Source organism: Natronorubrum marinum (assembly GCF_052040125.1).
Classification (GTDB): domain Archaea; phylum Halobacteriota; class Halobacteria; order Halobacteriales; family Natrialbaceae; genus Natronorubrum.
The window spans coordinates 1-228,770 of sequence record NZ_JBPPFV010000003.1; the positions used below are offsets into that span (position 1 = coordinate 1).

General features: G+C 64.7%; 203 protein-coding genes, 1 tRNA gene, 1 rRNA gene and 4 pseudogenes (1 of these 209 running past the window's edge). 103 read left to right on the top strand and 106 right to left on the bottom strand.

Annotated features, from left to right (window positions below; translation table 11 throughout):
* Nucleotides 1-105 (bottom strand): 16S ribosomal RNA (locus ACSFC5_RS16355); the annotation flags it as partial.
* A 964-nt stretch (nt 106-1,069) separates the two neighbouring features.
* Here ACSFC5_RS16355 and ACSFC5_RS16360 point away from each other — a divergent pair.
* Both ACSFC5_RS16360 and ACSFC5_RS16365 read left to right on the top strand, forming a co-directional pair.
* Entirely contained in the window at nt 1,070-1,447 is a 378-nt protein-coding gene (locus tag ACSFC5_RS16360) for a helix-turn-helix domain-containing protein (protein ID WP_440766319.1), read from the top strand.
* On the top strand, nt 1,444-1,740 hold the full coding sequence (locus tag ACSFC5_RS16365; RefSeq protein ID WP_440766320.1) for a DUF7521 family protein: 297 nt from the start codon (nt 1,444-1,446) through the stop codon (nt 1,738-1,740). The genes ACSFC5_RS16360 and ACSFC5_RS16365 overlap by 4 nt, the downstream gene beginning before the upstream one ends.
* A 206-nt stretch (nt 1,741-1,946) precedes the next feature.
* Here ACSFC5_RS16365 and ACSFC5_RS16370 read toward each other — a convergent pair whose 3' ends face one another.
* From ACSFC5_RS16370 to lipA, 6 genes are all read right to left on the bottom strand, one after another.
* Nucleotides 1,947-3,089, bottom strand: coding sequence for a multicopper oxidase domain-containing protein (locus ACSFC5_RS16370; RefSeq protein WP_440766321.1), 1,143 nt, complete (start codon nt 3,087-3,089; stop codon nt 1,947-1,949).
* A gap of 146 nt (nt 3,090-3,235) precedes the next feature.
* Nucleotides 3,236-4,735, bottom strand: a complete 1,500-nt coding sequence (locus ACSFC5_RS16375) for a dihydrolipoyl dehydrogenase family protein (RefSeq protein ID WP_440766322.1) — start codon at nt 4,733-4,735, stop codon at nt 3,236-3,238.
* Nucleotides 4,736-4,810: 75 nt separating this feature from the next.
* Nucleotides 4,811-6,466, bottom strand: coding sequence for a dihydrolipoamide acetyltransferase family protein (locus ACSFC5_RS16380; protein WP_440766323.1), 1,656 nt, complete (start codon nt 6,464-6,466; stop codon nt 4,811-4,813).
* Nucleotide 6,467: 1 nt separating this feature from the next.
* Nucleotides 6,468-7,487, bottom strand: a complete 1,020-nt coding sequence (locus tag ACSFC5_RS16385; RefSeq protein ID WP_440766324.1) for an alpha-ketoacid dehydrogenase subunit beta — start codon at nt 7,485-7,487, stop codon at nt 6,468-6,470.
* Nucleotides 7,488-7,491: 4 nt separating this feature from the next.
* A complete protein-coding gene (gene pdhA / locus ACSFC5_RS16390; protein WP_440766325.1) occupies nt 7,492-8,598 on the bottom strand; it encodes a pyruvate dehydrogenase (acetyl-transferring) E1 component subunit alpha in 1,107 nt (368 codons plus the stop codon).
* Nucleotides 8,599-8,873: 275 nt separating this feature from the next.
* On the bottom strand, nt 8,874-9,845 hold the full coding sequence (gene lipA / locus ACSFC5_RS16395; protein WP_440766326.1) for a lipoyl synthase: 972 nt from the start codon (nt 9,843-9,845) through the stop codon (nt 8,874-8,876).
* Nucleotides 9,846-10,085: 240 nt separating this feature from the next.
* Between lipA and ACSFC5_RS16400 the strand changes: the two genes are divergently transcribed.
* From ACSFC5_RS16400 to ACSFC5_RS16410, 3 genes are all read left to right on the top strand, one after another.
* On the top strand, nt 10,086-10,601 hold the full coding sequence (locus ACSFC5_RS16400) for a PH domain-containing protein (RefSeq protein ID WP_440766327.1): 516 nt from the start codon (nt 10,086-10,088) through the stop codon (nt 10,599-10,601).
* A 118-nt stretch (nt 10,602-10,719) separates the two neighbouring features.
* Nucleotides 10,720-11,319, top strand: coding sequence for a DUF7978 family protein (locus ACSFC5_RS16405; RefSeq protein WP_440766328.1), 600 nt, complete (start codon nt 10,720-10,722; stop codon nt 11,317-11,319).
* 91 nt (nt 11,320-11,410) lie between these two features.
* The gene (locus ACSFC5_RS16410) at nt 11,411-13,774 is read left to right on the top strand and encodes a DEAD/DEAH box helicase (RefSeq protein WP_440766329.1); all 2,364 of its coding nucleotides are present in this window, start codon (nt 11,411-11,413) and stop codon (nt 13,772-13,774) included.
* A gap of 42 nt (nt 13,775-13,816) precedes the next feature.
* Here ACSFC5_RS16410 and ACSFC5_RS16415 read toward each other — a convergent pair whose 3' ends face one another.
* The 4 genes and pseudogenes from ACSFC5_RS16415 to ACSFC5_RS16430 form a co-directional block, all read right to left on the bottom strand.
* Nucleotides 13,817-14,485, bottom strand: coding sequence for an HAD family hydrolase (locus tag ACSFC5_RS16415; RefSeq protein ID WP_440766330.1), 669 nt, complete (start codon nt 14,483-14,485; stop codon nt 13,817-13,819).
* Nucleotides 14,486-14,675: 190 nt separating this feature from the next.
* Complete coding sequence (locus tag ACSFC5_RS16420) at nt 14,676-15,269, bottom strand: DJ-1/PfpI family protein (RefSeq protein ID WP_440766331.1); 594 nt, start codon at nt 15,267-15,269, stop codon at nt 14,676-14,678.
* Between the two features lie 77 nt (nt 15,270-15,346).
* Nucleotides 15,347-15,520 carry a hypothetical protein gene (locus ACSFC5_RS16425; protein WP_440766332.1) on the bottom strand — a complete coding sequence of 58 codons (174 nt, stop codon included), beginning with the start codon at nt 15,518-15,520 and terminating at the stop codon, nt 15,347-15,349.
* A gap of 92 nt (nt 15,521-15,612) precedes the next feature.
* Nucleotides 15,613-16,194, bottom strand: a pseudogene (locus ACSFC5_RS16430) (inositol monophosphatase family protein); the annotation flags it as partial.
* A gap of 111 nt (nt 16,195-16,305) precedes the next feature.
* On the opposite strand from ACSFC5_RS16430, the gene ACSFC5_RS16435 reads away from it, so the two are divergent.
* Entirely contained in the window at nt 16,306-16,614 is a 309-nt protein-coding gene (locus ACSFC5_RS16435) for a MazG nucleotide pyrophosphohydrolase domain-containing protein (RefSeq protein ID WP_440766979.1), read from the top strand.
* Between the two features lie 412 nt (nt 16,615-17,026).
* On the opposite strand, the gene ACSFC5_RS16440 is transcribed toward ACSFC5_RS16435, so the two are convergent.
* From ACSFC5_RS16440 to ACSFC5_RS16450, 3 genes are all read right to left on the bottom strand, one after another.
* Nucleotides 17,027-18,202, bottom strand: coding sequence for an HD domain-containing protein (locus ACSFC5_RS16440; RefSeq protein WP_440766333.1), 1,176 nt, complete (start codon nt 18,200-18,202; stop codon nt 17,027-17,029).
* Nucleotides 18,203-18,348: 146 nt separating this feature from the next.
* Entirely contained in the window at nt 18,349-18,876 is a 528-nt protein-coding gene (locus ACSFC5_RS16445; RefSeq protein WP_440766334.1) for a P-loop nucleotide/nucleoside kinase family protein, read from the bottom strand.
* 171 nt (nt 18,877-19,047) lie between these two features.
* On the bottom strand, nt 19,048-19,770 hold the full coding sequence (locus ACSFC5_RS16450) for a hypothetical protein (RefSeq protein ID WP_440766335.1): 723 nt from the start codon (nt 19,768-19,770) through the stop codon (nt 19,048-19,050).
* Between the two features lie 126 nt (nt 19,771-19,896).
* On the opposite strand from ACSFC5_RS16450, the gene ACSFC5_RS16455 reads away from it, so the two are divergent.
* From ACSFC5_RS16455 to ACSFC5_RS16470, 4 genes are all read left to right on the top strand, one after another.
* A complete protein-coding gene (locus ACSFC5_RS16455) occupies nt 19,897-20,505 on the top strand; it encodes a TlpA family protein disulfide reductase (protein WP_440766336.1) in 609 nt (202 codons plus the stop codon).
* Between the two features lie 43 nt (nt 20,506-20,548).
* Nucleotides 20,549-21,325: a DUF91 domain-containing protein gene (locus tag ACSFC5_RS16460; RefSeq protein ID WP_440766337.1), complete on the top strand. Its 777-nt coding sequence runs from the start codon at nt 20,549-20,551 to the stop codon at nt 21,323-21,325.
* Between the two features lie 352 nt (nt 21,326-21,677).
* Nucleotides 21,678-22,742 (top strand): tRNA-intron lyase, encoded by a 1,065-nt coding sequence (gene endA / locus ACSFC5_RS16465; RefSeq protein WP_440766338.1) that lies wholly within the window; start codon nt 21,678-21,680, stop codon nt 22,740-22,742.
* A 55-nt stretch (nt 22,743-22,797) separates the two neighbouring features.
* Nucleotides 22,798-23,946 carry an FtsZ/tubulin family protein gene (locus ACSFC5_RS16470; protein ID WP_440766339.1) on the top strand — a complete coding sequence of 383 codons (1,149 nt, stop codon included), beginning with the start codon at nt 22,798-22,800 and terminating at the stop codon, nt 23,944-23,946.
* A gap of 339 nt (nt 23,947-24,285) precedes the next feature.
* Here ACSFC5_RS16470 and ACSFC5_RS16475 read toward each other — a convergent pair whose 3' ends face one another.
* Nucleotides 24,286-25,215 (bottom strand): ornithine cyclodeaminase family protein, encoded by a 930-nt coding sequence (locus tag ACSFC5_RS16475; protein ID WP_440766340.1) that lies wholly within the window; start codon nt 25,213-25,215, stop codon nt 24,286-24,288.
* A 150-nt stretch (nt 25,216-25,365) separates the two neighbouring features.
* On the opposite strand from ACSFC5_RS16475, the gene ACSFC5_RS16480 reads away from it, so the two are divergent.
* On the top strand, nt 25,366-25,686 hold the full coding sequence (locus ACSFC5_RS16480; RefSeq protein WP_440766341.1) for a hypothetical protein: 321 nt from the start codon (nt 25,366-25,368) through the stop codon (nt 25,684-25,686).
* A gap of 44 nt (nt 25,687-25,730) precedes the next feature.
* On the opposite strand, the gene ACSFC5_RS16485 is transcribed toward ACSFC5_RS16480, so the two are convergent.
* Complete coding sequence (locus ACSFC5_RS16485; protein WP_440766342.1) at nt 25,731-26,129, bottom strand: methylated-DNA--[protein]-cysteine S-methyltransferase; 399 nt, start codon at nt 26,127-26,129, stop codon at nt 25,731-25,733.
* 119 nt (nt 26,130-26,248) lie between these two features.
* Between ACSFC5_RS16485 and ACSFC5_RS16490 the strand changes: the two genes are divergently transcribed.
* Entirely contained in the window at nt 26,249-27,883 is a 1,635-nt protein-coding gene (locus tag ACSFC5_RS16490) for a tryptophan--tRNA ligase (RefSeq protein WP_440766343.1), read from the top strand.
* A 143-nt stretch (nt 27,884-28,026) separates the two neighbouring features.
* Complete coding sequence (locus ACSFC5_RS16495) at nt 28,027-29,487, top strand: hypothetical protein (RefSeq protein ID WP_440766344.1); 1,461 nt, start codon at nt 28,027-28,029, stop codon at nt 29,485-29,487.
* Nucleotides 29,488-29,500: 13 nt separating this feature from the next.
* Here the strand turns inward: ACSFC5_RS16495 and ACSFC5_RS16500 are convergent, their stop codons facing one another.
* Both ACSFC5_RS16500 and ACSFC5_RS16505 read right to left on the bottom strand, forming a co-directional pair.
* Entirely contained in the window at nt 29,501-31,165 is a 1,665-nt protein-coding gene (locus tag ACSFC5_RS16500; protein ID WP_440766345.1) for a sensor histidine kinase, read from the bottom strand.
* 126 nt (nt 31,166-31,291) lie between these two features.
* Nucleotides 31,292-32,233 carry a UbiA family prenyltransferase gene (locus ACSFC5_RS16505; RefSeq protein ID WP_440766346.1) on the bottom strand — a complete coding sequence of 314 codons (942 nt, stop codon included), beginning with the start codon at nt 32,231-32,233 and terminating at the stop codon, nt 31,292-31,294.
* 532 nt (nt 32,234-32,765) lie between these two features.
* Between ACSFC5_RS16505 and pheS the strand changes: the two genes are divergently transcribed.
* Nucleotides 32,766-34,292: a phenylalanine--tRNA ligase subunit alpha gene (gene pheS, locus ACSFC5_RS16510; protein WP_440766347.1), complete on the top strand. Its 1,527-nt coding sequence runs from the start codon at nt 32,766-32,768 to the stop codon at nt 34,290-34,292.
* Nucleotides 34,292-36,004, top strand: coding sequence for a phenylalanine--tRNA ligase subunit beta (pheT, locus tag ACSFC5_RS16515; protein WP_440766348.1), 1,713 nt, complete (start codon nt 34,292-34,294; stop codon nt 36,002-36,004). Before pheS ends, pheT begins: the two co-directional genes overlap by 1 nt.
* A gap of 263 nt (nt 36,005-36,267) precedes the next feature.
* On the opposite strand, the gene ACSFC5_RS16520 is transcribed toward pheT, so the two are convergent.
* Nucleotides 36,268-36,465 carry a SymE family type I addiction module toxin gene (locus ACSFC5_RS16520; RefSeq protein WP_090312084.1) on the bottom strand — a complete coding sequence of 66 codons (198 nt, stop codon included), beginning with the start codon at nt 36,463-36,465 and terminating at the stop codon, nt 36,268-36,270.
* Nucleotides 36,466-36,707: 242 nt separating this feature from the next.
* Between ACSFC5_RS16520 and ACSFC5_RS16525 the strand changes: the two genes are divergently transcribed.
* From ACSFC5_RS16525 to ACSFC5_RS16540, 4 genes are all read left to right on the top strand, one after another.
* Nucleotides 36,708-37,016: a non-histone chromosomal MC1 family protein gene (locus ACSFC5_RS16525; RefSeq protein ID WP_090312173.1), complete on the top strand. Its 309-nt coding sequence runs from the start codon at nt 36,708-36,710 to the stop codon at nt 37,014-37,016.
* Nucleotides 37,017-37,239: 223 nt separating this feature from the next.
* A complete protein-coding gene (locus tag ACSFC5_RS16530; RefSeq protein ID WP_440766349.1) occupies nt 37,240-37,434 on the top strand; it encodes a hypothetical protein in 195 nt (64 codons plus the stop codon).
* Entirely contained in the window at nt 37,431-38,759 is a 1,329-nt protein-coding gene (locus ACSFC5_RS16535; RefSeq protein ID WP_440766350.1) for an MFS transporter, read from the top strand. Before ACSFC5_RS16530 ends, ACSFC5_RS16535 begins: the two co-directional genes overlap by 4 nt.
* A 115-nt stretch (nt 38,760-38,874) precedes the next feature.
* Nucleotides 38,875-40,398, top strand: a complete 1,524-nt coding sequence (locus tag ACSFC5_RS16540; RefSeq protein WP_440766351.1) for an amidase family protein — start codon at nt 38,875-38,877, stop codon at nt 40,396-40,398.
* 31 nt (nt 40,399-40,429) lie between these two features.
* On the opposite strand, the gene ACSFC5_RS16545 is transcribed toward ACSFC5_RS16540, so the two are convergent.
* From ACSFC5_RS16545 to ACSFC5_RS16560, 4 genes are all read right to left on the bottom strand, one after another.
* Nucleotides 40,430-41,104, bottom strand: a complete 675-nt coding sequence (locus ACSFC5_RS16545; protein ID WP_440766352.1) for a type 1 glutamine amidotransferase — start codon at nt 41,102-41,104, stop codon at nt 40,430-40,432.
* A gap of 193 nt (nt 41,105-41,297) precedes the next feature.
* Nucleotides 41,298-41,630 carry a DUF7344 domain-containing protein gene (locus tag ACSFC5_RS16550; RefSeq protein ID WP_440766353.1) on the bottom strand — a complete coding sequence of 111 codons (333 nt, stop codon included), beginning with the start codon at nt 41,628-41,630 and terminating at the stop codon, nt 41,298-41,300.
* Between the two features lie 239 nt (nt 41,631-41,869).
* On the bottom strand, nt 41,870-42,094 hold the full coding sequence (locus ACSFC5_RS16555; protein WP_440766354.1) for a hypothetical protein: 225 nt from the start codon (nt 42,092-42,094) through the stop codon (nt 41,870-41,872).
* A gap of 80 nt (nt 42,095-42,174) precedes the next feature.
* Nucleotides 42,175-43,134 carry a DUF368 domain-containing protein gene (locus tag ACSFC5_RS16560; protein WP_440766355.1) on the bottom strand — a complete coding sequence of 320 codons (960 nt, stop codon included), beginning with the start codon at nt 43,132-43,134 and terminating at the stop codon, nt 42,175-42,177.
* Between the two features lie 363 nt (nt 43,135-43,497).
* Here ACSFC5_RS16560 and ACSFC5_RS16565 point away from each other — a divergent pair, with 363 nt between their 5' ends.
* From ACSFC5_RS16565 to ACSFC5_RS16585, 5 genes and pseudogenes are all read left to right on the top strand, one after another.
* Nucleotides 43,498-45,552, top strand: coding sequence for a MutS-related protein (locus ACSFC5_RS16565; RefSeq protein ID WP_440766356.1), 2,055 nt, complete (start codon nt 43,498-43,500; stop codon nt 45,550-45,552).
* A 164-nt stretch (nt 45,553-45,716) separates the two neighbouring features.
* A complete protein-coding gene (locus ACSFC5_RS16570; protein WP_440766357.1) occupies nt 45,717-46,031 on the top strand; it encodes a nucleoside triphosphate pyrophosphohydrolase in 315 nt (104 codons plus the stop codon).
* 81 nt (nt 46,032-46,112) lie between these two features.
* A pseudogene (locus ACSFC5_RS16575) lies at nt 46,113-46,232 on the top strand (amidohydrolase family protein); the annotation flags it as partial.
* A 169-nt stretch (nt 46,233-46,401) separates the two neighbouring features.
* Nucleotides 46,402-46,569: a DUF1059 domain-containing protein gene (locus ACSFC5_RS16580; protein WP_006088711.1), complete on the top strand. Its 168-nt coding sequence runs from the start codon at nt 46,402-46,404 to the stop codon at nt 46,567-46,569.
* Nucleotides 46,570-46,964: 395 nt separating this feature from the next.
* Nucleotides 46,965-48,095, top strand: a complete 1,131-nt coding sequence (locus tag ACSFC5_RS16585) for an ORC1-type DNA replication protein (RefSeq protein WP_440766358.1) — start codon at nt 46,965-46,967, stop codon at nt 48,093-48,095.
* A 13-nt stretch (nt 48,096-48,108) separates the two neighbouring features.
* Here ACSFC5_RS16585 and ACSFC5_RS16590 read toward each other — a convergent pair whose 3' ends face one another.
* Complete coding sequence (locus tag ACSFC5_RS16590; RefSeq protein WP_440766980.1) at nt 48,109-50,136, bottom strand: SLC13 family permease; 2,028 nt, start codon at nt 50,134-50,136, stop codon at nt 48,109-48,111.
* Nucleotides 50,137-50,403: 267 nt separating this feature from the next.
* Entirely contained in the window at nt 50,404-50,901 is a 498-nt protein-coding gene (locus ACSFC5_RS16595) for a hypothetical protein (protein ID WP_440766359.1), read from the bottom strand.
* Nucleotides 50,902-51,200: 299 nt separating this feature from the next.
* On the opposite strand from ACSFC5_RS16595, the pseudogene ACSFC5_RS16600 reads away from it, so the two are divergent.
* Nucleotides 51,201-51,596: pseudogene (locus ACSFC5_RS16600) on the top strand (DUF2267 domain-containing protein); the annotation flags it as partial.
* A 76-nt stretch (nt 51,597-51,672) separates the two neighbouring features.
* Here ACSFC5_RS16600 and ACSFC5_RS16605 read toward each other — a convergent pair.
* From ACSFC5_RS16605 to ACSFC5_RS16615, 3 genes are all read right to left on the bottom strand, one after another.
* Nucleotides 51,673-52,683 (bottom strand): DUF7972 family membrane protein, encoded by a 1,011-nt coding sequence (locus tag ACSFC5_RS16605; protein ID WP_440766360.1) that lies wholly within the window; start codon nt 52,681-52,683, stop codon nt 51,673-51,675.
* The gene (gene sp36 / locus ACSFC5_RS16610) at nt 52,676-52,879 is read right to left on the bottom strand and encodes a Sp36 family protein (protein WP_440766361.1); all 204 of its coding nucleotides are present in this window, start codon (nt 52,877-52,879) and stop codon (nt 52,676-52,678) included. Before sp36 ends, ACSFC5_RS16605 begins: the two co-directional genes overlap by 8 nt.
* Before the next feature lie 129 nt (nt 52,880-53,008).
* Nucleotides 53,009-53,278 (bottom strand): DUF7553 family protein, encoded by a 270-nt coding sequence (locus tag ACSFC5_RS16615; protein ID WP_440766362.1) that lies wholly within the window; start codon nt 53,276-53,278, stop codon nt 53,009-53,011.
* Between the two features lie 247 nt (nt 53,279-53,525).
* On the opposite strand from ACSFC5_RS16615, the gene ACSFC5_RS16620 reads away from it, so the two are divergent.
* From ACSFC5_RS16620 to ACSFC5_RS16650, 7 genes are all read left to right on the top strand, one after another.
* On the top strand, nt 53,526-54,317 hold the full coding sequence (locus ACSFC5_RS16620) for a DUF4397 domain-containing protein (protein ID WP_440766363.1): 792 nt from the start codon (nt 53,526-53,528) through the stop codon (nt 54,315-54,317).
* Between the two features lie 172 nt (nt 54,318-54,489).
* Nucleotides 54,490-56,544 carry an excinuclease ABC subunit UvrB gene (gene uvrB / locus ACSFC5_RS16625; protein WP_440766364.1) on the top strand — a complete coding sequence of 685 codons (2,055 nt, stop codon included), beginning with the start codon at nt 54,490-54,492 and terminating at the stop codon, nt 56,542-56,544.
* 602 nt (nt 56,545-57,146) lie between these two features.
* A complete protein-coding gene (locus ACSFC5_RS16630) occupies nt 57,147-60,515 on the top strand; it encodes a hypothetical protein (RefSeq protein ID WP_440766365.1) in 3,369 nt (1,122 codons plus the stop codon).
* Entirely contained in the window at nt 60,515-64,129 is a 3,615-nt protein-coding gene (locus ACSFC5_RS16635) for a DUF6603 domain-containing protein (RefSeq protein ID WP_440766366.1), read from the top strand. The genes ACSFC5_RS16630 and ACSFC5_RS16635 overlap by 1 nt, the downstream gene beginning before the upstream one ends.
* Nucleotides 64,130-64,270: 141 nt before the next feature.
* The gene (locus ACSFC5_RS16640; RefSeq protein WP_440766367.1) at nt 64,271-68,383 is read left to right on the top strand and encodes a hypothetical protein; all 4,113 of its coding nucleotides are present in this window, start codon (nt 64,271-64,273) and stop codon (nt 68,381-68,383) included.
* Nucleotides 68,380-76,083, top strand: a complete 7,704-nt coding sequence (locus tag ACSFC5_RS16645) for a hypothetical protein (protein ID WP_440766368.1) — start codon at nt 68,380-68,382, stop codon at nt 76,081-76,083. Before ACSFC5_RS16640 ends, ACSFC5_RS16645 begins: the two co-directional genes overlap by 4 nt.
* Nucleotides 76,080-78,569 carry a lamin tail domain-containing protein gene (locus ACSFC5_RS16650; RefSeq protein WP_440766369.1) on the top strand — a complete coding sequence of 830 codons (2,490 nt, stop codon included), beginning with the start codon at nt 76,080-76,082 and terminating at the stop codon, nt 78,567-78,569. Before ACSFC5_RS16645 ends, ACSFC5_RS16650 begins: the two co-directional genes overlap by 4 nt.
* Nucleotides 78,570-78,597: 28 nt before the next feature.
* On the opposite strand, the gene ACSFC5_RS16655 is transcribed toward ACSFC5_RS16650, so the two are convergent.
* From ACSFC5_RS16655 to ACSFC5_RS16670, 4 genes are all read right to left on the bottom strand, one after another.
* Nucleotides 78,598-79,143, bottom strand: a complete 546-nt coding sequence (locus tag ACSFC5_RS16655; protein ID WP_440766370.1) for a GNAT family N-acetyltransferase — start codon at nt 79,141-79,143, stop codon at nt 78,598-78,600.
* 115 nt (nt 79,144-79,258) lie between these two features.
* Nucleotides 79,259-79,555 carry an SUI1 family translation initiation factor gene (locus tag ACSFC5_RS16660; protein ID WP_440766371.1) on the bottom strand — a complete coding sequence of 99 codons (297 nt, stop codon included), beginning with the start codon at nt 79,553-79,555 and terminating at the stop codon, nt 79,259-79,261.
* A 297-nt stretch (nt 79,556-79,852) separates the two neighbouring features.
* Nucleotides 79,853-81,610: an excinuclease ABC subunit C gene (locus tag ACSFC5_RS16665; RefSeq protein WP_440766372.1), complete on the bottom strand. Its 1,758-nt coding sequence runs from the start codon at nt 81,608-81,610 to the stop codon at nt 79,853-79,855.
* Nucleotides 81,611-81,636: 26 nt separating this feature from the next.
* Nucleotides 81,637-82,377, bottom strand: coding sequence for a hypothetical protein (locus ACSFC5_RS16670; protein WP_440766373.1), 741 nt, complete (start codon nt 82,375-82,377; stop codon nt 81,637-81,639).
* A 121-nt stretch (nt 82,378-82,498) separates the two neighbouring features.
* Here ACSFC5_RS16670 and ACSFC5_RS16675 point away from each other — a divergent pair, with 121 nt between their 5' ends.
* The 4 genes from ACSFC5_RS16675 (at nt 82,499) to ACSFC5_RS16690 (ending at nt 85,905) form a co-directional block, all read left to right on the top strand.
* On the top strand, nt 82,499-82,768 hold the full coding sequence (locus tag ACSFC5_RS16675; protein ID WP_440766374.1) for a DUF7967 family protein: 270 nt from the start codon (nt 82,499-82,501) through the stop codon (nt 82,766-82,768).
* Nucleotides 82,769-82,876: 108 nt separating this feature from the next.
* The gene (locus ACSFC5_RS16680) at nt 82,877-83,803 is read left to right on the top strand and encodes an ABC transporter ATP-binding protein (protein ID WP_440766375.1); all 927 of its coding nucleotides are present in this window, start codon (nt 82,877-82,879) and stop codon (nt 83,801-83,803) included.
* Nucleotides 83,800-84,771, top strand: a complete 972-nt coding sequence (locus tag ACSFC5_RS16685; RefSeq protein WP_440766376.1) for an ABC transporter permease — start codon at nt 83,800-83,802, stop codon at nt 84,769-84,771. Before ACSFC5_RS16680 ends, ACSFC5_RS16685 begins: the two co-directional genes overlap by 4 nt.
* A 126-nt stretch (nt 84,772-84,897) precedes the next feature.
* Nucleotides 84,898-85,905, top strand: a complete 1,008-nt coding sequence (locus ACSFC5_RS16690) for an ArsA family ATPase (RefSeq protein ID WP_440766377.1) — start codon at nt 84,898-84,900, stop codon at nt 85,903-85,905.
* A gap of 77 nt (nt 85,906-85,982) precedes the next feature.
* Here ACSFC5_RS16690 and ACSFC5_RS16695 read toward each other — a convergent pair whose 3' ends face one another.
* Complete coding sequence (locus tag ACSFC5_RS16695; protein WP_440766378.1) at nt 85,983-87,227, bottom strand: MFS transporter; 1,245 nt, start codon at nt 87,225-87,227, stop codon at nt 85,983-85,985.
* 121 nt (nt 87,228-87,348) lie between these two features.
* Nucleotides 87,349-87,507: pseudogene (locus ACSFC5_RS16700) on the bottom strand (BRCT domain-containing protein); the annotation flags it as partial.
* A 77-nt stretch (nt 87,508-87,584) separates the two neighbouring features.
* Between ACSFC5_RS16700 and ACSFC5_RS16705 the strand changes: the two are divergent.
* Nucleotides 87,585-87,854 (top strand): type II toxin-antitoxin system HicB family antitoxin, encoded by a 270-nt coding sequence (locus ACSFC5_RS16705; protein ID WP_440766379.1) that lies wholly within the window; start codon nt 87,585-87,587, stop codon nt 87,852-87,854.
* Between the two features lie 2 nt (nt 87,855-87,856).
* Nucleotides 87,857-88,108, top strand: coding sequence for a type II toxin-antitoxin system HicA family toxin (locus tag ACSFC5_RS16710; protein WP_440766380.1), 252 nt, complete (start codon nt 87,857-87,859; stop codon nt 88,106-88,108).
* A 40-nt stretch (nt 88,109-88,148) separates the two neighbouring features.
* On the opposite strand, the gene ligA is transcribed toward ACSFC5_RS16710, so the two are convergent.
* From ligA to ACSFC5_RS16730, 4 genes are all read right to left on the bottom strand, one after another.
* Nucleotides 88,149-90,227, bottom strand: a complete 2,079-nt coding sequence (ligA, locus tag ACSFC5_RS16715) for an NAD-dependent DNA ligase LigA (protein ID WP_440766381.1) — start codon at nt 90,225-90,227, stop codon at nt 88,149-88,151.
* 91 nt (nt 90,228-90,318) lie between these two features.
* Nucleotides 90,319-90,690, bottom strand: a complete 372-nt coding sequence (locus tag ACSFC5_RS16720) for a 2Fe-2S iron-sulfur cluster-binding protein (RefSeq protein ID WP_440766382.1) — start codon at nt 90,688-90,690, stop codon at nt 90,319-90,321.
* Nucleotides 90,691-90,724: 34 nt separating this feature from the next.
* Nucleotides 90,725-92,128, bottom strand: a complete 1,404-nt coding sequence (locus ACSFC5_RS16725) for a selenium-binding protein SBP56-related protein (RefSeq protein ID WP_440766383.1) — start codon at nt 92,126-92,128, stop codon at nt 90,725-90,727.
* A gap of 62 nt (nt 92,129-92,190) precedes the next feature.
* A complete protein-coding gene (locus ACSFC5_RS16730) occupies nt 92,191-92,571 on the bottom strand; it encodes a 2Fe-2S iron-sulfur cluster-binding protein (RefSeq protein WP_440766384.1) in 381 nt (126 codons plus the stop codon).
* 196 nt (nt 92,572-92,767) lie between these two features.
* Here ACSFC5_RS16730 and rio1 point away from each other — a divergent pair, with 196 nt between their 5' ends.
* The 3 genes from rio1 to ACSFC5_RS16745 all read left to right on the top strand — a co-directional run bounded on the left by rio1 (nt 92,768) and on the right by ACSFC5_RS16745 (nt 94,488).
* Nucleotides 92,768-93,643 carry a serine/threonine-protein kinase Rio1 gene (gene rio1 / locus ACSFC5_RS16735; protein ID WP_440766385.1) on the top strand — a complete coding sequence of 292 codons (876 nt, stop codon included), beginning with the start codon at nt 92,768-92,770 and terminating at the stop codon, nt 93,641-93,643.
* A gap of 105 nt (nt 93,644-93,748) precedes the next feature.
* On the top strand, nt 93,749-93,931 hold the full coding sequence (locus ACSFC5_RS16740; protein ID WP_440766386.1) for a hypothetical protein: 183 nt from the start codon (nt 93,749-93,751) through the stop codon (nt 93,929-93,931).
* 56 nt (nt 93,932-93,987) lie between these two features.
* Nucleotides 93,988-94,488, top strand: a complete 501-nt coding sequence (locus ACSFC5_RS16745; RefSeq protein ID WP_440766387.1) for a metallophosphoesterase — start codon at nt 93,988-93,990, stop codon at nt 94,486-94,488.
* Nucleotides 94,489-94,538: 50 nt separating this feature from the next.
* Here ACSFC5_RS16745 and ACSFC5_RS16750 read toward each other — a convergent pair whose 3' ends face one another.
* A complete protein-coding gene (locus ACSFC5_RS16750; protein ID WP_440766388.1) occupies nt 94,539-95,318 on the bottom strand; it encodes a proteasome assembly chaperone family protein in 780 nt (259 codons plus the stop codon).
* A gap of 120 nt (nt 95,319-95,438) precedes the next feature.
* Between ACSFC5_RS16750 and ACSFC5_RS16755 the strand changes: the two genes are divergently transcribed.
* The 5 genes from ACSFC5_RS16755 (at nt 95,439) to ACSFC5_RS16775 (ending at nt 102,009) form a co-directional block, all read left to right on the top strand.
* Nucleotides 95,439-95,996: a KH domain-containing protein gene (locus ACSFC5_RS16755; protein WP_440766389.1), complete on the top strand. Its 558-nt coding sequence runs from the start codon at nt 95,439-95,441 to the stop codon at nt 95,994-95,996.
* A gap of 257 nt (nt 95,997-96,253) precedes the next feature.
* The gene (locus tag ACSFC5_RS16760) at nt 96,254-97,681 is read left to right on the top strand and encodes a short-chain fatty acid transporter (RefSeq protein WP_440766390.1); all 1,428 of its coding nucleotides are present in this window, start codon (nt 96,254-96,256) and stop codon (nt 97,679-97,681) included.
* Nucleotides 97,682-97,796: 115 nt separating this feature from the next.
* A complete protein-coding gene (locus ACSFC5_RS16765; protein ID WP_440766391.1) occupies nt 97,797-99,080 on the top strand; it encodes an MFS transporter in 1,284 nt (427 codons plus the stop codon).
* Nucleotides 99,081-99,298: 218 nt separating this feature from the next.
* Nucleotides 99,299-100,960, top strand: coding sequence for a thermosome subunit alpha (thsA, locus tag ACSFC5_RS16770; RefSeq protein WP_440766981.1), 1,662 nt, complete (start codon nt 99,299-99,301; stop codon nt 100,958-100,960).
* Nucleotides 100,961-101,763: 803 nt separating this feature from the next.
* Nucleotides 101,764-102,009, top strand: a complete 246-nt coding sequence (locus ACSFC5_RS16775; protein WP_440766392.1) for a hypothetical protein — start codon at nt 101,764-101,766, stop codon at nt 102,007-102,009.
* A 785-nt stretch (nt 102,010-102,794) separates the two neighbouring features.
* On the opposite strand, the gene ACSFC5_RS16780 is transcribed toward ACSFC5_RS16775, so the two are convergent.
* Nucleotides 102,795-104,030, bottom strand: a complete 1,236-nt coding sequence (locus tag ACSFC5_RS16780) for an MFS transporter (protein ID WP_440766982.1) — start codon at nt 104,028-104,030, stop codon at nt 102,795-102,797.
* Between the two features lie 225 nt (nt 104,031-104,255).
* Between ACSFC5_RS16780 and ACSFC5_RS16785 the strand changes: the two genes are divergently transcribed.
* Entirely contained in the window at nt 104,256-105,254 is a 999-nt protein-coding gene (locus tag ACSFC5_RS16785) for an ornithine cyclodeaminase family protein (protein ID WP_440766393.1), read from the top strand.
* A 24-nt stretch (nt 105,255-105,278) separates the two neighbouring features.
* Here ACSFC5_RS16785 and ACSFC5_RS16790 read toward each other — a convergent pair whose 3' ends face one another.
* From ACSFC5_RS16790 to ACSFC5_RS16815, 6 genes are all read right to left on the bottom strand, one after another.
* Nucleotides 105,279-106,100 (bottom strand): YqjF family protein, encoded by an 822-nt coding sequence (locus ACSFC5_RS16790; RefSeq protein WP_440766394.1) that lies wholly within the window; start codon nt 106,098-106,100, stop codon nt 105,279-105,281.
* 103 nt (nt 106,101-106,203) lie between these two features.
* On the bottom strand, nt 106,204-108,861 hold the full coding sequence (gene leuS, locus ACSFC5_RS16795; protein ID WP_440766395.1) for a leucine--tRNA ligase: 2,658 nt from the start codon (nt 108,859-108,861) through the stop codon (nt 106,204-106,206).
* A gap of 236 nt (nt 108,862-109,097) precedes the next feature.
* Nucleotides 109,098-109,898, bottom strand: a complete 801-nt coding sequence (locus tag ACSFC5_RS16800; protein WP_440766396.1) for a hypothetical protein — start codon at nt 109,896-109,898, stop codon at nt 109,098-109,100.
* Between the two features lie 191 nt (nt 109,899-110,089).
* Nucleotides 110,090-110,509: an Hsp20/alpha crystallin family protein gene (locus ACSFC5_RS16805; RefSeq protein WP_440766397.1), complete on the bottom strand. Its 420-nt coding sequence runs from the start codon at nt 110,507-110,509 to the stop codon at nt 110,090-110,092.
* A 59-nt stretch (nt 110,510-110,568) separates the two neighbouring features.
* Nucleotides 110,569-111,027, bottom strand: coding sequence for a peroxiredoxin (locus tag ACSFC5_RS16810; RefSeq protein WP_440766398.1), 459 nt, complete (start codon nt 111,025-111,027; stop codon nt 110,569-110,571).
* Between the two features lie 192 nt (nt 111,028-111,219).
* Complete coding sequence (locus tag ACSFC5_RS16815; RefSeq protein ID WP_440766399.1) at nt 111,220-111,816, bottom strand: hypothetical protein; 597 nt, start codon at nt 111,814-111,816, stop codon at nt 111,220-111,222.
* A gap of 211 nt (nt 111,817-112,027) precedes the next feature.
* Between ACSFC5_RS16815 and ACSFC5_RS16820 the strand changes: the two genes are divergently transcribed.
* Nucleotides 112,028-112,846, top strand: coding sequence for a hypothetical protein (locus ACSFC5_RS16820; RefSeq protein WP_440766400.1), 819 nt, complete (start codon nt 112,028-112,030; stop codon nt 112,844-112,846).
* A gap of 318 nt (nt 112,847-113,164) precedes the next feature.
* Here the strand turns inward: ACSFC5_RS16820 and pheA are convergent, their stop codons facing one another.
* Together pheA and ACSFC5_RS16830 are read right to left on the bottom strand one after the other, a co-directional pair.
* On the bottom strand, nt 113,165-113,977 hold the full coding sequence (pheA, locus tag ACSFC5_RS16825) for a prephenate dehydratase (protein WP_440766401.1): 813 nt from the start codon (nt 113,975-113,977) through the stop codon (nt 113,165-113,167).
* A gap of 68 nt (nt 113,978-114,045) precedes the next feature.
* Nucleotides 114,046-114,411, bottom strand: coding sequence for a group I truncated hemoglobin (locus ACSFC5_RS16830; protein WP_440766402.1), 366 nt, complete (start codon nt 114,409-114,411; stop codon nt 114,046-114,048).
* Nucleotides 114,412-114,616: 205 nt separating this feature from the next.
* On the opposite strand from ACSFC5_RS16830, the gene hemC reads away from it, so the two are divergent.
* The 5 genes from hemC (at nt 114,617) to recJ (ending at nt 119,401) form a co-directional block, all read left to right on the top strand.
* Complete coding sequence (gene hemC / locus ACSFC5_RS16835; protein ID WP_440766403.1) at nt 114,617-115,762, top strand: hydroxymethylbilane synthase; 1,146 nt, start codon at nt 114,617-114,619, stop codon at nt 115,760-115,762.
* Entirely contained in the window at nt 115,763-116,590 is an 828-nt protein-coding gene (cobA, locus tag ACSFC5_RS16840) for a uroporphyrinogen-III C-methyltransferase (protein ID WP_440766404.1), read from the top strand. It abuts the gene before it with no gap.
* Between the two features lie 12 nt (nt 116,591-116,602).
* On the top strand, nt 116,603-117,355 hold the full coding sequence (locus tag ACSFC5_RS16845) for a uroporphyrinogen-III synthase (protein ID WP_440766405.1): 753 nt from the start codon (nt 116,603-116,605) through the stop codon (nt 117,353-117,355).
* A 117-nt stretch (nt 117,356-117,472) separates the two neighbouring features.
* A complete protein-coding gene (locus tag ACSFC5_RS16850; protein ID WP_440766406.1) occupies nt 117,473-117,832 on the top strand; it encodes a hypothetical protein in 360 nt (119 codons plus the stop codon).
* Nucleotides 117,833-117,877: 45 nt separating this feature from the next.
* Nucleotides 117,878-119,401, top strand: coding sequence for a RecJ family nuclease (gene recJ / locus ACSFC5_RS16855; RefSeq protein WP_440766407.1), 1,524 nt, complete (start codon nt 117,878-117,880; stop codon nt 119,399-119,401).
* A gap of 12 nt (nt 119,402-119,413) precedes the next feature.
* On the opposite strand, the gene ACSFC5_RS16860 is transcribed toward recJ, so the two are convergent.
* Nucleotides 119,414-120,169, bottom strand: coding sequence for a PHP-associated domain-containing protein (locus ACSFC5_RS16860; RefSeq protein ID WP_440766408.1), 756 nt, complete (start codon nt 120,167-120,169; stop codon nt 119,414-119,416).
* Between the two features lie 806 nt (nt 120,170-120,975).
* Nucleotides 120,976-121,365, bottom strand: a complete 390-nt coding sequence (locus ACSFC5_RS16865) for a hypothetical protein (RefSeq protein ID WP_440766409.1) — start codon at nt 121,363-121,365, stop codon at nt 120,976-120,978.
* 196 nt (nt 121,366-121,561) lie between these two features.
* Here ACSFC5_RS16865 and ACSFC5_RS16870 point away from each other — a divergent pair, with 196 nt between their 5' ends.
* Nucleotides 121,562-121,879 (top strand): DUF5783 family protein, encoded by a 318-nt coding sequence (locus tag ACSFC5_RS16870; protein WP_440766410.1) that lies wholly within the window; start codon nt 121,562-121,564, stop codon nt 121,877-121,879.
* A gap of 83 nt (nt 121,880-121,962) precedes the next feature.
* Nucleotides 121,963-122,331, top strand: a complete 369-nt coding sequence (locus ACSFC5_RS16875) for a NifU family protein (protein ID WP_440766411.1) — start codon at nt 121,963-121,965, stop codon at nt 122,329-122,331.
* Nucleotides 122,332-122,509: 178 nt separating this feature from the next.
* On the opposite strand, the gene ACSFC5_RS16880 is transcribed toward ACSFC5_RS16875, so the two are convergent.
* A complete protein-coding gene (locus ACSFC5_RS16880; RefSeq protein WP_440766412.1) occupies nt 122,510-123,415 on the bottom strand; it encodes a ketopantoate reductase family protein in 906 nt (301 codons plus the stop codon).
* A 40-nt stretch (nt 123,416-123,455) separates the two neighbouring features.
* A complete protein-coding gene (locus tag ACSFC5_RS16885; RefSeq protein ID WP_440766413.1) occupies nt 123,456-123,755 on the bottom strand; it encodes a TFIIB-type zinc ribbon-containing protein in 300 nt (99 codons plus the stop codon).
* Between the two features lie 463 nt (nt 123,756-124,218).
* On the opposite strand from ACSFC5_RS16885, the gene ACSFC5_RS16890 reads away from it, so the two are divergent.
* Entirely contained in the window at nt 124,219-125,127 is a 909-nt protein-coding gene (locus ACSFC5_RS16890; protein WP_440766414.1) for an alpha/beta fold hydrolase, read from the top strand.
* Nucleotides 125,128-125,423: 296 nt separating this feature from the next.
* Here the strand turns inward: ACSFC5_RS16890 and ACSFC5_RS16895 are convergent, their stop codons facing one another.
* Nucleotides 125,424-130,538, bottom strand: a complete 5,115-nt coding sequence (locus ACSFC5_RS16895; RefSeq protein ID WP_440766415.1) for a DNA polymerase II large subunit — start codon at nt 130,536-130,538, stop codon at nt 125,424-125,426.
* A gap of 1 nt (nt 130,539) precedes the next feature.
* The gene (locus tag ACSFC5_RS16900) at nt 130,540-130,959 is read right to left on the bottom strand and encodes a PPC domain-containing DNA-binding protein (RefSeq protein WP_440766416.1); all 420 of its coding nucleotides are present in this window, start codon (nt 130,957-130,959) and stop codon (nt 130,540-130,542) included.
* Between the two features lie 278 nt (nt 130,960-131,237).
* Here ACSFC5_RS16900 and ACSFC5_RS16905 point away from each other — a divergent pair, with 278 nt between their 5' ends.
* The 6 genes from ACSFC5_RS16905 (at nt 131,238) to ACSFC5_RS16930 (ending at nt 137,914) form a co-directional block, all read left to right on the top strand.
* Nucleotides 131,238-132,836 (top strand): ABC transporter substrate-binding protein, encoded by a 1,599-nt coding sequence (locus ACSFC5_RS16905; RefSeq protein WP_440766417.1) that lies wholly within the window; start codon nt 131,238-131,240, stop codon nt 132,834-132,836.
* Between the two features lie 85 nt (nt 132,837-132,921).
* Nucleotides 132,922-133,920 (top strand): ABC transporter permease, encoded by a 999-nt coding sequence (locus ACSFC5_RS16910; protein WP_440766418.1) that lies wholly within the window; start codon nt 132,922-132,924, stop codon nt 133,918-133,920.
* Between the two features lie 20 nt (nt 133,921-133,940).
* Nucleotides 133,941-134,963: an ABC transporter permease gene (locus tag ACSFC5_RS16915; RefSeq protein ID WP_440766419.1), complete on the top strand. Its 1,023-nt coding sequence runs from the start codon at nt 133,941-133,943 to the stop codon at nt 134,961-134,963.
* 2 nt (nt 134,964-134,965) lie between these two features.
* Nucleotides 134,966-136,180 carry an ABC transporter ATP-binding protein gene (locus ACSFC5_RS16920; RefSeq protein ID WP_440766420.1) on the top strand — a complete coding sequence of 405 codons (1,215 nt, stop codon included), beginning with the start codon at nt 134,966-134,968 and terminating at the stop codon, nt 136,178-136,180.
* Nucleotides 136,177-137,532 (top strand): ABC transporter ATP-binding protein, encoded by a 1,356-nt coding sequence (locus ACSFC5_RS16925; RefSeq protein WP_440766421.1) that lies wholly within the window; start codon nt 136,177-136,179, stop codon nt 137,530-137,532. Before ACSFC5_RS16920 ends, ACSFC5_RS16925 begins: the two co-directional genes overlap by 4 nt.
* Before the next feature lie 226 nt (nt 137,533-137,758).
* On the top strand, nt 137,759-137,914 hold the full coding sequence (locus tag ACSFC5_RS16930) for a hypothetical protein (protein ID WP_440766422.1): 156 nt from the start codon (nt 137,759-137,761) through the stop codon (nt 137,912-137,914).
* A 178-nt stretch (nt 137,915-138,092) separates the two neighbouring features.
* Here ACSFC5_RS16930 and ACSFC5_RS16935 read toward each other — a convergent pair whose 3' ends face one another.
* The 3 genes from ACSFC5_RS16935 to ACSFC5_RS16945 form a co-directional block, all read right to left on the bottom strand.
* Nucleotides 138,093-138,599: a hypothetical protein gene (locus ACSFC5_RS16935; RefSeq protein WP_440766423.1), complete on the bottom strand. Its 507-nt coding sequence runs from the start codon at nt 138,597-138,599 to the stop codon at nt 138,093-138,095.
* A 58-nt stretch (nt 138,600-138,657) separates the two neighbouring features.
* Nucleotides 138,658-139,176: a DUF7974 family protein gene (locus ACSFC5_RS16940; protein ID WP_440766424.1), complete on the bottom strand. Its 519-nt coding sequence runs from the start codon at nt 139,174-139,176 to the stop codon at nt 138,658-138,660.
* A 683-nt stretch (nt 139,177-139,859) separates the two neighbouring features.
* Nucleotides 139,860-140,021: a DUF7556 family protein gene (locus tag ACSFC5_RS16945; RefSeq protein ID WP_440766425.1), complete on the bottom strand. Its 162-nt coding sequence runs from the start codon at nt 140,019-140,021 to the stop codon at nt 139,860-139,862.
* Nucleotides 140,022-140,152: 131 nt separating this feature from the next.
* Between ACSFC5_RS16945 and ACSFC5_RS16950 the strand changes: the two genes are divergently transcribed.
* Together ACSFC5_RS16950 and glyS are read left to right on the top strand one after the other, a co-directional pair.
* On the top strand, nt 140,153-141,004 hold the full coding sequence (locus tag ACSFC5_RS16950; RefSeq protein WP_440766426.1) for a CBS domain-containing protein: 852 nt from the start codon (nt 140,153-140,155) through the stop codon (nt 141,002-141,004).
* Nucleotides 140,997-142,781 carry a glycine--tRNA ligase gene (gene glyS, locus ACSFC5_RS16955; RefSeq protein WP_440766427.1) on the top strand — a complete coding sequence of 595 codons (1,785 nt, stop codon included), beginning with the start codon at nt 140,997-140,999 and terminating at the stop codon, nt 142,779-142,781. The genes ACSFC5_RS16950 and glyS overlap by 8 nt, the downstream gene beginning before the upstream one ends.
* A 67-nt stretch (nt 142,782-142,848) precedes the next feature.
* Here the strand turns inward: glyS and ACSFC5_RS16960 are convergent, their stop codons facing one another.
* Complete coding sequence (locus ACSFC5_RS16960; protein ID WP_440766428.1) at nt 142,849-143,247, bottom strand: hypothetical protein; 399 nt, start codon at nt 143,245-143,247, stop codon at nt 142,849-142,851.
* A 172-nt stretch (nt 143,248-143,419) separates the two neighbouring features.
* Here ACSFC5_RS16960 and ACSFC5_RS16965 point away from each other — a divergent pair, with 172 nt between their 5' ends.
* Nucleotides 143,420-144,010, top strand: coding sequence for a dolichol kinase (locus ACSFC5_RS16965; RefSeq protein ID WP_440766429.1), 591 nt, complete (start codon nt 143,420-143,422; stop codon nt 144,008-144,010).
* 90 nt (nt 144,011-144,100) lie between these two features.
* On the opposite strand, the gene ACSFC5_RS16970 is transcribed toward ACSFC5_RS16965, so the two are convergent.
* The 3 genes from ACSFC5_RS16970 to ACSFC5_RS16980 all read right to left on the bottom strand — a co-directional run bounded on the left by ACSFC5_RS16970 (nt 144,101) and on the right by ACSFC5_RS16980 (nt 146,549).
* Complete coding sequence (locus ACSFC5_RS16970; RefSeq protein WP_440766430.1) at nt 144,101-144,943, bottom strand: ABC transporter permease; 843 nt, start codon at nt 144,941-144,943, stop codon at nt 144,101-144,103.
* Nucleotides 144,940-145,875, bottom strand: a complete 936-nt coding sequence (locus ACSFC5_RS16975) for an ABC transporter ATP-binding protein (RefSeq protein ID WP_440766431.1) — start codon at nt 145,873-145,875, stop codon at nt 144,940-144,942. The genes ACSFC5_RS16970 and ACSFC5_RS16975 overlap by 4 nt, the downstream gene beginning before the upstream one ends.
* 167 nt (nt 145,876-146,042) lie before the next feature.
* Nucleotides 146,043-146,549 carry a TspO/MBR family protein gene (locus tag ACSFC5_RS16980; RefSeq protein WP_440766432.1) on the bottom strand — a complete coding sequence of 169 codons (507 nt, stop codon included), beginning with the start codon at nt 146,547-146,549 and terminating at the stop codon, nt 146,043-146,045.
* A 169-nt stretch (nt 146,550-146,718) separates the two neighbouring features.
* Here ACSFC5_RS16980 and ACSFC5_RS16985 point away from each other — a divergent pair, with 169 nt between their 5' ends.
* The 3 genes from ACSFC5_RS16985 to ACSFC5_RS16995 all read left to right on the top strand — a co-directional run bounded on the left by ACSFC5_RS16985 (nt 146,719) and on the right by ACSFC5_RS16995 (nt 153,532).
* Nucleotides 146,719-148,371 (top strand): HTTM domain-containing protein, encoded by a 1,653-nt coding sequence (locus ACSFC5_RS16985; protein WP_440766433.1) that lies wholly within the window; start codon nt 146,719-146,721, stop codon nt 148,369-148,371.
* 320 nt (nt 148,372-148,691) lie between these two features.
* Nucleotides 148,692-151,211 carry a DEAD/DEAH box helicase gene (locus tag ACSFC5_RS16990; RefSeq protein ID WP_440766434.1) on the top strand — a complete coding sequence of 840 codons (2,520 nt, stop codon included), beginning with the start codon at nt 148,692-148,694 and terminating at the stop codon, nt 151,209-151,211.
* Between the two features lie 227 nt (nt 151,212-151,438).
* A complete protein-coding gene (locus ACSFC5_RS16995; protein WP_440766435.1) occupies nt 151,439-153,532 on the top strand; it encodes a cation:proton antiporter domain-containing protein in 2,094 nt (697 codons plus the stop codon).
* 6 nt (nt 153,533-153,538) lie between these two features.
* On the opposite strand, the gene ACSFC5_RS17000 is transcribed toward ACSFC5_RS16995, so the two are convergent.
* From ACSFC5_RS17000 to ACSFC5_RS17015, 4 genes are all read right to left on the bottom strand, one after another.
* Nucleotides 153,539-155,107 carry an HTTM domain-containing protein gene (locus ACSFC5_RS17000; protein WP_440766436.1) on the bottom strand — a complete coding sequence of 523 codons (1,569 nt, stop codon included), beginning with the start codon at nt 155,105-155,107 and terminating at the stop codon, nt 153,539-153,541.
* Between the two features lie 351 nt (nt 155,108-155,458).
* On the bottom strand, nt 155,459-156,157 hold the full coding sequence (locus ACSFC5_RS17005) for an Sjogren's syndrome/scleroderma autoantigen 1 family protein (protein WP_440766437.1): 699 nt from the start codon (nt 156,155-156,157) through the stop codon (nt 155,459-155,461).
* A gap of 72 nt (nt 156,158-156,229) precedes the next feature.
* Nucleotides 156,230-156,658 carry a GNAT family N-acetyltransferase gene (locus ACSFC5_RS17010; RefSeq protein ID WP_440766438.1) on the bottom strand — a complete coding sequence of 143 codons (429 nt, stop codon included), beginning with the start codon at nt 156,656-156,658 and terminating at the stop codon, nt 156,230-156,232.
* 114 nt (nt 156,659-156,772) lie between these two features.
* Nucleotides 156,773-157,237 carry a TIGR00725 family protein gene (locus ACSFC5_RS17015; RefSeq protein WP_440766439.1) on the bottom strand — a complete coding sequence of 155 codons (465 nt, stop codon included), beginning with the start codon at nt 157,235-157,237 and terminating at the stop codon, nt 156,773-156,775.
* Nucleotides 157,238-157,584: 347 nt separating this feature from the next.
* Here ACSFC5_RS17015 and mdh point away from each other — a divergent pair, with 347 nt between their 5' ends.
* Nucleotides 157,585-158,499: a malate dehydrogenase gene (mdh, locus tag ACSFC5_RS17020; protein ID WP_440766440.1), complete on the top strand. Its 915-nt coding sequence runs from the start codon at nt 157,585-157,587 to the stop codon at nt 158,497-158,499.
* 58 nt (nt 158,500-158,557) lie between these two features.
* Here the strand turns inward: mdh and ACSFC5_RS17025 are convergent, their stop codons facing one another.
* Nucleotides 158,558-160,021, bottom strand: a complete 1,464-nt coding sequence (locus ACSFC5_RS17025; RefSeq protein WP_440766441.1) for a cytochrome P450 — start codon at nt 160,019-160,021, stop codon at nt 158,558-158,560.
* Between the two features lie 80 nt (nt 160,022-160,101).
* Here ACSFC5_RS17025 and ACSFC5_RS17030 point away from each other — a divergent pair, with 80 nt between their 5' ends.
* The gene (locus ACSFC5_RS17030; RefSeq protein ID WP_440766442.1) at nt 160,102-160,758 is read left to right on the top strand and encodes a helix-turn-helix domain-containing protein; all 657 of its coding nucleotides are present in this window, start codon (nt 160,102-160,104) and stop codon (nt 160,756-160,758) included.
* A 34-nt stretch (nt 160,759-160,792) separates the two neighbouring features.
* On the opposite strand, the gene ACSFC5_RS17035 is transcribed toward ACSFC5_RS17030, so the two are convergent.
* Nucleotides 160,793-161,038: a ferredoxin gene (locus ACSFC5_RS17035; RefSeq protein ID WP_440766443.1), complete on the bottom strand. Its 246-nt coding sequence runs from the start codon at nt 161,036-161,038 to the stop codon at nt 160,793-160,795.
* Between the two features lie 126 nt (nt 161,039-161,164).
* Between ACSFC5_RS17035 and ACSFC5_RS17040 the strand changes: the two genes are divergently transcribed.
* Entirely contained in the window at nt 161,165-162,373 is a 1,209-nt protein-coding gene (locus ACSFC5_RS17040) for an inorganic phosphate transporter (RefSeq protein ID WP_440766444.1), read from the top strand.
* Nucleotides 162,374-162,405: 32 nt separating this feature from the next.
* On the opposite strand, the gene ACSFC5_RS17045 is transcribed toward ACSFC5_RS17040, so the two are convergent.
* Nucleotides 162,406-162,633 (bottom strand): zinc ribbon domain-containing protein, encoded by a 228-nt coding sequence (locus ACSFC5_RS17045; RefSeq protein ID WP_440766445.1) that lies wholly within the window; start codon nt 162,631-162,633, stop codon nt 162,406-162,408.
* A gap of 147 nt (nt 162,634-162,780) precedes the next feature.
* On the opposite strand from ACSFC5_RS17045, the gene ACSFC5_RS17050 reads away from it, so the two are divergent.
* The gene (locus ACSFC5_RS17050) at nt 162,781-163,056 is read left to right on the top strand and encodes a hypothetical protein (protein ID WP_440766446.1); all 276 of its coding nucleotides are present in this window, start codon (nt 162,781-162,783) and stop codon (nt 163,054-163,056) included.
* Between the two features lie 92 nt (nt 163,057-163,148).
* On the opposite strand, the gene ACSFC5_RS17055 is transcribed toward ACSFC5_RS17050, so the two are convergent.
* The 3 genes from ACSFC5_RS17055 to ACSFC5_RS17065 all read right to left on the bottom strand — a co-directional run bounded on the left by ACSFC5_RS17055 (nt 163,149) and on the right by ACSFC5_RS17065 (nt 164,435).
* Nucleotides 163,149-163,610, bottom strand: a complete 462-nt coding sequence (locus ACSFC5_RS17055) for a universal stress protein (RefSeq protein WP_440766447.1) — start codon at nt 163,608-163,610, stop codon at nt 163,149-163,151.
* 82 nt (nt 163,611-163,692) lie between these two features.
* Nucleotides 163,693-164,130, bottom strand: coding sequence for a PIN domain-containing protein (locus tag ACSFC5_RS17060; protein WP_440766448.1), 438 nt, complete (start codon nt 164,128-164,130; stop codon nt 163,693-163,695).
* Entirely contained in the window at nt 164,127-164,435 is a 309-nt protein-coding gene (locus ACSFC5_RS17065) for an AbrB/MazE/SpoVT family DNA-binding domain-containing protein (protein WP_440766449.1), read from the bottom strand. Before ACSFC5_RS17065 ends, ACSFC5_RS17060 begins: the two co-directional genes overlap by 4 nt.
* Before the next feature lie 137 nt (nt 164,436-164,572).
* Between ACSFC5_RS17065 and ACSFC5_RS17070 the strand changes: the two genes are divergently transcribed.
* The gene (locus ACSFC5_RS17070; protein WP_440766450.1) at nt 164,573-166,942 is read left to right on the top strand and encodes an ATP-dependent DNA helicase; all 2,370 of its coding nucleotides are present in this window, start codon (nt 164,573-164,575) and stop codon (nt 166,940-166,942) included.
* Nucleotides 166,942-167,499, top strand: a complete 558-nt coding sequence (cgi121, locus tag ACSFC5_RS17075) for a KEOPS complex subunit Cgi121 (protein WP_440766451.1) — start codon at nt 166,942-166,944, stop codon at nt 167,497-167,499. The genes ACSFC5_RS17070 and cgi121 overlap by 1 nt, the downstream gene beginning before the upstream one ends.
* 37 nt (nt 167,500-167,536) lie before the next feature.
* Here the strand turns inward: cgi121 and ACSFC5_RS17080 are convergent, their stop codons facing one another.
* On the bottom strand, nt 167,537-168,346 hold the full coding sequence (locus ACSFC5_RS17080) for an iron-sulfur cluster assembly protein (protein WP_440766452.1): 810 nt from the start codon (nt 168,344-168,346) through the stop codon (nt 167,537-167,539).
* Nucleotides 168,346-169,410, bottom strand: coding sequence for an amidohydrolase family protein (locus ACSFC5_RS17085; protein ID WP_440766453.1), 1,065 nt, complete (start codon nt 169,408-169,410; stop codon nt 168,346-168,348). The genes ACSFC5_RS17080 and ACSFC5_RS17085 overlap by 1 nt, the downstream gene beginning before the upstream one ends.
* Nucleotides 169,411-169,594: 184 nt before the next feature.
* Here ACSFC5_RS17085 and ACSFC5_RS17090 point away from each other — a divergent pair, with 184 nt between their 5' ends.
* Nucleotides 169,595-170,638: an NAD(P)-dependent alcohol dehydrogenase gene (locus tag ACSFC5_RS17090; protein ID WP_440766454.1), complete on the top strand. Its 1,044-nt coding sequence runs from the start codon at nt 169,595-169,597 to the stop codon at nt 170,636-170,638.
* 31 nt (nt 170,639-170,669) lie between these two features.
* On the opposite strand, the gene ACSFC5_RS17095 is transcribed toward ACSFC5_RS17090, so the two are convergent.
* Complete coding sequence (locus ACSFC5_RS17095) at nt 170,670-171,050, bottom strand: hypothetical protein (RefSeq protein WP_440766455.1); 381 nt, start codon at nt 171,048-171,050, stop codon at nt 170,670-170,672.
* Nucleotides 171,051-171,338: 288 nt separating this feature from the next.
* Between ACSFC5_RS17095 and ACSFC5_RS17100 the strand changes: the two genes are divergently transcribed.
* Complete coding sequence (locus ACSFC5_RS17100) at nt 171,339-172,718, top strand: oxidoreductase (protein WP_440766456.1); 1,380 nt, start codon at nt 171,339-171,341, stop codon at nt 172,716-172,718.
* Nucleotides 172,719-172,722: 4 nt separating this feature from the next.
* Here the strand turns inward: ACSFC5_RS17100 and ACSFC5_RS17105 are convergent, their stop codons facing one another.
* The 3 genes from ACSFC5_RS17105 to ACSFC5_RS17115 form a co-directional block, all read right to left on the bottom strand.
* Entirely contained in the window at nt 172,723-173,421 is a 699-nt protein-coding gene (locus tag ACSFC5_RS17105) for a rhodanese-like domain-containing protein (RefSeq protein WP_440766457.1), read from the bottom strand.
* A gap of 128 nt (nt 173,422-173,549) precedes the next feature.
* Nucleotides 173,550-173,622, bottom strand: a tRNA-Gln gene (locus tag ACSFC5_RS17110).
* A 96-nt stretch (nt 173,623-173,718) separates the two neighbouring features.
* A complete protein-coding gene (locus ACSFC5_RS17115) occupies nt 173,719-174,411 on the bottom strand; it encodes a homing endonuclease associated repeat-containing protein (protein WP_440766458.1) in 693 nt (230 codons plus the stop codon).
* 31 nt (nt 174,412-174,442) lie between these two features.
* Between ACSFC5_RS17115 and ACSFC5_RS17120 the strand changes: the two genes are divergently transcribed.
* From ACSFC5_RS17120 to cysE, 4 genes are all read left to right on the top strand, one after another.
* Nucleotides 174,443-175,033 carry an IMP cyclohydrolase gene (locus tag ACSFC5_RS17120; RefSeq protein ID WP_440766459.1) on the top strand — a complete coding sequence of 197 codons (591 nt, stop codon included), beginning with the start codon at nt 174,443-174,445 and terminating at the stop codon, nt 175,031-175,033.
* 66 nt (nt 175,034-175,099) lie between these two features.
* Entirely contained in the window at nt 175,100-175,834 is a 735-nt protein-coding gene (locus ACSFC5_RS17125) for an MBL fold metallo-hydrolase (protein ID WP_440766460.1), read from the top strand.
* 90 nt (nt 175,835-175,924) lie between these two features.
* A complete protein-coding gene (locus ACSFC5_RS17130) occupies nt 175,925-176,593 on the top strand; it encodes a metallophosphoesterase family protein (RefSeq protein ID WP_440766461.1) in 669 nt (222 codons plus the stop codon).
* Between the two features lie 214 nt (nt 176,594-176,807).
* Nucleotides 176,808-177,317 carry a serine O-acetyltransferase gene (gene cysE, locus ACSFC5_RS17135; RefSeq protein WP_440766462.1) on the top strand — a complete coding sequence of 170 codons (510 nt, stop codon included), beginning with the start codon at nt 176,808-176,810 and terminating at the stop codon, nt 177,315-177,317.
* Nucleotides 177,318-177,382: 65 nt separating this feature from the next.
* On the opposite strand, the gene ACSFC5_RS17140 is transcribed toward cysE, so the two are convergent.
* Together ACSFC5_RS17140 and ACSFC5_RS17145 are read right to left on the bottom strand one after the other, a co-directional pair.
* Nucleotides 177,383-177,754, bottom strand: coding sequence for a hypothetical protein (locus ACSFC5_RS17140; RefSeq protein WP_440766463.1), 372 nt, complete (start codon nt 177,752-177,754; stop codon nt 177,383-177,385).
* 102 nt (nt 177,755-177,856) lie between these two features.
* Complete coding sequence (locus tag ACSFC5_RS17145) at nt 177,857-179,257, bottom strand: phosphoglucomutase/phosphomannomutase family protein (protein ID WP_440766464.1); 1,401 nt, start codon at nt 179,255-179,257, stop codon at nt 177,857-177,859.
* Between the two features lie 187 nt (nt 179,258-179,444).
* Between ACSFC5_RS17145 and ACSFC5_RS17150 the strand changes: the two genes are divergently transcribed.
* Nucleotides 179,445-180,038: an NADPH-dependent FMN reductase gene (locus ACSFC5_RS17150; RefSeq protein ID WP_440766465.1), complete on the top strand. Its 594-nt coding sequence runs from the start codon at nt 179,445-179,447 to the stop codon at nt 180,036-180,038.
* A 32-nt stretch (nt 180,039-180,070) separates the two neighbouring features.
* Here the strand turns inward: ACSFC5_RS17150 and ACSFC5_RS17155 are convergent, their stop codons facing one another.
* From ACSFC5_RS17155 to larB, 4 genes are all read right to left on the bottom strand, one after another.
* Nucleotides 180,071-181,096, bottom strand: a complete 1,026-nt coding sequence (locus ACSFC5_RS17155; RefSeq protein WP_440766466.1) for a DUF8054 domain-containing protein — start codon at nt 181,094-181,096, stop codon at nt 180,071-180,073.
* An 82-nt stretch (nt 181,097-181,178) separates the two neighbouring features.
* Complete coding sequence (locus ACSFC5_RS17160) at nt 181,179-181,427, bottom strand: GIY-YIG nuclease family protein (RefSeq protein ID WP_440766467.1); 249 nt, start codon at nt 181,425-181,427, stop codon at nt 181,179-181,181.
* Nucleotides 181,428-181,508: 81 nt separating this feature from the next.
* Nucleotides 181,509-181,658: a DUF7563 family protein gene (locus ACSFC5_RS17165; protein ID WP_006092839.1), complete on the bottom strand. Its 150-nt coding sequence runs from the start codon at nt 181,656-181,658 to the stop codon at nt 181,509-181,511.
* 113 nt (nt 181,659-181,771) lie between these two features.
* Nucleotides 181,772-182,539 (bottom strand): nickel pincer cofactor biosynthesis protein LarB, encoded by a 768-nt coding sequence (gene larB, locus ACSFC5_RS17170; protein ID WP_440766468.1) that lies wholly within the window; start codon nt 182,537-182,539, stop codon nt 181,772-181,774.
* Between the two features lie 675 nt (nt 182,540-183,214).
* Here larB and ACSFC5_RS17175 point away from each other — a divergent pair.
* Nucleotides 183,215-183,382: a DUF1931 family protein gene (locus tag ACSFC5_RS17175; RefSeq protein WP_005578700.1), complete on the top strand. Its 168-nt coding sequence runs from the start codon at nt 183,215-183,217 to the stop codon at nt 183,380-183,382.
* 401 nt (nt 183,383-183,783) lie between these two features.
* Here ACSFC5_RS17175 and fni read toward each other — a convergent pair whose 3' ends face one another.
* Nucleotides 183,784-184,845 carry a type 2 isopentenyl-diphosphate Delta-isomerase gene (fni, locus tag ACSFC5_RS17180; protein ID WP_440766469.1) on the bottom strand — a complete coding sequence of 354 codons (1,062 nt, stop codon included), beginning with the start codon at nt 184,843-184,845 and terminating at the stop codon, nt 183,784-183,786.
* A gap of 148 nt (nt 184,846-184,993) precedes the next feature.
* Between fni and ACSFC5_RS17185 the strand changes: the two genes are divergently transcribed.
* A complete protein-coding gene (locus tag ACSFC5_RS17185) occupies nt 184,994-185,410 on the top strand; it encodes a hypothetical protein (protein WP_440766470.1) in 417 nt (138 codons plus the stop codon).
* Between the two features lie 62 nt (nt 185,411-185,472).
* Nucleotides 185,473-185,892 (top strand): hypothetical protein, encoded by a 420-nt coding sequence (locus ACSFC5_RS17190; protein WP_440766471.1) that lies wholly within the window; start codon nt 185,473-185,475, stop codon nt 185,890-185,892.
* A 3-nt stretch (nt 185,893-185,895) separates the two neighbouring features.
* Here ACSFC5_RS17190 and rpiA read toward each other — a convergent pair whose 3' ends face one another.
* The 3 genes from rpiA to ACSFC5_RS17205 form a co-directional block, all read right to left on the bottom strand.
* Entirely contained in the window at nt 185,896-186,603 is a 708-nt protein-coding gene (rpiA, locus tag ACSFC5_RS17195; protein WP_440766472.1) for a ribose-5-phosphate isomerase RpiA, read from the bottom strand.
* Between the two features lie 124 nt (nt 186,604-186,727).
* Nucleotides 186,728-187,579: an ABC transporter permease gene (locus ACSFC5_RS17200; RefSeq protein ID WP_440766473.1), complete on the bottom strand. Its 852-nt coding sequence runs from the start codon at nt 187,577-187,579 to the stop codon at nt 186,728-186,730.
* A complete protein-coding gene (locus tag ACSFC5_RS17205; RefSeq protein WP_440766474.1) occupies nt 187,576-188,508 on the bottom strand; it encodes an ABC transporter ATP-binding protein in 933 nt (310 codons plus the stop codon). The genes ACSFC5_RS17200 and ACSFC5_RS17205 overlap by 4 nt, the downstream gene beginning before the upstream one ends.
* A gap of 315 nt (nt 188,509-188,823) precedes the next feature.
* On the opposite strand from ACSFC5_RS17205, the gene ACSFC5_RS17210 reads away from it, so the two are divergent.
* The 4 genes from ACSFC5_RS17210 (at nt 188,824) to ACSFC5_RS17225 (ending at nt 191,925) form a co-directional block, all read left to right on the top strand.
* Nucleotides 188,824-189,120, top strand: coding sequence for a hypothetical protein (locus tag ACSFC5_RS17210; RefSeq protein ID WP_440766475.1), 297 nt, complete (start codon nt 188,824-188,826; stop codon nt 189,118-189,120).
* Between the two features lie 37 nt (nt 189,121-189,157).
* Entirely contained in the window at nt 189,158-189,586 is a 429-nt protein-coding gene (locus tag ACSFC5_RS17215) for a DUF5788 family protein (protein ID WP_440766476.1), read from the top strand.
* Between the two features lie 123 nt (nt 189,587-189,709).
* Nucleotides 189,710-190,567: an ABC transporter ATP-binding protein gene (locus ACSFC5_RS17220; RefSeq protein ID WP_440766477.1), complete on the top strand. Its 858-nt coding sequence runs from the start codon at nt 189,710-189,712 to the stop codon at nt 190,565-190,567.
* Nucleotides 190,567-191,925: an ABC transporter permease gene (locus tag ACSFC5_RS17225; protein WP_440766478.1), complete on the top strand. Its 1,359-nt coding sequence runs from the start codon at nt 190,567-190,569 to the stop codon at nt 191,923-191,925. The genes ACSFC5_RS17220 and ACSFC5_RS17225 overlap by 1 nt, the downstream gene beginning before the upstream one ends.
* A gap of 31 nt (nt 191,926-191,956) precedes the next feature.
* Here the strand turns inward: ACSFC5_RS17225 and ACSFC5_RS17230 are convergent, their stop codons facing one another.
* Both ACSFC5_RS17230 and ACSFC5_RS17235 read right to left on the bottom strand, forming a co-directional pair.
* Nucleotides 191,957-192,502, bottom strand: a complete 546-nt coding sequence (locus ACSFC5_RS17230; protein ID WP_440766479.1) for a DUF5518 domain-containing protein — start codon at nt 192,500-192,502, stop codon at nt 191,957-191,959.
* A 78-nt stretch (nt 192,503-192,580) separates the two neighbouring features.
* Nucleotides 192,581-193,717: an AI-2E family transporter gene (locus tag ACSFC5_RS17235; RefSeq protein WP_440766983.1), complete on the bottom strand. Its 1,137-nt coding sequence runs from the start codon at nt 193,715-193,717 to the stop codon at nt 192,581-192,583.
* A 111-nt stretch (nt 193,718-193,828) separates the two neighbouring features.
* On the opposite strand from ACSFC5_RS17235, the gene ACSFC5_RS17240 reads away from it, so the two are divergent.
* Nucleotides 193,829-194,968, top strand: coding sequence for a thiamine ABC transporter substrate-binding protein (locus ACSFC5_RS17240; RefSeq protein WP_440766480.1), 1,140 nt, complete (start codon nt 193,829-193,831; stop codon nt 194,966-194,968).
* Nucleotides 194,969-195,122: 154 nt separating this feature from the next.
* A complete protein-coding gene (locus ACSFC5_RS17245; protein ID WP_440766481.1) occupies nt 195,123-195,434 on the top strand; it encodes a DUF7521 family protein in 312 nt (103 codons plus the stop codon).
* Between the two features lie 113 nt (nt 195,435-195,547).
* Here ACSFC5_RS17245 and ACSFC5_RS17250 read toward each other — a convergent pair whose 3' ends face one another.
* Nucleotides 195,548-197,923, bottom strand: a complete 2,376-nt coding sequence (locus ACSFC5_RS17250) for an ATP-dependent DNA helicase (RefSeq protein WP_440766482.1) — start codon at nt 197,921-197,923, stop codon at nt 195,548-195,550.
* Nucleotides 197,924-198,060: 137 nt separating this feature from the next.
* On the opposite strand from ACSFC5_RS17250, the gene ACSFC5_RS17255 reads away from it, so the two are divergent.
* Nucleotides 198,061-198,300, top strand: coding sequence for a DUF7127 family protein (locus ACSFC5_RS17255; protein ID WP_440766483.1), 240 nt, complete (start codon nt 198,061-198,063; stop codon nt 198,298-198,300).
* Between the two features lie 155 nt (nt 198,301-198,455).
* Nucleotides 198,456-199,031, top strand: coding sequence for a DUF1684 domain-containing protein (locus ACSFC5_RS17260; RefSeq protein ID WP_440766484.1), 576 nt, complete (start codon nt 198,456-198,458; stop codon nt 199,029-199,031).
* A 224-nt stretch (nt 199,032-199,255) separates the two neighbouring features.
* Here ACSFC5_RS17260 and ACSFC5_RS17265 read toward each other — a convergent pair whose 3' ends face one another.
* Entirely contained in the window at nt 199,256-199,936 is a 681-nt protein-coding gene (locus tag ACSFC5_RS17265) for a class I SAM-dependent methyltransferase (RefSeq protein ID WP_440766485.1), read from the bottom strand.
* 254 nt (nt 199,937-200,190) lie between these two features.
* Between ACSFC5_RS17265 and ACSFC5_RS17270 the strand changes: the two genes are divergently transcribed.
* The 3 genes from ACSFC5_RS17270 to ACSFC5_RS17280 all read left to right on the top strand — a co-directional run bounded on the left by ACSFC5_RS17270 (nt 200,191) and on the right by ACSFC5_RS17280 (nt 203,993).
* Complete coding sequence (locus tag ACSFC5_RS17270; RefSeq protein WP_440766486.1) at nt 200,191-201,393, top strand: extracellular solute-binding protein; 1,203 nt, start codon at nt 200,191-200,193, stop codon at nt 201,391-201,393.
* A gap of 314 nt (nt 201,394-201,707) precedes the next feature.
* On the top strand, nt 201,708-203,333 hold the full coding sequence (locus tag ACSFC5_RS17275) for an ABC transporter permease (protein WP_440766487.1): 1,626 nt from the start codon (nt 201,708-201,710) through the stop codon (nt 203,331-203,333).
* 81 nt (nt 203,334-203,414) lie between these two features.
* Nucleotides 203,415-203,993: a DUF7090 family protein gene (locus ACSFC5_RS17280; RefSeq protein WP_440766488.1), complete on the top strand. Its 579-nt coding sequence runs from the start codon at nt 203,415-203,417 to the stop codon at nt 203,991-203,993.
* A gap of 489 nt (nt 203,994-204,482) precedes the next feature.
* On the opposite strand, the gene ACSFC5_RS17285 is transcribed toward ACSFC5_RS17280, so the two are convergent.
* From ACSFC5_RS17285 to ACSFC5_RS17300, 4 genes are all read right to left on the bottom strand, one after another.
* Nucleotides 204,483-205,265, bottom strand: a complete 783-nt coding sequence (locus ACSFC5_RS17285) for a DUF7089 family protein (protein WP_440766489.1) — start codon at nt 205,263-205,265, stop codon at nt 204,483-204,485.
* A 434-nt stretch (nt 205,266-205,699) separates the two neighbouring features.
* Nucleotides 205,700-206,746 carry a Zn-ribbon domain-containing protein gene (locus ACSFC5_RS17290; protein ID WP_440766490.1) on the bottom strand — a complete coding sequence of 349 codons (1,047 nt, stop codon included), beginning with the start codon at nt 206,744-206,746 and terminating at the stop codon, nt 205,700-205,702.
* A gap of 13 nt (nt 206,747-206,759) precedes the next feature.
* Nucleotides 206,760-207,161 carry a DUF2073 domain-containing protein gene (locus ACSFC5_RS17295; protein ID WP_006092809.1) on the bottom strand — a complete coding sequence of 134 codons (402 nt, stop codon included), beginning with the start codon at nt 207,159-207,161 and terminating at the stop codon, nt 206,760-206,762.
* A 6-nt stretch (nt 207,162-207,167) separates the two neighbouring features.
* Nucleotides 207,168-207,806 carry an Era-like GTP-binding protein gene (locus tag ACSFC5_RS17300; RefSeq protein ID WP_006092808.1) on the bottom strand — a complete coding sequence of 213 codons (639 nt, stop codon included), beginning with the start codon at nt 207,804-207,806 and terminating at the stop codon, nt 207,168-207,170.
* Nucleotides 207,807-209,604: 1,798 nt separating this feature from the next.
* Between ACSFC5_RS17300 and ACSFC5_RS17305 the strand changes: the two genes are divergently transcribed.
* The gene (locus ACSFC5_RS17305; protein ID WP_440766491.1) at nt 209,605-211,278 is read left to right on the top strand and encodes a Cdc6/Cdc18 family protein; all 1,674 of its coding nucleotides are present in this window, start codon (nt 209,605-209,607) and stop codon (nt 211,276-211,278) included.
* A 237-nt stretch (nt 211,279-211,515) separates the two neighbouring features.
* Entirely contained in the window at nt 211,516-211,959 is a 444-nt protein-coding gene (locus ACSFC5_RS17310; RefSeq protein WP_440766492.1) for a hypothetical protein, read from the top strand.
* Between the two features lie 239 nt (nt 211,960-212,198).
* Here ACSFC5_RS17310 and ACSFC5_RS17315 read toward each other — a convergent pair whose 3' ends face one another.
* Nucleotides 212,199-213,257 carry a S24/S26 family peptidase gene (locus tag ACSFC5_RS17315; RefSeq protein ID WP_440766493.1) on the bottom strand — a complete coding sequence of 353 codons (1,059 nt, stop codon included), beginning with the start codon at nt 213,255-213,257 and terminating at the stop codon, nt 212,199-212,201.
* A gap of 301 nt (nt 213,258-213,558) precedes the next feature.
* Between ACSFC5_RS17315 and ACSFC5_RS17320 the strand changes: the two genes are divergently transcribed.
* Both ACSFC5_RS17320 and ACSFC5_RS17325 read left to right on the top strand, forming a co-directional pair.
* The gene (locus tag ACSFC5_RS17320) at nt 213,559-215,127 is read left to right on the top strand and encodes a DNA-directed DNA polymerase II small subunit (protein WP_440766494.1); all 1,569 of its coding nucleotides are present in this window, start codon (nt 213,559-213,561) and stop codon (nt 215,125-215,127) included.
* An 87-nt stretch (nt 215,128-215,214) separates the two neighbouring features.
* A complete protein-coding gene (locus ACSFC5_RS17325) occupies nt 215,215-215,976 on the top strand; it encodes a hypothetical protein (RefSeq protein ID WP_440766495.1) in 762 nt (253 codons plus the stop codon).
* Between the two features lie 75 nt (nt 215,977-216,051).
* On the opposite strand, the gene ACSFC5_RS17330 is transcribed toward ACSFC5_RS17325, so the two are convergent.
* Nucleotides 216,052-216,489, bottom strand: coding sequence for a hypothetical protein (locus tag ACSFC5_RS17330; protein ID WP_440766496.1), 438 nt, complete (start codon nt 216,487-216,489; stop codon nt 216,052-216,054).
* Nucleotides 216,490-216,798: 309 nt separating this feature from the next.
* On the opposite strand from ACSFC5_RS17330, the gene ACSFC5_RS17335 reads away from it, so the two are divergent.
* The 3 genes from ACSFC5_RS17335 to ACSFC5_RS17345 all read left to right on the top strand — a co-directional run bounded on the left by ACSFC5_RS17335 (nt 216,799) and on the right by ACSFC5_RS17345 (nt 220,254).
* The gene (locus tag ACSFC5_RS17335; RefSeq protein ID WP_440766497.1) at nt 216,799-217,977 is read left to right on the top strand and encodes an aspartate kinase; all 1,179 of its coding nucleotides are present in this window, start codon (nt 216,799-216,801) and stop codon (nt 217,975-217,977) included.
* A 148-nt stretch (nt 217,978-218,125) separates the two neighbouring features.
* Nucleotides 218,126-218,704: a hypothetical protein gene (locus tag ACSFC5_RS17340; RefSeq protein ID WP_440766498.1), complete on the top strand. Its 579-nt coding sequence runs from the start codon at nt 218,126-218,128 to the stop codon at nt 218,702-218,704.
* Between the two features lie 203 nt (nt 218,705-218,907).
* Nucleotides 218,908-220,254 carry a tryptophanase gene (locus tag ACSFC5_RS17345; RefSeq protein ID WP_440766499.1) on the top strand — a complete coding sequence of 449 codons (1,347 nt, stop codon included), beginning with the start codon at nt 218,908-218,910 and terminating at the stop codon, nt 220,252-220,254.
* Between the two features lie 39 nt (nt 220,255-220,293).
* Here the strand turns inward: ACSFC5_RS17345 and ACSFC5_RS17350 are convergent, their stop codons facing one another.
* From ACSFC5_RS17350 to ACSFC5_RS17375, 6 genes are all read right to left on the bottom strand, one after another.
* A complete protein-coding gene (locus tag ACSFC5_RS17350; RefSeq protein ID WP_440766500.1) occupies nt 220,294-220,653 on the bottom strand; it encodes a hypothetical protein in 360 nt (119 codons plus the stop codon).
* Nucleotides 220,654-220,804: 151 nt separating this feature from the next.
* Entirely contained in the window at nt 220,805-221,137 is a 333-nt protein-coding gene (locus tag ACSFC5_RS17355; protein ID WP_440766501.1) for a DUF5789 family protein, read from the bottom strand.
* Between the two features lie 124 nt (nt 221,138-221,261).
* Entirely contained in the window at nt 221,262-221,684 is a 423-nt protein-coding gene (locus ACSFC5_RS17360) for a GNAT family N-acetyltransferase (protein WP_440766502.1), read from the bottom strand.
* Between the two features lie 3 nt (nt 221,685-221,687).
* Complete coding sequence (locus ACSFC5_RS17365) at nt 221,688-222,224, bottom strand: redoxin domain-containing protein (RefSeq protein WP_440766503.1); 537 nt, start codon at nt 222,222-222,224, stop codon at nt 221,688-221,690.
* 40 nt (nt 222,225-222,264) lie between these two features.
* A complete protein-coding gene (gene samp2, locus ACSFC5_RS17370; RefSeq protein ID WP_440766504.1) occupies nt 222,265-222,537 on the bottom strand; it encodes a ubiquitin-like small modifier protein SAMP2 in 273 nt (90 codons plus the stop codon).
* 141 nt (nt 222,538-222,678) lie between these two features.
* Nucleotides 222,679-223,761, bottom strand: a complete 1,083-nt coding sequence (locus ACSFC5_RS17375) for a bactofilin family protein (protein ID WP_440766505.1) — start codon at nt 223,759-223,761, stop codon at nt 222,679-222,681.
* Nucleotides 223,762-224,098: 337 nt separating this feature from the next.
* Between ACSFC5_RS17375 and ACSFC5_RS17380 the strand changes: the two genes are divergently transcribed.
* A complete protein-coding gene (locus ACSFC5_RS17380) occupies nt 224,099-225,091 on the top strand; it encodes a replication factor C small subunit (protein WP_440766506.1) in 993 nt (330 codons plus the stop codon).
* 58 nt (nt 225,092-225,149) lie between these two features.
* Here the strand turns inward: ACSFC5_RS17380 and ACSFC5_RS17385 are convergent, their stop codons facing one another.
* From ACSFC5_RS17385 to ACSFC5_RS17395, 3 genes are all read right to left on the bottom strand, one after another.
* Entirely contained in the window at nt 225,150-227,474 is a 2,325-nt protein-coding gene (locus tag ACSFC5_RS17385) for a GAF domain-containing sensor histidine kinase (RefSeq protein ID WP_440766507.1), read from the bottom strand.
* A 114-nt stretch (nt 227,475-227,588) separates the two neighbouring features.
* Nucleotides 227,589-228,278, bottom strand: coding sequence for a hypothetical protein (locus ACSFC5_RS17390; RefSeq protein WP_440766508.1), 690 nt, complete (start codon nt 228,276-228,278; stop codon nt 227,589-227,591).
* On the bottom strand, nt 228,275-228,770 hold the 3' portion of the coding sequence (locus tag ACSFC5_RS17395) for a hypothetical protein (protein ID WP_440766509.1). 185 nt of this gene lie beyond the right edge of the window; 496 of the gene's 681 nt are visible here — the last part of the coding sequence; its start codon lies beyond the right edge, outside the window — the gene reads right to left on this strand; it ends in the stop codon at nt 228,275-228,277. Before ACSFC5_RS17395 ends, ACSFC5_RS17390 begins: the two co-directional genes overlap by 4 nt.

Below are 228,770 nucleotides of genomic sequence, written 5' to 3' on the forward strand. Positions count from 1 at the left end.
TTGGCCACGTGTTACTGAGCTATCTGCTACGAGTCTAAACTCGTACAACTAGCATGGCTAAATCGGACTCCAATAGCAATGACCTCCGGCAGGATCAACCGGAATGCTATATTACTCCCACCCTTGTGGGTGGGAGGGTTCATTTGGCGGTGAATGTAACTTCTTGTACACACTCACACATAAATGGGTCCACGTTCGGCGACCCAGACCGACGACCGGTCGAGCGTCACCGAACTACCAAGGCTAACATCAGATCCCTTCTGTACGGCGGACCGCAGGGGAAGGATCCTCATTTCCTTCGGATCTATTCCTAGGTCGTCTGGGGTACATAACCCCTTCGAACCCTGTTGATCCGAGATGACGGAGCGAGTTGAACGCCCCGTCGATCACATTTTCTTTTGCAATCCATCCGAGTGCCCTCGTACACTTAAGGGCGTCGGATCGCAGATCGCCGAAAACCGCATCCGGCGGATCGGTCGCGATCCGAACTGAATACCCAGTCACGTATAAGGGCAACGGATCGTCGCGACCGGCGAAGCCGGCCACGAGCACATCACGTTTCGAGCGCCCGTATACGGATAAGGCCACCGGATCGGACCGATGGCAGTGGTGCGAGAGTGGATGGAGTGTCTACCTCCGTGCCGGGAAACGGCCAGAGGGAACGTGGCGTCGTTCGCCACGTCGTTCGCATTAGTATCGAGTGCCGGGTTGCTATATAAGGCCGTCGAACGATCCGACCATCGGAACCCGCTACCATGGCACGGTTTTCCATCAGTCAGTCACTACGATTACACGACGACACACAGCCGGTGCTCGAGCTCGAGTCGTTCCAGACGATCGACTCCCGAGTAGAATATCACGCGGGCGGAGGTCGGCCGGTCATTCCACCCTTGCAGGCGCGGTCGGGCCGAATGAGACCCGCGTGATTCGTGGTCGGGCGTGCACGCGCAAGAACCTGTCGTGATTCGAGTAGCCATGCCGGAGAACCGAACGAGTTCGGACGTATCGAGGGTACGACGGGCAGATGCATCGATGCCGATAAACCACGTGCGTCGTAAGAAGTAGACGAATGGTCCGGGACCCGATCGCTTCGGAGTCAACGCCGTCAGCGGAGGAGATCTGCTCCGCGCTCGACGACCCCGACTGCCGAGAGATCATTCGGAATCTCGAGGAACCCATGACAGCTTCTGAGCTGACGAAACGGTGTGAGATCCCGCAGTCGACGCTGTATCGAAAGCTCGAGCTGTTGACCGACTCGACGTTGCTCGAGGAGTCGACCGAGATTCGCCAGGACGGGCACCACGCGAGCAAGTACGCGGTTGCGTTCGACGAGATCACCCTCGCGTTGGACGAGGATCGGTCGCTGGCGGTGCAGATCGAGCGACCGGCCCGGACGGCGGACGAACGGCTGGCCGAACTGTGGTCGGAGGTTCGAAAGGAGACATGAGCCCACATCACACCGGCGCGACCGAAATCGCACTCGCACTCGCGGTCGTCAAGACGCTGGTGCTCGTCGTCGGAAGCGTCATCACGTACTTCGCGTTCAAGGCGTATCGGCGGACACGACAGCGCGCGCTCGGGATGCTCGCACTCGGATTCGGGCTCGTGACGCTCGGACTCGTCCTCGCGGGAATGCTCTACGAACTGCTCAACGTCCAACTGGCGTTGGGTATTTTGCTCGAGAGTCTGCTCGTTCTGGCCGGCTTCATCGTGATCGCGTACTCGCTGTACGTGCAGTAGACTACTCACTCGACGTACCGCGCTCGGTGAAGAGCCTCTTTCTGTCTCGAGGGGGAGCGTTTTTCGCAGCCGATCGGAGCCGAGGAGCGATTCCGAGGGCGGCGGTTCGACGTGAACCGCTCCTCAGTCGGCGAATCAGAAAAGCGGAAGGGCGAGCCGAAAAATCGACATCCTGCAGAGCCACGGTCTGAAGGCGGCAGTCGCGTTCAGCCCTCGAAGCCGGCGTCGTCCATGATTTCGGCGAACTCGTCGGTCTCCATCGCTTCCTCGTAGACGATCGCGGTCGCCATGCCGCCGGGGTAGCTGCCCTGGTTCGTGACGTGGTGGACCTTGTGACAGTGAGCCGGGTAGATACCCGGGTCGGCAGTGGCCTCGAACTCGAGCGTGTAGCGTTCCGCGGGGGCGATGTTGATAACGTCCTCCTCGTACTGTGCCGATTCGGGGATCGGCGAGCCGTCCTTCTCGATGACGGTGAACCGGTGGCCGTGCGTGTGGAAGGGGTGTGCCTCGTAGCCGTTGTTCGCGATGTTGAGATGGACGGTGTCGCCCTCGGAGACGATCAGCGGCGTGCCGAGTTCGGGGTGGAACGTCGTCGGGGCGCTCCGACCGTTGATCGTGTAGGTGTCAGGAGACCGATCGACCGGACTGTAGTCGACGTCACCGCCGGCTTCTCGCTCGTGGATCCGGCTGTCCCAGTCGCGGAGCGTGAAGAAGTACTCCCGGTCCGGCGGTTCGTAGTCCGCGGGGTCGACTCGGAAGATCCCGTACATGCCCATGTCGAGGTGGTTGTGCGTCTGGTAGTGGCAGTGATAGACGTGGGTCCCCGGAACGGTACCCTCGAGCGTGTAGGTGTGGCTCTCGCCGGCACGGACGTAGGTACGGTTCGTGATGGGGGCGCCGTCGTCATCCCAGACCTTCCCGACGGCGTGGACGTGGACGGTGTGGTGTCGGTCGTGGTCGCTGTTGTCGTAAGTGAGTTCGACCGTCTCCCCCTCGTCCATGCGGAAGATGGGGCCGGGAACCGACGGCGCGAGATCGTCCGCCTGCCAGGCCCAGACTTCGGGGAGTTCGATGGGACCGCCGCTGGCCGCCTCGGTGACGAGCTGGTGGCGGGCGGGGACGGTTCGCAGCGTCGCCTCGTTGCCCTGTTCGGCGAAGTCGACGACCTGTGGCGGCTCGGTGTACTCGTAGTCGGTCAGCGGACCGTCGTCGCCGTCCGAGTCGTCTTCGTCGCCGCCGTCGTCGCTCGAGAGCAGACCCGTACAGCCGGCGAGCGCACCGAGTGCGCCCGTGCCGGCGGCTGAAAGGACGGTTCGCCGTCGAATGCGGCGGGAAGTGTTAGATGTCATGGTCACACCTGAACCGAAGGGCCGACACATGAAGGGTTATGAAGGTAATTCCCGTCGAGCGGGAAGTCCGTCTCCGATTTCCGGGCGTAACGAACCTGTTCGGGTCGAAAAAGTCGGTTTGACGATTCGATACGTGAGTGCCGTCCCTATCGGTTCAGCGTGTGGATCGCGTGGCCGAGCGCGTTCTCGGCGGCCTCCATCACCGACTCCGAAAGCGTCGGGTGAGCGTGGACCGTCGACGCGACGTCCTCGAGGGTCGCGCCGAGTTCGATCGCCAGCCCGAGCTCCCCGATGAGTTCGGAGGCTTCGGGACCGACGATGCTGGCGCCGAGGACGTACCCCTCGGACTCCTCGGCGACGATCTTGACGAAGCCGTCCGACTCGCCGGTCGTCAGCGCGCGGCCGCTCGCTCGGAACGGGAACTGGCCGACGACCGTCTCGAAGCCGGTCTCCTCGGCCTCGGACTCCGTCATGCCGACGGTCGCGATCTCGGGGTCGGTGAAGACGACCGCCGGCATCGCCTGGTAGTCGATCGCCGACGGCTCGCCGGCGATCACTTCGGCGGCGACCTGTCCTTCCATGCTCCCCTTGTGGGCGAGCATCGGCTCGCCAGCGACGTCACCTACGGCGAAGATGTGATCGACGTTCGTGCGTGCGCGCGAATCAGTTTCGATGAAGCCGCGATCGTCGGTCTCGACGCCGGCCGCCTCGAGATCGAGCGTGTCGGAGACGGGGCTGCGGCCGACGGCCACGAGCACGCGCTCGACGTCGAGTTCGAGGCGTTCGTCTTCCGCGGCTTCGGCGCTCCCGCTCGCGTCGTCCGAGGCACCACGCGCCTCGCTCCCGCCGTCCGCCGCAGCGTCCTCGACGGGGTCAGCGATGACGCGAATGCCGCCGTCCGGTTCGTACCACTCCGTGGCGGTGTAGCCGAACTCGAACTCGATCCCCAGTTCCTTCGCGCGCTGTTTGACCGGGCGTTTGACGTCGTCATCGTAGCCCGGCAGGATCGAGTCGAGCATCTCGACCACGGTCACGTCGGTCCCCAGTTTCGCGAAGACGCTGGCTAGTTCCATGCCGATGTAGCCCGCGCCCACGACGACCATCGAGTCGGGGATGGAGTCCAGCGCGAGCGCCTGTCGCGAGTTCAGGACCGGATCGTCGTCGAACGAGAAGTCCGGAATCGAGATGGGCCGCGAGCCGGTCGCGACGATGGCGTGTTCGAACTCGAGGGTCTCCGATCCCTGTCCCTCGCCGCCGTGAGAGACGCGGACGGTGTTTTCGTCGACGAAGGTGGCAGTCCCCTCGAGCAAGTTGACCTGGTTCGCCTTGCAGAGTTTCTCGACGCCGCTGGTGAGCTGGTCGACGACGCCGTCTTTCCACGCGACCATCCCCGAGAGGTCGATCGCGGGGTTGGCGTGAATCCCCATCTCCTCGGCCGTCGCGGCGTCGTGGGCGACGTCCGTCGCCGTGATCAGCGCCTTCGACGGGATGCAGCCGTGGTTCAGACAGGTGCCGCCGTAGGCTTCCTTCTCGACGAGCGTGACATCCAGATCGAGCTGGCCGGCCCGGATCGCGGCCACGTAGCCGGCCGGCCCGGCGCCGATAATCAGCACGTCCGTCCCGGTTGTGACGTCTCCGACGACCATCAGTTCGTTCCCTCCCTCGCGTGCGGTGTTGCGGTGTACATAGTGGATAGTGGTAGCTGGTAGGATGCCCTACGGTTACTCGAGCAGTAGTAGGTGTGGATTCTCGAGATACTCCATCACCGTGTTCGTGAACTGAGCGCCGACCGCGCCGTCGATCAGTCGGTGATCGAACGACAGCGACAGCGTCAGCACGGATCGCGGTTCGATCGACTCCTCGCCGTGTTCGTCGGCGACGACGCGCGGTTTGCGTTTGATTTCGCCGAGCGCGAGGATGCCCGCCTCGGGGTAGTTGAGGATCGGCGTGGCGTACTCGCCGCCGATGCCGCCGACGTTGGTGATCGTGAACGTCGAACCGCGCAGTTCGTCGGGACTGATCGTCCGCTCACGAGCTTTCTGGACGACCTCGTTCATCTCCGAGGAGAGTTGGAGGAGCCCCTTCCGGTCGGCGTCGTCGACCACCGGCACCATCAGGCCGACGTCGGTCGCCGTGGCGATCCCGATGTTGTAGTAGTCGCGGTAGACGATCTCCTCGTTTGCCTCGTCGATGACCGCGTTCATCTCGGGGTACTCCTGGAGCGCCGCCACGACCGCCTTCATCACGAACGGCATGTAGGTCAGCCGAATGCCGCGATCCTCGGCGCGAGGCTTGAGTTCCTCGCGGGCTTCGACCAGGTCCGTCACGTCGACCTCGTCGTGGTGGGTGACGTGAGGCGCGCTGTACTTCGACTCGACCATGGCGTCAGCGATCGTCTTGCGGACGCCTTTGAACGGTTCGCGGCGCTCGCGCTCGCCCTCGGCGAACTCGGTTCCCTTCGAACCGACGGACTTGCCGGCCTCGATCGCCTCGCGGTCGGCCTCCTGAGCCCGCTGTTGGGCCTCGGCGTACTCCCGAACCGCTTCGGGCGTGACGAACGCCTCGCCGTCGCGCTCCTCGTCCGTCGGAACGGCATCGATGTCGATTCCCTCCTCCTGAGCGAGTTGACGGGTTGCCGGCGCGGCGAGCGTCTTCTCGCGATCGGCGGACTCGACGTTCGCTGGCGGCTCGCTCGACGGTCGCGTCTCGCTCTGGGCCTGACTCGAGGCACCGGCTGCTATCCCCTCGTCAGTTCCCGCCTCGCTTGAGTCGTCGGCGTCCGCCGCGGTCGATTCGCCAGCGGTCGCTCCGCCGGACTCCTGCGTCTGCATCTGTCCGTCGCCGGCGGGTCCGTCACCCGCGGCGGCCTGGACGTCCACAGCCGTGATCCGTCCGCCGGGGCCGCTGCCTCGAACCCGGGTGAGGTCGATCCCCTCCTCGCGGGCCATTTTTCTCACGCGCGGGGGCGCAAAGACGCGGTCCTGCGGCGTTGCGGCCTCCTCCGCCTCGCCGCCGAGCGCGTCGGAGCTGCCGGCAGGGTCGCCGTCTTCGGCCTGCGCCTCCGCGTCGTCAGGTGCATCGACGCCTGCGGGCTCGCTCGCCTGTTCTTGTTCGGACTCCGTCGGTTCCTCTTCTTCACCCTCAACGTTGAACGAGATGATCACCGTCCCGACCGGGACGACCTCGCCCGCCTCGACGTGTAACTCGCGGACCGTCCCGTTGACCGGCGAGGGAACCTCGACGAGGGCCTTGTCGGTCTCGACCTCCGCGACCGGCTGATCCTCGGAGACCTCGTCGCCCTCTGCGACCAGCCACGAGACCAGTTCGCCCTCCGCGACCCCTTCGCCGACGTCCGGCAGTTCGAACTCTCTGACCATCTTAGAACCCCACGGCGTCGCGGATGCCGTCCTCGATTCGTGCCGGTTCGGGCAGATAGTAGTCCTCGAGCGCGTACAGCGGGAACGGCGTGTCGAAGCCCGTAATCCGCTCGACCGGCGCCTCGTGATAGAGGAGCGCTTCCTCCTGGAGGGTCGCCGTGATCTCGGCGCCGAGTCCGCCCGTCTTCGGGGCCTCGTGGACGACCGCCGCGCGGCCGGTTTTTTTGAACGAATCGACGATGGTGTCCTCGTCCAGCGGCGACAGCGTGCGGAGGTCGATCACTTCGGCGTCGATCCCCTCCTCGGCGAGGTTGTCGGCGGCCTCGATGGTTGGCCGAGTCATCGCCCCCCACGTGTAGACCGAGATGTCGCTCCCCTCACGGCGGACGGCCGCCTCGCCGAGGGGCACCTCGTAGGACTCCGACGGAACGTCCCCGCGGAACGCCCGGTAGATGAGTTTCGGCTCGAGGAAGAGCACCGGATCCGGGTCGCGGATCGCGCTGGTGAGCAAGCCCTTCGTGTCGTAAGGCGTCGACGGGATGACGACCTTCAGTCCGGGCTGGTGGACGAACATCGCTTCCGAGGACTCGGAGTGGTGTTCGGGGGCGCGGATGCCGCCGCCGTAGGGCGCTCGGATGACCATCGGGCACGTGTATCGCCCGCGCGAGCGCGTCCGCAAGCGCGCGGCATGGGAGACGATCTGGTCGAACGCGGGGTAGATGAACCCGAGGAACTGCATCTCGGGAACGGGACGCATCCCGTAGGCGGCCATGCCGATGGCCGTCCCGACGATTCCCGACTCCGCAAGCGGGGTGTCGATCACTCGATTCTCGCCGAACTCGTCGTACAGCCCCTCCGTCGCGCGGAAGACGCCGCCGTTCTTCCCGACGTCCTCGCCCATAACGACGACGTCGTCGTCGCGTTCCATCTCGGTGTGCAAGCCGTCTCGAACCGCCTGTACGAGCGTGAGGCTCTCCGATGCTCCGTCCGCGTCTCCGTCCGTCTGTGTCTCTGCTGCCATAGTATTACTCCAGGAGTGCGTCGTCGCCGTGTCGGTCGCGAATCGATTCGAAGTACTCGAGTTGTCGCTGTAAACGCTTGGGCATTCCCTCGTAGACGTGGGCGAAGATCTCCTCGGGATCGGGCCGCGTAACGGCCTCCGCGGCGTCGATGGCGTCGGCCACGTCCGTCTGAATCCGGGACTCGATCTCCGCGACGCGCTCGTCGTCGAGGATCCCCTCGTTCCGGAGGTAGCTCTCGAGGCGCGGGATCGGATCCTTCTGTTTCCAGCGTTCGACCTCGTCGTCGTCTCGGTAGACGGACGGATCGTCGGCCGTGGTGTGGGCGCCGAAGCGGTACTGGACCGCCTCGATGAGCGTCGGCCGGAGCTCGCCCTCGCCCGGGTTCTTCGCTTTCTCGACGGCGTCGCGGGTGACCTTGTACACGGCCAGCGGGTCCATTCCGTCGACCTGCACCCCTTCGAAGCCGTACGCTTCGGCCTTCTGCGCTAACGTGGCGCTGGCCGTCTGGCGCTCTCGAGGGACCGAGATCGCCCACTGGTTGTTGTTACAGAAGAAGACCGACGGCGTGTCGAAGACGCCGGCGAAGTTGAGCCCTTCGTGGAAGTCGCCCTCGCTCGTCGCGCCGTCGCCGAAGTAACAGAGGAACGCCTTCTCCTCGCCCGTGAGCTTCGAGGCCCAGGCGGCCCCCGTCGCGTGGGGGATCTGGGTCGCGATGGGCACGGCGACCGTGAAGATGTTGGCGTCGTCGGGGATCTGGTTGCCCTGCTCGTGGCCCATCCAGTAGAGCAGCGTGCGTTTCAGGCTCATCCCGCGAACCAGCGCGGTGCCGTGCTCGCGGTAGCTGGGGAACACCCAGTCGTCTTCTGCGAGCGCGTAGGCGCTACCGATCTGTGCGCCCTCCTGTCCCGACAGCGGCGGATACGTTCCCATCCGCCCCTGGCGCTGGAGGCTCACCGCCCGCTCGTCGAAGTGGCGAATCAGCCGCATTTGTTCGTACATCTGGACGAGTTCCTCGGCGCTCAGGTCGGGCACCTCGGCGCCCTCGAGGACACGACCGCCCTCATCAAGTATCTGTACTCGGTCCCGGGGGTTTCGCTGTAACGTACTCACGGATAGACCCACCTGTACATAGTCTAGAGAACTATCGCTCGGGATAAAGGAGTTTCCCAAAAAAGTTTACTATGCGAGAGATTCTTGCCAGCCACGCACAGAAATATCGGTTGCTCTCCGCCATATTCGAACGGAGTTGTTCAGATATGGATATTATAATTCATTCGTCTAATTTTGGCTCGAGAGGAGAGCGAAGACTGGACAAAGTGGGAGTTTAACAATAAGTGATACGTTGGCAAGCGTCACAGCGAGCGTAACGACGCGCCGACCGCCACTTAGGATCCGGTTGGCTCGGTTTGTTGCACACTCGAGTCGCGTGCGTCGGCTCTCGCTTCCTCGACGCTTTTACCCTCCCGGAGCACGGCGTCGACGAACAGTTCGCCGGCCTTGTACGACGAGCGCACCATCGGACCACTGGCGCAGTAGAGAAATTCCAGTTCGTCTTCGGCAACCCGCCGCCACGTCTCGTACTTGTCCGGGTGGTCGTAGCGTCGCACCTCGAGGTGATCCCGCGAGGGCCGGAGGTACTGCCCCAGTGTGACGATGTCGACGCCGCGTTCGCGCAGGTCGGCCATCGTCTGGTACACCTCGTGGTCGTACTCGCCGTGGCCCAGCATGATCGAGGTCTTGGTGTAGATGTCGGACTCGCGTTCGACCTGCTCGAGCACCCCGAGACTCTGCTCGTAGCCCGCGCGTCGGTCGCGGACGGGAAACTGCAGGCGTTCGACGGTCTCGACGTTGTGCGCGATCACGTCCGGATCGGCGTCGATGATCTTCCGGACGAGCCGTTCTTCGCCCTGAAAGTCGGGAATCAGGACTTCGACGAGGATACCCGGATGTCGGTCTTTGATCTCCCGGATCGTCTCCGCGAAGTGGCCCGCTCCCTGATCCGGCAGATCGTCCCGGTCGACGCTCGTCAGGACGACGTAGTCCAGTCCGATCTCGGCGACCGCCTCCGCCACGTTCGCGGGTTCGTCAGGGTCGAGCGGCTCCATCCCGCCGGTTTCGACGTCACAGAAGTTACAGGCTCGAGAGCACCGATCCCCCATCAGCATGAAGGTGGCCGTCCCGCCCGCGCTCTCACCGGTTCCCGCTCCCCCGGACCAGCACTCGCCCAGGTTCGGACAGTTAGCCTCCTCGCAGACGGTGTGGAGGTTGCGCTCGCGCAACGTCTCCCGGATGCCGGCGAACTCCCGGCCCGACGGCGGCCGCATCTTCAGCCAGTCGGGCTTGCGTGCGCTGCTCATACCCGTACGAAGGGGCCCGCGGTGAAAAACCGTGGTGGTTTTGCGGACCGTCCCCGACGACGACCGGCCGCGACCCGCCACCGTCCGTCGGTCGTCGAATCGGTCGACACGCTCGATCCTGCGTCCTGTGACCGTACTCGCGTTCGAACAGTTCGTCTGTCGAGTATGTCCGAGTTACGTGAGGGTAGGGCCCTCGTACCCCCGATAGCGTTATCCGAGCGAGCGGAATACCCTCGAGCGATGGCCTTCAGTACGACTCCCGACTGGTTTCACATCAGCGACGACGACGACGTCGTCTGGGAGAGCCGTCCGCACCCGATTACGATGGGCGCGGGTCTTCCGGTCGGGGTCGTCGTCGCGCTGCTCGGCCTCGTCCTCGCCGGCTGGACCGCGGGCGACGGCGTCGGACTCCTGACGATTATCGGTGTTCTCGTCGCCCTCGGCGGCGCGGGGCTGGCGTTCGCGCGCTATCTCGTCTGGACGAACACCCGCTACGTGATCACGACCTCCGAACTGTACAAGAAGTACGGCGTCGTCTCGCGGGACGTCACCCAGTTTCGTCTCGACCGCGTCCAGAACACCAGCCTCAGCCAGGGCGTGATCGGCCGCGCGCTCGGCTACGGCGACCTGACCGTCTACACCGCCGGCTCCGGCGACCCCGAACTCACCTTCGAACGAGTTCCCAGCCCCGAGCGCGCCTCGAGTCTATTGAGCGACCAACTCGAGGAGACGTCGACCGACGAGTCGGCCGTCTAACTCGTTTTCGACGGCGCTCTCCGTGGTCTTCAATCGCGTTTCGAAGTGGTAACTACTGAATAATTCTCGACTCGAACCACAAAACCCATTAGTTCAACCCCCCTTCGGGGTCGACACAATGGCGTCACAACTGTCGACGGCCACCAACGGCGCGGTATCGCGCGGTTCGAGCGTCGCGGCGAGTGCGGGACTCGGCGTCCTGGCCGCCGCGATCGGCTATCTCGTGTCGTACGTGTTGATCGTCGACGAGGTCCGCGACGTCTTCGGCGGTGACGTCGCCGACTGGAAGGGCGTCGCCTGGTACGTCTACAACGCCCACCTGGTCGACATCGAGACGACGGGCTCGTTCGGCTCCTTCGGGGGTTCGAGCACCGTCGATTTCATCGCGGAGTCCGGCTCGACGAGCGCAACGCTGCTGTACGTCGTCCCGCCGCTCGTTCTGCTCGGGATGGGAGCCATGCTGGCCCGACAGTGGGACGTCGCCGACATCGGCGAGGCCGTCACCGTCGGCGCGCCGGTGACCATCGGCTACGCCGTCGTCGTGGGTCTCGGCGCGCTCGTCGCCGAATCCAGTTCCGAGGGATCGTTCTTCGGCATCGAAGCGAGCGGCTCGGTTGCACCGGAACTGCTTCCCGCGGTCGTCCTCGGCGGCGTCCTCTACCCGCTGGTGTTCGCCACGGCGGGAGCCGTGCTCGCGGCCGTTTTCGGCTCGCGATAGACCGATACTGGAGTCGCCCGTTTCTCCGTCATCCCGCCGAAACGCGCCTCGAAGGAAACGCCTTTGACCCGTCACTCCCCGTGTGAGGGTGATGGAGGTCGCCGAGGTTCTTCCCGAATTCGCGGACGCTTTTGCCTTCGAGGAGTTCAACCGGATGCAACGCGAGGCACTGCCAGGGCTGCTCGAGTCCGACGAAAACGTGGTCGCGAGCGCGCCGACGGCGTCGGGCAAGACCGCGCTCGCGGAGTTGGCGATCTGTAAGGCGCTCGCCGACGGCGGGACGGCGCTGTTTATCGCCCCGCTGCGAGCGCTGACGAACGAAAAAGAAGACGACTGGGACCGCTTCGAGGAACTGGATTACTCGGTGTACGTCGTCACCGGCGAGCGGGATCTGAATCCCCGGCGCGCGCGACGCGCGGACATCCTCGTGATGACGCCCGAAAAACTCGACTCGGCGACCCGCAAACACGACTCCCGACGCTACGACTTCGTCACCGACATCGACGTCTGCGTCATCGACGAGGTCCACCTGCTCGACGCGGATCGACGGGGCTCGGTGCTCGAGGTCACGATCTCTCGCCTCCGCCGGCTCTGTGATCCCCGCATCGTCGCGCTCTCGGCGACGATGCCGAACGTCGACGACGTGGCCGCGTGGCTCGACGCGCCCGACGAGACCACCTTCGAGTTCGGCGACGAGTACCGCCCCGTCGATTTGAACGCGGGCGTCAAGACCTACACGCACGGCGACAACGCCTTTGCGGACAAGTACCGCCGCCTCTACCGGGCGATCGACCTCGCAGAGCCACACCTTCGGGAGGACGGCCAATCGCTCGTCTTCGTCTCGTCCCGCCAGGACACCGTCCAGGCGGCCAAGAAGGCGCGAGACGAGATCGCCGAACGCGACATCCCGATGGGCGTTCGCGGCGAGTACGAGTTCCACACCGATCTGAAGGAGCGACTCGACGACGACACGCTCTATCACTCCGTTCTCGACGGCGTCGCGTTCCACCACGCCGGGCTCTCGAAGAACGATCGCGACCTCGTCGAGGAGTGGTTCAAGGAGGGCCACATCGAACTCCTCTTTTCGACCTCGACGCTCGCGTGGGGCGTCAACCTCCCCGCGCGCTGCGTCGTAATTCGGGACACGAAGATCCACGACCCCCTCGAGGGCGAAGTCGACATGAGTCCCCTCGACGTGCTCCAGATGCTCGGCCGCGCGGGCCGCCCGGGCTACGACGATATCGGCTACGGCTGGGTGGTCTGTGACGGCTCGGACGCGGACAAGTACCGACGGCTGCTTCGCGACGGCAAGGAGATCGAATCCCGCCTCGCGGAGACCTTAGAGACCCACCTCAACGCCGAGATCGCGATGGGGACGATCACCGATCTCGAGGACGTGATGGACTGGCTCGAGACGACCTTCTACTACGTCCGCGGCCAGTCGAAGCCCGAGGAGTACGACTTCCCGAACCTCCGCGGGCGCGTCCGGGACTGCCTCGAGCAGCTGGTCGATCGCGGCTTCGTGGAGATGGACCCGGAGACCCTCTCGATCGAGGCGACGCCGCGAGGCGTGCTGGCCTCGAAGTACTACCTGCGCCTCGCGACGGCCGTCACGTTCGCGGAACTGTGCGATCGCGCCGGCAAGGACGGCGAGACGCTCGCGGCCGACGACATCCTCGAGGCGGTCGCGACCGCCGAGGAGTTCGACTCGGTCTCGGCCCGCCAGTCCGAACGCGACGCGGTCAACGCGGTGCTCGTCGGCCGGGAGACGGACGATCTCGAGGCGGGCCAGCGGAAGGTGCTCGCGATCCTCCGGGGTGCCGCGGACGGTTCGACGCCGACGGAGCTCTCGAGCGACGCGTGGGTGATCCGTCGCAACGCGACGCGACTCATCTCCGCGCTCGGGGCGTTTCTCGACCGACTCGCGGGACCGCACGTGGCCAACCTCGCCCGCCGGGTCGAGGCCCGAATCGAGAACGGCGTCGCCGAGGACGCGGTCGGCCTGACCGCCATCGACGGCGTCGGGCCGGGGCGGGCGAGCAAGCTGTCGACGGAGGGGCTGTCGACGCCCGGCGATATCGTCGAAACGGGTATCGAGGGACTCGTCGCTGCCGACCTCTCGGAGGGCGTCGCCGAGCGCGTCTACGAGGGCGCGCAGTCGCTCCCCGCCATCGAAATCGACTGGGGCCAGTTCCCCGAGACCATCGCGACGGGCGAGAACGACGTCTGTGAGGTGACGGTCCGCAACGTCGGCGAACCCGCGCGGGCGGGCATTCGGGTGACCGTCAACGAAGTGGAGATGACCGCCACGAGCACCTACCTGCGCGACGAGGACACGGTTCCCGTCGGCGTCTTCGGCGCCGACGCCGAGAAACTCGAGTACACCGTCAGTATCGTCTTTCCCGAGGAACCGCTCCTGCCGATCCACGAACGACGGACCGTCGACGTCGTCTGAGAACGGCGAGCGGACGGATTCCGTTCCCACAACTCCGCGTCACTAGTTATTCGACGTCGCCCGTTCGAGCACCGCCTCCCGAACCCCGTCGGCCGAATCGACGACCTCGTCCGCCGGCGAGTAATCGATGTCGCCGTGGGCGTCGATCCGGTAGGCGACGACGACGGTATCGGCTCGAGCCGCCGCCTCGATCCCATTCTCCGAATCTTCGACGACGACACAGTCCTCGGCGGAGACGCCGACCTCGTCGGCTGTGTGCTCGAAGACGTCGGGCTCCGGCTTGCTCGCTGCGTCGATATCGTCGGCGCTGATCACGTGGTCGAACCCGTCCTCGAGGTCGAAGCGCTCCGTGACCATCCCGATCCAGTCGTGGGGGGAAGAGGAGACGACGGCGGTCGGGACGCCCTCCTCCTTCAATTGCTCGAGGAGGTCGTGTGTCCCGTCCAAGAGGTCGACGCGCTCGGTGTAGATCTCCTCGGCGGCTCCCTCGAAGCGGTCGATCCACTCCTCGCGAGTAATAGCGGTGCCGTACTCGTCCTCGAGGTAGTCGTAGATCTCGCGGAAGTTCATCCCGCTGGTCTCGGCGAGGTCGACGTCGTCGTCGGGGACGGCGTCGGGAAAGAGCTCCTCGCGTTCGAACTGGACCCAGTAGTCCTCGCTGTTGATCAGGACGCCGTCCATATCGAACAGCACCGCGCTCGTGTCGGTCATGTGGGCGGGCTACCCGGCCGTCACGGATAGCCGTTTGGCAAGGAGCAACCGATCAGACTCGGGTTCGCGATATTGACCGCTGCCGAACTGGTTATGAGCACCACGAAAGCGGCAGGGGCTTTCGTGGAGTTGCTGTCCGCTATGCACAAGTCAGCGTGCAGATTGAGAACGGAAGCTGGGCAGAAAACGACTAGCCGAACACTTCGCCGCGCTCGTACTCCATCAGCTCACTCACCTCGCTCGCGATCTCCTCGCCGAACTCGCGCTCGACGATCCACAGCGCCAGATCCAGCCCCGACGTGACGCCGCCCGCGGTCAGCACGTCGCCGTCGTCGACGATCCGCTCGTCGACTACGTTCGCCGCGGACGCCTCGAGGTCCTCCTCCGCGACCGGATGGGTCGCCGCGGGCCGGCCCTCGAGCAGGCCCGCCTCGGCGAGCACCATCGCGCCGGTACAGACCGAGGCGACCGTCGAGCCTTCGGTGAACCGTTCGTCGACCGCGTCGGCCAGCGCTCCGTCGTCGACGGCCGCGCGGACGCCCTCGTTCGCCGTCGTCCAGCCCCCGCCGGGGACGATCAGGATGTCGGGCTGGCCCAGCGTTCCCTGGGACTCGACGCGCAGGTCGTGACTCGCGGTCACCATGTCCGTCTCCTCGAGGGTCACCAGGCTCGTCTCGAGGTCGGCGCCCGCTTGGGCGGCGTTCTCGAGCACTTCGTAGGGACCGATCGCGTCCAGTTCGTCGAAGCCCTCGAATAGCACGATTTCGGCAGTGGTTTCGGCCATACCCGAACGGAGGGCTGGGGAGGTAAAACGTATTGTGCCAGAATGGGAAAGACGGAAGGGACCACGCTCGACGACGCTCACCGCCGGACGGTCTCGTCGACGACCTCGCGGAGCGCGTCGAACACCGCTCGGTTTCCGGCGGCGGCGAACCACTCGCCGCGGTCTTCGCTGTTCCCGCCGTCGCATCCCCCGCGATCACCACCGCCACTCGCCGTGAGCAGTCCGCTCTCGGCCGCGAACAGCTCACCCAACAGCTGTTCCTCCGCGTCCGGCCGGTAGCAGACGATCCGTCCAGTCGTCCGCGAGCGAGCAGCCCCCAGTGAACCGTCGGGGACCAGCTCTCGAGGCGGCGCTTGCAGCGGTCCTCGAGCGCTCGATTGATCGAGTCGGAGACGGCTGCCTGCTCGGACCGGCGTTTCACGTCGTGGCCGATTACGGAGACGGCGGTGGCCGTCTCGGGGCTGGCGTCGCTATCCGTGCTGACCGGCTTCCCATTGTAGCGGACGCCCCCGTCTCGAGTAGCGACGTAGAGATCGTCGAGCAGCGGGACGTAGACGACGCCGAGAACCGGCCGCGCATCCTCGAGTCCGGGTCCCGATCCGTTTTCGAACACCGTCACCGCCGTCGCGAACGACGGCAGTCCCGACTCGAAGTTGTTCGTCCCGTCCAGCGGATCCACGAGCCAGGTGTACTCGCCCGTCCCCTCGTGGCGGCCCGATTCCTCGGCGACGATGGGGTGGTCGGAAAATTCGGAACGGATCACCTCGAGAAGCCGTCGTTCCGCCTCCGTATCTGCGCTGGATTTCACGTCGTAGACACCCGCGTCGACGTCCGTGTCCTCCGCGCGGTAGGCGTCGCGCAGGTACGCGCCGCCGGCCGTGCAGGCTTCGATCGCGGTTCGCTCGAGTTCGTCGAGGATCGTCATGGCACTCGAGTACGGCCGATCCTTACTTGGTCGTTGTTCTTCCCCGACCGGTTCTCGGTTGGACCAATCGCGTTTCGGTCGGTTCTTGTCGCCGTGAACCCACGTAGCCGTATGGACGACCAGCAAGCCGCGGTCGCCGATTTCGTCGAGACGTACGGCCTCGAGACCCCGCCCGAGTTCCGACTGCTCGACCTCGTCTCGGAGGTCGGCGAACTCGCGAAGGACGCGAACACGTCGACGGAGTACGGTGACGTGCCGAGGGAGCTGGAACTCGCAACCGACGAGATCGGCGACGTGCTCTTTGCGACGCTCGCGCTCGCGGACTCGCTCGAGGTCGACGCCGGGGACGCGCTCGAGGAGGCGCTCGAGAAGTACGAGCGGCGACTGAGCGACGAAGGAACCCCCGGTTCGGGCGAATAGCACGGCTGTTGGGTATCACCCGGGTCTCTCGCGGTTGAGATCGATGGCGGAGTTTCCTTTTCGGACCGACCAGCCCTCGAGTCGTGGCACGGCGAGCGAACGGTGAGCTGCGGTACAGAGGCAGAGAGGGGTGAGCGAGTGAGCCAGGGAGTGAGCGGAATCTCGGAAGTGCGTGTGAGGAGAGACAGTCCGCTTCTTGAAGCGAGTGGCCCACGACGGGTTCCTGTAATTGCTGAACACGGTGATTTCCACGTCCTCCCCAACCGATTCGTTCCCTCGCGTCGCTCGGTCACTCATCCCTCGCACAGTGTCGACGGCATCCCCTCACGTGGCTCGGGCTCGCCGTCAGCGCGCGCCACCGCAGATGATTCGATCGGACTGCAGCGACCCTCGGCCGGCGACGGATCCGAAACTACGGAACTACGTCGGCGTCGACCTCGAGCACGTCCGCCGCCGCCTCCCGGACCGATTCGACCGCGTCCGGCCGCGCGTAGACCCCCAGCCGCCAAATCTCGCGGGCACAGGCGTCCAGTCCGGCGACGAGCGACGACCGCTCCTCGAGCCGTCGCAGGTCGCCCTCGACGACGATGCGGGCCCGCGATTCGGGCGAACTGGGTTCGGCGGGGCTGTCGACGATGACGGCCGCGGGATCGACGCCCGCGGCGTCGGCGATTTCGCGCTCGAGGTCGCGCGTGCGGTCGTACTCGAGGCCGACGAAACGATCGGAAACGTCGCCGCGGGGGAGCCAGATCGCCCGCTTGTAGAGTCGTCGTTCGCGCAAGCGGGTCGCGACGTCGGCCGTCGGCGCGTGGTCCTCGAGCGTCGCGAGCAGTTCGGCGTCGGTGAGCCGAGCGAATCGGTCGGCGTCGACGGCTCCCTTCGAGAGGAGTCGCTCGCTCGCGCGGTCGAGCATCGTGCCCGCGATCCGCGAGACGTGGTGGCGGTAGACGGTCGCGTTCATCAGCGTCCGGGCGATCAGCGCGCTCTCGACGGTCGCGACGTCGCCCGCCTCGAGTGCGAGTTCGTCGTCGACGATCCGCAGCGAGTAGAGCAGGCGCGCGTGATCGATGGTGCCGTAGGGGACGCCCGTGTGGTGGGCGTCCCGGACGAGGTAGTCCAGTCGGTCGACGTCGAGCGGGCCGGAGACGAGTTCGCCGAGCGGGCCGCGACCGTCGACGGTCGCCGCGACGGCTTCGGGGTCGAGCCCTTGGGCCTCGAGGACGTCCCCGAGATCACTGTCGGTCAGCAGCCACTCGATCTCGTCGTGGTGACGGCCGAGGTGGCGCTCGATGGCGGCTTCCGTCTGGTGGCCGAAGGGACCGTGGCCGACGTCGTGGACCAGCGCCGCAGCGCGCAGTCGATCCGCGAGATCGGCCTCGAGGTCGAGTCGCTCGACCGCACGCGAGGCGAGGTGGTAGACGCCGAGACTGTGTTCGAAGCGCGTGTGGTTCGCTGAGGGGTAGACGAGTTGGACGGTACTCAGCTGTCGAACGGACCGCAGTCGCTGCATCGCCGCCGTGTCGAGCAGCGCCTCCGCGGTCGGATCGAGCTCGATGTAGTCGTGGACGCTGTCCTTGATCGTCGTCATCGGATATGTACCCTCTCGAGAGGGTAGCGTCTTAGACGCCGCGGTTCCGATCGTGCGGTAGGGCTACCGAGCGAGCACTCGGAGTTCCGATTGCGTGCTCGTGCCGCCGAGTGAGTGCTCGTACTACCGGTTTCGCGCACGCCTACTCAGCGGGTCGACTGCTCGCGGGGCGCGGACAGCACCAGTCGATCAAGCTGCGTGCGAGTCTCCTCGATCGTCCCCGAGTTGTCGACGACGACGTGCTCGCGGTCGATCGGTTCGAACGAGTCGCGCAGCTGCAGGTGCTGTTCGAACTCGGCGTCGCTGATCGAGTCCGTCCGCTCGGCGAGGCGGTCCTCGACGACCTCGAGCGCGCATGTCACGTGGACGAAGCGGACGTCCGCGTCGGCCTCGCGAGCGGCGACCGCCGCCTGCTCGCGGCGGGCGGTCGTACGGAACGTCGCGTCGAGAACGACGTCCGAACCGGACTCGAGGTCGGTGCGCGCTCGCTCGAGCAGTTCGGCGTAGGTCGCGTCGCTCTCGGCGGACGAGTAGGTCGGGTCGGGAAAGAGCGTCTTCCGAATTTCGTCGCTGCGGTACCGCGTCGCCGGGAGCCGATCGGCGGTGTAGCCGGAGGCCACCGACTTGCCGACGCCGGGCAGCCCGCAGTAGACGAGGAGCGTTGGACGAGCCACGCCGCACACTCTGTCGGGAGGGATACTAAATCCGAACGGTTCGTAGAACGCGCCCCGGAGGCCGCGTTCTGGCCGTTCTCGAGTCGACTTCCGACCGGCCCGACTTTCGACCGAGCTAACTCGAGCGACCCGCCGAACCGACTCTCGACCCGGCTGACTCGAGCGATCGACTCATTCGAACCCGAGTTCGCGAGCGCGTCGGCGGAACAGTTCGCCGTCGCCGCCGTCGACACCCAGTCGCCGCTCCAGATCGGCAGGATCGCACTCGAGAGCCGGCTTCTCGTGGACGCTGTCGGGGAAGTGGACGGCCAGTTCGTACCGGCCGACGTCGCCGTCGGCGGAATCGACCAGGCGCTCGTCGGCGCTCGAGAGGTCGAGATCGAACGCCTTCCGGACCACCGCAGCGAGTTCGGCTTCGGCGTGGGTGTAGCCTGGCAGGCTCCGCTTGACCGGTGCGGGGACGTCGGCGATGTAGGCCTCCGTGGCGTCGTGGAGCAGTCCCCAGCGGACGGCGTCGGGACCGCCGCCGCGGGCTTCCACCTCGTAGCTGACGTGGACCGCGTGTCGAGCCACGCTGTAGAACTCCGCCCCGTGGCCCGTAAAGCGAGTCAGATTCGAGAGCGCGTGGGCGATATCCGCGAGCGAGACGTCGTCGGGATCGGCGGCCAGCGGCGTGATCGTCCTGCCGGTCCGCGTGTTTATCATCCCGTGACCGCCGTTTGACTCCGCGAGCACCGCTTGTAGTTCGCCCGCAACGGCTTCGAACCGGGACCGGAGTTCAGCGTCGACGTCCTCGTCGGTCGCCCGGATCGTCCGTTCGAGCGTCGCGACCTCGCGCTCGAGGCGTTCGATCCCCGATTCGAACGCCGAGTCCGCATCGTCGAGAGAATCCATACGAGACGTTCAGGTGAGGATACCAAAAGTGGTGCGTGATAGAACGCGCGACGACGTACGCAGGGGTAACACACACCCGGCTTCGCGTCGTCGTCTCGACACCCGACAATCGGGCCACGCAATCACATGAAACGACGGTCCCTCATCGCAGCGGCGACGCCACTGGCGGTGCTGAGCGGCTGTCTCGACGGTAACGAGAGCGGCTCGAACCCGGACGGGGATGGGTCGACCGCCGGCGAGGGCGGGACGGAAACCGATCAGGCGGAGCCACCGTTCGACGTCACGACCGTCGACGGACCCGGGAGCGACGCCGGAACGGTCAGCGTTCCCACCGACGGGCAGGTCCAACTGGTCAACTTCACCCGACTCAACTGTCCGACCAGCAAGGCGCTCCTTCCGCGCGTCAAAGAGGCCAGAGACCGACTCGAGGAGACGGTCGACGTCGGCCCCGACGAGACCGTCCACGTGCTCTCCGTCATCGACGGGAGCGCCGGCGCCCAGCCCTCGGCGACGGAACTGGCAGACTGGTGGGCCGAACAGGACGGCGACTGGACGATCGGCAACGACGAAACCGGCGCGCTCGACGACCACTACGATGTCACGCTCCGGCCGACGACAATCGCCATCGACGGCACCGGCGAAGTTCACTGGCGCGACGAGGGCGGGACGACGGCGAACACGATGGTCAGCGGCGTCGAGACGGCGCTCGAGCAGGCCGCGAACGAGAATCGCTAATCGTATCCTCGAGTTTAAATACCAATCCGCGGCCAGACCGTCCATGATCGACGACGCGATCCGCGTGCTCGCGGGCGACTGTACCGTCATCGCCGAAGACGCCGACCGCGAGGAGTACCGCGGCCGGGTGACGACCATCGTCAAGCCCGACAACACCGTCCTCGTCCACGACAGCGACGGCTACCAGCCCGTCGCGTGGCTGACGCGGGCCGACAGCGTCTCGAGCGACCGTGCGAACGACTTCACGCTCGTGGCGAAGAAGGACACCCAGACGCTGCGGATCGCCGCCCACGATCAGGACGGCTTCGCGCACTATCCGGCCTCGGCGGCCGGAACGCCCGTCGGGCGCTGTCCCGACTGCGACGGCGCGCTCGTGCGCTCGAACGGCGTCCACTGCGTCGGCTGCGGAGATCGGTACGGAGTGCCTCGAGACGCGACGATCCGCGAGGAGCAGTGTGACTGTGACTGTGGCCTCCCCAGAATGCGCGTCGAGCGCGGGCTGGCATTTAACGTCTGTCTCGACCGTGCCTGTGAGTCCCTCGACGACGCCGTCCGAGAAGCGTTCGACCGCGAGTGGGCCTGTCCGGAGTCGAACTGCGATGGCGACCTTCGAATCCTCCGACGCGGCGGACTCATCGCCGGCTGCGAGCACTACCCCGACTGTGACACCGGCTTCGCCGTCCCCGCGGGCGTCGTCGACGGCGAGTGCGGCTGTGGACTCCCCACCTTCGAAACCAAAAGCGGAACGCGGTGTCTCGACGCGACGTGTGAGGAGCTGTTAGAACGGCCGCTCGAGGCCGAATCCACGGCAGGGAGCTAATCTAACAATGCGCTTCAGAGGGAACCACATCCACCGCACTACAGCAACCCGACCAGCCGCTGCGGGTGGGTGGGACTGAAAGGGGCTGGCGTTGAGCGGACGCTTTGCGTCCGCGATGCTCGGAAGAGCTTGCTTTTCCGTTGCGCTGGGCGAAGCCCGACAGCCCAAGCACCGCAATCGAACGAAGTGAGATGCGGAGCGCAGGGTTGGCGCGCGAGTTCAGCGTGCCAGGGGCTTTCGAGACGGTCGAATTAGTCGCCGCTGCTCGAGTATCGTCCACCGACACTCGCCATCCGTTACCGATTAGGAATCGATCCGCAGCCCCTTAGTCCCGGCCGGCGAAAGCCCGCGTATGACACTCGAGGGGCGATTCGACGAGGATGCAGGCGTCGTTCGCGTGGGGAGCGACGCGCGACAGCGCTATCACGACTCGCGGGGCTACGGCTACCCGCTCGAGGGCAACGAAATCGCCCTCGCACCGATCGAGGCGGCACATCTGCTCTATCGCGGGGACCTCGAGGCGGTCGTCGACGACGCGAGCGGCGACCGTATGGATTTCCGCGCCTTCGCGGCCCGCGAACCCGGCGAGAAGTTCGGCGTCCGATTTCTCGTCTACGCCGACCTGCGCTCGCGCGGGTTCTACCTCTCGCCGGCCGCGGAGCCGTGGGTTCCCGACCCGCCCGAGGGAGCGGTCGATTTCGCGGTCTTTCCCCGCGGGAAGGGACCCCGTGACGGCGAGATCGAGTACGCGCTGCGGGTGATCGGCGAGCGAACCGACGTCCCCGCGGACGAACTCGAAGACGCCGTCCTCGCGGTGGTCGACGAGGAGAGCGAGATCACGTACTTCGACATCTCGTCCCGCGATCCGTCGGGGTCGTCGACCCCCGACGCCGGGTTGCCCGACGGCTGCGAGGCCGACCTGCTGGCGGATCGGGTCGTCGTCTGGGAGCCCCCACTCACCCTCTATGAAACCACCTTCTACGGCCAACCGCTCGAGGGTCGGGAGTACGACGAGCCGACGCTCCAGTTGTCGCTGCTCGAGGCGGCCTTCCTCGCCGAACGCGGCGCGATCGATCTCGATCCGGAGACCGTTCGCGACCGCGGTCACGAGGTCGAGGGCGAGCGGTTCGCCCGACGACTGGCGGTCTACACTGAACTGCGCGAGCGGGACGTCGTCCCGAAGACGGGGTACAAGTTCGGCGCGGACTTCCGGACCTACGCCGACGTGGAGTCCGTCGAGAACCTGGGTCACTCCGAGCTGCTGCTCCGGGTGCATCCCGACGACCACGTCTTCGAACCGCGGGACCTCGCGCTCGACGTGCGCCTCGCCCACGGCGTCCGCAAGACGATGGTGTTCGCGCTGATCGACGCCGACGGCGGGATCGACTGGTGGTCGGTCGAGCGGCTAACGCCCTGATCCGGGGCCTCCCACGAGCGCAACGATAAAAACCCCGACGCGAGAGGGTAGCCGTATGCAACTCGAGGTGATCGGCGTCGGCGGCGCAGGCTGTCGGATCGCCGATACGATTCGGGCCACGGAGCCGGCTGGACACTCCTTTCTCACGGACGTCTTCGCGTTCGATACCGACGAAGCCGACCTGCAGCGGACGGTGCTTCCCGAGTCACACCGCTATCGCTACGGCGCGGAATCGGCGTTCGACGGGGGGCTCGAGGCCGCGGCGGCGGCCGGCCGGGAACACGCCGCGGAACTGCTCGAGGTACTCGAGCGCGGCTCCCCCACCGAGGCCGACGCCTTCCTTGTCACGGTCGGTCTCGGTGGCGTGACCGGCGGCGGCACGGTCCCCGCGCTCGTCGCGGCGCTCCAGCGGACCTACGACGAGTCGGTGTACGTCCTCGCGACGCTGCCGGCCGACGGGGAGTTCGACGCGGACGCCGGCGAACCGTCCGGGCTCGGCGGTGGCTCGAGAAAAGCGTCGGCGACCGGCGGCGACGGGACGCCGCCCCGGCCCGACGCGGCAACGAACGCGGTTCGAACGCTCGAGCGACTCGAGGGACTCGCGAGCGCGATCGTTCCGTTCGACAACGAGGCGTGGCTCCGGCCCGGCGAGGAACTCGCCGACGCGCGCGATCGATCGAATCGAGCGCTGGCGACGCGAGTCGCGGCCGTCTTCGCCGGCGGCGGCGAGTCCGACGGCCCCGTCGCCCAGACCGTCATCGACGCGAGCGACGTCGAGCGAATCGTCGGCAACGAGTCGGCCATCGTCACGCTCGGCTACGCCGAAGAAGCCGTCGAGACCACGAGTTCGAAGTTCGGGCTGGGGCTGGTGCCGACGGCGCGAGAGATCGAGACGAGCGAGGCCGTCAGCGCCGTCGAGACCGTCGTTCGAAAGGGGATCAGGGGGAAGCTCACCCTCGAGTGCGAACCCGAAACTGCGGCGCGCGGACTCCTGATCGTCGGCGGCCCGCCGGCGTGGCTCAACCGACAGGCGATCGCCGAGGGCCGGCAAACGCTCGAGTCCGCTATCGGCGGCTCGGGGATTCTGGGCGGGGACGCGCCGCGACCCGACGGCGAGACGGTGTTCGCGGGTGTCGTGTTGGCCGGCGTCGGACCGGTGGAACGGCTCGAGGAGTTGCGAGCGACGGAAGATCGAGCCGAATGAATCGAAGGCGGCACCGGTCACTCGACGGAAGCGGAAACGAGCGTAGTACTCATGCTGGCGAAGAGGAGTGCTACGGCCCCCAGCCGACTTCTCCTCGCGGGTCGTAGCACCCTCTGCTCACGGGCGAAACGCGCCCGTTCGCATGGTATGCGGGACCTGCGGTCCCGCACTAGAATGGTTCGCGGAACCGTCGGTTCCGCGCTACCGTTCGTTCACACCGTTCACTCGCTCGTCCCTCGCGGTTCGAATCGCAGTTCGTCGACGGCGAACTGCGATTCGGTGCGCCTACAGTGCGACTAGCCGCGGTGCGTTGGGCGATCCCGCCGCACCGAGGGGTGATCAGGCGAGTGCCTCGAGCAACCGCTTTCCGAGGACGACCTCCGTTCCGGCGAGGCCGACCGAGCAGAACAGCGTGAGGTCGTCGTCGCTCGTCCGGCCGCGGTCTGTATCCACCAGAATCGCCGCGAGTTCGACCAGTCGTCCGCGGTCGTCCTCCGCCACGAGAAACGGCCGGTCGTAGGCGTCGACCTGCGGGAGCGAGTCGGTACTGATGACGTCAGCGCGCTCGACTACCTCGAGCGGCAGTTCGTGGGCGTCCCGGAACCTCGGTCCGATCGTCGTGACGTGAGTCCCGGACTCGAGCCAGCCGGGGTCGAAGACCGGTTCCTCGCTGTCGGTCGCACAGACGAGCGCGTCGGCCTCGCGGACGACCGGCTCCGGATCGTCCACCGCGCGGACGGCCGGTTCGACCTCGTCGTCGACCGTCTCCGCGAACGCGTTTCGGCTCTCAGCCGTCGGGCTGTAGACCGACACCGTCGAAAAGTCGCGGACGGCACAGGCCGCGCCGACCTGCGCTCGAGCCTGAAAGCCGCTGCCGAGCACGCCGAGCGTCTCGCTGTCTTCGCGCGCCAGGCAGTCGATCGCGACGCCGCCGATCCCGCCCGTCCGGAGACCGCCGACGGCGTGACCGACGGCGAGCCCCTCGAACGCGCCCGTCGTCGCGTCGAAGACAGCGACGAGTTCCGTGTGGTCCGCGCCCGATTCGGGGTAGGTCTCGTAGACGCGAAAGCCGGCCGCGTTCGTCGGCCCGGTCGCGGCGCCCGCGGTGAACACCAGGTCGCCCGCGCCGGCGTCGACGGACCAGCGCGGCGGGGCCTCGAGCGTTTCCGCTGCGCGTTCGGCAAACGCGTCGGACAGTGCGTCGACGACGGTCTCGTAGTCGAACTGAGAGTAGACGTCTCCGTCGGTAAGGATGGGAAAGCCGGACATGCTCGATCCGTCGGTCGCGACCGGGATAACAGTTGCACGGACACTCGAGGCGGACCCGTTTCGCCGCCGACTGAAACCGAGTTCGGTAAGCCACCGTACTGAAATGGCGTTCAGATTATAATTATGCCGGACGACACCCTCTACGACAGTATGTGGAGACACCGCCCGACGCACCCCGAACCCGTCACCGGTCGCTCGATCGCCGCCGGCTTCCTCGCGGTCGCCGGTCTCGTCGCCGTGCTGGTCGCCGTCGACTACCTGACAGCCGCCGTCACCACCCTCGCGGTGGTGATAGCCGGGGTATTACTCGTCCGTCGACTCCGGCGCGATCGGACTCTCGAGATCCCCGGCACCTGCGTCGGCCTGCAACTCACCCTGTCGAGATCCCGGGACGCTGCCCCGACCGTCGCCGAGTGCTCGATCGCGCTCGTCGACAGCGAGGCGTCGGCGCCGGACGGCCGAACCGGTTGACCCACCTCGCCGTATCGATGATCTCCCGCTCGGAGTCGCCCGGCCTACGCCGACTCGCCCGGAATCACCGCCCCCTCGTGCTCGAGCAACTCGCGTTTCAGGTCCAGTCCGCCGCCGTAGCCGGTGAGCGAGTCGACGCCGACGATCCGGTGACAGGGGACGACGATCGGAACCGGGTTCCGACCGCAGGCCTGTCCGACCGCGATCGGCGCGCTCTCGAGGTCCCGCGCGATGTCGCCGTACGTTCGCGTCTCGCCGGCCGGGATTGCCGTCATCGCCTGCATGACGCGCCCAGTGAAGCCCTCGGGATACTCGATTTCGAGATCGAACGCGGTCCGCTCGCCGGCCTCGTACTCGCGGACCTGTTCGTGAATGGTCTCGGCGTCCGCGTCGATCCTGGCGGCGTCGACCTCTCGGTCGCGGCCGAATATCTGAATCTGCATCGTCAGTGCATTCGGTGGGAGTGATCTTTACTCTGCCCAGAGCGGCGACGCTACCCGGGGACTCGACGCCGAACCGAAGCCGAAGGCTTTTGCGAACCCGCGCGCGAAAATAATCAGTAATGACCGGAGACGACCCACTCGAGGAGTCCGAGTCAGGGGAACCGTTGACCGACGGGGGTGAGCGATCCACCGGATCGCAATCCTCGTCGGAGCTTCGCTCTGACGGCGGAGCAGCAGGCGCAGACGACGTCGCGCTGGACCCGTGGGGATCCTCGAGCGTCTCCGACTACCGAAAACTGTTCGAGGAGTTCGGCATCGAGGAGTTCGACGAAGTGCTGGACGAAGTCCCCCATCCCCACTACCTGATGCGCCGCGGGGTCATCTTCGGCCACCGGGACTACCGACCCGTCGCGCAGGCGCTGCAGAACGACGAGCCAGCGGCCGTCCTCTCGGGCTTCATGCCCACGGGCGACCCCCATATCGGTCACAAACTCGTCTTCGACGAGATCATCTGGCACCAACAGCAGGGGGCCGACGCCTACGGCCTGATTGCCGACCTCGAGGCCAACTCGGCTCGCGGCATGAGTTGGGAAGAGATCGACGAGCACGCTCGGAGCTACCTGCTCTCCCTGCTCGCGCTCGGCTTCGATCCCGAAAAAGGCGAACTCTACCGTCAGTCGACGAACCGCGAGGTGCAGGACCTCGCCTTCGAGCTCGGCGCCGAAGCCAACTTCTCCGAGTTTCAGGCGATCTACGGCTTCGACGGCGAGACCGACGTCTCGCACATGCAGAGCGTGGTCACCCAGATGGCCGACATCCTCTACCCGCAACTCGAGGAGCCAAAGCCCACGGTCATCCCCGTCGGGCCGGATCAGGACCCACACGTCCGACTGGCACGGGATCTGGCCGAACGGATGCGCTTTTTCAAGGTGAGCGAAGCCTACGCCAGCTTCGAGCTCGAACCCGACGAGCGCGCTCTCGTCGCCGACTTCTACGAGCGACTCGATCCCGCCGACTTCGACGACGACGACCTTCGCTGCGTCCACGTCGCCGAGGCGCTCGAGGGGACGCCGCTGTCGGATATCGACGCGGACGCCGACACGCTGAGTTCGGTGCTGACGAAGCTGAACGAGGCCGGGATGGAGCCGGTCCGTCCGCGCACTCGCTTCTTCGATCGGCGGGCGACCGACGACGCCTTCGATGCGCTCATCGACGCCCTCGAGGGCGAGAAACGGGTCTACGAGAGCCACGTCGACGCCTTCGAGATCGACCGCGCCGAAGCCGAGAAGCTCGCCAGACAGGTCGAAGTCGAGAACGGCGGCTACGGTTTCCAGCCGCCGTCGTCGATCTACCACCGGTTTATGACCGGTCTGACGGGCGGGAAGATGTCTTCCTCCGTGCCGGCGAGCCACATCTCGCTGCTCGACGACCCCGAGGACGGCTACGACAAGGTGAAATCGGCGACCACCGGCGGCCGGGAGACGGCCGAAGAGCAGCGCGAAAAGGGCGGGAAGGCGGACGAGTGCCCGGTCTACGAGCTGTACGCCTACCTGCTCGCCGGCGACGACGACGAGTTCGCCAAGCGCGTCTACGACGAGTGCGTCGGCGGCGAACGCCTCTGTGGCGACTGCAAGGAACAGGCCGCCCAGCTCATGGAGGAGTTCCTCGCAGAGCACCAGGCAAAACGCGCGGAGGTCGAGGAGTTGCTCGAGGACGCCGATATCGAACTCGAGTCGCCGCGTCGACGCCAGTAACGGCGACGAAGCGGAAACCGTTCCGGACGGCAGCAGCGACGGTCCAACGGAGAAACGGCGGCGGCAGGCGATCGCGTTCGTTCGTTTTTTGTCACTGAACCCGAGGAGAACACATATCAGTAGCCACGATGTATCCCGGGTCGATGGAGACCGGCCGAGCCGCCAGCCCAAGCCGAGACGTCGTGCGCTGTGCCGATATTCTCGGCTCCTTCGGCGTCACGCCCGCCGACGTGCGCGCCCAGCGCCGTGAGTACCACACGACGGTTCCCCCGGGCGAGGCGGGCGGCGACGCCTCGCTCGAGGCGATCATCGCGGACGTGCTCGCCGACGAACGCGACCGAACGGCGACGGTTCGACAGCTGATCTGCCACGGCGACCGCGGCGTTACGTGTTCGGCACGCTACGCCCAACGAGCGCTAGGGCGCGAACTCGAGGCCGTCTTCGCGTCGATCGGCTGGTCGCTCGAGTGGACGCGGACGGGGCCGGCCGAAACCGGACGCGACCGGCTGGAACTCACCGCCACGGATCCGAAGAAACGCACCCGCGAGGCGACGGTCACCTACCCGCAGACGCCGCTGGCGGACGACAACCTGCCTGCCGTCTTGCACGCTGTCGACGAACGGCTGCTCGCCGGAACCGGTGCGACGGTCGTCCCGCTGTCGACCGGCGTCGACCGCTGGCGGGCCGCACTCATCGAGGCAGAGGAACTCGAGAGCCTTCGGGAGCGGTACGGCCGGCTGATTTCGGCGTTCGATCGGCCGCTGCTGCCCGAGCACGACCTCGAGGCGTACGTTCCCGCGGACGACCTCGAAGCGGGTGACGGCGACGAAGACGTCGGGGTCGACGATTCGAATGGTGCGTTCGAATCTGGTCCGTGGCCGTCGTGGGCGCTCGAGCGAGCGAAACGGCGACCGTCACTCTTCGACAGCGAGAACGACGCCGCTACCCCGGAGACGGACGACGCCCAGTCCTCGGTCGCGTCGCTCATCGAGAAAGCCGAACCCGATGGGAGCGAGACCGCAGCGAACGAGGGGGACGCGACGGCCTCGACACCGTCGACGCCGTCCCCGTCGCCCGAAACCGACGGCTTCGAGATCCGAGGCGGTTCGCCGACGGTCTCGAGGGTGAGCGACGGCGACTCGAGCGCCGATCCGTCGCCGCGAGACGTCGCCGACGCGATGCTCGAGGACCAGCGAGAGCGAACGGCCGAGCGAGACGACGGACGCGATGGACGCAAGCGAGGCGACGAAGATGGCGATGCGTCGTCGGACGACGGATTCGGCACGCTCTCGGGCTCCTCGAAGACCGCTCGAGTCGGCAACGACTCCTTCGGGACCGACGACGAGTTCGCGACGGAGCACGACCGCTACAGCGCGCTGGGGGTCGCCCTCGGCGCCGGCGGCACCGTCAGCGTCGAGGGGCTGCTCGAGGACGACGAGTTCCTTCCCGAACTACCCGCGATAGAACCCGAGGAGACCCGCATCGAGTTCGCGGAGTCGTTCGATCCCGACGCGGTGAGGACGGCGAAAGCGGCCGGCGAGCAGGAAGGGTTCGAGTGGGTCGATTCGGGCTCGCTCGAGACGACGCGGCTCCCGAACGGGTAGTCTCCCGCCGCACTCAGGGCGCGAGTCCGTTCGAGTCGTCGTTCGATTCGCCGGATGGGTACAACAGCGGGACCTCGATAGTGACGACCGACCCGGTCGGCTCGTTCGTCCCGAAGGTCACCGACCCGCCCGCGATTTCGACGCCCCACTTGGCTAACCAGAGGCCGAGGCCGCTCCCGTGGTCGAGCGGCGTCTCGGTCCCGCGTTCGACCGACGATCGCTCGTAGGCGTCGATTCCGGGGCCGTTATCCGCGATACGGATTCGCACTCGCTCGTCGTCCGCCTCGACCTCGATTCGAACGAACGGGTCCGAGCCGGTGTTGTGTTCGATGCCGTTTTCGACGAGGTTCGCGAACACGGGCTCGAGAACGTTGGCGACGTAGATCCCATCCAGATTCGACTCGCGTTCGATGCGAGCGTTCGGATACTCGGTACGGACGGCCGTGCTCACATCGCGGAGAAGCATCTCGAGTGAGACGGGCTCGATCGACTCGCGTCCCTGTTCGAAGACGTCGATGATTTCGCGGGCTTTGGTCGCCAGCGCTTCGATACGTCGCGCACTCGCCGTGATTTCGTCGGCAATATCCTGATTCGCACCGTCTGCGAGCAGTTCCGCGTAGCTGCTGATGACGTTCGTCTCCGTTCGGATGTTGTGCCTGAAGACGCGGTTCAGGACCTCGTGGCGCTGTTGCTGTCGCACGTGCTCGCTGATATCGTGAAACGTGATGACGTGGCCGATCGTTCGATCGTGGACGTCGGTGATACGCGTCGCCGTCACGTCGTACAGTCGCTCATCGTCTCTGCTTCGGAAAGGGCGTTGCACCGAGACCAACCCGTCCGACGAGACGTAGAAGTCGTCGGGAACGGCCGCTCGAAGCGGGTTCCCCAGCACAGCACGGGGTTCCGTTCCCAGAATCACCGCACCGGTTTCGTTGATGTCGACGACGACCTCGTGTCCGTCGACGACGATGGCACCGTCCGGCATCCGCTCGAAGAGCAGTCGGCGTGCACGCGGATTCGGCGACGGACTCGTCCCGAAGAGCTGAAACCGCGTGAGTGCGCCGAGGCAAGCGACCCCGGAGATCGAAAACGCGACCGGTGTGGGATCGAGACCCGGGATCGGAATCGCCCCCACGAGAAAGAGGAGGTTGCTCGCCCACGGCGCGATGATCCCGACTAGGAGTGCAGCGCTTTGCCCTCTGAACGGCAGCGAATCGTTCCGAATCAGTTTCAAGAGTGGAACGGCCCCGAGCAGTCCGAGCAGGTAGGTGTAGGCGGCGATCACCCAGAACCAGGGGCCGGGAGTCCGGCTGAGTAACAGCATATCACCTTCGTACACCAGTCTCGAGTCGGTGTAGAGCAGGCTACTATCGGTCAGTGCGAAGATCACGGTGAGGACCGGAACGATCGAGATGAGCGCGACGTAGCGTGGCTGGACGTACCGATCCCGGCCGGTGTACTCCAGCGAGAAGAGCAGCCAGCCGACCGGAATGGCGACGACGCCAATCCACCTGAGATTCGCCCAGAAGACTTTCCCGCCGAGCGTCGATGCCTCCAGATCGAAAACGAGGAGAGCCGACCAGATGCACTGTCCGGTGAGCATCACGACGAGCGGAACGGCGCCCGGCTCGGGTCGTTCTCGCCAGGCGAGGAGTGCCGCCGCTGTTCCGATTGCCACGGTTGCAAGTAATATTCCCGACAGAAATGTAAGAGAGAACACCGATACTCGGGGAATGGCTCCGTTAGCTATTAAACGTGCGGAAAAATCGAACCATTGAAAGATATCTTCAGGCCGTCGGTTGAGTCAGGGGATCAGTACGACGAACGCAAGAACGACGAAGACGACGAGATACTCGCACTCGGCAGCTTTCGCCAGCAGTCGCTCGTTCTCGTACCGGCCGACCAACGACGTGACGCCCAGGGAGTAGGCGAGTCCGGCTAACAGCGGAACTGCCAGTACGGGCGGGATGTGCCCCGTGTAGACGGCGAACGCGACGAGCCCGGCCGTACAGCAATCGATCCCGGCGAGGATCCTGCGCGTCCGGTCGACGCCGAAGACGACCGGAATTGTTAGTACGCCGATATCTCGATCGCCTTCGACGTCACGGACGTTCGGAATCTCCGTGTTCGTGAACACCCGGAGAAAGAAGTACGCGAAGACGAACAGCGCCGACATCGTGACGGCGCCGTCGGCGAACGCGAGCGGAAGGAACGTCAGCGTCACGGCCCACGCGAGTGCGACCACGATCGTGTTAACGAGGAAGACGTCTTTCAGCCGACGGACGTGCATGCCGGTTTCAGGAATCCAGTCCGTGGCGTAACACACCCAGAGCACCCCCGGAAGCAGCGTTATTGCGAGCGCGACCGGCCCACCGAGAACGGAGAGCGCGACGGCGAGTCCGTAGGCGATCGACGCTAACACGTAGAGGGCGCCCCGGTGCCGTCTGACGAACCCCGCTTGTCCGGGATTCGACACCGCGTCGGTGTCGACGTCTGCGAGTCGATCATTGGTGTAGACGGCGAAGACGACCAGTCCGACGACGACCGCCGCCGGCGTCAGCGACAGCGAGAGGAGAACCGAGACGATGACCACCTCGGCCATCGCGATCAACGCCAGATACGTCGAACTGTACACCAGTGCGTTCCAGAACCGGCCGATACTCGAGGGCAGTCGAGCGAGCAGCGTACTGCGTCGCGCGACTGTCGTTTGACTCTCGTCTGAGAGCGGATGATTTTTTCGTGCCATAGTTGCGGTAGTATTCGAGCGAAGCCGTTCGGTAGCGGCTCCGCACTGAATGTGTCGGTAATCCCAACAGATATGCGTATGGATTGCAAAACTGTTACATTAACATCCGAGAGTAGGCGATTGAAGTGCAAGCCGCGTTTTCGTGAGACGAAGTATAATATTTTGATACAGTAAATTTTAGTGAGAGATATGAGGTGATCCGGGTCGAAGATGGATCGGCACGGACGGACACCGGTCCGGGTCCCCTCCTGCGAGCATGGCGGTGAACGCAAGGTTTTTCGCCCGCCGTCGAGAGACGAGAGGTATGGCACCCGAATCCCACGTTCGTGCCGGTATCGGTGACCGACCGTTGCGTTGCAGTCAGGGATTCGGTTTTTTCTTCGCCCGGTGACACCGGGCCGGTGGAGCCGCGAGCGCACACATCGTGTCCTCGCCGCGAAACCGACCGTTCGACGCGGTCCGGTCGGCGGTCGGCCGGGCAGGCAGTATCGGAACCGCTAACTGACCGACACGCAGCCATACGAACAAGCGAATGCAACTTCCAGCACAACAGGTCGCGGTGTTAGAGGCCGCGAGCGCAGACGAGGCGGCGTCCGTCGACGCCCTCGCTGCGGCGACCAATCTCCCTCCCGAGACCGTCACCGGCGCGGTGTTCGAACTCGAGGAGGCAGGGCTGGTCGCCGTCGCGGAGCGGGTCGACGAAACGATCGCCCTCACCGACGAGGGCGTCGAATACGCGGACGAGCAACTTCCCGAGGTGCGGCTCTACGAGGCCGCGCTCGGGGCCGACGGCGATAGCGATCCCGTCCAGATGGGACGGGTCATCGGTGCCTCCGGACTCGAGGGACCCCAGGTCGACATCGCGCTCTCGAACTACGCCCGCAAGGGGTACGGCGTCATCGACAGCGGCGAGATCACGGCCGATCCGGACGCCGATCCGAGCGCGGACGCGGAAGCGAACGCGCTCGAGACGCTCTCGGGAACCGACGACGCAGCCGTCGAGAGCGTCGACGTCGACGAGGGCACCCTCGAGGGACTCGAGCGACGGGGCCTGCTCGAGCGCACCGAGTCGACCGTCCGCGAGGTGACGCTGACCGAGCGCGCCGTCACCGAACTGATGGCCGGCCTCGAGACCGCCGAGACGGTCGGGCAGGTCACGCCGGAACTCCTGACGAGCGGGGAGTGGGCCGAGGTCGAGTTCGCCGAGTACAACGTCGAGGCCGACGCCGAGCAGTTCGAGGGCGGGAAGGTCCATATCCTCCGGCAGATGTCCGAGCGCGTCAAAGACGTCCTCGTGGGCATGGGCTTCCAGGAGATGGACGGCCCCCACGCCGACGCGGACTTCTGGATCAACGACTGTCTGTTCATGCCGCAGGATCATCCCGCACGGACCCACTGGGACCGGTTCGCCTTAGAGCGGCCGACCCACATCGACGACCTGCCGGAAGACCTCGTCGAGCGCGTCGAACGCGCCCACCGAGAGGGTATCGGCGATGACAGCGAAGGCTATCACTCGCCGTGGGACGAGGACTTCGCACGGGCGCTCGCGCTTCGGGGCCACACGACCTCGCTGTCGACCCGGTACCTCTCGGGCACCGAAATCGGCGAGATCGAGCCGCCCGCGCGCTTCTTCAGCGTCGAGAAAGCCTACCGAAACGACACCTTGGACGCGACGCACCTGCTCGAGTTCTACCAGATCGAGGGCTGGGTGATGGCCGAAGATCTCTCGGTTCGGGACCTCATGGGCACCTTCGAGGAGTTCTACGCCCAGTTCGGGATCGAGGACATCCAATTCAAACCACACTACAACCCTTACACGGAACCCAGCTTCGAGCTGTTCGGCACTCACCCCACGACGGGCGAACTGATCGAGATTGGCAACTCCGGGATCTTCCGCGAGGAGATGTTAGAGCCCCTCGGCGTCGACTGCGACGTGATGGCGTGGGGACTCGCACTCGAGCGACTCGCCATGCTGACCACCGGCGCGGAGGACATCCGCGACCTCCACGGCACGCTCGCCGACCTCGAGTTCCTGCGGAACGCGGAGGTGACCTACTGATGCCCACCGTCGATATCGACCCCGACGAACTGCGAGAGTTAACCGGTCGCGAGGAGAAAAGCGACGACGAATTGAAAGACGACCTGTTCGGTCTCGGCCTCGAGTTCGAGGGGCTGACGGAGGACGGGGAGTTCGAACTCGAGTTCGCGCCGGATCGGCTCGATCGGCTCTCGGTCGAGGGCGTCGCGCGCTCGATGCGCTACCAGTACGGCGACGCCCGCGGCGTCCACGTCCCCTCGCCGAACGCGGCGGAGTGGACCATCGAGGTCGACGAGTCGGTGCCGGACGAACGGCCCTACGTCACGGGCGCGGTGATCCGCGACGTGAACTTAGACGGGGACGCCCTCGACTCGCTCATCCAGCTGCAGGAGAAGCTCCACGCGACGATGGGGCGCAAGCGCGCGAAGGGCGCGATCGGGATTCACGATCTGACGATGCTGAAAGGCGGGTCAGCGACGGAGGGAGCTTCGACCATCCGGTACGTCGGCGTCGAACCCGACGAGGATCGGTTCGTGCCGCTCGATTCGGACGAAGAAATGACGCCTGCAGAGGTTCTGGAGAACCACCAGACCGGCGAAACGTACGCCGATCTCGTCAGCGGCTACGACCGCTATCCCGCGATCTACGACGATATCGGGCTGTTCTCGTTCCCGCCGGTGATCAACGGTCGCCGGACCGAGGTCTCGACGGACTCTCGAGACCTGTTCGTCGAGATGACGGGCACCGACCAGTGGACGATCGACAAGATGCTGAACATCGTCTGCTACGCGCTCTCGGCGCGCGGCGCGACGCTCGAGGACGTAACAGTGGACTATCCCGATCGCGAACTCGTCCGGCCGGATCTCTCGACGAAGACGAAGACGGTCTCCCACAGTCGGATCGAGACCATCCTCGGCATCGACCTCGATCCCGAAGAAGTGATCGATCTGGCGGAGCGGTCGGGTCTCGAGGCCGTCAAAGAAGAGAACGAAGTCGGCGACCTCGTCTACGACGTGACCATCCCGCCCTACCGCGTCGACGTACTCCATCCGCTGGACGTCATCGACGACCTCGGTCGGGCCTACGGCTTCAACGAACTCGAGCCGACCTACCCCGACGTGGGGACCGTCGGCGGCCGTCACGAGCGCTCGCGCCTCGAGCGCGCCGTGCGCACCCAACTCGTCGGCCTCGGCTTCGAGGACCTGTTGAACTTCCACATGAGCAACGAGGCTGAGAATTACGAACGCCTCGAGATCGAACCCGGGTCGGACGCCTACGGCGCGGGCGAACCGGCGACGATCAAGGAGCCCTATAGCGAGGACTACACCATCCTGCGGACGTGGCTGTTGCCCTCGCTCATGATGGTCCTCGAGCGAAACACCCATCGCTCGTATCCACAGCATCTCTCGGAGATCGGGTTCCGCGCGGCGCTCGACGAAAGCGAGAACACCGGGGTCGGCGAGAGCCGGCACGTCGGGGCCGTCCTCGCGAACCACGACGCGGGCTACGAGGACGCCAAGGCGCGCCTGCAGGCGCTCGCGCGCAACTTCGACGTCGACCTCGAGACCCCACCGGCGGAGCACCCGGCCTTCATTTCGGGTCGAACCGCGTCGGTCGTGATCGACGACGAGGACGTCGGAATCGTCGGCGAGATCCATCCGAAGGCGCTGATCGAGTACGATCTCGAGGTACCCGTGGCGGCGTTCGAGTTCGATCTCGAGGCGCTGCGGTAGTCGGTTGTTCGGTTTTAGTTCTCGAGTTTGAGGGCCGATTTGCGGTTGCGGCTTAATGTCTGTATCGCGAGCGAACGAAGGCGCGGCGCCACGCGCCGCGGGAAGACGAGCGGCGAAGGCGCGAGTCAGTGAGCGAGCGGGCCGACGACTGACCCGTAGGGGAAGGAGGAGTGTTTTTAATCGAATTTTTGCCGAGGGACGTTGCGCTGTGCGGCAGCTACGCTGCCGTCAGCGCGACAGACCGCAGCGCAAAACTTCGTCTTTTAGAATTCGTGTTCGACGTCCTCTTCGTCCGCTTTCTGGATGATGATCTTCCCGTCACGAACTCGAACGAAGACTTCGTCACCGATATCCATGCCCGCGACCTCGAGTTCGTCCTCGTGGAGATTGAGGTGGACGTTGTGATAGTTACCGTCTTCGTCTTTCGCGCCGCTTGGACTCAGCTTCTTTTTCCGTACCATCGCGGGATTCTATGACGAACTTCGCCGTAGGATATACTTAAGTGTTTTCGACGCCTCAACGGGAGACCGTGTCACGCATAGGGTGGGACGAATTCGGGCCGCCGCCGCTGTTGTGACGACGGTTGCAGATATTGCGGGAAAATGGCGTAGGCCATACACTTAAAGATACCGGCGCAGTCGGTCGGTTTTCGGGGATATCTTTATGTCGGATCGTGTGCTGAATTAGCATGGAGTCGAAAACCATGGTACGTGAAGACGGTAAACGAAACTTTGCACTACGCGAGTCGGGCGGCGACGAGTCGAGCGTCTTCTCGGGGAACACTCCCCGTCAGGCGGCCCTCAAGGCGGCCCGACGACTCGAGCCCGGCTCGAGTGAAGACGACGCGGAACGTGTAGAGCTCAGACTACGAGAGAAAGGGACGAGCAAAGTACACATCTACGAAGGCTGGGCGTGGGAGGAGACGGCCCCCGACGACAAGCCCGACTGGATGCCCAACGAGATCACGGAAGCAAACGTCTCGAAGGAAGGGATCGAACACCTCGAGGAGTAACGTGCCGACGATCGTGTTTTCTCGTTCGCCACCTCTCGAGTGCCGAATGTCTAATTTTCTGAGTCTATAGAAAAATTTCGGTTGTTTCTCCCGTCAATAGCTGCATCTGTCACGTCCTTAAGGGACCACAGAGGGGGCTAATGTAATGCCCACCACGTATTATTGTTAGGTCCGACTAAGAAATACGCTTATATGGATTCGAGCAGCCAGAGTCGGTCGTAATATGAGGCCAATCGGTCACAAAATGAACGTCGAGAAGGACGTTTGCGAACCTCCTTTGGAGAGTGCCTGTACGGACGGACAGCCTGCAGACGGCGAGCGGACCGTCGTCCAACCGCGAAAGACGGCGATCACCCGCACGCCCGGTTGGTCGATCGGTCGCTCGGATGACGGAGCAGAACGCGAGGAAGACGCATGATCGACCGCAAGTGGATCAACCTGCTGCTCGCGACCGCGATGTTCAACCTCGGGTTCGTGATCTGGTTCTCGTTCGCCCCGTTCACGGGCGAGATCGCCGACGAGTACGGACTCTCGGTGGCCCAACTCGGACTCGTGTCGAGTGCGGCCGTCATCGCCGTCCCGCTCGGCCGGATTATCATCGGCCCGCTCACCGACAAGTTCGGCGCGCCGGTTACCGCCGGCTTCACGCTGGTGATCGTCGGCATTTTCTCGATCATCAGCGCGTTCGCGCCGAACTACGAGATTTTCACCATCTCGCGCGTGATCGCCTCGCTGGCAGGGATCACCTTCGTCATCGGCATCCAGCACGTCGCCCAGTGGTTCGAAGAGGAGAACCTCGGCCTCGCGGAGGGGATCTTCGCGGGCGTCGGGAACGCCGGCGCGGGCCTCGGCGCGTACTTTACGCTCCCGCGGATCTTCGGCGACGGCTACTCCGACGCGCTGTTCGCGTCGAACTGGCGCGCCGCGTTCTTCTACACCGGCGTCATCGCCATCGTGCTCGGAATCGTCTACTTCGTGGTCGGTGACGCCGCGAAAACCGAGGAGCGACGTCAAGCGGCCAAACAGGGCGTCAGCAAGGAGCAGTGGCTCTACATCGCCACCCGCCACGGCGCGGTCGTGCTCTCGGCGGCGTACATCATGACCTTCGGTCTCGAGGTCGCGATGAACGGCTGGCTGGGAACCTACTACCGCGAAGGATTCGGACAGGGAGATCTCGTCATCGCGGCGACGTTCGCGGCGACGTTCTCGATCGCAGCCGGGTTGCTCCGTCCGCTCGGTGGCTACATCAGCGACCTGATGGCTCGTAACGAGAGGGACATCCTCCCTTGGTTCGAGGGCCGCTACCGCGAGCAGTGGACGTTCGCGACGATGGCGTTCGTCGTCCTCGCGCTGTTCGGGATGACCGCCGCCGGACTAAGCGGCAATATCTACATCGCCGTGACCGCCGGCTTCCTCGTCGGCGTGGGCTGTGCGTTCTCCGAAGGAGCGATCTTCGCGCAGGTACCCGCGATGTTCCCGGACAACTCGGGCTCCGTCGCCGGCATCGTCGGCGGTATCGGGACCGTCGGCGGCTCGGTCTACCCGCTGCTGTTCGCCGCGCCGTTCCTCCCGAACCTCCATATGGGGTACGCCGTCGTCGCGCTCACCATGATCCCGATCCTGGCGCTGACCGCCTGGGTGTTCCAGCCGGAAATCGCCGAGAACGCGACCGAAGACGGCTGGTTCGTCTCCGAGAACCCGGCCGCAACCTCGAGCGCCGCGAACGCGCCGAGCGACGACTGAGACTGGTAGCCGACGCCTCGAATTCGAGCTTCCGCCGCTGACCGATTTTCACGGGTTTCCGACAGTCTTCGATCGGAGGAGTACGCCCTTTAGCGCCCGCGGTGTCGGCCACAGTATGCCCATTCGACCGCCGACGAAAGACGACCTTCGCGCGTTCGGCGACTCGCTGTTTCTCGATCTCACTGACGAGGAACTCGAGTTCTTCGCCGAGATGGCCGAGCACCGAGCCGAGGCCTACGAGACGGTCCGCTCGTACGACCCCGTCTCGCGTCTCGGCGGAAGCGAACGCCGCGAGCGCAGCGCCGGCGTTCGCGTCCCCGACGAAGATAATCCACACAACGCGTGGGTGAGCCGCTGTTACGTGGCCGGCGACGACGGCGGCGACCTGGACGGGATGGAGATCGCGGTCAAGGACAACGTCTGTGTCGCCGGCGTCGAACTGACCTGTGGCTCGCAGGTCGTCGAGGGCTACGTCCCCGACGTCGATGCGACCATCGTCAGTCGGCTGCTTGCGGCCGGCGCGGACATCACCGGCAAGGCGAACATGGACGACTTCGCCATGACCACGACGGGCCACAGCGCCTTCGGCGCGATCACGAACCCCCATGACGACGACCATCTCGCGGGCGGCTCGAGCGGCGGGAGCGCGGTCGTCGTCGCGACGGGCGAGGCTGACGCCGCGATCGGCTCCGATCAGGGCGGAAGCGTCCGGGTTCCGGCCGCATTCTGTGGCGTGGTGGGACACAAACCGACCTACGGACTGGTTCCCTACACGGGCTGTATCGGACTCGCACACGCGATCGATCATCCCGGACCGATGGCGAGAGACGTCGAGACGGCCGCGCGAATCCTCGCGGTGATCGCCGGGAGCAACGAACGCGACCTGCGGGACGCGAGCCCGGTCCCGGTCGAACCCTACCACGAGAACCTCGACGGCGACGCGGCCGACCTCTCGATCGGGCTGCTCCGGGAGGGGTTCGACCAGCCGGAGGCCGACGAGGGCGTCCTCGAGCGCGCCCACGGCGCCCTCGAGACGCTCGAGGACCAGGGAGCGAGCCTCGAGGACGTCTCCGAACCGATGCACCGCGACGCCGAAGACATCCACACCGTCTGTACGGCGGAGGGCCTGCTCGACGCGATGATCGGGGAGGGGCTCGGTCACGGCTGGAAAGCCTGGTACAACACCTCCTGGATCGAGTTCTTCGGCTCGGCGCGGCGGGTACAGGCCGATGACTTCCCGGCTCCGCTCAAACTCTCCCTCCTCGTCGGTGCCTACACGAACGACACCTACCACTCGCGGTACTACGCCGACGGGATGAACCTCGTCGTCGAACTCACCGAGCGCTACGACGCGCTCCTGGAGGACCGCGACCTGCTGGCGATGCCGACGACGGTGCGGACCGCGCCCGAACACGAACCCGAGTTGGATCAGTACGATCGGCTGCGAGCGGAGACGGTCCCCGCCAACACGACCGCGTTCAACCGGACCGGCCATCCCGCGATCAGCGTTCCCGTCGGCGAGGTCGACGGGCTTCCCGTCGGGCTGATGCTGGTCGGCTCGCGGTTCGACGACGCGACGGTACTCGACGCCGCTGAGACGCTCGAGTCAGCGCTCAACGGCGGAGAATCGGGGACGTAGCGGCGTGCTCGAGCCGGCCCACGACGCGTGATCAGTCGTCTGAGTCGCTCGAGTCCGCGACCATCGACGCGAAGTTCTCGATGACGCGAGTCGCGTTCACGTCCTCGAAGCCGTGGTCGTCCGCCGTCCAGTCGAAGTCGGCCGCGAGTCGGTCGCGTAGGTCGGCGGTGAACTCGGGGTGGAACTGGACGGTCCACAGCGGAGCCGTTCGGTGGCGCGTCGCGAACGCGTGGTAGTAGTCGGCCGAGGCGACGATCTCCATGCCGTCGCCGACCGCCGTGACGACGTCGCCGTGCGTGACGGGGACGACGGACGAGACGTCGTCGAAGAGCGGGTCGTCGGCGAGGTCGGCGTCGACGGGCCGCGCGGTCGTCCCGACGTGCTCGACGGTCCCGCCGAGCGCCGCGTTGGCGATCTGGTGGCCGAAACAGACCCCGAGCGTCGGAATCTCGCGGTCGATCAGTTCGCGGACGAGCCGCTTCTGGTCGGCGATCCACGGCCGCTCGTCGACCTCGTAGACCCCCGCCGTACTCCCCGTGAGGACGACGCCGTCCGCGCGCTCGAGGTCCGGACGCTCGCCGGCGGGATAGTCGATCTCTCGGGTTCCGGGAGCGGCGCTCGAGACGAATCCCGCGAGCGCGTCGCAGTGGTACTCGGCGTCGGGATCGACTTCGTTGCGAACGACGACGATCGTCGGCGAATCCATTGGCGAGCGTTCGGTCGAGTGGAAAATAGCAGTGTCGGTCGATCGGCGAGCATCGACGATCGGTCCGGACTCGAAGCGGTACCTGCGTTGCTCGATTCGAGGTCGTTGCGTTCGCGACGGGCGAGCCGATACCTCGTGTGGACGACGATTCGTGATCAGATTGAACGAGGTCGGATCCTCTGACTGGGGAAGCTCACTCCTCGGGCTCCTCGATGAGCCGCGCGATGCTGACGAACGTGTCGAATTTCGGGGGCGCACCCTGGATCTGGATGGTCCCCTGCTCTCGATCGTACTGGACGAATTCGACCTCGGCGGCCCGCGGAAGATGCGTGTGCGTCAGCTCGATGGCGATATCTTCGAACGCGTCCGCCGACCGATCCGCTCGCGTTGGCTCGTCCTCCCACTCGTCGATCTGCTCGACGAGTTCCCTGATGGCCACCGGGCCGTCTCGCTGCTCGAGGTAGTACAGCACGTACCGTCGGCGTTTGTCCTCGAGCAAGTCGAACACGGTACCTAGCTTTACCATGCCCTGTACTAGCATGGTATGGGTTTAGATCGTACGACTGTTCTTCGCACAGCTGTCACGTCAGACACCGATTAAACACGTTCTACGGGGCGGTAATACCGTCACACTTGGACCGATATCGACGAAAACTGACGAACGATCCGGTTAGTCGTGGATTGGTCGTTGACCGGTCACCCTGAACGGTGCCCGGACAACGGTTTCCGACAACCGGTCGCTCGCATCGGACGCCGATTCGGGAACTACGCCGGTCTCGAGTCCGACGAGCGACCGCCGCCGAGCAGTTTGAGGAGCCCCTGTGCGGCCAGGCCGACGACCATCCACTTCCAGGCGAGGACGGCGACGCCGAGCAACAGGAGCGCGCGGGTCCGCCGGCCCTCGCTGAACGACTTCTTTGCCTCCGAAAGCACCGAGACGACCGTCAGCGATCGCGTCACCGTCGAGCCGAGGAGCTTTTTGAGTATCATACCTGTCCTTGGGAAGCCGACTGGATAACGAACGCCCCGGAGCGCGCAAGCGTGTCGATGAGCGGGTTCGGCCGCGTCGATCACTCCGGATCGAAGCCGCCGACGAGGTACTCGAGGGCGAACAGCGCGATCGCGCCGAAAAGTGCCCACGCGGCCGTCAGCGCGATCGTTTCCGTCGTCCAGGCGTGCGTCTCGCCGATGTTGTGCAACGGAGCCGGCACCGAACCGGCGATGAGACTTACCAGAAAGACCAGCGTCAGCTCGCGCCGACGGGCCAGCGCAGCGCGGACGACGCGAGCGATCGTCACGAGGCCGATGAGACCACCGACGACGAACAGTGCGACCGTCGTTCCCGGCCCGACGGCGGCTCCGATCGAGCCCCCCGTGACGAGGTCGCCGAGCGCGCGAACGAACGCGCTCAGTTCCGAGGAGAGGAAGACGTACTGCCCGAGCAGGATCAGGATCAGCGAGCCGGAGATTCCCGGCAGGATCATCGCGCTAACGGCGATCGCGCCGGCGACGAAGATCACGGCGCGGCCACCGCCGGGCAACTGGACGACGTCGGCGGCGATCAGCAAGGCGAGCGTCGCACCCACAATCGCGACGCCGACGTGTTTCGACGACGACCACTCGAGACTCCGACCGAGGGCGATCGCCGAGGCGGCGATCAGCCCGATGAAAAAGCCGAAGAGGGCGACCGGATGGGACGCCGCGAGCGACGAGACGGTTCCGGCGATGAGTACGACCGAAGTGACCATTCCGATACCCAACGGGATCAGAAACTGTAGATCCATCTCGACGAGGGCCTCCCGCGCACGAGGCCGCCGATCGGATCGGTATCCCCTGAGGACGGCGACGGCTCGGCCGGGCGTGAGTGCGGTGACGGCAGCGATCAGTCGCCCGTAGAACCCGAGGAGGAGTGCAACGGTGCCGCCGGAGACGCCGGGAAGGGCGTCCGCCGCACCCATACAGAGCCCGTAGCCGTAGATCCGGAGCAGTTCGAGGCGGTCGAGGGAGAGATCGGTTCGGTCGTATTCCATGGATTCACTCGTGGCGTCCCGGACTCGCGTTCCGCGCCGACCCCGCTGGTCGCCGCTGATCCGAGCCTGTTCGACCGGGCCGCCGGTTCGTCTGCATACGTAGTCGGTCGCCACCCGGCCGTATAAAAGTGCAACGACACTATCAGCCGCTGCCGGGGCTACGGGAGCGCCGAACGTCACTGCACACCCGACCGCACGGTCGTCGTGCGACCGGGCGTGACCCGTTTCAGTTGTTACTACCGGTAGCGAACCCTACACGCGGCGTCGAGTAGCGGGAATCGTGCGCCAAGCTACCGTGCCAAGCTTTGACCCCCCGGGCGGGAACTTTTTCTCGCTCCGGTTTGATACGCTGGTCACGAAGCTATGGACCTCGAGTCGATCCCGGGCGTAGGCGAAAAGACGGCTCGGGCGCTGGACGCGCTCGAGGAACCCGAGCGCGCGCTGCGAAGCGGCGACGTCGCGACAATCGCGACCGCGCCGGGGATCACCCAGGGTCGGGCCGCGCGAATCGCGCGCGGCGCGATCCGACAGGAACACGACGATCCCGGCGGCTTCCTCGCGACCGATCGCGCGCGCGAGGTCTACCGGAACGTCCTCGCGTTGCTCCAGGCGCGAACCGTCACCGACTACGCCGCCCAGCGACTCGAGACGATCTATCCCAGTCCGCGCCGATCCCGTATCGAGGAGGTACAGGCGTTCGCGAGCGACGCCGTCGAGCGCGACGACGACGAGGCGGTGCTCGAGGCACTCGACGGTGTCGAGCCGCTCCGACAATCCGGCGACGTCCGCGTCAGGGAGCGCTGTCTGGCGACGACCGACGCCGAGCGCTACTCCGAGGCGCGGGAGGCGATCCCGGAGCTCTCGGTCGAGGTCGTCGAGGACGCACAGGGGCTGGCCGAACTCGCGCGGGGCTACTCGACGGTGTTCGCGCTCGACGAGTCGTTCGCCGGCGTCACCGTCGAGGGCGACGTGCAGGTTCGGCCGGACGCGCTCGAGAACCCCGCCGAGGTCGTCCCCGAGCGGCCGCTAGCGTTCTTCGCGCGCAACCGGGACCGACTCCAGGCTGCCGTCGAGGTCCACCGAGCCGCCGGCCTCGAGCCGGCCTGTGACCTCGCGGCCCTCGAGGACGGCCTCTCGCGACTCGACGAGGACGGCACCGTCGCGGGCGACGACGAACTCGATCGGCTGACGACGGCGGTCGACGACCTCGACGCGGCGGCGAGCGCGGCCGAGAGCGTCGCCAACGACCACCTCAGACAGGCGATCCGCGAACAGGACGTCACGATCGAGGGGGCCGATCTGCTCTCGCTGGTCGAACGCGGCGCCGGCGTCGACTCCCTGCTCTCGCGGGAGTTGGCGGACGAGTACGCCGCGGCCGTCGAGGCGGCTCGGGACCACCTCGTCGACGCGATCGATCTGGATCAGGGCGAGGCCGAAATCGCCCGCCGGGCGTTCAGCGACGAACCGACGTTTCCGGTCGAGCGCGACGAGGCCGTCGTCTCGCGGCTGCGCGAGGAGCTGACGGCCGCCAAGGAACGGCGCGCGGGTCGACTCAAGCGCGACCTCGCGGCCGATCTCGCCGACCAACGCGATGACGCCCGGCAGCTGGTTCGGGACGCCCTCGAACTCGACGTCGAACTGGCGATCGCCCGGTTTGCACGGGAGTTCGAGTGTACGATGCCCGAATTCGTCGCCGAGGACACTCCCCACAGCGATTCCGGCGACGCGGTCGGCTTCGCCATCGAAGGCGGCCGCTCGCCGCTGCTCGACGAACCGCTCGAGGCCATCGATCCCGTCGACTACGAGGTGTCTGGCGTGGCCTTGCTCTCGGGCGTCAACAGCGGCGGGAAGACGTCGACGCTGGACCTAGTCGCGAGCGTCGTCGTGCTGGCTCATATGGGCCTACCCGTCCCCGCCGAGCGAGTGCGGCTGCGGCGGTTCGACGACCTGCACTACCACGCGAAGACCCAGGGGACGCTGGACGCCGGCGCGTTCGAGTCGACGGTGCGGGAGTTCGCCGATCTCGCACAGGGCGGCGAGGGCTCGCTCGTGCTGGTCGACGAACTCGAGAGCATCACCGAACCCGGCGCGTCCGCAAAGATCATCGCGGGCATTCTCGAGGCGCTCTCCGACAACGGCGCGACCGCCGTCTTCGTCTCCCACCTAGCGGGCGAGATCCGCGAGATGGCCGACTTCGCCGTGACGATCGACGGGATCGAGGCCGTGGGACTCGTGGACGGCGAACTCGAGGTGAACCGATCCCCGGTCAAAGACCACCTCGCGCGATCGACGCCGGAGCTGATCGTCGAGAAACTGGCGAACGAAGCCGGCGAGCCGGTGGCGGCTAACGGCGGGGAGCCGCCGGCCGGCGAGGCCGAACCCGTCTTCTACGATCGGCTGCTCGAGAAGTTCGACTGAGTCGGTCTGGTATACCGATTTACCGGTGCAATTGCGACCGTCCTGCGATTGCACCGGCATTGACGTACAGCGGTCCATACGAACGGACTCCGACGACCGGTACCGTCTATTCTTAACCGTTCGACATCAACATACTTTCACGTCGAAGCGATAAGACTGCGACAATGACGCGAGAGTACGACAAACTGGTCAGAGACGACATCCCGGAGATTATCGAACGGGACGGTAACACGCCGGTCGTTCACGTCGCAAGCGAGGACGAATACGAGCGTCGCCTGCTCGAGAAATTAGACGAGGAAGTCGCGGAGTTCCGCGAGAGCAGAGTGATCGCCGAACTGGCCGACGTTCTGGAAGTGATCCACGCGATTCGGGAACACGAAGAGGTCTCGACGGACCGCCTGTCGGAACTGCGCGCCGAGAAGGCCGAGGAACGGGGTCGGTTCGAAGACCGGATCGTTCTCGAGCGGGTCGAGCCGTAGTCGTCGCTCGCTCAGGAGTAGCGTTCCGAGACGCTCCCGGTACCAGCCATCTTTTCGGCACTACCGGTCGTTACCCGGCACGTGGATCTCGCGATCACGAACACGCTCGCGTTCACGATGGCGGACGAGCGACTCGGCATCCTCGAGGACGCGACGATCGCCGTCAAAAACGGCGAGATCGCCTCCGTTGGGCCGTCTTCGACCGAGCTGCGGAGATGTGGCGACGCGCCGACTCAAGGCTCGTCGAACGCGTCGAGACGGGCTGGCTCTGAGGGGAGCAAGCACTCGCCGTTGCGGACCGCAAATCGCTCCAGGGGATCTGTACTATGCAAGTGTAATACCTACCACCGTCCGCGGCCGATGCTATGTCATGCCGTATCAATTCGTCTGTTCGGAGGGGAGCTGTCAGTTCATGATCCGTTCGAGCAGCGGCGACGAGGTGGAACGGCTGGTCCGGGCGCACGTCCGGATGACCCACGGCGGCCGGATCGATTCGGCGGATCTCGAGCGCGGGATGGAACGGATCGAACTGGCCTGACCTGAATCGAACTGGCCTAGGTCAGATCGAACCGACCGGAAACGGCAGGCTATGAACGCTCGAGTCGGTACAGCCCCAAGAGGGGCTGTTTCGGTCACATAGGCGCGGGATAACGGTTTGGAGAGTGTGGATCGTTCCCCGGAGAGGGACGAAACTTGAACATTACCCCGCCATGAGTGACATTACACCGATGGTTGTTAAGTATTTTCACTAGATCTAGGGAACACCTGTTATTTACCGGTTTGTTTGTAGACAAGCGTCTCTCGGGTTTGTGGAGTAATAGCTCGCCGCGAACGAGTAATCCGGTAGTACGCCACAGGCGTCCAGCGCCCCCTGACGCGCCGCTTTCGGTTCGCTGCGAAGAACTAAGTAGCTACGAGAGCGTGGTGAAAGTGATGGTGGACGACCCCGACGGGGGGATGTTGTCGTGGGACGAGTCCGTGTTCAAGAACGAGCACGTCTTCGAAATCGACTACGTTCCCGAGACGTTCAAGCACCGCGAGGGCCAGACCCAGAGCCTGACGTACGCGTTGCGTCCGGCAGTGCGAGGGTCGCGGCCGCTGAACGTCGTGGTCCGCGGGCCGCCCGGAACTGGCAAGACCACGTCCATTCAGAAACTGTTCGACGAGGTCGGCGCTCAGACCAGCGACGTCCGGACGATTCGCGTCAACTGCCAGGTCAACGCGACGCGGTACTCGGTGTTCTCGAGGCTGTTCGAGGGCACCTTCGACTACGAACCGCCCTCCTCCGGCATCTCCTTTAAGAAACTGTTCGGCCAGATCGCCGAGAAACTCGTCGAGGAGGACAAGGTACTCGTCGTCGCCTTGGACGACATCAACTACCTCTTCTACGAGAACGAAGCCTCGGACACGCTGTACTCGCTGCTTCGCGCTCACGAGGAGTATCCGGGCGCGAAAATAGGCGTCGTCGTCGTCTCCTCCGATCCCGCACTGGACGTCATCGACGAACTCGACTCGCGAGTCCAGAGCGTCTTCCGACCCGAGGACGTCTACTTCCCGGTCTACGACCAGCCCGAAATCGTCGATATCCTCTCCGAACGCGTCACACGCGGCTTCCACGACGGCGTCATCTCGAGAGAGACGTTAGAGCACGTCGCCGACCTCACCGCCGACAGCGGCGATCTCCGGGTCGGCATCGACCTGCTCCGACGCGCCGGGCTGAACGCCGAGATGCGCGCCAGTCGCACCGTCGAGATGGAAGACGTCCAAGACGCTTACGAGAAATCGAAGTACATCAACCTCTCACGGAGCCTCTCGGGGCTCACCGACACCGAACAGGCTCTGCTCGAGGTGATCGCCCACAACGACGGCGATCAGGCCGGCGACGTCTACGAGGCGTTTCGCGACCGGACCGATCTCGGCTACACGCGCTACTCCGAGATCGTCAACAAACTCGATCAGTTGGGGCTGATCGACGCCGACTACGCGGACGTCGACGGCCGCGGGCGTTCGCGGTCGCTCTCGCTCTCCTACGAGAAAGAGGCGGTGCTGGATCGCCTCGAGTGAGCCGACACCGTTTCTAAACGCCCCAGATAAGAACGATACCGATCGTCGTCACGACCGCCAGCAGAAGCTGTAGCGGTCCGCCGACTTTGAGAAAGTCGGTGAATTTGTACCCGCCCGGGCCGTAGACCATCAGATTCGTCTGATAGCCGACCGGCGTCATGAACGAGGTCGCGGAGGCGAACATCACCACCAGGAGAAACGAGAACGGCGCTGCGCCGAGGCTCCCGGCCGCATCGACCGCCACGGGGAGCATCAACACGACCGTCGCGACGGGGGTGATGACGTTCGCGAGGAGTCCCGTCACGACGGAAAACAGTAACAGGACCGCGACGAGCGGGAGGAATTCGGCGGTCGAAACCAGCCCGGTGGCGATGATCTGGGAGCCGCCGGTCGCCTCGAGGGCGGCGCCGAGGGGAATCACGCCCGCGAGCAGGAACACGATGTTCCACGAGACGGCGTCGTACGCGTCGGTGGTCGACAGACAGCCGGTGACGATCATGAGGAAGACGCCGGCGAACGCCGCGATAGCGATGGAAACGAGACCGAGCGCGGCAGTGGCGACCACGCCGGCCATGATCCCGAGGGCGAGCGGCGTCTTCGGCGACAGCGGCGCGACATCGTCGACCCCGTCCTCGAGCAGGCGATCGACGACGTCCTCGTCGACGACAACGAGATCGCCGGTTTCGGCCGTGTGTTCGATCGTTCCGGGAACCGTCTGGACCAAGAGGAGGTCGCCGGCCCGGAGCTGGACCTCGCCGAGATCGGTTCGGAGCAACTCGCCCTCGCGACGGATCGCCAGCACGGTCGTCCGGTAGAACTCGCGGAGACGCGTCTCGGAGAGCGTCTTCCCGACGAACGACGACTCCGGCGGAACGAGCGCTTTGGCGAGCACCCCCTCACCCCCGGATTCGTCGAACGTCTCCTCGGTGACCGGCTTCCGGGGGAGTTGGTGGACCCCCTGATTCCCGGCGAAACGGTTGACCGCCTGCAGCGTGCCGTGGACCGCGAGCACGTCGCCTTCCCGGATTCGTCGGTCCGTTTCGATCGGGACGAACGCCTCCTCGTTCCGGTGGGGTCGCTCGACGAGGGCGTCAGTTTCGGCTCGCAGTTCGACGCTCCCCTCGTGACCGTGCTGCTGGTCGTACGCCGTTTCGCCGAGGCGCGCGGTGTCGTCTTTCGACGCCGCGCCGTCATCGTCGTACTGGAGCACGGGCTCGTTCTTCTCGGGTCGCACGTCGCGGTCCCCGTTCCGACGGACCTGCAGGATGCGAACGTCCGCTTCGGTTCGCTCCTCGAGTTCGTCGACCGTGAGCCCGACCGGTTCCGAATCCGCACCGACGCGGACGTGAGCGAGGTGGTCCTCGAGGTCGAACTCCTCGACGAGGTCCGCGTCGACCGGGATCCGTGCGGGCGTCAGCCATCGGCCGACGGTCATGAGGTAGCCGAGGCCGACGGCCAGAATCACGGCGCCCAGGAGGGTGAATTCGAACATGCCGATGGGAGCCCGGCCGAGCAGGTCGACGGCGAACTCGCTGGCGAGCAGGTTCGTCGACGTGCCGACGAGCGTCAGAGTGCCGCCGAGGATCGCCGCGTACGAGAGTGGCAACAACAGCTTCGACGGAGAGACGCCGGTCTTCTCGGCGAGGTCCGAGATCATCGGGATGAAGATCGCGACCACCGGCGTGTTGTTGATGAACCCCGCGATCGGCCCCGTCGTCGCGATCGTCGCCGCTAGCGCGCGCGTTTCGTCCCCGTTCGTAAACGCCGCGAGCGAGAGTCCGAGCCGCTGAACGAGCCCCGTCCGCTGGATGCCCGCACTGAGCATGTACATCGCGACGATCGTAACCGTTGCCGTGTTAGCAAAGCCCGAGATCGCTTCCCGGTGGCCGACGCCGGTCAACGGTTCGAGGACGGCCAGCGCGACGATGATCCCGATCGCCGTCACGTCGTTCGGAATGAGTTCCGACACGAACAGTACGAGCGCGACGGCGATGAGTCCGAACACCACCAGCGCACCTGCGGGAACGTCCGCACCGATCATCGTACGCGCTCCGATCGACATCCGTCAGTCATCTCCCGTGTATGTCTGCTGGCGGTAAATCTATGTTTGGGTGTACAGACACGATCGTGTGTTCGATTCGCAGGACTCTCGAGGGCATCGAGGGCTGCTTCGACGAGTCGACGCCCGAGAGAACGTCGCCGGTGAATCCGCTGCTGCAGTAAGTACGCGAGATGACGTTCGAGTACGCCGGGTGGAAAAACGGCCGGTCGTCCCGGTTGGTCTACTGATTCCCGCCGGCTGTCCGATTCACTCGCAGTGGTCGAAGTCCGAGCCGTCGGCGGGGAACGCGTACCAGTCGCCGTCGATCTCCATCGCACCGGCGTACAACGAATCGGTGGTTTCCTCGTCGTCTTTCTCGATCGTCGCCTCGTATCGCAGTTCCTTCGCGTCGCCGATCTCCTCGGCAAATTCGCCGTCTTCGTTCGCTTTCTCGAGTTCGTCCTCATCGATCGATTCGGAACACTCACACGAGATGGACGCGAGTTCTCCCGATTCCCCCATCGAGTACATCATTTCGTACATGTCGGCGATTTCGTCTTCGTCGACTTCGTCCGTGTACTCGTGGGGGTAGTAGGACGCGGCTTCCTCGTACTCGCCGTCGAAGAGAGCGACGATCAGTCCTTCGCCGGCGTCACACGCCGAGTCGCCACCGAGAAGGCTTCCGGTACATCCTGCCACGCTGACTGCGACGCTGGAGGCCGCCGTAGCCTCGAGAAGCCGTCGTCGCGAAATGCGCTCTGACATACGACAGTTCGTTGTGACAGTGGTATCAAATATGTTATGGTGTCAAAATTCCTTACTTTCTGTATGAGAGTACTAAGCTGTGGCCCTCGAATCCATATACCAGAACTGAAAGGCCGAGAATAGAACGATGCGTTACGGGCCACGACAACGTCGCAACTCGCGTGTCATCGGAGTGTCGTAGTCGTGGGCGGCGAGTCGATAGCTGTGTCGCGGACGGAGAACCGACCAAGCAATCGCCGGCCTAACCGACACAGACGACTCCGTCCAACGGCCGATATGGAACGTCACGACTTCTACCATCCGTCCAGTACGAGGCGAACGTCGCGAGCGAAGCCGACGCGCAGAACGCGACGGAGGCGGTCCTGACGACGCTCGGCGAACGCCTGAGCGCGGATCAGGCCGAGGATTTGGCGGCCGAACTGCCCGGGGACCTGAGCGACCACCTCGTCGAGGGAGAATCCGGGAAGCGCTTTTCGGAGGAGGAGTTCGTCTCCCGGGTCGACCAGCGGATGGACACCCTCGACCTCACTGGCAAGCGTGCGGCGACCGCCGTCATCGGAACGATTCTCGAGGCGGTCGACGAGGAGGAGCGGGCGGCGGTCGTCGACCAGTTCGAAGACTACGGCTTCGAGACGCTGCTCGGCGAGACGGACGCCGACATCGGTACCAGCGAGCGCTCGCCGCGCGAACGATAAGTACGAGAGACGAACCGCGAAGCGCGTCCGATCGGCCGGAGGATCCGATGGATCAGTAGACGACCGCCGATCCGGATCAGCGCTGGGAGCCTCGGAGGATCAGCGGCCCGATCGCGAGCGTTCGCTTCGCGGCGGTCGCGATCCGCATGACGTACGCGCTGAGCAGGAAAAACGGCACGAGCGTGATCGTAAAGCCGACCGCGACGATCCACAGCACATCCTCCACGCCGGCGGTTGTGCCGGGTGCCGTCGACGCATCGACGAACGTGAACACCGATCCGGCGACCAGCAGGGCCGGAATCGCCGCGTAGAGGATGAGCCGCGAGAGGTCGATCAGCTCCCACTGGAAGTACAGCGTCTTGACGTGCTCGCGGGCCGGGCCGAACATGACGAGCGCCGTCCTGAGTTCGTCGATAGCGTCCCGGTGGTCGTCGTCCAGCGCGTCTTCGTAGTCGTCCTCCAAGCGCTCGAGCTGGAAGATCTTCCAGGAGTAGTTGTAGTCGAGGGCCGCGTTCAGGACCTCGAAGGTGCCGAACTGCGCGCCGTCGAGCTGGTCGCGAACGGTGTCGGCGTTGCCGACCAGACTCTCGGTGAACTCGTCGACCTCGTCGGCCAGCTCCGGATCGTCGACGCCGTCGACCGACTCCTGAAACTGGTCCGCTCGCGACTCGGTTGCATCGATGAGGTTTCGCAACAGCGCCGAGGGATCCGCCGGCGACGGTTTGCCAACGAGATCCGTGACGTGATCCCGAAAGTCCATCGTCTCGCTCATGCGACGGTGTTGCTCCCCCAGCGGGCCGTTTTCCTCCGAAATGATGAGCTGACTGATCGTGACGACCAGCGTGACGCCGGTGATGAGCGCCCCGATCATCGCCGAGAACAGCGTTTCGATCACGCCGCGCTCTTCGAGCAGGACCGAGAGCGGGGGCTCGAGTTGCGAGCCGATTCCGACGAAGCAGGCGAAGAAGACGACTGAGAGCACGACGGTTACGACCGTCCGGTTCGCGCCGAGCAGCAACCAGAGCTTGAGCCGACTCTCGTCGGCTCGTTCGCGCATGGTGTCCTGCGTGCTGACCTCGTCACTCATCGGTAACGCTCCCGGGTCGCTTGAAAACGAGGTATTTCGTTCCGCCACCGGTGTACTCGATGGTCGATACCAGTTCCCAACCGTCGGCTCCCAGTTCGTTCAACTCCTCCGTGGGGTCGACGGCCTCTTCCATCGTCGGCCCGCGCGGCGGTTCGACGACCGTGTACTCCCACGTAGGGACGGCTGTGCGACTCATAGGTCCATGCTCAATGGACCGATGTAAAAGATTCGGGCGGTGATGCGCCGGGCCGAGGGGTCTTCGCGCCTCGAATCGTCCGGCATCGAAAGCGCTCGAGTCGGCTGTCGGCGGGTCGTCGACGACCGATCAGGCCTGATCGATCGTCTCGCGGTAGTCCTCGGTCGTCTCGATGGCCGAGTCGACCTTGTCCTTCGTGTTTCCATCGGCTTGCTGGCTGACCTGTCGGAGCGTGTTGAGTCGCTCGTCGAGGATCGCGTGATCGGGTGCCGTATCGCTCATCGTGTAGTCGGCGAAGGCCTCGGCCGTTTCGCGGATGTCGTCGCGGACGTCGTCGTCGTCGGCCGACTTGGCCGCTTCTTCGAGGTCGTCGCGGGCCTGCTGGAGTTGTTCTGTCATATCCGGAATCAGGACGAGACGACGCATAACGATTGGGCGAGCAATGGCCACGTTCGGCCGACGGCGGCAAGGGGAATCGACACCGTCGGCGGAACCGAGGCGCTCGAGCGCGGTAGACGGCGAGCGGTACGCTCTGCCTTCCACAGGAAAGGGTATCCTACGCCGTGACTGTCGGCGAGAAACCCCGCGAGTACCAGCCTTACTGACTGACGCCTTCTTTACCTCACCGCTCCCCGTCAATGTTGTCATGCGAGTATCACGAAGAACGGCGCTGAAGGCGATAGGCACTGCGGGGGGACTCACGGCAGTCCCGACCACGGTGTACGCACGCGGCGAACACCCCGACGACGAACGGAAGCCAGTAAACGACGAACCCGAAAAAAAGCCGCCGGCTCCCGGAGCCGCGGTCCGCGTCGCCCACTTTTCACCGGACGCCCCAGCCGTCGACGTGCTCGTAGACGGGGACCAGGTGCTCTCGAACTTCGATTACGGCGAGCTGTCGCCGTACCTCGAGATCGAACCCGGAGCCTACCAGGTCACGATCACCGCGGCCGGCGATCCGGACACGGTAGTGTTCGACGACCACGTCGACGTCGGGGAGGCGTTCTACACCGTCGCGGCGATCGGCGAACTCGGCGCCGAGACCTTCCGCCCGGAGATCCTCGTCGACGCTGAGCCGCTGCCAGAGGACGCCGAGGCCGGCTCGGCGTTCGTCCGCGTCGCACACTTCTCTCCCGACGCGCCTGCGGTGGACATCTACGCCGACGACGCTCCCCTCGTCGAGAACGTCTCCTTCGGCGACGTCTCCGACTACCTCGCCGTCCCCGCCGGCGAGTACACCCTCTCGATTCGGCCGGCGGGCGACCCCGAGACCGAAGTGGCGTCGTTCGACGTCGCGCTCGAGGCGGACACGCCCTACACCGGCTACGCTATCGGCTACTTCGAGCCGGCGGCGGACGTGACGGACCGGGACTTTACCGTGGAACTGACGGTCGACGGGCCGATGGCCACCGAGGAAGACGAACAGTCAGCCGACTAAACGCGTTAGCTACGGCTGAGGAGTGGTGAGCTCCCACGGCACCCGCCGTGGACGTTCGCGCTCCTATTGCGACAGGGTCCCGATCGGTCGTCGTTCCGGCTCGGAGACGGTCGCGCCCTGGTCCCGCGACACATGCGAGCGCGTAAAGTGCCTCGAACCCCTGACTCCGACAATGAGCGAGACTCGAGGCCCCCTCCAGCCGGACCGTCCCGACGTGGACCGACCGTTCGAGGTCGACGCGCCCTTCGACCCCGCAGGCGACCAGCCCGAGGCAATCGAACAGTTAGCCGCGGGCTTCGATTCGGGCATGGACAAACAGACCCTGCTCGGGGTGACCGGGTCCGGGAAGACGAACACCGTCTCGTGGGTGATGGAGGAGGTCCAGAAGCCGACGCTCGTCATCGCCCACAACAAGACGCTCGCGGCCCAGCTGTACGAGGAGTTCCGAAATCTCTTCCCCGACAACGCCGTCGAGTACTTCGTCAGCTACTACGACTACTACCAGCCCGAGGCCTACGTCGAGCAGAGCGACACCTACATCGACAAGGACGCCTCGATCAACGACGAGATCGACCGCCTGCGTCACTCCGCGACCCGTTCGCTGCTGACTCGCGAGGACGTGATCGTCGTCGCCTCGGTCTCCGCGATCTACGGCCTGGGTGACCCGCGCAACTACATCGACATGTCGCTGCGACTCGAGGTCGGCGAGGAGGTCGGCCGCGACGAGCTCCTGAAGCGGCTCGTGGACCTGAACTACGAGCGCAACGACGTCGACTTCACGCAGGGCACGTTCCGCGTGCGGGGCGACACCGTCGAGATCTACCCGATGTACGGCCGCTACGCCGTCCGCGTCGAACTCTGGGGCGACGAGATCGATCGGATGGTCAAGGTCGACCCGCTCGAGGGGAAGACCCAGGGCGACCAGCAGGCCGTGCTGATTCACCCGGCGGAACACTACTCCATTCCGGAAACAAAACTCGAGAACGCGATGGACGAGATTCGGGACGACCTCGACAGCCGGATCTCCTACTTCGAGCGCACGGGCGACATGATCTCGGCCCAACGCATCGACGAGCGGACGACGTTCGACCTCGAGATGATGCAGGAGACGGGCTACTGTTCGGGGATCGAGAACTACTCGCTGTACCTCTCGGATCGGGAGTCGGGCGAGGCCCCCTACACTCTGCTCGACTACTTTCCGGACGACTTCCTGACTGTGGTCGACGAATCCCACGTCACGCTGCCGCAGGTCCGCGGCCAGTACGCCGGCGACAAGTCCCGGAAGGACTCGCTGGTCGAGAACGGCTTTCGGCTCCCCACGGCGTACGACAACCGGCCGCTCACCTTCGAGGAGTTCCAGGCAAAGACCGACCAGACGCTGTACGTCTCGGCGACGCCGGGCGACTACGAGCGCGAGGAGAGCGAGCAGATCGTCGAGCAGATCGTTCGCCCCACGCACCTCGTCGATCCGGCGATCGAGATAGCGGACGCCACCGGACAGGTCGACGACCTCATGGACCGCATCGACGGCCGAATCGAGCGCGACGAGCGTACCCTCGTAACGACGCTGACGAAGCGGATGGCCGAGGATTTGACCGAGTATCTCGAGGAGTCCGGCGTCGACGTCGCGTACATGCACGACGAGACGGACACCCTGGAGCGCCACGAGATCATCCGCTCGCTCCGGCTGGGCGAGATCGACGTGCTCGTGGGGATCAACCTCCTCCGGGAGGGCCTGGACATCCCCGAAGTGAGCCTCGTCGCGATCCTCGACGCCGACCAGGAGGGATTCCTCCGGAGCGAAACCACGCTCGTCCAGACGATGGGGCGGGCGGCCCGAAACGTCAACGGCGAGGTCGTCCTCTACGCCGACGAACCCTCGAACGCGATGGAGTCCGCTATCGAAGAGACCCGACGTCGCCGCGAGATTCAGCGCGAGTACAACGAGGAACGCGATCTCGAGCCGACGACCATCGAAAAGGCGGTTAGCGAGGCGAACTTGCCGGGGAGCAAAACGGACACCTCGAGCGTTTCCGGGAGGGAACTCGCGGACGAAACCGAGGCCGCCCGTTACATCGAAGAACTCGAGGATCGGATGGAAGAGGCGGCGGGCAACCTCGAGTTCGAACTGGCGGCCGATATTCGGGATCGAATTCGGGAGGTTCGCGAGGAGTTCGAACTCGAGGGCGGCGACGAGGGAATCGCGCCGCCTACAGAGGAGTTCTGAGGGTGCGATCGAAGGTCTAGTCGCCACCGAACGTCAGTGCACGCCGCTTACGATCAACCGGCCAGGACTGGCGGACTTTCGCCAGTCCCGGCCACCCCGCTGTGGACGGACGACGATTCCCACCGGCTGACGACCTCACCGCCTAAACTCGATCGCTCGGCTCCTTCCTGGAGAAACCGACCGCCACACCTCGGCCCGAGGTTACGTCCAGGTAACCTACCCGGTGACTCTGCGGTAAGTGTCGGTTATTAGTCTCCGGACTCCCCACCCGTAGTATCTACGGAATCACAGCTTACTTGATACACGTCTAGAGGGGATATGAACGCACATCACACCAACACACGCGACGATTCACGGCGCTCCGAACCACCTGCGCGAAATCGTGAGACGACCGACGAGACGAGCGCAAAAACGAGGACCGCGGAATATTCGGCGCGACCGGGTCACGGCGCTCGCTCGAACGAGTGGAAGCACACAGCACGGGCGGATTCGACCACCGACATCGATCGGCGTCTCGTTCTATCGAAGCCGCGGTCTCGAGAGTCGGGAACGATTCCGACGTCCGGGAGCGAACCCGGGGCTCAGTCCGGAGTTGATACGCAGTGAGTGGGAACGCCCAGCTCGAGTTCGGACTGGCTACGCTTCCCGAGTACCACCGGCGCGTCTGGCAGATCCACGACGATTATCTCGACTTGCTCGAGGACTGGAGTCGGTGGCAGCAGACGTACCAGGGAGAAATTCAGGTCTGGTCGACGATTCGGTCCCTCCTGATCGAATCGCGCGAACTGGACGGCGACGGCGACCTCCCCCCGGTCGGAGATCTGTTAGAACAACTGGGGATCGAGGGGTGGTCCTCGGAGCTACCCGCAGACGAGCGAGATGCACTCTGGGAGATGGTGATGGCCGCCGACATCGATCCGGAGAACGACAACTTCGACGCGGTGCGTGACTACTGGACGTCGGAACCTGGGCTGGTAGACGAGTTGATGAACGACGAGTGGACGATCGGGCAGTCACTGACGGCGACGCCGGACGGACGGACGGAATCCATCGAAAACCGCCCGCCGGAAGAGACACCGTTCGTCGAATTCACGCGTGCGGTCGCGACGCGACTGATCCTCCTCGAGTATCACGCCCAACAGTTGCGGCTTCACCTCGAACAGCCGGTACCGATCGACGAGACGTCCCCGTACGTTCGATTGTCGTTCTCGGCTGACCCTCTTGGGGACGCGGACGAAGACGACGTGCTCGACTTCGAGACCCTCTTTCACGAGACGACGTTCGTCGGCTCCAGTCCGTTCTGGGAAGCGTTCGAGACGCTTCCCTACGAGCAGCAGCAGCGACTCATCGACAAACTGGCCAGTGGTCTGAGTGCGACGTCGGTCGGCCGTGACATCCTCCGCGACCTCGCTACGGGTGACTTACACGAGGAGTTTCGTTCCGCCGACCTGTTTTGCGAACCGACAGACCGGGAGACGCTCGTCACCTACCCGCAATCTGTGTTCGACGACGACGGAAAATTCACCCAGTGGTCCGGCGAGACCGAGCGAGCCATGGAACTCGCCTGCTTACTCGTCCCCGGATACGCCGTCGCTGCGACGGACGGCGAATTTAACGGGGCGGTGTCCGGCGAGATCGGGCGACTGTTGTACGCGTTCCACGCCGAGCCAGCCGTCGGAAACTCGATCCCCGCTCGGCTCGCGGATGGGGCGACGGTCGGGGAGGCGTCGGGCGAGATCACGCCGGCGGAGTTGCGGACGTTTCTCGATTCGATAGCGGACAAAGGAGTGGGATCGATCGCGAGCGGCGTCGCATCTTCGTGGACGGCCCGACACGGACTGTCGGATTTCGCCGATAACCTCCCACAGGAGAACCTCTCGCTCCTTCACGATACCCTTCGGATCCGGGCGGCCGATTCGAGCGAGGACGTCGTCGATAGTATCGTCGAGCAACTCGACCTTCAGGATCCCCTCGACGACATCGATCTTCCGGAGAAATCGGCGTGGGTCCGCGCGGCCGAGGGGATGGAACGATTCGTGACGATATACCGCGGATTGACGAGCACCTGTAAGGTATTCGTCCTGATAGCTAATGACGACGATCCGGATTCGTGGGACGAGCACCTGGAGGACCTCCGGACGTGGCTCGGAATCAAGGACGTGCTGGTACTGGCCGACCAGTTCGAAGGTGCGATGGTCGCGAGAGGCGACGGCACCGCCAGATCCAGCGCTCGGCTCGGCCTGAATCGAGCGATACAGGGCGTGGAAACGACCACTGTCACCAACATGACCGGCGAGTTGAATTCGCTTATCGACCAGACGTTGGACAAGGCCCACACCTATTTCGTCGATCTGAACGGACTCGACGGCTCGAGACCGTTCGGACCGTTGTCCATCGGTGACAGACTCGATCGGGCGAACCGGACGGTCGCGCGGTTCAGTAGCGTCTACCAGCAAACCGGCGAACTAACCGCAGAAGCCGTGACCATGCTGAACGAAGCGATCAACGATCTCGATCGAGTGGTCGGTCAGTTACGAGCGAACATTCAATACGGAAGACTCGTCTGGGGCCACTCGGAGGCGCAGTTGGAGGCGCTCCTGACGTCGGTTGAGAACGACGTACGGACCCCGTTACGCGACCTCGACAGGGATTTTAGGCAGTTCGCGAGTCTCGACGTCGCCGACGATCTCCAGGCGGTTCGCCACATCACGAGCAGCTGGGGTGACCCATCTGGAAGGGACGTCGCCGTGGGATACGTAGACGAGGTCGAGCGGCAGCGAACGGCCCTCGAGATAGAGCGAGAGCTGTATCGAATGCGAAACCGGGACGTGCTGTTCGCGCGGTTCGTAACCAGATCGTTGATTCAACTCGCGAGCGTCCTGGCCGACGCGATCGGTATCGTTCTCGCGGTCAAAGACGTCTCCGACGCCATAAGCGAGAAGGACTACGGGGCCGCAGTTGGCGCCGGTCTCGTCGGACTCGGCTCCGTCGGCTTGCTCGGCGCTGCTTTTCTCTCCGGTCCCGTTGGGTGGGCCGTTGCCATCCCGTCTGCCCTCCTGGTCGTCGCCGGGATCGGCACGACGATGATTTTCTCGCACACACCGCTGGAAGAGTGGATCAAGTACACCTACTTCGGAACCCTCCGGAATCGGCATCCAGACTCCCCCGAGCATCCACACTGGGGGTACAGTATCTCGTACCGAAGCGCTCTCGACGGCCGAATCGACGTCGATCAGTATTGGCAGCGCCAGATGTCCGGCTACTACACCCTGTTTCTCGGCTTCGATATCATCGAAGCAACGCTCGAGGAAACGGATGACGGATTGCCGGCGCTCTCTGTGAACGTGGGAAACGTCTCGGGAATCGGCTACGGATCAGTGTTTCTGATCCGCCTCCTGACCGGAGATCCCGCGCCGGCAGGCGAAGACGACACCCGCTTGCTGTGGTTCCCCCATCGCGGGTTAGTCGAGGTTATCGACGAGGACGGCGAGGAGTTCGGCATCATCGAGTCGTGGATCGAGTACTACGAACCGCCCGGCGGCGGGGCGGTGTTTTCCGAACGCGTGGTCAACGCCATTCAGGAATCGTCCTACAGGGAGTTGGCGATCGACGTGAAAAACGTGCGAACGAAGACAACGCTCCGATACGGGGGCGTCTCGGACGACGACTCGAACATGACCGGGGCGGATTTCGAGATCTCGCTCGCCGAGGATAAGTCCGACGACGCGGAGTGGAGTCCGCTGGCGAATTTACTCGGCGTCGACGACGAGACGTTCTTCAGGGAAGACGACCCCCTCGAACGATACGTCGAGGTCGTTCACGCGCCGTTGGCCCTTCACATGGTGCTTGACGCCATGCCGGGACTGTCCGGGGCGGATCCAGCCGAAGTCGCAGAGACGCTCTCCGCGAACTTCGTCGCGCCGCGAACCCGCACGGCGCTCTCTGTCGAATACTCGGGGGTAGACGACTAATGACGGACGACGACGGAGCGATGGATCTCGAGGACGCGGTCAGCAGGGAACTCGCGAGACTCTTCGAGCCGATCGACCAGGCCGTCGAGGACGGCCCGGTCGGCGTCTTCACGTTGCTGAACCGGGCGGGTATCGAGACCGACGCCGCGGTAGCGTCCTTCGAGTCGATCGAGCAACTGCTTGACGACGTCGCGTCGGCCTACCAGACGGTTCGAACCACGATTCGAGACAACTCCGTACCCGACCCGCAGGAACTGCGGGCCGTCTTCGAGACGATTCGGGATCTGAACGGTGTCAACCTCCCAGATTCCGTCGACGTCGACGGAATCGGAACGGTGCTGCTCGATTACCTGTTCGTCGAGTACCTAGAAACGTACCAATCGGGAACGTATCAGATCATGCGAACAACGGGCGTTATCGTCGTGGAAGAGCGCGACGATGGCGGGTCGCGCCAGCGGCTCGTTCCGCGGCGCATCCCGGAGCTCCTACAGGAACCGAGGACGGCCGTCGAAGCGGCCGTCGAGTGGGGATCGAGCGATTTTCGCGCGTCGATGTTCGTCTCACATCTGTACTGGCTCTTTCGGACGTTCGGGCTATTCCCGCGTCTCGAGAACCCTTACTCGGCGGAACAACGGGCACTGACAGACGACGGGATCGAGGAATCCGCATCGGCGTTCGGCGGGCGAATCGGGAGTCAACTGGTCGTCCCGGTCGTGTACGGTCCGAGCGGTGAGTACGGGTTCAGGGTTGTCACGCTTCCGGAGACAGCCGACCACTATCCAGGCATCGCACTTGTTCCGTACACTCCTCTCGACACGTTCGACCTCGACGAAGCGCTCGATCTCGGGGCGGACTGGACATTGCACACCGACGCCTCGTTCGAACGGACGGACTGGGGGATCGTCGTGCAACCGCCGAAAGACGATGACGGAGCACCGGTCGACCTCCGTGGCCTCGATCCCGACGCTGACGGACTGCCGGTGTCGGTTCGGAGCCACGCTTCGCTCACTTACGACGGGCGCACAGAAGACGAGGAGTACCGACCGCTTCTCGGTTCGGCAGACGGATCGGGTATCGCGCTGGGATCGATCGGTGTCGGTGCGCTGTTTGAATACGACGATGAGCTAGCGATATCGGCGGAACTTCCCGCGGAGGGCCGTCTCGGCATCAGCCCGACGGACTTCGACGGGTTCCTCTCGAACGTCCTCCCCGAAGACGGCCTGTTCTACGCCTTCGACGTGCTTCTTGGGGTTTCGACCGCGGCAGGCCTCTACTTCGAGAGCGGTGGGACCCTCGAGGCGGCGATTCCACAGAACGCCCAACTCGGCCCGGTCTCGGTCGAAGAAATTTACGTCGCCGCGCTCCCCGGCGGGGTCGACGACGAGGACGGAGACGATCCAAGCGTCACGTTAACCGCCAACGCTTCCGCCTCGGTCGAACTCGGCCCGGTGGTTGGAACGGTCCAACGAATGGGCATCCGCGCCAGTATCGCCCTCCCGGAGGACGGCGATGGGTCGCTCGGTCCGATCGACCTCGACGTCGGCTTCGACCCGCCGAACGGTATCGGCCTCGCCGTCGACGCCGAGGGTGTCTCCGGCGGCGGCTTCCTCGAGTTCGACTACGAGAACGAACGCTACGCGGGCGCGGTCCAGTTGCACGTCGGGGAGCTAACGTTCAACGCGGTCGGCCTGTTGACGACGCGGATGCCCGACGGAAGCGACGGCTTCTCACTGTTGATCCTTATCACCGCGGAGTTCCCGCCGATCGAACTCGGGCTCGGCTTCACGCTGAACGGGGTCGGCGGCCTCGTGGGGATTCACCGCGGGGTGAAGACGGATCCACTGAAACGAGCGGTCCGTGACGGGACGCTCGACTCGGTGTTGTTCCCCGAGGACGTCGTCGAGAACGCCCCGCGGATCGTCAGTGACCTCCGGGAGACGTTCCCACCGACGGCCGACTACCACGTCTTCGGGCCGATGGCACGCCTGGGCTGGGGGACACCGACGCTGATCACAGCGGATCTCGGCGTTCTCCTCGAGATTCCCTCGATTCGGATCGTCCTTCTCGGACGCATCAGCGCGGTCCTCCCCGACGAAGTAGCGCCGCTCGTCGAACTGAACGCTGGCGTCTTCGGGATCATCGACCCCGCGATACCCGAACTCGAGTTACACGCCTCGCTGTACGACTCGCGCGTGGTGGCGTGGGAGCTCTCGGGAGATTTCGGGCTGCGGATTCGCGGGGGCGATCAGCCCGACTTCCTCCTCTCGGCGGGAGGGTTCCATCCGCAGTACGACCCGCCGGCGTCTTTCGCCGATATGCGACGTCTCCGGGCCTCGTTGGGTCCGCCAGGGGGCAACCCGAGTCTGGATCTGAAAGGCTACTTTGCAGTCACCTCGAACACGGTGCAGGCGGGGGCGAACTGCAGTTTCGCCGGTGAGTTCGGCCCGGCGTCGGTCGACGGTGAACTCGGCTTCGACGCGTTAGTTCAGTTCGACCCGTTCGAGTTCATCGTCGACGTCATCGCCTCGCTGTCGGTTCGCGCGCTCAAGACCACGTTCTCGGTTTCCCTCGAGGGGAGCCTCTCGGGGCCGGCACCGTGGCACATCGACGGAACAGTCAAAGTCAGTATCGCCTTCGTCTCCGCGACGGTGCGGGTCGACGCCACCTTCGGGTCGGCGGACGACCGGGACGCCTTGCCGCCGGTCGACGTACTCTCGAAGCTCGCGGCCGCGCTCGAACAGCCCGGAAACTGGAAGACTGGTCTGCCCGGTGTTGGCGAGTCGCCGGTCACCCTCCGCGATCCGGGCGACGTCGACGTCGAGGGCAACGGAGAAGACGAAACGCCGACGATCCTCGTCCATCCGCTCGCGGCGCCGTCCGTTCGCCAGACGGTCGTCCCGCTCGACTTCGAGATCGAACGGTTCGGAAACGCCAAACCGGCCGACGCGACCCGTTTCGAGATCGCGGGTGCGTCGGTCGACGGGGAAGACGAGAATGAACCGACGCTCTCAGTCGGCGAGTCGGTCACGGAGAAATTCGCACCTGGGGAGTACCTCGACCTCTCGGACGACGAACGCCTCGATAGCCCGGCGTTCGAGTCGATGCAGGCCGGGACGCGGTTCGAATCCGGCGGCGTCTACGCCGGTCAGGAGACGGCGGACGACGGGCCCGACCTGGCGAACAACGCCCGGCGGACGGTGTTGGCCTACGAAACTTCGGTCAGAGACGAGCGGTGTGGCACCTACGGCGTTGCACTCGACTCGTTCGACGCAGTTGAGGTCGTCCCCACCAGTTTCGGGAGCGAGATTACCCGGCAACTCACCCGCGCCACGATCGATCGGCGGACGATCGGTTGTGAGACCGGCCCGGCGCCGAAAGAGACCGTGGACGAGGGGACCACGCCGAGCGAGGCCACCCTCGAGGGATCGTTCACCGGTGGAAACGGGCAGACACGATATCGGATCGTGCGCACGGACACGTTCGAACCGGTCGATTTGGACGGACACGACGACGGCGGCTACACGAAGGCCGAGGCGAAGCGCACGATCGAACGAGACGCACCTGACGGGGCGACCAGTCGGTACCAGGTCGTCGCGGCGGACCAACTCGAGTGAAACGATGGACGCATTTGGACACGAAATCAGCTGGAACGCCCCGGTCGACGACGCGACGACGGACGAACGAGTGAACCGCCACTGGCGACCGCCCAAGCGATCGCTCCATCGGCTACTAAATTCGGCGACTGGAGGGGAGCCATGAGCGGCAACGACGAGAGCGAAACCGGAACGAGCTACGGGTTTTATCCGATCGTCAGGCCGGGATTACGTCCCGGCTCGGACGAGCAGTTCGAGTGGCAGCCAGAAAACGGCGACATCGGATCGATCGACGCCGACGCGGTCGACGCCGGTGAGCTCGGCATCACGCTCACGGTCGCCGGCGGCGACGAGAGAGCGGACGTCGACCTCGACGCGCGGCTGTTCGGCCCCGGCGACGTCACCGGGCTCGACGATCGGACGATCCTCAGGGAAGAGCCGAGTCCCAACGCAGATGCGCACCCGCCGACGCAGTTCCCCCTCGTCGAGTTCGGTTCCGCCGAGTTGCCGTGGCTGTTCAGCCCGCAACGGGCCGACGAATACGGCCGAACGCATCCTTGGCTGTGTCTCGTCGTGATCGACCGGGACCGGCGTGGCGTCTCCTACGAGCCGGTCGGCCCGAAGTCGATGCCAGTCATCGAGACGCCGGTCGACGAACTCCCAGACCCGGCGGAATCGTGGGCGTGGGCACACGCCCAGTTGTTGGGCGATCGAGTCGACGGGGCGGCCGCAGTCGTCCTCGAGGAACTCGGCGAGCCGTCGACGGCGACACGATCGCGACTGATCGCTCCGCGGAACCTCGAGGAGAAGACGCGCTATCGCGCCTGCGTGGTCCCAACCTTCGAGGCGGGGCGGCTGACCGGACTCGGACGGGATCCCGCGAACGCCGAGCGCGCCTTCGCCTGGGGTGACGACGGGTTCGTCCGGTTACCGGTGTATCACTCCTGGACGTTTACCTGCGCGGCGGAGGGCGACTTTCGAACGCTCGCGGACAGGCTCGATCCACAGCCGGCCGACGACGGTATCGGGACGAGTATCGTCGACGTCACGGACCCGGGACCGCCAGCGCTGGTGAAAAGCGCCGTTCCCGAAACCGATCGCGGCGTCGTCACCATCACCGGGGCGCTTCGCTCGCCTCACTCCCCGTCGATCGGCTACCAGGACGACGTCGGAGCGGAACTCAGACGTCTCCTGAATCGGACGAAGGCGGTCGACGAGGAGCTGGAACTCGGCGTCGTCGGGCCACCACTGTACGGCCAGTGGCCCGCGCGCGTCGATCGACTGCCGGAGACGCCGCCCGAAGCGGGCGACGACGAATGGACGGCCGAAGTACCTCGATGGTTCGACGAACTCAACGGAAATCCCACCCACCGCGGCGCCGCCGGCCTCGGGACGGTGATCGTCAACGACCTCCAGGAGGAGTTGATGGACGAGGCCTGGAACCAGTTCGACGGGGTCGCCGAGGCGAACGCCTTCCTGGCCAGGTCCCAGCTGTTTCGCGACGTCAACGCGGTTCGGTTCGATCACCTCGCCGCCCTCCCCGACGACGAACTCATCGGGATTACCGAATCGATCCACGGGCACGTGCGTCTCGAGAGCGGTGGGACGGTACTCGACCGCGTCGAGACCGACCCTCACGTCCGGGGACGGACTCGACCGTCGTTTCGAACTCTGACGCGCTCGAACGGCCCCGTGTCGAGACGGCCGGGGGTCGACGTCGAACGGGCGTCGGTACTCGGGGCGGACGGGGCAGACGACGGTGTCGGTTCCCACCGCTTCGGAGCCGGCTGGCGTCCGGGTAGCGGCACCTACTGGGAGGGAATCCACGCCGACGACCCCGTCATGACCGGCGCGTCCCTCGACGACGACCCGCAGTTCACCGCGGCTGGCGAGCGGGAGTGGCGCTGTCTCGCTCGGGCTGACACCTCGGCGTGGGCGGACGCGACCGAGGTGCCGGAGCCAGTCCGGTCGCCGAAGAAACCGACCAGCTTGAGCAGTGAAATAGGCTGGACCTCGGAAGCGATGATGGTCACCGAGGACGCGAAGCGAGAGACGGTCGTGCCAGCGACCGACGTCGACGATTCGACGACGGCTGCGAGCGAGACGGCGAGTGCGGAGGACGAGTTCGCCGAACCCACTGCGGGCGACGAGCGTGCAGGCGATACCAGTCGGGACGACGAACCGCCAGCGTGGGTCGCCTCGTTCGTCCGACCCATCGTCGAACGGGTTCGAGCGACGATCGAGCGACTATTCGGGAGCTCCGTCGGTAGCGGGCGACGCGACTCCGACGAAAGCCGACGCCGAAAGAACGAGGCGCCCGATGATAGCCCAGACGAAGTGACGGACGCCGAATCGATTCGCACGGACAGTCCCCACTACGTCGGTTCGTCGCCGGAAGTCGGTGGTGGGGTGACGGGCCCCGACATTGGAGACTACCTCCCGGATCCACCTGATCAAGGAAACGACGGGCCGGGTCCCGACCCGGACGATGATGACGAGGATAACTCGGACGACGCCGACGGCGAAACGGACGATGGAACTGTGGATGGTGACGAGGAGGAAGAAACGGGTGACGGCGTGGACGAAGGAGACACCGACGATCAATCGGAGGAAACCGCCCGCGATCGGGTTCTCTCGAAGCTCGACCGGATCGAGCGGGCGGTGCGTATCGCCGACGGGCGGACGAGCGACGTCGCCGACGCGGAGCCGGAGACTGCCGACCAGCACGAAGCCGTGCGACACCGATTCGAAATGGAGCCCTCGCCAATCGAGTGCGCCGACGAAGCGCTCGAACTCGCACAGACGGTCACGACGGGCCTGAGTAAAGTCTTCGTCGAGGCCGAACGAACTGACGAGCTCCACCCCCAGTTCACGGAGAGCGAGGCGATACGGGAGGCGCGACGGCTCGCCATCGAACTCGAGGCACTCCTCGAAGTGCTCGTCCGGGCGCGAAAGGCGCTTTCGTCGGACGAACCGGGGGCCGGAGAGGTGCTGTCAGCGGTCCCCGACCGCGTGGCGACCGCCATCTCGATCGTCGAGTGGTTGCGCGACGGACTGCGACCGAGAGACGACGTGGGTCCCGAGACGGATCACGCAGGGCTCGAGCGAGCGATCTCGGGAACGATAGACGCGGCAGCCGAGTGTGGTATCCTCTCGAGCGTGAGTGTCGATCCGGCGACGATCGCCGACGAGTTGCGCACTCACCTCGATCCCGAGGAGACGTTCCGCTCGCTCGCCGCCCGACGGCTGGGGGTCGACCAGGAGCTTCTGACAGCGCGGGCAACTGACGGCGCCCGAGAGCGAGACGCGCTCGGGCCGGTGCTCGCGGCGCCGACGTTTCCGCGACCGATGTACGAGCCCCTCGCCGAGCGCGAACCCGAGTGGTTCCTGCCGGGACTCGAGGAGGTCGAACGAAACAGCGTGATGCTCGTGAAGACGAATCCGGCGTTCGTCGAAGGGTACATGGCCGGACTCAATCACGAATTCGCCCGCGAGCTTCGCTGGCGGAGGTTCCCAGCCGACCGGCGGGGGACCTACTTTCGTCGGTTCTGGGACCGAACTGGTAACCCGGCGCTCGATCCGGACGATCCGGAGGACATGGCGGACATCGCGCCGATGCACGAGTGGCGCGAGGAGAACGAACTCGGGGCGAACCCACCGCCCGGAAACGACGACGGCGCGAAACTCGTCTTGCTGGTCAGGGGTGAACTGCTCCAGCGCTACCCGAACACGACCGTCTACGCGACCGACGCCATCGACGCGACGGGCGGTGAGAACGGCGACGCGGGCGAGCGCGTTCCCGGACTCCCGGACACGGAGATCAAGGCGGAAGACGACGAGCGCGAGGACATCAAATTCCCCGTCTTCGAGGGGACGATCGGGTCGGACGTCAGGTTCTACGGATTCGATCTCGACCTCGAAGACGCGCTGTACGAGCCGTATCAGGACGAGGGCGAGGCGGCTACAGACCGTGCCGACGCCGGCTGGTTCTTCGTCTTCGAGGAGCCGGCGGCCGAACCGCGATTCGGCCTGCTCGATCCCGAAAACGAGGACGAACGCCTCGCGAATCCGGGCGACCACGTCGCAGTCGCGACGACCGACCCGCCGTTCGATCCCGCGCAGGTCGAAGACGCAGAGGAAGAGCGAGAGGCCGGCGTCGAGGCGACCGACTGGGGGAGAAACGCCGCGCACGTCGCGAAGTACACTTGGCAACAGCCCTACCGCGTCGCGATACACGCGAGTACGATGCTCGAAGCGGAGGGGAGTGACGAATGATCGAACGTATCAACCGACTACACCAGAGGCGAGCACGAATAGACGCGGAGATCATCCACACCCGAACGCTCGCTGAACGGTTGCGTGAGCTGGAACGGGCGATCGAACGCAGTGAGGGCGTCGATGAGGTAGTCGAACGCGTCCGCGCAGAATTCGAGCGGTTCGCGACGGAGACGACCGAGGCCGGGTCGATCGATTCGGATGGGGCAGAACGGAGTATGAGCAAAACGAGCGACGACGAGACGCGACAGCAGGCGCTGTCCTACCTGATCGACGAGGAGGTACTGCAGGCGGTTCTCGCTGCGCCGAACCTCGCCGAGCGCGGAGCAGAACTGCGCGCGCTGGGCGACCTCGGCGCGGACAGACGGACGTTGCTCGAAGCCGCGGTGGTGACTGTCGAGCGATTCGTCAGGGCCGAACGACCGGCGCTCGAGAAACGGTGGCACGGGTCGCTCGCGGTCCTCGGCGCGTATGCGGCGGGAGGGAAGGCCGACCGAGACGACGTACTGGGTGCGTTCGAACCGGTGTTCGCCCCGAAACGACGGAACGAGTCGTCCGTCGCGGCGCTCGAGGCCCACGCCCTGACGTTCGAGTTGGTGACCCGCGCCTGCGTCGTCGCTCGCGATCGCTACGACGAGTTGATCGCCGAGGCACTCGAGGACGTGTACCGCGATCGAGACCCCGTATCGCGGCTCGAGCCGGAGCCGTCGCTCTTGCTCCCGGTTCGTCTCGAGACGCGGTTCGTGGATCCGGACGATCCCCACGAGCTTCGAATTCGCGTCTATCCAGACCAGATCCACGTCGACAGCCACGAGTCGGAGCTGACGGAGGCGGAGGTCGTCGCCGGGAAGCAGTTCTGGGCGACGCTCACCCTCGGATTGGCTGGCGAGGCGGCGACGTCGGCGGAGGGACCCGGATCGTTCGTCGAACCCGAGGTTCAGGCGTTCGCCGACGACGTCGACCTCGAGGCCTACGAGCGAGCCGTCGCGGACGGAGACGACGTCGACATCGCTGCCAGGTACGACGAACTGAAATCGAAGGGATGGAACCGACTGATCGAGCGGTTCGATCCGGAACGAGCCGCCTACATCGTCGAAGCGGTGACGCCCGTCGAGACCGACGAGAGCGGTAATCCGGTCGAGCCGATCGCGGACCGACTCCTCACGCGGCCGGACTCGGACGAGAAACCGTTCGATGCCGCTCGAATCACGTTCGAGAGCGTCGATCGAAAGAGCGAGTCCTGGACGAAACGGGCGACCGCTCGCCTGTTACCCGATCGGTGGATCGCCGTTCTCGAGTGGGACGCCGGGCCAGACACCGCACGGAAGCTCGTCACCGGCAACGTCGTCCCGCCCGGGTTGGCGATCGATCCGGCCGTCGAACCCGGGTCGGCCGGCGACGAGATGGACTGGTTGTTCGACTACGAGCGGGCGGTCGAGGACGGAATGGCCATCACGGTCCCGCTCGCGGAACTCGACGGGTTCGACCCCGCAACGGACGCCATTGACTCCCTGCTCGTCCTCGGTATGCGGACCACTGCGGAGGCGACGCAGACGGCCGAGGACGTCAGGTCGCTCTTCGACGCACACCGTTTTACCGACGGCCTCGCGCTGCTCGAGTCCGGAACGCCGACGAACCTCGAGTCCGCCCCGGATCCCGAGACACCCGATCCTCCGGAGCCGGCGGGGAAGCAGGTCGCTGACGCGGACCGACCGACCGACGCAACGCTGCTCGCCGGCGCGCTCGGCCTCGTCGATCCGGTGGACGGGTTTCATCCGTTCGAACGAGTTCCGAACGCCGATTCGACGCGGTTCGAGGACGCCAAGCACGTCAACAACGTGCTGTGGTCGGCGACGCTCGGATACTACCTTCGCCACCTCGCGGTCCCGAACGAGCTCGCCGCCGGGCTGGATCCGGTCGACGGCGTCGAGCCGCTCCCGACGCTCGACGTCGAGGATACGGCGGCGTGGCTCGAGGGAGTCGACACCGCCCGAAACTTCTTTACCGAGTACGTTCGCGGCGGCGGCCCCTTCCCGACCGTCCAGGTCGCAGAGATTCCCTACGGCGTGTTACCGGTCGCACGACTCGACGAGGAACGGGCGTGGTTCGACGGTCGCGGCAAACTCGCCGATCGGATCGCCGCCTATGTGCGAAGCCTGCGGCCGCTGTGGGACGAGGCGATCGCCGACGGGCCGCTGTCACACCCCGCTGACACCGTCGGCGCGAGTCCGCTCGATCCCGCACACGAAGACTGGGACGTCCTCGACGTACTCGAACGGTCGGGCGCGTCCCACGGCGCGACGAGTGGCGCCCGGTTTCGGAACTGGAACGAACACGTCCGTACCTGGGACAACGAACTGCTCAGTTGGGGGTACGTCGGCCAGGTCCTGGCGGCCAACGAGGCGTTTGATGACGGCCGAGCGGCGGTAGAAGCGTCGATACCGCCCGAGACACGGGAACTCCTGTACGACGCGCGGGCGACCACCTTCGATCGAGAGGATATCGAGGACGAGGTGACGACGCCCGCACACGGATTCGTCGACCCCGACTTCGATCGTTTCGTCGAGATTCTCCGAAACGAGTCGTTCGATCGCCTCCAGACGCTCTCGAGCCAGGTTGATTTCGACGCCGAGCGTCACGGCCTCCTCGTGGAGGACGTCTTCGAGTGGGCCGGCGTCGATCTCGAGGGGCTCGATCCGGAGTTCGAGGATGAAGACGAGGTGGAGGAGGTAAACGAGGAGTGGCGCACAAAGCGACGGGCGCTCCTCGAAACGGTCTGGGAGGAAGAATTATCGCCCGGGATCAGACACGCGCTGTTCCTACGAGCGATCGAAGCCCGCGAGGGCGACGGGTTGTTCTACGATCGCCTTCGGTTCTTCGACCCTACCGTCGCCGCCGACGCCTCGACGCTGCCCGAGGCGATCAATCACCCGCGACTCGTCACCGCCAGCACGTTCGCTCGCCGGTACGACGACGCCGGCACGATGAATTCCCTGGCACGCGTCCTGACCCACTACGCTACTCTGCAGGAGTACGCCGACGGTCGGCTTCGACTGGGGCTGCAGGTCGACGATCCACCCGCGAGCGACCCCGACGGAATCCCCGGGCACGGTTCGACGCGTTCCGACCTCTACGACTACGTCCCGGGCGTCGCCGGAACGATCGCAGATCCCGACAACGTCGAGTACGCACCGCTAATCGATTCGTTGATCGCAGGTGAGGACCCCGATGACGTGCTTCCGAACGGCTTGACGGCACCGCAAACGACAGTCGACTTCGCCGAGAGCCTCGAACACGTTAGCGGACTCGACCGGTCGTCGACTGCCTCGCTGACCGCCGAGGCGCTCGACGCGACCAGCCACCGGCTCGACGCCTGGTGGACGTCGCTGGCGACGGCGGCGGTGTTCGCCCACCGCCGGATCGGCCCCCACGGCGTCCGTCCGCGCGAGGCGGGCCTCCACGTCGGTGCGTACGGCTACGTCGAGGAACTCAGACCGGACGCTCAGGTCGAGGACCGATTGACACCGGCGTTCGTTCACACGCCCTCTGCAGATCTGGCGAACACGGCCGCACTGCTCAGGAGCGGTTACGACGCCGCCGAGGACCGCGAGTTGCGCGAGGCGCTAGCGATCGATCTCTCCGCAGAGCGGGTACGGGACGCAAAGTGGCTGCTCGACGGGGTCCGACGGGGGACCGCCCTCGGCGAATTGCTCGGCGCCCGCTTCGAGCGGCGGATGCACGAGGTAACGATGGACTCGCTGGCGGAGATCGACGAGGGAGACGGGAACGTCTGTAACCTCATGCGATGGAAGCACCCGCTTCGAGAGCGCTACCCCGCCGTGAGCGACCAACTCGAGACGGCCGACGAAGCGAGTGGCCCCGACGAGAGCGGGGCAGATGTGGCACGCAGCGACGTCCTCGACGGCTACGAACTGCTCAGAGAGTTCCAGGCCGACGAACTCGAGTTGGAGGGGCTCTCGATACCGGATCAGGACGACGGGCCCGACGAGGGCGAAATCGACGCGTTCGACGCCCTGCTCGCGGAACTCGACGACGACCTCGACGCGGTGAGCGACCTGCTCGTCGCCGAGACGGCCCACCAAATCGCCCGCGGCGATCCGGAGAAGGGTGGCGCGTCGCTCGAGGGACTCGAACGGGCCGAGGGAGTGCCCGATCCGGACGTCGTCGAGGTACCCCGCTCGGAGACGGGCGTCACACACCGGCACCTGCTCCTGTTCGACCCCGAGATGGCGGACGAGGGGAAGACCCCGAGAGCCCACGCGGAGCCGGTCCTCGAGTCGTGGGTCGACTCGCTACTTCCGGCCCACGACGAGGTCGAGTGCGTCGTCGCGTGGGAGCAGACGGGCCAGAGCGACGAGAAGGATGAAGGCGATGAAGTCGTGCTCGATTCGGGAACGGTAGTTGTCGAGCTCGCGAGCCTCGGCCTGTCGAACCTCGACCTGCTCGCATTCTCTGGCGAGCATCGCCAGGGACGATCGGAACTCGACGCGAGGGTGCGACACCACGTCGTCCGAGCCGAATCCGTGCCCGCCGACGCCGAACTCTCGATCCGGTATCGCGACGACGACGGGAAGCTAGACGTCGCCACCGTCCTCGAGGTGGCGCGCAGCCTCTCGGCGCTGCTCGACGAGACGCGGCCGGCGACGGGAGTGGATCTCTCCCATCCGAGCGAATCCACTTCGGCGGGCTACTCGGTTGCGACGGCCGACACGCTCTGGGATCGGTACGACGGTCTCGGCGGCACGGACGACCTCAAAAAGAGACGAGGCGAGCTAGATTCGGCGATGGCGTTGCTCGTGCCAGAGGACGAGGACGATGAGCAGGACGAGGGCGGTGATCCGATGACGTCCGTTCCCGAACGGATCGACGAGGTCGTGGCCGCCGCTCGAGCGGCGATCGAGACGATCCCGTTCGACGACCTCGAAGAGGTCCTCGCGGCTATCGACGGGGACGACCTCTCGGGTGCCATGTTCGCGCTCTCCCCGCCAGGTGACCGGGAGAACCTACTGCTCGAGGCGCCGGGGACGTTCACCGAAACCGTCTCGCTCGACCCGGAGTCGATGACCGAGAAGACGGTCGTCTACGACGTCGGCGAGCGCGATCCGTCGATCGAAGGGAAACCGATCGAGACCACGGAGCTTCCCCCGGCGGTGAGCGGGTCGGGTCCCTCGAGCGACGCGGTCGAGGCGGCCTTCGACCGACTCACCGAAGCGCGAGAGATCATTCTCGAAGTCGCCACCGCGCTCGAGAGACCCGCGCTGCTCGAGAGCTACGAGGAGCCGGCGACCACGCTTCGATCGTCCAGAGCGCACTACGAACGAGCCCGAGAGACGTACGAACTCGCGTGGAGGGCACACGAAGGAGGCGCCCACGAGCGTGCGAGAAAGGCCGCGAAGCGGGCGATCGATCTAACGGAACGAGCTGTCCACCTGGCGAAGGAGACGAGCGTCCTCGCCACGCCCAACGACGAGCTGATTTACGTCGATGACGTGCCCGGCGCCGGTGGCTTCGAGGGGCCGCCGACGGTCACGGTCTGGGGAACTGACGGCGAGGCGTGGTTCGAAGACGACGGGTTCGAGGAACCGACGATTGCCGACGGTATCCTCGAGGTATCGGTCGATCTCTCGGTCGACCCGGGTACCTGGGTCGCGGTGACCGTTCGAGGCGGCGACCGACTGATCTACCGACGGAGTGGGTACGTCGGCGCTCCCGAACCCGAACTCGACGACGCCATCGCCCGCCTCGCCTGGCTCGCCTGGGCTCGCGAGGAAGTGAGGGTGGCGGTCGAGTCGATCGAGGCCGCCGTTTCCGCCGTCCCGTCCTGGATTGCAGTCGAGACGGCACTGGAAGACGCGAACGACCTCGATTCGCCGTCTCTCACGGACGAACGACTCGAGCTGGCATCGGCCGCACTCCTCGGATCCGACGAGAGGGCGGGACTTGCAGACATCGACACTGCGTCGGTTCTGGCGGCGCTCGACGCCATGCTCGTGCCGTGGGATGGCGCCGCGCTGGCGGACCTCGTCACCGTCAACCGTGCGTCGGCGGGGCCGACGGAGGCTAGCTATTCGAGCGAGCCGACGCGACCAACGTTCGCCGTCGAGTCGAGCCTCCTGCTCGATCGTCTCGACGTCGATCTCGAGGCCGACGCGATCGCGACCGCACTGGAGGCGATCGTCACGCTCCCGGGGGACTCGATCGTCGAGATCCAACGGGCGGCGAACGGGTGGGAACCGGACGGGTACGGCGAGACCGTCCCGATATCGATCGCGCAACGACGGCTCACGGAGTGGCTCTACCACTCAGGTGAGAGCGACGACGGAGGGGCTGTTGCGGTCGCGACCGCACTGAGTCATCTGGCTGCGCGCATCGACGAACCCGACTCGGACGTCGCGGCTGCGTTCGACGAGCGACTTTCGGCCGCGTTACCCACGGAGACCGATCTCGAGACGGTTTCGGCGGTCCTCGGGCCCCTCGCAACCGCACTCTTCGACGAGCCGACCGGCGGGAGCGGGGAAGTCGACGGCGACGTACAGTTCGGGGAGACGACCGAGCCGCTGCTCGCGACCGGGGCGGCGGCCACGGCAGACGAGGTCGACGCACTCTCCGACGTGCTCGCAGCCGTCGAAGACGAGCCGACCCCTGCGGAGACGTTTCGACTGGCGGTTCTAGAACTGGTTCGAGACGCGCTCTGGGAGGTGGGGTGGTTCTCGGTGTACGGTGCGATTCCGGAGACGCCGGCCGGCCACACCCACGAAGACGAACGGCCACTCGCCGCTCAGGCCGGCTCGGTACTGTCGAAGCTCGGAGATCGAATCGACGCGGTCGAGTCGATTCCGAGACCGGACGAGGACGCCCCGCCCGAGGAGCGAGTCGAAGCGGCGACCGACAGGCTCGAGACGCTCTTCGACGGCTCCGTCCCCGTACTGCCGCCGTTCACGCCGACGAACGCAACCGAACTCGAGGCGACGTTCACCGACGATCCGGGGTCGCTCGCCGAGAACCCCCTCGCTGTCGAGACGTGGTTCCAACGGGCGGCACAAGTAACCGAGCGGCTGGCCGACGAGCGGGAAGTGCTCTCGTACGTGGCGGCGCTCTCGGACGGTCCGGTTCGCGAGTTCGGTGTCGGTCAGCTCCCGTACACACCGGACGACGAGTGGGTCGGCCTCGACGGCGTGGAACCGGTCGACGGTTCGGTGTCGATCGTGGCTGCGTTCGGCGTCGGGAGCGGCCCCGACGGATTCGCGTCTGCAGACGGCAACCCCTCCGTCGCCGGTGTCTTCGTCGACGAGTGGGTCGAAGGCGTCGCCGCCGAACAGCAGGACACCGGCCTCGCCCTGCGCTACGACGCTCCAGGGTCGCGTGCGCCGGGATCGATGCTGCTCGCGATACCGCCGGGACGCGAGGGGTGGACGATCGAGTCGCTGATCGAAACCGTCGAGGAGACGATGACCTACACGAAACGCAGGGCCGTCGACGCCCACGACCTCCACGCGCGCACCGACGACGTACCGTGGCCGCTGCTGCCGGCGCCGTACTACGCTGAACGGCTCGAGTCGACGCCGAACGAACCCGTCATGGAGCCCGAGCGGGTATCTTACCACTCGCCGCTGACTCGGGAAGCCTGCCGATTGCACGTGATGAAACGAGCCGCCGACGCGGGGGTGTTCGACCGATGATCGATCAGTTGCGAGACCGTCGATGGCGACGGCTGCGACCGACGAGTCGCGACGCCGACCTGGCCGACGGATTGGCCGCGGCGGTTCACGACCCGCTGTGGATGCTGTGTCGACAGTGGCAGGTCGGTGAGTTTCGCGGTGAGGACGCGGGTTCGCCGGTCGACGTCGACGTGACCGTCGAACACGACGAACTGGATCGGTTCGAACGACGGGGCGAACGCGGCGGCGAGGTCGTCCCGTACGAGGACGGCCCGCTCGAGTCGGCGATCGAGCGCGAACGCGTACTCACCGCCGACCCGCCGGCGCGCCTCGCTGCGGAGGCCGGCACGGTGTTTCTCGAGACGCTCGAAGCGCACGGATTCCTCGACGAGGACGACGAGCCGTACGGCACGAGCGACTTCGACGGTCGCTACCGCCTCTCACGACCCGACGAACCGATGCCCGAGCGCGATCGACGCTACTACCGCGTGATGGGTGACAGGGTGCTGGACGGCGCAGCGGTCTTCGATGCGCTCGATCGCGCACTGTCGGCCAATCCGCCGAAGTTCGAGGACGTTCCGCTTCCGACGGGAATCTATCGCCTCGAAGACGTCGGTGTCGAACTCGCGAACGCGTACGCTGACGCCGCCGAGACCTACTGCGAGTGGTACCTCGAGCTCTACGACGAACCCGGTGAGAACGGAGACGCCTGGCGTCCGACGCGCCTCGAGTACGACGGGGCGGTCGTGACCGGGTTGGGTGACGACGAGAACACGTTCGAACTGCGCGGCTATCCCGGCGGACGACTCCACTGGCACGCGTTCTCGCCGACCGAGGACACACTCGACCGCCTCGACGGCACCACCGTGACCGATGGCGGGGAGCGCGAACCGACCGACGTGACGACGGACGAGCCAGCAGACGAGGCCGTATCGACGGACGATAGGGAGCCCGACGAGTCCGATTTCGAGTATCAATCGATCGAGACTAACATCAAGCCGGTGAACCGTCGCTCGGAGACTAACCGATCGCAGACCGCCGAGGCCGACGAGTCGACCCAAGAGAAGCCACGAACGCGGATCAACCTCGACGACCGAGTCGATATCCCGGGTCGATTCGACCTGCCAGCGTTTGACGCGTCGGATCTCCGTAATCGAACCGACGTGGGGGAACTCGACGCGACGCCTTCGAGCGACGCCGACGAGGAGTGGCTGGTCCCGACCCCGATCACGTTCCCCGGGATGCCCTCACCGCGCTGGTGGGAGGTCGAAGACGCCGGCTTACTCTTCGGCGACGTCTCCCTCGACGGCTCGAACCTGGTCAGGACGCTCGTCCATGAGTTCGCGCTCACCTACGGCAACGATTGGTTCCGCGTGCCGATCGAGGACGTCCCCGTGGGTGCGCTCACACGGATCCCCGAGTGCACCGTCACCGACTCCTTCGGCGTAAGCGAGTCAGTCACCTCCGGGGAGGACGATAAATGGCGTCTGTTTAGCCACGACCTCCCCAACGAGACCCACCATCAGGGACTGTTCCTGCCGCCGACGGTCTCCGACGCCATCGAGAGCGACCCGATCGAAGAAGTGCTGTTCGGGCGAGACCCGATGGCGAACCTGGTGTTCGCCCTCGAACGCCTCGTCGAGGGGACGACCGGCGAGCCGATCGATCGGACGGAGTTCAGGCGCCCCCGTCTGGAAATCGTCCGCACGAACCCGAACGACGACCCCGACGAGGAGTTCGTCGAACTGGCCAACCCGGGAGACGACGCGTTCTCGCTCGCGGACTGCCGACTCGAGGTTCACTCCGACGGCGGTCTCGACGCCGGCATCGGTCTCGCGGACGAGGAGACGCTCGGCGCCGGGGAACGCCTGACCGTTTACACCGGGGACGCCGGTGTGCGCGACGGAATCGGTATCGAAACCGGTGCGAGCGTCCTTGAAGAGGCCGAGACGGTCTCGGTCGTCCGGTTCGAGGAGGGTGACGATGTAGGAGGAGGCGACGGTTCCGGTGGCGACGACCCCAAATCCCGCCGGATAATCGCCAGACGGCCGCTCTCGGCCGTTGACGAGGCCGACGCCGCCTATCGCATGGCATCGACCGTCCCCGATCACTGGTACCCCTTCAGCATCGACCCAACGAAACCCGAAGGTAAAGCGGCGGGCGACGGGGGCGGGTCGGGGGGTAACGGCGGAGCACTACCGGAGGACTACCGCCTGCTTTTGTCGATCCTCCTCGACGCTGATTCGCTCGACGTCCACGTCGACGAACTCCCGCTGCCGGAGGGGCGACTACTCGACCCAGAGGAGGAGTCGCTCCCGAACGGTGAGGAAGTGTTAAAACTTCACGAGGACGCGGTGACCCGAAGCGGACGGACGGCACAGCGCCACTATCAGTACGTCCACTGGGCAGACGGTACCGTCCACTGCTGGTCCGGGCGAACGGTGCGGCCAGGCTACGGGGAACTCGCGAGCGCGCTCCGATTCGATGTGCTCGACGATTTCGAGTGAGGGGGCGTCGGGTTTGGGCACTGCCCGACTACAGTTCCAGCGTGTACACCGCTTCATCGTACTGCTCGCCCTCGATCGTAACCTCGCCGGTGTCGGTCCGCTCGAATCCGAGTCCCTCGTAGAACCGGCGGCTGGCGTCGTTGAACGCGAAGTCGAACGAGCGGACGCGGTCGACGTCGTACATCTCGAGTCGCTCGAGCAGGTACTCGTGCAGGTCGGTCCCGATACCCGCACCCTGTGCGTCGGGCGCGACGTACATACGGAGGATATCAGCCGTGTCACCCTGTGCAACGGCGTGCGTGAAGGCGACAATCTCATCGTCGCCGGACTGGGTTCGGCTCCCGTCTGTGGACCCGTGCCCCGCGCTCTCATCCGCAGACTCACACTCCCCGCGCTCGATCACGAGAACGACCGTCCCGGGCGCCTCGAGGGGCATCGAGCCGGTGGTGTACCAGTTGTCGACGGTTCGGTCGATCAAATCGGCCTCGAGTTGGTCGTAGGTATCGTGCCACGTTTCCCGGGCGACGGCTTTGATATCCTCGAAATCCTCCGAGTTCGCTGGACGAATGTTCATGGTCTTCCTTGACAATACTGGCATAAAGTGACTTCGACTGGTGATACAGCTGAGAGTCGGTGTCCCGACCGCAAAATCGGAAACTAGCCGGGACGGAACGGGTTCCCACACCCGGCTACTCGCGAACGTCGAATCCGCGATCGCGGAGCAGGTCGGGCACCCGATCGCGGTGGTCGCCCTGCAGTTCGATCCGACCGTCGTCGACCGTCCCACCCGTTCCCATCGAACTCTTGAGATCCGACGCGATCGATTTGATCTCGTCCAACTCGAGGTCGAACCCCTCGACGATCGTCACCGGTTTGTCGTAGCGACGACTCTCGGTTCGGATCGACAGCATCTGCTGGGACGTCTCGAGGTCGCCCTGGCTGTCGAGTTCGTCGAGCAAGTCGTCGAGGTCGTCGTTGTTTGACATTGTGTATCGTAGGCGCCTCGGGGAAATAGCGCTGTCCCTGCCCTCGCAACGGACGTCGACTTCTCGAAGCGCATGCGCAGCAACGCATAACCCCCCGTTCTTCCGGAACGCGTCCTGTAAACCGTCTCGGGGTCAAGTGGTTCGAGACGCCAGCGGCGTCTCGTCATCACGGAAGAGCGAAGCTCTTCCGAACGACCCCGAGGCACTCGGCCTGCTTCTTTTGCAGATCCAGAGAAACGGTCTCGGTGCTGCGCGTTCCCCAATGAGTCGGCAGCGGCGGTCGCCGCGCGTCGGTCGCTAGAGGCGCGACTTGAGCGTCTCTGCCGTCTTCGTCCCGATACCCGAAACACTCTCTAAGTCCTCGAGGCTCGCCTCGCGGACGTTCTCGACGCTCCCGAACCGTCCCAACAGCCGCTTTCTGGTTTCGGGGCCGATACCCGGCACGTCGTCCAACACCGTCTTCACCTCGTCGCGGACGGTCTGGTGGTACTGCACCGCAAAGCGATGGGACTCGTCGCGCACCCGCTGGAGGAGATGCAGGTGTGGGGCGTCGCTGGGCCAGACGAATTCCCGCTTCGGGGTGACCACGCGCTCTTCGGCCTTCGCCAGCGCGATGGCGGGCACGTCCCAGCCGACCGCAGCCAGCGCGTCGCGGGCGGCCTCGAGTTGGCCCTCGCCGCCGTCGATCACCAGCAGGTCGGGGTCCGGCCGATCGTCGCGGCCCTCGACGGCGCGGCTGGCGCGCCACTCGAGTAACGCCCGCATGTTGTCGTAATCGTCGTTCTGATCGGTCAGCTTCTTCCGCCGGTAGTCGGCCTTCTCGGCGCTGCCGTCGACGAACGTGACGTTGCTGCCGACCGCGGCCTTTCCCTGCGCGTGGCTCACGTCGAAGCCCTCGATTCGTCGGGCCGAGTCGATCTCGAGGGCGTCCGCGAGCATCCCGCACTCGTCGCGGCCGCCGACGTTCCGGCGGGCGTTCTTCAGCGCGAGTTCGACCAGCTTCGCTTCGCGGCCGGCCCCCGGCACGCGGACGGAGACGCCCTCGGCCTCGAGCCACGCGGCGACCTCGCTGTCCCCGTGGCGTTCGGGCAGGAGCAAGGCGTCGGGCAGGTCGCGCTCGGCGTAGTACTGGACGATGAAGGCGGCGAGAACGGCGGGGACGCCGCCCGCGTCAGTATCGCTCGCTCCGACATCCGCCTCCGGTGCCTCGAGCGTGTGTCGGTCCCGATCGACCAGTTTGCCGGACTCGGCGCGCAGGCGGGCGACGGTCGCGTCCTCCCCCTCGATGGCGACCCCGAGGACGTCCACCGCGCGCTCGTCGCTGCGCGCCTGGACCGCCTCGCCGCCCTCGCCGTGGAAGGCTTCGACGGTCTCGAGGCGATCCCGAACGTTGGCCGCGCGTTCGAAGTTCCGGTCCTCGGCGGCCGCCTCCATCTCCCGACGCAACGGGTCGGCGAGGACGCCCGTCTCGCCCTCGAGGAAACGCTCGACCGCGGTTACGTCCTCGGCGTAGCTCTCGAGGTCGATCTCGCGGGTGCAGGGCGCGGTACAGAGCCCCATCTCGTAGTCCAGGCAGGGCCGGTCGCGACCCACGTACTTGTGATCCGAGCAGCCGCGAACGCCGTGGGTCTCCCGCAGCGCTTTGACGACGGTTTCGACCTGCCCCTTGTTCGTGTAGGGACCGAAGACGGTGGCCGACTCCTCGGGGTCTCGAGTGATCTCGATTCCCGGCGCCTCGTGGCTCGTCAGCTGCACCATCGGATACGATTTATCGTCTTTGAGCCGGACGTTGTACCGCGGCTGGTGGCGCTTGATCAGGTTCGCCTCGAGGAGCAGCGCCTGCGTCTCGGTGTCGGTAACGGCGATCTCGATCTCGTCGGCGCGATCGACCATCCGGCTGATTCGGGCGCTCCGCGGATCCGCGTACGATCGGACGCGACTCCGGAGATCGACCGCCTTCCCGACGTAGAGCGTGGTTCCCTCGAGCCGGAACTGATAGACCCCGGGCTCGCGCGGTAACGATCCGGCTCGATCGCGAACCCCCTCGGCGTTCATCGGCGGCCCTAGAACCTCAGTGGCTTTCAGCCTGACTCCTCGGGGTCGTTCGTCGGCTCGGTCTCGGTCACGTCGGAGGATACGGCTTCGTCAACGTCGACGGTAGTCTCGTCGGCTGGAGTGGACTCCCCTCCCCGACCGCCCGCCGGCTCATCCTCCCCGTCTGTACCGGCTTCGACGACTGCATCGCTACCGACGGGACCCGGACCCGGGGCAATCGCCTCCTGTAAGTCGATCTCCCGCTCGGCCTCGAGATCGTCGTCGCTCACCGGGACCGAGATATCGTCGTCGCCGCTCACCCGAAGGAGGAGTCGGCGCGAGCGCGACCGAATGTACTGGACGAAGAACGCGGCGGCGATCAGCACCAGGAGGACGCCGACCGCGAGAACGGTCAAGTCGAACACCGTAAGGAGGGTTTCGATGGTTTCGAGTGCGCCGCCGGCGATCCCCGTCGCGCCTTCGACGTCGAAGTTGTCGGCGATGCTGGCGAGGTCGTAGGTCATCGCCAGAAGCAACACGCTCAGCGCGAGAAAGAGGACGATCGACCCCCAGACGAGCGGGGCGATCGAATCTTCGGTCTCGACGGAGACCCGAGCGACGTTCGGTCGCTCGACGGTCCAGTAGTTCGGCCCGTCGCCGCCCTCCGTGAACACGAGGACGCGATCGTTCGTGACCACGAACGTCGCCCCCTCGAGGTCGACGCGTCGCTTCACGCGTTCGCCGTCGTACAGCAACTCGTCGACGTGCTCGCTCCAGACTCCGAGCATTCCGTCTCGTGGTTCCACACCGTCCGGCAAGTAGCTCGTGCCCTCTCGCGCGAATCGAGAATCGAGACATGATACCATCCGACACAGTACATTCTCGGGTCTCGGCTCCCAAAACCGGAGCATGAGTGACTCGACGGTCCAGTGCTGGCTGGTCGAACGAACGTTCGACGACCGCAACCTGGTGACCATCGTCTACGCGACGCCCGACGGTTCGCGCTACCAGCAGCGGGAACGCTCCGCGACGTCGCTGCGGACCGGTTCCGAGGTCACCGCGGCGACGGAGATTCCCGAAACCGAACTCGAGTCGGTTCCCGACGACGAGACCCGAAAACGGTACGCCGAAGAGGCCGAACGAACCGCCGAGCAGTATGATCCCGGTGAGCCCATATAGGATCGATCCGACTGGCCGATAGAGAGATAGTTTGTTCCTCCGGACCAACCGGAATATCAATACAACGAAGTAACAACTCTTATCGGCGAACGGTGAGACCACACAGCCATGCCAGCTATCACAGTCGATAGCCTGACCAAATCCTACGGTCAGGAACTCGCACTCCAAGACCTCTCGTTTCAGGTCGAAGAGGGCGAAGTCTTCGGCTTTCTCGGTCCGAACGGAGCCGGTAAATCGACGACGATCAACGTCATTCTGGACTTTATCCGGCCGACCGACGGCCGGGTGGAGGTGCTGGGGATGAACGCCCAAGCACACAGCCGTGAGATCCGCTCGCGGACCGGCGTCCTCCCCGAGGGCGTCGAAACCTACGACCGGCTGACCGCCCGGCAACACCTCGAGTTCGCCATCAACTCGAAGGAGACCGACGACGATCCGCGGGACCTGCTCGAGCGCGTCGGTCTCGTCGACGCCATCGACAAAAAGGCCGGCGGCTACTCAAAAGGGATGTCCCAGCGACTCATGCTCGCGATGGCCCTCGTCGGCGAACCCGACCTGCTGATCCTCGACGAGCCCTCGACGGGACTCGACCCCAACGGGGCCCGCGAGATGCGCGAAATCGTCCGCGAGGAGAACGCCCGCGGGGCGACGGTGTTCTTCTCGAGTCACATCATGGAGCAGGTCGAGGCGGTCTGTGACCGCGTCGGTATCCTCCGCGACGGCGAGATGGTCGCCGTCGACACCGTCGAAGGGCTGCGCGACTCCGTCGAGGGCGGAACGAGCCTGCGAGTCACCGTCGATCGGATCGACGAGGATGCGCTGCAGGCCGTTCGATCACTGCCCGACGTCAGCGATGCCGTCGTCGAGGGCGAGAGCCCGCCGACGCTGGTCGTACAGGTTAGCGGCTCGAAGACCGCCGTCCTCACCGAACTCGAGGATCACGGCATCGAGGTCCAGGACTTCACGACGCGGGAAGCCTCACTCGAAGACGTCTTCCAGTCGTACACCACGGGACCGGAGGTGGAAGCCCGATGAGCACCGAGTCAAAAACGGGATCGGGGTCGGAGTCGACCGCGAGTTCGGTCAACCTCACGAGCGTCCGGGCGATCGCGAGGAAGGACTTCCAGGACGCCGTTCGATCGTGGATGTTCTGGGGCCTGAGCGTCTTCTTCTTCGTGTTACTCGTCGCCGTCACGGGAACGCTCTCGTACTTCGGCGAAGATATCGCCGCGGAAGGAGCGACGACGGAGGCGCTCGTTTTCTTCGTCAGTCAGATCACGCGGCTCGTGATCCCGCTGATCGCGCTGATCTTAGGCTGGAAAGCCATCGCCGGCGAGCGCGAGACGGGGAGCATCAAGATCCTGCTCTCCTTGCCCCACTCCCGAAAGGACGTGCTGCTCGGGAAACTCATCGGCCGGTCGGCAGTCCTCTCACTGTCGCTCGTCGTCGGGTTCGTACTCGCCGCCGTGGTCGTTGCAGCGTTGCTCGGCGGCTTCGACGTCGTCGACTACTTCAGCCTGCTCGTAATGGCGATCATCTACGGGATCGCCTACACGAGCATCGCCGTCTCGCTGTCGTCGCTGACCCGGTCGACGACCATCGCCGGGGCCGCGATGTTCGGCATCTTCATCTTATTCTACGTCGTCTGGAACGCGCTCCAGTCCGTCTTCCAACTCCTGATGAACCGCGGCACGATCGAGGGCGTCGAGTACACGGTCGAGTTCCCCTCCGGCGACGGTACCGTACAAGAAATGACGGCGGAACGGCTGCCCGACTGGGCGCTGTTCATCGACATGATCGATCCGGGGAACGCGTTCCAGAACACGATCACGTTCCTCGGCTCCTTCGGCGGCGAGGACATGGGTACGTCCTACCCCGCGGAGTGGTTCGCGAACGGCGTCCCGTTCTACCTCGAGAACTGGTTCTCGTTCGTCATCCTGCTCCTGTGGATCGTCGTCCCGACCGCGATCGCGCTCTACCGGTTCGATCGCGTCGATCTCTGAGGCCGGTTCCGTTCGTGCGGCGAGTTTTGCGTTTCGACTCCGTCCACCCGCGAGTTCGGCAGTCAGTGAAGACGCGTCTCACTCGCCGGCACTCGGCTTAGGTAGCTGCCGCGCGTACGCGAGTCCGTGACCGACTGCATCTTCTACGGCGGGAAAGGCGGGGTCGGAAAAACGACCTGTGCGGCGGCGACCGGTCTCGAACTGGCCGACGAAGGCCGCCGGACGCTGATCGTCTCGACCGACCCGGCCCACTCCCTGTCCGACTCACTCGAGGCCGATCTCGGGCCCGAACCGAGCGAGGTCGATCTGGGAGCCGGTCCCGTTCTCGAAGCGACCGACGAGGGAGCCCTCGAGCTCGACGCGGGCGGCAGCCTCTGGGCCGTCGAGGTCGACGCCGAAACCCAGCAGGAACGCTACGAGAAGCTAGCGACGGCGCTCGCCGCCGACCTCCGCAGCGCCGGCATCCGCCTCTCGGACGACGAAGTCGAACGGATCTTCGCGTCGGGCGCGCCGGCCGGCGGGGACGAGATCGCGGCGTTAGACCTGCTCGTCGAGTACGTCGATTCCGGCGAGTGGGACGTCGTCGTCTTCGACACCGCGCCGACGGGCCACACCCTCCGGCTGTTCGATACGCCCGAGGTGCTGGGACCCGCCCTCGAGACCCTCCAGTCGCTTCGCGGGCAGGCCAGCCGGATCGGCACCGCCGCGAAGTCGGCGGTGTTCGGCCCGATGTCGATGATGGCCGGGAGCCACACCGAGGGCGAGGAGAGCCTCGAGGCCTTTCGGGACCGTCTCGAGCGCGCTCGCGACCTGCTGGCTGACCCCGAGCGAACGGAGTTTCGCGTCGTGCTCATCCCGGAGGGGATGGCCATCGCCGAGTCCGAGCGCCTCGTCGAAAAACTCCGCGAGGCCGGAGTACGGGTCGACCGACTCGTCGTGAATCGCGTCTTCGAGGATCCCGACGAGGGCTGTTCGCGCTGTCAGTCTCGATTCGAACGACACGCCGAGCGGGTCTCGGAGGTTCGGGAGACGTTTCCGGAGCTCGAGGTCGTGACGCTGCCCGAACGCGAGGGGGAGGTGCAGGGACTCGAGGCAGTATGGTCGATCGCCGATCGACTGCCAGCCCCCGCGTAGCCGAACTCGGTTGAAGCGCCGCGACCGTCGCTCGTATCGGCGCAAAGCGAGGTCCTGCAGCGTGAGTGCCGTCGGGATCAGTCGCCGGTGAACCACAGAACGGCGAACGAGGCGGCCAGCACGACGCTGACCGTGGCGATCGCGGGAAACGCCGCGACGACGCCCCAGCGAGTCGAGAGGACGCCGAACACCGCCGGTCCGCTCGCGCTGCCGATGGCGGAGCCGGTCTGGATGACGCCGAAGAGGCTCCCGCTCGAGCCCGTCTCGGCGTGCTGGGAGACCATCGCGTTCTTGACCGGGTAGCTGGTGTACATGCCGGCGCCGATGACGGCGAACCACACCGCCAGGATCACCGTCAGGACGCCGATCGGTAGCTCGCCGAAGACGGCCGTCAGCGCCAGCGTGGCAGCGACTAGTACGGCGGTGAGAAGCGAGGCGACGATACCCAGCGCGGCCCGATCGAACCGATCCGCGAGGTCACCCGCGTACAGGGAGGCGAGACTGCCGCCGACCAGGAGGGCGAAGAACGCGACGTTTCCGACCGACGCCGACGTTCCGGTCTCCGCGGCGACGTAGGCCGTCGTGTACGTCTGTATCGCCCGGTGTTGCATCGACAGCACGAGCGTGACGAAAAAGAGGACGACGACGCTCTTCGTGATGGTAAGATCGAACGAGAGATCCGCCGAGCGGATCGCTTGCCGAATCGTCTTTCGGGGCTCGCCACCGTCGGTCCGTGGGTCGTCAGTCCGCGAGTCGTCGGTGCCATCCGACGTCGCGTCGTCCGGTGTCTCAGCCGTGAGAAAGAGGTAGACGACCAGACAGCTCACGGCGAGTCCGATCGCGACGCCGGTGGCGAGGGCGAGCCGCCAGCCCGCGACCGCGGCGACGCCGCCGACGATCACCGGCGCGGACATCGTCCCGAGCGCGCCGCCGAAGCCGAAGACGCCCATCGCCTTCCCCTCGGTCGCCTCCGTCTCGTAGTCGCTGACGAGCGCCATCCCTGTCGGGTGGAACGCGCTGCCGCTGATCCCGGCGATGGTCTGGGCGACGAGCAGCGTCTCGTAGCTCTGTGCGGTGCTCGCCAGAAAGATCCCCCCGGCCATCCCGAACAGGCCGCCGACGAGGAGGCGCTCCTTCCCGATCACGTCGGCGAGCATGCCGGCGGGAAGCTGGAAGAGGACGTACATGAGAAAGAAGATGGTGACGAGAAAGCCCGCCTGCCCGTAGGTGATCCCGAGGTCCGCGACGAGCAGCGGAATAATCGGCGGGATCACGATCGCGAAGAACTCGTTGACCCCGTGGCCGACGGTGATCGAACCCACCGCTCTCGGACGGGAGACGTCGCGCAAGCGCCTGAACAGAGTCAGCACGGTGCGGTTCAATTACGGTCGTTCGTACTAAAGTCGTCGGAAGCACGTCCGTTTGGCCGGCAGTTCTCGACGCTCACTCGAGGTCGATCCCGTACTCGCCGAGCAGTTCTCGGAACTCGTCCTCGTCGACGATCGGAACGTCGTTTTCCCCCGCGTCGTCGCGCTTCGTCTGGCCCGGGCTCTCGCCGATAACGAGGTAGTCCGTGTTGCCCGAAACGCTGCCCGTCACGTTGGTGGCGTTGGTCTCGACGGCCGCAGCCGAGCCGGAGCCGAACGCTTATGCGAATCGTTCCCCAATTCAGAGACATAATGGCCAGTTCAGTGAGCGGCGGTGACACCCACGACGATGAGATCCGCCTCTGGCGTGAGGAGGACTGGTGGGTCGCCACGGATGTCGAGACGGGAGTCACTAGCCAGGGCCCGACTCGAGAGACTGCACTGGAAAACCTCGACGATGCAGTTGCACTCCACAAGGGCGACAGCGGGAGCGAGCCGACCGATGCGGAGCTTCGCGAACTGGGAATCGACCCTGCGGAGAATACGACTGGAGACCAGCGTCCACCGGACGTTCTCGAGTAGGAATGGGTCGGCGAACATTCTCCGGGAAAGAGGTCGTGAAAGCGCTGGTCAACGCCGGCGGATTCGAGTGGCGTCGAACGACCGGCGATCACGCGCAACTGTACTACGAACACCCGACGAACGAGGATGACCAACGGCGAGTAACGGTCCCGTTGCACGACGAACTTCGAGCGGGAACACTCAGAACGATCGCCGATAGCGCTGGCGCACGGGACTTCGACGAATTTTGTGCGTGGATCGATCGCAACTCGTAGCGTCCCTTCGTTCGAATCGGTCCGAATACCCAATCACCGATCACTCGAGACTAATTTCGTACTCCTCCAGCAGCTCCCGGAACTCGTCCTCGTCGACGATCGGAACGTCGTTTTCCTCCGCGTCGTCGCGTTTCGTCTGGCCCGGACTCGAACCGGCTACGAGATAGTCCGTGTTCCCCGAGACGCTACCCGTCGCGTTTGCCCCGTGGGCTTCGACGGTCTCCTGGGCCTCGCCGCGAGTGACGCCCTCGAGCGAGCCGGTGAAGACGAAGGTCAACCCCTCGAGTTCGTCGCCGCCCGTCTCGAGGGCCGATTCCTGCGGTGAGACGTGCTCGAGGATGTCGTCGACAGCCTCGGCATTCGCCTCGCTCGTAAAGAAGTCGTGTATCTGCTCGGCGACCGTTTCGCCAACGTCGTCGACGCCCTCGAGCCGTTCGGGATCGTCCTCGGCCGTCTCGCGAAGCGCCTCGAACGTGCCGAACTCGCGGGCGAGTTCGCGGGCCGTCGTTGGCCCGACGTGGGGAATTCCGAGCGCCGAGCAGAAGTCGGCGAGCGGGGGCTTGCGGGCGTCCTCGAGTTCGGACAGCAGGTTCTCGGCGCTCGTCTCGCCCCAGCCCTCGAGTTCCGTGAGGGCCTCGAGCTCGAGTTCGTAGAGGTCCGCGACGGACTCGAGCAGGCCAGCGTCGACGAGTTGGCGGACGCTCTTCTCGCCCAGTCCCTCGAGGTCCAGCCCATCGTCGCTGGCGTAGTACTCGATCGAGCGGCGAAGCTGGGCGTCGCAGGCCAGCCCGCCCGTACAGAACGCCATCGGCCCGTCGCGCTCGACGGCGCTGTCACAGACCGGGCACCGGTCCGGAAGCTCGTAGTGGCCCTCACTGTTCTTCTCGACGACCTCCTCGACGTAGGGGATGACGTCTCCCGCGCGCTGAACGCGGACGGTATCTCCGACGTTGACGTTCTTCTCGGCGATCTCCTCCGGATTGTGGAGACTCGCCCGCGAGACCGTTACGCCGCCGACGTCGACCGGCTCGAGGAGGGCAACCGGGGTCAGACGGCCCGTGCGGCCCACCTGTACCGCCACGTCGACGATCGGGGTTACCTCCGCGCGGGCGGGGAATTTGTAGGCGAACGCGTAGCGGTCGTGACGCGCCGTGCGCCCCAGTTCCTCGCGAGCGTCGCGGTCGTCGACCTTGATCACGGTGCCGTCGATCTCGTAGTTCAGCTCGTCCCGCAGCTCGAGCGTTCGATCGCGGTAGTCGATTGCCGCCTCGATGTCGTCGGCGAACTCGACGTGCTCGGTCACCCGCAGCCCCCACTCCGGGAAGCGCTCGAGTTCCGCGCTGTGGGAGTCCTCGAGGTCGCTGGCCTCGAGCACGTCGAAGTAGAATACCTCGAGCGGACGGTCGGCGACGATACTGGGATCGAGTTGTCGGATGGTTCCTGCAGTCGCGTTCCGCGGGTTCGCGAAGGGCTCCTCACCGCGTTCGATCCGCTCGCGGTTGTGTTCCTGAAACGCGTCTTTGGGCATGTAGACCTCTCCGCGAACCGCAAGAAAATCGGGGTAGTCGCCGTGGAGTTGCTGTGGAACGGATCCGATCGTGCGGGCGTTTCGCGTGACGTCGTCGCCCTCGCGGCCGTCGCCGCGGGTGACGGCGCGTTCGAGCGATCCGTCCTCGTAGACGAATTCCATCGAGACGCCGTCGAACTTGGGTTCGCAGACGTACCGAACCTCACCCACCTCCCTGCGCACGCGATCCGCGAACTCCCGCACATCCTCGGCCTCGCCGCTCTGGTCGATCGAGAGCATCGGCGCGACGTGTTGGACCGTCTCGAACGCCTCGAGCGGTTCGCCGCCGACGCTCCGGGTCGGGCTGTCGGGATGAGAGAGATCGAAGGCATCCTCGAGATCCTGCAGACGAGAAAAGAGCGCGTCGTAGGTTCGGTCGGCGATGACAGGCTCGCCCTCGACGTAGTACCGGCGGTCGTGGTCGCGAATCGCCTCCCGCAACTGCTCGACCTGCTGTTCGGCCTCGTCCTCCGAGCGCTTCTCGACGGGTTCGAAGTCGGTCGGCGGATCCCGGAGGTACGGGTTCTCCTCGTCCTCGTCGGCGACAGACATTGCTCGAGGGTAGCCGCTCGCACCCGTTAACGTTACTGACTGCCCCTCGACCGCGAAGTCGGGGGATCGTCACCAACCGGCTCGAGGCGCGTCACTTCCAGGGGTTCTCCACCAGTTCGGTGTGGACGCTCGAGCCGACGGCGATCCGGCAGTCGGTCCGCGGCGAGGCGATACAGAGCAGCACGTACCCGTCATGTCGGTGTCGGTCCTTCAGCGCACGCGGCGGGCGACGATAGGCGAATGCGTCCTCGACGTCGGCCGCGCCGGTGTCACCGTTCGCCGTTCCGGCCACCTCCGCCTCGAGCAGCCGTCCCGTACAGGTCCCGCAGGCACCAGTGCGACAGCCGAAGGGAAGGGCGATATCGGCGCGTTCGGCGGCCTCAAGGACCGTCTCGCTTTCTCGGACCGTGACAGTCCGGGTGCGTCCGTCCGGCCACTCGAGGGTCACGTCGTGGCTCGCCATGGCTCCGGTAGCTCCGGCCGATCACCCGCGGCGATCACTGCCAGACGTCGCTCGTGCAGTCGCCGTCGGGCCAGCGGATCTCGTGGGCGCGAGCCGGTCCCTCGGGGCACTCCCCCCAGTCGACGAGGAAGTCCTCGTCGAGTTCGAGCGTGCCGTTCCGCGGGTCGACGTCGGCCTTCAGCATCACCGACCCCCGCTCGCCCTCCTCGGGGTAGAACTGCTCGTCCCACGAGGAGAACAGCGAGGTGGTCCAGTAGAGTCGTTCGCCGTCCAGCGAGAGTTGTACCATCTGCGGGCCGGCGGCCAGTTCGCGGCCCTGGACCTCCCGTACCTCCCCGAAGGTCCCACCAACCGAGAGCGAGTCAGCCCGTCGCGGGTTCGACGGGTCCGAGACGTCGTACATCCAGACCTCGCCGTGGAGCCAGTTCGAGCCGAACAGGTACCGATCATCCATCGAGATCAGGATGTCCGTCGGGAGCGCGGGGACGGGCATGTCCCAGTCCTCGTGTTCCCGGCTCTCGAAGTCGATCACCTTCTCCGCGCGGTATTCGTCGCTCTCTTCGTCCCGCCAGAAGTGGAAGACGTTCGACGAGAGCGCGGCCCCGACGAACCCGTGGGTCGATTCGGGGGTGTGGAGGAACCGCACCTCGAGCGGGATCAGGCCCTCCTCGCCGAGGTCGATCGTCTGCTCGACGGTGCCGGCCTCCCAGTCCCAGAAGTGGAGCTTCTGACCGTAGTTGCCCGCCTCGACGTCCTCGAGGTCGAAACCCGGATAGTACGTTTTGGGAGCGGCCCACTCGCTCGAGACCATCACGTTCTGGCGCGGCTGGTACCAGTAGTCGTAGTTCATCTCGATCTCGCCCGGCGGCTCCCACCGCCCCTCGATCTCGAAGTCCTCGTTCAACTCGAGGAAGCCGCCCGGGAGGTCGCCGTCGGCGTCCCCCAGCATGCTGATCAGGATCTGTCCGTCGGGGATGCAGTGGACGGTGTGCGGTGCTGAGAGGTCGTACTCGAAGACCGCCTCGGGTTCGATCACCTCGACCAGTTCGGGGTTCCGCCGGTCTTTCGCGTCGATCACGTGGATCCGCGAGGAGCGCTGTCCAGGGACGATCAGGTGTCGCCGCTCGAGTCCCTCGACGTGACAGGACGACGAACAGGCGTTCCACCCGAAGTGGTGGAGTTCGTCGCCGCGGTTCGGCAGTTCGACGCGGTCGACGATCTCGCAGTACGTGTCCGAATCGGGATCGAGGTCGACGACCGCGACGAAGTCCGGGGCGTCGACATCCGTACCGACGTAGAGGCTCATCACGTAGGCCAGTTTCTCCCGATCGCCCTCCTCGATAGCGGCCTGCGGCGTCGCGTAGCCGGGCCCCTCGTGGTGATGATGCTCGTGGTCGTGATCCGGTTCCGCGTCGCCAGGTGTGCTAGCATCACTCATGGGTTTTTCCGACCACGAGCAAGGAGATAAATCTGGTCGGGGGGCCGCAACGGGAACGGGAGCTACGCCCAGGGGCTGTCGCCGACTTCTGCGCGCACCCGCGGGCCGACCCTGATGCGGCAGTCGATTCGCGGCAGGGCGATACATAGCAAGACGTACCCGTCCGCTCGTTCTCGTTCGCTGAGCGCCCGCGGCGACCGTCGGTAGTCGACGGCGGTCGCGACGTCGAACGACCGGCCAGTCTCGCCCTCGGCGGCGTCAGCAGCGCCGTCTTCGGCCTCGAGCACTCGACCAACGCAGGTGATGCAGGTTCCGGTTCGGCAGTCGTACGGAAGCCGAATTCCAGCTTGTTGGGCCGCCTCGAGCACCGTCTGTCCGTTCTCGACGCCGATCGTTTCGGTTCGACCGTCGAGCCACTCGAGCGTCACGTCGTAACGGGTCATCGCTCGATCCTCTCCGCCGAACCGAGTTCGAAGCAGTCGATCATACGAGCCCTACCACGCGCAGGCAAAAAAGGCAGGACCCGACATACCGACTCGAGAACACCACCGCCGGTCCGAACGCCGTCGGATCGGTGAATCCGAGCCGGCCGTCGGATACCCAGTCTTTACCCGCACCGCTCTCGTAGAGGCCGACTAGATGGGACAGGGAACGGATACGGAGTTCGGGCTGGTCGACCTCGAGGAAGTGGAAACGCCGGGCGACGAGTGGGAGGAGATCGACGTCTCGGAGACCGAGGCCGATCGGATCGCTCGCAAGCGCGACCGCGAGTTCGAGCAGTTCGAAGAGCGGATCAAAGACGCCGACCAGTTCAAAGTCGAGCAGTCGGTGTTCGACGACGCGACGCTGGCGGCGCTCTACAAACTCGTCCAGGACGGCTACGTCGAGGCCTTCGGCGGCCCGCTCTCGACGGGCAAGGAAGCCAACGTCTACCACGCGCTGGGCGACAATCGCGACGTCGCCGTCAAGATCTACCGGATCAACGCCTCGAACTTCCGCCAGATGCGCGACTACTTAGAGGGGGACCCCCGATTCGAGGGCCTGGGCGGCAAGAAGAAAGACGTCGTGCTGGCCTGGACGAAGAAGGAACTCGCGAACCTCAAGCGGGCCAGAGCCGCCGGCGTCCGAGTGCCGGAGCCGATCGCCACCGAGCGCAACGTGTTGGTCATGGAGTACATCGGCGACGACGACGGCCGCGCGAAACGGCTCGGCGAGGTCCACATCGAGAACCCCCAGACCGCCTACGAGGTCATGCGCGAGTACATGCGCCGGCTCTACTCGGCGGGCATCATCCACGGCGATCTGAGCGAGTACAACGTCGTCTTCGACGAGGGCCAACTCGTGATCATCGACGTCGGGCAGGCCGTCACGGTCCACCACCCGAACAGCCGGACGTTCCTCGAGCGCGACTGCCGAAACGTCGCGAGTTTCTTTTCACGGCAGGGGCTGGAGACGAGCGAGGAGGAGTTACTCGAGTTCGTGACGAGTCCGGAGCCGGATCCGTCTCGGGACTGACTGCCACGGCGGCGAGGGCGGCGAAGGCGCCGACGAACGGACCCGATATAGCTGCCACGACATCGAAGGTGTCGCTTTTTTCCGACGGATCACGACGGCTCGAGTATGGCCGGGTGTGAAAGCTGGGAGCCGTGTTATCGGAGCGCGAGCCACCGCCTCTCCGTCAGGCACGCGACGGGAGAGCGGATCGTCCACTGGCACTACTGTTCCGGCCATCTTCGAGCAGAGATGCGGCGACTCGACGCGAGCGCGTACTTCGACGTCGTCGACGTGGCCGCGCTATCGTAGCGGGAGCCAGATCACGCCCCCGAACGCATTTGGGTCTCGCAGTCGCGTCATAGCGTATGAACATCGGGATCATTTCGGACACCCACGACAACGTCGAGGCGATCGAGCGCGCGACCGAGATTTTCGAGGAGGAGGGCGTTGAGATCGTAATCCACTGCGGCGACTTCGTCGCCCCGTTGATGATCGGCTACTTCGACGGCTTCGAACTTCACGGCGTTCTCGGGAACAACGACGGCGACGTCGCGAACCTTCAATCGCAATTCGACGCGCTGGGCGGCGAGAGCGAACTCCACGGCCGCTTCGCGAGCCTCGAGTTCGACGGCCTCTCCGTCGCCGTTCTCCACGGCGAGAGCCTCGAGGAGGTCGAGGCCATCGCGGCCGGCGAGACGTACGACTTCGTCTGTTACGGTCACCACCACGAGCGCGAGCTATCGGACGAGGGACGAACGACCGTGCTCAATCCCGGTGCGCACGTGCTGGCCGCCGAGGACGACCGCACCGTCGCAGTCGTCGACACGCGCACCGAGTCGGTGCGGTTCCGATCGCTCCTCGAGTGATCCGTCGACCGTGCGTTTCGGGTGGCTGTATCGCGTTCTCGTCGGCTGTGCTACATGTACATTCGGTCCTCGGGCCACGACTGGGTGCCGATCGGCACGTCGCCGGCTTCGAGCGTCTCCAGTCGCTCGGCGAGTTCGCTGTAGTAGCGAGTCATCGCCGCGGACCGTTCGCGTAACGGATCGTCGTCGACATCGAGCGCGTAGACCTCGCGCACGAACGCAAGAAACCGAAGCGCCGCGTCGAAGTCCGGTCCCGGCGGATGGATCGGCGTGACGAGCGTTCCGACGGGAGGCGTCTCGCCGTCCAGATTCCGGAGAGTTAGCTCGCTCGGCACGCCGTCGAGAACGCCTCCGTTGAGGGGAACGATGTCGGTGTTCTCGAGTCGTCGCGTTCGGTACTCCGGAGTGCTTACGGCGTAGACCTCGTGTTCGTCGGGGTCGTGGGGGATGGGAATTCCGTGAAAGATCACGATCTCGTCGATATCGGCTTCGGTTCGGCCGATCAGATTCTGAATCGCGTCGACGAACGGTGCGGCGGCCCACACAGGTATCGACAGTTCGCTGAGCACCGCGCAGTAGTCGGCTTCGGTGTCGACCTCCGGCGACGCGTAAACGCGTATCGGGTGTCTCGGCTCGCCGTTTTCGACCGGCGTAATCTGTGGAACGCCGCGGGACCGGACGACGCCGATTTGATCGCAACCTCGAGCGGTCACGAGGTGATCGAGAGCCGTAACGCCTGCGACGCCGAGGTTGGAGAGCGCGACGAAGAGCGTGCCACTCAGTCGGTCGGCAGTCGAAACGGAGCTCTCGTATCGAACGTCTGGGGACATGTGGACTCACACCACCGCGGTGCGTATATTGATGTGGGGGAACGGCACACTCGAGACGTGTAACCGAGGCGCTCACGCGCGGACCAAGCGCTTAACCTCGCTCAGCTAGTACCGTTCCGTATGCAACACGTGAAGATTCCGCAGGACCGCATCGGCGTGCTCATCGGCGAGGGCGGCGAGACGATGCGAGAGATCGAGGCGGAAGCCGAGGTGCGACTCGACATCGATTCGGAGAACGGCTCCGTCGCCGTCGAGACCGTCGGCGATCCCGTGCTCGGTCTCAAGGCACCGGATATCGTCCGTGCGATCGGCCGCGGCTTCGCCCCCGAGGCGGCGTTGCGACTGCTCGAGGACGATATGATTATGTTCGACGTCGTCGATATCGACGCCGCCGCGCGCAACACGAACGACATGAAACGCAAGAAGGGACGACTCATCGGCGAGGGCGGCCGAACCCGCGAACTCATGGAGGAGCTGTCGGGCGCCGACGTCGTCATCTACGGCTCGACGCTCGGGATCATCGGCGCGCCACAGCAGGTCGACGTCGTCCGAACGGCCGCCGAGATGCTCCTCGACGGCGCGCCACACGGCGCCGTCTACTCCTTCCTCGAGGAGAAACACAACGAGATGAAACATCAGGGCATGCAGTACCACCGGTTCCCCGGCGGCCAGTCCTGATCGGGAATCGCTCTATTCGGGCCGGCGATAGACACCGACGAGACCGTCGCTGGCAAACGGGTATCCACATCGGTTCAGTAGTCAGGCATCTTCGCCTCGCTGCCGTGTTCGATCCGTCTCTCGCTGACGGTATTGTCGGCCGCGAGGATTCGATCCAGAAGTGCCGTAGCTCGTTTTCATAAGAGTTCTCCTACATATACATTCTGTTAAGTGCGAAAATAGCCAAAGTTTATAGTTCGATAGTGTGAGCGCAGCACATGTCACAAAGTGCCACAGGAGGGACGATGGTCGAGCGCATGGGCAGCGGAATGGCCACCTGGGTGGAACGGTGGATGCCCAGTCCGTTCCTGTTCGCGATCATCCTCACGTACATCGTGTACATCGCGGCGGTGCTGGGGACGGACGCGGGCGTATTCGAAGCGGTCGAGTTCTGGTACGACGGATTCTGGGCGTTCCTGACGTTCGCGATGCAGATGGTGCTCATCCTAATGACCGGGTTCGTCGTCGCCTACCATCCGCGGGTCAACGCCGGCCTGCAGCGGTTGAGTGAGCTTCCGTCGAACGGGAAGCAAGCGGTCGTCCTCGTCGGCGTGATCGCGATGGTGCTCGCCTGGGTTCACTGGGGACTCGGACTGATCGTCGGCGCGATCTTCGCACGAGAGATGGGCAAAACGGCCTATCGGAACGGAATCGCCGTCCACTACCCGCTGCTGTGCGTGGCGGGCTACATGGGTCTCGGGCTGACCTGGCACTGGGGACTCTCCGGGTCCGCCCCGCTGTTGCTCGCGACCGAGGGCAACGAGTTCATCGAGATGGGCGTGATCGACGAGACCGTCCCCACCTCCGCGACGATCCTGCATCCGTACGCGTTGACGCTCACCGTTCTCTCGATCGCCTTCGCCGCGGTCGTGCTCTACTTGCTGAGTCCGTCGCCCGAGCGCTCGCGGGATATTACGGCGTATATCCCCGAAGACGAACTGTTCGAAACGGCTGCAGACGGCGGCGAAGTGGAGACGGTACCCAAGGATTCGGCCGGAGACTCGTCCGACGAGCGGGTTCCCGCGGAACGACTCAACAACAGCCGGATCATGGGCGGACTCATCGCACTGACTGGACTCGTCATGGTCGGCTATACGTTCGCGACGCTCGGGTTGGACGCACTCGACCTCAACGTCGTCAACTTCGCGTTCCTCATGGCCGGGCTGGCGATCTACACGCGCCCGCAGCTGTACCGCGACCGCTTCGGCGACGCGTCGAACGCCGCTGCGGGAGTCATCCTCCTCTTCCCGTTCTTCGCCGGGATTCAGGGAATAATGGCCTCGTCCGGACTCGCGGAGTCGATGGCGGAAGGACTGCTCGCGATCTCCTCGCCGGAGACGTTCCCGATCTTCGCCTGGCTCGCAGCGGCGATAACTAACATGTTCGTCCCCTCCGGCGGCGGCGAGTGGATCGTCCTCGGACCGTCGGTGCTCGAGGCCGCTCAGGCTCACGGAATTCCGGCCGGCCACGCGACGATGGCCTACGCGGTCGGCGACGCACACACCAATCTATTGAACCCGTTTTGGGCGCTTCCGCTGCTGGCGATCACTCAGATAAAGGCCCGCGAGATGTTCGGATACGCCATCGCCATGTTGCTATTGCTGATTCCGTTCCTCGCGATCGTGCTCTACGTCGTCCCGTACTGAGTGCATCGACCGATTCCACGACTCGATACGGTACGACTCAACACGGCTCGAGACGGTTTCGCCGGTTCCGTCTCGTTCACGGTCTTCGACTCACGATATCGACCGACGCGCACCGATGAATCGTCCCTACTACGGCTGGATCGTCGTCCTGGCGTGCTTCCTCGGGACGTTCGTCGTTTTCGGTCTCTCCTACTCCTTCGGCGTCTTTCTCGAGCGAATGGCCGACGACTTCGCCCGCTCTCGTGGCGTGACGACGATCGCGTTTGGAGTACAGACGCTGATGCTCTACGTCGGAGCCGTGCTCGTCGGCGTCTTCGTCGACCGACTCGGCACCCGGCGAATGCTCGCCATGGGAACGGCGGTGCTCTGTCTCGGCCTGGTCTGGACCAGTCTGGCCTCGTCGTGGGTAACGGTCGTCCTCGCGTACGGCGTCGTCACCGGGATCGGGATGAGCGTCGTCTACGTGGTTGCCTACGCGACCGTCCCGCGCTGGTTCGACCGACGGGCGGGGTTCGCCGGCGGCGTGGCCTCCGCCGGACTCGGCGTCGGGATGCTCGTCGTGGCACCCGCGGCGACCGTGCTCATCGATCGCGTCGGCTGGCGCTCGTCGTTTCTCGTCCTCGCCGGAGTGGTGGCCGTCCTGTTGCTCGTCGCGACGGTACTGATCAGGGACGAACCCACGACGGAGCTGATACCAAGCGCGGAGTTCGCCGACGAGCCCCGATCGCTCGAGGCGAACGGCGACGGCGACCGACGAACGAACGGTGGGGACAGCGAGACTCGAACGCCGGAGGCGGCCGAACGGCCGTCGGTCGGCGAGCAACTCGCCGACGTCTACGCGATCGCGCGCTCGCCGTCGTTCGTCCTGGTCTTCGTCGGCTGGGTAGCGATCTACACGACGATGTACATCGTCTTCGTCCACCTCGTCGTCTACGCCTCCGATATCGGCCTGTCGCGGGCCGCCGGCGCGACCGCGCTCGCCGTCATCGGCGGCGCGAACGCGGTCGGGCGGGTCGGCATCGGCTACGTCTCGGACTACGTCGGTCGCGTGCGCGTGTTCGCGGGCTGTTCGGCGATCATGGGCGTCTCGACGCTGGCGCTGCCGACGATCGAGACGACGCTCGCGCTGTTCGCCTTCGCGCTCGTCTTCGGACTCGCCTACGGCGGGAACGGGGCGCTCCTCGCACCGCTGACCGGCGACCTGTTCGGTCGGGCGAACCTGAACGCCGTCTTCGGACTGATCTCCGGCGCGTTCGCACTGTCCGGTCTCGTCGCGCCGTTTCTCGCCGGTATAGGATACGATACGCTCGGCACGTACGATCCCGCGTTCGCCCTCGCCGGCGTCGCCGCCGTGCTCGGAGCGATGGCGATCGTCGCCGCCGACCGACTGCAGGATTGAGCGACCAGCCATAAATTCGGGCGTTGTGAACACTGGTCTGGCGCCGTCACACCGCGAATTCTCACGCTCTGACGGCGGGTAATCGTTATAAATACCAGTAGCACGGCTGGCAGCGAACTGCCGTACTGCGCCCTCGTAGTGGGATTTGACTCGTACGTTCTCGAAAGATTTATATAGAATCACAAACAATCCTTCGCTTGACTATGGCACAACAGCAGATGGGCAACCAGCCCCTTATCGTTCTCTCGGAGGACAGCCAGCGGACATCCGGCAAAGACGCGCAGTCGATGAACATTCAGGCCGGGAAGGCCGTTGCCGAGTCCGTACGGACCACGCTCGGTCCGAAGGGGATGGACAAGATGCTCGTCGACTCCTCGGGCAACGTCATCGTCACGAACGACGGCGTCACGCTCCTCTCGGAGATGGAGATCGACCACCCCGCTGCCGACATGATCGTCGAAGTCGCCGAAACCCAGGAGGACGAGGTCGGCGACGGCACCACGAGCGCCGTCGTCGTCTCCGGTGAACTCCTCAGTCAGGCCGAGGACCTCTTAGAGCAGGACATCCACGCGACCACCCTCGCGCAGGGATACCGAGAGGCCGCCGAGGAAGCCATCGACGTCCTCGAGGACATCGCCATCGACGTCGAAGCCGACGACACCGAAATTCTCGAGCAGATCGCCGCTACCGCGATGACGGGCAAGGGTGCCGAGAACGCCCGCGACCTGCTCTCCCGACTCGTCGTCGAGGCCGTCCGCTCGGTCGCCGACGGCGACGAGGTCGACACGGACAACATCAAAGTCGAGAAGGTCGTCGGCGGCTCGATCGAGAACTCCGAGCTCGTCGAGGGCGTCATCGTCGACAAGGAGCGCGTCTCCGACAGCATGCCGTACTTCGCCGAGGACGCGAACGTCGCGATCGTCGACGGAGCCCTCGAGATCAAAGAGACCGAGATCGACGCTGAGGTCAACGTCACCGACCCCGATCAGCTCGAGCAGTTCCTCGAACAGGAAGAGGCGCAGCTGCGCGAGATGGCCGAGAAGGTCGCCGACGTCGGCGCCGACGTCGTCTTCGTCGACGGCGGCATCGACGACATGGCCCAGCACTACCTGGCTCAGGAGGGCATCATCGCCGTCCGTCGCGTCAAATCCAGCGATCAGGGCCAGCTCGCCCGCGCGACCGGCGCCACGCCCGTCTCGAGCGTCGACGACCTGACCGAGGACAACCTCGGCTTCGCCGGCAGCGTCGCCCAGAAGGAGATCGCCGGCGACCAGCGCATCTTCGTCGAGGACGTCGACGACGCCAGAGCCGTCACCCTCATCCTCCGCGGCGGCACCGAGCACGTCATCGACGAGGTCGACCGCGCCATCGAAGACTCGCTCGGCGTCGTTCGCACAACGCTCCAGGACGGCAAAGTCCTCGCGGGCGGCGGTGCCCCCGAAGTCGAGCTCTCGCTCGCGCTGCGCGACTACGCCGACTCCGTCGGCGGCCGCGAACAGCTCGCCGTCGAAGCGTTCGCCGACGCCCTCGAGGTCATCCCGCGCACGCTCGCCGAGAACGCCGGGCTTGATCCCATCGACTCGCTCGTCGAACTCCGCGCCGACCACGACGCCGGCGAGACCACGTCCGGCCTCGACGCCTACACCGGCGACACGATTGACATGGCCGAAGAAGGCGTCTACGAGCCGCTTCGCGTGAAGACCCAGGCTATCGAGTCCGCCACCGAGGCGGCCGTCATGCTGCTTCGCATCGACGACGTCATCGCCGCCGGCGACCTCGCGGTTGCCGACGACGACGGCGACGACGAGATGCCGCCGGGCGGCGGTGGCATGGGCGGCGGCATGGGCGGTATGGGCGGCGGCATGGGCGGCATGATGTAAGCGAGGTCTGACCGAAGGGAAGACCTCGGAACTGCGAGCGGCGCAAGCCGCGAGCAAAGCGAGGTTCGGAGCGAACGTAGTGAGCGAGAATCGCTGAAAGCGAGCGGGGAACGACTGCGAGGCGTGAACGTAAACAGAGAGGGAGCGGAGTTCCCTCAGCAGTCTGGCTACGCCCGACGGCGACAGAGCTTCCCACAAGCGGAGGTTAGCTGGGTTGGGAGATCTACGGTTTGGAATCCTTTAACGAATGTTGGCAGTGCCGGTCGACAATCGAAAATTTTTGCGATAGTGAGAGACAGAGTCTCCCGAACCACTATGCTATCGTTACCTATCCACTGTTAAGACCGGGATTTAGGGTATCTTTTGCTTCGACATCCTGTTCGATGGTGGAAGGGTGCGACCTACCACTCAAAGGCCGAGTCCCGATATTGTCCATTGGGATAGGATAGGTAGACCACCTCGGTTAGCATTCAATCTGTCAAAGAGTATTTAAAACTACGTGGAGGCGCTGTTTTCCCGCGCTAAAGCACAAGGATTTAATACACAGTTTTGGTGTATAATCAAAGAAAAATAAAGATAGTAAAGTGTAAAGTAATTTAAAATGAACTATTCTGTATGGATAGAAGGACCATACTCCAGACAATAGGAACTGGTGTTAGTATGGGGGCATTCGCAAGCCCTACGGCTGCAACTCCCAAGGATGCCGACCCACTAACAAAATTAGAAATAGAGGCAGAAGAATTGCAAAGCGGCGACACACGCCAATACTATACTCAGGTTCGGACGTCCCTCCCGGAGAAGCGATGGAAGCGTTTCTCAGAGAACGATACAATCCAGGAAACGGACAAGATAAAAATCCGGTTAGGATAGAGGACCTCGTGGGAATGAAAATAGCTGGAACAGGAATTCCAGAACACATCCGTCTCAAAGCTCCACTTAATTCAAGTAAATGTAAAATTCAAGATTATGTTGAATTTCGATTGCTAGAAAACGGTGTAAGACCAGTGGTGCAGCGTGTCTACTCCTTGGAGGGATTGCAGGCGTTGTAGGCGGTGTTATGGTTATTTTCCCAGAACCGGGTTCAACAGCAGCAGGGACACTAGCAATCTCCAGCATTCTATCCGGTAGTTGTGGAATAATTGAAGGTGTTGACGATATTGTAGACGAATGCAATGTGAGTGAAATAACTATATGCCAATTTCAGCCTTGTTGGTACTGTGTTCCACAATTACAGTTGTGGCCAACGGATTGTATCTGAACTAGATATTATTAGAAACATACTATCGAAAGGTTTAATATACTAAGTGATTCTGATAATATCAGAAATGAATGGTCGTAAAGTATCAGGAATACTCGCTGTTATCGGAGGTGGGTTAGTAATAAGTTCAGGCAAACTAGGTTCACTAACTGGATACGAGAACGGTGGTCCGATTATGATGTTGGTTGGAGGAATACTATTACTGGCAGCTGGCGGAATCGCTTTCTCGTCACTCTAAGAATTGAGTCCGTTCTGGCAGTCACAACTGTTGGTCCCGTAGTACAAGGGCGACTTCCAGCCTATCTCTCGGGTGGGAAGTGGAACACCCCTCGGACTGAAATGGATCAACGTTCACCTATACGGTTTCACGAACCACGACCTGCTGACCGTCCTCGAGACGTGAGTGCCGCGATCTCGAGCCTTCCTTCCCCAGGGCAATCATAGACGGCACGACGCTCACGATGAAATGGACCAGCGCAGTGTCCGCCATCACCACCAATTCTCTCGACACATCAATGCGATCGGGACCGACGCCCGGGGAAACACGAACTACATGACGGCCAACGAGAGTGTCTTTCAGTCCTCGCTCTGCGCTCGAGCCCCCGGCCCCTCCCACGCGCCGAATCTCGAAATCGCGACCAGCAGGCCCCAAGAGAGCCCCACGCCGACGAGCGCGAAGCCGATCAGAAGGCCGAAGAAGGCCTCGAGACCGATCCCCAGTGCGAAGCCGCCGATGGCGATACTCGCCGCGCCGAGGCCGAACTCGCCGAGGTAGGTGTAGCCGTAGGAGAGCCCGCGGGCGTCTTCGGGCGTGTGAACTGCGACGGCCTCCTGGTAGAACGGCTGGATCGCAAAGAGGAAGAAACCGAGGACGGCACAGAGGGCGACGATCGGGCCGAGTCCCATCTCCCGAACCGGGACGAAGGCAACCGCGAGAACGGCGAGCACGGCGAAGATACCGGCGAGACCGCGCTCGACGCGAATTCTATCGGTGAGTTTGCCGCCGGCGTACTGGCCGGCGATGCCGACGACGAGCAGGCCGACGTAGATGTAGTCCGCGGGTTCGATCCCCTCGAACCCGGTCGGCAGGTCGAGGACGGCCATCGCCGGCGCGTCGTGGAGGATCTCGGGCAGGTAGGTGAGGATGCCGCGGTAGAACAGCCCCTCGAACGTGACGATGGCGAAGACGACGGCGAACGCGCTCGCGAACAGGGCGCGCGACCCGGAGACGAATTCGGACAGCGAGAGCGGTTCGGAGGCGTCGGAGACGTCGTCGGCGTCGACCGCACCCGCCGGGTCGAAGTTCGCGCTGAGTCCGTACGCGAGGCCGACGAAGCCGGGGACGGCGAGAACGGCGGCGACGTATTGCCACTCGAGGCCGACCATCAGGAGCGTCGCGGTGACGAACGGGCCGAGCGCGATACCGACGTTACCGGCGATGCCGTGGTAGGCGAAGACCGTCGGCCGCTCTTCGACGCCGGTGCTGATCAGTGCGAGGCCGGCGGGGTGATAGACGCTCGCGGCGATTCCCCAGCAGACGAGCGCGAGGGCGATCGTCGCGATCGAGTTCGCGAACGCGAGGGCCACGAACGCGAGCGCCATCCCGCCGAGACAGACGAGGATCAGCCGTTTGGGTCCGTAGCGGTCCGTGAGGACGCCGGCGGGTAGTGCACCGAGGCCGAACGGCGCGTAGCCCAGGGCGACGATCAGGCCGAAGACCGCAACGCCGGCGTCGGGAAACTCGGTCAGCCAGACGACGAGAAAGATCGGGATCGAGGTCTCGAACCAGTGGACCAGCGAGTGGCCCAGCATCGTGAAGTTCGCGATCGCTCGATCGTTGTCGGGAAGTCCGAACACAGTTCGTTCAGTGCGATAGTACACCCGCTATCGATATTTAATTGGTCGTGTTTTGGCCGTACAGTCGAGTTATCCACATAACAGGTCCGGCGAAAACTCGCCGCGTGTCGGCACTGAAAGCCCGACTGTGCCGGCCTGACAATTCGAACCTACTAAGACGATGCCGCAATATTCGCCACTATGAACACGCTTCTGCTGGACAGCGGCGACGTCGACGACTACGCGCAACTCGGCGACGTCATCGAGGCAGTCGAGCAAGCATTCGCCGCTTTCGAGCGCGGAGACACGCAGATGCCCGCGAAATCCTACATTGACCTCCCGCAGTACAACGGCGACTTCCGATCGATGCCGGCCTATCTGGCGACCGACGACTGGGACGCCGCCGGCCTGAAGTGGGTCAACGTTCACCCGGACAACCCCGGAGACCACGACCTGCCCACCGTTCTGGGGACGATGATCTACTCCGATCCCGAGACCGCCTTCCCGAAGGCGATCATGGACGGCACGACGCTCACGATGAAACGCACCGGCGCCGCAGCGGCCGTCGCGACTGACTACCTCGCCGTCGACGACGCCTCGAGTCTCGGTCTCGTCGGCGCTGGCGTCCAGTCCTATACGCAACTTGAGGCGATCAGCGAGATCCGATCGATCGAGGAGGTCGTCGTCTCGGACCCCGACGATGCGCGCGTCGACGCGTTCGTCGACGCGTACGACGACCGGTTCGACGTACGCAGCGGATCCATCTCCGAGGCCGGCCACTGCGATATCCTCTCGACGGTGACGCCCGTCAGAGACCCCATCGTCGGCCCGGAAGACGTCGGCGACCGTACCCACATCAACGCGATCGGCGCCGACGCGGAAGGAAAACACGAACTGGCCGACGACCTCCTGCGAGCCGCGACGATCGTCATTGACGACCACGAGCAGTGCACTCACTCGGGTGAGATCAACGTCCCCTACCACGAGGGCACCCTGACCGACGACGACATCCACGCCGAGATCGGTGAGGTCGTCGTCGGCTCGAAACCGGGCCGGACGGACGAAACCGGCGTCACCGTCTTCGACTCGACCGGACTCGCCATTCAGGACGTCGCTGCAGCCCACGTCGTCTACGAGAACGCTCGAGCCGCGGGCGACGGCCATCCGTTTGATCTCGTCGGCGTCGGCGACGCAAACTGAAATCGCGTCCCCCTCGAACTATTCTCAATCGCGGAGTCGCCGGGGAACCGATCCCGTCATCCGAAGTTCGTCGCAGTAGTAGGCGACGGGATCGCCCGTCGGCGCCGGCAGGTCGTTCACCTCGAACATCGTATTCTCGTCGATCGTAACGGTTGCAGGCTGTAACGGCCACGGGTCGTGTGCGATTTCGCCCGACAGGACGCCCCGATTCTCCTCGGCGGCGTAGAACCGTCGCCGCTCGACGAGCCAGTAGGCGAGCGTGTCCGGCTCCGGGGTGAAGACGTCGCCGTCGGGCTGATACGTCGCGGAGAACCGTGCCGTGGGTTGGTCGTCGTCGAACCGCGGCCGAGCGCCGACGGTAGTCTGTCCTCGCGTGCTCGAGAACACGACCCCGTCCTCGTCGCCGGAACTGACCCGCATATGGGCGTGGTAGACCGGCAACCGGGTCGTTCGACCGACGGTCGCGGCGATCAACGGGCTTCCGACATCGATGCTGAAGAAGAACAGGCCGGGATCGCCGCGGTGGCGGACGTACGTCCGGACGTTGAGTTCGGCGACCGCCGTTCGGGCGATGGGCGGTGATCCGCGGATACCAGCATTCGTGAGCACGAACGTGAGGACGCTGAGCCAGGCGTCGCCGTCGTAGGTCTCGAGCGTCAACTCGTCAGGTATGTGTGACCGAAGCGCGTCGGGATCGGCGGGCCAGTTGAGAAACGCCCCGTCCCGCCACGTCATCGACGCGACGTGTGGCGCGGTCGGCGACGAGCCGTCGGCGAACGTCCATCGGAACGGATCGGTTCGTTTCCGTCGTTGTGTCCGCGTCCGTTGCTGTCTGTGTTGTGTCATCCTCGAGAATCAGCGCGGGGGCTGTACGTCTCGATACGGCGGGAGGCGATATAAAGCAGACAGTCGTCTGTCAGAAGTGGTGGTGGTTCGATACCGACCGCGGTTAGTCCTCGATCTCGATCGCCGGCCGGCCGGGTTCGGCGTTCGTGACCACGCTGTCGTCGGCTTCCTCGGCGCGGACGACCGACACCGGCGCGTCGAACTCGCGTTCGATCAGCCACGCGGCGGACTCGAGGGCCGCGTGCTCGTCGTCGAGACCGAGCGTCATCGAGAGCGCCTCGCGTCCAGCCTGCAGGTCCTGTCCGTAGCTGGCGGCGGCGTCGCCCTGCTCGCGAATGTGTGATTCCTGCATGAGCTCGCCGATCAGGTTGTCGGCGTCGCTCTCGATCGCGATCTCGAGGGCGTCGTACATCCAGTCCGGAGCCACGACGACGTCGATCGACTCGGGGTCCTCGATGCCGGCCACCTCGACGATGTCCCGGATGTCCTCGCGGGTGTTCCGGACCAGCCGTCGGCGCTTAGCGACGTAGTCGCGGTCGACCTGCGCGGTCGGCCACTCGGCGTCGACGACGAAGCCGTCGTACCCCAGTTCGTCCCACAGCTCCTCGGCCAGGTGGGGGGCGACGGGTGCGAGCAGACGAACGACGGCCGACAGTCCGCGTTCGTAGGTTTCGGCGTGGGGTTCGGCGTAGTCGGCGTACTGCCGGAGCGTCCGCGTCAGATCCTGGGTTTCGCGCAGCGCCCGGTTGAACGTTAGCTCGTCGTACTTGCCGCTGGCGATGGCGATCGTCGCGTCGATCTCCGCGTCGACGTAGCTCGCGATGGCGTCGTCGTCGCCGTTCGGTTGGCCATTGACGTACTCGTCGACCATCTCCTGTAGTCGCGTGAGGAACGCGTAGGTCGACCGAACGCCCTCCTCGCTCCAGTCGAAGTCGCGTTCGGGCTGGGCGGCCTGCATCATGAACAGCCGCGCGGTGTCGGCGCCGTACTCCTCGACGATCCGCTGGGGCGAGACCGTGTTCCCCTTCGACTTGGACATCTTCTCGCCCTCCAACTGGACCATCCCCTGGGCCAGCAGGTTCGTGAAGGGTTCGCGGTGCTCGAGCCCCTCGTGGTCCGCCAGTACCTTCGTGAAGAACCGAGAGTAGAGCAGGTGCATCACGGCGTGTTCGATGCCGCCGACGTACTGGTCGACGGGCATCCAGTCGTTGGCCCGCTCGAGGTCGAAGGGCACGTCTTCCGCGCCGGGCGAGACGTAGCGCAGGAAGTACCACGAGGAGTCGACGAAGGTGTCCATCGTGTCCGTCTCGCGGGTGGCGTCGCCCCCACAGTCAGGACAGGTCGTCGCCTTCCACTCCTCGGCGGCGTCCAACGGATTGCCGGTGGTGTTGATGAATTCGGGTAACTCGACCGGGAGATCCTCGTCGGGAACCATAACCGGACCGCAGTCCTCGCAGTGGATCACCGGAATCGGGGTCCCCCAGTAGCGCTGCCGGGAGATTCCCCAGTCGCGAAGCTGATACTGGGTGGACTCCGCGGCGCTGTCGATATCCTCGGTCAGTCGTTCGCGAGCCGTCTGGCTCTCGAGACCGGAGTACTCCCCCGAGTTCACGAGGACGCCGTCGTCGGTGAACGCCTCCTCGCTGACGTCCGGCGCGTCGGGGACGGTCTCGCCGTCCCAGTCGTCCGGCTTCGGCGCGATGACGGGTACGATCTCCTCGTCCATCTTCGTCGCGAAGGCGTGGTCGCGCTCGTCGTGGCCCGGGACGGCCATCAGCGCGCCCGTCCCGACGTCCGAGAGGACGAAGTCGGCGACGTAGACGGGAATCTCCTCGCCCGTGACGGGGTTCGTCGCGGTCAGATCGGTCGCGACGCCGTTCGGTTCGTCGCCCTCGGGATCGGCCTCGTGCTCGACGAACTGTCGAACGTCGTCGTCCGTCTCGGCCAACTCCTCGCTGATCGGGTGGTCCGGCGCGAGCGCGAAGAACGTCGCGCCGTGGATGGTGTCGACGCGGGTGGTGAAGGCCTCGACGGAGCCATGGCCTGCGACCTGAAATTCCAGTTCCGTCCCGAACTGCCGCCCGATCCAGTTGCGCTGCATCTGGCGCACCGAGTTCGGCCAGCCCTCGAGGTCGTCGATCGACTCGAGCAACTCGTCCGCGTACTCGGTGATTCGCAGGAACCACTGCTCGAGTTCGCGCTGTTCGACCGGCGTGTCACAGCGCCAGCAGAGTTCGGCTTCGCCCTCGACCTGCTCGTCGGCCAGCACGGTCTCGCAGTGGGGACACCAGTTGACCTCGGCGTCGCGACGCTCGACGAGTCCTTCGTCGTGGAACCGCGAGAAGAGCCACTGGTTCCACTGGTAGTACTCCGGCGTGCAGGTGGCGATTTCGCGATCCCAGTCGTAGCCAAAGCCCATCGACTCCATCTGGTCGGTCATCGTGTCGATGCAGTCGAACGTCCAATCCCGGGGGTTGGTGTCGCGCTCCTTGGCCGCGTTCTCGGCGGGGAGACCGAAGGCGTCCCAGCCCATGGGATGGAGGACCTCGTCGCCCTGCATGCGTCGGAATCGGGCGTAGGCGTCCGTGATCGTGTAGTTCCGCACGTGGCCCATGTGGAGTTTACCCGACGGGTAGGGGTACATACCGAGGACGTACGTCGGATCCTCGACGTCGTCGGGCGTCCGATAGGCGTCTTCGTCATCCCACGCCTCCTGCCAGCGCCGTTCGACCGCCGCGTGGTCGTATCCCGCGTCGCTCATTCTTATATACATCTAGGACGGGACGCCACCCTATACCTTTCCATACCGTAGCCCGCCGGGTCGTCGAAGGCTCCAGCACCGGTCCCTCAAGAACGACGCTTATGGCGGACCCACGCCCGGCCCGAGACGCGAACTCATAGGGAGCAACGTAGGCGTTCATCGGTTCGGAATACAGGACCGAGAAACACGACCCAGTCGAAAATCACGAAACACCCGGGTGGCTACGATACTCCCTGTCAGAGGACACCGATGATCGCGACGACCAGGCCGACACCGACGAGTATCCCGCCAGCGGCCTTTCGGAGGCGGACCTCCGAGCGAACCCGTTCTTGCTGCGCTTCGAGGGAGTCGGCCGCGATCACGAGCGGCGTCTCGTCGGTCCCTCGCAGGACGTATCCGTCGGGCGTCTCGATCAGTTCGCCTCGAACGATCAGTTCGTCGCCGTCACGGACGACGGTAGCCTGATACTTGTCCGGCATGGTGGTCTTCCCGCCGACGTTTACGGTAAACTCCAGGTCACTGACGACGCCGCCCTCGCCCGCCAACCCGGTCCGCTCGAGGAAACGATTGACCGGACCGAGGTCGCCGAGATAGGATTCGGTCGCGGGCTCGCCGAGAAACAGCCCCGACGAATCGAAGGGGTCGTCGCCCTCCTGAATCGCCAGCGTCGTCGCGTCCACGCGGACGCGGTCCCAGCTGTGATCGACGGCGAACTCGCCGGCCGTGAGCTCGGCCTCGTCGGTCCGCCACCGGGTGCCGTTCGCCGCGCTCTCCTTCTGGCGCACCCGCCACGCCCAGAGGGCGGCGTCGTCGCCCCCGATCGGATCGGGGCCCGTCCGCGTCGGCGACGCCGGCTCGAGGACGGAGACCGGGCCGCTGATCGTCGTCTCGCCGCCCTGCTCGACCGGCTCGTCGCCCGCCGACGCGAGTTCGCCGATCGTCTCGTGTCGACCGCCGAGTTCGCTGGCTCGAGACAGAACGATACCCCCGAACAGGAGAAAGGCCCCGGCGAAGACGAGTGCGGTCACTTGGACCATAGCAGGAAGTTGTCATCCAGGTATAATACTTTCCCGGAAATATCCAATCGCGGTGACGGTCCAGCCGGTGATCGAGTGGATACTATCGGCGCTTTCGCGACCGCCTCCGCACGGCTACCTCGCCCCGTTCGGCCGATCTACCGGCCGCCGCCGGAACCGAAATCCGGGGCCTCGAAGAGTGGCAGCGCCGGCTACTCGATATCGATCTGACGCGACTCCTCCCCGCCCGACACCTTCGGCAGTCGAACCGTCAGCACGCCGTTCTCGTAGCCCGCCGACACCTCTTCCTCCTCGACCGGTTCCGGCAACCGAATGCGGCGGTTCGCCGACGTTCGCGTCCGTTCGCGCCGGAGGTAACGTCCGTCCGCCGAGGCCTCCTCGTCCTCGCGACTGGCCTCGAGGCGCAGCGTCCCCTCCGAGAGCGTCAGTTCGATGTCGTCGGTCTCGTAGCCGGGCAGATCGGCCGTGACGAGGTACTCCTCACCCGTGTCGACGACGTCGGCCGGGACCGATCCCGGCACCTGGAGACCGCCGCTGGTCATTCCCGATTCGACCTGCCGGCTGACGCGGTCGAGCATCTCCTCGATATCCTCGAAGGGGTTCTTTCGCATGCTCGCTGGTACGGGTTCGAGCAGGATAAATTCTGCCCGCGATAGAAGGTCACAACAGACTACTCCGGCAGCGACACCAGCCCGTCGTCGAGCGCGTCTAACAGGACGTCACGCGCGTGGCCGTCCGGATCGACGCCGTCGTAGACCGCCTTCACCTTGCCGTCGGCGAGAAGGAAGGTCGTCCGCGTCGTGACGCCGCTATCCCGCAGTTCGACGTCGAATGCGTCGGCGATCTCGGCATCCGGATCGGCCAGCAGGTCGAACTCGAGGCCCTCCTGTTGGCAAAAAGAGTCGTGCGAGTCGACGTCGTCCCGCGAGACGCCGTAGACCGTCACGCCGGCATCCTGATAGGTCTCGTGCTCGCGCTGGAACTGGTTGGCTTCGATCGTACAGCCGGGGGTGTCGTCTTTCGGGTAGAAGTAGACGACCGTCGGCTCGTCGAACTCGAGGCGAACCTCTTCGCCGTCCTGATTCGGTGCGGTCACGGTTGGGGCGTCGGATCCTTCGTCGAGTGTCATACGCGTACTCCCGCGGGGACGCGGAAAATCGTTTGCGGTCCGACGAACCTGACCGATAGAATCGCAGCGACATCGCTCGACGAACGAAATATGATTTCGGGAGCAAGTGCCGAAACAACGGATGGATAGCGAACGCAACCCCCGAATTCTGTCTCCTACGAGACCGTAGGTTGGTTTGGACGTAATAATTGATTAGTCGTCCACGGCGGTCGCTTCAGTAATCAAAGAGAGATAGTCAATTTCGCGTACTATTCCTCGTTCTTCGTAGTTAAACGACACCATCGTTTCCTCGCCGGGAGAGAGTTCGTGATCGTCCGGATCGAAGCCGATAAACTCTCCACTTCCGAACACCACCCAGATACTCCCTTCGTTATCGTCGGCTTCGGTCCCCGGCCAGATTCCGAAATTTTCGTCCGAACTCAAACTTTGATCTTGGGCCCCCGAAACGGTCTCTTCGATCTGTTCTCCGTCAAACGCGAACTGGATCTCTACCGTCTGCGTGCCCCGATTCGTAATCGAGAACACGCTCCGAAGAAACGTGAACCCGTTTCGGTTGAGTCCCTGACTCTCTCCGACTGTTCCCGATAAATCGAGTTCGAGAAGACCGTCGTTGTCACTGGTGGCAAATTCACTCTGCGGAGTAAGCGTGAGTAGTGCGCTCGCGTCACCGGCAGTTTCGACCGTGACCTGACGCTCGGCTGTCACCTGGCTGAACGCACCCGTCCCGAGAAATGTACCGGCGGCCGCCAGTCCGCCGAAACCAACGAGGACGGTGCGTCTACTCGTCATGACGTACAGGATGGTGTCTTTACTCATAACAGTGAGTGTTTGACCGCTCTCGGGCAGATACGACCGGTCGAATCAACCGAAACCCGCTGCGACGGGGGTGCTGTCGGCGCTGGCCGTGGTAAAATCGAAGCGTACCGCAGCGTACTCAGCTATCACTGCTCGAGGAGGACGGTCACAGCAGTTATCTCGCTTGAGAGTCCAGTGTTCAGTAATGAAGCGCCGGACACTTCTGGGAGTGGGAACCATCTCTATCGGTGCCGGTGCGCTGTACGGAACCAACGCGTTTAGCTCGATTAGTGCCGAACGCGGGGGCCCGATCAACACGGCAGAAGATTCGAGCGCCCTGCTCGGAATTGACCGTGATGTGACCCCTCCGACGGTCACAAACAATAGCCCGCTATTTATGAACGTAGAGCTCAGAAGCGATACAGTCGAGTTCGACGTGAGCGGCGACGGTAGCTTCGAACAACCTGTGATGGTCAATCTCCCATCGACAACGTCTCGAGAGATTCAATTCAGAGGCGGTGGCGAAGTGACGCTCTCAGCAGACCTGTTCAGAGACGGACCCGACGGATCCTACGCCGGGACCATTTCGATCGAGAGGGATTTTACTGCGCCTCCCGTCCGAGGCGTCGATGGCAGCGCTCAAGCCGGAGGACCAAACGGCCAATTCAGCTTTCAGCTGGAAAACACCGGCAATACTGATATCGAAATTACGGCGATGAGTGTCGATCAAACGAACACCGACGCAACTCGAGTCAGCAATCCGGGGACGCTGAGTGCAGACGGCGTCGAGGTCGCGACTGGCGGTTTCGATATCGGTGGCGACTTCGTTACGTTTACCCAAAACGTATCGATAGACGCGGAGGCAGGTCCCGTGGAGTTCAACTTCAACAAGTTTCGAAACCCCGACGCCCAAGGGAGTCCGAACGTCAACATGGAAGGCGCAACTGTCGAGATCACCGTCAGATACACCAGTTCCAACCAGGAGCCGTCGACGACTGAAATCGTCTTGGAAGATCCCAACTAATCTCAGAGCCGTGATACGGTCGAAAACACGGGGGCACCGGACGCGAGCAGCGGTCGAGTTCCCGAATGTGCGTACGGGTCGTGAGAGTCGCTGATTCTGATCTACTGCCGCGTATGTGACATAGACGGTTAACTTCTATCGGATAATAGATGATCCGTGCGTGATCCAATCGCGCTGCAAATCCGATAGTGACGCTGAGAGGGCTACCCGTCCGCACTCACGCTTCTCAGCACGTTCAGCGGAAAACAGTGGAAGTTCAAACTGAGAAGGCGAGACTGATCGTCCCGAGACCGCCTACACTGGTTGCGAACCCCGACCCTACCCGACCACGTGCTCGGTGTCGTACGATCCCAGCCGCCGAACCCAGCCCTTCTCAGCCAACTTCTCGAGATCCTCGATCGCCTCCTTCGTCCGGGCCTCGTAGAGGCCGGCCTCGATGTCGACGTGGAAGACGTAGTCGCCCAATCGCTGGCCGCTCGGCCGGGATTCGACGCGCGTGAGGTTGATATCGCGGTTCGCGAAGGGCTGGAGCAGTTCGAGCAACAGCCCCGGATAGTTCGCGTTCGGGTAGACCACGAGCGAACTCTTGCCGCCGCCCTTCGAGCGCTCCTCGGCGGGCGCGAGCGCGAAGAAGCGCGTCGCGTTCGAGTCCTGATCTTGGATGTCCTCGGCGAGCACCTCGATGCCGTTACCGCCGTTGTCCGGGTGGGCGATGCCCGCGATCGACGGGTCGTCGCGGGCGAACTCGACGCTCTGGGCCGTACTCGCGACGGCCTCGAGGGTGGCGTCGGGGTACTCGCGCTCGAGGTAGGAGCGACACTGGGCGAGCGCCTGCGAGTGGCTGGCGATCGTGTCGAACTCCGGGCTCTGGGCGAGCAGCGCGTGTTTGATGGGGGTGACGATCTCGCGGACGACGGCGACGTCGTACTCCGCGAGCGCGTCGAGACTCTCCGTAACGGAGCCCTCGATGCTGTTCTCGATCGGAATGACGCCGCGGTCGTACTCGCCGCCGGCGACGGCGTCGACGATCGCCGTTACCGACTGGCGAAAGTCGATCTCGTCGCCGTTCGCGACCGCCGTCGCCGCCCGATGCGAGTAGGTTCCTTCGGGACCCAGCGTAACTGCAGCCATTACGTGGTGATACCCGCGACGGGATCAAAAGGTCTCGGGTCCCGCGAGGTTTGCGACCGGTTGGCGATTCAGGCCGTCGCCGTGACGATATCGTCCTCGTACTGGCCGACGGCTTCGAGGACCGCGTTCCGGTCGTCCGCCGGGACGTCGAACTCCTCGAGCGTCGCCTCGAGGTGGGCGACGATGGCGTCGAAGTCGGGTTTCGTGATCTCGAGGTCGTCGTGTGCGGCCTCCATGTCTTCGCCGGAGTAGTCGACGGGACCGCCCGCGACCGCGCTGATGAACTGCGTCTGATGGGCGCGTTGTTTCTGCATATCGACGTCGTCGAAGTAGTGGGCGACCTGTTCGTCTGCAATTACGCGTTCGTAAAACCGGTCGACGACTGCCGCGATGGCGTCCTCGCCGCCGAGTCGGTCGTACAGAGTTTCGCTCATCCGGCCGGTCCTACGAATGGCGGGTGTATAAGTGTCCGTCCGAACGTGTTCCCGTCGGAATTTCCGGAAGAGAGATATCGTCGATACCGGTCAGGTTCCGCCGCAAATCGATCACAGCGAAGCCCTGTAGACACATATAATCGAGTCGACCGGTTAGCGGCCGACAAGCGTGCGCTTTTCATACCCGAGGCGACGACTCATCCCTATGAGAACGCGCGGGACGCTTCGATTGGCGACACGGGGGTCCACACTCGCTCGGCGGCAGGCCTCGCTGGTACAGGAGGCCTTAGAGGATCGGCGGTACGAGGTCGAACTCGTCACCGTCGACACGACGGGCGACCAGATCAGAGACGAACTGATCCATCGACTGGGGAAGACCGGCGCGTTCGTCCGCGAACTCGACGAGCGCGTCCTCGAGGGCGACCTCGACGGCGCGATCCACTCGATGAAGGACATGCCCACCGAACAGCCCGAGGAGCTGGTGACCGCCGCCGTGCCGGAACGCGGGAAGCCGGGCGACGTCCTCGTCACGCCCGACGGCTCGACCCTCGAGGAACTCCCCGACGGCGCGACCGTCGGCACCTCGAGTCTCCGCCGTCGCGCACAACTGCTCTCCGAGCGACCCGACCTCACGGTCGAGCCGCTGCGTGGGAACGTGGACACGCGCCTCGAGAAACTGCTCGCGCCCGCGCTGCAGGCAGAACACGAGGAGCGGACGGAAGCTGACAAGGAGCGCAAGGGAAACACCGGGAACGACGACTTCGAACCCGAGTTCGACCAGACCGTCGACGACTGGTTCGACGGCCGCTCCGAACTCGAGCGACAGGCCCTCGGCCGCGAGGTCGAGACCGAGTTCGACGCCATCGTGCTGGCCCAGGCGGGCCTCGAGCGCAGCGGCTTCGCCCACTACGTCGACTACCGGAAACTGCCGACGAACGCGTTCGTCCCGGCACCTGGCCAGGGCGCGCTCGCGGTGACCGCAGTCGACGGCGAGACGGCCCGCGAGATCCAGTCGGTGATCGATCACCCGCGCAGCCGCGTCGAGACGACCGTCGAACGGACGCTCCTCGCGGAACTCGGCGGCGGCTGTATCGCGCCGATCGGGATCTACGCGGTCGTCCAGGGCGAGTACGTCCACGCGAACGTCAGCGTCTTCGACCGCGACGGCGAGGAGTCGGTCGTGGCGGGCCGCGACCTACCGATCGAGAGCCACGTCGAGGCCGCCCGCGAGTTCGCGCAAGATCTGGCCGATCGCGGCGCAGCAGAACTGATCGAGCAGGCTCGAAAGGCAGCCGACGAAGACGAGGACGAAGCCGACATCTCCGAGGAAGAAAAGCCGGAGGGGAAGTAGATGGCAGAGACGAACACGTCGACGGAGGCCACCGAATTCGATCCCGTCGACGCCGACCCCGGCACCGTCTACCTCGTCGGCAGCGGCCCCGGCGACCCCGAACTCCTGACCGTCAAGGCCCACCGACTGCTCGAGTCGGCCGACGTCGTCCTCCACGACAAGCTTCCGGGCCCGAAGATCATCGAAATGCTTCCCGAAGACCGCCGCGAGGACGTCGGCAAACGCGCCGGCGGCGAGCGCACGCCGCAGTCCGAGATCAACGAGCGACTGGTCGAACTCGCCCGCGAAGGGAAGTCGGTCGTTCGGCTCAAGGGCGGCGATTCGTTCGTCTTCGGCCGCGGCGGCGAGGAAGCCGAGTACCTCGCGGCCCACGACGTCCCGTTCGAGGTCGTGCCCGGAGTTACGTCGGCCATCGCGGCACCGGCCGTCGCCGGCGTCCCGGTTACCCACCGCGACCACGCCTCCTCCGTCTCGTTCGTCACGGGTCACGAGGATCCGACCAAGGAGGAGTCCGCCGTCGACTGGGGCGCGCTCGCCGCGACCGGCGGCACCATCGTCGTCCTGATGGGCGTCGGCCGGCTTCCCGACTACACGAAAGCCCTACTCGAGTCCGGCATGGCCCCCGAGACGCCCGTTGCCCTCGTCGAACGCGGCACCTGGCCGGGCCAGCAGGTCGCGACGGGAACGCTCGAGACCATCGTCGACGCCCGCGACGAGGCCGATATTTCGCCGCCCGCGGTGACGGTAATCGGCGACGTTGCCGCCAGTCGCGAGTCGGTGGTCGACTTTCTGCAAAACGACTACGGCGACGCCAGCGAGGACGACTGAGGGGAACCCACGATGAGCGAGACACCAGAAACCCCCGCTGTCGCCGTCTTCCGGCCCGACGACGAACGGATCGCGGATGCAATCTGCCTGCTCGAGGACCTCGACGCCGATCCCGTGGCGGACCCGATGCTCGCCGTCGAACCGACCGACGCGACGCCCCGAACCGACGCCGACTACGTCGTCTTCACCAGCAAGACGGGCGTGGAACTCGTCTCCGAGGCGGGCTGGGAGGTAAGCGGCGAAACCGTCTGTGCGATCGGTCCCGCAACAGCCGACGCCCTCCGCAGGGAGGGGTACGCAGTCGATATCGTCCCCGAGGAGTTCACCTCGAGCGGACTCGTCGCTACGCTAGCAACCGAGATCGACGGCGCGCGGGTCGAAGTCGCCCGCAGCGACCACGGCAGTCCGGTGTTGCTCGACGGCTTCGAGGACGCTGGCGCGTACGTCCACGAAACGATCCTCTACCGGCTCGTCCGACCCGACGGAAGCGGCGAGTCCGCTGCGCTCGCCGCCACAGGCGACCTCGACGCCGTCTGCTTCACCTCGTCGCTGACCGTCGAACACTTCCTCGAGGCCGCGGCCGAGCGGGGGATCCGTGCGGAGGCACTCGAGGGACTCACAGAGGCCACCGTCGGCGTCATCGGTGCGCCGACGGCCGAAACCGCCGCCGCACGCGGACTCGACGTCGACGTGGTCCCCGACGAGGCCACGTTCGAGACGCTCGCCCGGGAGACGCTCGAAGCCGTTCGACGCGTCGACGAGTAGCCAAGTCGATCACGCAATCGAGCCAGGCAGGCGCGCGTAGAGCGCGTGATATTGCCTCACAACCAGCGCTGGCAAGGTCAACGTCTACCTCCGCGAAACCACTTCTATCTACTGTCAATGGCAGTAGAAACGTTTCGCAAGAGTAGCCTGGATCCACCGAACTCCGTCGGGCTCCGAGCCGCGTTTCTCGTCCTCTGGGCGATCGACGCTATCGCAGCGACGCTGTTCTTTCTGGTTCCGTACGCGACCGAACTCAACCCCGTCACCGTCTTCTTCTACGGGCTGTTCGGACTGCCCGGCGTACTGCTCGCGGCCCTCTGCTACGCCGCCGCCGTCGTCCTGATCGGCCACGTCCTCTCGGACCCGATGGACGTCCGCTTCGTCGGGTTCATCGTCGCACTGTACACCCTGCTCGCGGTCAACAACGTCCTGCTGCTCCTGTTCCGCGAACCGGTGGTCGAGATGGTCTTTCTCTGAACCAGACCGCAACTTTATGACCGAAGCCGCACCAACGATACCTCCATGGCTGGGCCAGTACCCGAACTCGAGGATCGTGCGACTCGGTGTGCGACGCGGCTGTGCGACGCCGACCGCGTGCTGCTGGCCTCCCACATCGACGCCGACGGGCTGACCAGCGCCGCGATCGCCGCGAGCGCGCTCGAGCGGGCCGAGATCCCGTTCGAGACGGTCTTCGAGAAACAGCTCGACGAGACCGCTATCGCCGATATCGCGGCGACGGACTACGAGACCGTACTCTTTACCGACTTCGGGAGCGGCCAGCTCGATATTATCGGCGAATACGAAGACGCGGGCGACTTCACACCCGTTATCGCGGACCACCACCAGCCCGCCGACCGCGAGACGGAGTACCACCTCAATCCGCTCCTGTTCGGGATCAACGGCGCCTCGGAGCTCTCGGGTGCGGGCGCGAGCTACGTGCTCGCCCGTGCGCTTGCAGACGTTCAGAGCGGGAACGAGGAACTGCGTTCGACCGAAGAGACGTCGGCCGACAGTGAATGGACGGACCCACGCTCCGACGGCGGGATCGTCACTGCAAGCGGGACCAGCGACGCCCGCGCCGACAACCGCGATCTGGCCGCGCTGGCCGTCGTCGGCGCCGTCGGCGACATGCAGGCCTCGAGCGGCGAACTCCACGGCGCGAACGCGAAGATCGTCGAAGAGGGCGTCGAGGCTGGCGTCGTCGAAACCGGCACGGACCTCGCGCTCTACGGGAAGCAGACCCGCCCCCTCCCCAAGCTGTTCGAATACGCCACCGACGTCCACATCCCCGGCATCTCCAACAGCGAGGGCGGCTCGCTCCGATTTCTCGACGGGCTCGATCTCGAGTTAAAACGGGACGGCGAGTGGCGACGGTGGTCCGGCCTCTCGAACGACGAGAAACGGACCGTCGCCAGCGCGCTTGTCCAACGGGCCGTCTCGAAGGGCGTCCCCGCGTCGAAGATCGACCAACTCGTCAGCACCGCGTACGTACTGCCCGCAGAACCCGTCGGCACCGAACTCCGAGACGCCAGCGAGTTCTCGACGCTGCTCAACGCGACCGCCCGGTACGAACGCGCCGACGTCGGCCTCGGCGTCTGCCTCGGGGATCGAGGCGACGCACTCGAGCGCGCCCGAAAACTCCTCCGAGATCACCGGCGGAACCTCTCGAACGGGATCGACCTCGTCACGCGCGAAGGCGTCACGCACGAGGAGCACCTGCAGTGGTTCGACGCGGGCGACGAGATCCGTGAGACCATCGTCGGTATCGTCGCCGGAATGGCCATGGGGAACGAGGGGATCAGCCGATCGAAGCCGATCCTCGCGTTCGCGGCGAAAAACGAGGACGAGGTGAAGGTCTCCTCCCGCGGGACCCACAATCTGGTCCGTCAGGGGCTCGATCTCTCGATCGTCATGGGCGAGGCCTCTCGAGCCGTCGGCGGCGACGGGGGCGGTCACGACGTCGCCGCCGGTGCGACGGTCCCGAAAGGCGAAGAAGCGGCGTTTATCGAACGAGCCGACGAGATCGTCGGCGATCAGCTATCCTGAGTTGCGCGGCGATCAGTGCGATCGGTCCATCGACGCCGGCACCGTCGGCACGAGCGGCGCGCGTTTGGTCAGCAGATACGTCGACTTGCGAACCGCCCCCTTGGCGTACTGGACCGTGCTCTTGTGGATCGGCGTGCGCTTGCCGCGGATCTGCGTCCGGCCCTCGAGGATGGCGTCGACGAGTTCGTCGCCGTCGATGTCCGCCTTGGTCGGATTCCCGGAATCCGGTGTAACGAGGATTTCCGTGTACGCCTTGCCGACGTTGGGGAGGTAGTGGGCGTCGCTCGCGCCGATTTCCGGATAGTCCCGGCGACGCGCGAACGTCCGTGCGCGACGGTTACGGTAGCCCGTAAAGACCATCGAGTTGTAGGTCTCGATCGCGTCGGCATCCTCAATCCGCCGTTTCCGGACGCCGTGACGGCTGCGCTGGAAGGGGTGGGGGACGATCGCGATTCCGCCGAGTTCACGAACGGTTTGGACGGTCTCCATGAACGGTTGACCGGGGTCGGGACGTTCTTCGACACCGATCGCCAGCAGGTGGCCGTGACGAGTCGAGACTTCGACGCCGGGGATACCGATCAGGCCGTACTCCGGTGCGAGTCCCGCGGCCCGAATCGACTCGCTGATCTCGTCGTGATCGGTAATAACGATCCCGTCGAGACCGATGTCGGCCGCCTGCTCGAGGATGAGTTCGATCGGTTCGTGACCGTCGTACGAGTCGTCCGAGTGGACGTGGAAGTCGATAGCAAAGGGGATCTGAGATATCATAGGACCATCGGGTGGCTTCCGTGTCTATCCATTCGCAGACGAGAGTATAAGCGCTCCGCTGGATATCTTCTCGACGGACCGGAACGATTCAATATCGCACTATAGAATTTATAGAGCGATTACTCGGCAGTTCGGTCGACGGATGACGTGAAAGCGTTGCAGACGAATCGGGCCGTCGAACGCGTATACGCCGCCCGAGAGACCAAACTCGGATCGATCACCAAACACCGAACGCCGATTCGAGATGACCGACGTAGTTCGAGTCGTGAAGTTCGATCACAACGACCGCGGGTTCCCAGACCCTACTGTAACTCGACGTGACCGGCCGAGGCGTCTCGAGAGCGAGCACCAAACTGCACGACGAGAGCAATCGGTCGCCGAACGACAGTGGCCTCATTGTATCACCGTGTGCGCAAGGGCCGAAATCGGTGGGTTCCATCGTGGATTCGGTACGGGAGCATCGCAGAGACTGCTAGGCAATAATTACTCGAGCGACGCTATCCGCGTACTGGTGTTCGCAACTCCAGTAGTTCAGCGAACTCCGCTCTCGAGTCGGCAGTAGACGAACCAACCACGAGTCGAACGCTTCTGCGCCGAGATTCATCAGCCACGGTTCGTCGAGAAACGTCTCTGAGCGCGTTCTCTGCGTGATCTGAAACCGCCCGCATAGCGCGTTGAACCACCGTACGACCGACAGAAGCCACCCTACAGAGCCCTCAGATCACGAAAGGGCGTAATCGAGCGCGATTATATTGTATACTGCGATATCGAACCGGCTGTACACCCTATCGACAGGGATGGGACGCTCACTTCGTCGGCGACTGGCCGTCCGGAACGACGTCCGAGAACCGCACTCGGTCGAGGATATCCTGTACCTCGATTGGGCCGCCCAGTTCGTCGACGGATTCGTGGATGTGGTGCATACACTGCAGTACGCCCTCGACGGCCGCTCGGCGAGTCGAGACGCGGCCGATCGACTCGGCGATCGTCCGATCACCGAGCGAGTACTGGTATCGAAGTTCCCAGCATCGACTGAGTCCGAGTCCGGGATGAGACCGATTGGCCGCCGTTCGATCGGCGACGAGCTCGATCGGCGGCTGTCTGTGACGATACGCGAACTGGCCGTCGCAAAACATCACGGCTCCCCATCCCGGTGGCAGTTTTTCGCGTGGAATGGGGGGATTATCCGGGGACATGTGCCTCGTGAGGAGCGTCGCGGGAGTGTTGGTTCCGCTTGCGCACGCACCCTCCGTATGTAGGACACCCCTACAGAGTTAGCTGATTGCCACGTTCTGAAAACGAGTCTCGCGATATCGAAACCAACCACGTAGATCACGACGCGACTGCCGACCGACCGTCCGACTTTTGTCTCCGCTCGCCTTCGATCCGCGTATGGCCGACTTCGATCCCGAGAAGTTCGAGGACAAGTACGCGAACTACTTTCCCGAACTCCAGCAGGCGTACAAGAACGCGTTCAACCGAATGAACGACACGCACGATTCGGAGCTCGTGCACGCGATCGACCAGCAGGTGTTGAACGAGAGCGAACCGTTCTACGAAGGGGATGGAGAGTTCCGCGTCGAACTGCCGGACGATCCGTACGATCGACTGTCGGGTGTCCTCGTCGAAAAAGAGCGATTCGAGCAGGTCCTCGAGACACACGTCGAGGAGATCGAAACCGAACTCCAGCGTGTCTTCGGATTCGCCTGATCGGCCAGCCAGAACCGAGAACGTGTTCCCAGACGAACATAGATGACGGAAGGTTTAGGGGGTCTCGTACCCAAGCGAATCGTATGAGTACCGAGACCCAGAACGACGGGGACGACCTCGAGGACCGCGTCGCGAACTTCCTGCGTCGGAACTTCCCGCAGATTCAGATGCACGGCGGTAGCGCGGCAATCCAGGACCTCGACCGCGAGACCGGCGAGGTCACCATCGCGCTCGGTGGCGCCTGCAGTGGCTGTGGCATCTCGCCGATGACGATTCAAGCGATCAAGAGCCGAATGGTCAAGGAGATTCCCGAAATCGAGCAGGTCAACGCCCACACCGGCATGGAGGGCGAAGCCGACATGGGCGGCGGTGGCGGCATGAGTCCGTCGTTCCCCGGCGAAACCGTCGACGACGACGGCGAGACGGACGAAGGTCCCGAAGCCCCGTTCTAAGTTCTCGAGCAGTCGATCCGTTTGTTTTCGGCGAAATTACGTACGTAGCCGTTGGCACCGCCACAAACTGATGTCGAAACGGCGACGGGCATGACATCGTGGCTGAACAGCGCGACAGTCTGCCGTCTGTCGATCCCCACCGGTTTCGTATCGCCATATCTGGTGTATCAATAGCCGATCAGCGAACCGCTTGTCCTCGCTCCCACGTCCGAATCAGTGCCGTCAGTAGGCGGTTCGTGGGCGTCTCGAGTCCCAGTTCCTCACCTCGGTCGACGACGAAGCCGTTGATTGCCTCGATTTCGGTGCGTCGCTCGGCGAGGATATCCTGGTGCATCGAGGAGGTGTTAGCCGCCGTATCGGCGGCAACCGACTCCATCGCGTCGACGGCCGCGCAGTTCGACAGCTCCACGTCGTCGGCGCGGGCGACGCGAGCCGTCTCGCGAGCGGCCGCGCGCGAGAGGCCGTTCGTCTCGCTTTCGAGTACGGCTCCGTTCTCGGTTCTGGTCAGCGCCGTCACGGCGTTGATCCCGGCGTTGACGGCGAGTTTCTCCCACAGGCGACGGGGCATGTCGTCGGCGACGGTGGTCTCGAGACCCGCCGCCGAAAACAGATCGCCGATCTGGGTGGCTTGCTTCGATGAACCCCCGACTCGAGCACCGAGAACGATGTCGCCGATACCGGTACACTCGACCACGCCCGGTTCTCCCAGGAGCGCACCGTAGGAGATCGTTCCGGCGAGAACCGGTGACTCGAGGGCGGTGGCGAGCGTCTCCTCGTTCCCCATGCCGTTTTGCAGTGAGAGAACAGTGTCGTACGACCCCGTTGCGAGCGTCTCGGCGGCGGCCGCCGTGTCGAACGATTTGACCGTGACGATCGCGAGGTCGGCCGTGAGGTTGCGACCGTCGGTCGTCGCACGGGGGGTGGTCGTCGTCTCGAACTCGCCGACGAGCTCGAGACCCGTCTCGCGAACGGTGCGCACGTGGGGGTCGCGTCCGACGAGCGTGACGTCGTGTCGTGACTCGCGCGCGAGCACCCCACCGACGAGACTGCCGAGGCTACCGGCTCCGTAGACCACGATCTCCATGTCGGAGGCTGGGGCCACCGCGATAAAAACGGTTGCCGTCTTAGTCCTCGGTCCAGTAGTAGAGGTTCTCGCGTTCGGTTCCACAGGAGGGGCAGCTCTCCGGCAGGTCCTGATTGAGTTCGCCCATCTCGCCGCACTCGAGACAACGCCACATCAGGTGTGCTTCGCCGAACTCGTGGCCTGATCGAACGTGGTCTACGCTCAGTCCCTCGAAGCCGTCGCGGAGGGTGACGTAGAAGCCGTCCTCGTCGAAACCCCGAATGTGGCCGACCTGTTCGCCGTCCTCGGTGTAGAGTGCGGTCCCGAAGCCGAGTCGCGGGGGGTCTTGCTCTGTGGCCATGTCGATAGCTCACGCTTCGAAGCGGCATAAAGCCGTCACGGTGTTCAGATCGACTGACTAACGCGATTGTGGGAAGCTCTCCAAATCGAATACGAGTAGGTGATAAATGAATAGTCGCGATACCAAATGCGCAACGTCATCGAAAGCGGATCCGACTTCCGCCGAACCTATGTCAGAGTACCACACGGTAATAGAAAACAATATACAGCCCCCGTGCAGATACTCGGACCATGATAGATCGTCGCACCACTGGGGAACCCACCGGTGCGTTCCCAGTCGACCCACACCGTTTCGTACCGTCCGGGAACGAGCCACGATGGGGCACTGGTGAGAGAAAGACCGACAACGGGCGAGTCAAAGTGGCGACTATGTGCCCTCTACCGGCGCTTGCGGAGCGACGACGCCGTCACAGTTCGGTCGACGGTTCGACGGTCTCCCACCCCGTAGACGGCGTGATCCGATCATGACTGGCACCGGCGTTGCGACCATCGGCGACTGTCGGATCGCCTATCGGCGAGCCGGCACGAGCGGTCCGCCCGTCGTCCTCTGTCACGGAGCCGGCATCGACGATGCGACGGTCTCCTGGCGACACACCATCGACGCGTTGTCGGACGACTACCGCGTTTACGGCCTCGATTGGCCGGAGTACGGGCGAAGTACGGGCAACGTAACGCACACTATCGAGACGTACGTCGACGTCCTCGAGGGATTCATCGAGACGATTCCCGACGACCGAGTCTCGCTCGCCGGCATCTCGATGGGCGGCGGGGTCGCACTCGGCTACGCGCTCGAGCACCCCGAACGCGTCGAGCAACTGGCGCTCGTCGACAGCTACGGGCTCGGCGGCCGACTCCCCAACGCCCTCCCATGGAAGCTCCTCTCGCAGGTTCCGGGGATGACCGAATTCGGCAAGATCGCTGCCGGCGCGACGACCGACAGCGTCCGCATGGTGCTCGACAGTCTCGTCGCCGACTCGAGCGCGCTCCCCGACCCGTTCGTCGAAGACGTCAGGCAGAAACTGATGGAGCCGGGCTCGATTCAGGCGTTCAAGGCGTTCCAGAACAACGAACTCTCGTTCAACGGCCGCGTCGCGACGAACTTCGTCGACGAACTCGGTTCACTGTCCGTGCCGACGCTACTCGTCCACGGGAAAGAGGACCCACTGGTCCCCGTCGAGTGGTCGGCCCGCGCGGCGCGTCGGATTCCGGACGCGAAGCTGGATCTGGTCAGAAACTGCGGTCACTGGACACCTCGAGAGCGACCCGAGCGGTTCAACGAGAGTCTCTTGGAGTGGCTACCGGACTCCCGACGGGTGCCGAAACTGCGGTATCCGAAGGCGCAGATGCCCGGGATTACTCGAGCGAGTTACTGATCGCGTTCGTTTACTCTCCGCGATCTGGCCGAGCGCATGACTCGAGCAACGCGAGAGTCATGTAATCCGCTGTCGGAGCAAGCTCCGACAAGCATCGCGGACGCGATGCGTCCGCTCAACGGGGAAAGGCAGGCCGTCCACGACACCGACCGCGAGAGAGCGCCGAAGGCGCTCTCGAGCGGGCCGGCGACTGATGTGGAGGCCGCCGAGCGGCCGGAACGGAAGGAGGAGTGCTTTTCATCAAAGTTTTGCCGAATGCGGTCGCGAAGCGACCGCATGCAGAGCAAAAGTTTGTTTTACATGAAATCCTCGATCCCACTTTGCTTGTTCTTATCGTTCTCGAAAATGCTCTCGAGGGCCTTCTCGAGCACCTCCAAGCGCTGTTTCGTGTAGTCCCGACAGTCGTACTCGTCGGCGACTTGAATCGCGGTCTGCATGTACTTGTTCACGGAGCCCTTGTGGACCGTGAGGTTGACGCGGCCGCCACACTCCCGACAGTCCCCGGTCAGGGGCATCCGGCGGAACTTCTCGCCGCAGTCGAGACAGCGGGTCTCTTGCCGGGAGAACGCGCGGAGATTCCCGATGAGGTCCGGCAGAAAGTGATACTCGATGACTCGCTCGGCGACGTCGGTCTCGTCGACGGCCTCGAGTTTGCGCGAGAGCTCGAGTTGGGCGTCCATCTTGTCCATCATCGACCCCAGCGTCTTGTACGCCGAGAGGTCGGGGCCCATCGCGATGTCGGTGGTGTCGTGGGTGTGCTCGAAGCCGGTGTACTCGCCGTCCGTTCCGAGGGTGTCCTCGCCCATCTGGATCTCAACGGATTCGGGGTCGGCCTGCTCGAGAGTCGCGAGGTAGAACTCGCGGGGGTACTGCGAGACAATGTCCATGTTGTGGGCCTCGTCGTCGATCTCGGAGGGGTCGATGCGGGAGGACATGACGAGGGGTGCGTCCATCTTACCGCCACGTTGATCTGGCAAAAAGCTTTGACTAAAGTTCAACAGGCCGTCCATGAGGAGCATAACGCAATCTTCATCGCCGTCACACTGGCCGACAAATACATCATTTGCAACTAGTGTGTTCGTTTCCTGGACAGTAAGACAGTACGTATGTTCGATATCACTCTCAATGATTTCAACTGAGGTGACTTCGTCGAACCAGATTTCACCGCCGTCAGCGAGCAGACGCTGCGTGCGTAGCTCTGTCGTCTCGAGAACGGATTCGATCGTTTCCTGCTTCCGGTCGAGATGGAATCCAATACGGTCGGCGAACCGGGCCGCGTTTTCAGACGTGATTTTGAGAACCTGCGACTCGAATTCAGGAGTCTCTTCCTCGTCACTGTAGAATTCAGCAACTACACCAGTAGTCGGACGGCGTGTTTCGCGATAGGTTTTCGTTGCAATCCCGAAGCGTTTCAATGCTGCAACGAGGTCAGTTGCGAGATCGTCGCTTACCGTCGTTGCGCGGATCTCGATTCGCTCGCTGGATGTACTTCCGTCACCGCTGAAATAAGCCGCCAGGAACGCTCGCAGGTGAGGACGTGGGCTATCGAGGACGAAATCGGGAATCTGTTTGTCCTCCGCGCCCGACCCGAGCTCGAGTACATCTGCGAATAGCGTCGAAACGAGACGACTCGAAACCGTCACTTTCCACTCGTTCTCTTCGAAGGCGTCGATCGACAGGCTGTCTCTGAATGCGCGAACAATCTCATCCCGAGGCACCTCATCAGGTGTGCAGATCGTGGTTTGATAGAACGAGCCGTTTTCACGACGGGTGAACCCCTCAGCAGCGTAGTAGCCGAGCACTGTTGCGACAGTTTCGTCGATCTCGAAGTGGCGACGAATAGTCGCCGTATCTCGTTTCATACCGAGTGCAACGTCCTCCGGAATTCGCTCGATAAGATCCGCCTTGCCGAATATCGAAAGGAGTGGGGCAACCGGAATGCTATCTCGATTCACCCAGTTGTACACCGTCGATTGAGAGAGTTTCAGTCGTTCTGCGACCGGCTTAAGATACGCCTGTTCCGGAGTTGCGTCGTTGAGTAGTGTTTTGATCCGGTCGGAGCCGAGGCCACGAATGGTGAGCGATTCGTTCGGGACTGCATCTGCGTCGATAAACGCTTCCAGCAAATCGAACGATTTCGCTGTCCCTTCGAATTCGATCGATTTTGGTGTCGGAAGTTCGTCACCGGCCGAGAGTTCTCGAGCGTCTACAGACGCTAATCCGGAAGGAGACCACCGTCTGAACGTGTGATCTGGAGTTACGTTCAGTGTTCGGCCGCTCCGCGTTTCTATCCGGATGAGATGGTCGGGGGCTGGATGTTTCGAAACTGCTTCGAGGGGTTGTTCGACGGGTGTTCCATCAGCGGTGACTGACGGAACGCTGAGACCCTCGACATCCTGCACGAGCGTTCCGAAGTCGTCTTCCTCGGGATCCGTTAATCGTTGTTCGACGAGTGTTTCAATCGGTTCGTGGTGCCATGCGTCTGATTCGTCCTGATACCAGAGTTTCGTCTTCGGGTGGAAACAGTTCCGGCGTTTCGCGGCGTGAAAGTACGGATGCGCATATCCGACCGCCGCGCTCGTGAAACCAATCACTCTTCCGACGGTTGCCGCGCTCGTGTGCGGCGCCATTCCGAACACCAGTTCGCCGACGAGTTCCTGTCGGTCGTCGATCTCGTAGAACCGCTCGAGGCCGTAGTACTGCTCGAGTAAGTCGTCGATGAAGTCCGCGGTCTGCATCATGTGCTCGGCCGCGCCGTCCGAGAGGACGATGTCTTGGACTTTGAGTTCGACCAGCTGGTCCTCGTGGGTCAGGGGGTCGCCGCGCATGTCCTCCTCGTAGCCCAGCGCCTGCAGCTGGCCGACGTCGATGTCGAGTTCGGTGGCCCGGACCGCCGTGACGGGCAGGTCGGTCATGTCGTAGCGGACGGTGCCGTCCTTAAACGTCGAAACGTCGTGTTTGGCCCGCAGGATCCCTTTCTCGATCGGTTCGGGAACCTTCGTGTTCGAGGAGAGCCCCTTGACGCCTTTCAGGATCTCGAAGGCGTTCTCCCGTTCGCCGACCGACTCGAGGGCGTCGCGGTACTCCTCATGGATGTCGACCTCGATGTTCTCGACGCAGGTGGCCTCGCGCTCGCAGTGACCGCACTCGACGCGGCCGGCCTCGTCCGGTTCGATCCGGGTATCACAGTCGGGACAGCGGTAGTCGGGGGTTGTCCGGGCCTCGCAGTCGGGACAGCGGTTCTTGAACGTCTCCGTCTCGCAGTCCGGACAGCGATTGCGGCCGATCTGGACCTCGACGACGCCGGGCGTGTCGGACATCGTCTCGGCGTGTTTGGCCGCGTTGGCGACGTTGCGCTGTGCGCCGCCGGCCTCGCCGATGGGGAACAGCGTGTGGACGGGCGGACTCAGGTCCCGGCGCTCGGACTTTTCGGGCCGGCCCATTCGGTTGCCGATTCGGGTCGGAGAACGTTCGCGAACCGCGAAGGGGGCGACCTCGTTGACCGCCTCGATGGCGTTGTCGCCCTCGGTCTCGTGGCCCCACGTTCGGGCGCGCTCGGAGAGATCGTCGTCGCTCCAGGTGCGCTCGAGTTCGACGCTGGGCGTCCCATCCCGCCCGTCGGCATCGAGTGCAGCCCCGTCGGTGACGGCCCGTCTGGGTTCACACCCCAGCGTGCGGGCGAACGGCCGCCAGTCGTCGATCTCGATCCGGCCCTCGTCCGACCGCTGGCGGTGTTCGATGATGATCGTCTCGAGCGCGACGGCGGTCGACTCGCCGTACTCGATCACGAGCGTCCCGTCGCCGTCGGCGTCGTTCTCGACGCGGCCGTCGGCGACGGTCGCCGCGAGATCGCAGAACGTCTTGACCGAGATGTCGTGCCAGAGGTAGGTGTACTGCGGATGCAGCGGCGCGTCGTACTCCGTGGCCCATTCGAGGGCCTCGTCGGCGTCGGGGAATTCGAGATCGATTCGGGGGTCGTCCTCGAGGGCTTGCGTGTCTGCACCGGCGTCCGCCATGTCTTGGATCCACCACTCGTAGACGTAGGAGGCCGGGGCGAGCGGGTGGTTGTTCTCGACGAACTCGCCGTAGTTGACCAGGTACTCGCCGGTATCGAGGATCTTCTCGACGCCGTTTCTGATCTCGAGGGCCTCCTCGGGGTCGTCGATCCGGCGGACGTCGCCGTTCGCCAGTTTGACCGTCGGGCCGTCGATGCTATCGACGGGGATGACGCCGTGGGCCTTCCCGGGCCGTTCGGTCTTGATCTGGGTCCCGGTCGCCAGAAAGTCGTCGACCAGATGCATCGTCGCGGGGTGGACGCCACCGGTCGCGAAGCCGTGGTTGCGTGCGCGACCGTACCGAAGCCGAAAGCCCCCCTCCGCGCTGGGGTGGGAGAAGACTGGCCGGCCGGCGATCAGATCCCGGAGGAACTTCCCCGATGGCTCAGCTCGCGGCGGGCCGTCCGTTTCGTCGTCGCCGTCCTCGCTGTCGTCTGCCGCATCGCCGCTCTCGTCCGCGTCCGCACCGTCCTCTCCGTCCTCGCCTTCCTCGTCGGCCGTATCCCCTTCGTCGTCGGCGTAGTTGCCGTCGATCAGGTCCTGCAGCCACGGCCAGTCGACCTCGTCGAGATTCCGGGTGTAGCGCTGGATCTTCGGGGCCTTGAGTGCGATCCCCTCGGCCATGACGAGACACATCCCGCCGCGGGCGCTGTTGGTGTCGACGCGCTCGAGATCGCGAAAGCCCGAGACCTCCTCGTCGCCCGTCGCCTCCCCGTCTAACATGATCGGGAGGTTCTTGGCGATGAACTTGGCCTCCTTCGACTTCGGCGTGTACTGGAGGCCGGTCTCCTTGTCGTAGAGGGCGAGTTCCTCGGCGTAGCGTTCGATCTCGTCCTGGCGCGCGTTGTACTGTTCGATGCCCACGAGCGCTCGCGTGTAATCCGCCACGAGGACGGAGAGGGCCTGTGCTGTCCCACCCGCAGAACGGATCGGGCCGGCGTAGTAGACGTTGACGAACTCGGTGCCGTCGTCGTTTGTGAGAATTTCGACCCTGTCGATTCCCTCGATGGGGGCGGCGACGACACCCTCGGTCAGCAGGGCGACCGCGGTCCGAACCGCCCCTTCAATCTTCCCCGCTTTCGTCTCGTAATCGCCGACGCGACCCTCCGCGAAATCCTTCGCAAGTTCGAGGGCGGCTTCCTCACGGGACATTTCGCCCTCGAGTTCGCGGACGCGTTCGGCGACGCCGTCGATCCCGAGGATGTTCTCGACGCGGTCGGCCATGTCCTTGGCGACCGGAATCTCGACCTCCGGTTCGGGATCCGCGCCGCGTTCTTTGGCGCGCTCGGCGACGTCGAACGCCTCGTCTAACTGGGACTCGAGTCGCTGGAAGTACCGGGTGTCCTCCTCGCGCATGTCAGAGCCAAAGGTCGAGTTCGGTGGTCTCGTCGTACTCGCGCACCAGTTCGTCGGCGAAGACGCGCATGTAGAGTTCGCCCGCCCAGACCGTCGCCTCGTTCAGGTGACCCGCGAGGGCGTCGCCGTCGGGATCCGAGAGGACCGCGTGGGTGTGCGCGAACCGTTCGCCATCCAGCCAAGAGACGTTACCGACGCAGCTGGCGACCTCGAGCGGCTCGTCGAATTCGACGGCCTCGTAGGCGCAGTCGTCCTGGTCGTAAAACCAGATTTCGGCGTCCTGGACCGCTCCGAGGGCCTGAAACCAGGCCGCGTCGGCCTCGACTTCGTTCGCGAGCGACTCGATTTCGGCCCGCCAGTCGGCGCCGGTCTCGAGGCGGGCGACATACTCCGATTCCGTCTCGACCGCCCTGTAGTTCATACCAGCTATCAACGTCGCCACCACAAAAATGGCTCCGGTCTGGCATGGACTGTCCCCCGATGTGAACAGTTGTGTCGGATCCGCAGAAGATGATCAACGCGGGCGGACGCTGTACACCTGCTTGCAGTATTGTCCATCGAATCTAGTTGAGTTTTCCCAGCAGTCATCTTGATTATATTACTGTGTCGCTATTTGTTAGATTATGGATGCGGTAAAATTCGCTTGGGGAAGTTCTAGCTCCCTGCTACCAATATACATGAGTGGTGTTTGTTCGCGGGATGGTACACGATCAGTTCACCGCCACACGACGGCGGTTGCTTGCATCAGGTGCAGCGGTCAGTGCAGCCGTGGTTGCCGGCTGTATCGGTGGGGATGAAGGGCCCGGGGACGACGGTCTCCTTTATACCCAGGAAGTAAGTCCGGACGGCGAGTTCGATCCGGTCATCACGTTCGACGCCTACAGCGCCCAGATCAACAACCTCGTCTACGACGGGTTGTACGAGTACGATTTCAATCTGGATCCCCAACCGAAACTCGCAGCGGGCGAGCCGGAAGAGGAACGCGACGGGGAACGCTACATCGTCGAACTCGTCGACGGTGCGGAGTTCCACAACGGCGATCCCGTCACCGCCGAGGACGTCGTCCACACCCTGACGGCACCGGTTGAGGAAGAGACCCAGAACATGCCGACCTTTCAGATGGTCGACGTCGACAACACCGAAGCCGTCGACGAACAGACCGTCCAGATCGACCTCGAGTTCCCGTACGGGGCGTTTACCGAACTGCAACTGGTTGCCAACATCGTCAACGCGGAGGTTCGGGAGGACGACCGCGACACGTACATTACGGACCCCGTGGGGTCGGGTCCGTTCACGTTCGAGGATTGGACCTCCGACGAGTACGTCGAACTCGAGGCCTGGGACGACTACTGGGACGACCCCGCGCCGGAACTCGAGTCCGTCCGGTTCGAAGCGGCTGAGGACGACGCCGGCCGCGTCTCACAGATTCTCGCGGGCGACACGGACGCCATCGCGACCGTGCCGCCCGAGGACTGGGACCAGATCGAGGGTGAGGAGGGTATCGAGGTCCACCGGACCGAAAGCCCGTCCTACATGTACGTCGCGTTCAACTGCAACGACGGCGGCACGACCGATCCGGACGTTCGACGGGGCGTCGCCCACGCGTTCTCGATCGACGAGTTCGTCAACCAGAATCTGGGCGATAGTGCCGTCCCGCTGGAGTCACCGATTCCGCCGCTCGTCGACGAACTCGGCTGGGACTTCCCGACGGACGACTGGGCGGACATGTCGCCGGGATACGATCCGGACGAAGCACAGGAATTACTCGACGGAGCCGCGCCAGACGATTGGAATCCGACGATCATCGTTCCGCCGGACGACGTCCGTATCGCACTCGGCGAACTGATCGCCTCCCGACTGGACGAACTCGGCTACGACGCCGAAGTCCAGAGTCTTGACTTCGCGACGCTCGGCGAGACCTACGTTACCGGAGATGCGGACGATTACGAGATGTACATTCTCGGCTGGACCGGCGGCCCCGACCCGGACGTCTACCTCTACAACCTGTTCCACGAGGACAACGAGGGGATCTCGCAGGGTCACTTCTACGAGGGGAGCGACGACTTCCACGACAACATCATGGAAGCCCGCGAGACCGTCGATCAAGATGACCGTCGCGAACTCTACATCGACGTAGTCGACGAGATCGTCGAAGAGGTCCCGGTGATGGCCGCCTATTCGCCGCACAACACGATCGCGACCCAGGACTACGTACGGGATCTGCAACCGCATCCGGCCGTCGCGTCCAATCCGCAACTCGTCTCCGACGAGAACAACGTCTCCATCGATGACGGATAGGACCACCTCGGGGAGATAAACCCTGCTCGCGATCGGTTTCAGGGACGGGCGATAACCAAACGAATCTCAGACGCAGGATACACGCATGGGACTGCTCCGATACACGATCTACCGACTGCTACAGGCGATCCCCGTCCTGATCGGGATCTCCGTGATTACGTTCGTTCTGGCGAATCTGGCACCGGGCGATCCGGTCCGGCTCATGCTCCAGGGCCAGGAGGTCAACGAGGAGCTCATCAGGACGATCGAAGAGCGCTACGGACTCGATCAGCCGCTGCACGTCCGGTACTGGAACTACATGACCGGACTCGTCCAGGGTGACCTCGGCTACAGCATCCACCGTCGACGACCGGTCTCTGAGCTCATACTCGAGCGGACCGGACCGACGCTCCTGCTGGTGCTGTCGGCGTACCTGTTCGCGCTCGTCACGGCGATTCCGCTCGGCGTCATCGCGGCCAAGCGCCGAAACGAGCCGACCGACCACATCTCGCGGATCGTCGCGCTGATCGGCGTCAGCACGCCCTCGTTCTGGATCGGCATCATGCTGATCATCGTCTTCGCGGTCAAACTCGGCGTCCTGCCGTCGGCGGGGCTGGTCTACCCGTGGCAACCGCCGGAAGCGGCCGGCCACGGCAGCTATCTCGAGCACTGGACCGAGACGATCAGACACCTGATACTGCCGATGATCGCGCTGGGAACGTTGCAGATGGCGACGCTGATGAGAGTCGAGCGAACCCAGATGATCGAGTCGCTACAGGAAGAGTACGTCAAGTTAGCTCGCGCGTACGGCGTCCCCGAGCGGACGATCCTCCGAAAACACGCCTTCCGGTCGGCCCAGTTGCCGATCATCACGATCGTCGGGCTCAACCTGTCGACGGCACTCGGCGGCGCCGTCCTGGTCGAGACCGTCTTCGCGATCAACGGGATCGGACGGCTGTTCGTCGAGGCGATACAGCAACTCGATTACCAGCTGGTGATGGGGATCACGATGGTGCTCGGCTTCCTGTTCGTCATCGGCGTCGTCATCACGGACATCTCATACGCGTACATCGATCCGCGCGTGACCTACGGGGAGCATGACTGATGATGGGAGGGATATAACACATGGCAACGACCGAATCACAACTCGAGGACCAGGAACCGGGCGCCGCCGAAGGCGGATCGGCCGACGAGGAGGTCGAGGCGCGCGTCGGCTGGCGCTACACGCTGAAGAAAGTCAAGCGGGACGCGACCGCCCGAATCGGGCTGTACATCGTCGCGTTCGTCATCTTCGTCGCGGCGTTCGCGGCGATCGATAGCAATCTCTCGCGGCTGACGTTTGGTGCGCTATCGGACTACACCGCCGCGCAGGCGCTCCCGTTTTTCGACCATCCGACGCGGATCCCGCCGCCGGGCGAAGGGAACCCGAATCAACCGCCGATGTTCCTCGACGGTGGGACGCTCTCCCAGCCGCTCGGGACCGATCCGCAGGGCCGCGACTACTTTACCCGCATCGTCTACGGCTCGCAAGTGTCGGTCAGCGTCGGGCTCGCGGCGACGGCGATCGGACTGATCGGCGGGACGATCATCGGCTCGATCGCGGGCTACTACGGCGGCTGGGTGGACGACGTGCTGATGCGATCGATCGAGACGGTGTACGCGATTCCGCCGCTCGTGCTGATCATCGTCTTCACCGTCTTCGTCAGCGGCGGGAGCCCGGACATCCAGTACGCGGTGATCGGCGTCGGCATCGCCTTCATTCCGGTGTTCGCTCGGATCATCCGCAGTCGGGTGCTGTCCGTCCGGGAGATGGACTACATCGAGGCCGCCCGCGCTGCAGGGGTAAAGGACCGCAACATCATCCGCAGACACGTCATCCCGAACAGCTTCGCACCCGTGATGGTGTACGCAACGCTGCAGATCGGCGTCACGATCCTGATCGTCGCCGGCCTCTCCTTTCTCGGCTACGGCGCCCAGCCGCCGACGCCCGACTGGGGAGAGATGCTCCGGATCGCTCACGGGCGGTACATGCACTCGAACATCTGGCTGTCGATCTGGCCCGGCCTGGCGATCCTCGTGACCATTATGGGATTCAACCTGTTCGGCGACGGGCTGCAGGACGCGCTCGATCCGCGGATCAAGAACTAACTATGAGCTCCGAACCACTCCTTCGCGTCGAGAACCTGAAGACACAGTTTTTCACCGAAACCGGGACCGTCCGGGCCGTCGACGGCATCTCCTTCGAGGTCAACGAGGGCGAAATCGTCGGACTCGTCGGCGAGTCGGGCGCTGGTAAATCGGTCGCCTCGATGAGCCTGCTGCGGCTGATCGAAGAGCCAGGCGAGATCGTCGGCGGCGAGATCACTTACAAAGGCGAGACCATCTTCGGCCTCGAGGAAGGTCCCGACGGCGAACTTCGGGAGCGAGACGACATGCTCTCGAAATCCGAGATGCGCGAGCGGATTCGCGGTCGAGAGATCGCGGTGATCTTCCAGGACCCGATGGAGTCGCTCAACCCCGTCTTTACCGTCGGGGGCCAGCTCCGGGAGTTCATCGAGATCAATCGCGACCTCTCGAAAGACGAGGCGAAGGTCGAAGCGATTCGGATGCTCCGCGAGGTCGGGATTCCGGATCCCGAGGACCGGTACGAGGAGTATCCCCACCAGTTCTCGGGCGGGATGCGCCAGCGCGTGCTGATCGCGATGGCGCTGGCCTGCGAGCCGAACCTCATCATCGCCGACGAGCCGACGACCGCCCTGGACGTCACCGTCGAGGGCCAGATCCTCGATCTCGTCGACGACCTCCAGGATCGCTACGACACGAGCTTCATCTGGGTCACCCACGACATGGGCGTCGTCGCCGAGATCTGCGACCGGGTGAACGTGATGTACCTCGGCGAGATCATCGAACAGGCGCCGGTGGACGAACTGTTCTACGACACCAAACACCCCTACACTGACGCCCTGCTCGACTCGATGCCCCGGCCCGACCGGACCGTCGACGAACTCGACCCCATCGAGGGCGTGATGCCTGAGGCGATCAACCCGCCCTCGGGGTGTCGGTTCCACCCCCGCTGTCCCGACGCGCGCGAGGTCTGTACCCGCGTCCATCCGGAGACGCTCGAAATCGACCGCGCCGACGGTCATCCCCATCGCGCGGCCTGCGTGAAACACGACGTCTTCGACGTGGGCTACGAGGAGAGCGCGCCGCTCGAGGCGGGCGACGAGGCCGAGACTCGAATCGGCGAGACGGGGACGGAGGAGAACGCGAGCGCGGAGTCGGCCGTCGAGGAAGAACAAGCCTCGACGGACGGTGGGCGTACCCAGGGTCGAGACTCGAGTGGCGGAGGTGACTCGCAACGATGAGCACGCCCGACGACCCCATCGGCTTCGGCGAGAGCGATATCGCTCACGGCGAGACGCTCCTCGAGGTCGACGGCCTGACGAAGCACTTCGCGGCCGACTCGGGACTGCTCGCGGGCGTCAACCTCGAGACCGATCAGTTCCCGCCGGTGAGCGTCGGCGTGGATCGGGTCGAGGCCGTCGACGACGTCACCTTCGAGATCAAGAAGGGGGAGACGCTCGGGCTGGTCGGCGAATCAGGCTGCGGGAAGAGCACGCTCGGACGGACGATCCTGCGGCTGCTCGATCCGACCGACGGGACGATCAGCTTCAAGGGCGACGATCTGGCCGACTTGAGCGGCGAGGAACTACGCCAGAAGCGCTCGGAGATTCAGATGATCTTCCAGGACCCACAGTCCTCGCTGGATCCGCGGATGAAGGTCGGCCAGATCATCGAGGAGCCAATGGGTGCCCACGACATGTTCGACGACGAGGGACGCGAGGCGCGCGCGAAGGAGTTGCTCGAGAAGGTCGGGCTCGATCCGCGCCACTACAACCGTTACCCCCACGCCTTCTCGGGCGGCCAGCGCCAGCGGATCAACCTCGCGCGTGCGCTGTCGGTCGATCCGGACTTCGTCGTCTGTGACGAACCCGTCTCCGCGCTCGACGTCTCCATCCAAGCGCAGGTGATGAACACGATGGAGGAACTCCAGGAGGAGTTCGGCCTGACCTACCTCTTCATCGCCCACGACCTCTCCGTGATTCGCCACATTTCGGATCGCGTCGCGGTGATGTATCTCGGTCACATCGTCGAACTCGCGGAGAAGGAAGAGCTGTTCGAGAACCCCCAACATCCCTACACGAACGCGTTGCTCGAGTCGATACCCGTCCCCGATCCGAGACAGTCGGGGGTTCGAGGCGTCCTCGAGGGCGAAGTGCCGAGCCCGCAGGATCCGCCCTCGGGCTGTCGGTTCCGGACGCGCTGTCCGCGGCTGATCGCCCCAGCGGAGTACGAGATCGGCGAGGAGGAGTGGGCGCACACGCGGGCGTTCATGCGCGCGGTCAAGCGACGGACGTTCGAACCGATGCCTGCCGCCGAGATTCGCCGAGAGTTCTTCGACGGCGAGTTGCCACGCGGTGGGGCCGGCGAAATCATCGGGGAGGCAATCGAACTGATCGCGACCGATCGAAAGGGCGGGGCCCGCGACCCTGACAGCGACGACGACGAGGTCGAGGAAAACTGGGAGGAGGCCACCGACCTCCTGCTCGAGCGCTTCGCCGAACGGAGCATCTGTGCGCGCGAACGACCAGCCTACGACCTCGAGTCCGAACACGGGTCGGGAACGCACTTCGCGGCGTGTCACCTGCACCGGTAATCGGGCCAGTTTCGAACGGCGCATTACCCGTTTTGTCTATTTTTGTATGTTTGTGGAATGACCTCGTGACTCGAACGTCTGTCTGGAATATTCGGCACTTATTCGCATCGAGGAGCTCTGAAGCGCCCGTTAGGGATATAGTCGATCCTGTGGTTGTCGACGCACGACTAACACAATCTTTCATCTCGGAAATACTTATATGCGTGCCGCGTCTTTTTACTCTTGTATGAGTAAGATACTCGCCACCGTCACGGCAGGCACCCGACGAGTCGCAAAGGCACGACGAACGATCGAACACTCCCCGCAGTTCGGCGGGGATCAGGAGACCGACGACGACAGCCCATCGGGACAGATTCCACCCGGCGGCTTCCTCACCGGGTGAGGACGAACCGATGGTCCTGACTCGCGGACGCAGTCTCCCTTTTCCACTCACCTCGACGCCGCGTAGCGATCGCTCCGGATCGGGTCATTCGGGACGACTCCTGATCGCACGGTAGCCGACAATCGACCGAGTACGCCGGTTCGATGCCGACGAGACATCGTTCAAGACGAATACTCACTCACTCGAGTACCGACGCCGGATGTTTGAGGTAGACATCCTGTTCGACCACTCGCTGATACACATCGTACAGCGTTTCGACGGCCGCCTCGTCGGGCTCGAACTGGATATGGGGCGCGGCGTGATAGCCCCGAGAGCTGACCAGGAAGAAGTACAGCGTTCGGTGGTGATCCGGCGTCGCGTCGACCACGCCCAGCGCTCGCCCGCCGAGGTCGTCCGAGAAGTCGTTGAGCAGCGCCGCGATGTCGTCCGCCAACTGCTCGTCCGGCCGGTACTGCGGGACGCCGAACGACTGCTGCATGAACGTCGTCGCCGCCTTGAGCATCGGGTTCGAGTCGATCCCGGTCGGATCGACGCGCCGAAACGTCTCGTACAACGCGAGGAGCGTCGAGAGCTCCTCGTTGGTGACTGCGATTGGGAAGACCGGCTCGCCGCGCGGGAGCGAGTAGTCCGGAAAAGCGTGCGAACTAGGGTTCGGCAGCCGGGCAAACACCTGCTCGAGGGACATGTATGCGACTACGACACACATACCCAAACGATTACTGGTGGCGGGAACCGGACGACGACTACTCGAGTCGGATCGTCGTCGCGTCGCTCGGCTGATAGCGGTCGTCGTGAGTCGCGACGAACGCACGGAGTTCGTACTCGCCGGGGTCGGGCACGATTGATTCATCCATGCCGCGATCCGTCGTGCGCTCGAGGCGGCCGTTCCAGGTGAACGTGACCTGTTTGCGCTCGCCGCCGCCGAACCGGAACTCGGAGGGGCGACTGCGGGTGTACCGGCGCTCGTCGCTGGCCTCGAGTTCGCCGTCGAACGTCCACCCCCAGCGGCGCTGTCGGGGCGTCGGGATCGAGACGGGCAGCGGGAAGCGGTTCTTGAAGACGACCGTGATCTCGACTGGTTCGTCGCGCTCGTAGACGTCGCGGTCGGTGTCGATCGAGACGGCGATCGACCGCCGGGCGAGCGCCGTCGGCACGAGCGCGGCGAGGAACGTCGCTACCGTGTACCGGGAGTCGTCGGTCCGGAATCCGAACTCGTCGTCCGCATCGGTCCCTCGCTCGTCTCGCGGTTGCGGACCGACCATCGAGTGGCAGTCCAACGCTCACCCACTAAACTGTGGGGCCGTACGACAGTTCGTGCGATGAGTCCGTCGCGGTCGAACTCGTGCCGATCGCACGACCGCTCGCGAAAGAGCGTTCAGTATGGACGAACTATTTATCGTTCACACAACTATCGGACCGTATGAAGTCTTGGTTCCCGGCGCTTGTCGGTATCGGAATCGGTGCCGTTCTTGGGTATCTATTCGGTGTACAGCGTGGAGACTTGTGGATCGGAGGTAGTATCGCAGTTGCTTCGGCAATTGCGGGGTACGGTTATCTTGCATATCCCGAATATCGAACCAGATGGTCTGGTGTTCACTCGAAGTTTTGGTACACTCTCATCGGTGTACTGGGGCCCATACTGATGCTTCTCACGCCAAATAGCGGACTCCTCTCCGATGACCTATCAGTAGTGGTCCTTTTCGGTAGTATCTGGCTCGGTGGCGTATATGCTGGTGTGGCACTTGCCCATGAGTCTCCGAACAACCCTGCTACTGAGACACCATCGACTCCGCAAACGTCTCCCGGCGACTAAGCTCAATACGCACGTGTATACGCCGAATCGGGGGCGATAACACCGGTTTTTAGTAGTACTGACTGGAGTTCACGATCGAAATCAGAGCAAAATGGGCGTTTTGAGCCGTCCGCTGTTTTTCCCCACCCCCAGTTATCGCCAGGCCGGAAGTGTCGGCGCGTCGTCTACCCGCATCGAAAGCCAGGCACCGTCGGCCGAGATATCGGCGATGACGTAGTCAGTACTCGAGCTACTCGAGTCGATCGAACCGACGACGGTGTCGTCGGACGTCATGGCGTGGGGGTTCGTCGCCATGTATGAGAGTGTCTCCCACTCACATATAAACTCGTCGAATCGGACTATCTCGCCAGCCGACTGATCGATACCCGTTATCGCGGGCGTACGAAACACTGGGTTTATACTCATTTTCGCCGTACCGTGGTGATATGAACGTAGCCGACGCCATGACGCCCCGCGAGGACGTGGTCACCGTCGAACTTCCAGGCACCCGCTCTGACGTCCTGGAGTACCTCCAGGAGAAGTCGTTCTCCTCCGTCCCGGTCGTCAAATCGACCGACGACGGCCTCGAGTACCGCGGGCTCGTCTCGCGGGACGTGCTGATCGAACAGCCCGACGAGGACCAGCTCGTCATGCTGATGGAGGACGTGCCAACGACGACGGCCGACACCGCGCTCGAGGACGTCGCGCGACTGATGGTCGACGAGGGCGCGCGCCGCGTCCCCGTCGTAGACGGGGAGTTCGAAGGAATCGTCACCGTGACGGACGTGATCCACGCGATCGCGACGGGTGACCAGGAGACCGACGGCACGGTCGAGGGCTACGCGAGCACGGACGTGAACACGAGCTACGAGGGCGCACCGCTCCCGGTCGCCGAGCGCGAACTGTACTACGCGAACGTTCCCTACACCGTCGCGCTGGACGAGGAGGGCAAGATGAGCGGCGTCCTCACGGAGGTCGACATCATCGACGTCGCTCGCATCGTCGAGGGCGAAGAGGAGACGGGCGACAACTTCCCGGATCAGGACTCGGAGTGGTCCTGGGAGGGGATCAAAGGCGTCGGGAGTCGCTACCTGCCGACGCGGGACATCGAGATCCCGACCGGTCCGGTCAGCGAGTTTATGAGCGGCGACGTGGTGACGGTTTCGGCCCAGGCGTCGGTTCAGGATGCCGCCCAGCAGATGATCAGCAACGATATCGAACAGATTCCAATGCTCACGGGCGAGCAGTTGGTCGGCATCGTCTGTGACGTCGATCTTCTGGAGGCGCTCTATGAGTGAACACGAACGCGCGGAGACGACGGCGACGACGGACGAATCGACGAGCGAGCAACTGGTCGAACTGGCCAAGCGACGGGGCTACTTCTTCCAGTCTTCCGGCGCGTACGGCGGCGTCGGCGGCTTCTATACGTTCGGTCCGCAGGGTGCCTCCCTGAAGGGCAACGTCGAGGACGCCTGGCGCGACCGCTTCGCCGTCGCGGAGGGGAACATGGAGATCGACGCGCCGACGATCATGCCCGAACCAGTGTTCGAAGCCTCGGGCCACCTCGACGGCTTCGACGACATGCTCGTCGAGTGTCCGGAGTGCGGCGAGAGCCACCGCGCGGACCACGTCGTCGAGGACAACACGGAGTACGAAGACGCCGAGAGCCTCCCCATTCCGGAAGTCGAGGAGGTCATCGCCGAACACCAGCTCGTCTGTCCGTCCTGCGGCGCCGGCCTCGCCGGCCAGGCCGTCGAGGCGTTCAACCTGATGTTCGCGACGAACATCGGCCCCGGCGACTCCCAGCCCGGCTACCTGCGTCCCGAGACCGCACAGGGTATCTTCGTCGAGTTCCCGCGGCTGAAGGAGTACGCCAGAAATCAGCTTCCGTTCGGCGTGACCCAGGTCGGCCGCGCCTACCGCAACGAGATCAGCCCCCGGCGCTCGATCATCCGAACCCGAGAGTTCACGCAGGCCGAACTCGAGTACTTCGTCGACCCCGAGGAGGACGAGCCGGACCTCTCGAGCGTCGAAGACGTCGAAGTCACGCTCTACCCGGCCAGCGAGCAGAACAAAGACGACGGCGACGAGATCGAGACGACCATCGGCGCGGCCGTCTCCGAGGGCGTCATCGCGAGTCCGTGGGTCGCGTACTTCCTCGGCGTCGCCAAGCCGTGGTACGACGCGGTCGGCGTCGACATGGACCGGTTTCGGTTCCGCCAGCACCTCTCGGGCGAGCGCGCCCACTACGCCAGCGACTGCTGGGACGCAGAGGGCGAGATCGACGGCAACTGGATCGAGCTGGCCGGCTTCGCCTACCGCGGCGACTACGACCTCTCGAAACACGCCGAACACTCCGGTGACCGCTTCACCGTCTTCAAGCAGTACGACGAGCCCAAAACGGTCGAACGCGCCACCGTCGACCCCGACATGAGCTATCTCGGGCCGGAGTTCGGCGGCGCGGCTCAGGACGTGGTCGATGAACTCGAGTCCCTCGCCGGCCGTGATCGAAGCGCCTTCGACGGCGACACCGTCGCAATCGACCTCGAGGGTGAAACCCACGAACTCCCCGTCGAGAAGACCGGCTTTTCGGTCGAGGAACAGACCGAGGCCGGCGAGCACATCGTCCCCCACGTCGTCGAGCCCTCCTTCGGTGTGGATCGGCTGGTCTACACCGTCCTCCACCACGCCTATCGCGAGGACGAGGTCGACGGCGAGGAGCGAACGTATCTGGACCTCGAGCCAGAAGTCGCCCCGACGTTCGTGGGCGTCTTCCCGCTCCAGAACGACGAAGAACTCGAGGCCCAGGCCGACGAAATCGTCGCCGACCTGCGCAAGGAAGGGCTCTCGATCACGTACGACGACTCGGGCAACATCGGTCGACGCTACCGCCGGCAGGACGAGGTCGGCACGCCGTTCTGCGTGACGGTCGATTACGAGACGGTAGAAGATGAAGAGACGACTGTCACGGTTCGCGAGCGAGACACGACTAACCAGAAGCGCCTGCCGGTTGAGGGGCTGGCGGAGACGCTGGCCGAGATTCGGGAAGGCGACCTCGAGTTCGAGGAGCTGTAGCGGTTCGGTTCAGTTTCTGCCGCAGACGGGTCGCCATCGCATCGGAAACGACGCACGACACTCCGTCTCAGTCCGGGCTCCAGTCGCCGAGATCACGAGCGACGAGCACGTGACCGAGAACGTAGAGCGGGACCGTGATCATGACGCCGACAATACCGTCGACCGCGATTTCGCCCGGGATCGGCGGCAGAAACAGGAACACTAGCACGGCGACGATTCCGATTGCGATGACGAGAATGCGTCCATCCGGCCCGAGATCGCGGGTCGCCGATTCGATCCGCCGACCGATCGGCGACTGAGCGAGCGGTCCCAGCACGATCGCACCGATGACGACTCCGACGGCGACCCAGCGCCAGTCGTGGACAGTGGACGCGTTGAGCGCCGCGAGGAGAACACCACAAACGGCGCCCACGAGATCGCTCTTTGTCGGCGGTCGATTCGGAAAGAACCCGTAGCAGTGTTGCATCCTTTTCGAGTCCCGATTATCGCGGCTGGACCGAATAGCTATCGGTTTGTCAACATCTCCGCCGGAACCGGCTTCGGCCGATCGCTTGAGGGCGCACCGATGACTACAACCGACGACCCCGCGGCGCACACAACCGACGGACTGAAGGTCCCGTTGTCCGAGGGGAAACGTGATGGCTGACGAACTGAAGCGACGACTCGTCCACTCGAGCGGGGCGGGTCTCGTCGCCCTCTACCTCCTCGCAGATTACTTCGAACTCGGGCTGACGTGGTCCCGGTTTCAGGTCCTGATGGTCGCTCTCGCCGTCGGCACGATCGGCCTCGAGTTCCTCCGGCTCCAAGTCGGACTCGACTGGCAGATCTACGACAAACTGACGCGAGACTACGAGCAAGACCAGTTCGCGGGCTACGGCTACTACATGGTCAGTATGACCGTAGCCGTGTTGCTCTTCGAGCCGGCGATTGCGCTGCCCGCAATGCTGATGCTCGCGCTCGGCGACCCGATCAGCGGCGCCGTCTCCGACGACAGCCTCAAATTCGTCAAGGGGCCGAAAGTGCTCGTCACGATGTTCGTCGTCAGCGCGATCATCGCCGCGCCGTTCCTCTACGAGACCCCGCTCGCCGTCCTCGCGGCCGCAGTCGGGGCGACTATCGCCGACGGGGTCAAGGTCCGGATCGGCGACTACATCGTCGACGACAACCTGACGATCCCGATCTACGCGGGGCTGTTGGCGTGGGTCGTCCTCGAGTTCGGTCCGGTCTGATCGAGGTCAAAGCGTTCCGATGTTGCTCGAGACGCTCTCGAGGCGACCCGAAGCGACGAGATGAGACGAAACCGGCACCGTCGAGAGCGATCAGAGATCGGTCGCCTGGAACCGCCAGTAGCCGACGCCGATCGTGACGACGATCCAGCCGACGAGTACCGCGAGCGCGACCGACGGCCGTTCGTAGACCGCCGGCTCGGACGGCGGCTGGATGAACGCCCCGCTGTTGAGGTCCGGATACGGCCCGGCGAGCAGGTTCGTGTACGCAGCGACCGGGTTCACCGCCGCGACGACGTCGACCCACTCCGGCGTCGCGTCGGGAAGCGAGAAGCCGTGGCGGACGTACAATACGGCCTGGGGGAGCGACGACCAGAGTCCGAAGAAAAAGAGGACGAAAACGCCGAACGCGGCGACCGTCGCTCGAGTTGTCGTCCGAACGACGGCCGAGATACCGACGGCGATGGCGGTGAACGTCACGCCGAGCAGCGCGAGCACCAGCGATACCGTGACGAGTCTACCCGGGTCGACGGTGACGTCGAGGAGCAGCGCCAGCGTGGCGGTAACGAGCAAGGAGGAGAACACCGCCGTACAGGCGACGACGCTCCGGCCGAGGAACGTTCCGACGACGACCGTTCGTCGGGAGAACGGGAGCCCGAGCAGGATTTTGAGCGACCCTGCCGTTCGCCTCTCGACGAGCGCGGAGGCGAAGAAGCCGAGCACTAACAGCGGTACCAGCATCGCGAACAGCGGGAGCACCGCGGGGATCAGTTCCGGCCGGCTTCCGGACAGCGCCGACGCCGACTGATCGGCGGCGTACGTCACGAGGAGCCCGAGGAGGGCGAAGATCGCGACCAGCAACTGCAACTGCCGCTCGCGGACGGTGTCGCGAACGTCCTCGCGGACGAACAGTGCGAGGGCCCTGCCGGCGCTCACTGGGCGACACCCCGCGTGTAGCTCTCGAACAGCTCCTCGAGCGACGTCTCGTCCGTCGTTACGTTTCGGACATCCGCCGTGGAATCGTAGAACGCGGCGATGACGGCTGCCTTCGTGGCGTCGTCGCAAGCGACGACCACGGTCGAGCCGTCCGTTTTGAGGCCGGTGACGCCCTCGAGCGAGCGGACGCGTGCAACCGTGTCGTCCGGAACCGACGACAGCTCGATCGTCACGGTCGACGAGCCGCCGGTCGACGCCCGCAGCGCGTCGATCGTGTCGACGGTGACGAGTTCGCCGCCGTCGAGAATCGCGACGCGATCGCAGACCGCCTCGACCTGTTCCATGATGTGACTCGAGAAGAAGACGGTCGCCCCGCGCTCGTTCTCCTCGCGGACGATCCGGCGCATGGTTCGCGCGCCGTTGGGATCGAGGCCGGTCGAGGGCTCGTCCAGCACGAGCAGGTCCGGCTCGCCCACGAGCGCGACCGCGAGCATCAGTCGCTGTACCATTCCCTTCGAGTACTCCGAGACGGGATACGTGTCCGGGCCGCGCATGCCGACGCGCTCTATGAGGTCGTCGGGGTCGTCGTCGGCGTCTTTCGCGTCGATGGCGAACGTCACGTGCTCGCGGCCCGTTCGCTCGCCGATCGGGCCGTAGCCGTCCGGGAGAACGCCGACGCGTTGGCGAACGGCGGTGCTCTCGGTGGCGACGTCGCGACCGAGGACGCGAACCGAGCCCTCGGTCGGGGCGGCGTAGTCGAGCAGAATGTCGATCGTGGTCGACTTTCCGGCACCGTTCGGGCCCAAAAATCCGAAGACTTCGCCGGATTGAACGGTGAGATCGAGGTCGTGGAGGGCAGTGACCGAGCGACTACCAAAGAGACCGCGTCGATGGTAGCGTTTGGTCACGCCGCGAAGTTCGATCGCGGTCATACAGCGGTCATCTCAGCAGTCAATCATTAACTTTTTGATCAGTCCGGTCGTTCGGCCGACCTCCCTCGAGAACGAACGGGTCGAACGTCCGTCGGCGGTGGCGAATCGACGTCCACAGTTGAAACGGCCGACGAATCGAGGTCGCCGGTCGGCAGCGAAAATTCGAATCAGGCGTTCAGTCGCCAGATCTCGAAGTTGAGCACCGTCGCGAACGTCACCCACGCGAGATACGGCACGAGCAGCGCCGCCGCGCGACGGTCGACCCGACGGAAGGAAGCGATCGTCGCGACGATCAGGCCCCAGAGGACGAGGATGATGCCGAGGGCGACCAGCGGCGCCTCGAGGGCGAAGAATGCCGGTGTCCAGGCGACGTTGAATACCATCTGTACGCCGAACAGGCCGAATGCGAGCCGTCGACCCGAGGAGTCGCTGCGCCAGACGAGCCACAGGGCGACGCCGAGGAGGGTAAAGATTACCGTCCAGACGATCGGAAACGCGATTCCGGGCGGGTAGAACCACGGCTTCGTGAGGCTCCGAAACCAGGACGTATCGGGCGACGAGAGAACCCCGGGGAGACTCCCGATCAGGTTGATCGCGAGCACGAATCCGACGGCCTGAAGCAGCGGATCGCGATCGGGGAGTCGACGCGTGACGCGGGCGAAGTCGGCGACCATAGCGCGCGTACGACTCGAGTCCGGAAAGCGCTGGTGCCGTCGAGTACGGGAACGATACCGACGCGATCAGCACGCGCGAAGTGTCCCGTTGCGACCGGTCCGAACGGTTTCGGACGGTGACTCCCCTAATAGAAATGCCTATAGTGTTCGGTTAGAATCACGTTGACAGATGGGTCCCGCTTTCCGTCCCGCCCTCCTCGAGTCGGGACGCCGGCTCCGAACCGCTCTCCACCGGCGCGTCCAGATCGACACGCGAACGCTGGCCGTCTTCCGGATCTTCGTGGGGCTGCTCGTCGTCGCGGACCTGTTGCTCCGGTCGCGGAATTTCCGGTACTTCTACACCGACGACGGCGTCGCCCCGCGGTCGCTGGTGCTGGAGGCCTCGGCGAGCGATCCGTTCTCGGTCTATCACCTGACGACGGATCCGACGCTGATCGCGGCCCTGTTCGTCCTCCAGGGGCTGATCGCCGTCCAGTTGATCGTCGGCTACAAGACGCGACTCGCGACGGTGTTGACGTTCCTGTTCGTCGTCTCGCTCGACCACCACAACCCGTTCGTGCTGAGCTACGCCGACACGCTCTTTCGACTGCTGCTGTTCTGGGCCGTCTTTCTGCCACTCGGCGAGCGCTGGTCGGTCGACGCCGTCCACGCCGGTCGCGAGCCCAGATCGGTCGTCGCGAACGCCGCGACCGCGCTGATCATGGGCCAGATGGTCTACATGTACTTCACGAACGGGCTCATCAAATCCCAGTCCGACGTCTGGACGAGCGGCGACGCCGCGCCGCTGGTGCTCGGCATCGACGAGATTACCTTCCTGCTAGGCGACACCATCCGTCAGGTTCCGACGTTGCTCGAACTCGGCGGCCTGATCTGGTTTACCATCCTCGTCTGCTCGCCGCTGTTGATCCTCCTCCCCGGCCGCTGGCGATACCCCCTGATCGGGCTGTTCGCGGCCGGTCACCTCTCGTTTGCCATTTCGGTTCGCATCGGCGCGTTCCCCTACGTCGCGCTCGCGGGACTGCTCGTCTTCTTCCAGACGCCGTTCTGGGAGGATCTGCAGCGGCTGGGACGGTACGCGGGGATCGATCTCGAGCGACTCTCCGCTCGCGCCGCATCGCTCGGGCGGGCAGCCACCTATTTCCCGAGCTATCGACTGGACTCCGACCGAGCGGTGCGGATCCGCGGCCGCGCCTACACGCTCGCGCTCGGCGCCGTCGTCGTCACGCTCCTGTTCGTCGCGGCCGTCATGGTGTTCAACGTCGGCGCCGCGCTGGCCGACGACGAAAGCGACCAGCCGATGGAAGATCGGGTCGAGGGGACGGTCCAGGAGACGCTCGCCGAGACGAGGGGCGTCAGTCGGATCGAATCGACCGCCTCGAGGTTCGGCATCGATCAACCCATCGGTTGGGGCGTCTTCGCCGGACCGGATCCGCGGACGACGGACCGCTACTACGTCTTCCCCGCCGAAACCGAACATGGCGAGGTAGTCGACGCCTACACCGAGGGACCGTTGACCTACGAGCGACCCCACGACGGCCAGTTACAGAAGCAGTACGACACCTATCGCTACCGGTTCTACATGAACAGCGTCCGCCGCGGCAGCGTCCAGAACGCGGTTCCCGACCACCTGTTCGAGCACGTCTGCGAGATCTGGGCGGACGACCACGGCGAGGAACTCGCGTACGTCAACATGTACGCGGTCCACGAGGACGTGACGTACGAGACGATTACCGACCCGGAGAATCGGGACCGGGAGTACCTCGGGATCTACCGCCACGGTTGCGGCGACAACGAGCCGAAAGTGATCGAGCCGCCGGAGTGAGGCGGTTCGACACGTGCGGCAGTGAGGATCGCCCGTCGTTCAACCGGTAGCGAACGCACCGTTGCCCCGGGGCGATCATCGATCGCCGATCTGTCGTTTCATCGCGTTCCGTGCCGCTCTGGCTCTCTGTGCCGCGTCGGTCTCGCTCCAGAGTCCGGCCCCACTACGAACATCTTTATCCATGAGTGACAGTATTCGGTACTGCGTCAAAATCGTTGTCCCCTGGTGGCACGAACAGACGACCTTCCTCGAACAGCGCGGCATTTCACTTCCGCTACGGTACGAGAACCCTTATTCACGCCGACGATGAACCACAGCCAATGGCAGCAACGGACGAGGGCACAGAGATCCCCTCCATCGAGCATCCACTCCTCGAGCCCGACTTCCTCGAGCGCCGACTCTACCAGCTGAAACTCGCCGGCACGGCCGCGAACGGACACACGCTCGTCTGTCTCCCGACCGGCCTGGGCAAGACGACGGTGAGCCTGCTCGTCACGGCGCGCCGACTCGAGGAGGTCGGCGGCAAGGCGCTAATGCTCGCGCCGACCAAGCCGCTCGTCCAGCAACACGCCGATTTCTACCGCGAGGCGCTGCAGATCCCCGACGAGGAGATCGTCGTCTTCACCGGCGACGTGAGCCCGGACGACCGCGCCGAGACGTGGGAGCAGGCGACGGTCGTGATGGCGACGCCGCAGGTGATCGAGAACGACCTCGTCGGAAGCCGAATCTCGCTGTCCGACGTCACCCACCTCACCTTCGACGAGTGCCACCGCGCGACTGGCGACTACGCGTACAACTACATCGCCGAGCGCTACCACGCCGACGCGAGCCAGCCGCTCGTGACCGGGATGTCGGCCTCTCCCGGCGGCGACGAGGAGGCCATCCTCGAGGTCTGTGCGAACCTCGGCATCCAGGACGTCGAGGTGATGACCGAGGAGGACGCCGACGTCAGCGAGTTCACCCACGACACCGACGTCGAGTGGGAACGCATCGACCTCCCCGAGGAGGTCATCGAAATTCGCGACGCGCTGAACGAGGTGATCACAGACCGCTTAGAGAAACTCAAGGAACTCGGCGTGGCGAAGTCGACCCAGCCCGATCAGTCTCAGAAGGACCTCAACCGGATGCGAGCGGAACTCCAGCAGCTGATCAACAACGACCAGTCGGAGGGGTTCAAGGGGATGTCCGTCCACGCGGAGGTGATGAAACTCCGGCAGGCCGTCACGCTCGTCGAGACCCAGAGCGTCGAGGCGGTCTGCCGGTACTTCGACCGCCAGCGCAACCAGGCCAGATCCTCGGGCGCGTCGAAAGCGAGCCAGCGGATGGTTTCGGACCCCCGCGTTCGCGAAGCGATGCGCAAGGCCGAGTCCTTCGACCAGCTACACCCGAAGTACCGCAAGACTCGGATGCTGCTGGCCGAGACGCTTGGGCTCGAGGGCGGCGAACGAGTCATCGTCTTCACCGAGTCCCGCGACACGGCGGAGGCGCTGACGGAGTTTCTGAACGACAGCTTCGACGCCAAGCGCTTCGTCGGCCAGGGCGACCGGGAGGGATCGGACGGGATGACCCAGAAGCAGCAACAGGAGGTGTTAGACCAGTTCCGCGCCGCCGAGTTCGAAGTGCTGGTCTCGACGTCGGTCGCCGAGGAGGGGCTGGACGTCCCCGAGGTCGACCTCGTGCTCTTTTATGAACCCGTTCCCACCGCGATTCGGTCCATCCAGCGCAAGGGACGAACGGGCCGCCAGTCCGAAGGTCGCGTCGTCGTTCTCATGGCCGAAGACACCCGCGACGAGGCCTACTTCTGGATCTCCCAGCGCCGCGAGAAGGAGATGGAGTCCGAACTTCGCGAGCTAAAGGGGATGGCCGACACGCTCGCCGAGGAGTTGGACGACTCCCAGCAGGCGCTGTCGGATTTCGACGGCGACGCTGCCGGCGGTAGCGAAGCGGAAGTGAACGGAAGCGGCGGAAATTCGACCGCAGTCGGCGATTCTTCCAGTGGAAGTGAGGGGGTTTCGGCACAGCCCGGGCTGCAGGATTTCTCGAGCGACAACTCGGAGTCGAGTACCGATGAATCGGGTGCTGGAGACGAGCAACCGAGCGACGAGGACGGCGAACTCGAGGACGAACCCGTCGACGGCGACGCCGACTCCGTCGAAACCCACGAACCCCACGCCGAGGGTGACGGGATCGAGATCGTCGCCGACCAGCGCGAGATGGACGCCAACATCGCGCGGGATCTCTCGAGGCGCGAGGAGATCGAGATCCGCCTCGAGACGCTCGACGTCGGCGACTACGTCTGTTCGGACCGCGTCGTCGTCGAGCGCAAGTCCGTCGCGGACTTCGTCGACTCGCTGGTCGGCGGCGACCGCTCGATCTTCGAGCAGGTCGGCGCGATGGCCCGTCACTACTCCCGGCCGATCGTGATCGTCGAGGGCGACGGCATCTACGAACAGCGGGACATTCACCCGAACGCGATCCGCGGCGCGCTCTCGAGTCTGGCCGTGGACTTCGGCGCGAGCGTGTTGCGAACCGACGGCGAAGACGAGACGACCGAACTGCTCGCGGTGATCGCCGGCCGCGAGCAGGAGACGTCCGATCGCGAGGTGTCGGTCCACGGCGAGAAGGGGGCGAAGACGGTCGCCGAACAGCAGGAGTACGTCGTCTCCTCGATCGCCGAGATCGGACCGGTGACCGCGCGGTCGCTACTCTGTGAGTTCGGCACCGTCGAAGCCGTGATGATCGCGAACGAGGACGAACTGCAGGCGGCCGACGGCGTCGGCGCCGTGACAGCGGAACGGATGCGGGAGGTCATCGGAACCGAGTACGCGGGGTCGAACTGATCGACGCCCGAGTTACCGACCCCTTACGCTCGAGCGGACGGCTGTTTCCACGAACTACTGAAACGATAGCGAGACGAGGCGGTCAGCGAGGACATCCAGTGACGGACCCCGCGACGATCGGACGGCGGTGACGGGCCCCCACAACGGTCGGATAACAGTGACAGACTCCACGATGATCGGACGACAGTAACAGGATGAACGGAGCCAACCCGGGACGATCCTCGTCGATGCAGTCGGCGACGACCGCGGAGGCAGCGACGCCGCTGGCGACCGGTCCGTCGCTGACCCCGCCGTTCGACGACCCCGTGCTCATCTTCGGGCTCGCGATGGTGATCTTCCTCGTCGCGCCGCTCGTCCTCAAACGCTACCGGCTCCCCGGAATTATCGGCGTCATCCTGATCGGGGCCGCGATCGGTCCGAACGGCGCCCACCTGCTCGAGCGCGACGCGACGATCCAGTTGCTCGGCGAGGTCGGCCTGATCTACCTGATGTTCATCGCGGGCCTCGAGATCAACCTCAATCAGTTCGTCGAGTACAAAGACCGGAGTATCGTCTTCGGGCTGTTATCGTTCGTTATCCCACAGGCGGTCGGAATGGTAGTCGGCGTCTACGTGCTAGGGCTGACGGTCGCCGCAGCGTCGCTGTTCGCGGCCGTGTTCGCCTCCCACACGTTGCTGGCTTACCCGGTCGTCAACCGTCTCGGCATCGCGACGGACGAGGCGATGACCGCGACGATCGGCGGCACGATCCTGACCGATACGCTCGCCCTCCTCGTGCTCGCGGTCGTGATCGCGTCCGTCGACGGGGCGTTAGACACCGCGTTCTGGCTGCAACTCGGCGTTGGACTGACGCTGTTTTTCGTCGGTATCTGGCTGCTCGTCCCCCGACTCGGACGCTGGTTCTTCCGCATCCACGACGAGGAGAGCTACTTCGAGTTCCTGTTCGTGATGGCCGTCCTCTTCATCTGCGCCTTCCTCGCCGAACTCGTCGGCGTCGAACACATCATCGGGGCCTTCCTCGCCGGTCTCGCACTCAACCGGCTGATCCCCCAGTCTGGGCCGCTGATGAACCGCATCGAGTTCGTCGGCAACGCGCTGTTCATCCCCTTCTTTCTACTCTCCGTTGGGATGCTCGTCAACGTGGGCATCCTACTCGCGGGGACCGGAACGCTCGTGATCGCGGGCTCGTTGATCGTGATGGTGCTGACGACGAAGTACGTCGCCGCGTGGGTGACGGGACGGCTCTACGGCTACGGCCGCGATCAGGTGCTGGGCATGTTCGGTCTCTCGGTTGGCCAGGCCGCCGCTGCGCTCGCGATCGTCCAGATCGGCTTTGAGGCGGGCATTCCCGGCTTCGATCAGAACATGATCAACGCCGTCGTGCTGATGATCCTCGTCGTGAGTTTGGTCAGTCCGGCGCTCGTCGAACGCGCCGGCGGCGCGCTCGTTCGCGTACGCGAGCACGAGGAGTACGATCCGAGCGACACGCGACAGCGAATCCTCGTCCCCGTTTCGACGAGTTCGAAGTACAGGGAGTCGCTGCTGGATCTGGCGTTTACGATCCGCAACGAGCGCGACGACGAGCCGATCCATACCGTCGCGGTCGTCCGGCCCGACGCGAACACGCGAACGGAGGCGAAAGTCGCCAGAGCGGAGGCGCTGCTCGACGAGATGGAGGCCTACGCCTCGAGCGCCGAAGTGCCGATCGAAGAACACACCCGGGTCAATCACAACATCGCCTCCGGCATCGTCCACTCGAGCGTCGAGAACCGGATCACCACGCTCGTCATCGGCTGGGACGGCGCTCGCTCGCGAACCCAACAGGTGTTCGGCCACACCATCGACCGGGTGCTCAGTCGAACCACTCAGTTAGCGCTGGTCAGCCGCGTGCGAGACCGGCTCAACACGACTCGGCGGATCGTTCTCGTCCTCCCGCCGGGGATCGACCACAACGACGGCTTCCCCGAGGCGCTGCACACGGTGAAGCTCATCTCCGAACAGACGGGCGCGCCGATTCGAGGGCTCGTGATCGGCGGGAACCGAGCGCAGTGCCAGCGGCTGTTCGGCCTCGTCGAGCCGGACGCACCCGGCGAGTTCGTCGACCTGAACGACTGGGACGAACTGCTCGCGACGCTTCGCGACGACGTTCGCTCGGACGACCTCGTCGTCTGCATGAGCGCGCGCCGGAACGATATCGGGTGGGATCCCAAACTGCAGACGCTCCCGAAGAGCATCTCGACGCTCACGGAGGGCAACTTCGTCGTGATGTATCCGGCGACCGAGGAGCGAGACGACGACCGGCAGTTCCTCCGGTTCTCCTGAGGAATCTCAGCACCGCTGTTCGACGAGCGTGATCTGACGCGGCTCCTCGTACTCACCGTCGACCGGACTCTGTTGGATGAATCGATGGATCGTTACCGTCTCGAGGTCGTCGCCGAGATAGGGCGATAACTGGTCACAGACCCAGTTGGCGTACTCGCCGGAGATCATTTCGGTCGGTTCGTTGCCCGCCGAGTTACGGACCGACTCCATGTATTTGCGGTGACGGAACGTCTCGTACTCCTGCGATGCGTCCGGTGGACGATCGCTTACCACGGCTTCACCATTGAAAGCATTGAACGTCGCTCCGTCTTTCGTCTCCGCTTCGGCGGCGTACCAACTGTACGACTGCGACGGGTCGGGCGTGTACAACCCCCATCGCTGTTCGTCGGGAAGGTTCGACTCCATCTCGTCTGGGACGGCCATCCCGGTCGCGTGACTCGCGCTAAAGGCCAGGATCCAGACGAGAAAAATGACACCGACGACGGTCTTCAACGATCGACCGTACGTGACGGCGAACGAGGTGATCGATTCGTGACCCCTTCGAAGCAGAGCATCGAGTACGCGCCGTTCCACGGGCGGTCGGCCGATCGGACCCAGATGAGACGCGGTCGGGAGTCGATCGATAAGCGGTCGAGACGGGATCAACGAAGCGGCCGAATCCCAGAACGGAGCCGTGAGGAACGGAAGCACCGCTGCGATCAGGACGAGCGGAAACAGACCGACGGACATCACCGGCAGCATTCCGAGGAACGCGCCGATATACGCGAGGGCAAAGACCGCTCGCAACCGCCCGGTAGTACACAGGAGGAACACGACCGAACCGGTCAGTAACGTCACCCAGATCCAGTTGAGCGCCTCCAGAAGCGCCGGGTACTTCCCGAGGTGATTGCCGAGATAGATCGTCATTACGTCGTTGGCGAGGGCGATTCCGATCGCTTCGCCGGCGAACCACGTATCGCCACCGTGTTTGAGAATCGCGTTTTGGGTCAGGACGGCGATCGGTTGGACGAGAAGCGCAGCAGTCGTGAATCCGACCACGGTAGTCCGCGCTGTGCCGCGACGCAGCGCGTCGATCGACCACCGTTCCCCCAGCGGGACCAGAACCGCGACCAGGAGCAAGACTCGGAGTAATCGGTCTGCGCCGTTGAGGACCAGGGGATTTCGCACCTGCAACGACACGAGCAGCAAAAGCGAGACGAGCGCGACCAGTCTCGTTCGATAGCCCAGTATCAGTGCGATCGCAAACGCCGCGGCGACCGCGAACAGCAACTGCTGAAACCACAGTTCGCCGGAGAGGCCGTGAAGCGAGTAGCCGTCGTACAGACTGGACGTAGCCTCGTAGAGCGCAACCGGATAGACGCCATCGTCGGTGTAGAAGTACCGCATATCCCGTGCCCGGTGGAGCAGGTCGACGAGAATGATCAGACCGAGGGCGATACGAAGTGCCGCAAGGGCACGCGTGTCGATTTCGAACCGAGACCGAACCCGTTCGTGAACCCACTCGAGTCGATTGCCGAGGGAGAGAGTATCGCCCGTTTCGAACCCCTTTCGGTCCGGTTTTAGCTCTCCGCCCATGATTCTCGAATCACCTCCGGACGGACTGTGTACCGTTCCCAGCGGTCCGGCGTTCCAGCTGAGACGCTCCACTTTTCGAGGGGAAACATGATAGCTCATGTGAATAAGTCCGACATAAGTTTTGTGTGTTTACTAACCAGTAATCGCGTTTCGCCCCGGGTATGCTACCTCCCCTACAAAAAGAGGCGACGGCCGACTACGGGAACCGAGAGCCTCGAACGTCACAGCTGTACGGACGCGGCTGTAGCGACAACGAACCGGAGACGACCCAGCCGCCGAAGTTCTGACGAGTCAGTCGTCACACGGCGAGCCGAACCGAGCGCCCGAGTAACGAACCGAGAACGTGCCTCCTTACCGCAGCGTCTCGAGCGTCTCGCTCGCCTCGCGGGCGGCCTCGAGACACTCTTTCGCGTACCGCGGATCGTCGGTTTCGGCGGCCTTACGGGCGAACTTCTCGAGAGTCTGCACGAGGGAGGCGTGAGCCGCCTCGAGATCGCCGTCGGCGGGCGAGGACTGGGTGGTCGACCGACGGCCGTCGAACGACCGAGGTGAAGGGGCCGACGACGGGGTCCCGGGCCGCGGCTCGTCCTCGGTGCTCGAGTCGGTCTCGGGTACGGAATCGGTCGGACCGCTCGAGTCGTCTCGGACGCCGGAGTCGGTCGGGTCGTGCCCTCGAGCGGCCGCCGGATCGACTGCCGAGCCCGTGTCAGTAGCCGTCCCACCAACCTCGGCGTCGGCCGGACTCGACGGCGCGGGATCCGTCTGCTGGGCTTCAGTATCGGCGGTCTCCTTGTCGGCCGTCTCTTCGGCCGGCTGGGCCTCGAGTTCCGTCCCCTGAACGGCGTCCGGGTTGCCGTGACAGCTCGGACAGAACGTGGTGCCGTCCTCCTGAAAGAGCGGGTCGCCGCAGGTGCCACAGTGGGCGTTCGTCATCGTGGCTCCCTTGAGCAGCAGGTCGCTCATGCGCTGGGTCGCCTCCCGTTCGCGTTCGTCGCGCTCGTACTTCTCCCGGAGTTTCTCGCGTTCGGCTTCCTTGTCGAAGTCGCTCATACTCGTCTAGAGGGAGTGGAACGTCGAAAAAGCTGCGAACGGTCGCGCACGAGAAAACCGAACGGCGGGCCGCTACTCAGTTCGGCGGTACATCCCCCGCGAGGCCGGTTGAACCGGCTCGAAGCCGAACTCTTCGTAGAAGCCGTCGATGTCGGCGATCAGGGTTACGTACGCCCGCGGCGGGGCTGTGTCGTCGATGTAGGTCTCGAGAGCGGTCATGATCCGCGTGCCGAGCCCCCGTCGCTGGTGGTTCGGGTGGACCGCCATATCCGAGATCTGGTAGACGGTGCCGCCGTCGCCGACGATCCGTCCCATTCCGACGATCTCGTCGGTGGGCTCGTGGACGGCGACCACGCCGTACAGTGAGTTCGACAGGCCGCGTTCGACCCCCTCGAGCGACCGGGCCGGCATCCCCGCGGCCTCCCGTAACGCGATGAACGTCTTGGGATCGGGGAGTTCCTCACGGAGACGGTACGGGTCGGTGTCGTCGGCGTCGACCATACGGAACTCCACTCGCGGGTCCGAAAAGACGGTTCCGGGTTTTGTCGAGACGGTCGTGGGTCCGAACGCAGTCAACCCAGTCGTCGTTCCGGGTTCAGGTCCTGTGGCCGGCGTTCAGGGCCCTCCCTCGAGCGCGGCCTCGACGGCGTCGACGGCCGCTTCGGGGGTGTCGACGGTCACGAGGTCGATGTCGATGGCCGAGACGTCGTGGGTCTCGAGGCCGACGGCGGGACGGTCGTAGATGCTCGCGAAGCCGATCTCGGTGAGCGTCCCGACGCCGCCGGTGAGCGCGATAACCGCGTCGCCGTTCAGCGGGACGAGCGCGTTGCGAGCGTGGCCCAGTCCGGTCGCGATAGCGACGTCGACGTGCTCGTTCGCATCGTCGGGCCGGTCGCCGGGCAGAATTCCGATCGTCGTTCCGCCCTCGGCTTTCGCGCCGCGACAGACGGCCTCCATCGTCCCGCCGCGACCGCCACAGACGACCGTGTGGCCGCGGGCCGCGAGTTCGCGGCCGACGGCTTCGGCCCGGAATCGCTGCTCGTCGGTGATCACGCCGCCGCCGATAACGCTGACTCGCATACGCGAGCAACTGCGGCCGGTGACAATGACCCGTTCGGTCTCGCAGCGAGTCGGCGGATCGGTCTCGAGACGATCGCCGAGAACGTCGGAACCCGCCTCGAGCGTGCGTCCGTTGGAACCCCCCTCGAGCGTGCGTCCCCGTCGGTGTCCACCTCGAGCGTGTGCCTCCGACGGGATCGAGGGTCGCCGAAGTCGACGAGTGACCACGATTCCGAAACGTAACGGTTCGCCGACGAGCGTCGCGAGCCGAATTGCGTTCGACAGCTGTCGACATAATTCTCGTCAGATCGTTCGAGGGAGCAGTTTTCGACGGATTTAACGCGTGGGACGGTGGATCAGTACGTGGTATGACGAAAGTTAGCGTGGTCGGCGCGGCCGGGACGGTCGGGGCCGCCGCAGGCTACAACATCGCACTTCGGGATATCGCGGACGAACTCGTCTTCGTCGACATCCCGGATCAGGAGGATACGACGATCGGACAGGCTGCGGACACCAACCACGGGGTGGCCTACGATTCGAACACGACGATCCGACAGGGCGATTACGAGGAGACGGCGGGATCGGACGTCGTCGTCATCACGGCCGGCATCCCGCGCCAGCCGGGCCAGACGCGTATCGACCTCGCGGGCGACAACGCGCCGATCATGGAGGACATCGGCTCCTCGCTCGCGGAGTACAACGACGACTTCGTCACCGTCACGACGTCGAACCCCGTCGACCTGCTCAACCGTCACCTCTACGAGGCGGGCGACCGCGCCCGCGAGCAGGTGGTCGGTTTCGGCGGTCGCCTCGACTCCGCTCGCTTCCGGTACGTCATCGCCCAGCGCTTCGACGTGCCCGTCCAGAACGTCGACGCGACCATCCTCGGCGAGCACGGCGACGCCCAAGTCCCCGTCTTCTCGAAGGTCCGCGTCGACGGCCAGGACCTCGAGTTCACCGACGAGGAGAAGGAGGAACTGCTCGAGGAGCTCCAGACCTCGGCGATGAACGTCATCGAAAAGAAAGGCGCGACGGAGTGGGGGCCGGCCACCGGCGTCGGCCACATGGTCGAAGCGATCATCCGCGACACCGGCGAAGTGCTCCCCGCGAGCGTCCCGCTCGAGGGCGAGTACGGCCACGAGGACACCGCATTCGGCGTCCCGTGTAAACTCGGTTCGAACGGCATCGAGGAGGTCGTCGAGTGGGACCTCTCGGAGTTCGAGCGCGACCAGCTCGGCGAGGCCGCCGAGAAGCTCTCCGAGCAGTACGACGAGATCGCGTAATCGCCGCCTATCCGACTCGTGTTTTTTCACAGCAGATCGAGCCCGCGAGCCCCTGCAGTCACCTCACGTTCAGATGCGAATCACTCACGTTCGGACGCACCTCAAGCGGCCCGGGGTCGAGCGTGATCCCGACGGACGGCTCGAGCGAGTCAGTGATGCGGTCGAACTCGACCCGGCTGGCGATCGTCGCGAGCGCGAGTTTGAGTTCGACCATCGCGAATCGCATACCCAGACAGTGACGCGGGCCGCCGCCGAACGGGAAGTAGGCGTACTCAGGTCGGTCGGGGTCGGATTCGAGCGTTCGATCGTCGTCCGCCCGCTCGGTTTCGGATCCGTTCCCGGATCCGTCTGCGAGCCAGCGCTCGGGTCGAAACGCCTCGGGATCGTCCCACCAGCGGTCGTCGCGGTGGATACCGTATGCCGAGAGCTGCAGGGTCGTCCCGGTCGGAACGCGATAGCCCGACAGCACCATCGGCGACTCGGGTTCGCGATAGACGCCGATTACGGGCGGGTAAAGCCGCATCGCTTCCCTGACGACGGCCTCCGTGTAGGCGAGATCAGCGAGATCTGCGAGTCCAGGCTCCCCGTCGCCACAGACGGTCGCGAGTTCGCGCTCGAGATCGGCCCGGACCGCCGGGTGACCCGCGAGCAGCCAGCAGGCGACCGACAGCGCCGTGGCGGTCGTCTCGTGGCCGGCGAAGAGGAAGGTGACGAGTTGATCTCGAACCGCCTCGGCGGTGAGCCGGGAGCCGTCGGGATACTCCGCACCGGCAAGCACCGAGAGGAGGTCGTCGCCGGCCGCGTTCGTTTCGCGGCGCGTCGCGACCAGTTCGTCGACGAGGGCCTCGAGGTCGGCCATCGCCGCCTCGTACTCGCGTTCGGCGGGCGTCGAAATCCACGACGGCAGGACCGACTCGAGCGCGAGCCGCCGCGGCGACGCGTAGTCGTCGATGGCGGTTACGGCCCGCCTGACCGTTTCGGCGCGAGCGTTCTCGAGGGAGACGTCGAACAGTGTTCGAGTGAGTACGCGGAGGGTGTACGTCGATAGCTCGTCCGCGAGCGCGATCGTCTCGCCGTCGTCCCAGCCGTCGAGAAGTGTCGTCGCCTCCGCGACCATTCCGTCGGCGTAGGAGTCGATCCGATCCGGGGTGAACGACGACTGCAGCAGCTGTCGCTGGCGTCGCCACCGTTCGCCTTCGGTGAACGCGACGCCCTCGGGGGCGAGGAGTTCGCCGAACTCGGTCTCGAAGTCGCCCTTCCGAACCGCGTCGGAGCGCGAGACGAGCACCGTCTCGACGGCGCGCGGATCGAAAACGAGCGCGAACTCGGTACCGTACCCCTCGTAGGCGACGACGTCGCCGTACTCGCGGGCCGACTCGACGAACCCGAGCGGGTCGCGGGCGATCGACAGCGTGCTCCCGACTACCGGAAGCCCCCGGATTCCCGGCGGCCGGTCGGCACTCGAGCGGTCACTTTCCGAGGCTGTCCCGTCGTCGGACTGCAGCGCTGGTGTCTCGCTCATGCTCGAACAGAGGACCGTAGCGAACATCGACGTGTTCCCGAAGCACTGAACCTCTTTATAGTGGCCGACGATGTGCCGGTATGCAATCGGCGGATCTGACGCTCCGGCTTCCCGAGCGGATGCAGCTTCCCGTCCCGAAAGTCGCGGACGAACTCGAATTTCACCGCGAGGAACTGCTCTCCTGGCACGTCGATCCCGAGACGAAACGGGTTCGATTTCTCTCGCTGATCGTCGGCGACCGCGATGCGATACGGGAGACGGCGGTCGATCTAGATGTCGTCCACCGGGTCGATCTCACGCCGATCGACGCGGACACGTTCTACGCGTACGCCGTGATGGACATCCGGGCCGCCGACGCGACGCTGATGGGCGCGTTCGACGAACCCGGTCTGGTGATCGTCCCGCCGATCGTCTACACCGGTCGGGAACGCGTCCACGTCACCGTCCTCGGCGAACCCGACGCGCTCGCGAGGCTGGTCGACCGATTCCCCGATGATGTCGGCGTCGAAGTCGAGCGGGTGAGCGATCACCAGCGCCGGGCCGAAACGCTCGCGGGGAGACTCACCGCTCGACAGTTCGAAGCGATGGAAACGGCTCGAGACTGCGGCTACTACGACGTTCCGCGCGGCGGGTCGCTCGAGGACGTCGCGTCGGCGCTAGCCTGTTCGGAGAGCGCGGCGTCGACCCTGCTCCGGACGGTCGAATCGAAGCTGGTGGACGCGGCGTTGCGACGATAGCGGCGCGAAGAACTGCAGACGGTCGACTCGAGAATCAGGGGATCAGTTGCTCGCCGTCGTCGTCGTAGATCCTGATCGCGTCGACGGGACAGGTTCGAGCTGCGAACTTCGCGTCGAGTTCCGCGTCCTCGGGCACCTCGCGGGCGAAGACGCCGTCTTTGACCTCCTCGCTGTCCTCGAGGATCGCTTTCCCGCTCGCTTTGTCCTTCTCGAAGGCGTCCCACTCAGCCACACACTGATACATGCCGATACAGGTGTCTTCGTCGAACTCGACTCTCATACCCGACGGTTCGAGCGTCCGGGACATACCGCTTCCGGACCACACTCGGTGGCCGGCGAACGAGTTGCTCCATGAGCGGACCGAGGGAACGTTTTTCCGGTCCGTCGTGGAACGACAAACGACGGAATGGTCGCACTATCGTTCGCCGCCCTCGTCGGAACCGCTATCCTCACCTGTCTGTTCATGGCGTGGGTACTCGGGGCGAACAGCAATTCGCCGCCCTTCGCCCCTGCGATCGGCGCGAACGCGATCTCGACGATGCGGGCCGCGTTCGTTATCGGCCTGCTCGCGGCCGCCGGCGCGCTCATGCAGGGCGGGAGCATCTCGGAAACGGTCGGTGCGGACCTCATCGACGGCGTGGCGATCACGCCGCTGGCGGCCACCGCGGGCCTGCTGACCGCGGCGACGTTCATGGCGGTCGGTATCTACACGCGGTATCCGATCCCCGCGGCGTTCGCGACGACGGGCGCGATGATCGGCGTCGGCCTCTCGCTGGGCGGCGATCCGGCGACGGCGACCTACCAGCGACTCGGCGCGTTCTGGCTGATGGTCCCGATCATGTCCGGGGGCCTGGCGTACGTGACGGCGATTTTGCTACGACGCGACGACGTCCCCGAAACCGTCGGCGTTCCGCTGCTCGCAGGGGTCGTCGGGGCCATCGTCGCCAACATCCGACTCGGGGTCATCCCGGATCCGGCGGCCGATCAGGGCACGCTCGCCAGGTTCGTTTCCCGGCAGTTCGGCGGCGGGCCGACGCTCGCGGCGGGCGTCGATCTCGGCACCGTCCTCGTGACGATCGGCGTCGGCGCGCTCGCGTTCTATTGGGTCCGACGACAGGTCCTCGTCTCCATCGAGAGCGGCATTCGATCGTTTCTGCTCGTGCTCGGTGGTATCGTCGCCTTCTCCTCGGGCGGCTCGCAGGTCGGCCTCGCGACCGGCCCGCTCGAGAACCTCTTCCGGATCGAACTCGGGCTGCCCGGGATCGTCCTGCTCTCGATCGGCGCGACCGGCATCCTCGCCGGGGCCTGGATGGCCGCACCGCGACTGCTGCAGGCGACCTCGAGGGAGTACGCCCAGCTCGGCGTTCGGCGGTCGATCGCGGCGCTCGTGCCGGGCTTTATTATCGCACAGCTCGCGATCGCGCTCGGGATCCCGATCTCGCTGAACAACATCATCCTCTCGGGGGTCATCGGCGGCGGGCTCGCGGCGGGCTCGGCCGGCGTCTCGAGGCGGAAGATCGGCTTTACGGTCACGTTTTGGCTGCTGACGCTCGGGAGTTCGATCGTCGTGGGGTACGGACTCTATCAGCTGTTGGCGATGATCATCGGCGGGTGAGTCGGCCTCGAGGGGCCGCGCTCGAGCGAGCGTCACTCCGCCGGCGACAGCAAGTAGCTCCCGCCGAGCGCGGTGATCCCGACGAAGACGCCGAGCAGTCCCACGGGTGGAGAGACGAGCGCCAACGCTCCGCCGAAGACGAGCGCACCCGCGCCGAACCGCCACGCGATCGACTGCGGGTTGTAGCCGCAGTGTGGACACTCCTCGGCGGTTCGCGAGATTTCGTCGCCGCAGCGACTGCAGTAGCAAACCGGTTTCATGGGTGCTCGCGGAGTGACTCCGTGTTGTGGGCTACTCGAGGCCCGACGATGATACGAGTGTCGCCGGCCGCGGACAGGTCATGCGTATGAAATTTGTGTGATATATCAGTACACTTTTCAGTGAACGGGAGAGTCAAACTGTAGACTATGAGTTCCATCACGCAGGCAATCGGTGACTTCGTTTCGAACTTCGTCGCGTTCGTGCTGATGATTATTTTGGCGATCGTCTCGTTTTTCTTCGTCGTCTTCGTCGTCGATTTCGGTGCCGGACTCGCCGGCTACAGCGGCGACCAGTACGTCGTGCTTTCCTCGGCGCTGCTCGTCGCTGCGGCGATCATCGCCGGCGGCATCTCGCCGCTCAGTGACCTGTCCGGGTCGACCGAGACCACCCGACAGGATGCGACCGTCACGGCCGACGACTGACGACCGCAGCCGAACCGAGTTCGATGGCGGGACCGAGTCGACGGCTCCGCAACCGTTTTCCGCATTTTCGACCGACGATACCGCCGGAGTGGCTACTCGAGGACCGTCACCGGACTCGAGGTCCGTTCGACGACCGTCGACGCGATGCCGCGGCCGAGGAATCGCTGGACGAACCCCTTCGTGTCGCTTCGGTGGCCGTACAGCACGACGTGATCGACGCGCTCCTCGCTCGCGTACTTCGGGACGACGGTTCCGGGCCGCCCCTCGGCGATCTCGAGTCGGACCCGTTCGGTCGCGGTCGATTCGTCGACTGACTCGAGGAGCGTCGTCGCTCGCTCGCGCGCCTGTGTCGTGCGTTCGTCGTCGCGCTCGAGGATACCGCCCTCGCTCATCCGTTCGCCGAGCGGCGTGACGACGGCGAGCAGCGTGACGTCGGCGTCGGGAAACGACTCGAGGGCGTACGCGAGGGCCTCGTCCTCCCGCGGGCGGCCGAGTGTGGGGACGAGGACATGGTCGGGATCGGCCATGGGTGTGGATTCGGTCGCCATCACCATTGGTCTACTGCCAACGGAGACGGCGTTCCGGTTGCTGTGTCTGAATGCCGTCTCGAGACACCCCAATCACCGGTGCAGGCGGTTACACGCCGTCGTCACGAAACCGCCGGATGGTGACGTCGAGTGGGAGGTCGTCGAAATCATCGTCTCCACCGATAACCAGCGTTGCGTCTCGTTCTGACGCGAGTGCGACGGCAGCCGCGTCTGCCAGCGAGATCTGTCCATCTGCCTTGATATCGCCGATGAGACGCCAGTCGGCCCGTTCGATCGACACGCCCGCTCGCTCGAGCGCTCGGAGATCGCGATCAGCAGTCCGACGCGACGCCACGGTCGGCGTCTCGTCGACACCTTCGAATCGGGCGACGAGATAGAACACCTCAGCGGCGTTCAGGCCGGTGAGATATCCGTTTGCCCGGTCGGAATCAACCGCAGTGAGTAACGATTCGACGGTCGGCCGGCCGGGTTCGTCGTAGAAATACGCGATGATCGCCTCGGTGTCGAAGACGTACGCGTCGGTCATCCCTCTCGCTCGCGTCGCGACGGTTGGAACCGTTCGGCTCGGTCGTTCTCACGTCGCTTCTCGTCCTCGCGCAGTTCGCGAACACGATCGAGTATCTCACCGCTGTCTCGATCCCCGGTCGCATGGATGCCGCCGAGTTCGTCGATCGACGGGATCGGTTCGACGACGATTCGGCCCTCGTCTTCGTAGACGAACACCTCACCAGGCGTCTCGATACCGAACTTCTCCCGAAGCGACTTCGGAATAGTCGCCTGTCCCTTCTGCGAGACTCGTACGACTGTCGGTTCGTTTGTAGTACTTCTCATAGTATGTTGTACAACGAGATCGAGATATTATAGTCTACCGGCGGTAATACGACTGAGCGTAAACGAGGACGGCAGGGACGAGAGACCCGACTCCGCGAGACGACAGTTTAAACCACGGGACGCGCCAAAGACGAGTAATGAATATCGAGGAGCTGTCGGGGCTCCCGGCCGGTGCCGTCGACCACTTCCGAAGCGAGGGCATCGAGGAGCTCTACCCGCCCCAGGCCGAGGCCGTCGAGGCCGGCGCGACCGACGGAGAGAGCCTCGTCGCCGCCGTCCCGACCGCAAGCGGGAAGACCATGATCGCCGCGCTCTCGATGCTGTCGGCGGTCGAACGCGGCGGGAAGGCGCTGTACATCGTCCCCCTGCGAGCGCTCGCCAGCGAGAAGAAGGCCGAGTTCGAGGCCTACGAACGGTTCGGCGTCACGACGGGCGTGACGACGGGGAACTACGAGAGCACAAGCGAGTGGCTCGCGACGAAAGACATCATCGTCGCGACCAGCGAGAAGGTCGACTCGCTCGTGCGCAACGGGGCCGACTGGCTCTCGGATCTGACCTGCGTCGTCAGCGACGAGGTTCACCTGATCGACGACCGGAACCGGGGACCGACGCTCGAGGTCACCCTCGCGAAACTCCGGCGGCTCAACCCCGCCATGCAGACGGTCGCGCTCTCCGCGACGGTCGGCAACGCGGACGAGATCGCCGACTGGCTCGACGCCGCGCTCGTCGACACCGACTGGCGACCGATCGACCTCCGGATGGGGGTCCACTACGGCAACGCCCTGAACTTCGACGACGGCTCGACGCGGGAGGTTCCCGTCGAGGGATCGGAAAAGCAGGAGGCCGCGCTCGTCCGGGACATCTTACAGGAGGGTGGCTCCTCGCTCGTCTTCGTCAACTCCCGGCGAAACGCCGAGGCCGCCGCGAGCCGATTGGGGCAGGTCTCGAGTCGCGAACTCGACGGCGACGAGCGGGAAGCGCTGGCCGAGCTAGCCGAGGAGATCAGAGAGGATAGCGACACCGAGACCAGCAAAGACCTGGCCGACTGCGTCGAGCGGGGCGCGGCGTTTCACCACGCCGGTCTCTCTGCCACCCAGCGGACGCTCGTCGAGGACGCCTTCCGCGACCGCCTGCTGAAGGTCATCTCGGCGACGCCGACGCTCGCCGCCGGGGTGAACACCCCTGCGAGGCGGGTTATCGTCCGCGACTGGCGACGCTTCGATCCCAGCGCGGGCGGGATGTCCCCGCTTGACGTCCTCGAGGTCCACCAGATGATGGGGCGAGCGGGGCGGCCCGGGCTCGACCCCTACGGCGAGGCCGTCCTGCTCGCGAAGAGCCACGACGAGAGCGAGGAGCTGTTCGACCGCTACGTCTGGGCCGACCCCGAAGCCGTCCGGTCGAAACTCGCCGCCGAACCCGCCCTGCGAACGCACGTGCTCGCGACCATCGCCTCCGGCTTCGCCCGGACGCGCGAGGGACTGCTCGAGTTCCTCGAGGCCACCCTCTATGCCAGCCAATCGACCGAGGCAGGGCGACTCGAGCGCGTGACGGACGACGTGCTGGACTATCTCGAGCGAAACGACTTCATCAAACGCGAGCGAGCGGGTGGCGATGCGGACGCCGACGCCGGAATCGACGACGGCGCGTTCACCTCCGCGGCCGACCTCGCGGCACAGCAAGAATCGACGCGCGAGGAGAGCCTCGAGGCGACCAGCCTCGGCCACACCGTCTCCCGGCTCTATCTCGATCCGATGAGCGCCGCCGAGATCGTCCACGGCTTAGAACGGGCCGACGATCGGCCGACCGCGCTCGGGCTCTACCAGCTCGTCTCGCGGACGCCGGACATGTACGAACTCTACCTGCGCTCGGGTGAGGACGAGAAATTCGGCGAACTCTACTACGAGCGCGAGGCCGAACTGCTCGGCGACAGGCCGAGCGAGTACGAAGAGGACCGCTTCGAGGACTGGCTGGCCGCGCTCAAGACCGGCAAGCTGCTCGAGGACTGGGCCAGCGAGGAGGACGAGGAGCGGCTGACCGACCGATACAAGATCGGTCCCGGCGACCTCCGCGGGAAGGTCGACACCGCCGAGTGGCTGCTGGGCGCGGCCGAGTCGCTGGCCGCGGAGGTCGACAGCGAGTGGACCGTTGCCGTCCGCGAGGCCCGCGCTCGCGTCGAACACGGCGTCGGGGAGGAACTGCTCGAACTGGTCTCCGTCGGGGGCGTCGGCCGGAAACGCGCTCGCCAACTCTACGAGGTCGGCATCGAGGAACCGGCCGACCTCCGGAGCGCCGACAAGGGCGTCGTTCTCGGCGCGCTCAAGGGCAAGAAGACGGCCGAAAACATCCTCGAGAACGCCGGCCGCGAGGATCCCTCGATGGAGGGCGTCGAACCGGTCGGCGGAGCGGCGAACACAGGGGCCGCCGGCTCGAGCGCTGGAGGCGGAGCCGACGAGGAAACGGCGACCGAAGCGGCGGACGACGATCAGTCCAGCCTGGGTGATTTCTGATGGAGCTCCTCGAGTGCACCCTCTTCGTCGACGACCTCGATCGATTCGTCGCCGATATCGGCGCAATCGGCGACCGACACGACGTGACGGTGCAGGCCTTCGACGCGAGCTACGTCGCCGACCCATCCCACCTCGAGCGGGCCGTCGAACTGGCCGACCGCGCCATCGTCCGCGGGACGAACGTCGCCCGGGACCGAGCCGTCGAGATCCTGCTCTACGCCGCCGGCCGCCGACAGATCGATCGCGCCCTCGAGATGGGCGTCAGCGAAGGAGAGAGCCGAGCCGTGCTCCTCGTTGACACGGTTTCCACCGGAAACGAAGGGGATCGGGGCACGAACGACGCCGATACCGAAGCTCCTATGGACAACGAAATGGCCGCTCGCGCGGCGCTGACCGAACTCGAAGCCCTCGTCGCGGCCGAACCGACCCTCGACGCTCGAGACGACGCCACGCTGTGTGACTTTTTCGACATCACCGATGCCGAACGCGGGTCGACCGACGCAAGCCTCGGTGACCTAGTCCGCGAGCGAGTGGCGCTGCTCGAGGTCGAGAAGTGAGTTGACCGAACGCGGTGACGGCTCCGCCACGGTCGCGTCAGTCGTCCGCCGACTCCTCGAGTCGCCTCTCCCTCGCTTCCCGAAGCCCGTCACAGATTCCGCCCTGACTCGACATATTGACCGTCGCGAGCCGGCCGCGACGGTGGACGAGGTCGAACGAGTTGGGGTCGATCGGCTCTCCCTCCGGCGTCCGGAACAGGACGTCGTCCGCCTCGGAGACGAGACCGGTCTCGCGGGCCTTCTCGAGGTAGCGCTTGATCGGCGCTCGCGGAACCCGGACGACGAACGAGCGGTCGGCGACGTAGACAGCGAGCGAACCCGTCACCTCGCCGTCGTCGGGCGTGCCGTCCGCCTCGAGGGGCTCGAGGTCCGCCAGTCGCAGCCCGGTGATCGCCTCGCCGTCGAGACCCGCCTCAAGCAGCGCCTCAGTCGCGTTGTACTGTCTGGCGACGCGGGCTTTTTCGTCGAGTTCCGCGCGGACCGCCTCGACGTCTCCGTCGGCGTCCGGAAACGCCTCGGCGAACGAGCGTTGCTCGTTGACGCCGCGATTGATTTCCGCCTCGTGCATGTGTTCGCGGAGCGTGATCCGGACCACCTCGACCGCAGGCAGCGTCGCGACCTCGTCGCGGGCGTCGACGGTCATCATCCAGGCGAACGCCGGCGAGCACCACGCCGTCGGGAGCGTGATCTCGACCTCGACTCGTCGACCGTCGATTTCGATTCCGTCCACGTACTCGAGTTCGACGATCGAACGGTCGAGTTCGGGATCGGTGACCCGATCCAATCGGTCGCGGACGGCGGCTCGCGTCGGTTCGGGGCCGTCGGCGTCGGCTTCCGGTCGACCCATCAGTCGTCGGCCGCCGCGGGCTCCCCGCCGGCGTAGTGGTCTTCGAGGCCGAACCGCTGGCTGATCTCGTCCTCCTGGAACTGCCGGCGCTTTGCCTCGATATCGATGTCGTAGAGTTTGGCGGCGTTCTCGCCCATCACCTTCCGTTTCGTCTCGAGATCCCACTCGACGCCGTACTCCGTGCGGTGCTCTTCCGTGAGTTCGGCCTCCATGACTTCCTCGACGAGCCAGTCGGGATTCCACAGCGCGTAGTCCGAGCCGAACAGGACGCGGTCCTCGCCGAGCCACCAGAGCAGTTCGGACATGATCTCGGAGAATTTTCCCGGCCGGTTCTGGGCGAACGGAGCGGCGACGGCCAGGCCGCCGTAGACGTTCGGCTCTTGACCCGCGATCCAGCAGAAGTCGTCGAGCCGAGGAAGGCCGACGTGTTCGACGATGAAGTTCAGTCCCGAGAACGAGGAGGCCGCGTCGTCGACGTCCTTGACGTCGAACGCGTCGCGGTTCAGCGGTCGGATCGTCGGTCCCTTGTGGGTGTGGATGTTCTCGATCCCCAACTCTTCGCACCGCTCGAGGAATCGGAACGCCTCCTCGTCGTCGAGGCGCCACCCTTTCGAGTCGCCGCGCCACTCGGCCGTGTACAGCTTAACGCCCGGAATGTCGTATTTCTCGTGGAGTTCCTCGAGGTACTCGATCCCCGGATCGGCGTCGCGGGGATCGAACGAGCCGTTGAGGACGAACCGCTCCGGGTACTCCGTCGCCAGTTCGGCGTTCTGCTCGGTCGTGTTGAACCCCTCCTCGTAGAAGTCGGAGAGATAGGTAGGCTGGAAGATGCCCATGTCGACGGCAGCGTTGCCGAACATGTCCTCGAGCATCCGGTCGGGGCCGTAGTGGCGGTACTCGTCCATCCCCCACTGGCGCTCCTCGGGCGTGAACGTCGTGTGGTAGTCGTAGAAGCACCGGATGAACTCCTCGCCGCCGTCGTGCTGGATGTTTTCCTCCGTAGCGTCCCACAGATGAACGTGAGCGTCGATGACGAAGATCTCCTCGCCGTTGTGCTGATACATCGCACAGTGGTTATCGTTAACACAGGCCATTACTCTTTTTCAGAGAGAGCTGAGTTACCCAGACGGACCACAGTACACCGTCAAAATTAGGTCGTCACTCTCAGGGTATCAACGAACAAACGGTCGCGACGTCTGATAGGTGGAGAACGTTATCACTGACCGTGTTGAACGGTGTCATAGCACCATGCAAGCAGCCAGACTTCACGAGTACACCGACGAGATGAGCGAGGCGCTGGAGGTAGAGGACGTCGACCGACCCGAAATCGATCAATCCGACGGCGTTCTGGTCGAGGTCGAAGGCGCGGGGTGGTGCCAAACGGACAACCACATCGTCGAGGGGATGTGGACCGAGTACGCCCCCCAAGAGCTTCCGATGACGCTCGGCCACGAGAACGCCGGCATCGTCGCCGAAACCGGCGAGGAGGTGACGCTGGTCGAAGCGGGTGATCCGGTGATCTGTCACCCCGTCCAGACCTGTGGTATCTGTCGGCCCTGCCGGCTCGGCGAGGACATGTACTGCGAAAACAGCGCGTTCAACGGCCTCACCACCGACGGCGGCTTCGCCGAGTACCTGCAGACGAACGAGCGAGCGGTGATCCCGCTTCCCGACGGCGTCGACCCGACGGAGATCGCCCCGCACGCCGACGCGGGGATCACGGCCTACCACGCCGTCAAGAAAGCCGTCGCCGAACTGAACCCGGGCGACACCTGCGTCGTCATCGGCGTGGGCGGGCTCGGCCACATCGGCCTCCAGTGTCTCGACGCCACGAGCGCCGCGACTATCGTCGCCGCCGATATCAAGGACGAGGCGCTCGAGTTGGCGACGGAGTTGGGAGCCCACCACACCGTCAACTCGGCCGACGAAAACGTCGCGGACGTGATCGCAGACCTGACCGACGACGAGGGCGCACAACAGGTGGTCGACTTCGTCGGGAGAGACGAGACGACCGCCCTGGCACCGGAGATCGTCGCCGCGGGCGGCGACCACCACATCGTCGGCTACGGCGGTCACGTCCACGAGCCCAGTCAGGCGCTGGTCAACGGCGAGTTCGCGTTCCGCGGCACGTTGGTCGGGAAGTACGCCGAACTCCAGGAGCTCGTCACGCTCGTCGACCGCGGTGACGTCGAGTTGCGGACCGAGACCCACGACCTCGCGGAGATCAACACGGTCGCGGAACGCCTCGAGCACAACGAGATCGAGGGCCGTGCGGTCCTCACACCGCCATAATACTCGCGACGATCGATCACGGGGGTCCGCGTCAGTCGGTCGCTCGCACAGGGTCGCTGTCCCGCCGTGCGAGGAAACCGACCACGACACCCGAAACCGTTCCGCTCAGCATCACGAGCGCGCTTCGTTTCGGAATCCGTCCCCGGACGGCCGCCTCGAGGAGCATGAGCGTATCGAGCGCGTCGACTAGAAGGGCGATCCGGTCCCAGTCGCTACGGGTCGCCCCGGTCGCCGTCAGCTGGCCGATTCCCAGCCCGAGCGCTCGAATGCACGCATACCGAAGCGCGACGACGGGTGAATCACCGTTCGTCGAGAGGCCGTACCACCGACCGAGCACGCGCGGAACCAGGAGCCCGATCGCTCCGAACACCACGCGAAACCAGGGAAGGAGTCTCGAGGCGATGGCTGTCATCGTCTGGTTCGTCGGGTGCGTCCGTATACGGGACATACGATCGATATGTTGACGGTCAGTGACGAGACGTTTTTTCATATTATTTGATACGTCGGCCGGATCGGAATCAGCCCGGCAGCAACACGTCGATTTCGGCGACCACGATCCCCGTCAGTCCCATCCGAACGGCGGCGACGTACCACCGCTACTGCATCCGTCACCGTCACGGCGATCGATCGTCGTAGACGCGGGCGGGGTCGTCGTCCGTACGGACGGCACGCTCTTGTACGATCCCGTGATAGCGTCGGTATGACCACCCTCGAGGATCCCATCGAGATCGGCGGCTGTGAGGTTCCGAATCGGCTCTATCGCGCGCCGGTGCTCGAGTGTGCGGGCAACGGTCCCGACGCGGTTGGGACGCTGATCGACGACCTCGAGCCCGCAGCGGAGTCGGGCGTCGGGCTGCTCTGTCAGGGCGCGACGATCGTCCGCGGCGACGGCGGCTGTGCCGCACCGGGGATGACCCGCGTCCACGACCCCGAGTTCGTGGCGCAACTGTCGCGGCTGACCGACCGGATCCACGAGCACGGCAGCCGGATCTTTGTACAACTCGAGCACGGCGGCCTGCGGAGCATGGAAACCTGGCACGCCGAGTATCGGCGGGAGAACCCGGAGCTGGAGCAACTGGCAGTATCGGAGCCGCCCTGGCAGCTGCGGCTGCTGGATCGACTCGGATTTCTTTCCTACGACCCGCACGTCCTCTCGACCGACGAGGTGTACGAACTCGCGGCCGATTTCGGCCGCTCAGCGGCGTACGCGGCGGAAGCCGGCTACGACGGCATCCATCTTTCGGGGGCGAATATGGGTATCGTCCAGCAGTTCCTCTCGCCGTTTTACAACCGGCGGGACGACGAGTTCGGCGGCTCTCCGGAGGCGAGACTCGAGTTCTTCGCGCTCGTCCACGACGAGATCCGCGAGCGAGCGGGCGACGTTCCGCTCATGACCAAGGTGCCGGCCGAGACGCCCGCACCGCCGTCGCCCGTCGTGCGCCGGAAGCTCTCACTCGAGGACGGGATCGAAATCGCCCGGCGACTCGAGCGAATCGGCTACGACGCGGTCGTTCCTGTCCAGACCTCGGTCGTCTGGGACATGAGCATCGTTCGCGGGGAGTATCCCGAGCGAGCCTGGGGGAACGAACAGTTACGCGAGGCGTACGACGCGGCGTTCGGCGGCGCGGCGCGCAGACGGCTGGTCGCCGCCGCGAACCGGGTCCAGTCGCTACAGTACGACTTCGACCCCGCGTGGAACGAGGAGTTCTGCCGTCGGGTTCGCAAGCAGGTGTCGATCCCCGTGCTTGCGGAGGGCGGGATCCGCGAGCGAGACGAAATGGATCGATTACTCGGCTCGAGCGGCGTCTCCAGCGACGGCATCCGCGAGGCGCCGGCCTGCGACATGGTCGGGATGGCCCGCCCCTTCTACGCCGAGCCCCGACTGGGGGCGCGGCTGCTCGAGGACGGTGCCGACGCCGAGACTCCTGTGGACGGCGATCTGCGCGTCCTCTGTGAGAACTGTAACAACTGCACGGTGCCGCAGGCGACCGGCGCGCCGGGTATCTGTCGGACGCCGAGCGTGTTGCGAAAACGAGGCGAACTCGAGCGCGAAGGGGTCTACGAGCGATCGGAGTTGTAACGACTCAGATCGTCACGGGACCGCTCGTCAGTTCCGCAAGCGTTCCCTCGATCCAGTTCCCGTCCACTCCGACTCTGAACTCGGAATCCGGCGATCCCGCGTAGTGGAGCTGCAGGGTGTACGAGCCGTCGTCGTCGATCGGCGCGGCTTCGGCGCGATCCGCGTCGAGTTGCTCGAGCAGCGCCATCTGCCCCCGATACTCCGGATCGGTCGTGCCGCTGATTCGGTAGCTCTGCCGTTCGACGTCGACACTCGAGCCCTCCATCGGATACTGGCGATCGTACCACTCCTGCAGCCCCTCGTCGATCGCGTACGTGTGCTCGTACCCGGCGTCGATCAGCGTCGCACCGCGCATCACCGACAGGTGGTGCGGACAGCCACAGTAGGTGACGATCCGCGTATCGGTCGACCACTCCTCGGTCGGATCGTCGTCGACGCCGTCCGGTGCGGGAGAAAAGACGGCACCGGCGATGCGGACTTCGTCGTACTGATCCCGGCCGCGCGCATCGACGAACTCGGCCTCGTCGTTTTCGTACCACTCGATGACGTCGTCGATCGGCGCGAGCGGCACCGCCGTCCCCTCGTACGACTGCGTCTCGTAATCGAACTCGTTCGCCGGCGACCCGTCGTCACCGCTGAGACAGCCGGCAATCCCGCCGAGCGTCGCCGTTCCGCCGACGGCGAGGAATGTCCGTCGATTCATATCTTTCTCTAGCGCCGTAACCGAGATAGGGTTTCTGGTGACGCGTCAGTTACCGCAGACCCCTTCGTTTCGACTGGAGATCGAAAGACGGGACTGGCGGAGGACTCGAGTAGAAGAACGGAAAGGAGTAGTCCATGCTGGATTCGAACCAGCGTCGAAGCCCCCAGAAGGCTTCAGGATTGGCCGCTACCCTAATGGACTTGACATGTTTCGCCGGGCTCGTTTTCCGACGACGTACCAGTCAGTAGTGGGTGTCCATATTAGAGTGTTACGAACTGGGGCGGAAGTCGAGGCCGGTCACGGGTATGGCAACCCCATCTGAGATTGCGTACGTGTGAATATTACAACGTCGGCGGTTCGTAGTTCTATTCGGTGGCAGTTTGCACAGAGAACGGTGCACCGATCGATCTCTTTTCGGATACTCTCTTTCGAGTAACCGTCGACGACCATCGTCGAGATATCCCGTTCCTTCTCGCCCGGGTGATGAAAGTCTAAACACGGTGGCCGCTCTTCGCCACATCGGTTGCACTCACAACGTTGGTCTTTGTACGTGTAGAGCCACCGTCTGATTTCGTTTCGGCGACGGTCCTTTCGCTCGATTCGTTCCTCCCGGTTTTTGTAGTACCAGCGCTGTTGACCCGTGAGTTCCTCCCACTCGACGTCGTCGGGTATGTCAACCCAGTCCGGTTTCGGTTGGACCGGTTGACCGCCGGTCACAGCCCGATCGAATGTCTTCAATTCCGCGCGCTCTTTTGCGGCGTTCCAGCCACCCAAGATTTTCATAATTGTCGCAGAGGCCGGCGTCAGCCCTATCTCCTCGTACTGCGCTTTCGTCGGCGACTCGCCGAGTTGCTCCGCGGCCCGCCCCAACGCCTCGAGACACTCCTCGTCCGTCGTCACACCCGCGTTCGCCGCGGCATCGTATATAAGACGGCGGCTCCGAAGCCAGCACGGTGTCGCCGAAGACGGTCGCTCGAGTCGAACCGACACCCCTTTTCCCCTCTCCCGCCCAGTGCCGCGTATGTACGTTGGACGGTTCGTCGTCGTCGGTCCCGACGTCGGCGCCTACCGCGTGTCGTCGCGCTCGTTCCCCAACCGGGAGATCACCGCTCGAGAGGACGCTCTCACCGTCGGCCCCACGGCGGACGCCCCCGAGACGGACAACCCCTACGTGTCCTACAACTGCCTGCGGGTGGTCGAGACGCCGACCGGGGAGACGGCCGCCTTCGGCAACGGCTCGCACGTCGATCCGATCGCGGAGAAACTCGAGTTGGGCTACCCCGCTCGAGACGCCCTCGCGGAGAGCCTGCTGGCGTTGGATTACGAGAAAGACGACTACAACACGCCACGGATCGCGGCGACGATCGACGGTGCGGGCGAGGCCCTGATCGGCACCGTGCGGAAGGACGCCCTGCTCGTCGAAACGGTCGAGGAGCCGACGCTCGTGGCGACCTACGAGAAGGACTCGCCCGAAGCGTTCGGTCTCGAGGCAGACGGTGCCGAGGCGGCGGCGAGCGAGGTCTACGACCTCGAGTTCGAACACGCCGTCTGTGCGGCGGGCGTCGCCCGAACCGAAGACGGGTTCGAGACCGCGATCGAGAACGGCGACTGATCGCTGGGGTCGGACGGTATTCGGTAGCGACAACAACTAACCCGGCGCTCGCCGATTATATCGTGTATGTCGACAAATTCCGACACCGGTATTCGTCTCGTCCGGAACGCCACCGTCCTCGCGACCGTCGGTGGGACGACCTTCCTCGTCGATCCGATGTTCGCGTCCCCGGGTGATATTCCGCCGATACCGGACACGCCGAACGACCGCGAGAACCCGCTCGTTCCGCTTCCCGACGCCGACTTGTCCCACGACGCCGTGGTCGTCACCCACCGTCACCGCGATCACTTCAACGACGCGGCGAAAGCGGAACTCGACGCGGACGTCCCGTTGTTCTGTCAGCCCGAAGAGTCGGACGCGTTCGTCGAAGACGGCTTTACCGACGTGCGACCCGTCGACACCCAGGCGTCGTTCGACGGCGTCACCCTTCACCGGACGCCCGGTCGCCACGGGCACGGGCAGTTAGCCGAGGAGATGGGGCCGGTCTCGGGGTTCGTCTTCGACGCCGACGACACGCTGTACGTCGCCGGTGACACGGTCTGGTACGACGCGGTCCACCGGACGCTCGACCGATTCGAACCCGATATGGTCGTCCTCAACGGCGGCGAAGCGCAGTTCAATCAGGGCGAGCCGATCACCATGGGGATCCCGGACGTCACGGCCGTCCGTGACGCAACCGACGCCGCGGTTGTCGTCGTTCACATGGAAGCCATCAACCACTGTCTCCTCACGCGTGACGAACTGCGGTCGGAGACGGAGAACGTCCACGTTCCCGAAGACGGGGAACGGGTTCCGCTGTAGCCGCTCCCGGCCGCGAAACCCCACCGCCGAGAACTCCGAGGAACGACCACTGGCCAACCTACAAACCCCTCGCGGCCCATATCCTCGAGCATGAAGGTCGGACTCATCTCGGACGTTCACGGCAACCGGGTCGCCCTCGAGGCCGTCCTCGAGGACATGCCGCCGGTCGATCGACTCTGCTGTGCCGGCGACGTGGTCGGCTACAACCCCTGGCCCGCAGCGTGCGTCGACGAACTCCGGGAGCGAGACGTGCCGACGGTGATGGGCAACCACGACGCGGCGGTCGTCGGCGATGCCCCGTTCCGATTCAACGGGATGGCGCGAGCGGGCGTCGAGTACGCCAGCGAACAACTCTCGGAGAGACAACGCGGGTGGCTCGAGTCCCTGCCCACGGAGCGACTCGAGTGCGACGGGCGGATCAAACTCGTCCACGGCCATCCGGACGATCCGCAGCGATACACGCGCTACACGTATCCGCGAGAATTCTCTTCGGGGCTGCTCGGCGAGGAGGACGTCCTCGTGCTCGGCCACACCCACGTCCAGGGCCTCGAGCGGTTCGCCGAGGGAATCGTCGTCAACCCGGGCAGCGTAGGCCAGCCTCGAGACGGCGATCCGCGAGCGGCCTACGCGGTCGTCGACCTCGACGCGTTGACCGCCGAAACGCACCGCGTGGAGTACGATATCGACGCCGTCCAGGAGGCGGTTCGAGAGACAAACCTGCCCGAACGGATCGGAACGCGACTCGCACGCGGGGAGTGAGTCGGAGACGGCGGCTCCGCGCGGCGATCGTCGGGAAGCGAACCCTTTTAGGCCAACTCGCCGGTAGGTCCGGGTATGGTATCTACCGGCCATACGACGTGCATCAGCAGGAACTCCCCTCGTCGCGTTACCGGCCGGTGTTGTCGCTCGAGTGGCTGCTCGACCCCCCGCCGAGCGCATCGCGCTCTAACTGTCGCATCCGAACCGGTGATCGATGTTCCGACGACTGCGTGAGGACACGCGAGCGATGTGTGAGCGCGATCCCGCCGCGAAGCGGTGTCTCGAGGTCGCGCTCGCCTATCCCGGGGTCCACGCTGTCTGGGGCCACCGGCTCACACACCGGCTCTGGAACACCGATTTTCAGTTGCTCGCCCGACTGCTTTCGCACGTCGTCCGCATGCTCACGGGCGTCGAAATCCACCCCGGCGCAACGATCGGTCGCCGAGTGACGATCGATCACGGCATGGGGGTGGTCATCGGCGAGACGGCCGAGATCGGCGACGACGTCCACATGTATCACGGTGTCACGCTGGGTGGCAACACGAACGAACCGGTCAAGCGCCATCCGACGATCGAGGACGGGGTCCAGATCGGGGCGAACGCGACGCTGCTCGGCGATATTACGGTCGGCGAGGACGCGGCGGTCGGCGCCGGATCGGTCGTCACGCGGGATGTCGAAGCCGGGGCAACCGTCGTCGGCGTGCCGGCGAAACGAGTGGATTGACGGTCGGCGTCGTCCCCGTCTCGAGTCGAATCGGGGCAGAGCAATACGGAACGTAACCCGGCTGATCACTGCTGTTCGTCGCTCACCGTTCCGTCCGAGCCCGCCGGGGACCCCTCGCCGGGGACGCCCTCGCCCGTCTCGACGCTGTCTTCGGACTGTTCGGCGTCCGAGTCGGTCGCCCCGGGGTCGGGGTCGGACGTGTAGCCGAGTTCGAGGCGGAGCTTCGCCGTGCAGTCGAATTCGGCCTCGTCGAGTTCGGTGTCGCCCTCCTGTTGGTCCATGTATCCGTTACACCGGCCGTGTTTGACGATGGTCATCAGCGACGCCGCAGAGCCACACTCCGGGCAATCGAGGTAGTAGTTTCCTTCGTCGTTCTGGTGCCAGGAGTCCGGCGTGAGTTCCGTGAACGCGATATCCTCGCGGTTCGCTTGGCTCATACTCCTAGGGAGCGGGTCGACGCCGGTAAAGAAGGGGCCGGAGCACGCAACCCGGACCGGAGCGACGGAACGTCACCGACGCAGCACCGAAGGGATGCTGACTCAGACCAGCGGCTCGACCAGTTCCTCGCCCGCCTCGAGCAACTCGCTCACCCGGTCCTCGTCTGCGGCTTCGGCGTAGACTCGCAGCACGGGCTCGGTTCCGCTGGGGCGAACGAGGAGCCAGGAGCCGTCGGCGAGCTGGAGTTTGAAGCCGTCCGCGGTGTTGACGCCCTCCACCGCAGTGCCCGCGACGCGCTCGGGAATTGCATCCTCGAGATCGGCGAGGACTCGCGCCTTCTCCTGGTCCGGACAGGCCACGCTACGCTTGTTCTGGACGACGGTGCCGTGTTCCTCGAGGAGGCGATCGACGCGCTCGTCCAACGGTTCGTCGGCGTGCATCACGGCCGCGAGCAGCGCCATCAGGACGCCGTCTTTCTCGCGGACGTGACCGCGGACGGTGAAGCCGCCGGACTCCTCGCCGCCGACGAGGGCGTCGTGGTCGGCCATCGCTTCGGCGACCCACTTGAACCCGACCGGGACCTCGTGGACGGTCTCGCCGTGAGCGTCGGCGACGCGATCGATCAGGAACGTCGTGGAAACGGTGCGGACGACGGCGCCCGAGTCGTCCTCGAGTAGGTAGTCGTAGAGCGCGGCGAAAAAGAGATTCTCGTCGAGATAGCCTCGCTCGGGTGTGACGATGGCGATCCGGTCTGCGTCCCCGTCGTTCGCGATCCCCAGCGTCGGGTCCGTCGCGTCGTCGGTGACGAGATCGATCAGCGCCCCGAGGTTCTCGAGGGCCGGTTCGGGTGCACCGCCGCCGAACTCCGGGTCTCGGCGACAGCGCAGACACTCGAGGGAGGCTCCGGCGCGCTCGAGCAGGGCGTCTGTCGTCCCGCGTCCGCTGCCGTGCATGGCGTCGTAGGCGACCGTCAGGTCGGCAGGCGAGAGATCGGCACTGCCAGTGATCGCCTCGACCAGTTCGAGGGCGGCGTCGGCGTGAGGCGTGACGAGGTCGACGGCCTCGACGGTGCCGTGTTCGTCCTCCGGGAGGGGGACCGGTTCGGCGAGTCGGTCCGCAATGGCGTCGGTGACGTCGGGGAGGGCCGGCGCGCCGTCCTCGGGGATGAACTTCACGCCGTTGTACTCCGGCGGGTTGTGGGAAGCCGTGATGGCCAGTCCGCCAGCCAGGTCGCGTTCGACGATCGCGTGGGCGACCAGCGGCGTCGGCCGATCTCGATCGGGCACGATGACGTCGAAGCCGTTGGCACAGAGCACGCGAGCCAGTTCCTCTGCGAACCCGCGCGAGGTCTCGCGGGCGTCGTAGCCGACCACGACGGGGGCCTCGAGCCCCTCGTCCCGCAGGTACGTCGCGACAGCCTGTCCGACCATCCGTACGCGCGGCGCGGTGAACTCCGCTAACGTCGCCCGCCAGCCGTCGGTACCGAAGCTGATCGTTTCCATACGCGTGTCTCATCGCCGGGCGCGAAAAAGGCGACGCAGTCGTACGAATCGTGCAGCGATCGGGGGAGGGGATCTCACATCAGAATCAGAGACGGCCTCGCGAACCCGTGACGGACGCGAATCCACGCCACGCCAACGGACGACGGGCGAGCAATGGTGTTTTCTTGACGGACATCCTAGCGCCGCTATGTCCGATACTCCCTCCGTCGTCGCCGTCAACGGCAGCCTCCGCGAGACGAGTTACACGCGCACGGCGCTGCGCTACGTCCTCGAGGCTGCCGCCGCCGCCGGCGCGGAGACGACGCTGCTCGATCTGGGCGAGTACGACCTCCCCGTCTACGATCCCGACGTCGACGACCCGGATGTCGCAGAAGAAGCGATGCGGATCGTCCGCGAGGCCGACGCCATCGCGCTCGGGACCCCCGTCTACCACGGTTCGTACTCCGGCGCGCTGAAGAACTTCCACGACTTCTGTGGCTGGGACGAGTACGAGGATACCACCGTCGGGCTGCTGGCCACCGCCGGCGGCGGGAGCTACGGCTCGACGCTCGATCACCTGCGGATTACGGTTCGCGGCGTCCACGGCTGGGTCCTGCCCCACCAGGTGGGGCTTCGGAACGCCTCGAGCAAGTTCGAAGCCGACCCCGACGCTATCGACGGCCGTCGGTTTCGCGATCCGGACTTACAGGAGCGAGTAGAGAAGTTAGGACGAAACCTCACCGAGTACGCGTTCATCGAGCCGAGCGTAACATCCTCGCGGTCCGCGGCGGCCGACGACTGAGTCGGCGACCGGGTCTCTCAGAAGTCGAAACGTTACCGCTGCATCCGACTCGTAGACGTATTGACGCGCTGTTCGAACAGCCGCTCGCCCGTCTCGTCGCAGGTCACGGCGATCACGTCGTGGGAGCTACAGCAGGATTCGACGACCTCCTCGTCCATGCTGATCTCGCCGCCGGAACCCGGACAGGTCTCGAGGAACATCCGGAGCCCGTTGAGCACTTGGCCTTTCGTTTCGGGCGTCTGTGTGTCCCATTCGGACGTCCAGTCCGCAAGGACGCGACTGGCAGCAACGTCGGCGACCACCGCGGCGCGGGAGGGCCAGCGGCCCGCGATACCGCGTTCGCCGACGAGTAACCGGGCGTCCTCGCGGGACTCGAGGTCGAACGCCTCCGGTTCGGCGTCGAAGTCGAAGGCGTCGATCACGGCCGCCGCGTCGACGCCGGTCTCGTCGACGTCCTCGATCGCCGCGAGCCAGTCGGCTTCGAACGCCTCGGTGAGACAGAGGTCGTCCCGGTCGGAACAGGGCTCGAGAACGCCGTGGTCGAGGAAAAAGGCCTCAAGCTCGAGCGGTTCCGGTTCCGCTTCCAGTTCGGGTTCCGGCTCGGTAGTGTCGGCGTTTTCGGTCGCGATGTCGTCGCCTTCGGCCGTTACATCGGTGGCTTCGGCCGTTGCATCGGTGGCTTCGGCCGTTGCATCGTCGCCGTGGGTCGCGGCGTCGGCCTCGTCGGTCCCGTCGATCGCGATATCGATCGCCTCAGTTCCGGCGTCGACGCCGCCGAAGCCGCTCGCTACCTGGGGTTCAGGGTCCTTGCCGAACCAGCGCAGAATCTCGGGCGGCAGATACCGCTTCGTCAGCGTCGGCGTGCCGGGGACGAGATAGCCCCGCAGGTAGATGAGGCCGATCGAGATGCCGACCGCGGCCAGCCCACCGAGTTTCGTCTTGCGGGCGACGAGCGACCCGACGACCGCGGCGATCGCGAGGTTCAGTATCGTACACGGCTCACACCGATTCTCGCCGGTGTACTCCGGTTGTTTGAGCTCGGCGATGTCGATCTTCATATCGTCTCAACGCAGGGACCGCGACGGTATTTATTTTTTGGAGAGATCAAGATAGAATTCTACGCCGAACGGGTGGAATTGGTTACTCGAGCCCGACGAGTCGTTCCTTCCGTCGGCGGGAGAGCTGTTTGATCTCGTACTCGCGGGACATGGCGGCCGACTTCGAGTCGTAGCACTCGTGATACTGGAGTTCGACGGGCGTGCGCCCGCGGGTGTACTTCGCGCCCTCGCCGGCGTCGTGTTCGGCGACCCGTCGCTCGAGGTCGGTCGTGTAACCAGTATACAGAGAGCCGTCGGCGCACTCGAGGACGTAGACGACGTGGTCGGCCATGGCATGGGCTACGAAGGGTATCGATAAAAAGCGCGACGGAGTGGGGGCGTGTGGTCGTCGGTCGCGATGCTCGAGCGGGGATCAGGTACCGCGAGCGCGGTGTCGTGCGGCTTCCGCGATCCCGGCGTTCGCCGAGCAGCTGATACACGCGTGGATCTCGCCGTTCTCGTCGGCGAAAACGCGTGCGAAGCGCTCGGACACGTGCGCGTCGCAGTGATCACAGGTGGGCATTGGGCAATGGTCACACCGGTCTCAACCGGTACCCGATAGTATTCGGTGTGCAATAAAAAGCCTTCCCCATACACTGTTTGGCGTTTCGGATACGAGAGAATTTTTTGTCGGTATCAGGGACTCGAGTCGCGGGCGTCGTCGATGGCCCGGGCGATGAGCGTCGCCTGGGCACCGGCGACGAAGCCCGCATCGATGTTGACCACCGAGAGGACGGTACAGGACTGGAGTAGCCCTGCGAGCGCAGCCTCACCGTCGCCGCCGAAGCCGTAGCCGCTCGAGACGGGCACCGCGACCACGGGCGTGTCGACCAGGCCGGCGATCACGGTCGGCAGCGCCCCCTCCCGGCCCGCGGCGACGATCAGCACGTCGGCGGCCCGAAACCGGTCGACCTGATCCAGCGTTCGGTCCAGCGCGGCGACGCCGACGTCCTCGACGCGGTCGATCGTCGCCCCCGCGTCGCGCGGGACGAGTTCGGCCTCGTCGGCCACCGGGCCGTCGACGGTGCCCGCGGTAACGATTCCGACCGTGGCGTCCAGCGACGGCTGTTCGAACTGGGGGGTGACGACGCGAACCGACGTGCCCCAGCGCTCGAGGGTAGCGTTTGGGAAGGAATCCTCGAGCGCGGTCTCGAGTGCGTCGAGCTGTTCGTCGTCGGTGCGGGTCAGCAGCGCTCTGTCGGTGGTCTCGAGGGCGGTTTCCGCGAGGGCGACGACCTGGGCGGGCGTCTTCCCCTCGGCGAGAATGGCCTCCGGAATCCCGCGGCGCTGTTTGCGGGCCACGTCGAATCGGCCCGCGTCGTTGGTTGTATAGCCCCTGAGTTCGGCTTCGGCTTCGGACGGGGAGAGGTGGCCGTTGGCGACGGCCTCGAGGAGTTCGCGCATAAGGGGAGTTGGGTGGTGGGTGTACTCGAAGGTGTTGGGTTGGTGCCCGAAAGATGGTGTGTAGAATGTACGGCTATCAACAGCGGCAACTATAGTAGACACTGAAAGTCAATGCACACCCGATCGCAGGACGTCGTTACGATCGGTGTGTGAGTCGTTTCAGTGTCTACTATAACGGCTACGACCGTACCCAGTCCACGCGTCTTTTCGAATCACGTCTCGTTCGGAGTTGGTTCCAGCATTCTGGCGATCCGATACGTACGACACCTGCGGGAATTGTGCAAAGACGACTACTGAAAGGTGAGCGGAATGAGTGGTTACCGAAGGGAGCGATCTACACAACGAGTCCACCCGCTCGAGACCCGCATCGAACGGCCAACGGCTCGGACGGTGCTCCTCCGACCGATCAGACTCGAGTCGCGCTCGATCGACCCGGCAGGTGCCGGGCCGGACCGCCGAACACCTAACCGTCGGTAGGGACGCCACAGCGTCCACAGAGCGCGCGCGAGCGATTTGGACTCCGATTTTGGCGGCCGAATTCCTGTCGTTTACTCATCAGTCATATACTTTCCGGTGGATTTGACCATCGAAACGGGCGGGTTAACCCCTGCAACCCCCGTATCCCGGGCCACAACCAAAACCATTATATGGGGTAACGCGGAATCCGTAAATCGTATGGCAGACCTTATCGTCAAAGCCGCCGTGAAGGAAGCGCTCGATGACAAAAACGTTGCCTCGGACTTCTACGAAGCACTCGACGAGGAAGTCGACGAGCTTCTCGAAGACGCAGCCCGACGTGCCGAAGCAAACGACCGGAAGACGGTCCAGCCCCGCGACCTGTAAGGGACGCCAACCGAGAACCATTTTATCGACGCTACGCCCGTAGCCGCTGGTTTCTACGCGCTCAGAGCAGCCGGTGTGTCGACTAGCTGGTACGACTCGGTGTTCGGGGGACGAGTTCGCCCGGACTCGAGTTCGAATCTGAACCGATCGAGTCGCTCATTCGTTTGAGAGATAGAAGACCGGATCGCTAGAGGACAGCTAGCGACGCCCAGCGTGTACAATACGCTGGCGGCAGTGAGTTCCACGTTTCTCACGGGCGTTCCCCGTTCGCTCTCGAGGCGCTCCCGCCGGTCGCGCCTCGCAGCCAGTCGGCGCCACCGCGCGTGATCTGGTCGGTTCGAAGTGAGAATACCGTCGTCAAATTCCACTTCGTGGAACGGTCCACAAACGCGAAATGTCGACTACTGCCGTCGCTGCTCGAGATACTCCTTCGTCCGGCCGAGCGTCACGTACTCCGCGGACTGCAGGTCGGCCACCGAGGCCGAGCCGGTGACGAACATCGCGGTTCGGAGTTCGAGTTCGATTGTCTCGATCAGGTCGACGACGGCGTCGGTGCCCTGTCCCGCCGGGCCGAGGAACGGTTTCGCGAGGCCGCCCGCGCGGGCCCCGAGGGCGACGGCCTTCGCGATATCGAGCCCGGACCGGACGCCCCCACTGGCAATCACGCAGTCGTGGACTGATGCGGCCTCGCTGGTGCTGACGACGGTCGGCTCGCCCCACGCGCGAAACAGCTTCCCAACGTGTTCCTGTCTGGACGCGCCGACGGCGGCGGCTCGGTAGGATTCGATCCCTGACCAGGTCGTCCCGCCCTGTCCGGCGACGTCGATCGCGTCGACCCCCGCGTCGGCGAGTCGCTGGGCCGTCTCCCGGGAGATACCGTTGCCCGTCTCCTTGACGACGACGGGAACCGAGAGGCCGGCCGCGACCCGTTCGATCGCCTCGAGACAGCCCTTGGCGTCGACGTCACCCTCGGGCTGGACGGCCTCCTGGAGAAAGTTCAGGTGGACCGCCATCGCGTCGGCCTCGATCATGTCGACGGCTCGCTCGACGTCTGCCACGTCGTACTCGAGCAACTGCGCCGCGCCGACGTTGCCGTAGAGGAAGGCGTCGGGGGCGACGTCTCGGACGACCGTGTAGGACTCGAGCAGCGCCTCGTCGTCGAGTTCGAGCCCGGCGCGCTGGCTCCCGACGCCCATGGCGATGTTCATCTCCTGGGCCGCCTCGGCCAGCGCGCGGTTGATTTTGGTCGTGTTCGGGTGGCCGCCGGTCATGCTCTCGATGACGATCGGCGCGTCGAGTTCGTGACCGAACAGCGTCGTCGTCGTGTCGATCTCGTCGCGGTGGAGCTCCGGCAGCGCCTCGTGGACGAGTTCGACGTCGGCGAAGCCCGCGCCGGACGTCTCCACGTCTTCGTCCTCGATGATTCGAATGTGGTCGTCTTTCCTGTCGGATGTTTCGGGCATCGGATCGTCTCTATCGGACCATAGCGAGAACCCATTGAAAAGGTGTCCATCGACGCCACGCGGCCGTCGTATCGGGGACCGACCGCCGACGTATCAACCGTATTCAAGCTCGCGTTTTTTTACGCTGGCAGGCGTAGTTCGAAGCCGCATGCTCCGGACACTCCTGGTCGCCTTCGGCTGTTTCGAGATCCTCAAACCCCAGCCGGTGATGGACGCCTGCGAACGCATCGGTCTCGAGAACCCCGAGGAAGCCCAGCTTCGACCCCACGCGCTTTGGGGAGCGCGACTCGAGGGCTTCCTGTTCGTCTGGCTGCTCGTCCGCGGCCGCGAGGGCTCGACGCTCGTCTCCACGCTGCTGGGACTGGCCGGCGTATTCCTGATCGCCCTCCCGCAGCCGGCCATCGAACTCAGCCAGCGGGTGGTCTACGAGAACACGGACGATCTCGAGTTAAAACCCTGGATCGAACCCGCGGCGCGCGCACTCGGCGGACTCTACCTGCTCGTCGTCATCCTCTCGAAGCGTAGCGATGAGTCGGACGCAATCGAGTCGGCAGAGTCGGCGTGACTCGAGGGCGAACGCCGACGTTCACGGCCAACCGTTTTGCGAGTGGCACCCGTACGAACGCTATGCGACGACTGCTCGCCCTCGCGCTGGGACTGTTGCTGAGTATCGCACCGAATCGAATCGTCGACTCCGTCGAACGGCTCGCCTTCGAGAACCCCGACGACGGCAGGCTGCGACCGTGGACGCTGCAGGCGGGCCGATTCAAGGGAGTCGTCTTCGTCTGGTTGCTCGGCCGACACCCCGAACACGCGTCGATCCTCAAACGGCCGCTCAGCGTGCTCGGGTTGGTGATGATACTGGTGCCGCGACAGGCCCTCGACGTCGGGCTCGAGCTCGCCTACGAGAATCCGGACGAACTCGAGGTAAAGCCCTGGATCCGTCCCGTAACACGTCTCTTCGGCGGCTGCATCCTCGTCGTCGGATTGCGTGCGGTTCGCGCCGCCGGACTGAAAACGGAGGACCCGTTGCCGGCGAATACCTGATTCTCAGTACACCCGACGCTCGACCCCGTCCTCGCTTCCGACGTACGTCACATCCGCCAGCCCGACGAACAGTCCGTGCTCGAGAACGCCCGGTATCTGGGAGAGCGAGCCGGCCAGCCCGTCGGGGTCCTCGATCGCCCCGAACGCGCAGTCGAGGACTATATTCCCGTTGTCGGTGACGACCGGCCCGTCCTTCTCGACAGCCTCGCGAAGCGTCGGCTCACCGCCGAACGCCCGAATGCGGTCGGCGACGACCGTGTGGGCGTCCGGCACCACCTCGACCGGAACGGGTCGCTCGAGTCGTCCCGCGAGTTTCGAGGGGTCGGCGACGACGACGAACCGGTCGGCTGCCGCGTCGACCAACTTCTCTCGCGCGTGCGCGGCACCGCCGCCTTTGATCAGCGCGCCGTCGTCCCCCGCGTCCGGATCGTCGACCACCTGATCCGCGCCGTCGATCGCGAGATCCACGCCGTCGACCGCGTCGAGGGTCGTCAACGGAATCCCGACCTCGAGTGCCAACTGGCGAGACTGGAACGATGTCGGAATGCCCCGAATCTCGAGACCGGCCTCGACGTCCCGACCGAGCGCCCTGATCGCGTGGGCGGTCGTCGACCCGGTGCCGAGTCCGACGACGAACCCGTCTTCGACTTCTTCGGCCGCGCGTTCACCCGCACGGCGTTTCGCCGCCTCGGAACCGCCTGCCGTCTTCATGCCTACTCTCGCGAGGGCCGACGGGAAAAGCGTTGCAATCTCGCGGACCGATTCCGGTGGCGGGCTCGAGTGCGTCGAGTGATCGGGTTCGAGTCGAACGCAAAAGAAGGGGGCGAACGGGGCCTCAGAGGTCGGCGCGACCGAACTGCCAGAGACCGATCCCCAGCGGGACGAGCGCCCAGACCGCGAGCACGACGAAGCCGAACCAGGGCTCGGCGAGCAGCGGCGGGTTCTCGACGCCGTAGGCGGTGGCCATCGTGAACTGCCCTTCGCCGAAGACGGCGGCGATCGCTGAGCCGTAGGCGGCGTCCGGCGACAGCGAGAGGAGGCTCACGTACCAGTCGGGATAGTCGTCCATCCACAGCGAGCCCTCGACGAGATAGAGCAGTCCCAGGGCGATGAAACTCCAAATGAACCAAAGAAAGACGATCAGCCCGAACGCGCCGGCCGCCGCCCGGGTCGTCGACCGGGTCATCGAGGAGAGCCCGACGGCGATACAGACGTAGACGAACCCGAACAGAATCGTCACGACCGTAAACAGGAGGTAGTCGACGATCGAGACCGAACCGACGAAGACGAACAGCCCGATCAGGCCGACGAGAAAGCCGACGAGGATCGAGACGGCGACGACCGCCGAGCGGCCGAGGATCTTGCCGATCACGACGTCGCGACGAGTGTGGGGCAGGCCGAGCAGGAACTTCAGGCTCCCGCTCTCTCGCTCGCCGGCGATGGCGGCGTAGCCGATCACCAGCGCGATGATCGGCACGAGGTAGCCCGCGGGCGTCTGAAGGGCGAAGACGAGGTCGAGCGTCGACTCCGCGCCCTCGCCCTCCAACTCCGCGAAGAGGTCGCCGGCCCACGAGGCCAGAAACGCGCCGCCGAGCGTAAAGAGCGCGAAGACGACCGTCAGTCCCATCAGCTTGCGCGAGCGAGCCGCGTCGGCGAAGTCCTTCTTCGCGACGGTGATCGCGCTCATTGGGCCACCTCCGCTCGGTTGTCGGACGTGTACGCCATAAACAGGTCCTCGAGCGACGATTCGTCCGTCGCGAAGTCCTCGATCGAGACGCCCTGCTCCTCGATCGTACGGAGAACGCTCGTCTTCGCTCGATCCTCGCAGGTGACGACGAGCGTCGTGCCGTCTGCGGAGACTTCGGAGACGCCGTCGACCGACTCGAGCGCCTCGAGCGCCGCCGAGGAGTCCTCGGGAATCCGGTCGACCTGCACCCGAAGCCGGGTCTGTTCCGGCATCGAATCGCGAAGGCCGTCGACGGTATCTTCGGCGACCAGCTCTCCCTTCCGGAGGATCCCGACGCGGTCACAGATCGCCTCGACCTGGCCGAGAATGTGCGAGGAGAAGAAGACGGTCGCGCCGCGGGCGTTCTCCTCGCGAATGATCTCGCGCATCTCGCGGGCGCCGTTCGGGTCGAGTCCCGTCGAGGGTTCGTCCAGAATCAGCAGCTCCGGTTCGCCGACGAGCGCCGTCGCGAACATGAGCCGCTGGGTCATCCCCTTCGAGTAGCCGCCGGCCTTCTTGTCCGCCGCGTCGGCGATCCCGACCCGCTCTAAGAGGTCGTCCGGGTCGTCGTCAGCCCCCTTCGACTCGATGGCGAACTCGACGTGCTTGCGGCCGGTCAGCCGATCGTAAGTCTCGACGCCTTCCGGGAGGATGCCGGTTCGGGTTCGGATCTCGAGGGTGTCCTCGCGAGCGTCGAGGCCGAAGACGCTCACCTCGCCCGCGGTCGGGCGGATGAAATCCAGGAGCAGATTGATCGTCGTCGACTTCCCCGCACCGTTCGGGCCGAGGAAGCCGTAAATCTCGCCGCGCTGGACGGTGAGATCGAGACCGTCGAGGGCCGTATCGGTCCCGTATCGTTTCGTCGCGTTGGAGATATCGATAGCAGTCACGGTGTTAATTATACCGGTTTCGACTCAATACACATATAGGTTTTCTCATCTAACAGCTTTAGGCCGTGTGTGGTCAGCGGGAACATCGTGCAGGTGACACGGTCGAGCCACCACTGATTCGAAAACCGCCATCGGACCGGCCCGCCGGCTCGTTCCGACGAGAACAATCAAAAGGAATATATTGATTACAAGTTATTTTTTCAGTGGAAGCAACAGCATGTTCACAGTATCCCCGCAGACGATCGATCGTCGCGATCACGATCGGTGCCGGCGAATCGACACTCGAACCGCGGTAGTCAGACCCGAGGGAGACGCATGAGTCCGATCGCACTCGCTCCGTTACAGACGGGCGGCGAGGAGTTCGCCATGGATCCCACGCTCATCCTCGTCTCGACCGCGATCTTTCTGGTCCTCTCGGTCGTCATCGGCTACTGGGTGTACAAGGACGCCTCGAAGCGCGACAACAACGAGGTCCTGTGGGCGATCGCAACCGCCGGACTGACGTTCTTTACGTTCATCTTCGGGCTCGTGGCGCTCGTCGCCTACTTCATCATCCGTGGCGACGAGACGTCGGACGAACCGACGGAAGAAGCGGCCGGCGGCGACTGGTAACGACCCGTCGACCGACCCGACACCCACTCTGATCCACATGCCACCAGCCAGCGACGAACTGACCCGGACGGAGAGACGCGACCTGCTCGAGCGCGCCAACCGGCAGAGCGCGACCATCGGCCGGACGCTCCCCGAGACGATCACCGTCGGCGACGACGAACTCCCCCTCGAGGAGTTCGTCATCGAGACCCGGAAGGTCGAGGGTATCCCTGACGACGTCAAGCCGCTGGTCAGGGAGACCGAACGCGAACTAACCGCCGAGCGCAAACGGCTCGTCGCGCGACTCGAGTCGGACCCGATCGGTCGCGAGGAGGGCGAACAGATCGTCGAGACGATCGTCGGAATCGACCGCGCGAAGAACGCCCTCCGAAGCCTTCGGCGGAAGGGGTTCGGTGCCGAAGCGAGTTCGGCCGCACTCGACGACCACGAGCGCTGGCTCGACTTCGTGAACGCGATCCGCGGGTAGTCGCCTCGGGGTCGTCCGAACGCGTCTCACTCGAATCCCGCGAGCGAGCGTTGCCCGAAAATCGCGAGCGCGAGCTGCCTGGTTCGGCTGAACCTTTTTCGCCGGCGCTGTCGTTGACGTCCTATGGCGACATCGGGAAGCGAATATGAACCCGACACAGACGACACCGGTACGGCAGTCTCCCTCGAGAACGTCCGCAAGACCTACCAGCTCGGCGAGCCGGTCCACGCGTTAGACGGCGTCTCCGTCGATATCTCGCGGGGATCGTATACGGCGATCATGGGGCCGAGTGGCTCCGGGAAGTCGACCCTGATGAACCTCGTCGGCTGCCTCGACACGCCGACCGAGGGAACCGTCGTCGTCGACGGGGCGGACGTGGCGGCGCTCGACGACCGCGAACGGACGAGCCTCCGCGGAACGACGGTCGGGTTCGTCTTCCAGACGTTCAACCTCATGCCCCGGCTGACCGCCCTCGAGAACGTCGCCCTCCCGCAACTCTTCCAGAACGTCGGTCGCGGGGAACGTCGCGAGCGGGCCGGGAAGCTCCTCGAGCGCGTTGGGCTCGCGGATCGGGCCGACCACCTGCCGAACGAACTCTCGGGCGGCCAGCGCCAGCGCGTCGCGCTCGCCCGGGCGCTCGTCAACGACCCCGCCCTCGTCCTCGCCGACGAGCCGACGGGGAACCTGGATACGGACACCGAAGACGACATTCTCGAACTCTTCGCGGAGTTCCACGGCGGCGGAACGACGATGATCGTCGTCACCCACGAGCGCCACGTCGCCGAGCGCGCCGAACGCATCGTCCACCTGTTAGACGGGAAACTCGAGCGGATCGAGGACCTCAGCGGCGCGAACGGGACGGAACGCGACGACGGGGACGGTAGGGAACGTGAGGGCGCAAATAGTACGGAACGCGACGGGACAGACGGAGCGGACGACGGCTCCTCGAGTGCGAACGCGTCCGGTGGGGCGAGCCGTTGATGCGACCGACCGAGAGTCTACGGCTCGCCTGGCGATCGATTCGAGGCCACAAACTGCGCTCGGCGCTGACGACGCTCGGCATCGTGATCGGCATCGCAGCCGTGATCGCGTTCGTCACGCTGGGGGCGAGCCTGCAGGCGGGTGTCATCGGGGATATCAGCCCCGACGACCAGCGCAACAGCTACGGCTGGGCTGCCGACCCCGACACCGAGGGCGGACCGCTCGCCGGCGCGCAACCAGTCTTCAGCCAGGACGATCTCGACGCGCTGGACGACGACGGGGATATCGACGCCGCCTACGGCTACATGCCGTTATCGACGCAGGCGCTCGTCTACGAGGGCGAAATATCACCCCAGAGCGACGCCCTCGTCGCGGCCGGGCCGCCCTACATCAGGGAGAACACGCTCGAGGAGGGTCGGCAGTTCGAGCAGGGCGAGCGCGAGGCCGTCGTCAATCCGGCCGTCGCCGGCCAGTTCGAGGAGGACCTCGAGGTCGACGACGAGCTGACCGTCGCCTTACAGGGCGGCCAGCAGACGACCGTCACCGTCGTCGGGATCACCGAAAGCTCGGAGGGGCTGAGCCCGTTCGAGGGGTTCGAGCCGTCGCCGCGTGTCTACGTCCCGACGGACCCCTTCTACACCGAGGACGCTGCTGGAGCCATTCCGGGTGGCGGTAGTGACGGTGGCGGTGGGAACGGAGCCGACGAAAACGGCGAGGAAAACAACGGAGAGGATACCGACGAAAACGGGACCGAGACGGGTGACGCCGACGAGTCCGACGACGCGCTCTTTCTCGCCATCGTCGTCGAGGCCGAGTCGGCCGACGAGGCGGACATCGACCGCGCCCAGGAGAGCGCGATCGCCTACCTCGAGAGCGACGAGTCTGACGCGAGTGAACTGCTGGGCGACGACCTCGAGATCACGCTGCAGACGAGCGCGGAGTTGCTCCAGCAACTCGAGGACGTGCTCGACCTCCTACAGAACTTCATCGTCGGCATCGCGGCGATTTCGTTGCTGGTGGGCTCGATCGGCATCGCAAACATCATGCTCGTCTCGGTGACCGAACGGACCCGCGAGATCGGGATCATGAAAGCCGTCGGGGCACAGAACCGTGAGATTCTGGGGCTGTTCCTCGCCGAGTCGGTGATCCTCGGCATCATCGGAGCGATCCTCGGGACGCTGCTCGGTCTCGTCGCGGGCTATCTGGGCGCGTGGTACATCGATCTCCCGCTGGTCTACCCCTACGAGTACGTCGTGCTCGCCATCGCCGTCGGCATGCTCGTCGGAATCGCCGCCGGGCTGTATCCGGCGTGGCGAGCGGCGCGAACGGATCCGATTGACGCGCTCAGATACGAGTGACGGTAACCTGGATCGCCAGCGTGGTGGGGAGTCAGCGTCGGTCGCGTTCGATATCGCGATCGCGCCTCGAGTCGCGTGCATCGAGACGGTCCGTCTCTCGGTCCCGTCCCTGCGGCGACTCCGTTCGCGGCCCGGACGAGTGCGTTCGGCCGACCGACTCCGAGCGGTCCGACGACAGCCCGATCGCCGCTCGCGTTCGAGCGTGCTCTGTCGGATACTCCTGGGCGAGATAGGCGCCGAGATAGCCGCCGAGCAAGGAGAGACCGACGGTGTACAGAAACAGGAGCGCGACGGCGGCGAGGACGACGAGCGCCACGAGCGCGAACCCCTCGAACGGGACCGCAGCGATCCCCATTCCGAACCCGAGTACGCCGAGACCGAAGATCGCGATTCCGGCGAGCGGCAGGAACGTGATCGCCCCCGCAAGCGCGCCGACGAGCGCTCCCTCGCGCGTGTCCGGTCCCTCGAGAAAACCCCCGGCGAGACCGCCGAGAACGGTCGAGAACGGGACGAACGAGAGCACGACGCCGACGACGGCACCGATGAGCGCGTTGACGAGCGTTCGGCTGTTGACCATACCGAACGAACGGCGAGCACGGAGAAAAGTGACGGTGGTCTCCGAATCGAACTCGTTTCGTTCCGAGTCGCAGTCGGCTCAGTCGTCGGCCGGTCGCGAACCGGGCTCCTCCGGCGACGTCATCGTGGTCTCGGTGCCGGGTCTGGACCCCGCGTCCTCGCCTGGCGGCTCCTCGAGGTCGGCCTCGACGATCTCGGAGAAGGTCACGTCCCCGTTGACCTCGTCTGCGAGCAGGTCGACGGCTTCGACGAAGACCGCGACGATCAGCGGCCCGACGACGATTCCGATCGGGCCGAGCGTAAAGAGGCCACCGGTGAAGCCGACGAAGTAGAGGCTGCCGGGGAGCCCGGCGGAGCGGTGGGCGAGGCGCGGCCGGATGCCGATGTCGGGGAACCAGGCGACGAGGGTGATGCCGAGAACGCCGACGAGCACGGCCGCGGTGAGTTCGCCCGCCGCGACGTGATAGAGGGTAATCGGCGCGATAAGTAGACTCGGCCCGATGATCGGGACGAACTGGAGGATCGCGGCGATGATCGCGAGCGTGAAGGCCGCCTCGTAGCCCAGCAGCCAGAACAGCGGGTAGCCGATGAGCAAGGTCGCGACGGACGTCGCGAGCTGCAGGACGTAGATCGCGTACAGCGTCTCGCGCGCGCGGTCGGCGAGCGCGTGGACGATATCGCGATACTCCCGTGGAACGGGCGCGATGGCCGCCCGCCCGGCCGCGTCACCCTTGAGGACGAGCGCGAACAGCAGGATGACGAACAGCGCGAACTTGATCGCGAGCACTGGTAACGCGGCGGCAAAGGAGACGGCGGCTCCGCTCAGGAAGTTGAGTGCGATCGACTGCACTTCGGCGACCTCGATCGTGTACGCCATTCCGAGTGCCTCGATCGGAACTTCCTGTGGAATTCCCTCGATAACGTCCATTACCTGATCGATCCGGAAGTAGAGCGTGACGACGATCGGCGCGAAAACCGCGACGGCGCTGACGAAGCCGATCAGCGTCGCCCCGACGGCCGCCAACCACTCCGAGAGTCCGCGTCTGACCAGCCAGGCCTGAACCGGCATCAGCACGTACGCCACCGTCAGTGCGAAGAGAATCGTCCCGAGAACCTCGAGTAAGATCGCGCCCGTGACGAGTCCGAGCATCGCGACGATACCCGCGAGCACGTACCGGCGGTTTCTGGGAGCAGTCGCGTTCGATGTCACAGCTATGGCTCACACTACGGGAGCAAAACCTTTCGGATCGTGAGAAGTTCCGAGAACGTGTACGATCAGTTAGACGTTGGGAACGAGACTTACGTCTTCACGACGTATCCCCACCGAATGAAACGGCGGACGGTCGTGCGGACCATCGGCATCGGAACGGGGACAGCCGTCGGTCTCGCCGGCTGTCTGACTCGCAACGGCGACGACGACCCGCCGAACGGCGGCGAAGACGGCGATCCCGAACCCGAGGAACCCGATTACGACGGCACTCTCCGGATCGCCACCTACGGCTCGATGGTCACGGGTCCGAACCCGGCCGGGCCGTGGCTCGAGGAAACGTTCATCGAGGAGTATCCCGACGCCGAACTCGAGTGGGTCGTCCCGAACACGGGTCTCCAGCACTACATCCGGCGCGGCGAGTACGACGCCGAGATCGACGTCGACGTGCTCTTCGGGTTCACCGTCGGCGATCTGGCACGGATCGACGACCGGATCGGCGACGGAGGCCTCCTTCGGGAACTCAATCTCGACCGAATCGACGGCCACGAACGAGTCCGGGACGAGCTCGCACTCGGGGATCCGCACAATCGGTCGCTGACCTACGATACGGGCTACGTCAGCCTCGTCTACGACGAAACCGAAGTCGGGCCAGTCGACGGGTTCGACGACCTGCTCGGGTTCGCGTACGAAAACGCGCTGCTAGCCCAACATCCCGTCATCTCCAACCCCGGGCAGGCGTTTCTGCTGTGGACGATCGAGTCGGCCGACGCGGAGACCGCCTTCGAGTACTGGGCGGAACTCCTCGAGAACGGCGTTCAAGTTCAGGACTCCTGGAGCGACGCCTACTACGATGGGTACCTCGAGCGCCAGCGGCCGATGGTCGTCTCTTACTCGACCGACCCGATATTCGCGGCCGCGGAAGGCTACGAGCCCGAACGCCACCGAGTCGCGTTCCCGAACGACGAGGGGTACGCCGTGCCCGAGGGGATGGGAATTTTCGAGACGAGCGAGGCGCCCGACCTCGCCTACGCGTTTCTCGAACACGTGCTCTCGCCCGAGTCACAGTTGGAACTCGCTCGACGGAACGTTCAGTTTCCGGCCGTAGAGGACGTCAGCCTCTCACCGCCGGATTTCGGCGAAGCCGCCCGTCAACCCGCGGAGTCGGTGACGGCAAGCTACACCGAACTCCGGGGCAACCTCGATCAGTGGCTCGAGGATTGGACGGAACGGTTCGATGACCGTCTCGGGGACCAGTAGCGACCCTATCGTTCCGTTATAGCCGTTCTCTCGGAGTGGGAACTGGCACTGTTACTCAAGTACGACAGCGACAGAGTGGACGATATCCGAACGGCGTTCGACCGCCGAATCGGCGATCGATCGGTGGCTCGGACGTGGAACGCAGCGATCGACCATGGACGAATACACACTCCTCATCGCCGGCGCAAACACCGCGACGTTGCTCACCGGTGGCGCCGTCGCAGCGCTCGCGTATCGTGCGTTTCGACGAACGGGCTCCGCCGCACTGCGTGCGGTCGCGCTCGGCTTCAGCTTTATCGTCGCCGGCTCGGTCGGCGGCGCGATCGCCCACCTCGTTAGCGGAAACGTCGCACTCGGCGTCACGATCCAGAGTGCGTTCACCGCGGGCGGGTTCGCGATTCTGCTGTACTCGCTGTACGCCGAGACATCCGCGAAGAGAACGGTTACGATTCGCCAATCCGACTAACGGCCCTTCGCTAGGCGAACGCCACGACAGCCTCGAAGGAGTGCGGACCGACAACTCGAGGCGACTGGCGACGAACGACTCGCAGGGCCCGACTCGATCAGATCGGCGAGTGCCTACTCGAGTCGGTCCCGAAACCGCTCCAGTCCCATCCCGAGCATATCCGGGCTGACGGGTTGAAACTCGCCGTCGTCGGGCAGATACGGCCGAACGGAGTCCCAGCTATCGCGGGCGTAGCGCTCGTCGAGCAGGACGCGAACGCCGACGTCTTCGGGGCTTCGAATGACACGGCCGATCGCCTGCCGAGCCTTGCGGACGGCGGGGATCGTCAGCGCGTACGTAAAGCCGTCCTCGAACGCGTCGTCGTAGGCCCGCCGAACCGCCTTCGTCCGCGGACTGGAGGTGTTGACGATCGGAACGCCGCAGACGACGGCCGCGGAGAGGCGGTCGCCGCTGTAGTCGACGCCTTCGGTCAGGGTGCCTCGGAGGCTCGTGACGAGGACCTTCCCCCCGCCGTCGAAGAACTCGTTTTTGAGCGACTGGGTGGTCTCGTCGTCGCTCGCCGCGTCGACCAGGACGGGTTTCGAGAGCCGTTCCTCGAGGACGCCCGCGATCCACTCGGCCTCGGCGTAGCTGGGCATGCCGACGAGGACGTTGCCGGGAAGTTGGCCCACCTTCGAAATCGCGTCGGCGTAGTGCGTTCTGGTCGGGGTCGTTTCGCCCGCCCGCCCGCGATTGTCGTAGGTAAACTTCGGTGCGGCGACCGCGAAGCTCTCGCGGTTTTCGGCGGGGAAGTGCAGTCCGTAGCGTCGTTCGACGACGGGTCGATCTTCCTCGCGCTCGAGGTAGTCGAGTCCCGTCACTTCGGTGAACGCCTCCATCGGCTCGAGGGTCGCGCTCATGAGGATGCCGCCGCCGAAGGCGGCGAGTCGGTCGCCGATGGCGTCGCTCGGCACGCAGTTGTGCAGGGCGAGTCTGGCGGTGTAGGCTCGCCGCCACGAGTCGGCGGGTTCGGTGTCGTCCCAGGTGCGCTCGAGTTCGATCTCCCGGAAGTAATCGGTGTGATTACAGCGGTACCACTCGCCGAGGACGCGGCCGACGGCAGGTGCCGCGCGGGTTCGGTCCTCGTCTTCGGCCTCGTTCAGGATTCGCTCGACGACGGCCCCGACGGAGTCGGCGCGAACCCAGTCGGCGTCGCCGTAGCCGGCGTCTCTGGCCCACTCGGTCAACTCGTCTTCGGCCGGTACGGCGGGGTCGCGAAGCGGAATCTCCTCGTCGTGGAGGTCGTGGGGATCGGACTCCCACCCCCTGTGGTTCCGGTCGAGATAGGCCGTCACCCGCTGATCGAGTTCGCTCCGGAGGTCCCGGACGAACTCGAGGGTACGATTCAGTTCCTCGAAGGTGACGTCGCTGTCGTTGAGTTCGGCCCGCACGAGGTCGGCGTCGGCGGTCTTCGAGCCGCCTTGGGCGTTGCGACCCTCCCGTTCGAATGTGATCGGCTGGATTACGCGCGAGAGTTCGGTTTCGGCGTCCCGCAGGAACGTATCGCTGATGCCGTCGCTGACCAGATCCCGCACGCGCGGCTCCAGCATGTGGGCTTCGTCGCAGACGACGAACGTGGAGTCGTCGAGCAGCGCGCCGGTAAAGGAGCCAGTCGTGCGGGGATCGAACGCGTGGTAGTAGTTTCCGAGAACCACTTCGGCGTGGCCCAGCACGGCACCCATCACCGAGTGGGGACAGGTGCCGTGAGCGACCGACCGCGCGACGAGGTCTTCCGGCGTGATCATCCCCGCCTCGGTGAAGTCGTAGGGGACGGCTTCGACCGCGTCGCCGTCGCTGCCCTCCTCGGGGAGGTCCTCGAGGTACTGCGCGTAGAACGGGCAGTACTCGGTTTCGGCGCCGACGGGACCGCCTTCGCCGTACTCGGGGAGGGCGGGCGCGTACGGCGTCGGTTCGCCGGCCGTCTCGAGGAAGCGACTGCTGGTCCCGCCCTGACTCCCGCTGTCGGCCAATCCGATCTGCTGGCTGCGGGCGCGTGCCGCGAGGTTCTGGGCGGTCGTCTCGCCGGCCTCGCCGGTGAGATCCCGGGTGCGATCCCGTAAGGTCTCACAGCGGTCGTAGACGTTGCCGTCGTCGATCCCCGCCGCCCCCTCGCGGTTGTACGGACAGACGTCGGCTTTTCCGACCAGCGTGAGTCCCGAAATCGGGTTCCAGTCGGGGGGCAGGTTCTCGTTGATCGTCTCGAGGTCAGCTTCGAACTGGCGCAGCTGCTGTTTGACGCTCGTGAGGACGAAGACGCGCTCGTAGTCGCTGTCGGGATCGCGGACGAGGTTGATCCCGGCGGTGAGCGCGATCATCGTCTTCCCCGTGCCACAGGCGCCCTCGACGACGGTGTAGCCGCCGTCTCGAGCCGTGTCGATGGTGGTCTCGATACCGTCGACCTGCTCGTCGTAGGGCTGTCTGTGGCCGAAGATCGATCGCCAGTCCGTCATGCTTTCCGTACTCCGCAGCGGTCGTGCATATCCTTGACGGACTGTGGCCGCGCCATTACTGATAAAGCTCGGGACAGTCGCGACGGCCGGACGCTGCCAGCGTGCTCCTTTAAGTGTCCGAGCCCCTAGGGTCACCCATGAAAGTCCCCCACTCCCTCGAGAACGTCGACCGAGACGACATCGTCGTCCGTACCTTCGAGTACGACGACGGCAGCGTGATCGCGGTCGATTTCGGCAACTCGGCCGCGGATATCTCGATGGATATCCTCGGCTCGACGGCCATCATCGTCGCCGACGGCGAGCAGTACGAGTTCGAACTGCCGCCGGAGGCCAGCGACGTCTCGGCGCAAAACGGCGTGCTGACGATCAAAGACTAACGGTTCGGTTCCGAGCGCCGACAGCGACCGACGCGCGATGCGCTCCTTCTAAGCATCTCAGTTTTTTCGCTGTTCGAAACCCGAATCGGATCCGACGGCTCGCGACGAACGGACGGAAACGCAACGCCTTCCCCGTTCGGTCGACTACGCACGATATGAGCGAATCCATTGACGTCGAGCGCTGGCGCGAGGAACTCGAGTCGAAACGGGCCGAGAAAGACGACTTCTTCGCCGAGCACCCACAGTCCCCGATTCCGCCCGAGGAGCGCGAGGAGTTCGACGGGCTGGAGTACTTCGACCCGGATCCGACCTACCGCGTGACCGCCACCGTCAAGCGCCACGACGACCCCGAAGTCGTCCTAATGGACACGACCGCGGGCCGGGAGATGCGGTATCTGCGGGTCGCCACGTTGGAATTTGATCTCGATCGCGAGGACGACGATCTCGCGGACGGTACCTACGAAATCGCGGCCTACCAGCTCGAGAGTCCGAACGAAGAGCCGCTGTTCGTCCCCTTCCGGGATAAGACGACCGGCCAGCAGAGCTACGACGGCGGTCGGTACATGGAACTCTCGCCGGATCGGGACCTCGATTCGGGCGACGAACTCGTCGTCGACTTCAACCTCGCGTACACGCCGTTCTGTGCCTACAGCGAGACGTTCGACTGTCCGCTCCCGCCGGAGGAAAACTGGCTCGAGATCACGATTCCAGCGGGCGAACGGTTCGAGTAGGGAAACGAGTTCGGGTCAGTGACGGGGTGAGGGGTGGGTGGCTTCGAGTCGAGTTACAGCCGAAAAACCGCCCGACGAAGGTACGACTCGAGTCGAAGCGAGGGGGTTGTGAGATCGGCGCGTATCGAGTGGAAACCAGGGGCCGTCCGCAAAGCCAGCCCTTCGATGCAATCGAAGGTCGTCCGCAAAGTCAGCCCGTCGATGAAACCGGGCCGCCGTGAGAATCAGGGTGCGACGCCGACCGTCAGCAGGGTCCCGAACTCGCGGTAGCGTTCGACCATCGCCTCGCGGCGTTCCCAGTCGTCGGTCGGGAACTCGTCGGCGTCCGGAATCGTCGTCTCGCGGTCGGGGACGTTGTCCTGTTCGGCGACGTAGAGACCCGCCTCACGGAAAGCTTCGCGGTACTCCCGTCGGTCCCAGCGGGTCATTTCGATCGAGATTCGCTCCTGCCACTCGTGTGAGTGGACGTTTTCCTCGTAATAGTTGACCGCACAGTAGAACGTGCCACCAGGACGGAGGATGCGGGCGATTTCCTCGAGGGTGTGGTGTGGATCGGCGGCGTAGTAGAACGCCTCCATACTCCAGACGTGATCGACCGAGTCGTCGGCGAACGGAAGCGAATCGAAGTCGCCGACTAGAAAGGCAACCTGCGGATCGTCCGTGTAGTCCGCCGCGTTGTGCGCCATTTCGGGCGAGCCGTCGAGCCCGTAAACGCGGCCCGCACCGTTGGTATCCCGCAGTGCACGCCCGGCGTAGCCGCTGCCACAGCCGAGATCGAGCACGGTGTCGCCCGGTTCGACCGGCATGCGCGCGAGCGCGTGTTTCGCGGTGTGCCAGTGGCGGTCTTCCATCCCCCGATCACGGCCGCTGGCGGCCCAGTCGTCGAACTCCTCGCGTACGCTCATACGCGTATCGTCACGCTCGGTGGCCAAAATGCGTTCGACTCGAGGCGCGCGCCGTCCCGGATCACGAACGGAGGAATCATCGACAGACTCTTTAGGCTGGCCTAAAAAGGTGTATTCGGAGAGGTTTAGGTTGGCCGAAACTCCGTGGGCATCGGACGAAGGCCGAAAAACAGCTCCTGCTAACCTAATTTTTCGAACAGAAGTCGACGGATAACCGGAAGCTATATGTGTTTTAGGGCAGCCTAAAAATATATATGCAACAACGCAACAGCAATCGGACGAACCGAATCGGACGTCGACCGTTCCTCGCTACCGCCGGTCTTTCCGCGGCTGGACTCGCGGGACTCGCCGGCTGTCTCGGTGAGGACGATGACGATAACGGGGACGGTGGCGGCGGAAACGGAGACGGTACCGGCGCAGTTGCGAGCGCCGATCCCCTCGCGAGCCCGGTCGACTCGAGTGGCGTCTCTTGGGACGACCTCGGCGACCTCGAGGGCGAAATCACGATCTACTCAGGCCGAACCCGCGACCAGATCGATCTGGTATTCGAAGAGCTCGAAAACGAGTACGACGGACTGACCATCAACCGCGACTACGACGACAACGACGTCCAGGTCAACCAGTTGGTCCAAGAAGGCGACGCGACGCCGGCGGACGTGTTCTATTCCCAGGACCCGGGTGCGCTGGGTGCGGTTCACGACGAGGGGCTCGTTCAGCAGCTTCCAGAAGACGTCGTCGATACGGTCCCCGAGAGCTACCGCGAACCCGACGGGTACTGGACCGGAGTCAGCGGTCGCGTTCGTTCGATTCAGTACAACGAAGACCGGTTGGACGAAACGCCGTTCGATAGCTGGGACGAGCTTCCGACGGACATCTTCGCGTACGCGGAAGACGACCGGTTCGAGGGCATCATCTCGACGCGACCGAACTCCGGAACGTTCCGCGGGTTCATTCAGGCGATGGTCGACCTCGAAGGCGAAGACGCGACGCGACAGTGGGTCAGCGACTTCATGGATCAAGACCCACAGCTGTTCTCCAGCGGTGGCGATCAGGCTGCAGCCGTCGAACGGGGCGGCGATGACGATCCGATCATCGCACTCGGCAACAGCTACTACGCCGCTCGACTCGTCAACGAAGATTCCAACTCGCCGATTCGTGTGGCGTTCACCGAAGGCGATGCAGGTGCCCTGTTCAGCGTCGCGGGCATCGCCGCGATGAACGACGTCGAGGATCCCGAACTCGTCGCCGAGTTCGCTCGTCACCTCGTCGCCGTAGAGGGACAGGAGTTCATGATGGAGGACAACGGCGAGTTCCCCGTCATCGACGGCGTCGATTACCTCGGTCCGCTGCCCAGCCCCGACGAACTCAACTCCCCGACGTACGATCTCAGCAATTTCGATATGGAGCTACAGGAAGCCAACGAACTCCTGGAAGACGAGGGCATGATGCCGCTGTAAGAGAGTTTCGAATCACGATCCACAATCCACGAGTCGCAGCCGGATCCTCTCACCTACCAGCGAACGAAATCTCGGTCACTCGAGTCCGTCCCGACCGCTCGAGTCTGTTTCCCGCTTCCGTGACGGTTCGTTCTAGCAGCACCAACCCGTTCCGTCTCCCATTCTCACTGACGAAGTCCTTCAGTATTTGAGAAGGGGCGGCCCACGACTCGAACGACAGTTCCCGGCTCGAGAAACTAATCAGGGGGTTCAAGAGAATCGAAAGCAGACCGATTCATAGAAGAATCGATTCGGTCGGCACACACACACATACGATGAAATCACTCAAAGACGCCGTTGACACGATACAGCACGGCGAAGCAGCCACGAAGCGACTCGAGCGCATCGATCCCTGGCTGGTTGCCTTGGCTGCCACGAGCGCTCTCGTCGCATTTCTCGTCATTTCGCCGATGTTCTGGCTGGTCTGGCAGGCGTCGACGGTCGAACTGTCTCGGACGTACGACCTCATCGTCTCCTCGCAGACAGCACGTATCACGGCGAACAGTATCGGATTGATGCTGTCCGTGACGGCGTTTTCGATCGTGCTTGGCGTTCCTCTTGCCGTGTTAACGACCCGGACGGATCTCCCGTATCCGCGGTTCTGGACGATCGTGGCTGCACTCCCGCTCGTGATTCCGAGCTACATCGGCGCGATCGCATTTACCGGCATGTTCGGATCGGGTGGCCAAATCGACTCGCTATTCGGGGTGTCGGTCCCGCGAGTCGACGGCCTCTCCGGCGCGATTTTCATTATCACGCTGTACACCTATCCGTACGTGTTCCTGACGACTCGAGCGGCGCTGCTCTCGATGGACAGTTCGCTCGCCGACGCCGCACGGACGCTCAACGCCGGTCCGTTCGAAGCGTTCCGACGCGTCACGCTTCCACAGATCAGGCCGGGGATCGCAGCCGGCGCATTGCTTGCCGGACTCTACGCGATTTCTGACTTCGGAACGCCGGCGTTTATGCAGGCGAGCGTCTTCACGAGTCGGATCTACTGGGAGTTCAGTAATTTCGCGGTCGAGTACGCCGCGTTGCTTGCGCTGCAGCTGATCGCAATCGTCGCCATCGTCCTCGTTATCGAGGCAGGTATCGGCCGCGACGAGGATGCAAGCGGTGGCGTCGGTGCACGACCGGGGAGCACGATCCGGCTCGGAATCTGGAAGTGGCCGGCAATGGGATTCGTTTCGACGATTGGGGTCGTCACACTCGCCGTACCGGTTGCGATTTTCACGAATTGGTTGTTCCGAAGCGAAGGCGATCCGATTCCATCCCTCGAGTTCCAATGGGAGTTCGCGTTCAACTCGATGTACCTCGCGCTGCTGGCCGCACTGGTCGCGTGCACGTTCGCCCTTCCGGTCGCGTACTACTCCGGGCGGGCGAACTCCGTCGTCTCGCGGGTCCTCGAACGAGCAACCTATATTGGGTTCGCCGTTCCCGGCATCGTCATCGGGCTTGCGCTGGTCTTCCTCGGCACCCGAACCCTGCCTTCGCTGTACCGACGGGGCGTCTGGCTGCTCGTATTCGCGTACGTCGTCCGGTTCCTTCCGCAGGCTGTCGGGACGGTCCGTTCGTCCGTGATCCAAGTCGACGACAAAACTATCGAGGCTGCTCGCACACTCAACGCGGGCCGGATCGAGACGTTTCGCCGCGTTACGCTGCCGGCGATCATGCCGGGTCTAGTCGCTGGCGGCGTCCTCGTGTTCCTGACGACGATGAAGGAACTGCCGGTAACGCTGATGCTTCAGCCGATCGGAATGGACACGCTCGTCTCGATCATCTGGGACGCACAGGACGCGCTGGCCTACCGATACGCTGCCGTTCCCGCGCTGCTACTCATTCTCATTTCCGGCTGCTCGATGCTGATCCTGCTGCGACAGGAAGGCGGAAAGATCGGCTAGCAGTCGCACGTTTCGCCGTTCTCGCGGCGCCCCACTGACATCCGCACAATTAAGTCGGTGCCCCAAGTTGTTCACGTCAATATGGACTATTCGCTTGCAATCGACGGGACGCCAGAAACGGTACCGGGTGGGACGGGCGTACTGCTCCTCCACCCGAGTACGGGCGAAACGGACCGCATCGACACGGACTTTCTCAAAACCGATACCGACAATTTCCTCGTCATCTCCACCCGAACCACTGCCCGAGAAGTCAGACAGAAACTCGAGTACTACGACGTCGCCGAGGAGCGCGCCGAAATCCTCGACACGCTGAGCATCGAACGCGGCTACTCCCGCCGCTCGTCCGACAACGTCCACTACGTCGCCGCCCCCGACGACGTCGACGGCATCGTCGAGCACATCGACGGCTTCCTCGAGGCCCACGACGGCAAGCTCCGCCTCAGTTTCGACTCCGTGACCGAACTCGCCTACTACGCCGGCGACGACGCCGCACTCGAGGCGGTCGAACGAATCCTGGAACTGCTCGAGAAACACGACGCCATCGGTCTCTTCCACGTCTCTGAGGAACCCCACGACGTCTCCCTCGTCGACGAGTTCCGCGACCTGTTCGACGGCACCATCGATCTGGACGAGGACGGTAGCATCGAGAGCGAGTTCTAACTCCCGGCCCCGATTTTCGCTGCGAGTCGGTTGTGGATCGTGGCGTCTCGAGTGCGAAACTCGTTCTTCCACAGTGGCGCGCGCTGGCGACGCACCCGAGCATTGCGAGGGGGCGTCAGCAAAAATGTGCGAGGTCTTCGTGAGTGGAACGAACGAAATCGTTCGAAACGGCGGAGCCGTTTCGTGATGCCGAAAACGCGACGCGGTTTTGAGCAGCCTGGAAGACGCGAAGCGTCTTCCTTTGGATGAGCGAACGACCGTAGGAAGTAAGCGTTAGCGCGGAACCTTTGGTTCCGCAAACCATGCGAGCGGGCCTTCGGCCCGCGAGCAGAAATCGGCTGGGGAGGACGTGGAAATAATCGCCGCCATTCGAGCAGTTACACATCGGTTCCCGTCAGAAACGTGTAGTTCACTCCATCAGAACCGTGTAGTTTCTTCCATCAAAACTTCGGTGCTGCCCGAGACCGTCAGTTCGAAACGAAGAGTGCGTTATTCAGCGAGCGAGTCGAACGTCTTCTCGGCCCACTTGACCGCGTACCCCGATCCGTGATCCCGGTACGCGCCGGTGTCGAGCGCTGCAAAGGGGGCCGGTAACTCGAGGCCGTGCTTGATCGCCGCACAGGCCAGTTCCGTCGCATCGGCGAAATCCGTCTCGCCGCGGGCGACGGCGCGCGAGAGGCCGGAGACGCGGTCCTCGAGTCGGTCGCCGGCGTCCTGCCACGCGTCGAAGAGTTCGGGATGATCGTCCTGCCACGCGGCGAACTCCTCGCGGGTCTGGAGTCCGACCCAGCCATCGTACAGCGCAGCCGCCACCTGGTAGGTGTCGTTCGGATCGAGATCGGTCGCCGCGTCGAGCGCGAGGTAGTCGTCCTCGAAGAAGCCGAGGAAGTGTTCGGGGGCCACACAGTCCAGATCAACGAACGCTTCGGCGATCAGAAAGTCAACGAACGGCTCCGGAGAGCCCTCGACGCGAGCCTTCACGAGAACGATCGGCGGCTCGGTCTGGCGCGTCCAGACGACGCTGCCGTCGCCGGGCATTCCGATAGTCAGATCAGGCCCCGCGTAGCGCGCGAGCAGCCTCGGGGCGTCCGCAGGGAGCCAGTCGGCCGGGTAGCTCGCGGGCTCGAGCGCGTCGACGAGGAGTCCGAGGTCCTCCGCCCGCGCAGGGTCCAGCGTCTCGAAATCGCGTTCACAATCGAGTACCTGGACGCCGGGTGCATACTCATCGCGAACTGCCTCGACCGGACTCGAGAGATCGCGAGCCTCGAACATCAGGCGAGGACGGTCTGGAAGATGACCAGCAGCGACAGCAGTGCTGCGACGGCGATCGTGGTGAGGACGACCTTGGTGGGAGTGCTCATACGCGAATACAGTCAGCCGCCTCGCTTAAATCCATCTTTCTCGCCTAATACGGTGAGCGATTCGCCGGCGAGTGCCGCCACTCGAGTGGAACACGAATCGTCGTCCGTCACGACCACGGAGCCACGATGGAGACGCATTCGTACCGGAACAACGACAGAAGACCAGTAGTTCTCCTGGAACACGATTTCCGCATTATTGTCCATGAGTGTCTTGAAAGACGGATTTTGCAGTTGAAGTAATGGGGGTTAAGCGATGGGGCAGAATCGAAACGATCGGGGACCCCTGCAGACCGTACAGAGTTGGGACCAGGAAAAGCGTTGATCGAGCGCTAAGTCGTCCGAGCGTTACGAGTCGTCGTCCGAGCGCCAGGAGTCCGGCACATCGATGACGTACCGCCCGTCTTCTTGCAGCGAGATGATATACTCTTCGCGGTTGTAGAGTTCCATTAGGTTGAGTTCGTACTGTCCCGGACTCACGATTTTGATGCTTTCGAACTGCTCGTTGAGTTCCGCGCGGAGTTCCTCGATCGACGGCTGAGCGCCCGACGGTTCGCTGACGACGCGGCCGTGCTCCGGCGGCTGCTCCCCGGTACCATCCGTGGGGTCGGGTGACCCGGACGGTCCAGCGGCCCTCGTTTCGGGTCCAGCGGCGCGGTCGACGTCGCCGGGGAGGTCGTCCGTCGACACGACCTCGCTTCGCGCGTCGGCCTGTGCCGTGTTCTCGCTCTCCGCGAGCGTCGGCCCGTTCGTCAGCGTTTCGTCGTCCTCGAGCGATCCGCCGTCGTCGATCGAATCAGCGGAGGAAGACGCAGCGCCGGCCGCAGCGTTGTCCCCCTGAATTCCACTGGAAGCGTCGTCCGGGGGCGTCGAACGGTCTTCGGGCCGACGAGCGGTCTCCGGCCACTCGGCGAACTCGCCCGGTTCGGAACGCTCGTCAGGGTCGGCCGATCCGTCGCTGTCGGGCCACGATCCATCCGTCTGTTGAGCGTCCGCCTGGTGGGATCGGGTTACGTCCGTCGACCCGGACCGAGTTCCGGCCGTCGGTGTGGAGCGATCGTCGACCGTCGACGATCCGGGGCGATTCGACGCTGTCGGTTGCGACTCCGGTTCAGTATTCGAGTCGCCCGATTCCGACGACATCCACCCACGAACGGTTTCTGCGGCGCGTCCGACGGTTCCAGAGGTGTCGGGGTTCGCTGCTGTGTCGGGCGACTCTGCAGTTCCCGCGCCCGAATCGGCTGCGGTCTCCGCAGTCGAGCCGGACGATCCGCTCGTCGCTCGCCCGGACGGGGCGAACTGGAACTTGTTCCCGCCGCAGTCGGGACAGCCCGACAGCATCTCCTTGGAGCCGTCGGGAAACGTGCGGCCGCAGTTCGTACATTCGTGTGGCATTATTCGTGTGACATCAGTCTCGAGAGACGAGCGCACTGATGAGCGTTTCGTCCTTGTGAAGCGTCTCGATCTGGTTTGCTGGGCCGATAACCGTCAGTTTGGCCGTTGATTCGTCGCCGCCCATGATCCGACCGAGCAGCGAGGAGTCACGCGTCGTGGATTTCGGATAGGTCTCGATCTCGATTCCGTTGAACTCGTCGGGGCTGATCTCGGACATCGTCACCTCGATGAGTTTGCTCTCCTCGTCGGGCGTCAGCCCTTCCTCCAAGATGACGATGTTGCCGTCGTGGACGCCGTCTAAGATCATCCGGATCTTCTCCATCGTCGCCATGTTCTCCATGCGCTCGCCGCTGATCAGGTCGATCTGGACACCGTTGGGAGCGTCCGGGTCGTCCGCGTTAGTTGCTTTTGGCATCTTCGTTCACCCGAAGTACTCCGCGATGTTTTCGTACACTTCGTCCATGTTCTCGCCCTCCTTGGCCGACAGCGGGACCGTCTTGTGCTGTGGGAATGCGTCCTCGATCCGCTTGACGCTCGAGTCGTCGAGGTCGATCTTGTTCGCGAAGATAAGAACCGGGAGATCTCGAGATTCGATGATGCCGATCAGCATCGTATTGACCTGCGTGATCGGATCCTCTGCGCTGTCGAGCACGTAGATGACGCCGTCGACGTCCTCGCGCAGCCAGTGCATCGCTTCCGCGACGCCTTCGGTCGCCTCGCGGGAGCGACGGATCGCGTCGTCCTCTTCCATCTCGTCGGTGAACTCCTCGTAGTCGACTTTCGTCGTGACACCGGGCGTGTCGACGATGTCGATGGTCACCGACTTACCGTTGCGCTCGATTTCGACGCCTTCCTTCCGGCGCGCGCGCCGTGTTTCGTGTGGAATATGACTCTCCGCGCCGATGGCGTCACCGGTCCAGTCACGAGCGATACGATTGGCAAGTGTTGTCTTTCCTGCGTTCGGCGGACCGTAGATGCCGATTCGTTTGGGTTCCTGTTCCGAAAACAGGCGGTCCGTAACCCGAGAGATACTATCTTTGAGTTCTGTGAACAGTCCCATCAGTGGGGCCCTCCAGCACCGCGGGGTGCAGTTGCGCGTACTACAAACTGAATTCACTTAAGCCTACGTCAGACGTGTAGACAATTCAACGCGACAAAGGGTCCGTCCCGCTCGGTGGAGGATTGGATCGGACACCGTACGGCGTTCCGCATCGGACCCATTCGCTTAGTTGCTCGTCGGAGTTGTCGAGTGTCATAATTGCTCGTCGGAGTCGTCAAGCTGGGCGATACTACGCACGAGACACGGACATACCGCGACGCACGACGCACGGACACACTATGACTCACGACGCAGCGACACAACACAGACGGACATACGCGGGTACGCGCGAACGTCAACACAAGAGATACGAGTACTGATTCATCGATTTAGAACGAGCACCACCGACTCGGGACGACTACTGCTAAGCGGTGTGTCCGTTCGATAATGAGTGTTGGTCCGGCCACGACAGCGGTGCGACGACGGCGAGCCAATTGTGTGTGAGTTTCACGGGATCGAAGAAAGTGCGACATCAGAGTGATTTTGAGATTACATGAACCAGTAGGGGGGATTCGATGGATTCGGTAGAAATGTGTGGCAAAAGGTAGCAATAGACAAGAGGGTCGAAACACCCCCACCCCTTCGTTTCAACTGGAAACGGTCGAGGGAGGTGGTGGGAGAGTAGGCAAAATCGATCGCGATCCCGTCGAAAGAAAACGAGATCGCCTCGAGACCGGTGCGAGAAGGATTCAACGGAGGGAATTCGGCAAAAGGGAGCGATCTAGTAACTCGAGACGGTGAGAGAGACTATTCTAGTAGGGACTAGTAACTATATCCACTTTCTCTAGTAAAAAATGTGTTTTGCTAGTGCTACGGACCGTGTTTCTCACCTACTGACTTAAAGATTCCCGTCCTAGAGATACCCCCTCCCCCCACCCCCTCTGTTGTCTCGTTCCACCCGAAACAAAGGGGTGGGGGGCTAGCCCCGCCTCAGTTCATTGGTAACATAGAGTCCCTGCTACTCTCTGTCACACTATTCTTTCACGTCGTTCGATCACTCGTAGACTGACCTTCCCCTCCTCTCTCCATCTTAGACATACGGTGCACTCGAGCCACATCGTACTCGCTGTACCATCCTGCTCGCATGCTTCGGAATCCTTTCGTACGACAATCACCGGCTCATCGTTCTCGAGGGCCCGACTGGTCGGTCACAACGGTCACGTCATCGCTACCGCTTCCGATTTGCCTCGAGTCTCGTCGACGTCTCGAGTTGCCAACGGCTCCAGCGGATCAGATTCGAGAACTCGCCCCCTTCTGACGGTCCGTACCGACGTCGCCACCCTGATGCCGATTCGGCTTCTCCACTGGAATCACCGCACGACCGCTGTTCCGGCTTTTCGTCAGGGTCTCGGTCGATACCGACCGAACACCGGAGGACTACTCACAATATGACAATGCCCATACTTCTCTGCTCGGTTCTCGTCCACTGATGACTGCTCGAAGATTGTCTGAATTCTGACTACTGGTTCGTCGACCTGAAACGCACGTTTTGTCACCCGCTTGCGGCTCCATAAGGCGCTCGTCACATGAAATCGTTCTTCTCAGTGCCTAACGAGCTTGTTCATCCGGTGATTCGCAAACGACCGTGGATGGAAGGGAAGAATTTAATAGCATGGTTTTCCTCTGTTTCGTTTGCATCAACTGGACCCAAGTTGGGTGCTTGGAATAGGAGGCTGCCCTAGTCGGGCTATCTACCGTGCAATATTCCTGATTTGGGGTCCGGTATTCCACTCGAAGTAAAGGGGTATGTACACGACGGATGTCAGACGACAATTCAGAACCGAGAGGCGGAGAGGAGGTCGATAGCGACGAGAGCCCCGGGTTCTCGAACCTCGAGCGATCCGATCTCGACGACGAAGCGTCGAGTCAGGGACTGTTCGACGATCTGCTCAGCGGCGAACCGATTTTCGAGAACAAGGAAGTGCTTCGGCCGTCCTACACGCCACACGAACTCCCCCATCGAAGCGACCAGATAAACAAGATGGCGACGATTCTCGTCGCCGCACTCCGCGGCGAGACGCCGTCGAACATCCTCATCTACGGCAAGACCGGAACCGGGAAAACGGCCAGCGCGAAGTTCGTCAGCAAGGAACTCGAGAGCACCTCCCAGAAGTATAGCGTCCCGTGTGACGTCGAGTACATCAACTGCGAGGTCACGGACACGCAGTACCGCGTGCTCGCACAGCTCGCGAACAAGTTCATCGAGAAGAACGAGGCCCGGATCGACGACCGGGTCGCCGAACTCGAGGAATTGCTCGAGGCCCTCGACGAGTACGCGACCGACGCCGAGTCGGATCCCGAGTTCGATCCCGCGGGCGCTGCCCCCGAAGACGCTGTCGAGTCCGACGGCTTTGGTGACACTGACGGTCCCGAACGGGCGACCGCGACCACCGACGAGGTGGCGTCGACCGACGAATTGGCGACGGGCAACGAGCCGGAGACGGTCGACGAGTCGTCGCCGGTCCACCCCCTCGAGTCGACCCCCTTCGACTCCAGAGGCGAAGTCGAGACGAAGATCGAGGACCTCGAGGCGGACAAGGAATCCTTCGAGGAGGTCCCTATGACAGGGTGGCCAACCGACCGGGTCTACAGCGTCTTCTTCGACGCCGTCGATTATGACGAACGGGTCGTCGTCATCATGCTGGACGAGATCGACAAACTCGTCGAGAAGAGCGGCGACGATACGCTCTACAACCTCTCGCGGATGAACTCCGAACTCGAGAACTCGCGCGTCTCCATCATCGGGATCTCGAACGACCTGAAGTTCACCGACTTCCTCGACCCGCGCGTCAAGTCATCGCTGGGCGAGGAGGAGATCGTCTTCCCGCCGTACGACGCGAATCAGTTGCGCGATATTCTCGAGCACCGTTCGAACGTCGCGTTCAAGCCCGGCGCGCTGTCGGACGACGTGATCCCGCTCTGTGCGGCCTTCGCGGCGCAGGAACACGGGGACGCGCGTCGCGCGTTAGATCTCCTTCGGACTGCGGGCGAGTTGGCCGAACGCTCCCAGACCGAGACCATCGTCGAGGAACACGTCCGGCAGGCCCAGGACAAGATCGAACTCGACCGCGTCGTCGAGGTCGTCCGCACGCTTCCCACCCAGTCGAAACTCGTCCTCTTCGCGATCATCCTGCTCGAGAAAAACGGCGTTCACAGCATCAACACGGGCGAGGTGTTCAACATCTACAAACGGCTCTGCGAGGAGATCGACGCCGACGTCCTGACTCAGCGCCGCGTGACGGACCTCATCAGCGAACTCGACATGCTCGGCATCGTCAACGCCGTCGTCGTCTCGAAGGGCCGGTACGGCCGGACCAAGGAGATCAGCCTCTCGGTACCGATCGACGAAACGGAGGCCGTCCTCCTCTCTGATTCCCGCCTTTCCGATATCGACGACGTCCAGCCGTTCGTCCAGGCGCGGTTCGAGAACTAACCCCGTCCGGAATCCTGCGAGTCTAGCGCCCGTTTCTACAGGTTTAGGTTCGTTCCACTCGAAACGAAGACACGGTTCGGAGTTCGTTCCATTCGAAACGCATACGCGGCTCTCCGTTTCGGCGGAGATCCAGTTTCGACCGCGACCCCGTGTCGACCAGCAATGAGTGCGCTGCCGGTCTCGGTCTCCCCGAGAGTTACCGATGAACCGATATACGTGCGCGCGCTCCGATTCTACATGAACCGACGGGCTGTCCTCGGTGCGACGGCGGGTCTCGTGTCGCTCGCCGGCTGTGTATTTGTCGACGGTGAGGTCGAATACGAGCGCGGCGAGATCTCGGTCGTGGTCGATGGCAACCCCGTCAATCTCGAGGCTGACCGATATCAGGCCGAACACGCCGAAAATCACTCGATCGACTTCCACCTCCACGAGCGAGACGAGTACTGGTACACGGAGGGCGAGGGGCCGGTAACGTTCGCCGAAGGGATCGATCTCCTCCCTCATTTCGAGTGCACACGCGAGAACGGTGCCGACGTCGTCACCATCGACGGAACCGTTTACGACGGCAGCGACGCGGATACGGAACTGACGTTCCTGGTCGACGACGAAGTCGTCGATCCGGCCGACCACGTGGTTCAGGACGGCGACGAACTCCGCCTCGAGATCGACACTGACGCCTGACCGGCTGTCGGTTCTCGAGTGACACGATCGAGCTCGACGATCTACACTGCACTCTCGGCTCGCGTTCTTCACCGGTTCGTGTCCACGCGGACGGACGGTCGCGACGGCTCGACTCGATCGGACGGCGATTCGACTCGAGAGTGTCGTCTCTCTATCGCGATCGAGAAACGCGACAGCGCAGATCGAATTCGAAGTGGGGCCAGACCGACTTGAACCCGGATCGAATCGGATCCGTAGACTCAGTCGCGGTACCGGTTGATCGCGACGGCAATTCCGCCAGTCGCTCCGGCGGCACCGGTGGTTCCGACGAACCCGACCTGTGCGGCGGTCGTTGCGGGTCCAGTCATCGCGGTCTCGATCACGGGCGAGGGGGCGAGCATCCCGCCGAGAATCGAGTCGAACGTCAGTCTGATGTAGCCGAGCCACGGAATTCCGAACCTGGCCTTGCCGGTGACCCAGTCGGGGTCGACGACCTCGCTCTGTGGCTCGTTGAAGCTGCCGTACTGCTGGTCGTAGCCGTTGTTGGCGTCGCCTTTCGTAATGAACCCGTCGTGGCTTGCGGGGCACGTTTGGAGGTCGGCGCAGGTCGTATCGCCGATGATCTCCTCGTCGGCTTTCGTGTCGACCCAGTTTTCGTCCTCTTCGACCCAGAAGTGCGCCCGGTGGATTATCGGCGTCTGTCGCTCGTCGCCGTTGGGGTGGAAAATGATCACGTCCCCGGGCTGGCCGAAGCGCTCGTGGCCGTTTTCGACGCCGTTCTCGAGGGGAACGATCCCGGTGTCACCGGCCGGATCGTCGCCGACGTATCGGTCCTCGCCGATCACGAAGATGAGATCGCCCCGCTCCATGTCCGGCTCCATGCTGCCGCTCTCGACGGCGACCAGCGGTGGCCAGACGCCGCTGAGCGCGAACAGGAGGAGCCCGATCACGGCGACGATAGCGACGCTGCTCAGGATATCGCGAGCGAGGACGACGTTTCCGTCGTCGGATTTCAGGAACCAGCGAACGACGCCGTCGTCCTTGATCGTAACCCGGTCGTCGGTAGCGGCCGTTTCGACTCCTCCGGAGGGAGTGCTGGCCGAATCTCGATTCCCGGTGGCTGGGTCTCGCGTCGCATCGGAAACGTGGTCTCGGTCCATGTCTGCATCCGGAGTACGGCTTACGTCACCGTCCGGACCTCGACCCGTGTTTACGTCCGAATCCCGGCTGCTGTCACCGTCCGGATCACCCCGCTCACCGGTGTGGTCACCACGCTCGTCGGGATCGTCAGGTGGGTCACCGGGGTTAGAACCGCTCATCGTCACCCGTTTTGCCGGGACTTGCAATCAACCTTCTGCTCCGGCATCCCGGATCGAACGCGACGAACACTGCGGGAGGCGTTTCACACGATGACCGAACCGACGCGACCGTAGACGAACACAGCTGAATCACTCGTTGTTTGCTATTTCGGTCATCGGAATAACTCTACTGGTGGGTTGACGGTACTTGTAGATCAACGGCCGACGGGAACGGCCATCTCGTTCATCGTACGACAACGCAGGAGGGCACGGGACGCTCCATGACGATATCCTTTTCTCCCCGCTTGCGAATACGAATGGTGTGCCACTCGAGGCCTCCGCTCGGATCGTCAGCGAACTTACCAGCCGCGGGTACAACGCCGAGCGCGAGGCCGTCACGAAGCTCGCGTCGGCCGACAACCCGCACGCGACCCTCGAGCGCGTCGTCGAGGAGCTGCCGGCGGACGCGTTGGTCGTTCGGACCGACCACGTCGACGCCGTCCTCGCCGCGACCGACGCGGACGCGAAACCGACAGCGGGCGGGCAACAGTCGCCCGCCGCGGCCGACACGGAAGACCCCTCCGTTTCGACTGGAGATCGAACACCCGATCCGTCAGACGTGGGTGGGGCGGTTCCAGTCGAAACAGAGGGGTCGGGGACCGCGAACCGGTCCGTCGATCCCGAGCTACGATCGCTCGAGATCGCGGGAGATATGACCGGTGACAGCACCGGAACGGGCGAGTACCAGGATTTCGTCGCCGTCTTTCGGGATCGACTCGAGAAGCTGGGCTCGAAACTGCGGGGCCGGGTCAACCACCGACCCGCGACGGCCATCCAGAAGATGCCGGGTGGCGGCGAGGTCGGGATGGTCGGGCTGGTCAACGACATCCGCTCGACGGCGAGCGGCCACTGGCTGGTCGAACTCGAGGACGCGACCGGAACGTTCCCGTGGTTGGTGATGAAAGATCGGGAGTACGCTGATCTGGTAGAGGAACTGCTCTGTGATGAGGTGCTGGCGATGGAGGGAACCCTCGCGGACGACTCGGGGATCGCGTTCGTCGACTCGATGTACTTCCCGGACGTTCCCCGGACGCACAAGCCGTCGACGGCGGATCGCCACGTGCAGGCGGCGCTGATCAGCGACGTTCACGTCGGCAGCCAGGAGTTCATGCACGACGCCTGGAACGGCTTCGCCGACTGGCTACACACTGCTGAGGCCCAGCACGTCGAGTATTTGCTCATCGCGGGCGACATGGTGGAAGGCGTCGGCGTCTACCCGAATCAGGACGAGGAACTCGACGTCGTCGACATCTACGACCAGTACGAGGTGTTCAACGAGTACCTCAAACGGGTGCCGGGCGACATCGAGATCGTGATGATTCCGGGCAACCACGACGCGGTCCGACTCGCCGAGCCCCAGCCCGGATTCGACGAGAACCTCCGGGAGATCATGTCGGCCCACGACTCGCGGATCGTCAGCAATCCCTCGACGGTGACGCTCGAGGGCGTCTCCGTCCTGATGTACCACGGCGTTTCGTTGGACGAAGTGATCGCGGAACTCCCGGAGGAGAAGGCGAGCTACGACGATCCGCACAAGGCGATGTACCACCTCCTCAAGAAGCGCCACGTCGCACCCCAGTTCGGAGGGCACACGCGACTCGCACCCGAGGAGGAGGACTTCCTCGTGATGGAGGAGGTGCCCGACATCTTCCACACCGGCCACGTCCACAAACTCGGCTTCGGAAAGTATCACAACGTGCTCGCGATTAACTCCGGCTGCTGGCAGTCCCAGACCGACTTCCAGAAGAGCGTCAACATCGACCCCGACGCCGGCTTCGCCCCCATCGTCGACCTCGATACGCTCGACGTGACGGTTCAGAAATTCAGTTGATCCCGCTCTCGAGACTCCCACGAGACGATCGTTGCGCGCCGGTCGTCTGGTCGTCTTTTATTGTCGCTCTCATCCAACTATCACTCGATGCTCTCGACGCTCGGCGTCTTGCTCGTCGCCGGCGGACTGGCAGCGGTGCATATCGGTGCTAGACGGCTCGAGTTCCTCCGCGGGATGCCCCGAAGCGGGTGGCTCTCGCTGTGTGGCGGCATTTCCGTCGCGTACGTCTTCGTCCACCTGCTTCCGGAGGTCACGGAACACCAGTCTCGAGTCGTCGAGGCGTTCGAGCCGACGAACGTCGTCCTCGCGGCGACGCACGAGCGGTCGCTGTTCGTCGCGGCGCTCGTCGGCTTTACGCTCTTCTACGGACTCGAACAGATCGTTCGCCGCTCGCAGGCTCGGCCGGACCGACGAGCGAGCGCCGGCAAACGGACGATTCGAGGGGGATCCGGCGTGTTCTGGATCCACATCGGGTCCTTTGCGCTGTACAACGGACTCATCGGCTATCTCTTACTCCATCGAGAGGAAACGGGGGTCTCGAGTCTGCTACTCTACGCGGTGGCGATGGGCGTTCACTTCGTCGTCAACGACTACGGCCTGCGCGAACACCACCGGGCCGTCTACGATCGGGTCGGTCGCTGGTTGCTCGCCGGTGCGATCCTCGGTGGCGCGGCGGTCGGCGCGCTCGTCGGCGTTCCGGAACTCGTGCTCAGCCTCTTGCTCGCGTTTCTGGGCGGCGGCGTCATCCTCAACGTAATCAAAGAGGAACTGCCAGCGGACCGCGAAAGTCGCTTCTGGGCGTTCGCTGCCGGCTTGGTGGGCTATACGATTATTCTACTGCTCGGCTGATGGCTGCGGTTCAGGTCGACTCAGTCGACGACCTGCGGCGGAACGGGACCGAGGGGCCCCGACGGCGGCCAGTCGCTACGGCTCGAGTCGAAACCGGACCGTCGGCGCGCCTTCGAACCGCGGTCCCTGACCGCGACGTTCGAAGCCGAGTTCCTCGGCGGCGTCTTCGACACACGTCGTCTCGGGAGAAACCAGCATTTCGACGTTCATCGACTCGCGTTCGGCGAACCGGACGGGTTCGGCGAGCAGCCGTTTGCACGCGTCGGCCGTCCCGTCGAGTTGGGTCACGTGGACGGTGTCTGCTTTCGCGTCGAAGCTGATGAACCCCAGCAGATCCTCCGGATCGGAGCCGTTATACTGCGATTCCGACACGTCCGCGTTCGGATCGTGCGTGCCGTCTTCGGCGACGCGCACCGTCCGATCGTGAACCAGGTTTCGCATCACGTCGGTCGGTGAGTCGGCGATCGACGCCAGCGCGTCCGCGTCGGCCTCGAGAGCGTCCCGTACGTTCATTAGGGTGTGGTAATGCCACGCACAAACATAAATCCCGCCCGCAACAGTGTCGTTTCGACTTCCAATCGATGCGGATGATCGCCGCTCGACGCATCGATCTCGAGTCGGTGAACCGGCGGCGCTTCCGAACGCACGACCTGTCGGTCACCCGTCCGGTGTACGGCGATTTGAGGCGACCGTCCAGTCCTCGAGAATGTCGCGACCAGTGGTAAAAATACGAACGATGGGACACAGTTATCTGCGCGCTCTGGTAACGGTCTGGCATATGAGCCACGAGACCGTCACGCCAGTCGCGGACGAGGTGTCAGTATGCGTGTTGTAGCCAAATTCGGCGGAACGAGCCTCGGCAGCGGGGATCGAATCAATCGCGCCGCGGATTCGATCGCGGCGGCCGTCGAGGACGGCCACGAGATCGCCGTCGTGGCCAGCGCGATGGGGTCGACGACGGACGACCTGCTCGAGGAGATCACCTTCGAGACCGACGAAGCTGACCGCGCCCAGATCGTCAGCATGGGCGAGCGAACGTCCGTCCGGATGCTCAAGGCCGCGCTAGCGGCTCGGGGCATCGACGCGACGTTCTTCGAACCCGGCGCCGACGGCTGGCCCGTCGTCACCGACGAGTACGGCGAAGTCGATGTCGAGGAGACCCAGAAGCGAGCGCTCGAGGTTGCCGAGGATCTCGACACCACAGTGCCGGTCATCACGGGCTTCCTCGCGGAAGGGCCGGACGGTTCGATCACGACGCTGGGTCGCGGCGGCAGCGACACGACGGCCGTGATGATGGGTAAGTACATGGACGCCGACGAGGTCGTCATCGTCACCGACGTCGAAGGCGTCATGACCGGCGACCCGCACGTCGTCGAAGGAGCCCGCAACGTCGGCGAGATTTCCGTCGACGAACTTCGGAACCTCTCGTTCCGCGGGGCCGAGGTCGTCGCGCCCTCCGCGCTGTCGTACAAGGGCGGCAACTTGGACGTCCGCGTCGTCCACTACCAGCACGGTGATCTGCTCTCGGGCGGGACGAGCATCGAGGGCGAGTTCAAGAACCTCGTCGACCTGCGCGAGCGACCGCTGGCCTGCCTGACCGTCGCCGGGCGAGCGATCCGCAACCAGCCGGGCATCTTCAACCACCTCTCGGAGGCGCTCTCCGAGAGCGATATCAACATCGACGCCGTCGCCAGCGGGATGGACACGGTCACGTTCTACATCGACGAAGCGGAGGCCGAACGCGCCGAAAACATCCTCCACCGCGAGGTCATCGCCCGCGACGAACTCTCGAGCGTCACCGTCGACTCGCCGACCGCCGTCGTCCGTGTCACCGGCGGCGAACTCCCCAACCAGCCGGGAATCATCAGCGAGATCGTCAACCCGCTCGCCGAGGAGCGGATCCACCTCCAGGATATCATCACGAGCGCGACCAGCGTCGCCCTCTTCGTCGAGTGGGACGACCGCGAGAAGACCCTCGAGTTGACCCAGGACCTCTTCTAAGGCGCGGCTCCCTATTCGGTGCGCGAATCGCCTTTTTTCGACCGCTGTTCGACGGGCCATCGTTTCGCCTCGAGTTTCCCCGGTAGTCGGTCCATGAACCACTGGTAACGCCCTCGTAACGAAAGTCATGACTGTAACAGCTCTTGTCATGAGCACCGATTCGACTGGTACGGAAGTGTTCGAAGACGTTGAGCCCGATCCCGACGCGGTCCTCGCCGAGTTCGGCGTGGAATCGCCGGACGACCTCGAGGAAGGCGGCGGCGCCCACGATACGATCCCGGACGACGAACTCGACGTCGACGACACGACGGCGGCCGAACTGTTCGCCGGACTCGCGGCCGTCGAGACGGCGGACTCGACGAGCGGGACCGATATCGAACCCGAGGATGACGAACCCGCTCCCGACGTCGACGACCTCGGGTTCGAGTTCGTCGGCGACTCCGACGTGACCGTCCGCGACGACGGCGACGTCATCGAGTCGGCGGCGGCCGAACTCGGCGAACTCGTCGCAGCAGAATCGCCCTCCCACGAGCGTACGGAGTCCGACGACGACACCGGAACTGCGGACCGCTCCGCTCTCGAGTCGACGGCCACTACTGCCGATTCGACCGGAAAACTCTCGGTCCGTTCCGAACCCGCGGACGGGTTGGAACTCGTCGGTCCCGAGCCGACGCCGACGCGAGTCGCCAACGACGCGTTCAGCGGTCTCGAGGCCGACGCCCGCTGACGCTCGGTGACCTTCAGGGACGCCCTCGAGCCCGCTACCGCCGTTCGACACCGTCCGTTCGCCGTCGTTCGCCGGTTCCATCGCCGCTCGAGTCGTCGACTCCGTCCATCGATGCACCGATCCGTCCGAGAGCGGACGGTTCGAACCGCCAGCGGACACGAGATTCCAGCTAGACTGAACACGCGCGCCGGCGTTGAGTGGGTATGGTCGCCTACAAATCGAAAGTGGTCGAGCGGATTCAGTTACCCTCACGCGAGCGCCGCGAGCAGGCGCTCGAGGAGGCCGGGTACAACGTCTTCGAACTCGCCGCCGAGGAGGTCTTTATCGATCTGTTAACCGACAGCGGTACCGGCGCGATGAGCGACGAGCAGTGGGCCGCGTTGCTTCGCGGCGACGAATCCTACGCGGGATCGCGAAGCTTCGACGAGCTCGAGGCCGCCGTTCGGGACGTCATGGGCTTCTCCCGGGTCGTGCCGACCCACCAGGGCCGCGGCGCGGAGAACGTCCTCTACGGCGCGCTCCTCTCCGACGGCGACGTCGCGCTCAACAACACCCACTTCGATACGACGCGCGCTCACGTCGCGAATCAGGGGGCCGATCCGGTCGACTGTCCGGTCGACCGGGCCCACGATCTGACGGTCGACGGCTCGTTCAAGGGGAACTTCTCGCTGGACCGCGCCTGGTCGACCGTCGACGAGGTGGGCGCGGAACGCGTGCCGGTGGTGATTTTGACGATCACGAACAACTCGGCGGCGGGCCAGCCGGTCAGCGTCGCAAACACCCGACGCGTCCGCGAGTTCGCGGACGAGATCGGCGCGACGTTCGTGATCGACGCCTGCCGGTTCGCCGAGAACGCCGCCTTCGTCGGAGACCGTGAGGCGGAGTTTTCCGACGCGACGGTCGCCGAAATCGCCCGCGAACAGCTCGGCTACGCCGACGCGCTCGTGATGAGCGGGAAGAAAGACGGACTGGTGAACGCCGGCGGCTTCGTTGCGACCGACGATGACGCACTCTTCGAGCGCTGCAAACAGCGAGCGATCCTCTACGAGGGCTTTCCCACCTACGGCGGGATGTCCGGCCGGGACGTCGCCGCGATGGCCGTCGGCCTCCGGGAGGCCGTCGAGGAGGCGTACGTCGCGGATCGGCTCGAGCAGGTCCGGACGTTCGCCGAACTGCTCGACGAGGCCGGCGTCCCGATCTACACGCCGCCCGGCGGTCACGCGGTCTATCTCGACGCGGCGAGCGCGCTTCCCCACGTTCCGCCCGCGGAGTTCCCGGGGCAGGCGCTGGTTTGTGCGCTCTACCGGGAGGGTGGCGTCCGCGGCGTCGAGCTCGGCAGTTTCGCGTTTCCGGATACCGACCGCCCCGAACTGGTTCGACTCGCGATTCCACGTCGCACCTACCACCGGGAACACCTCGAGCACGTGGTCGAGACGGCCACGACCGTTCTCGAAGAACGCGAGTCGGTGTCGGGACTCGAGATCGTTTCTGAGCCCGAAAACCGGGAGCTGCGTCACTTTACGGCGTCGCTCGAGCCGATCTCGAACTGAACGACACCGGCGAGAAACGGGCTGCCGTCGCTCGTCGAGTTAGCTCGAGATGACGCCTCGAGCCCGGTCGCGAAGGCTCGGTTCCGATTCGGGCTCGCCGCCGAGGCGTCGTTTCGCGACCGTACGGACGCCCTGTTTCGCGGCCGGCGAGGTCGCGGCGGAGATCGCCCAGTCGGGGACCTGCGATTCGATCTCCGCACGCTTTTCCTCTTTGAGCTGGCTGTACTTCCGTAACGCGATACCGACGCCGATGAACAGGCCGGCGTCGACCAGTTCCCGGCGGAACCGATCCCGGTCGTTGCGTACCGCGATCGCCTTGACGAGCGAGAGGCCGCCAATCACGAGGTAGAGTTTGGAGCGTTTCGATGGGTCGCCGCTGAGTATCCGTCCGAGAGCCATGCGACGGGTCGTACCACGTTCTGTCCGATAAAGCTCCGCCGGAACACGCCTGCAATGGAGGATCTGGGCTCGCGTTCATGCGAGCGGAAACGCCCGGAGGCGAGCGGAGCGCCGACAGTCTGAGACGAAAATCAGTAGTGAAACGGCTGTTTCAGCGGGTAACCAGACCCTGTATCCGATCCCGAACGTCGTCCGCGGAGTCGTAGGATTCGTCGTCGACCGGACCGAGTACGTCCTCGAGGGGTCTCGACCCGTCCTCAGTTTCGACCGCACGATCGCCGTAGGCCTCTCGCAGCTCGTCAGCGGTCGTCGGGTACTCGTGTGCCTCGAGGGAGTCGTCGAGCTCGCCGAGCTGTTCGTCCTGCTCGGGCTCCGCCGGCTCGGGTTCGTCGTCGCGGTCGCGCGCCTCCTGCAGTTCCCGTTCCCGCTGGCGTCGCTCCTCGTCGTCGGCCTGCTTGTTTCGGGATCTCTTGTCGTCTGCCATCCTCCAGTATAGGCGAGCAAGGGGGATAACCCTGCGGCCATCCGTCGCACGCTTCGCCCGATCGAACCGGACGGTTGCGTCTTCGAGAGAACCAACGAACGGCTGCGGTCGAGTCGATCGGCCGTTACGACCGGTCGAGTGCCGTGACGCCCCGATACCGCTGGTCGTCGATCGGTTCGATCGCGAACCCGAGCGACTCGTAAAACGGGCGGACGCCGTCGTCGAAGCGAACCGTCAGCCGGCCCTCGCGCTCGAGCGCCCGGTCCATCAGCGCGCGGCCGATCCCCTTCCCTCGGTGGCGGCGACGGACGCCGATCGCCGAGACGTGCGCGCCGTAAACCCCGTCCCGAGACTCGAGGACGACCGTGCCGAGAACCCGTTCGCTGGCGTCGTTCGCTTCGGTTCCACCGCGATGATCGCCGGCGACGAGCACGTCCGCGTTCTCGATCCGGGTTTCGACGTCGCCCGGCTCGAGCATGGCCGCGTCGAGGATGCGTCTCACGTCGAGTGCGTCGTCGGCGGTGGCGGTGCGGACGTGGCCGTCCATCCGTTAGGTTCGTCCGTCGATGGTGGCCAACAACTCGTCGATGTCGGGGCGGTCCAGATTCGTCCGCCCGCGGTAGGCGTCGGCGATGTTGATCTCCCCGTCGTCGTCGATGTCGAAGACGATCGCGACGGGCATTCGGCCGACGACGTCGAACTGTTCGCCGAGCGCCCCGAGGCGGACCGGTTGATCGAAGATATCGCCCGTGGTCGCCTCCGGATCGGCACAGAGCGGAAACGGGAGTTCGTAGCGCGCTTGCCACTGCTCGACGCGCTCGCGAGGTTCGGGGACCACCGAGACGACCTGACACCCGCGTTCGCGGAACTCGTCGTAGCGGTCGGCGACGGCCCTGACCTGCCGGCGACACTGCCCGGCGTGGTGGTCGCGGTGGAGCAACAGCAGGATGGACTCGTGAGCCGTATCGGCCTCCTCGGTCGTCGTCGGATCGGCCGGCTCGACCGGCGCTGCCAGCTCCGCCAGCGTGAGCGGATCCGGTCCCGGACCGACGTTCTCGAGCGTTAGTTCCGCGGCGTCACCGGTCATGACTCCGGCTACGAGGCTCACCCTCAAAACGCTCGGGCTTTCAGCGGTTCCTGTCGCCAGTTTTGTCCGAACCGCCCTTGATCAGCCGTAACACGGTCACGTGGTCGCTTTCGACGGGCTGATCCTCCGGAACCGGGCGACCGTCGACGAGGACGCTCACCTCGTGAGGACTGAGATCGATCTCGCGCAGTAGCTCCTGATACGTCGGTGTCGCTCCGTCGGCTTCCGTGTCGTCGTTCGGGCACTCGCTGGCCACCGCCTCGAGATCGATCTCGTGTGTCTCCTCGCCCTTGACGTCGACGGTGACGCGCATAGTCGTCGTTACGAGGCAACCGACTTGAGCGCGTCGCTCGGTTCGGGACGCACTCGAGGGCGGTTCGGTCGCGGCTAGGTCGGTTGTGATCACAGTCGCTTCGGCTGAAACGGACGCTTTCGCGTCGTCACCGCCGTTTCCTCAGTCGGCCGTCGGTCCGTCGGGTCCGCTCTCGGTGCGGGACTCTTGATCACGGACCCGCTGTCGATGGGCGTACAGCCCGAAGCCGAGCGCGCCGAGACCCAGCAGGAGGACGAGCAGGTTGAGCAGCCCGCCCACGATGGGAAGCTGTGCGAGTACCGCGCCGGCGACCAGTCCGACGACGAGCGCGAGCCAGCGGTTGTCCACGTCGACCAGCGAGAGGAGCCAGGCGGCGACGGCGTACCGGCCGTAGACGATTCCGAGCCAGATGACGAGGGCGAATCCGAACGCGCCGACGACCGAGAACGGAATGCCGACGATCGTGATCGCCGCGGCGATCAGCAACACGGGAATCGCGACGAGGAGCCCGAACCCGGTCAGCCCGGTACGCAGGGGATCGGTCGCGACCCGATCCGCGATCCCGTCGGAGAACCGGGGGAACAGCGCGAGCAACGCGGCGCCGAGCAGCAGGTTCAACGCGAGAACGTACGCCGAGAACAGCCACGACACGATCGGAACGGCCGTTCCCGTCAGGTCGATCCCGATCGAGGAGTCCTCCACGATCTCGCCGGCGACGGCGTCGGTGTTCCCCTCGAGGCTGCCGCCGTAGCGCAGGTCGCCCGCGATCGACGCGTCGTCGCCGAGCTGGATCGTCTCGGCGCCGACTTTTGCGTCTCCCTCGAGCGTCCCGTCGATCAGGACGCTGCCGGCGCCGGCCGAGAGGTCGCCGCCGATAGTCGCTCCGTCGGTGATTTCGACGCTGCCCGCAGCGGTTTCGACGTCGCCATCGACGGCCCCGGCTATTTGAACGCTGCCGGCGACGGCTTCGACGTCGCCACCGACTTCGCCATCGATCTGAACGCTGCCAGCGACCGCGCTGACGTCGCCCGTTACGGTGCCCTCGATGATCACGGTTCCCGCGAACGCCTCGAGTTCGTCGATCGTCTCTCCCTCTTCGACGACGACGGTGCCGCCGCTCTGACTCTCGGACTGGGCGGCGACCGACATCGGCACCGTTCCGACGACGACGAGGAGGAGTACGGCGAGGACGAGAATTGTTCGGAAGCGATTACTGCCTGTCATACCCACACATACGTCGAGTAGGGAGATAAACACGTCACGCTGCGTCCACTTTCGCGTACTGTCCGGCGCCCGTGATCGTCTCCGGATTCCGCAATCGGGCTCCTCGTCGCAACCGGCCAGCCGACTCGAGTCCCGTCGCGTCCAATCTACGCGCTCCTCGACGACCGGAAAAGACCTGTTCGGACGCGTCATTCAGGGCGTTATCCTCGAGTCGGACCGCCCGATGACCGTTCTCGGACGGGAGTAACCGTTCGTTTCGACTGCCACGGACTCGAGACCCCTCGCGATCGACGGCGGGGTTCGGTCGTTTTATCTTTCGGCCACCCCTTCGCCCGGTATGAGCGAGGCCGACGCCGAGGCGGCGGAGCCGACACCGGGCAAGACCGAAGTCTGGATCGAGAAGTACCGGCCGGAACGGCTCGACGAGATCAAGGGCCACGAGAACATCGTCCCGCGCCTGCAGAACTACGTCGAACAGGACGAACTGCCGCACCTCATGTTTGCAGGGCCGGCGGGCACGGGTAAAACGACCGCAGCACAGGCTATCGCCCGCGAAGTCTACGACGACGACTGGCGCGAGAATTTCCTCGAGCTCAACGCCTCCGACCAGCGCGGAATCGACGTCGTGCGCGATCGGATCAAGGACTTCGCGCGCTCCTCGTTCGGCGGCTACAACCACCGCATCATCTTCCTCGACGAGGCCGACGCACTCACATCCGACGCCCAGTCGGCGCTCCGCCGGACGATGGAGCAGTTCTCGAACAACACGCGCTTTATCCTCTCGTGTAACTACTCGAGTCAGATCATCGACCCGATCCAGTCTCGCTGCGCGGTCTTCCGCTTTACCGAACTCTCCGAAAAGGCAATCGAGGCGCAAGTGCGCGAGATCGCCGCCAACGAGGGCATCGAGGTCACTGACGACGGCGTCGATGCCTTGGTCTACGCGGCCGACGGCGACATGCGAAAGGCCATCAACGGCCTGCAGGCCGCCGCCGTGATGGGCGAAACCGTCGACGAGGAGACCGTCTTTGCGATCACTTCGACCGCTCGGCCGGAGGAGGTTGAGGCGATGGTCGAACACGCCATCGAGGGCGACTTCACGGCCGCCCGTGCCGCTCTCGAGGATCTCCTGATGGATCGCGGACTGGCCGGCGGCGACGTCATCGACCAGCTCCACCGCTCGGCCTGGGAGTTCGACATCCCCGAACAGGCGACGGTTCGCCTGCTCGAACGTCTCGGCGAGGTCGACTACCGGATCACGGAGGGCGCGAACGAACGACTCCAGCTCGAAGCGATGCTGGCGTCGCTGGCGCTCGAAAACGAGTCCTGATCGGCCGCCCCGACGACCCCGCGGTCAGCTTCCGTCGGCGTCGCATTCGACCCCGCGGTCAGCTTCCGTCGGCGTCGCATTCGACCCCGCGGAACGCGAACGCGATGCGGTCGTCGTCCTCGGCGATGCCGATATCCCAGCCGTGAGCGTCGGCGATCCGCTCGACGGAATCGAGCCCGAAGCCGGTGCCGTCACGCGTCGCCAGGCGGCCGAGATCGGCCCCCGACTTCACGCCGGCGACGGTCCTGTTAGCGCCGTCCCACCGACCGGTGACGTAGAACCCGTCGTCGGCGGTTCCGACGGAGACGACCGTCTGCTCGTCCGTGATGCGGGTGACCGCTTCGTCGTCGACCGTCTCCGTATCCGCGCTCCACTCCGGCCCGGTGCCGTCGTGTTCGCTCGTCTCTTCGCCGCGTACGATCGCCCGAAAGAGGTGCTCGAGCAGCTCCTGGACCCGATTCTTATCGGCCTCGAGGACGAGGTTCTCCTCGGTGACGAGTTCGGCGTCGCCGGTCTCGACGACGACCCAGGCCCGTCTGGCGACGTCGTGGAGGGCGACCGGCTCGGTGTCGACGAGCACGTCGTCTCGCCGGGCGATCGTCAGCAACTGCTCGACGAGCGCTAACAGCTGTTCCTGCGCGTCGTCGATCTCGTCAAAGTGCTCCCTGTCGCCGGTTTCCGCGGCGAGTTCGAGGTAGCCGCGAGCGACGTTCAGCGGCGTCCGCACGTCCTCGTCGACGAGTCGCGCGATCGTCTCAAGGCGGTGTTCGACGGCGGCGAGTTCGCGTTCCATCCGGTTCGCGTCGGTGACGTCGGTGTAGACGACGATACCCTCGGTGTGATCGTCGCCAGCGACGGTGTCGTCCGCCGGTTCGCTATCCGCTACGGTCGAGCAGGGAGTGACGGTGAGTCGGAAGGTCCGGATTCCGTCGGCGGTTTCGCGGCGACTGACGAACTGACGCTGCTCGGTCGAACGGACCGCGTCGGACAGGGTCGGTCCTCGGTCCTCGAGTCCGGGTGGAACGGTTGTCCACCGGTCAGCGCCCTCGATATCGGCGTCGGTACTGCTGCCGTCATCAGTGCTGCCAATGGCGCTATCGACGATCGCCGTACGATCGATATCGAAGGTGTCCGTGAACCGGTCGGTGACGGCTCGCACGACGGCCCGATTGTCGACCAGTTCGTATCGGAGCGCCGGAACCGGGAGGCTCACGAACGCGGCGTCCAGTCGGTCGCGGTCGTCTCCGATTCGATCGCACTCGTCTACCAGTCGGTCATGTTCATCTCCGATTCGGTCACGCTCGCTCTCGAGTTTGGTCCGCTCGAGTCGCAATCGGTCGCGCTCGGCGCGCAGTCGCGTCCGCGTCTCGGCTCGCTCGAGGATCGCCGTCGCGTACCCACAGCACGCCGCGAGGATCTCGCCGGCCGTCTCGTCGAACGGGTTCGGCTCGGTGTCGGCGATCTGGATGACGCCGATGTCGGCAACGGGAGCGACGCACAGGGAGGTGGCATCCTCGAACGGTGGCTCGAGGGCCGCATCCTGAACGTCGTCGATCCGGAGTGGCTCACCCGTCCGGAAGGCGTCGCCGACCGGTCCCTCGAGCGGCGTCGACTCGAGCGCGCCGTCAGGAACTGCGTCCGTCGCGGCCCGGGTGATGAATTCGCTGAAGTGAACGGTCGAGAGCCAGCAGTAGTCGGTTCCACAGGCGTCGGCCACGAACTCGACGAGGAGTTCGTAGTATCGTTCGCGCCCGCTGTCGTGGTTCCGCCAGGCGGCGAGTTCGGTCGCCGACTCGAGGCTCGAGACGACGGCTGTTCGCGCGTTCGTCTCGGCGGAATCGTCTGACTCGGCGATGGCTGCCGACCCGAGGACATCGCTCGGCCGAACGGGCTCGAGCGCGAACGGTTCCTCGGCCGTCCGTGCGTCGGCCGTCTCGTCGGTGTTCGTCTCGGCTGGCTCGTCCGCGTTCGTCTCGTCGTCGACGGCCGCGCCGCGGCACACCCACTCGATCTCGTCGGCGAGGTGGTCCATCGCGTCGTCCGTCCCACGGCGCACGTAACCGGCGATGCCGTCGGTCGAGCGCGCCGCGGCAGGCGCGTAGCTCGGCTCGCAGAAGAGCACCAGCGGCGTGCGTCCGCAGACGTCGACGACCTCGAGCAGGCTCGCCCCCGCCGCGGTCGTCGGCGTCTCGGCGAAGACGATACAGTCGGCCTCGGGGGCCCAGCTACGGAGTTCGTCGACTGCGTCCGCCGACAGCGCCCGGACGGTTCGGTCGGGACCCGAGTCGACGGCCTCGAGTGCGGCCGCCCCGTCGCGGGCCGCAGCCGCCGCTTCGGCGACGTAGAGCACCGTATGCGGCCCTGATCGCGGCGGATGGGTCATGGAGTCGGTCAGCTATTGTGTGGACGTGACCCTCTACCCTGATAAAAATGCACGGGGGTGTCGACCGTTGAGCCGTTGCGATCCGTCTCGAGGAGGGGTACTGTCGTCCCGTCCTCACGACTCGACCTGCGTCTCCTCGGCCCGCGCCGCGACCGTCGTTCGGATCGCGGCCTGCCAGTACGCGCCGAGGATTCCCGCCGGCACGAGCCAGAGCGCGCTGAAGGGAGCGTACCACTCGAGGTTTCGCGGCGGTTGGGTGGCGACGAACTGGGCGACGCCGGCGGCCGCGACGAGTATCGCTAGTGTGACGACCAGCAGGTAGACGGCGTCGATCTCGACGGCGGTCCAGGAGCGAAGCGAGCGTGTCCGCCGGACGTCGGTCGCGAACAGTGCGAGCGCACAGGCCGCGGCGCCGACGGTCAGCGCGATCACCGTGTCGACTCCGAGGACGTACTGGCCCGCGGCGACGTCGGCGAGAAAGACCGGGACGAGCGGTATCGCGAACGAGAGGAGGGGGCCGCCGTTCCAGCCCGCGTAGACGAACGGAAGGATCGTGATCGTCGCCGTCGCGATCGCGATCAGGAGTTTCGTGAGCGTGTCGAATCGCGTCGTCAGCGTCTCGAGCGGCGCACCACCGACGGCGACCGTCGACCCGGCGTAGCTGACGGTGAAGAGCGCGCTCAGGGCAAGGAGGGCGGAGAGCGCGATTTCCGTCCGGCCGCGCTCGAGCCCCAGCAGCGGGTGGTCGAGGACGTCGTCGACGGTGGGCCGGCGATCGAACCCGTAGCGGTCGTCGGTGCTCACGCGTCCTCCGTAATGATGGACGCCAGTCCGTCGTACTCGCGTTGTTCGTTGTCGAGATCGATGGCGTCCGACGCGACGGCCCAGCCGGCGGCGTCGAAGATCGATTCGATGGCCTCGAGCCCCCGGTCGTAGGAGGCGATCCCGTGTTGGGGCCGAGCGCCGGTGTCTTCGTGGGCCTGCATCGAGACGACTCCCTCGAACGACCAGCAGCGGACGTGGAGGCGGCCGCTGGTTCCGTAGTAGGTCTCGGCGGCCGTCGCCTGCTGGCGGACGAACGCGGACTTCCGACGATCCCAGGCGTAGCGGGTGTACTCCTCAGGGTTGTGGAACCAACCCTCGTCCTCGAGGACGCCCATTACGCGCTCGAGTCCGTCGCCGTCGACCTCGTCGTCCGGGACGAGGACCACGTTGATCGGTGCCGTCGCGACGAATGCGTCGAACTCGCTCTGGTCCGCACCCGCTTGGATCGGTCGATACTGGTACCGCGCCATC

Coding starts and splice junctions, on each gene's coding strand:
- ACSFC5_RS16650 (WP_440766369.1), top strand. CDS start 76,080: ATGATCGATCAGTTGCGAGACCGTCGATGGCGACGGCTGCGACCGACG.
- ACSFC5_RS17385 (WP_440766507.1), bottom strand. CDS start 227,474: ATGACCCATCCGCCGCGATCAGGGCCGCATACGGTGCTCTACGTCGCC.
- ACSFC5_RS17155 (WP_440766466.1), bottom strand. CDS start 181,096: ATGAAGATCGACATCGCCGAGCTCAAACAACCGGAGTACACCGGCGAG.
- ACSFC5_RS16520 (WP_090312084.1), bottom strand. CDS start 36,465: ATGGTACGGAAAAAGAAGCTGAGTCCAAGCGGCGCGAAAGACGAAGAC.
- ACSFC5_RS16645 (WP_440766368.1), top strand. CDS start 68,380: ATGATCGAACGTATCAACCGACTACACCAGAGGCGAGCACGAATAGAC.
- ACSFC5_RS16850 (WP_440766406.1), top strand. CDS start 117,473: ATGGCAGTAGAAACGTTTCGCAAGAGTAGCCTGGATCCACCGAACTCC.
- ACSFC5_RS16845 (WP_440766405.1), top strand. CDS start 116,603: ATGAGCGAGACACCAGAAACCCCCGCTGTCGCCGTCTTCCGGCCCGAC.
- recJ (WP_440766407.1), top strand. CDS start 117,878: ATGGCTGGGCCAGTACCCGAACTCGAGGATCGTGCGACTCGGTGTGCG.
- ACSFC5_RS17165 (WP_006092839.1), bottom strand. CDS start 181,658: ATGCCCACCTGTGATCACTGCGACGCGCACGTGTCCGAGCGCTTCGCA.
- ACSFC5_RS16725 (WP_440766383.1), bottom strand. CDS start 92,128: ATGAGTGATGCTAGCACACCTGGCGACGCGGAACCGGATCACGACCAC.
- thsA (WP_440766981.1), top strand. CDS start 99,299: ATGGGCAACCAGCCCCTTATCGTTCTCTCGGAGGACAGCCAGCGGACA.
- ACSFC5_RS16605 (WP_440766360.1), bottom strand. CDS start 52,683: ATGAGTGACGAGGTCAGCACGCAGGACACCATGCGCGAACGAGCCGAC.
- ACSFC5_RS16805 (WP_440766397.1), bottom strand. CDS start 110,509: ATGCGAAAGAACCCCTTCGAGGATATCGAGGAGATGCTCGACCGCGTC.
- ACSFC5_RS16880 (WP_440766412.1), bottom strand. CDS start 123,415: ATGGAGATCGTGGTCTACGGAGCCGGTAGCCTCGGCAGTCTCGTCGGT.
- leuS (WP_440766395.1), bottom strand. CDS start 108,861: ATGAGCGACGCGGGATACGACCACGCGGCGGTCGAACGGCGCTGGCAG.
- ACSFC5_RS16415 (WP_440766330.1), bottom strand. CDS start 14,485: ATGACCGACACGAGCGCGGTGCTGTTCGATATGGACGGCGTCCTGATC.
- ACSFC5_RS17275 (WP_440766487.1), top strand. CDS start 201,708: ATGAAATCACTCAAAGACGCCGTTGACACGATACAGCACGGCGAAGCA.
- ACSFC5_RS16750 (WP_440766388.1), bottom strand. CDS start 95,318: ATGTCCCCAGACGTTCGATACGAGAGCTCCGTTTCGACTGCCGACCGA.
- ACSFC5_RS17105 (WP_440766457.1), bottom strand. CDS start 173,421: ATGAATCGACGGACATTCCTCGCCGTCGGCGGAACGGCGACGCTCGGC.
- ACSFC5_RS16680 (WP_440766375.1), top strand. CDS start 82,877: ATGCCAGCTATCACAGTCGATAGCCTGACCAAATCCTACGGTCAGGAA.
- ACSFC5_RS16550 (WP_440766353.1), bottom strand. CDS start 41,630: ATGGTAAAGCTAGGTACCGTGTTCGACTTGCTCGAGGACAAACGCCGA.
- ACSFC5_RS16940 (WP_440766424.1), bottom strand. CDS start 139,176: ATGGTCGGTCCGCAACCGCGAGACGAGCGAGGGACCGATGCGGACGAC.
- ACSFC5_RS17330 (WP_440766496.1), bottom strand. CDS start 216,489: ATGAACGTACGGGACGCTCTCGAGGCCGACGCGGACGCGCTGGCGTCG.
- ACSFC5_RS16960 (WP_440766428.1), bottom strand. CDS start 143,247: ATGCAACACTGCTACGGGTTCTTTCCGAATCGACCGCCGACAAAGAGC.
- ACSFC5_RS16580 (WP_006088711.1), top strand. CDS start 46,402: ATGCCGTATCAATTCGTCTGTTCGGAGGGGAGCTGTCAGTTCATGATC.
- ACSFC5_RS17305 (WP_440766491.1), top strand. CDS start 209,605: ATGTCAGACGACAATTCAGAACCGAGAGGCGGAGAGGAGGTCGATAGC.
- ACSFC5_RS16450 (WP_440766335.1), bottom strand. CDS start 19,770: ATGGATTCTCTCGACGATGCGGACTCGGCGTTCGAATCGGGGATCGAA.
- ACSFC5_RS16930 (WP_440766422.1), top strand. CDS start 137,759: ATGAGTAAGATACTCGCCACCGTCACGGCAGGCACCCGACGAGTCGCA.
- ACSFC5_RS17140 (WP_440766463.1), bottom strand. CDS start 177,754: ATGAGCCAAGCGAACCGCGAGGATATCGCGTTCACGGAACTCACGCCG.
- ACSFC5_RS16460 (WP_440766337.1), top strand. CDS start 20,549: ATGATCGACGACGCGATCCGCGTGCTCGCGGGCGACTGTACCGTCATC.
- ACSFC5_RS16385 (WP_440766324.1), bottom strand. CDS start 7,487: ATGGCAGCAGAGACACAGACGGACGGAGACGCGGACGGAGCATCGGAG.
- ACSFC5_RS16705 (WP_440766379.1), top strand. CDS start 87,585: ATGGCCAGTTCAGTGAGCGGCGGTGACACCCACGACGATGAGATCCGC.
- ACSFC5_RS16670 (WP_440766373.1), bottom strand. CDS start 82,377: ATGCTCGGAGTCTGGAGCGAGCACGTCGACGAGTTGCTGTACGACGGC.
- ACSFC5_RS16660 (WP_440766371.1), bottom strand. CDS start 79,555: ATGTCAAACAACGACGACCTCGACGACTTGCTCGACGAACTCGACAGC.
- ACSFC5_RS17120 (WP_440766459.1), top strand. CDS start 174,443: ATGTACGTTGGACGGTTCGTCGTCGTCGGTCCCGACGTCGGCGCCTAC.
- ACSFC5_RS16985 (WP_440766433.1), top strand. CDS start 146,719: ATGGGTCCCGCTTTCCGTCCCGCCCTCCTCGAGTCGGGACGCCGGCTC.
- ACSFC5_RS16400 (WP_440766327.1), top strand. CDS start 10,086: ATGGCCTTCAGTACGACTCCCGACTGGTTTCACATCAGCGACGACGAC.
- ACSFC5_RS16420 (WP_440766331.1), bottom strand. CDS start 15,269: ATGGCCGAAACCACTGCCGAAATCGTGCTATTCGAGGGCTTCGACGAA.
- ACSFC5_RS16730 (WP_440766384.1), bottom strand. CDS start 92,571: ATGACCCGTTACGACGTGACGCTCGAGTGGCTCGACGGTCGAACCGAA.
- ACSFC5_RS17340 (WP_440766498.1), top strand. CDS start 218,126: ATGAGCACCGATTCGACTGGTACGGAAGTGTTCGAAGACGTTGAGCCC.
- ACSFC5_RS16895 (WP_440766415.1), bottom strand. CDS start 130,538: ATGCGCGAGGAGGACACCCGGTACTTCCAGCGACTCGAGTCCCAGTTA.
- ACSFC5_RS16790 (WP_440766394.1), bottom strand. CDS start 106,100: ATGACACAACACAGACAGCAACGGACGCGGACACAACGACGGAAACGA.
- lipA (WP_440766326.1), bottom strand. CDS start 9,845: ATGAGCAGCGCACGCAAGCCCGACTGGCTGAAGATGCGGCCGCCGTCG.
- ACSFC5_RS17315 (WP_440766493.1), bottom strand. CDS start 213,257: ATGAGCGGTTCTAACCCCGGTGACCCACCTGACGATCCCGACGAGCGT.
- ACSFC5_RS16920 (WP_440766420.1), top strand. CDS start 134,966: ATGAGCTCCGAACCACTCCTTCGCGTCGAGAACCTGAAGACACAGTTT.
- ACSFC5_RS17175 (WP_005578700.1), top strand. CDS start 183,215: ATGGCAGACCTTATCGTCAAAGCCGCCGTGAAGGAAGCGCTCGATGAC.
- rpiA (WP_440766472.1), bottom strand. CDS start 186,603: ATGAAGACGGCAGGCGGTTCCGAGGCGGCGAAACGCCGTGCGGGTGAA.
- ACSFC5_RS17035 (WP_440766443.1), bottom strand. CDS start 161,038: ATGAGAGTCGAGTTCGACGAAGACACCTGTATCGGCATGTATCAGTGT.
- ACSFC5_RS17085 (WP_440766453.1), bottom strand. CDS start 169,410: ATGTATCAGCACAACGGCGAGGAGATCTTCGTCATCGACGCTCACGTT.
- ACSFC5_RS17000 (WP_440766436.1), bottom strand. CDS start 155,107: ATGGGCGGAGAGCTAAAACCGGACCGAAAGGGGTTCGAAACGGGCGAT.
- ACSFC5_RS16945 (WP_440766425.1), bottom strand. CDS start 140,021: ATGGCGACGAACCCCCACGCCATGACGTCCGACGACACCGTCGTCGGT.
- pheA (WP_440766401.1), bottom strand. CDS start 113,977: ATGGCTGCAGTTACGCTGGGTCCCGAAGGAACCTACTCGCATCGGGCG.
- ACSFC5_RS16655 (WP_440766370.1), bottom strand. CDS start 79,143: ATGAACATTCGTCCAGCGAACTCGGAGGATTTCGAGGATATCAAAGCC.
- mdh (WP_440766440.1), top strand. CDS start 157,585: ATGACGAAAGTTAGCGTGGTCGGCGCGGCCGGGACGGTCGGGGCCGCC.
- ACSFC5_RS17025 (WP_440766441.1), bottom strand. CDS start 160,021: ATGAGCGAGACACCAGCGCTGCAGTCCGACGACGGGACAGCCTCGGAA.
- ACSFC5_RS16565 (WP_440766356.1), top strand. CDS start 43,498: ATGGACCTCGAGTCGATCCCGGGCGTAGGCGAAAAGACGGCTCGGGCG.
- hemC (WP_440766403.1), top strand. CDS start 114,617: ATGAGAACGCGCGGGACGCTTCGATTGGCGACACGGGGGTCCACACTC.
- fni (WP_440766469.1), bottom strand. CDS start 184,845: ATGCCCGAAACATCCGACAGGAAAGACGACCACATTCGAATCATCGAG.
- ACSFC5_RS17150 (WP_440766465.1), top strand. CDS start 179,445: ATGTCCGATACTCCCTCCGTCGTCGCCGTCAACGGCAGCCTCCGCGAG.
- ACSFC5_RS16915 (WP_440766419.1), top strand. CDS start 133,941: ATGGCAACGACCGAATCACAACTCGAGGACCAGGAACCGGGCGCCGCC.
- ACSFC5_RS16560 (WP_440766355.1), bottom strand. CDS start 43,134: ATGGAATACGACCGAACCGATCTCTCCCTCGACCGCCTCGAACTGCTC.
- endA (WP_440766338.1), top strand. CDS start 21,678: ATGACACTCGAGGGGCGATTCGACGAGGATGCAGGCGTCGTTCGCGTG.
- ACSFC5_RS16830 (WP_440766402.1), bottom strand. CDS start 114,411: ATGAGCGAAACTCTGTACGACCGACTCGGCGGCGAGGACGCCATCGCG.
- ACSFC5_RS16635 (WP_440766366.1), top strand. CDS start 60,515: ATGACGGACGACGACGGAGCGATGGATCTCGAGGACGCGGTCAGCAGG.
- ACSFC5_RS16675 (WP_440766374.1), top strand. CDS start 82,499: ATGAGTGACTCGACGGTCCAGTGCTGGCTGGTCGAACGAACGTTCGAC.
- ACSFC5_RS17225 (WP_440766478.1), top strand. CDS start 190,567: ATGCGACCGACCGAGAGTCTACGGCTCGCCTGGCGATCGATTCGAGGC.
- ACSFC5_RS17190 (WP_440766471.1), top strand. CDS start 185,473: ATGCGACGACTGCTCGCCCTCGCGCTGGGACTGTTGCTGAGTATCGCA.
- ACSFC5_RS16905 (WP_440766417.1), top strand. CDS start 131,238: ATGGTACACGATCAGTTCACCGCCACACGACGGCGGTTGCTTGCATCA.
- ACSFC5_RS16620 (WP_440766363.1), top strand. CDS start 53,526: ATGCGAGTATCACGAAGAACGGCGCTGAAGGCGATAGGCACTGCGGGG.
- ACSFC5_RS16530 (WP_440766349.1), top strand. CDS start 37,240: ATGAGGCCAATCGGTCACAAAATGAACGTCGAGAAGGACGTTTGCGAA.
- uvrB (WP_440766364.1), top strand. CDS start 54,490: ATGAGCGAGACTCGAGGCCCCCTCCAGCCGGACCGTCCCGACGTGGAC.
- ACSFC5_RS17015 (WP_440766439.1), bottom strand. CDS start 157,237: ATGCGAGTCAGCGTTATCGGCGGCGGCGTGATCACCGACGAGCAGCGA.
- ACSFC5_RS17380 (WP_440766506.1), top strand. CDS start 224,099: ATGAGCGAGGCCGACGCCGAGGCGGCGGAGCCGACACCGGGCAAGACC.
- ACSFC5_RS16870 (WP_440766410.1), top strand. CDS start 121,562: ATGGCCGACTTCGATCCCGAGAAGTTCGAGGACAAGTACGCGAACTAC.
- ACSFC5_RS17040 (WP_440766444.1), top strand. CDS start 161,165: ATGGTCGCACTATCGTTCGCCGCCCTCGTCGGAACCGCTATCCTCACC.
- ACSFC5_RS16815 (WP_440766399.1), bottom strand. CDS start 111,816: ATGACGAGTAGACGCACCGTCCTCGTTGGTTTCGGCGGACTGGCGGCC.
- ACSFC5_RS16975 (WP_440766431.1), bottom strand. CDS start 145,875: ATGACCGCGATCGAACTTCGCGGCGTGACCAAACGCTACCATCGACGC.
- ACSFC5_RS17285 (WP_440766489.1), bottom strand. CDS start 205,265: ATGTTCGAGGCTCGCGATCTCTCGAGTCCGGTCGAGGCAGTTCGCGAT.
- rio1 (WP_440766385.1), top strand. CDS start 92,768: ATGGGACAGGGAACGGATACGGAGTTCGGGCTGGTCGACCTCGAGGAA.
- cgi121 (WP_440766451.1), top strand. CDS start 166,942: ATGGAGCTCCTCGAGTGCACCCTCTTCGTCGACGACCTCGATCGATTC.
- ACSFC5_RS16785 (WP_440766393.1), top strand. CDS start 104,256: ATGAACACGCTTCTGCTGGACAGCGGCGACGTCGACGACTACGCGCAA.
- larB (WP_440766468.1), bottom strand. CDS start 182,539: ATGCGCGAACTCCTCGAGGCCGTCGCCAACGGCCACCTCTCCCCGTCC.
- ACSFC5_RS17365 (WP_440766503.1), bottom strand. CDS start 222,224: ATGACCGGTGACGCCGCGGAACTAACGCTCGAGAACGTCGGTCCGGGA.
- ACSFC5_RS16590 (WP_440766980.1), bottom strand. CDS start 50,136: ATGATCGGTGCGGACGTTCCCGCAGGTGCGCTGGTGGTGTTCGGACTC.
- ACSFC5_RS17055 (WP_440766447.1), bottom strand. CDS start 163,610: ATGGTGATGGCGACCGAATCCACACCCATGGCCGATCCCGACCATGTC.
- ACSFC5_RS16760 (WP_440766390.1), top strand. CDS start 96,254: ATGTCACAAAGTGCCACAGGAGGGACGATGGTCGAGCGCATGGGCAGC.
- ACSFC5_RS16525 (WP_090312173.1), top strand. CDS start 36,708: ATGGTACGTGAAGACGGTAAACGAAACTTTGCACTACGCGAGTCGGGC.
- ACSFC5_RS17010 (WP_440766438.1), bottom strand. CDS start 156,658: ATGGTCGACGCCGACGACACCGACCCGTACCGTCTCCGTGAGGAACTC.
- ACSFC5_RS16440 (WP_440766333.1), bottom strand. CDS start 18,202: ATGACGACGATCAAGGACAGCGTCCACGACTACATCGAGCTCGATCCG.
- cysE (WP_440766462.1), top strand. CDS start 176,808: ATGTTCCGACGACTGCGTGAGGACACGCGAGCGATGTGTGAGCGCGAT.
- ACSFC5_RS16745 (WP_440766387.1), top strand. CDS start 93,988: ATGAACATCGGGATCATTTCGGACACCCACGACAACGTCGAGGCGATC.
- ACSFC5_RS16495 (WP_440766344.1), top strand. CDS start 28,027: ATGGAGACCGGCCGAGCCGCCAGCCCAAGCCGAGACGTCGTGCGCTGT.
- ACSFC5_RS17375 (WP_440766505.1), bottom strand. CDS start 223,761: ATGACAGGCAGTAATCGCTTCCGAACAATTCTCGTCCTCGCCGTACTC.
- ACSFC5_RS17255 (WP_440766483.1), top strand. CDS start 198,061: ATGAAAGTCCCCCACTCCCTCGAGAACGTCGACCGAGACGACATCGTC.
- ACSFC5_RS16875 (WP_440766411.1), top strand. CDS start 121,963: ATGAGTACCGAGACCCAGAACGACGGGGACGACCTCGAGGACCGCGTC.
- ACSFC5_RS16935 (WP_440766423.1), bottom strand. CDS start 138,599: ATGTCCCTCGAGCAGGTGTTTGCCCGGCTGCCGAACCCTAGTTCGCAC.
- ACSFC5_RS17240 (WP_440766480.1), top strand. CDS start 193,829: ATGAAACGGCGGACGGTCGTGCGGACCATCGGCATCGGAACGGGGACA.
- ACSFC5_RS16780 (WP_440766982.1), bottom strand. CDS start 104,030: ATGCTGGGCCACTCGCTGGTCCACTGGTTCGAGACCTCGATCCCGATC.
- ACSFC5_RS17335 (WP_440766497.1), top strand. CDS start 216,799: ATGCGTGTTGTAGCCAAATTCGGCGGAACGAGCCTCGGCAGCGGGGAT.
- ACSFC5_RS17050 (WP_440766446.1), top strand. CDS start 162,781: ATGAGTTCCATCACGCAGGCAATCGGTGACTTCGTTTCGAACTTCGTC.
- ACSFC5_RS17350 (WP_440766500.1), bottom strand. CDS start 220,653: ATGGCTCTCGGACGGATACTCAGCGGCGACCCATCGAAACGCTCCAAA.
- ACSFC5_RS16755 (WP_440766389.1), top strand. CDS start 95,439: ATGCAACACGTGAAGATTCCGCAGGACCGCATCGGCGTGCTCATCGGC.
- ACSFC5_RS17360 (WP_440766502.1), bottom strand. CDS start 221,684: ATGGACGGCCACGTCCGCACCGCCACCGCCGACGACGCACTCGACGTG.
- ACSFC5_RS16410 (WP_440766329.1), top strand. CDS start 11,411: ATGGAGGTCGCCGAGGTTCTTCCCGAATTCGCGGACGCTTTTGCCTTC.
- ACSFC5_RS17070 (WP_440766450.1), top strand. CDS start 164,573: ATGAATATCGAGGAGCTGTCGGGGCTCCCGGCCGGTGCCGTCGACCAC.
- ACSFC5_RS16740 (WP_440766386.1), top strand. CDS start 93,749: ATGGCCGGGTGTGAAAGCTGGGAGCCGTGTTATCGGAGCGCGAGCCAC.
- ACSFC5_RS17210 (WP_440766475.1), top strand. CDS start 188,824: ATGAGTCCGATCGCACTCGCTCCGTTACAGACGGGCGGCGAGGAGTTC.
- ACSFC5_RS16685 (WP_440766376.1), top strand. CDS start 83,800: ATGAGCACCGAGTCAAAAACGGGATCGGGGTCGGAGTCGACCGCGAGT.
- ACSFC5_RS17325 (WP_440766495.1), top strand. CDS start 215,215: ATGCTCTCGACGCTCGGCGTCTTGCTCGTCGCCGGCGGACTGGCAGCG.
- ACSFC5_RS17230 (WP_440766479.1), bottom strand. CDS start 192,502: ATGGTCAACAGCCGAACGCTCGTCAACGCGCTCATCGGTGCCGTCGTC.
- ACSFC5_RS17345 (WP_440766499.1), top strand. CDS start 218,908: ATGGTCGCCTACAAATCGAAAGTGGTCGAGCGGATTCAGTTACCCTCA.
- ACSFC5_RS16820 (WP_440766400.1), top strand. CDS start 112,028: ATGAAGCGCCGGACACTTCTGGGAGTGGGAACCATCTCTATCGGTGCC.
- ACSFC5_RS16360 (WP_440766319.1), top strand. CDS start 1,070: ATGGTCCGGGACCCGATCGCTTCGGAGTCAACGCCGTCAGCGGAGGAG.
- ACSFC5_RS16640 (WP_440766367.1), top strand. CDS start 64,271: ATGAGCGGCAACGACGAGAGCGAAACCGGAACGAGCTACGGGTTTTAT.
- ACSFC5_RS17280 (WP_440766488.1), top strand. CDS start 203,415: ATGGACTATTCGCTTGCAATCGACGGGACGCCAGAAACGGTACCGGGT.
- ACSFC5_RS16570 (WP_440766357.1), top strand. CDS start 45,717: ATGACGCGAGAGTACGACAAACTGGTCAGAGACGACATCCCGGAGATT.
- ACSFC5_RS16910 (WP_440766418.1), top strand. CDS start 132,922: ATGGGACTGCTCCGATACACGATCTACCGACTGCTACAGGCGATCCCC.
- ACSFC5_RS17290 (WP_440766490.1), bottom strand. CDS start 206,746: ATGCCACACGAATGTACGAACTGCGGCCGCACGTTTCCCGACGGCTCC.
- ACSFC5_RS16405 (WP_440766328.1), top strand. CDS start 10,720: ATGGCGTCACAACTGTCGACGGCCACCAACGGCGCGGTATCGCGCGGT.
- ACSFC5_RS16995 (WP_440766435.1), top strand. CDS start 151,439: ATGCAGTCGGCGACGACCGCGGAGGCAGCGACGCCGCTGGCGACCGGT.
- ACSFC5_RS16885 (WP_440766413.1), bottom strand. CDS start 123,755: ATGGCCACAGAGCAAGACCCCCCGCGACTCGGCTTCGGGACCGCACTC.
- ACSFC5_RS16375 (WP_440766322.1), bottom strand. CDS start 4,735: ATGGTCGTCGGAGACGTCACAACCGGGACGGACGTGCTGATTATCGGC.
- ACSFC5_RS16615 (WP_440766362.1), bottom strand. CDS start 53,278: ATGACAGAACAACTCCAGCAGGCCCGCGACGACCTCGAAGAAGCGGCC.
- ACSFC5_RS17265 (WP_440766485.1), bottom strand. CDS start 199,936: ATGAGCGTACGCGAGGAGTTCGACGACTGGGCCGCCAGCGGCCGTGAT.
- ACSFC5_RS17295 (WP_006092809.1), bottom strand. CDS start 207,161: ATGCCAAAAGCAACTAACGCGGACGACCCGGACGCTCCCAACGGTGTC.
- ACSFC5_RS16435 (WP_440766979.1), top strand. CDS start 16,306: ATGGACGACCAGCAAGCCGCGGTCGCCGATTTCGTCGAGACGTACGGC.
- ACSFC5_RS16925 (WP_440766421.1), top strand. CDS start 136,177: ATGAGCACGCCCGACGACCCCATCGGCTTCGGCGAGAGCGATATCGCT.
- ACSFC5_RS17300 (WP_006092808.1), bottom strand. CDS start 207,806: ATGGGACTGTTCACAGAACTCAAAGATAGTATCTCTCGGGTTACGGAC.
- ACSFC5_RS16540 (WP_440766351.1), top strand. CDS start 38,875: ATGCCCATTCGACCGCCGACGAAAGACGACCTTCGCGCGTTCGGCGAC.
- ACSFC5_RS16775 (WP_440766392.1), top strand. CDS start 101,764: ATGGAAGCGTTTCTCAGAGAACGATACAATCCAGGAAACGGACAAGAT.
- ACSFC5_RS16765 (WP_440766391.1), top strand. CDS start 97,797: ATGAATCGTCCCTACTACGGCTGGATCGTCGTCCTGGCGTGCTTCCTC.
- ACSFC5_RS16370 (WP_440766321.1), bottom strand. CDS start 3,089: ATGACATCTAACACTTCCCGCCGCATTCGACGGCGAACCGTCCTTTCA.
- ACSFC5_RS16555 (WP_440766354.1), bottom strand. CDS start 42,094: ATGATACTCAAAAAGCTCCTCGGCTCGACGGTGACGCGATCGCTGACG.
- ACSFC5_RS16950 (WP_440766426.1), top strand. CDS start 140,153: ATGAACGTAGCCGACGCCATGACGCCCCGCGAGGACGTGGTCACCGTC.
- ligA (WP_440766381.1), bottom strand. CDS start 90,227: ATGTCTGTCGCCGACGAGGACGAGGAGAACCCGTACCTCCGGGATCCG.
- ACSFC5_RS17200 (WP_440766473.1), bottom strand. CDS start 187,579: ATGAGCGCGATCACCGTCGCGAAGAAGGACTTCGCCGACGCGGCTCGC.
- ACSFC5_RS17270 (WP_440766486.1), top strand. CDS start 200,191: ATGCAACAACGCAACAGCAATCGGACGAACCGAATCGGACGTCGACCG.
- ACSFC5_RS16475 (WP_440766340.1), bottom strand. CDS start 25,215: ATGTCCGGCTTTCCCATCCTTACCGACGGAGACGTCTACTCTCAGTTC.
- ACSFC5_RS16860 (WP_440766408.1), bottom strand. CDS start 120,169: ATGATATCTCAGATCCCCTTTGCTATCGACTTCCACGTCCACTCGGAC.
- ACSFC5_RS16480 (WP_440766341.1), top strand. CDS start 25,366: ATGTGGAGACACCGCCCGACGCACCCCGAACCCGTCACCGGTCGCTCG.
- ACSFC5_RS17030 (WP_440766442.1), top strand. CDS start 160,102: ATGCAATCGGCGGATCTGACGCTCCGGCTTCCCGAGCGGATGCAGCTT.
- ACSFC5_RS16365 (WP_440766320.1), top strand. CDS start 1,444: ATGAGCCCACATCACACCGGCGCGACCGAAATCGCACTCGCACTCGCG.
- ACSFC5_RS16535 (WP_440766350.1), top strand. CDS start 37,431: ATGATCGACCGCAAGTGGATCAACCTGCTGCTCGCGACCGCGATGTTC.
- ACSFC5_RS17080 (WP_440766452.1), bottom strand. CDS start 168,346: ATGGGTCGACCGGAAGCCGACGCCGACGGCCCCGAACCGACGCGAGCC.
- ACSFC5_RS16965 (WP_440766429.1), top strand. CDS start 143,420: ATGGCTGACGAACTGAAGCGACGACTCGTCCACTCGAGCGGGGCGGGT.
- glyS (WP_440766427.1), top strand. CDS start 140,997: ATGAGTGAACACGAACGCGCGGAGACGACGGCGACGACGGACGAATCG.
- ACSFC5_RS16505 (WP_440766346.1), bottom strand. CDS start 32,233: ATGGCACGAAAAAATCATCCGCTCTCAGACGAGAGTCAAACGACAGTC.
- ACSFC5_RS16470 (WP_440766339.1), top strand. CDS start 22,798: ATGCAACTCGAGGTGATCGGCGTCGGCGGCGCAGGCTGTCGGATCGCC.
- ACSFC5_RS17215 (WP_440766476.1), top strand. CDS start 189,158: ATGCCACCAGCCAGCGACGAACTGACCCGGACGGAGAGACGCGACCTG.
- ACSFC5_RS17005 (WP_440766437.1), bottom strand. CDS start 156,157: ATGAGCGACTTCGACAAGGAAGCCGAACGCGAGAAACTCCGGGAGAAG.
- sp36 (WP_440766361.1), bottom strand. CDS start 52,879: ATGAGTCGCACAGCCGTCCCTACGTGGGAGTACACGGTCGTCGAACCG.
- ACSFC5_RS17310 (WP_440766492.1), top strand. CDS start 211,516: ATGAACCGACGGGCTGTCCTCGGTGCGACGGCGGGTCTCGTGTCGCTC.
- ACSFC5_RS17355 (WP_440766501.1), bottom strand. CDS start 221,137: ATGGCAGACGACAAGAGATCCCGAAACAAGCAGGCCGACGACGAGGAG.
- pheT (WP_440766348.1), top strand. CDS start 34,292: ATGCCCACCGTCGATATCGACCCCGACGAACTGCGAGAGTTAACCGGT.
- ACSFC5_RS16720 (WP_440766382.1), bottom strand. CDS start 90,690: ATGGCGAGCCACGACGTGACCCTCGAGTGGCCGGACGGACGCACCCGG.
- ACSFC5_RS16800 (WP_440766396.1), bottom strand. CDS start 109,898: ATGGTCCAAGTGACCGCACTCGTCTTCGCCGGGGCCTTTCTCCTGTTC.
- ACSFC5_RS16490 (WP_440766343.1), top strand. CDS start 26,249: ATGACCGGAGACGACCCACTCGAGGAGTCCGAGTCAGGGGAACCGTTG.
- ACSFC5_RS17045 (WP_440766445.1), bottom strand. CDS start 162,633: ATGAAACCGGTTTGCTACTGCAGTCGCTGCGGCGACGAAATCTCGCGA.
- ACSFC5_RS16545 (WP_440766352.1), bottom strand. CDS start 41,104: ATGGATTCGCCGACGATCGTCGTCGTTCGCAACGAAGTCGATCCCGAC.
- ACSFC5_RS17220 (WP_440766477.1), top strand. CDS start 189,710: ATGGCGACATCGGGAAGCGAATATGAACCCGACACAGACGACACCGGT.
- ACSFC5_RS17185 (WP_440766470.1), top strand. CDS start 184,994: ATGCTCCGGACACTCCTGGTCGCCTTCGGCTGTTTCGAGATCCTCAAA.
- ACSFC5_RS17095 (WP_440766455.1), bottom strand. CDS start 171,050: ATGACAGCCATCGCCTCGAGACTCCTTCCCTGGTTTCGCGTGGTGTTC.
- ACSFC5_RS16810 (WP_440766398.1), bottom strand. CDS start 111,027: ATGACACTCGACGAAGGATCCGACGCCCCAACCGTGACCGCACCGAAT.
- ACSFC5_RS17060 (WP_440766448.1), bottom strand. CDS start 164,130: ATGACCGACGCGTACGTCTTCGACACCGAGGCGATCATCGCGTATTTC.
- ACSFC5_RS17160 (WP_440766467.1), bottom strand. CDS start 181,427: ATGGCCGACCACGTCGTCTACGTCCTCGAGTGCGCCGACGGCTCTCTG.
- ACSFC5_RS17250 (WP_440766482.1), bottom strand. CDS start 197,923: ATGACGGACTGGCGATCGATCTTCGGCCACAGACAGCCCTACGACGAG.
- ACSFC5_RS16980 (WP_440766432.1), bottom strand. CDS start 146,549: ATGGTCGCCGACTTCGCCCGCGTCACGCGTCGACTCCCCGATCGCGAT.
- ACSFC5_RS16380 (WP_440766323.1), bottom strand. CDS start 6,466: ATGGTCAGAGAGTTCGAACTGCCGGACGTCGGCGAAGGGGTCGCGGAG.
- ACSFC5_RS16865 (WP_440766409.1), bottom strand. CDS start 121,365: ATGTCCCCGGATAATCCCCCCATTCCACGCGAAAAACTGCCACCGGGA.
- ACSFC5_RS17245 (WP_440766481.1), top strand. CDS start 195,123: ATGGACGAATACACACTCCTCATCGCCGGCGCAAACACCGCGACGTTG.
- ACSFC5_RS16890 (WP_440766414.1), top strand. CDS start 124,219: ATGACTGGCACCGGCGTTGCGACCATCGGCGACTGTCGGATCGCCTAT.
- ACSFC5_RS16710 (WP_440766380.1), top strand. CDS start 87,857: ATGGGTCGGCGAACATTCTCCGGGAAAGAGGTCGTGAAAGCGCTGGTC.
- ACSFC5_RS16585 (WP_440766358.1), top strand. CDS start 46,965: ATGGTGGACGACCCCGACGGGGGGATGTTGTCGTGGGACGAGTCCGTG.
- ACSFC5_RS17130 (WP_440766461.1), top strand. CDS start 175,925: ATGAAGGTCGGACTCATCTCGGACGTTCACGGCAACCGGGTCGCCCTC.
- pheS (WP_440766347.1), top strand. CDS start 32,766: ATGCAACTTCCAGCACAACAGGTCGCGGTGTTAGAGGCCGCGAGCGCA.
- ACSFC5_RS17065 (WP_440766449.1), bottom strand. CDS start 164,435: ATGAGAAGTACTACAAACGAACCGACAGTCGTACGAGTCTCGCAGAAG.
- cobA (WP_440766404.1), top strand. CDS start 115,763: ATGGCAGAGACGAACACGTCGACGGAGGCCACCGAATTCGATCCCGTC.
- ACSFC5_RS17125 (WP_440766460.1), top strand. CDS start 175,100: ATGTCGACAAATTCCGACACCGGTATTCGTCTCGTCCGGAACGCCACC.
- ACSFC5_RS16900 (WP_440766416.1), bottom strand. CDS start 130,959: ATGAACTACAGGGCGGTCGAGACGGAATCGGAGTATGTCGCCCGCCTC.
- ACSFC5_RS17145 (WP_440766464.1), bottom strand. CDS start 179,257: ATGGAAACGATCAGCTTCGGTACCGACGGCTGGCGGGCGACGTTAGCG.
- ACSFC5_RS17100 (WP_440766456.1), top strand. CDS start 171,339: ATGACCACCCTCGAGGATCCCATCGAGATCGGCGGCTGTGAGGTTCCG.
- ACSFC5_RS17260 (WP_440766484.1), top strand. CDS start 198,456: ATGAGCGAATCCATTGACGTCGAGCGCTGGCGCGAGGAACTCGAGTCG.
- ACSFC5_RS16485 (WP_440766342.1), bottom strand. CDS start 26,129: ATGCAGATTCAGATATTCGGCCGCGACCGAGAGGTCGACGCCGCCAGG.
- ACSFC5_RS16595 (WP_440766359.1), bottom strand. CDS start 50,901: ATGTCAGAGCGCATTTCGCGACGACGGCTTCTCGAGGCTACGGCGGCC.
- ACSFC5_RS16665 (WP_440766372.1), bottom strand. CDS start 81,610: ATGAACGCCGAGGGGGTTCGCGATCGAGCCGGATCGTTACCGCGCGAG.
- ACSFC5_RS16990 (WP_440766434.1), top strand. CDS start 148,692: ATGGCAGCAACGGACGAGGGCACAGAGATCCCCTCCATCGAGCATCCA.
- samp2 (WP_440766504.1), bottom strand. CDS start 222,537: ATGCGCGTCACCGTCGACGTCAAGGGCGAGGAGACACACGAGATCGAT.
- ACSFC5_RS17090 (WP_440766454.1), top strand. CDS start 169,595: ATGCAAGCAGCCAGACTTCACGAGTACACCGACGAGATGAGCGAGGCG.
- ACSFC5_RS16455 (WP_440766336.1), top strand. CDS start 19,897: ATGAAACGACGGTCCCTCATCGCAGCGGCGACGCCACTGGCGGTGCTG.